The 230,686-nt window shown below is 58.5% G+C and carries 189 protein-coding genes, 1 tRNA gene, 5 pseudogenes and 1 other annotated feature (1 of these 196 cut by a window edge); of the genes and pseudogenes, 106 read left to right on the top strand and 89 right to left on the bottom strand.

Annotated features, from left to right (window positions below):
- Nucleotides 1–792 carry the 5' end (the start) of a DNA topoisomerase III gene (locus tag VM99_25070; protein AKK01173.1) on the bottom strand. The gene continues 1,134 nt to the left of window position 1, outside the view, so the window shows 792 of its 1,926 coding nt (coding positions 1–792); it begins with the start codon at nt 790–792; its stop codon lies beyond the left edge, outside the window.
- Nucleotides 793–1,035: 243 nt separating this feature from the next.
- On the opposite strand from VM99_25070, the gene VM99_25065 reads away from it, so the two are divergent.
- Entirely contained in the window at nt 1,036–1,443 is a 408-nt protein-coding gene (locus tag VM99_25065) for a response regulator (protein ID AKK01172.1), read from the top strand.
- A 155-nt stretch (nt 1,444–1,598) separates the two neighbouring features.
- On the opposite strand, the gene VM99_25060 is transcribed toward VM99_25065, so the two are convergent.
- Both VM99_25060 and VM99_25055 read right to left on the bottom strand, forming a co-directional pair.
- Entirely contained in the window at nt 1,599–3,221 is a 1,623-nt protein-coding gene (locus VM99_25060) for a major facilitator transporter (protein ID AKK01171.1), read from the bottom strand.
- 189 nt (nt 3,222–3,410) lie between these two features.
- The gene (locus VM99_25055; protein ID AKK01170.1) at nt 3,411–5,054 is read right to left on the bottom strand and encodes a choline dehydrogenase; all 1,644 of its coding nucleotides are present in this window, start codon (nt 5,052–5,054) and stop codon (nt 3,411–3,413) included.
- Between the two features lie 117 nt (nt 5,055–5,171).
- Here VM99_25055 and VM99_25050 point away from each other — a divergent pair, with 117 nt between their 5' ends.
- The 4 genes from VM99_25050 (at nt 5,172) to VM99_25035 (ending at nt 9,434) form a co-directional block, all read left to right on the top strand.
- Nucleotides 5,172–6,056, top strand: a complete 885-nt coding sequence (locus VM99_25050) for a LysR family transcriptional regulator (GenBank protein ID AKK01169.1) — start codon at nt 5,172–5,174, stop codon at nt 6,054–6,056.
- 309 nt (nt 6,057–6,365) lie between these two features.
- Nucleotides 6,366–6,737 (top strand): cytochrome C, encoded by a 372-nt coding sequence (locus tag VM99_25045; protein AKK01168.1) that lies wholly within the window; start codon nt 6,366–6,368, stop codon nt 6,735–6,737.
- A gap of 19 nt (nt 6,738–6,756) precedes the next feature.
- Nucleotides 6,757–8,151, top strand: a complete 1,395-nt coding sequence (locus VM99_25040; GenBank protein AKK01167.1) for an FAD-linked oxidoreductase — start codon at nt 6,757–6,759, stop codon at nt 8,149–8,151.
- Nucleotides 8,151–9,434, top strand: a complete 1,284-nt coding sequence (locus VM99_25035) for an alanine racemase (GenBank protein ID AKK01166.1) — start codon at nt 8,151–8,153, stop codon at nt 9,432–9,434. Before VM99_25040 ends, VM99_25035 begins: the two co-directional genes overlap by 1 nt.
- A gap of 200 nt (nt 9,435–9,634) precedes the next feature.
- Here VM99_25035 and VM99_25030 read toward each other — a convergent pair whose 3' ends face one another.
- Complete coding sequence (locus tag VM99_25030; protein AKK01165.1) at nt 9,635–10,573, bottom strand: lipoprotein; 939 nt, start codon at nt 10,571–10,573, stop codon at nt 9,635–9,637.
- A gap of 204 nt (nt 10,574–10,777) precedes the next feature.
- On the opposite strand from VM99_25030, the gene VM99_25025 reads away from it, so the two are divergent.
- From VM99_25025 to VM99_24955, 15 genes are all read left to right on the top strand, one after another.
- Nucleotides 10,778–11,821: an AraC family transcriptional regulator gene (locus VM99_25025; GenBank protein AKK01164.1), complete on the top strand. Its 1,044-nt coding sequence runs from the start codon at nt 10,778–10,780 to the stop codon at nt 11,819–11,821.
- Between the two features lie 84 nt (nt 11,822–11,905).
- The gene (locus VM99_25020; GenBank protein ID AKK01163.1) at nt 11,906–12,658 is read left to right on the top strand and encodes a GntR family transcriptional regulator; all 753 of its coding nucleotides are present in this window, start codon (nt 11,906–11,908) and stop codon (nt 12,656–12,658) included.
- An 11-nt stretch (nt 12,659–12,669) separates the two neighbouring features.
- A complete protein-coding gene (locus VM99_25015; protein AKK01865.1) occupies nt 12,670–14,400 on the top strand; it encodes an oxidoreductase in 1,731 nt (576 codons plus the stop codon).
- Nucleotides 14,401–14,424: 24 nt separating this feature from the next.
- Nucleotides 14,425–14,670: a 4Fe-4S ferredoxin gene (locus tag VM99_25010; GenBank protein AKK01162.1), complete on the top strand. Its 246-nt coding sequence runs from the start codon at nt 14,425–14,427 to the stop codon at nt 14,668–14,670.
- A 236-nt stretch (nt 14,671–14,906) separates the two neighbouring features.
- Entirely contained in the window at nt 14,907–16,310 is a 1,404-nt protein-coding gene (locus VM99_25005) for a nitrate ABC transporter substrate-binding protein (protein ID AKK01161.1), read from the top strand.
- A 136-nt stretch (nt 16,311–16,446) separates the two neighbouring features.
- On the top strand, nt 16,447–17,229 hold the full coding sequence (locus tag VM99_25000) for an ABC transporter permease (GenBank protein ID AKK01160.1): 783 nt from the start codon (nt 16,447–16,449) through the stop codon (nt 17,227–17,229).
- Nucleotides 17,229–18,077: a sulfonate ABC transporter ATP-binding protein gene (locus tag VM99_24995; protein AKK01159.1), complete on the top strand. Its 849-nt coding sequence runs from the start codon at nt 17,229–17,231 to the stop codon at nt 18,075–18,077. Before VM99_25000 ends, VM99_24995 begins: the two co-directional genes overlap by 1 nt.
- Nucleotides 18,074–19,036, top strand: coding sequence for a PBS lyase (locus VM99_24990; GenBank protein AKK01158.1), 963 nt, complete (start codon nt 18,074–18,076; stop codon nt 19,034–19,036). Before VM99_24995 ends, VM99_24990 begins: the two co-directional genes overlap by 4 nt.
- Nucleotides 19,033–19,311: a hypothetical protein gene (locus tag VM99_24985; GenBank protein AKK01157.1), complete on the top strand. Its 279-nt coding sequence runs from the start codon at nt 19,033–19,035 to the stop codon at nt 19,309–19,311. The genes VM99_24990 and VM99_24985 overlap by 4 nt, the downstream gene beginning before the upstream one ends.
- A 153-nt stretch (nt 19,312–19,464) precedes the next feature.
- Entirely contained in the window at nt 19,465–20,082 is a 618-nt protein-coding gene (locus VM99_24980; protein ID AKK01156.1) for a LexA family transcriptional regulator, read from the top strand.
- Nucleotides 20,082–20,705 (top strand): CDP-6-deoxy-delta-3,4-glucoseen reductase, encoded by a 624-nt coding sequence (locus VM99_24975; protein ID AKK01155.1) that lies wholly within the window; start codon nt 20,082–20,084, stop codon nt 20,703–20,705. Before VM99_24980 ends, VM99_24975 begins: the two co-directional genes overlap by 1 nt.
- A 7-nt stretch (nt 20,706–20,712) precedes the next feature.
- The gene (locus VM99_24970) at nt 20,713–22,131 is read left to right on the top strand and encodes a DNA repair nucleotidyltransferase (protein AKK01154.1); all 1,419 of its coding nucleotides are present in this window, start codon (nt 20,713–20,715) and stop codon (nt 22,129–22,131) included.
- Entirely contained in the window at nt 22,128–25,205 is a 3,078-nt protein-coding gene (gene dnaE2 / locus VM99_24965; GenBank protein AKK01153.1) for a DNA polymerase, read from the top strand. The genes VM99_24970 and dnaE2 overlap by 4 nt, the downstream gene beginning before the upstream one ends.
- Before the next feature lie 276 nt (nt 25,206–25,481).
- Nucleotides 25,482–27,593 carry a histidine kinase gene (locus tag VM99_24960; GenBank protein ID AKK01152.1) on the top strand — a complete coding sequence of 704 codons (2,112 nt, stop codon included), beginning with the start codon at nt 25,482–25,484 and terminating at the stop codon, nt 27,591–27,593.
- A 93-nt stretch (nt 27,594–27,686) separates the two neighbouring features.
- Nucleotides 27,687–27,953: a hypothetical protein gene (locus VM99_24955; protein ID AKK01151.1), complete on the top strand. Its 267-nt coding sequence runs from the start codon at nt 27,687–27,689 to the stop codon at nt 27,951–27,953.
- A gap of 288 nt (nt 27,954–28,241) precedes the next feature.
- On the opposite strand, the gene VM99_24950 is transcribed toward VM99_24955, so the two are convergent.
- Nucleotides 28,242–29,402 (bottom strand): phenylalanyl-tRNA synthetase subunit alpha, encoded by a 1,161-nt coding sequence (locus VM99_24950; GenBank protein ID AKK01150.1) that lies wholly within the window; start codon nt 29,400–29,402, stop codon nt 28,242–28,244.
- 445 nt (nt 29,403–29,847) lie between these two features.
- Here VM99_24950 and VM99_24945 point away from each other — a divergent pair, with 445 nt between their 5' ends.
- Complete coding sequence (locus VM99_24945; protein ID AKK01149.1) at nt 29,848–30,771, top strand: hypothetical protein; 924 nt, start codon at nt 29,848–29,850, stop codon at nt 30,769–30,771.
- A 198-nt stretch (nt 30,772–30,969) separates the two neighbouring features.
- Here VM99_24945 and VM99_24940 read toward each other — a convergent pair whose 3' ends face one another.
- On the bottom strand, nt 30,970–31,491 hold the full coding sequence (locus VM99_24940; protein ID AKK01148.1) for a membrane protein: 522 nt from the start codon (nt 31,489–31,491) through the stop codon (nt 30,970–30,972).
- Nucleotides 31,492–31,710: 219 nt separating this feature from the next.
- On the opposite strand from VM99_24940, the gene VM99_24935 reads away from it, so the two are divergent.
- Nucleotides 31,711–31,950, top strand: a complete 240-nt coding sequence (locus tag VM99_24935) for a hypothetical protein (protein AKK01147.1) — start codon at nt 31,711–31,713, stop codon at nt 31,948–31,950.
- Between the two features lie 124 nt (nt 31,951–32,074).
- Here the strand turns inward: VM99_24935 and VM99_24930 are convergent, their stop codons facing one another.
- From VM99_24930 to VM99_24915, 4 genes are all read right to left on the bottom strand, one after another.
- The gene (locus tag VM99_24930) at nt 32,075–32,938 is read right to left on the bottom strand and encodes a LysR family transcriptional regulator (protein AKK01146.1); all 864 of its coding nucleotides are present in this window, start codon (nt 32,936–32,938) and stop codon (nt 32,075–32,077) included.
- A 63-nt stretch (nt 32,939–33,001) separates the two neighbouring features.
- The gene (locus VM99_24925) at nt 33,002–34,720 is read right to left on the bottom strand and encodes a formyl transferase (protein AKK01145.1); all 1,719 of its coding nucleotides are present in this window, start codon (nt 34,718–34,720) and stop codon (nt 33,002–33,004) included.
- A 217-nt stretch (nt 34,721–34,937) separates the two neighbouring features.
- Complete coding sequence (locus VM99_24920; GenBank protein ID AKK01144.1) at nt 34,938–35,252, bottom strand: SCP-2 family sterol carrier protein; 315 nt, start codon at nt 35,250–35,252, stop codon at nt 34,938–34,940.
- A gap of 51 nt (nt 35,253–35,303) precedes the next feature.
- Nucleotides 35,304–36,014 carry a phosphoglycerate mutase gene (locus tag VM99_24915; protein ID AKK01143.1) on the bottom strand — a complete coding sequence of 237 codons (711 nt, stop codon included), beginning with the start codon at nt 36,012–36,014 and terminating at the stop codon, nt 35,304–35,306.
- A 226-nt stretch (nt 36,015–36,240) separates the two neighbouring features.
- Here VM99_24915 and VM99_24910 point away from each other — a divergent pair, with 226 nt between their 5' ends.
- Nucleotides 36,241–37,272 (top strand): peptidase, encoded by a 1,032-nt coding sequence (locus VM99_24910; protein ID AKK01142.1) that lies wholly within the window; start codon nt 36,241–36,243, stop codon nt 37,270–37,272.
- 208 nt (nt 37,273–37,480) lie between these two features.
- On the opposite strand, the gene VM99_24905 is transcribed toward VM99_24910, so the two are convergent.
- The 4 genes from VM99_24905 to VM99_24890 form a co-directional block, all read right to left on the bottom strand.
- Entirely contained in the window at nt 37,481–37,975 is a 495-nt protein-coding gene (locus VM99_24905) for an oxidoreductase (GenBank protein ID AKK01141.1), read from the bottom strand.
- Nucleotides 37,959–39,617, bottom strand: coding sequence for a sulfite reductase (locus tag VM99_24900; GenBank protein AKK01140.1), 1,659 nt, complete (start codon nt 39,615–39,617; stop codon nt 37,959–37,961). Before VM99_24900 ends, VM99_24905 begins: the two co-directional genes overlap by 17 nt.
- Nucleotides 39,618–40,164: 547 nt before the next feature.
- Nucleotides 40,165–40,383, bottom strand: coding sequence for a hypothetical protein (locus VM99_24895; GenBank protein ID AKK01139.1), 219 nt, complete (start codon nt 40,381–40,383; stop codon nt 40,165–40,167).
- Nucleotides 40,384–40,471: 88 nt separating this feature from the next.
- Nucleotides 40,472–44,182 carry a methionine synthase gene (locus tag VM99_24890; GenBank protein AKK01138.1) on the bottom strand — a complete coding sequence of 1,237 codons (3,711 nt, stop codon included), beginning with the start codon at nt 44,180–44,182 and terminating at the stop codon, nt 40,472–40,474.
- A 154-nt stretch (nt 44,183–44,336) separates the two neighbouring features.
- On the opposite strand from VM99_24890, the gene VM99_24885 reads away from it, so the two are divergent.
- Both VM99_24885 and VM99_24880 read left to right on the top strand, forming a co-directional pair.
- Nucleotides 44,337–46,628, top strand: coding sequence for a peptidylprolyl isomerase (locus tag VM99_24885; GenBank protein AKK01137.1), 2,292 nt, complete (start codon nt 44,337–44,339; stop codon nt 46,626–46,628).
- A gap of 115 nt (nt 46,629–46,743) precedes the next feature.
- Nucleotides 46,744–47,328 (top strand): amino acid ABC transporter substrate-binding protein, encoded by a 585-nt coding sequence (locus VM99_24880; protein ID AKK01136.1) that lies wholly within the window; start codon nt 46,744–46,746, stop codon nt 47,326–47,328.
- A 180-nt stretch (nt 47,329–47,508) separates the two neighbouring features.
- Here VM99_24880 and VM99_24875 read toward each other — a convergent pair whose 3' ends face one another.
- The 4 genes from VM99_24875 to VM99_24860 form a co-directional block, all read right to left on the bottom strand.
- Nucleotides 47,509–48,255, bottom strand: a complete 747-nt coding sequence (locus VM99_24875; GenBank protein ID AKK01135.1) for a precorrin-4 C11-methyltransferase — start codon at nt 48,253–48,255, stop codon at nt 47,509–47,511.
- Between the two features lie 75 nt (nt 48,256–48,330).
- Nucleotides 48,331–48,750 carry a cobalamin biosynthesis protein CobE gene (locus VM99_24870; GenBank protein ID AKK01134.1) on the bottom strand — a complete coding sequence of 140 codons (420 nt, stop codon included), beginning with the start codon at nt 48,748–48,750 and terminating at the stop codon, nt 48,331–48,333.
- Complete coding sequence (locus VM99_24865) at nt 48,747–49,442, bottom strand: cobalt transporter (protein ID AKK01133.1); 696 nt, start codon at nt 49,440–49,442, stop codon at nt 48,747–48,749. Before VM99_24865 ends, VM99_24870 begins: the two co-directional genes overlap by 4 nt.
- Nucleotides 49,443–49,453: 11 nt before the next feature.
- Nucleotides 49,454–49,642, bottom strand: coding sequence for a cobalt transporter (locus VM99_24860; protein AKK01132.1), 189 nt, complete (start codon nt 49,640–49,642; stop codon nt 49,454–49,456).
- A gap of 104 nt (nt 49,643–49,746) precedes the next feature.
- Nucleotides 49,747–49,969 (bottom strand) — a binding site (cobalamin riboswitch).
- A 522-nt stretch (nt 49,970–50,491) separates the two neighbouring features.
- Between VM99_24860 and VM99_24855 the strand changes: the two genes are divergently transcribed.
- From VM99_24855 to VM99_24785, 15 genes are all read left to right on the top strand, one after another.
- Nucleotides 50,492–51,556 (top strand): cobalamin biosynthesis protein CobW, encoded by a 1,065-nt coding sequence (locus tag VM99_24855; GenBank protein ID AKK01131.1) that lies wholly within the window; start codon nt 50,492–50,494, stop codon nt 51,554–51,556.
- Nucleotides 51,557–51,559: 3 nt separating this feature from the next.
- The gene (locus VM99_24850) at nt 51,560–55,321 is read left to right on the top strand and encodes a cobalamin biosynthesis protein CobN (protein ID AKK01130.1); all 3,762 of its coding nucleotides are present in this window, start codon (nt 51,560–51,562) and stop codon (nt 55,319–55,321) included.
- Nucleotides 55,322–55,492: 171 nt separating this feature from the next.
- Nucleotides 55,493–56,497 (top strand): magnesium chelatase, encoded by a 1,005-nt coding sequence (locus VM99_24845; protein ID AKK01129.1) that lies wholly within the window; start codon nt 55,493–55,495, stop codon nt 56,495–56,497.
- A gap of 101 nt (nt 56,498–56,598) precedes the next feature.
- On the top strand, nt 56,599–57,153 hold the full coding sequence (locus VM99_24840; GenBank protein AKK01864.1) for a magnesium chelatase: 555 nt from the start codon (nt 56,599–56,601) through the stop codon (nt 57,151–57,153).
- Between the two features lie 169 nt (nt 57,154–57,322).
- Nucleotides 57,323–58,969 (top strand): phospholipase, encoded by a 1,647-nt coding sequence (locus tag VM99_24835; protein ID AKK01128.1) that lies wholly within the window; start codon nt 57,323–57,325, stop codon nt 58,967–58,969.
- A gap of 66 nt (nt 58,970–59,035) precedes the next feature.
- Nucleotides 59,036–59,284: a plasmid stabilization protein gene (locus VM99_24830; GenBank protein AKK01127.1), complete on the top strand. Its 249-nt coding sequence runs from the start codon at nt 59,036–59,038 to the stop codon at nt 59,282–59,284.
- The gene (locus VM99_24825) at nt 59,274–59,555 is read left to right on the top strand and encodes a RelE toxin (protein AKK01126.1); all 282 of its coding nucleotides are present in this window, start codon (nt 59,274–59,276) and stop codon (nt 59,553–59,555) included. The genes VM99_24830 and VM99_24825 overlap by 11 nt, the downstream gene beginning before the upstream one ends.
- Before the next feature lie 281 nt (nt 59,556–59,836).
- Nucleotides 59,837–60,685: an ABC transporter substrate-binding protein gene (locus VM99_24820; GenBank protein AKK01125.1), complete on the top strand. Its 849-nt coding sequence runs from the start codon at nt 59,837–59,839 to the stop codon at nt 60,683–60,685.
- Between the two features lie 54 nt (nt 60,686–60,739).
- Complete coding sequence (locus VM99_24815; protein ID AKK01863.1) at nt 60,740–61,402, top strand: amino acid ABC transporter permease; 663 nt, start codon at nt 60,740–60,742, stop codon at nt 61,400–61,402.
- Between the two features lie 9 nt (nt 61,403–61,411).
- Complete coding sequence (locus VM99_24810; protein ID AKK01124.1) at nt 61,412–62,074, top strand: ABC transporter permease; 663 nt, start codon at nt 61,412–61,414, stop codon at nt 62,072–62,074.
- Complete coding sequence (locus tag VM99_24805; protein AKK01123.1) at nt 62,071–62,862, top strand: ATP-binding protein; 792 nt, start codon at nt 62,071–62,073, stop codon at nt 62,860–62,862. Before VM99_24810 ends, VM99_24805 begins: the two co-directional genes overlap by 4 nt.
- A gap of 25 nt (nt 62,863–62,887) precedes the next feature.
- Complete coding sequence (locus VM99_24800) at nt 62,888–63,277, top strand: endoribonuclease L-PSP (protein ID AKK01122.1); 390 nt, start codon at nt 62,888–62,890, stop codon at nt 63,275–63,277.
- Nucleotides 63,278–63,553: 276 nt separating this feature from the next.
- The gene (locus VM99_24795; GenBank protein ID AKK01121.1) at nt 63,554–64,318 is read left to right on the top strand and encodes an IclR family transcriptional regulator; all 765 of its coding nucleotides are present in this window, start codon (nt 63,554–63,556) and stop codon (nt 64,316–64,318) included.
- A gap of 39 nt (nt 64,319–64,357) precedes the next feature.
- On the top strand, nt 64,358–65,575 hold the full coding sequence (locus tag VM99_24790) for an amino acid deaminase (protein ID AKK01120.1): 1,218 nt from the start codon (nt 64,358–64,360) through the stop codon (nt 65,573–65,575).
- A 152-nt stretch (nt 65,576–65,727) separates the two neighbouring features.
- Nucleotides 65,728–66,645: a ketodeoxygluconokinase gene (locus VM99_24785; GenBank protein ID AKK01119.1), complete on the top strand. Its 918-nt coding sequence runs from the start codon at nt 65,728–65,730 to the stop codon at nt 66,643–66,645.
- A 121-nt stretch (nt 66,646–66,766) separates the two neighbouring features.
- On the opposite strand, the gene VM99_24780 is transcribed toward VM99_24785, so the two are convergent.
- Together VM99_24780 and VM99_24775 are read right to left on the bottom strand one after the other, a co-directional pair.
- On the bottom strand, nt 66,767–67,042 hold the full coding sequence (locus tag VM99_24780) for a peptidylprolyl isomerase (GenBank protein AKK01118.1): 276 nt from the start codon (nt 67,040–67,042) through the stop codon (nt 66,767–66,769).
- Nucleotides 67,043–67,087: 45 nt separating this feature from the next.
- Nucleotides 67,088–69,625 carry a histidine kinase gene (locus VM99_24775; protein ID AKK01117.1) on the bottom strand — a complete coding sequence of 846 codons (2,538 nt, stop codon included), beginning with the start codon at nt 69,623–69,625 and terminating at the stop codon, nt 67,088–67,090.
- A gap of 132 nt (nt 69,626–69,757) precedes the next feature.
- Here VM99_24775 and VM99_24770 point away from each other — a divergent pair, with 132 nt between their 5' ends.
- Nucleotides 69,758–70,873, top strand: a complete 1,116-nt coding sequence (locus VM99_24770; protein ID AKK01116.1) for a twitching motility protein PilT — start codon at nt 69,758–69,760, stop codon at nt 70,871–70,873.
- 126 nt (nt 70,874–70,999) lie between these two features.
- Here VM99_24770 and VM99_24765 read toward each other — a convergent pair whose 3' ends face one another.
- The 4 genes from VM99_24765 to VM99_24750 form a co-directional block, all read right to left on the bottom strand.
- Nucleotides 71,000–72,955 (bottom strand): acetoacetyl-CoA synthetase, encoded by a 1,956-nt coding sequence (locus tag VM99_24765; protein AKK01115.1) that lies wholly within the window; start codon nt 72,953–72,955, stop codon nt 71,000–71,002.
- A 209-nt stretch (nt 72,956–73,164) separates the two neighbouring features.
- Nucleotides 73,165–73,941 (bottom strand): 3-hydroxybutyrate dehydrogenase, encoded by a 777-nt coding sequence (locus VM99_24760; GenBank protein ID AKK01114.1) that lies wholly within the window; start codon nt 73,939–73,941, stop codon nt 73,165–73,167.
- A 7-nt stretch (nt 73,942–73,948) separates the two neighbouring features.
- Nucleotides 73,949–75,340: a transporter gene (locus VM99_24755; protein ID AKK01113.1), complete on the bottom strand. Its 1,392-nt coding sequence runs from the start codon at nt 75,338–75,340 to the stop codon at nt 73,949–73,951.
- A gap of 292 nt (nt 75,341–75,632) precedes the next feature.
- The gene (locus VM99_24750) at nt 75,633–77,048 is read right to left on the bottom strand and encodes a Fis family transcriptional regulator (GenBank protein ID AKK01112.1); all 1,416 of its coding nucleotides are present in this window, start codon (nt 77,046–77,048) and stop codon (nt 75,633–75,635) included.
- Nucleotides 77,049–77,200: 152 nt separating this feature from the next.
- Between VM99_24750 and VM99_24745 the strand changes: the two genes are divergently transcribed.
- Complete coding sequence (locus VM99_24745; protein AKK01111.1) at nt 77,201–77,416, top strand: hypothetical protein; 216 nt, start codon at nt 77,201–77,203, stop codon at nt 77,414–77,416.
- A gap of 168 nt (nt 77,417–77,584) precedes the next feature.
- Nucleotides 77,585–78,919, top strand: a complete 1,335-nt coding sequence (locus VM99_24740) for a pili assembly chaperone (GenBank protein AKK01110.1) — start codon at nt 77,585–77,587, stop codon at nt 78,917–78,919.
- Between the two features lie 9 nt (nt 78,920–78,928).
- Here the strand turns inward: VM99_24740 and VM99_24735 are convergent, their stop codons facing one another.
- The 6 genes from VM99_24735 to VM99_24710 form a co-directional block, all read right to left on the bottom strand.
- Entirely contained in the window at nt 78,929–80,503 is a 1,575-nt protein-coding gene (locus tag VM99_24735; protein AKK01109.1) for a microcin ABC transporter ATP-binding protein, read from the bottom strand.
- A gap of 7 nt (nt 80,504–80,510) precedes the next feature.
- The gene (locus VM99_24730; protein AKK01108.1) at nt 80,511–81,533 is read right to left on the bottom strand and encodes an ABC transporter permease; all 1,023 of its coding nucleotides are present in this window, start codon (nt 81,531–81,533) and stop codon (nt 80,511–80,513) included.
- The gene (locus tag VM99_24725) at nt 81,533–82,591 is read right to left on the bottom strand and encodes a peptide ABC transporter permease (GenBank protein ID AKK01107.1); all 1,059 of its coding nucleotides are present in this window, start codon (nt 82,589–82,591) and stop codon (nt 81,533–81,535) included. The genes VM99_24730 and VM99_24725 overlap by 1 nt, the downstream gene beginning before the upstream one ends.
- Nucleotides 82,591–84,459, bottom strand: coding sequence for an ABC transporter substrate-binding protein (locus VM99_24720; protein ID AKK01106.1), 1,869 nt, complete (start codon nt 84,457–84,459; stop codon nt 82,591–82,593). The genes VM99_24725 and VM99_24720 overlap by 1 nt, the downstream gene beginning before the upstream one ends.
- A 178-nt stretch (nt 84,460–84,637) precedes the next feature.
- On the bottom strand, nt 84,638–84,919 hold the full coding sequence (locus VM99_24715; protein ID AKK01105.1) for a peptidylprolyl isomerase: 282 nt from the start codon (nt 84,917–84,919) through the stop codon (nt 84,638–84,640).
- A gap of 95 nt (nt 84,920–85,014) precedes the next feature.
- On the bottom strand, nt 85,015–85,890 hold the full coding sequence (locus VM99_24710; GenBank protein AKK01862.1) for an alpha/beta hydrolase: 876 nt from the start codon (nt 85,888–85,890) through the stop codon (nt 85,015–85,017).
- Between the two features lie 417 nt (nt 85,891–86,307).
- Between VM99_24710 and VM99_24705 the strand changes: the two genes are divergently transcribed.
- On the top strand, nt 86,308–87,276 hold the full coding sequence (locus VM99_24705; protein ID AKK01861.1) for a hypothetical protein: 969 nt from the start codon (nt 86,308–86,310) through the stop codon (nt 87,274–87,276).
- Between the two features lie 107 nt (nt 87,277–87,383).
- Here the strand turns inward: VM99_24705 and VM99_24700 are convergent, their stop codons facing one another.
- Complete coding sequence (locus tag VM99_24700; GenBank protein AKK01104.1) at nt 87,384–88,454, bottom strand: phospho-2-dehydro-3-deoxyheptonate aldolase; 1,071 nt, start codon at nt 88,452–88,454, stop codon at nt 87,384–87,386.
- A gap of 626 nt (nt 88,455–89,080) precedes the next feature.
- On the opposite strand from VM99_24700, the gene VM99_24695 reads away from it, so the two are divergent.
- The 11 genes from VM99_24695 (at nt 89,081) to VM99_24645 (ending at nt 101,207) form a co-directional block, all read left to right on the top strand.
- Nucleotides 89,081–89,515 carry a GNAT family acetyltransferase gene (locus VM99_24695; GenBank protein ID AKK01103.1) on the top strand — a complete coding sequence of 145 codons (435 nt, stop codon included), beginning with the start codon at nt 89,081–89,083 and terminating at the stop codon, nt 89,513–89,515.
- A 182-nt stretch (nt 89,516–89,697) separates the two neighbouring features.
- Nucleotides 89,698–90,282, top strand: a complete 585-nt coding sequence (locus VM99_24690) for a chemotaxis protein CheY (GenBank protein AKK01102.1) — start codon at nt 89,698–89,700, stop codon at nt 90,280–90,282.
- Nucleotides 90,283–90,284: 2 nt separating this feature from the next.
- Nucleotides 90,285–92,108: an excinuclease ABC subunit C gene (uvrC, locus tag VM99_24685; GenBank protein ID AKK01101.1), complete on the top strand. Its 1,824-nt coding sequence runs from the start codon at nt 90,285–90,287 to the stop codon at nt 92,106–92,108.
- A 32-nt stretch (nt 92,109–92,140) separates the two neighbouring features.
- Complete coding sequence (locus VM99_24680; GenBank protein AKK01100.1) at nt 92,141–92,701, top strand: CDP-diacylglycerol--glycerol-3-phosphate 3-phosphatidyltransferase; 561 nt, start codon at nt 92,141–92,143, stop codon at nt 92,699–92,701.
- A 62-nt stretch (nt 92,702–92,763) separates the two neighbouring features.
- Nucleotides 92,764–92,839 (top strand) — tRNA-Gly (locus tag VM99_24675).
- A 222-nt stretch (nt 92,840–93,061) separates the two neighbouring features.
- Entirely contained in the window at nt 93,062–94,903 is a 1,842-nt protein-coding gene (locus VM99_24670; GenBank protein ID AKK01099.1) for an integrase, read from the top strand.
- 806 nt (nt 94,904–95,709) lie between these two features.
- Nucleotides 95,710–96,369, top strand: coding sequence for a hypothetical protein (locus tag VM99_24665; GenBank protein AKK01098.1), 660 nt, complete (start codon nt 95,710–95,712; stop codon nt 96,367–96,369).
- Between the two features lie 287 nt (nt 96,370–96,656).
- Nucleotides 96,657–97,796, top strand: coding sequence for a hypothetical protein (locus VM99_24660; GenBank protein ID AKK01097.1), 1,140 nt, complete (start codon nt 96,657–96,659; stop codon nt 97,794–97,796).
- 4 nt (nt 97,797–97,800) lie between these two features.
- A complete protein-coding gene (locus VM99_24655) occupies nt 97,801–99,417 on the top strand; it encodes a hypothetical protein (GenBank protein AKK01096.1) in 1,617 nt (538 codons plus the stop codon).
- Complete coding sequence (locus VM99_24650) at nt 99,405–99,914, top strand: hypothetical protein (GenBank protein ID AKK01095.1); 510 nt, start codon at nt 99,405–99,407, stop codon at nt 99,912–99,914. Before VM99_24655 ends, VM99_24650 begins: the two co-directional genes overlap by 13 nt.
- 699 nt (nt 99,915–100,613) lie before the next feature.
- Nucleotides 100,614–101,207, top strand: a complete 594-nt coding sequence (locus VM99_24645) for a hypothetical protein (protein AKK01094.1) — start codon at nt 100,614–100,616, stop codon at nt 101,205–101,207.
- Nucleotides 101,208–101,287: 80 nt separating this feature from the next.
- On the opposite strand, the gene VM99_24640 is transcribed toward VM99_24645, so the two are convergent.
- On the bottom strand, nt 101,288–101,986 hold the full coding sequence (locus VM99_24640) for a hypothetical protein (protein ID AKK01093.1): 699 nt from the start codon (nt 101,984–101,986) through the stop codon (nt 101,288–101,290).
- 253 nt (nt 101,987–102,239) lie between these two features.
- Here VM99_24640 and VM99_24635 point away from each other — a divergent pair, with 253 nt between their 5' ends.
- A complete protein-coding gene (locus VM99_24635) occupies nt 102,240–102,986 on the top strand; it encodes a hypothetical protein (protein ID AKK01860.1) in 747 nt (248 codons plus the stop codon).
- Between the two features lie 740 nt (nt 102,987–103,726).
- Here VM99_24635 and VM99_24630 read toward each other — a convergent pair.
- From VM99_24630 to VM99_24615, 4 genes are all read right to left on the bottom strand, one after another.
- Nucleotides 103,727–104,893, bottom strand: coding sequence for a hypothetical protein (locus VM99_24630; GenBank protein AKK01092.1), 1,167 nt, complete (start codon nt 104,891–104,893; stop codon nt 103,727–103,729).
- Between the two features lie 189 nt (nt 104,894–105,082).
- Nucleotides 105,083–106,384, bottom strand: a complete 1,302-nt coding sequence (locus tag VM99_24625) for a hypothetical protein (GenBank protein AKK01091.1) — start codon at nt 106,382–106,384, stop codon at nt 105,083–105,085.
- Nucleotides 106,385–107,207: 823 nt separating this feature from the next.
- Nucleotides 107,208–107,510, bottom strand: coding sequence for a hypothetical protein (locus VM99_24620; GenBank protein ID AKK01090.1), 303 nt, complete (start codon nt 107,508–107,510; stop codon nt 107,208–107,210).
- A gap of 324 nt (nt 107,511–107,834) precedes the next feature.
- Entirely contained in the window at nt 107,835–109,559 is a 1,725-nt protein-coding gene (locus tag VM99_24615) for a relaxase (protein ID AKK01089.1), read from the bottom strand.
- Nucleotides 109,560–109,791: 232 nt separating this feature from the next.
- Here VM99_24615 and VM99_24610 point away from each other — a divergent pair, with 232 nt between their 5' ends.
- Nucleotides 109,792–109,986 (top strand): hypothetical protein, encoded by a 195-nt coding sequence (locus tag VM99_24610; GenBank protein ID AKK01859.1) that lies wholly within the window; start codon nt 109,792–109,794, stop codon nt 109,984–109,986.
- Between the two features lie 271 nt (nt 109,987–110,257).
- Here the strand turns inward: VM99_24610 and VM99_24605 are convergent, their stop codons facing one another.
- On the bottom strand, nt 110,258–111,238 hold the full coding sequence (locus tag VM99_24605) for a DNA primase (GenBank protein AKK01088.1): 981 nt from the start codon (nt 111,236–111,238) through the stop codon (nt 110,258–110,260).
- A 120-nt stretch (nt 111,239–111,358) separates the two neighbouring features.
- Entirely contained in the window at nt 111,359–111,688 is a 330-nt protein-coding gene (locus VM99_24600) for a hypothetical protein (GenBank protein ID AKK01087.1), read from the bottom strand.
- A gap of 447 nt (nt 111,689–112,135) precedes the next feature.
- On the opposite strand from VM99_24600, the gene VM99_24595 reads away from it, so the two are divergent.
- Complete coding sequence (locus VM99_24595; GenBank protein AKK01086.1) at nt 112,136–112,546, top strand: hypothetical protein; 411 nt, start codon at nt 112,136–112,138, stop codon at nt 112,544–112,546.
- On the opposite strand, the gene VM99_24590 is transcribed toward VM99_24595, so the two are convergent.
- The 13 genes from VM99_24590 to VM99_24530 form a co-directional block, all read right to left on the bottom strand.
- Nucleotides 112,539–114,077, bottom strand: coding sequence for a membrane protein (locus VM99_24590; protein AKK01085.1), 1,539 nt, complete (start codon nt 114,075–114,077; stop codon nt 112,539–112,541). The genes VM99_24595 and VM99_24590 overlap by 8 nt on opposite strands.
- A gap of 10 nt (nt 114,078–114,087) precedes the next feature.
- The gene (locus VM99_24585; GenBank protein ID AKK01084.1) at nt 114,088–114,396 is read right to left on the bottom strand and encodes a hypothetical protein; all 309 of its coding nucleotides are present in this window, start codon (nt 114,394–114,396) and stop codon (nt 114,088–114,090) included.
- A gap of 3 nt (nt 114,397–114,399) precedes the next feature.
- A complete protein-coding gene (locus VM99_24580) occupies nt 114,400–115,782 on the bottom strand; it encodes a conjugal transfer protein (protein AKK01083.1) in 1,383 nt (460 codons plus the stop codon).
- On the bottom strand, nt 115,779–116,735 hold the full coding sequence (locus VM99_24575) for a conjugal transfer protein (protein ID AKK01082.1): 957 nt from the start codon (nt 116,733–116,735) through the stop codon (nt 115,779–115,781). Before VM99_24575 ends, VM99_24580 begins: the two co-directional genes overlap by 4 nt.
- Before the next feature lie 118 nt (nt 116,736–116,853).
- Nucleotides 116,854–117,108, bottom strand: a complete 255-nt coding sequence (locus tag VM99_24570; GenBank protein AKK01081.1) for a DNA-binding protein — start codon at nt 117,106–117,108, stop codon at nt 116,854–116,856.
- A 466-nt stretch (nt 117,109–117,574) separates the two neighbouring features.
- Nucleotides 117,575–120,325 carry a conjugal transfer protein gene (locus VM99_24565; GenBank protein AKK01080.1) on the bottom strand — a complete coding sequence of 917 codons (2,751 nt, stop codon included), beginning with the start codon at nt 120,323–120,325 and terminating at the stop codon, nt 117,575–117,577.
- On the bottom strand, nt 120,325–120,741 hold the full coding sequence (locus tag VM99_24560) for a conjugal transfer protein (protein ID AKK01079.1): 417 nt from the start codon (nt 120,739–120,741) through the stop codon (nt 120,325–120,327). The genes VM99_24565 and VM99_24560 overlap by 1 nt, the downstream gene beginning before the upstream one ends.
- Nucleotides 120,704–122,221 carry a conjugal transfer protein gene (locus tag VM99_24555; protein ID AKK01078.1) on the bottom strand — a complete coding sequence of 506 codons (1,518 nt, stop codon included), beginning with the start codon at nt 122,219–122,221 and terminating at the stop codon, nt 120,704–120,706. Before VM99_24555 ends, VM99_24560 begins: the two co-directional genes overlap by 38 nt.
- A complete protein-coding gene (locus tag VM99_24550) occupies nt 122,211–123,023 on the bottom strand; it encodes a conjugal transfer protein (protein AKK01077.1) in 813 nt (270 codons plus the stop codon). Before VM99_24550 ends, VM99_24555 begins: the two co-directional genes overlap by 11 nt.
- Entirely contained in the window at nt 123,020–123,661 is a 642-nt protein-coding gene (locus tag VM99_24545) for a hypothetical protein (GenBank protein AKK01076.1), read from the bottom strand. Before VM99_24545 ends, VM99_24550 begins: the two co-directional genes overlap by 4 nt.
- Nucleotides 123,658–124,071, bottom strand: a complete 414-nt coding sequence (locus VM99_24540) for a conjugal transfer protein (GenBank protein AKK01075.1) — start codon at nt 124,069–124,071, stop codon at nt 123,658–123,660. The genes VM99_24545 and VM99_24540 overlap by 4 nt, the downstream gene beginning before the upstream one ends.
- Nucleotides 124,072–124,078: 7 nt before the next feature.
- Entirely contained in the window at nt 124,079–124,450 is a 372-nt protein-coding gene (locus VM99_24535) for a conjugal transfer protein (GenBank protein AKK01074.1), read from the bottom strand.
- 17 nt (nt 124,451–124,467) lie between these two features.
- Nucleotides 124,468–124,707, bottom strand: a complete 240-nt coding sequence (locus tag VM99_24530; protein AKK01073.1) for a conjugal transfer protein — start codon at nt 124,705–124,707, stop codon at nt 124,468–124,470.
- 437 nt (nt 124,708–125,144) lie between these two features.
- On the opposite strand from VM99_24530, the gene VM99_24525 reads away from it, so the two are divergent.
- Nucleotides 125,145–126,218 carry a hypothetical protein gene (locus tag VM99_24525; protein ID AKK01072.1) on the top strand — a complete coding sequence of 358 codons (1,074 nt, stop codon included), beginning with the start codon at nt 125,145–125,147 and terminating at the stop codon, nt 126,216–126,218.
- A 38-nt stretch (nt 126,219–126,256) separates the two neighbouring features.
- Here VM99_24525 and VM99_24520 read toward each other — a convergent pair whose 3' ends face one another.
- The 3 genes from VM99_24520 to VM99_24510 all read right to left on the bottom strand — a co-directional run bounded on the left by VM99_24520 (nt 126,257) and on the right by VM99_24510 (nt 129,657).
- Complete coding sequence (locus VM99_24520; GenBank protein AKK01071.1) at nt 126,257–126,985, bottom strand: membrane protein; 729 nt, start codon at nt 126,983–126,985, stop codon at nt 126,257–126,259.
- An 80-nt stretch (nt 126,986–127,065) separates the two neighbouring features.
- Nucleotides 127,066–129,171, bottom strand: a complete 2,106-nt coding sequence (locus tag VM99_24515; protein AKK01070.1) for a conjugal transfer protein TraG — start codon at nt 129,169–129,171, stop codon at nt 127,066–127,068.
- 9 nt (nt 129,172–129,180) lie between these two features.
- Nucleotides 129,181–129,657, bottom strand: a complete 477-nt coding sequence (locus tag VM99_24510) for a conjugal transfer protein (GenBank protein AKK01069.1) — start codon at nt 129,655–129,657, stop codon at nt 129,181–129,183.
- Nucleotides 129,658–129,692: 35 nt separating this feature from the next.
- Here VM99_24510 and VM99_24505 point away from each other — a divergent pair, with 35 nt between their 5' ends.
- Complete coding sequence (locus tag VM99_24505) at nt 129,693–130,175, top strand: hypothetical protein (GenBank protein AKK01068.1); 483 nt, start codon at nt 129,693–129,695, stop codon at nt 130,173–130,175.
- 8 nt (nt 130,176–130,183) lie between these two features.
- Here VM99_24505 and VM99_24500 read toward each other — a convergent pair whose 3' ends face one another.
- The 5 genes from VM99_24500 to VM99_24480 all read right to left on the bottom strand — a co-directional run bounded on the left by VM99_24500 (nt 130,184) and on the right by VM99_24480 (nt 133,877).
- A complete protein-coding gene (locus VM99_24500; GenBank protein AKK01067.1) occupies nt 130,184–130,900 on the bottom strand; it encodes a conserved protein, ly exported in 717 nt (238 codons plus the stop codon).
- A 9-nt stretch (nt 130,901–130,909) separates the two neighbouring features.
- Nucleotides 130,910–131,578: a chemotaxis protein gene (locus VM99_24495; GenBank protein AKK01066.1), complete on the bottom strand. Its 669-nt coding sequence runs from the start codon at nt 131,576–131,578 to the stop codon at nt 130,910–130,912.
- Between the two features lie 650 nt (nt 131,579–132,228).
- Entirely contained in the window at nt 132,229–132,975 is a 747-nt protein-coding gene (locus tag VM99_24490) for an ABC transporter substrate-binding protein (GenBank protein AKK01065.1), read from the bottom strand.
- A gap of 53 nt (nt 132,976–133,028) precedes the next feature.
- Nucleotides 133,029–133,523: a DNA repair protein RadC gene (locus VM99_24485; protein AKK01064.1), complete on the bottom strand. Its 495-nt coding sequence runs from the start codon at nt 133,521–133,523 to the stop codon at nt 133,029–133,031.
- A 96-nt stretch (nt 133,524–133,619) separates the two neighbouring features.
- Complete coding sequence (locus VM99_24480) at nt 133,620–133,877, bottom strand: hypothetical protein (GenBank protein ID AKK01858.1); 258 nt, start codon at nt 133,875–133,877, stop codon at nt 133,620–133,622.
- 181 nt (nt 133,878–134,058) lie between these two features.
- Here VM99_24480 and VM99_24475 point away from each other — a divergent pair, with 181 nt between their 5' ends.
- On the top strand, nt 134,059–134,460 hold the full coding sequence (locus VM99_24475; GenBank protein AKK01063.1) for a hypothetical protein: 402 nt from the start codon (nt 134,059–134,061) through the stop codon (nt 134,458–134,460).
- A 950-nt stretch (nt 134,461–135,410) separates the two neighbouring features.
- Here the strand turns inward: VM99_24475 and VM99_24470 are convergent.
- Nucleotides 135,411–135,752: an XRE family transcriptional regulator gene (locus VM99_24470; protein AKK01062.1), complete on the bottom strand. Its 342-nt coding sequence runs from the start codon at nt 135,750–135,752 to the stop codon at nt 135,411–135,413.
- 208 nt (nt 135,753–135,960) lie between these two features.
- On the opposite strand from VM99_24470, the gene VM99_24465 reads away from it, so the two are divergent.
- Nucleotides 135,961–136,218, top strand: a complete 258-nt coding sequence (locus tag VM99_24465) for a hypothetical protein (protein AKK01061.1) — start codon at nt 135,961–135,963, stop codon at nt 136,216–136,218.
- A 21-nt stretch (nt 136,219–136,239) separates the two neighbouring features.
- On the opposite strand, the gene VM99_24460 is transcribed toward VM99_24465, so the two are convergent.
- The 3 genes from VM99_24460 to VM99_24450 all read right to left on the bottom strand — a co-directional run bounded on the left by VM99_24460 (nt 136,240) and on the right by VM99_24450 (nt 142,221).
- On the bottom strand, nt 136,240–138,210 hold the full coding sequence (locus VM99_24460; protein ID AKK01060.1) for a DNA topoisomerase III: 1,971 nt from the start codon (nt 138,208–138,210) through the stop codon (nt 136,240–136,242).
- A 430-nt stretch (nt 138,211–138,640) separates the two neighbouring features.
- A complete protein-coding gene (locus VM99_24455; protein ID AKK01857.1) occupies nt 138,641–140,296 on the bottom strand; it encodes a DNA helicase UvrD in 1,656 nt (551 codons plus the stop codon).
- Nucleotides 140,297–140,349: 53 nt separating this feature from the next.
- Complete coding sequence (locus VM99_24450) at nt 140,350–142,221, bottom strand: ATP-dependent endonuclease (protein ID AKK01059.1); 1,872 nt, start codon at nt 142,219–142,221, stop codon at nt 140,350–140,352.
- A 289-nt stretch (nt 142,222–142,510) separates the two neighbouring features.
- On the opposite strand from VM99_24450, the gene VM99_24445 reads away from it, so the two are divergent.
- The gene (locus tag VM99_24445) at nt 142,511–143,524 is read left to right on the top strand and encodes a restriction endonuclease (protein AKK01058.1); all 1,014 of its coding nucleotides are present in this window, start codon (nt 142,511–142,513) and stop codon (nt 143,522–143,524) included.
- Nucleotides 143,525–143,574: 50 nt separating this feature from the next.
- A complete protein-coding gene (locus VM99_24440) occupies nt 143,575–144,489 on the top strand; it encodes a hypothetical protein (GenBank protein ID AKK01057.1) in 915 nt (304 codons plus the stop codon).
- Between the two features lie 253 nt (nt 144,490–144,742).
- On the opposite strand, the gene VM99_24435 is transcribed toward VM99_24440, so the two are convergent.
- From VM99_24435 to VM99_24425, 3 genes are read right to left on the bottom strand one after another with little or no spacing between them, the layout of a single operon-like run.
- Nucleotides 144,743–145,213 (bottom strand): single-stranded DNA-binding protein, encoded by a 471-nt coding sequence (locus VM99_24435; protein AKK01056.1) that lies wholly within the window; start codon nt 145,211–145,213, stop codon nt 144,743–144,745.
- On the bottom strand, nt 145,210–145,728 hold the full coding sequence (locus VM99_24430) for an integrase (protein ID AKK01055.1): 519 nt from the start codon (nt 145,726–145,728) through the stop codon (nt 145,210–145,212). Before VM99_24430 ends, VM99_24435 begins: the two co-directional genes overlap by 4 nt.
- Entirely contained in the window at nt 145,725–146,480 is a 756-nt protein-coding gene (locus tag VM99_24425; protein AKK01054.1) for a conjugal transfer protein, read from the bottom strand. Before VM99_24425 ends, VM99_24430 begins: the two co-directional genes overlap by 4 nt.
- Nucleotides 146,481–147,159: 679 nt before the next feature.
- On the opposite strand from VM99_24425, the gene VM99_24420 reads away from it, so the two are divergent.
- Nucleotides 147,160–147,408: a hypothetical protein gene (locus tag VM99_24420; GenBank protein AKK01053.1), complete on the top strand. Its 249-nt coding sequence runs from the start codon at nt 147,160–147,162 to the stop codon at nt 147,406–147,408.
- A 434-nt stretch (nt 147,409–147,842) separates the two neighbouring features.
- Here VM99_24420 and VM99_24415 read toward each other — a convergent pair whose 3' ends face one another.
- The 5 genes from VM99_24415 to VM99_24395 all read right to left on the bottom strand — a co-directional run bounded on the left by VM99_24415 (nt 147,843) and on the right by VM99_24395 (nt 151,326).
- Nucleotides 147,843–148,391 carry a hypothetical protein gene (locus VM99_24415; GenBank protein ID AKK01052.1) on the bottom strand — a complete coding sequence of 183 codons (549 nt, stop codon included), beginning with the start codon at nt 148,389–148,391 and terminating at the stop codon, nt 147,843–147,845.
- The gene (locus VM99_24410; GenBank protein AKK01051.1) at nt 148,388–149,971 is read right to left on the bottom strand and encodes a chromosome partitioning protein ParB; all 1,584 of its coding nucleotides are present in this window, start codon (nt 149,969–149,971) and stop codon (nt 148,388–148,390) included. The genes VM99_24415 and VM99_24410 overlap by 4 nt, the downstream gene beginning before the upstream one ends.
- A gap of 14 nt (nt 149,972–149,985) precedes the next feature.
- Complete coding sequence (locus tag VM99_24405) at nt 149,986–150,195, bottom strand: hypothetical protein (GenBank protein ID AKK01050.1); 210 nt, start codon at nt 150,193–150,195, stop codon at nt 149,986–149,988.
- 68 nt (nt 150,196–150,263) lie between these two features.
- Nucleotides 150,264–151,106 carry a cobyrinic acid a,c-diamide synthase gene (locus tag VM99_24400; protein AKK01049.1) on the bottom strand — a complete coding sequence of 281 codons (843 nt, stop codon included), beginning with the start codon at nt 151,104–151,106 and terminating at the stop codon, nt 150,264–150,266.
- Between the two features lie 4 nt (nt 151,107–151,110).
- Complete coding sequence (locus tag VM99_24395) at nt 151,111–151,326, bottom strand: hypothetical protein (GenBank protein AKK01048.1); 216 nt, start codon at nt 151,324–151,326, stop codon at nt 151,111–151,113.
- 262 nt (nt 151,327–151,588) lie between these two features.
- Between VM99_24395 and VM99_24390 the strand changes: the two genes are divergently transcribed.
- Complete coding sequence (locus VM99_24390) at nt 151,589–151,798, top strand: hypothetical protein (GenBank protein AKK01047.1); 210 nt, start codon at nt 151,589–151,591, stop codon at nt 151,796–151,798.
- Between the two features lie 2,873 nt (nt 151,799–154,671).
- On the opposite strand, the gene VM99_24385 is transcribed toward VM99_24390, so the two are convergent.
- The 4 genes from VM99_24385 to VM99_24370 form a co-directional block, all read right to left on the bottom strand.
- A complete protein-coding gene (locus VM99_24385; protein AKK01046.1) occupies nt 154,672–157,725 on the bottom strand; it encodes a membrane protein in 3,054 nt (1,017 codons plus the stop codon).
- 768 nt (nt 157,726–158,493) lie between these two features.
- Complete coding sequence (locus VM99_24380; protein ID AKK01045.1) at nt 158,494–159,132, bottom strand: aldolase; 639 nt, start codon at nt 159,130–159,132, stop codon at nt 158,494–158,496.
- Nucleotides 159,133–159,165: 33 nt separating this feature from the next.
- Nucleotides 159,166–160,140 (bottom strand): hydroxyacid dehydrogenase, encoded by a 975-nt coding sequence (locus VM99_24375; GenBank protein ID AKK01044.1) that lies wholly within the window; start codon nt 160,138–160,140, stop codon nt 159,166–159,168.
- Nucleotides 160,141–160,150: 10 nt separating this feature from the next.
- On the bottom strand, nt 160,151–161,482 hold the full coding sequence (locus tag VM99_24370; GenBank protein AKK01043.1) for an MFS transporter: 1,332 nt from the start codon (nt 161,480–161,482) through the stop codon (nt 160,151–160,153).
- A gap of 1,108 nt (nt 161,483–162,590) precedes the next feature.
- On the opposite strand from VM99_24370, the gene VM99_24365 reads away from it, so the two are divergent.
- Entirely contained in the window at nt 162,591–163,223 is a 633-nt protein-coding gene (locus VM99_24365; GenBank protein ID AKK01042.1) for a hypothetical protein, read from the top strand.
- Between the two features lie 155 nt (nt 163,224–163,378).
- A complete protein-coding gene (locus VM99_24360; GenBank protein AKK01041.1) occupies nt 163,379–164,170 on the top strand; it encodes an inositol monophosphatase in 792 nt (263 codons plus the stop codon).
- A gap of 144 nt (nt 164,171–164,314) precedes the next feature.
- On the opposite strand, the gene VM99_24355 is transcribed toward VM99_24360, so the two are convergent.
- A complete protein-coding gene (locus VM99_24355; GenBank protein AKK01040.1) occupies nt 164,315–165,661 on the bottom strand; it encodes a glutamate-1-semialdehyde 2,1-aminomutase in 1,347 nt (448 codons plus the stop codon).
- Between the two features lie 722 nt (nt 165,662–166,383).
- Between VM99_24355 and VM99_24350 the strand changes: the two genes are divergently transcribed.
- Complete coding sequence (locus VM99_24350) at nt 166,384–167,307, top strand: hypothetical protein (GenBank protein ID AKK01039.1); 924 nt, start codon at nt 166,384–166,386, stop codon at nt 167,305–167,307.
- 66 nt (nt 167,308–167,373) lie between these two features.
- Here VM99_24350 and VM99_24345 read toward each other — a convergent pair whose 3' ends face one another.
- Together VM99_24345 and VM99_24340 are read right to left on the bottom strand one after the other, a co-directional pair.
- Nucleotides 167,374–168,846 (bottom strand): aldehyde dehydrogenase, encoded by a 1,473-nt coding sequence (locus VM99_24345; GenBank protein ID AKK01038.1) that lies wholly within the window; start codon nt 168,844–168,846, stop codon nt 167,374–167,376.
- Between the two features lie 130 nt (nt 168,847–168,976).
- The gene (locus VM99_24340) at nt 168,977–170,386 is read right to left on the bottom strand and encodes an amino acid permease (protein ID AKK01037.1); all 1,410 of its coding nucleotides are present in this window, start codon (nt 170,384–170,386) and stop codon (nt 168,977–168,979) included.
- A gap of 615 nt (nt 170,387–171,001) precedes the next feature.
- On the opposite strand from VM99_24340, the pseudogene VM99_24335 reads away from it, so the two are divergent.
- The 27 genes and pseudogenes from VM99_24335 to VM99_24205 all read left to right on the top strand — a co-directional run bounded on the left by VM99_24335 (nt 171,002) and on the right by VM99_24205 (nt 201,156).
- Nucleotides 171,002–171,802: pseudogene (locus tag VM99_24335) on the top strand (AraC family transcriptional regulator).
- A gap of 431 nt (nt 171,803–172,233) precedes the next feature.
- The gene (locus VM99_24330; GenBank protein AKK01036.1) at nt 172,234–173,952 is read left to right on the top strand and encodes an ABC transporter ATP-binding protein; all 1,719 of its coding nucleotides are present in this window, start codon (nt 172,234–172,236) and stop codon (nt 173,950–173,952) included.
- A 73-nt stretch (nt 173,953–174,025) separates the two neighbouring features.
- Nucleotides 174,026–175,330 (top strand): FAD-dependent oxidoreductase, encoded by a 1,305-nt coding sequence (locus VM99_24325; protein AKK01035.1) that lies wholly within the window; start codon nt 174,026–174,028, stop codon nt 175,328–175,330.
- A 254-nt stretch (nt 175,331–175,584) separates the two neighbouring features.
- Entirely contained in the window at nt 175,585–177,060 is a 1,476-nt protein-coding gene (locus VM99_24320; GenBank protein AKK01034.1) for a benzaldehyde dehydrogenase, read from the top strand.
- Between the two features lie 148 nt (nt 177,061–177,208).
- Entirely contained in the window at nt 177,209–179,008 is a 1,800-nt protein-coding gene (locus VM99_24315; GenBank protein ID AKK01033.1) for a hypothetical protein, read from the top strand.
- Between the two features lie 440 nt (nt 179,009–179,448).
- A complete protein-coding gene (locus VM99_24310) occupies nt 179,449–180,999 on the top strand; it encodes a quinohemoprotein amine dehydrogenase (GenBank protein AKK01032.1) in 1,551 nt (516 codons plus the stop codon).
- A gap of 7 nt (nt 181,000–181,006) precedes the next feature.
- A complete protein-coding gene (locus tag VM99_24305; GenBank protein ID AKK01031.1) occupies nt 181,007–182,440 on the top strand; it encodes a quinohemoprotein amine dehydrogenase in 1,434 nt (477 codons plus the stop codon).
- Between the two features lie 328 nt (nt 182,441–182,768).
- A complete protein-coding gene (locus VM99_24300; protein AKK01030.1) occupies nt 182,769–183,857 on the top strand; it encodes a hypothetical protein in 1,089 nt (362 codons plus the stop codon).
- A complete protein-coding gene (locus VM99_24295; protein ID AKK01029.1) occupies nt 183,857–184,525 on the top strand; it encodes a subtilisin in 669 nt (222 codons plus the stop codon). Before VM99_24300 ends, VM99_24295 begins: the two co-directional genes overlap by 1 nt.
- A 90-nt stretch (nt 184,526–184,615) precedes the next feature.
- Complete coding sequence (locus VM99_24290; protein ID AKK01028.1) at nt 184,616–186,754, top strand: chemotaxis protein; 2,139 nt, start codon at nt 184,616–184,618, stop codon at nt 186,752–186,754.
- Nucleotides 186,755–186,925: 171 nt separating this feature from the next.
- Complete coding sequence (locus VM99_24285; GenBank protein ID AKK01027.1) at nt 186,926–187,882, top strand: AraC family transcriptional regulator; 957 nt, start codon at nt 186,926–186,928, stop codon at nt 187,880–187,882.
- Nucleotides 187,883–188,030: 148 nt separating this feature from the next.
- Nucleotides 188,031–189,389: a benzene 1,2-dioxygenase gene (locus tag VM99_24280; protein ID AKK01856.1), complete on the top strand. Its 1,359-nt coding sequence runs from the start codon at nt 188,031–188,033 to the stop codon at nt 189,387–189,389.
- Nucleotides 189,386–189,871, top strand: a complete 486-nt coding sequence (locus VM99_24275; protein ID AKK01026.1) for a benzene 1,2-dioxygenase — start codon at nt 189,386–189,388, stop codon at nt 189,869–189,871. The genes VM99_24280 and VM99_24275 overlap by 4 nt, the downstream gene beginning before the upstream one ends.
- A gap of 65 nt (nt 189,872–189,936) precedes the next feature.
- Nucleotides 189,937–190,950, top strand: a complete 1,014-nt coding sequence (locus tag VM99_24270) for an NADH oxidase (protein ID AKK01025.1) — start codon at nt 189,937–189,939, stop codon at nt 190,948–190,950.
- 32 nt (nt 190,951–190,982) lie between these two features.
- Complete coding sequence (gene benD / locus VM99_24265; GenBank protein ID AKK01024.1) at nt 190,983–191,744, top strand: 1,6-dihydroxycyclohexa-2,4-diene-1-carboxylate dehydrogenase; 762 nt, start codon at nt 190,983–190,985, stop codon at nt 191,742–191,744.
- An 80-nt stretch (nt 191,745–191,824) separates the two neighbouring features.
- Complete coding sequence (locus tag VM99_24260; protein AKK01023.1) at nt 191,825–193,165, top strand: major facilitator transporter; 1,341 nt, start codon at nt 191,825–191,827, stop codon at nt 193,163–193,165.
- Nucleotides 193,166–193,229: 64 nt separating this feature from the next.
- Nucleotides 193,230–194,351: a muconate cycloisomerase gene (locus tag VM99_24255; GenBank protein ID AKK01022.1), complete on the top strand. Its 1,122-nt coding sequence runs from the start codon at nt 193,230–193,232 to the stop codon at nt 194,349–194,351.
- Nucleotides 194,352–194,377: 26 nt separating this feature from the next.
- Complete coding sequence (locus tag VM99_24250; GenBank protein ID AKK01021.1) at nt 194,378–194,668, top strand: muconolactone delta-isomerase; 291 nt, start codon at nt 194,378–194,380, stop codon at nt 194,666–194,668.
- A gap of 54 nt (nt 194,669–194,722) precedes the next feature.
- Nucleotides 194,723–195,649 (top strand): catechol 1,2-dioxygenase, encoded by a 927-nt coding sequence (locus VM99_24245; protein ID AKK01020.1) that lies wholly within the window; start codon nt 194,723–194,725, stop codon nt 195,647–195,649.
- A gap of 81 nt (nt 195,650–195,730) precedes the next feature.
- Nucleotides 195,731–196,930 carry a benzoate transporter gene (locus VM99_24240; GenBank protein AKK01019.1) on the top strand — a complete coding sequence of 400 codons (1,200 nt, stop codon included), beginning with the start codon at nt 195,731–195,733 and terminating at the stop codon, nt 196,928–196,930.
- Nucleotides 196,931–196,997: 67 nt separating this feature from the next.
- Nucleotides 196,998–197,753 (top strand): heme ABC transporter permease, encoded by a 756-nt coding sequence (locus VM99_24235; GenBank protein AKK01018.1) that lies wholly within the window; start codon nt 196,998–197,000, stop codon nt 197,751–197,753.
- A complete protein-coding gene (locus VM99_24230; GenBank protein ID AKK01017.1) occupies nt 197,750–197,926 on the top strand; it encodes a hemagglutination activity protein in 177 nt (58 codons plus the stop codon). The genes VM99_24235 and VM99_24230 overlap by 4 nt, the downstream gene beginning before the upstream one ends.
- Nucleotides 197,923–198,378, top strand: a complete 456-nt coding sequence (locus tag VM99_24225) for a cytochrome C biogenesis protein CcmE (protein ID AKK01016.1) — start codon at nt 197,923–197,925, stop codon at nt 198,376–198,378. The genes VM99_24230 and VM99_24225 overlap by 4 nt, the downstream gene beginning before the upstream one ends.
- A 10-nt stretch (nt 198,379–198,388) precedes the next feature.
- A pseudogene (locus tag VM99_24220) lies at nt 198,389–199,161 on the top strand (inositol monophosphatase).
- A gap of 122 nt (nt 199,162–199,283) precedes the next feature.
- Nucleotides 199,284–199,865 carry a TetR family transcriptional regulator gene (locus VM99_24215; protein AKK01015.1) on the top strand — a complete coding sequence of 194 codons (582 nt, stop codon included), beginning with the start codon at nt 199,284–199,286 and terminating at the stop codon, nt 199,863–199,865.
- A gap of 66 nt (nt 199,866–199,931) precedes the next feature.
- Nucleotides 199,932–200,699: a hypothetical protein gene (locus VM99_24210; protein ID AKK01014.1), complete on the top strand. Its 768-nt coding sequence runs from the start codon at nt 199,932–199,934 to the stop codon at nt 200,697–200,699.
- Nucleotides 200,700–200,739: 40 nt separating this feature from the next.
- A complete protein-coding gene (locus VM99_24205; protein AKK01013.1) occupies nt 200,740–201,156 on the top strand; it encodes an ester cyclase in 417 nt (138 codons plus the stop codon).
- A 153-nt stretch (nt 201,157–201,309) separates the two neighbouring features.
- Here VM99_24205 and VM99_24200 read toward each other — a convergent pair whose 3' ends face one another.
- The 5 genes from VM99_24200 to VM99_24180 all read right to left on the bottom strand — a co-directional run bounded on the left by VM99_24200 (nt 201,310) and on the right by VM99_24180 (nt 206,654).
- Nucleotides 201,310–203,460: a TonB-dependent receptor gene (locus VM99_24200; GenBank protein ID AKK01012.1), complete on the bottom strand. Its 2,151-nt coding sequence runs from the start codon at nt 203,458–203,460 to the stop codon at nt 201,310–201,312.
- A 71-nt stretch (nt 203,461–203,531) separates the two neighbouring features.
- On the bottom strand, nt 203,532–203,921 hold the full coding sequence (locus tag VM99_24195; protein AKK01011.1) for a hypothetical protein: 390 nt from the start codon (nt 203,919–203,921) through the stop codon (nt 203,532–203,534).
- A 62-nt stretch (nt 203,922–203,983) separates the two neighbouring features.
- Nucleotides 203,984–204,559: a cytochrome C gene (locus VM99_24190; GenBank protein AKK01010.1), complete on the bottom strand. Its 576-nt coding sequence runs from the start codon at nt 204,557–204,559 to the stop codon at nt 203,984–203,986.
- Complete coding sequence (locus VM99_24185) at nt 204,546–205,853, bottom strand: molybdopterin-binding protein (GenBank protein ID AKK01009.1); 1,308 nt, start codon at nt 205,851–205,853, stop codon at nt 204,546–204,548. The genes VM99_24190 and VM99_24185 overlap by 14 nt, the downstream gene beginning before the upstream one ends.
- Before the next feature lie 183 nt (nt 205,854–206,036).
- The gene (locus VM99_24180) at nt 206,037–206,654 is read right to left on the bottom strand and encodes a hypothetical protein (GenBank protein ID AKK01008.1); all 618 of its coding nucleotides are present in this window, start codon (nt 206,652–206,654) and stop codon (nt 206,037–206,039) included.
- 209 nt (nt 206,655–206,863) lie between these two features.
- Between VM99_24180 and VM99_24175 the strand changes: the two genes are divergently transcribed.
- The 9 genes and pseudogenes from VM99_24175 to VM99_24135 all read left to right on the top strand — a co-directional run bounded on the left by VM99_24175 (nt 206,864) and on the right by VM99_24135 (nt 218,079).
- A complete protein-coding gene (locus VM99_24175; protein ID AKK01007.1) occupies nt 206,864–207,757 on the top strand; it encodes a membrane protein in 894 nt (297 codons plus the stop codon).
- Nucleotides 207,758–207,923: 166 nt separating this feature from the next.
- Nucleotides 207,924–209,047 (top strand): annotated as a pseudogene (locus VM99_24170) (transposase).
- A 136-nt stretch (nt 209,048–209,183) separates the two neighbouring features.
- Nucleotides 209,184–209,984: an AraC family transcriptional regulator gene (locus VM99_24165; GenBank protein ID AKK01006.1), complete on the top strand. Its 801-nt coding sequence runs from the start codon at nt 209,184–209,186 to the stop codon at nt 209,982–209,984.
- Between the two features lie 58 nt (nt 209,985–210,042).
- Complete coding sequence (locus VM99_24160; protein ID AKK01005.1) at nt 210,043–211,467, top strand: FAD-dependent oxidoreductase; 1,425 nt, start codon at nt 210,043–210,045, stop codon at nt 211,465–211,467.
- On the top strand, nt 211,464–211,805 hold the full coding sequence (locus VM99_24155; protein ID AKK01004.1) for a cupin: 342 nt from the start codon (nt 211,464–211,466) through the stop codon (nt 211,803–211,805). The genes VM99_24160 and VM99_24155 overlap by 4 nt, the downstream gene beginning before the upstream one ends.
- Before the next feature lie 32 nt (nt 211,806–211,837).
- Complete coding sequence (locus VM99_24150; protein AKK01003.1) at nt 211,838–212,923, top strand: spermidine/putrescine ABC transporter substrate-binding protein; 1,086 nt, start codon at nt 211,838–211,840, stop codon at nt 212,921–212,923.
- An 841-nt stretch (nt 212,924–213,764) separates the two neighbouring features.
- Nucleotides 213,765–214,238: pseudogene (locus tag VM99_24145) on the top strand (hypothetical protein).
- A gap of 1,410 nt (nt 214,239–215,648) precedes the next feature.
- Nucleotides 215,649–217,277: a chemotaxis protein gene (locus tag VM99_24140; protein AKK01002.1), complete on the top strand. Its 1,629-nt coding sequence runs from the start codon at nt 215,649–215,651 to the stop codon at nt 217,275–217,277.
- 553 nt (nt 217,278–217,830) lie between these two features.
- Entirely contained in the window at nt 217,831–218,079 is a 249-nt protein-coding gene (locus VM99_24135) for a hypothetical protein (GenBank protein AKK01001.1), read from the top strand.
- Nucleotides 218,080–218,209: 130 nt separating this feature from the next.
- Here VM99_24135 and VM99_24130 read toward each other — a convergent pair.
- Nucleotides 218,210–218,421, bottom strand: a pseudogene (locus VM99_24130) (hypothetical protein).
- A gap of 999 nt (nt 218,422–219,420) precedes the next feature.
- Here VM99_24130 and VM99_24125 point away from each other — a divergent pair.
- The gene (locus VM99_24125) at nt 219,421–219,684 is read left to right on the top strand and encodes a hypothetical protein (GenBank protein AKK01000.1); all 264 of its coding nucleotides are present in this window, start codon (nt 219,421–219,423) and stop codon (nt 219,682–219,684) included.
- Nucleotides 219,685–219,809: 125 nt separating this feature from the next.
- On the opposite strand, the gene VM99_24120 is transcribed toward VM99_24125, so the two are convergent.
- From VM99_24120 to VM99_24100, 5 genes are all read right to left on the bottom strand, one after another.
- On the bottom strand, nt 219,810–221,168 hold the full coding sequence (locus VM99_24120; protein AKK00999.1) for a hypothetical protein: 1,359 nt from the start codon (nt 221,166–221,168) through the stop codon (nt 219,810–219,812).
- Nucleotides 221,165–227,473, bottom strand: a complete 6,309-nt coding sequence (locus tag VM99_24115; protein ID AKK00998.1) for a histidine kinase — start codon at nt 227,471–227,473, stop codon at nt 221,165–221,167. The genes VM99_24120 and VM99_24115 overlap by 4 nt, the downstream gene beginning before the upstream one ends.
- An 11-nt stretch (nt 227,474–227,484) precedes the next feature.
- A complete protein-coding gene (locus VM99_24110) occupies nt 227,485–228,129 on the bottom strand; it encodes a radical SAM protein (GenBank protein AKK00997.1) in 645 nt (214 codons plus the stop codon).
- Nucleotides 228,130–228,131: 2 nt separating this feature from the next.
- Nucleotides 228,132–229,964 carry an ATPase gene (locus tag VM99_24105; GenBank protein ID AKK00996.1) on the bottom strand — a complete coding sequence of 611 codons (1,833 nt, stop codon included), beginning with the start codon at nt 229,962–229,964 and terminating at the stop codon, nt 228,132–228,134.
- 169 nt (nt 229,965–230,133) lie between these two features.
- Complete coding sequence (locus VM99_24100; GenBank protein AKK01855.1) at nt 230,134–230,526, bottom strand: ester cyclase; 393 nt, start codon at nt 230,524–230,526, stop codon at nt 230,134–230,136.
- Between the last annotated feature and the right edge of the window lie 160 nt (nt 230,527–230,686).

Below are 230,686 nucleotides of genomic sequence, written 5' to 3'. Positions count from 1 at the left end.
GGTAGTGGCGTCGCCCATGGCCTGGGCGGCATCCCGGGCCAGGCTCGGGTTCAGGCAACGTTCCTGGTCGTCGCAGGCCTGCGGGTCGGCGCGCCACTGGGCGGTGAAGGCGATGCCTTGGTGGCTGAGCTGCACGTCGATGGCCCAATAGGCGACCGGCACGAAGTCGGCGATGCTGCGGTCGCGGTCCACCACCAGGCGCAGCGTCGGTGTCTGCACGCGGCCCACCGGCAACACACCCTGATAACCGGACTGGCGCCCCAGCAGCGTGAACAGGCGGCTCATGTTCATGCCGATCAACCAGTCGGCGCGGGAACGACCGAGGGCCGAGTGGTACAGGTTGAAGGTGTCGGCCCCCGGTCGCAGGGCGGCGAGGGCCTTGCGGATCGACGCTTCGTCCAGGGCCGACAGCCACAGGCGGCGGATCGGCCCGCGGTAGCGGCAATGCTCCACCAGCTCCCGGGCGATCATTTCGCCTTCGCGGTCGGCGTCGGTGGCAATCACCAGTTCCCGGGCTTCCCCCAGCAAGCGCTTGACCGCCTTGTACTGGCTGGCGGTTTTCGGCTTGACGGTCATTTTCCACTGCGCGGGCACGATCGGCAGGTCGGCCAGTACCCAGCGCTTGTAGCGCGCGTCGTAGGCATCGGGCGCAGCGGTTTCGAGCAGATGGCCGATGCACCAGGTGACCGTGACGCCCGCGCCCAACCAGCAACCGTCGCCACGGCGCTTGGCACCGAGCACGGCCGCGATGTCCTTGGCTTGGGAGGGCTTCTCACACAGGTACAACTGCATAGCGACCGTTTCCTCTGGCGGGTCTGATGGGTGCTAAGCATGGTCATGGATGAGCGTCGCGGCAAGTTTTATCTGTATGGATATACAGATAAAACGTTGCGTTGCGTTGCCCCAGGGCCTCTGGCGTGACGTTCGGCGGGATCTGGGCAGGCAAAAATGAATTTCTCGAAGAGGCATCGCTCATAACCTTCAGAGCGGGTGCAACCGCAAAGAAAGCTATGAAGTCTAGGAGAGTCACTGATCATGAATTCGATGCCGAAGGGCGACGGGCAGACGACCACACGTTTGATTCTCGTCGTTGAGGATGACCCGACGATCCTGGAGTTCCTGTGTGAAATCCTTGAGGAAGAAGGGTTCGTCGTGGAGCCCCGGGAAAGCGCTGACGAAGCGCTGACGTTTCTCGAAGAAAACTCCGACTATGTCGACCTGTTGCTCACCGACATCACCATGCCGGGGACACTGGACGGTGCGGACCTGGCCAACCTCACCGGGGAGCGCTGGCCGCAGATACCGCTGCTGATCATGTCGGGCTTCGAGACGCCGGAAAGCGCGGGGATCAAGCACCATGCCTCGTTCATCGCCAAGCCCTGGGCACTGGGGCAGATGTTGGACCTGGTGGAGAGCACAGTGAAGAATCATTCGGTGCATTGACAAGCAATGATGGATCTGTGGCGAGGGGATTTATCCCCGTTGGGGCGCGAAGCGCCCCTTTGTGTAATGCGTGAGCATTTATCGATTGAACCGTTTGGGGCTGCTGCGCAACCCAGCGGGAGCAAGCTCCCTCGCCACGGGATGAGCGCAGGTCCTCAGTTTTTGTCGAGATCCACATTCCGCGTTTCCCGCAGGCAGATCATGCCCACCACCAGGCTCACGCCAGTGATTACCACCGGGTACCACAGCCCGTAGAAGATATCCCCGGTATAGACCACCAGCGCGAACGAGACAGTGGGCAGGAAGCCACCGAACCAGCCGTTGCCGATGTGGTAGGGCAGGGACATGGAGGTGTAGCGGATCCGGGTCGGGAACAGTTCCACCATCAACGCCGCCAGTGGGCCGTAGCACATCGCTGAAATGATGATCAGCGCCACGATCAGGGCGACGATCATCGGCCGGTTGATCTGCTGGGCGTCAGCCTGTTGCGGGTAGCCGGCCAAGGTCACCGCGCCGCGCAGGGCGGCTTCGTCGTGACCGTCGATCTTCACGTCGCCGATGTTGACCTGCACCGGGCTGCCGGCCGGCGCGGCGACGCTGGTGTAGGGCAGGCCTTGCTTGACCAGGAAGGTCTTGACCTTGTCGCAGGGGCTGTCGAAGCGCGCCTTGCCCACCGGGTCGAACTGGAAGGTGCAGGTGGCCGGGTCGGCGATCACGCTGATCGGCGCCTGGCGACTCGCCTGGTCGATGGCCGGGTTGGCGTAGTGGGCCAGGGTCTTGAAGATCGGGAAGTACAGCGCTGTCGCCAGCAGCAGACCGATCATCAGCACCGGTTTGCGCCCGACCTTGTCCGAGAGCCAGCCAAAGAAAATGAAGAACGGCGCGCCGATGACCACGCTGACGATCAGCAGGCTGTTGGCCAGGGCCGGGTCCATTTTCAGGAACTGGGTGAGGAAGAACAGCACGTAGAATTGCGCGGCGTAGAAAGTCACCGCTTGCCCGGCGTTGATGCTGAACAGCGCGATCAGCACCACCTTGAGGTTTTCCCACTGGCCGAACGATTCGCGGATCGGCGCCTTGCAGCATTTGCCTTCCTCTTTCATTTTCAGGAAGGCTGGCGACTCGTGCAGGCTCAGGCGAATCCAGGTGGAGATGCCCAGCAGCAGGATCGACAGCAAAAACGGAATGCGCCAGCCCCAGACTTCGAACTGGTCGCCCGTGAAGTAGCGGCAGCCCAGCACCACCAGCAGCGAGAGCAACAACCCGAGGGTGGCCGTGGACTGGATCCAGCTGGTGTGGAAGCCGCGCTTGCCGATGGGCGCGTGCTCGGCGACATAGGTCGCGGCCCCGCCATATTCGCCGCCCAGGGCCAGGCCCTGGAGCATGCGCAGCACCACCAGGATGATCGGCGCGGCGATGCCGATGCTGGCGTAGGTGGGCAGCAGGCCGACGCAGAAGGTCGCCAGGCCCATGAGCACGATGGTTGCCAGGAACGTGTATTTACGCCCGATCATGTCACCCAGCCGGCCGAACACCAGCGCGCCGAAGGGGCGCACGATGAAGCCGGCGGCGAAGGCCATCAGGGCGAAGATGAACGCCGTGGTGTCGTTGACCCCGGCGAAGAACTGCTTGCTGATCACCGCCGCCAGGGCGCCATAGAGGAAAAAGTCGTACCACTCGAACACCGTCCCCAGGGACGAGGCGAAGATGACCTTCTGGGTTTCCCGGCTGGTGCCGGCGCTGCGCGTGGCTTCCAGGGATTGAACATGTTCCGACATAGCGATATCCCTCACAGTGATTGTTTTTGTTGTTCCACTGTCGACGCCGGTGGGCGTTTGTAGCGTGCTGCGTTCCTTGGATCGGTACATTTCCCCTGTGGGAGCGGGCTTGCTCGCGAAAAACGGTGTGTCAGCCGACATCATCGCTCACTGATACGCCGCCTCTCCCACAGGGGATAGTGTGGTTCTTTAGACTGAGGCGGTTTCCTTCTGGAGGGTGGCGTTCCAAGCCTGCGGCTCAAGTATCATCTGCGCCGCCTTCTCGGCGATCATCAGCGTCGGCGAGCAGGTGTTGCCCGAGGTGATGCGCGGCATGATCGAGGCGTCGGCGATGCGCAGGCCGCGGATGCCGTGCACGCGCAACTGGGCGTCCACCACGGCGTCGCGGTCCTGGCCCATTCGGCAGGTGCCGACCGGGTGGAAGATCGTCGTGCCGATACGGGCAGCGGCCTGGTGCAGTTCTTCTTCGGTTTGCAGGCTGGGCCCTGGCAGGTATTCCACCGGCTTGAAGGCGCCCAGGGCCGGTGCCGCGACGATGCGTCGGGTCAGGCGGATGGCGTCGGCGGCCACCCGCAGGTCTTCCGGATGGCTCAGGTAGTTGGGCTGGATCAGCGGCGCCTGATGGGGCTCGGCCGAGCGAATGTCGATCCGGCCACGGCTTTGCGGGCGCAGGTCGCAGACCGATGCGGTGAACGCGGCAAAGCTGTGCAGCGGCTCGCCGAATCGCTCCAGGGATAACGGTTGCACGTGGTACTCAAGGTTGGCCGACGTCTGCTCGGGCCCGGAGCGGGCGAACGCGCCGAGTTGGCTGGGCGCCATCGACAGCGGTCCGCTGCGGTCGTACAGATAGCGCAGGCCCATGCCCATCTTGCCCCACAGGGTGCCGGCGATCTGGTTCAGGGTCCGGGCATTTTCCAACTGATAGATCAGCCGCAGTTGCAGGTGGTCCTGCAGGTTGCCGCCGACGCCGGGCAGTTCATGGGTCACGCCGATCCCCAGGCGTTGCAGCAGGGCGCGGGGGCCGATCCCCGAGCGCTGCAGGATTCCCGGCGACCCCACGGCCCCGGCGCACAGCACGATTTCCCTGCGGGCCTTGAAGGTCATGCCCTTGCCTTGCCAGCGGGCGCGCACGGCATGGGCACGCTCGTCGCGCAACAACACGCGATCGACTTCGACCTCGGTCAGCACGGTGAGGTTGGGGCGCTGGCGGATCGGCTTGAGGAAAGCCTTGGCCGCGTTCCAGCGCACCCCGGCCTTCTGGTTGACCTGGAAGTAGCCGCAGCCTTCGTTGTCGCCGCCGTTGAAGTCGTCGACGTTGGGGATGCCGCTCTGTTCGGCGGCGCGGCGGAATGCATCAAGAATGGGCCATGACAGGCGCTGGCGTTCGACCCGCCATTCGCCGCTGGCGCCATGCAGCTCCGACGCGCCGGCGAAGTGGTTCTCGCTCTGCCGGAACAGCGGCAGCACATCGTTCCAGGTCCAGCCTGGATTGCCCTCGGCGGCCCAGCCGTCGTAGTCCGCGGCCTGGCCGCGCATGTAGATCATACCGTTGATGGACGAGCAGCCGCCCAGGACCTTGCCGCGTGGGTAGCTCAGGGCGCGTCCTTGCAGGCCCGGTTGTGCTTCGGTCTTGAAGCACCAGTCGGTGCGCGGGTTGCCGATGCAGAACAGGTAGCCGACCGGGATGTGAATCCACGGGTAGTTATCGCGCCCACCGGCTTCGAGCAACAGCACCCGGTGTTGCGGGTTGGCTGAAAGTCGGTTCGCCAGTAGGCATCCGGCAGGGCCGGCGCCCACGATCACGTAATCGTATTCATCGACGACAGGTTGCATCCGCGACCTCTTTATTGTTGTTGTGGGATTCATCCTAGTTGTTAGTTTTCGTTTAAAGAATGTTAGTTTTTGCGCAGCCGCTGTGCGTTTATGAACAGCGATGTGCAAGGAGCGACCATGTTTGACTGGAATGACCTGCGGTACTTCCTGGAGCTGCAACGCAGTGGCCGCTTGCTGACGGCCGCGCGGCGGCTCAACACCACCCACGCGACCGTCGCCCGGCACATCGAGGCCATCGAGAAGAGCCTGGGCACGGCGCTGTTCGTCCAGCATGCCCAGGGCTATGAATTGACCCCCGCCGGCGAGACGCTGCTCAAGCATGCCGAGGCCATGGAAAACGTGGCGTTGCTGGCCCAGGAGGACATCACCCAGTCCAGCGCGCCGCTGGGCAAGATTCGCCTCGGGGTGACCGAAGGGTTGGGCATCATGTTCCTGGCCAGCCGCATGGATGGGCTGTTCCAGCGTTATCCGGGGTTGGAAGTGGAGCTGGTGGCGGTGCCGCGGTTCGTCAGCATTCTCAACCGCGAGGCGGAAATCAGCATCCACCTCGAACGCCCGGCGGCGGACCTGCTGGTGACGCGCAAACTCACCGACTACAGCCTGGCGCTGTACGCCAGCCAGGCCTACCTGGACCGTTCGCCACCGTTGCGCACCCGTGAAGACCTGGCCCGCCATGCCTGGATCGGCTACGTCGACGACCTGCTGTTCAGCCAGGAGTTGATGTTCCTCAACGGCTTCTGCCGCCACCCTCGGGTGGTGTTCCACAGCACCAGTGTCATCGCTCAGCAGCAGGCCGCACGGTCCGGCCTGGGCATTGCCGTGCTGCCTTGCTACATGGCCAGCGGCGATCCGACGCTGGTGCCGCTGCTGCCGGATGAAACCCTGCGCCGCAGCTACTGGATCAGCACCCGCCGCGAACTGCACAAGTCGGTGCGCTTGCGGGTGTTGTGGGATTACGTGGTGCAGTTGTGCGAGCGGGAGCAGGGGCTGTTACTTCCTTAGCCGCGCAGCCTTTCTGTGGCGAGGGAGCTTGCTCCCGCTGGGCTGCAACGCAGCCCCTGAATCAGTGAGCTGATTGCATCCGAGCCACCGTGAAGTCGATCTCTGGGGCTGCTTCGCAACCCAGCGGGAGCAAGCTCCCTCGCCACAGGGGCAGTGGCCAGTCCAATCGGCGGTGCGACAAGCACTGGCCGCCCAAGCCCCCTTTTATGGCCCCCAATGACCTCAGCCGGCACGCCGGCGTGCCTTAACGTGGGAACTGCCTGACCCACAACAAGAAAGGCGCAGCCATGCGCCGCGAAGAGGGGCCCTATGCCGGCAACCACACCACCGATATTGCTTCATACCGCCGCCGTCATGCTGCTCGGCGCGCTGCTCGCCGGCTGCGGCGAGGAACCCAAGCCACCCGCACCCACGGTGTTCACGGCCATGCCCGCCGATGCGGCGCTGGCCCAGGTCTACGACAGCAGTTGCAAGCTCTGCCACGCCAACCCCGGTGCCGGGGCGCCGCTGACCGGCGATACCCATGCCTGGGCGCCGCGCGTGGCCCAGGGCGCCGACACCCTGCTGGACCACGCGATCAATGGCTACAACGGCATGCCGCCGATGGGTTTGTGCATGCACTGTTCCGAAGAACAGTTCCTGGCCCTGATCGCCTTCATGTCCGGCCAATCTCTCCAATAACAAACAAGGGTACGACGGCATGACGATGGATTTTTCACGGCGCCGGTTGCTGCAAGGGGCCGGCGTGGTCGCGGCGTTCACCGCGCTCGGCAGCCAGGGCGCCCTGGCCGATCTGATGCGCGCGCCGCGCCTGATCCCCTGGCGCAACTGGTCGGGGGCGCAAAGTTGCCTGCCGCTGGCGCGCCTGGCACCCAAGGACCTGGATGAACTGGTGCAGGTGGTGACCCGCGCCGAAGGTCGCATTCGGCCGGTGGGCTCGGGGCATTCCTTCAGCGCGCTGGTGCCCACGGACGGGACCTTGCTGTCGCTGAGCTTTTTCAGCGGATTGCTCAATCACGACGCCGCCAGCCTGCAAGCGGAGTTCGGCGGCGGTACGCCCATGTCGCGCATGGGCCCGGCACTCAAGGCCGTCGGCCAGGCATTGCTGAACATGGCCGACGTGGATTACCAGACGCTGGCCGGCGCCATCGCCACCTCGACCCATGGCACCGGCAAGGCGTTCGGCTCCTACGCGTCCCAGGTCGTTGGCCTGCAACTGGTGACCGCCAGTGGCGAGGTTATCGATTGCGATGCCCATCGCCACCCCGAGGTGTTCAAGGCCGGGCGGGTTTCCCTGGGGGCGCTGGGGTTGGTGACCCGGGTGCGCTTGCAGAATCGCCCGGCCTATCGGCTGCGCGAGCGTCAGTGGGTGGCAAAAACCGAAGAATTGCTCGAAGACATCGACGCCCACACCCGCGACAACCAGCACTGGGAAATGCAGGTCGTCACCCATTCCGACTATGCGTTGGCCATCGCCCTGAACGAAACCAGCGACCCGGCCACGCCGCCCATCAGCCCGGAAGAAGAGGGCGGCAACGAGTTCGTCACCCTGATCGAAAAACTCGACAAGTACGGCAGCGATTTTCCCGCGGCCCGACGAATGCTGCTGAACAACCTGCGCCTGCTGGCCAGTTTCGACGATCGCGTTGGCGACTCCCATGACATCTACGCCAATGCCCGCACCGTGCGCTTCAACGAGATGGAATACTCGGTGCCGGCCGAACACGGCCCAGCGTGCCTGCGGGAGATTCTTGCGCTGATCCGCGACAAGGACCTGCGCACCTGGTTTCCCATCGAGTACCGCTACGTCAAGGCCGACGACATCGCCTTGAGCATGTTCGAGGGGCGCGACAGCTGCTCGATCTCCGTGCACCAGCATTACCAGATGGACCACCACAATTTCTTTGCCGCCATCGAGCCGATCTTCTGGAAGTACCAGGGCCGTCCGCATTGGGGCAAGTTGCACTCGCTCAACGCCAGGGCGCTCCAGGCGCTGTACCCGCGCTGGCAGGAATTTTCCGAAGTGCGCCAGGCCCTGGACCCCGCCGGCAAGTTTCTCAACGGGCATCTGTCCACGATCCTGGGGGTGAGCTGATGGTCTTCAATCGTCGAGGGTTTCTCAAGGGAACGTTGGGCGCGGGGGTGCTGCTCGCCGGGGCCGCGGTGCTGTTACGCCCGCAGGACAAGGGCGGGCCGTACAGTGATTACTTCCGCCAGTTGAACCGCGAGCTCAAGGCCAACGGCCCGATGCGCCCGGTGCTGCTGGTGGACCTCGATCGGCTGGACCACAACGTCGATGTGGTCAAGGCGTCGGTCCGGCGCACCGGCAAGCAACTGCGGTTGGTGGAAAAATCATTGCCGTCGCCCGGGTTGCTGGCCTACATCGGCCAGCGGGCCGAGACGCGGCGGTTGATGTCGTTCCACCAGCCGTTTCTCAATCACGATGCGATGCAGTTTCCCGACGCCGATATCCTGCTGGGCAAGCCGCTGCCGGTGCGCTCCGCCGAGCTGTTCTACCAGTTGCACAAGGGGCCGTTCGACCCCGCGCGGCAGTTGCAATGGTTGCTGGACACTCCGCAACGGCTCGAACAGTACCGCGCCCTGGCCCAAGGCCTGGGCACGCGTTTACGGGTCAATATCGAACTGGACGTTGGCCTGCACCGGGGGGGTGTGACCGACGAAGCAGGCCTGGACGCCATGCTCAAGCTGATCCGGGCCCATCCGGCGCAACTGGAGTTCGCCGGTTTCATGGGTTATGACCCGTTCGTGGGCATGGGTGTGCCCGAGGTGTTGGCGAGCCCGCAGACGCTGTTGGCCCGGGTCATGGCGATCTACACCGCGCGGGTGGATTTCGTTCGCTTGCGCTACCCGGACCTGTGGCACCCGAGCCTGACCTTCAACACCGCCGGCAGCCCCAGTTATCGGCTGCACGAGCAGGAAAACCTCAGCACCGAAGTGTCGGTGGGCACGGCCATGCTCAAGCCCAGCCATTACGACCTGCCATCCCTGAGCGAGCACGTGCCGGCGGCCTACATCGCCACGCCGGTGTTGAAGCGCACCGGCGCGGTGAATATCCCGGCGCTGGACGATCAGTCACGGGTCTTTTCCTGGTGGGATGTGAACCAGCGGGCGACGTTTTTCATCTACGGCGGCAACTGGATGGCCGACTTCGAATCGCCCCCCGGCCTGAAGAGCAACAGCCTCTATGGCCGCAGCTCCAACCAGGAAATGGTCAACGGTTCCGAAGCGGTGGGGCTGGAGCTGGAAGACCAGGTGTTCCTGCGGCCCACCCAGACAGAGTCGGTGTTGCTGCAGTTCGGTGACTTGCTGGCGGTGCGCGGTGGACTGATTGTCGAGCGGTGGCCGGTCTATAGCTGAGCCTGCCTGCAATGAGCCGGGCCTGGAAAGACCCCCTGTGGCGAGGGAGCTTGCTCCCGCTGGGTGGCGCAGCCGCCCCATCTGGAAGGTGATTTTCCAGGACAATCGCGTCAGCTGGTTTTACGCCGGCTGCGCCGCCGAGCGGGAGCAAGCTCCCTCGCCACGGGGGCCCAGCGCGCCTCTAGAACACCAAAGCAGCCCTAGAACGCAAACGGAATACTCACCTTCGCCCACAGCATTTCCCCTTCCGGGCGGTTCTCCACGTCGAACTCCTTGGCCCAGCGAATTTCCGCGCTGGCGTACTTGAGGAAGGTCAGGTGCACCGCCGGGCCGATGGCGAAGACCTGGCCGCGCACGCCGTCGTCGACGTCCTGCCCGGCGAATTGCACCGTGCGGCCGTACTGTTTGTCGTCGGTGGTCTGCTTGAGGTAATAGCCGTTGAGCCCGAGCCGCAGGTTGTCGGTGACCCGGTAGCTGGCCGAATAATCGAAGTGGAAGATCTGCCCCGAGCGGTAGTCGGTGTCCTTGTTCTCGCGGTTGAAGCTGTAGGTGGTCTTCATCGACACCTCGGTGGCCTCGGTGGGCAACCAGGTGAAGGAGAACAGCGGTTTGTAGGTGTAGAAATTGTTGCTGGTGTTGGCCAGTCGATCGGTGCTGTATTCGCCGGTCGGCACGGTGATTTCCACCGCCGCGGCCAAGGTCAGGTTCTTGCCCATGTCCCAGAGCACGATCGGTGAAATGGTCGTGTCGCCCATGCCCTCGCGGGTGTCGTGCAACCCGAACACCGACACTTCCTGCTTGAGCCACGGCTGGGCGACGTAGATGCCCAGCCGTCCGCCGGCCACCCGCAATGGGCTCAGGTAGTCGATCCGCGGGACCACCGCCGTGGATTCGATTTCAACCTTCGGCACGTCGCCGCCCAATGAGCTGATGTTGAATTTTCGTGCCTTGTAATGGTTGTAGTAGAGGTTGAACGCGACCATGTTTTCGGGAAGGCTGTCGACCTCCAGCGGCAACACGAAGAAACCGTCGGTGCCGGGGCCGATGTTGTCGACGCCGGATTCCGTCGCCAGGGCGGGCAGCGTAACGGTCAGGCCGAAGGCCAGGGGCAAGGCAAAGCGCGTGCGGATCGGGTTCATAGGGGGGCTCATTATTATTGTTGGTGATGCACCGAAAGTCCGAGCCATAGAAATAAGCCGTTAGTGGCGGCCAGGGCAGGGTATTGGCGGCCACGCAGGGGACTTGGGCGGCCAGATTTTGTGTCCCCCATTGCGCCGGCGCATGCTAACGTTCATGAAACAACCGGTTACAAAAACGCCACCTAACGTGCTCCGGAACCCGCCATGCAGATGAAAGTCATCGACCCCACCTATGAACTGGCGCTGGTCTCGCCCTTCCTGTTGCAAACCTTGGCCGAGGTGGTGGCGGACAAAGGCTTCGATGCGGCCAGCCTGTGTCGCGGCCTGGGCTTTGGCCTCGACGATTTGCAGGACCCCGCCCAGCGGATTTCCTATCGCCAGGCCGTGATCATGATCCAGCGTGCGCTCAAGCTGCTGCCCGACCAAGGCCTGGGCCTGTGGGTCGGCGACCGGAACGTGCTGGGCACCCTGGGCCTGCTGGGTCATGTCCTGTCGCTGTGCGAAACCCTGCGCGATGCCTTCGCCCTGGGCGTGCGTTACCAACACACCACGGGTGGCATCGCGGTGACCAGTGTCGAGGAAGCCGCCGAGCAGATCAGGGTCGAGGCGACCTGCCGCCTGCCGTTCGCCGAGATCCAGGTGTTTGCGGTCGAGGAGTTCTTTGCCAGCCTGATGGTCTACGGCCGAGCGCTGGCCGGCCCGGATTTCAAGCCAGAGGCCGTGGAGTTCATGCACGCGGCGCCGTCCTATGCCCGGGAATACCAGCGCATATTGGGGCCGGAGGTGCGCTTCGGTTGCCGGCACAATCGCATGTTGATCAACGTTCGCTGGCTGGACATGCGCCTGCCCAATCATCATCCGCTGGCCTTGCGCCAGGCCTTGGCCCTGCTGGAGCAGGAGGCCGCCCAGGTTCACCAGAAGATCGACTTGATCCAGGCCGTGGAACGGGCGATTGCCCGGGACCTGACCCGGGGCAGCCACATCGAGAAAATCGCCAGCGACCTCAACATGAGCAGCCGGACCCTGCGCCGGCGCCTGACGGAGCACAGCCTGACCTTCGAGGCCTTGCTCGAACAGGTCCGGCGCGGTCGGACCCTGAACCTGCTGGCGAACCCCGACCTGTCCATCGAGCGTATTACCGAAGAGGTGGGCTACAGCGATGTGCGCAGTTTTCGTCGGGCGTTTCGGCGCTGGACCGGCATGAGTCCCAGCGCGTTTCGTAGCGAGGGCGCCGAGGCGCGGCTCTAAGGTTATGTCCAAACGGTATTTCTCAAGCCACGGGCGGTTTCCCTAAGATCACGTCATAACTCGTTATGACAAGTGATGGGGTCCATGTCCAACAACGTTCTTTCCCTCGACAGCGTGCCGCTGCACACCCAACTGCGGGACGTGCTGCGCGCGCGGATTCTCGACGGCGAATACCCCCAGGGCAGCCAGATGCCCTCGGAAAGCGAACTCGGCGCGCTGTTTCGCGTCAGTCGCATCACCGTGCGCCAGGCCTTGGGTGATCTGCAAAAGGAAGGGCTGATTTTCAAGATCCATGGCAAAGGCACCTTCGTCGCCAAGCCCAAGACCTTCCAGAACGTCAGCACCCTCCAGGGCCTGGCCGAGTCCATGACCGGGCGCGGCTTCGAGGTGATCAACCGGCTGCACAGCTTACGCTTCGTTGCCGCGGACAAACGCGTGGCCGAGCGCCTGGGCCTTGCCGAAGGTGACACGGTGGCGCAGGTCAAGCGGGTACGGTTGATCAACCGCGAGCCCGTTTCCCTGGAGATCACCTACCTGCCCAAGGCCCTCGGCGAACGTCTGGAAAAGGCCGACCTGGTCACCCGCGACATCTTCCTGATCCTGGAAAACGACTGCGGCCTGACCCTCGGCCATGCCGACCTGGCCATCGACGCGGTGCTGGCCGACACCGAGTTGACCCAGGCACTGGAGGTCGAGCCGGGCTCGCCGATCATGCGCATCGAACGCCTGACCCATGACGCCAGCGGCCAGCCGCTGGACTTCGAATACCTCTATTACCGCGGCGATGCTTTCCAGTACCGCCTGCGGATCGACCGGCAAAAAGGGACGCAAGCATGACCCACAGCGCTGTGACTGGAAGCACCCTGGAACAGGAATACGACATCGTCGTGATCGGCGGCGGCACGGCCGGGCCCATGGCGGCGATCAAGGCCAAGGAGCGCAACCGTGACTTGCGCGTGTTGTTGGTGGACAAGGCCAACGTCAAGCGCAGCGGCGCCATCAGCATGGGCATGGACGGGTTGAACAACGCGATCATCCCCGGGCACTCGACACCCGAGCAGTACACCAAGGAAATCACCATCGCCAACGACGGCATCGTCAACCAGGCGGCGGTGTACGCCTATGCGACGCACAGCTTCGAAACCATCGAGCAACTGGACCGTTGGGGCGTGAAGTTCGAGAAGGACGAAACCGGTGACTACGCGGTGAAGAAGGTCCACCACATGGGCGCTTATGTATTGCCGATGCCCGAAGGGCACGACATCAAGAAAGTGCTCTACCGCCAGTTGAAACGTGCGCGGGTGAGCATCACCAATCGGCTGGTCTGCACTCGCTTGCTGACGGATGAAGAGGGCGCGGTGAACGGCGTCATGGGGTTCGATTGCCGCACCGCCGACTTCCATGTGATCAAGGCCAAGGCGGTCATCCTCTGCTGCGGCGCGGCGGGGCGCCTGGGATTGCCGTCCTCCGGTTACCTGATGGGCACCTATGAAAACCCCACCAACGCCGGGGATGGCTACGCCATGGCGTACCACGCCGGGGCCGAGCTGGCGAACCTGGAGTGCTTCCAGATCAACCCGTTGATCAAGGACTACAACGGCCCGGCCTGCGCCTATGTCACCGGGCCACTGGGTGGCTACACCGCCAACAACAAGGGCGAGCGCTTCATCGAGTGCGACTACTGGAGCGGGCAGATGATGTGGGAGTTCCACCAGGAACTCGAGGGCGGCAATGGCCCGGTTTTCCTCAAGCTCGATCACCTGGCCGAGGAAACCATCCAGAACATCGAGGAAATCCTGCACAGCAACGAGCGGCCCAGTCGCGGGCAGTTCCATGCCAATCGCGGCACCGACTACCGCACGCAGATGGTGGAAATGCACATCTCCGAAATCGGCTTTTGCAGCGGCCATTCGGCCTCGGGCGTGTGGGTCAACGAGCGGGCCGAAACCTCGGTCAAGGGCCTGTACGCGGCGGGCGACATGGCGGCGGTGCCGCACAATTACATGCTCGGGGCGTTCACCTACGGCTGGTTTGCCGGCCATAACGCCGCGGACTTCGTGGCCGGGAAGGATTTCTCGACGCCGGATGCCGGCCAGGTCGAACGGGAAAAGGCCCGCGTCTACGCACCCCTGACGCGCGCTCACGGTTTGCCGCCGGCCCAGGTGGAATACAAGCTGCGGCGCTTCGTCAACGATTACCTGCAACCGCCCAAGGTCACCCGCAAGATGGAGATCGGCCTGCAACGCTTCAGCGATATCCAGCGCGACCTGGACCAGATCAAGGCCCACGACGCCCATGAATTGATGCGCGCCATGGAGGTCAGCGTGATCCGCGACTGCGCCGAGATGGCCGCTCGCGCCTCGCTGTTTCGCGCCGAAAGCCGCTGGGGCCTGTACCACTATCGGGTCGATCACCCGCAGCGCAACGACAGCGACTGGTTCTGCCATTGCCACCTGAAGAAAGGCGACGACGGCGCGATGACCTCCTTCAAGAAAGCGGTCGAGCCTTACATCATCGCCCTCGATGCCCAAGAGCTGCAGGCCTACGACCGGCTGCGGGTCGACGCCAGCGCGGCGTGAACCTTCCACCCAGAGAGAACGCCCATGGCCTATCAACCCCAGGAAATCTTCTTCCGCTCCAATGCCCCCGTCACCGTGGACGAGGACAAATGCATCGCCCACAAAGGCTGCACCGTGTGCGTCGATGTCTGCCCCATGGACCTGCTGGCGATCAACCCGGCCACCCAGAAGGCCTACATGGCGTTCGATGAATGCTGGTACTGCATGCCGTGTGAAAAGGACTGCCCGACCGGCGCGGTGAAAGTCGAGATCCCGTACCTACTGCGTTGACTGGGAGGATGCCATCGCGAGCAAGCTCGCTCCCACAGTGGATCAAGTCTAGTCGCGGTTGTTGTGTGCACCCATAAACCTGTGGGAGCGGGCTTGCCCGCGATGAGGCCAGCCCTGACACCCAAGAAGCCATCCGGCCACCCCCGGACGCCTGATTCAAAAACACCCCTCGTTTCCCACCGCGCCCTGATCGTGGCGGAGACGAACCTCCTATAAATGATTCGAGGGGAACCCCCATGTTGCGTGCAGCACTCGCCGGTCTGGTACTGGCTTCATTGACCCTGTCTGCCCAGGCAGAAACCATCCGCATCGCCATCGGCACCCAGGACACCACCATCAACTGCGTCGCCGGCGGGTTGCTGATCCGTGAACTGGGCCTGCTGGACAAGTACCTGCCCCATGACGGCGCCTACAAAGACGCCAAGTACGACATCCAGTGGAAGAACTTCACCAGTGGCGCGCCGCTGACCAACGAGATGGTCGCCGGCAAACTCGACTTCGGCGCCATGGCTGATTTCCCGGGGGCGTTCAACGGCGTGGCGTTCGAGACCGCCGGCAAGCACAGCCTGTTCATCAGCGTGTTGTCGGGCAGTACCCGGGGCAGCGGCAACGGCATCGTCGTGCCGAGTGCCTCGGGCGTGCAGGCCTTGGCCGAGCTCAAAGGCAAGACGATCTCCGTGCCGTTTGCGTCCACCGCCCACGGCATGTTGCTGCGCGCCGTGGCGGCCCAGGGCTGGGACCCGCTCAAGGACGTGAACATCATCGCCCAGCCGCCGGAAGTGGCCGGCTCGGCGTTGCAGGCGGGCAAGATCGACGCCCACGCCGACTTCGTGCCATTCGCCGAGCTGTTCCCCAGCCGCGGGTTCGCCCGCAAGATCTACGACGGCGCCCAGGCTGGTGCGCCGACGTTCCATGGCGCGCTGGTGGACCAGGCCTATGCCCGGCGCTACCCGGAAATCGTGGTCGCTTACCTGCGTGCGTCCCTGGAGGCCAATCAACTGCTGGCCGCGGAACCTGAGAAGTACAGCGAATTGATCGCCCAGGTCACCGGCGTGGATGCCGAGGTCAATTACCTGTTCCATGGGCCGCTGGGCGTACAGACCCGCGACCTGAGCTGGAAGCCGGAATACCGGCAAGCCGTCGGCACCGCCATCGACACCCTCAAGCTGTTGAAGAAGGCCGATCGTGGCCTGGACCTCAATACCTTCATCGATGACCAGTACATCCGCGCCGCCTTCAAGGCCTCGAACCTGGATTACGCCGCGCAACTGGCCAACTACGCCCAGACGCCACTGACCACGCCCGACGCCGCGACGGGCCAGGCGATCAGCGACTTCAGCCGCGTCGCCGAGATCTGGGTGCGGGGCGAACCGAAAGTGCGCCACTACGCCTCGGCGCAGTCGGCCTTCGCCGCGCTGGCGAACCTCAAGCAGCAAGGCAAGGGCATCCGTGCCGTGTATGCCCAGGCCAGCGACAGCGGGATCAAGCTGCTGGCCGAGCAGGCGTGGTTTGCCCGCGATGCCCAGGGGCAACTCAGTGCGTTCCTGCTCAAGGGCCAGGCCGAGCAGTTTGCCGCGCAGCAGGGCGGCAAGGTCCTGGACTTTACCGAAGCTACGGCACAGTCGGTTGCTGCGCGCTGATCGTCAGAATACTCAGTGAACTGTGGGAGCGGGCTTGCTCGCGAATGCGGTCTGACATTCAACATTGATGTCGACTGAACCACCGCTTTCGCGAGCAAGCCCGCTCCCACAGGGATCTCGGTTGAGAGGAAGAGTTGTGTCCCGATCTTATTTTCGCTGGCTCCTGCGAGCCGCTTCCCTGGTGCTCTGCCTGTTGTTCTGGCAGCTCGCCGCCACTCATCACTGGGACCTGGGCCTGGTGACGTTTGCCAACGTTCCGACGCCGCTGGCGGTGATCCAAGCTGCGCTCGGCCTGGGGGAGTCGGGCAGCCTTGGCCGACACCTGGGCGCCAGCCTGGGCCGGGTGTTTGCCGGGTATGGCGCGGCGGTGTTAACCGGCGTGGCCCTGGGCCTGGCCATTGGTCGCTCGAAATGGGCCGAAGACCTGCTGTTGCCGCCGCTGGAAGTCCTGCGGCCGATCCCGGCGGTGGCCTGGATTCCCCTGGCGATCCTGATGTTTCCCTCCTCGGAGCTGTCGATGGTGTTCATCACCTTCACCGGGGCGCTGTTCCCGATCCTGCTCAACACCGTGCACGGCGTCGAGGCGGTGGACCGGCGGCTGATCGCCTCGGCGAAAAGCCTGGGGGCCGGGCGCTGCGCGATCCTGTTGGAAGTGATTCTGCCGGGCGCCGCGCCGAGCATCATCACGGGGCTGGCCATCGGCATGGGCACGTCCTGGTTCTGCCTGGTGACGGCGGAAATGATCGCCGGCCAGTACGGCATCGGTTACTACACCTGGTCCTCCTACACCGTGCAGAACTACGCCGACATTGTCGTCGGCATGCTGTTGATCGGTGTGCTGGGCATGGGCAGCAGTGTGTTGATCAAGCGCCTGGGCGGGCTGTTGACGCCTTGGCACCGACCGCGAGGTAAAGCCTGATGAGTGTGATGCAAACGCCTGAGGGACGGATCGATATCCGTCAGTTGTCCATTGTCCTGGGCCAGGGAGCCCAGGCGTTCGAGGCCGTCCAGGGCCTTGATTGCCAGATCGAGGCGGGCCAGTTCGTGTGCGTCCTGGGGCCGTCCGGTTGCGGTAAATCCACCTTGCTCGGTGCCTTGGCCGGGCACCTGCAACCGCGCGCCGGTACCTTGCATGTCGACGGCTTGCCGGTGGCCGGGCCATCGCCCCAGCGCGGGATGGTGTTCCAGCAGCACACGCTGTTCCCGTGGCGCAGCGTGCGCGACAACGTGGCCTTCGGCCTGAAGATGCGAGGCCTGGGCAAAGCCGAACGGCAGCGGGCGGCGGATGAAATCCTCGCCCTGGTGGGCCTGGACGGATTCGCCGGGCACTGGCCGGACCAACTGTCCGGGGGCATGCAGCAGCGGGTGGAGATCGCCCGGGTGCTGGTCAATCGGCCACGACTGCTGTTGATGGACGAACCCTTCGGTGCCCTGGACGCCTTGACCCGGTTGAACATGCAGCAGTTGCTGCTGGAGATCTGGACCCGCATCCGCACCACCGTGGTGTTCGTCACCCACGACATCGACGAGGCACTGTTCCTGGCCGATCGACTGCTGGTGATGAGCCCGCGCCCGGGTCGGATCATCGAGGACTTGCGCCTGGATTTTCCCCGGCCACGCACTACCGAACTGGTCACCCGTCCCGAGTTTTCCCTGTTGAAGCGCCACTGCCTCGAGTTGTTGCGCCATGAGGACGGCCAGCCCTTGCCGCGCCTCAATCCCCTCGGGCTTCCCCTTGAAACCTCCTTGCCGCGATTTGCCTTATGACCTCTTTATTTGAAGACACCGACAACGATGACATCCTCGCCCTGCAACCGCGCCTGGTGGACGAGGACCCTGGTGTGCGCCGCATCGCCCTGATTGAACTGGCCGACCTCGAGGAACCCGAAGGTCTGCTGTGGCTGGTGGATCGCCTGGCCCACGATGCCAGTGCCGAGGTCCGCGCCGAGGCCGCGCGACTGCTCGAAGCCTGGGAAGACGCGCCGGTGGTCGCCGCGTTGTGCCAGGCCCTCACCGATCCGTCCCCGACGGTGCAGGGCGCCGCCGCCCAGAGTCTGAGCCTGCTCAAGAGCGAGGCGGCGGGGAGGGTGATCCTGCCCTGGGCCGCCCATGAGACCGTCAGCGTGCGCGTCGCCGCGTTCAGGGCCTTGCGCGAATTGCGCCTGGCCGACGCGGCACCGGTCGCGCTCATTGCCCTGGCCGACACCGATGCCAGCGTCCGCCGTGAGGCAGTTGGCGTGCTCGGCTGGCTCAAGCACCTCGACGCGTTGCCGGCGCTGGCGCGGTTGGCCAGCGCCGACCCGGACACCGAGGTGCGCCGGGCGGCCACCGGTGCCCTCGGCCTGGGCTCTGATGCACACGTCTTGCCGGCCTTGCGCCAGGCACTGCGGGACCCTGCCTGGGCGGTGCGCGAAGAAGCCGCCACCACCTTGGGCAAGGTCGGCCACGCCGATGCGGGCCCGGCGCTGGTCGAGGCCCTGGGGGATGATTATTGGCAAGTGCGCCTGCGCGCCACCCGTAGCCTCGGCCGCTTGCGCTACGCCCCGGCGTTGTCGGGGTTGATCGAGACCCTGGGCCATCGCATCAGCAACCTGCGCAAGGAAGCCGCCCTGGCCTTGGGCGAGTTGAACGACCCCGCAGCGATCCCGGCATTGCAGGCTGCCCAGGACGATGGCGACCCTGAAGTCCGCAAGGCCGTGCGCATCGCCCTGGCGCAAGTGCAATGAGCCCGCTGGCGATGGGCAACAGCCCTGACAAAGGCCAGTTGAGGTTGAACTGGCCCGATGGCCGCGAACAACGCCTGGACCACACTGAACTGCGCCGCCAGTGTCCTTGTTCCCAGTGCCGGGCGTTTCGCTTGCAAGGGCTGGCGGTGCAGGTCGATCCACGGGTTCGGGTGGTGGAGGTCAATGCCCAGGGGTATGGGGTCCAGTTGGTCTTCAGCGATGGCCATGGGCGCGGGATTTATCCATGGGCTTACCTAGCAGGGCTTGGACATTGACTGTGGGAGCGGGCTTGTTCGCGAAGACGCGGGCGCATTTAACACTTTCTTTGACTGGCACACCGCTTTCGCGAGCAAGCCCGCTCCCACAGGGATGTGCATGGCTGTGAGCTGACTGACGGCGCTTGTCAGAAAAAACCGACAGGAGTACAAATGTACTCCATGACGACTCTCACTCCCCGCCGCACCGCCATCCTGACCTTCATCCGCGAACGCATCGCCGATCAAGGCCAGTCTCCCAGCCTCGCCGAGATCAGCGAGGCGTTCGGCTTTGCCTCGCGCAGTGTCGCCCGCAAGCATGTGCTGGCGCTGACCGAAGCCGGTTTCATCGAGGTCAATCCACACCAGGCCCGAGGCATCCGGTTGTTGAACCAGCCACCGCGGCCCGAATTGCTGGACGTGCCGGTGCTGGGGCGGGTGGCGGCCGGCTTGCCGATTGGCGCCGACGCCGACGTCCACAGCCGCCTGATGCTGGACCCGGCGATGTTCACCAAGGCGCCGGATTACCTGCTGCGGGTGCAGGGCGACTCGATGATCGGGGACGGCATCCTCGACGGTGACCTCGTGGGTGTACAACGCACCCCCCAGGCCGCCAATGGCCAGATTGTCGTGGCGCGGCTCGACGGTGAGGTCACCATCAAGCGTTTCGAGCGGATCGGCGAGCGCGTGCGCCTGCTGCCGCGCAACCCGGCTTATCAGCCGATCATTGTCGAAGCCGATCAGGACCTGGCCATCGAAGGCGTGTTCTGCGGCCTGTTGAGGCAAGGCTGATGGGCGCTGTCGTCGCGCTGGACACGCTGTTCAATGCGGGCCAGGTCTGGAAGGGCCGGCCCGCGCCTCCAGCCGCCAGCCCGCAACCTACCGGGCATGCTGCGCTGGATGCGGCCTTGCCGAGTGGCGGCTGGCCGGAAGCGGCGTTGACGGAATTGCTCATCGCCGCCCCAGGCGTGGGCGAGTTGCAAGTGGTGTGGCCGACCCTCGCCCGATTGTCGAGCGCGGGGGAGCGCATCGTGCTGGTGGCGCCTCCGTTCGTGCCTTATCCCCAGGCCTGGCAGAACGCCGGGGTGGACCTGCGCCAGTTGTCGGTGATCCACGCCGATGAGCGCGATGCCTTGTGGGCCGCCGAACAATGCCTGCGCTCGGGCAGTTGCGGCGCGGTGTTGTGCTGGCCTCGTCAGGCAGACGACCGGGCCCTGCGCCGGCTGCAAGTGGCGGCCGAAACCGGCCAGACACTGGCGTTCGCCTGGCGCTCGATGCAGGAAGCCATCAACCCGTCGCCGGCGGCCTTGCGCATCGCCATCGACGCCCGACCCGCGCAGTTGCGCGTGCTCAAGTGTCGAGGCGGGCTGGCCCGTTCGGCGCCGATTGCCTTTGCCGCGTCCACAAGGCACTGAGGTTGCGATGCGCTGGGTTTGTATTCTCTTTCCGCAATTGGCGCTGGATGCCGCGCTGCGTCAGCGACCCGATCCCGACGAGCCGCTGGCGCTGCTGACCGGCCCGGCTCAGCGGCGGGTGCTGCAAGCGGTGAATGCGTCGGCGCGAGCTCTGGGCTTGCGTCCGGGCCAGACCATGACCGCTGCCCAAGCCTTGAGCAAAGGCTTTGCCACCGCCGAGTACGACGCCGCGCAGATCGAACACTGGCAGCAATTTCTGGCTGCCTGGGCCTACCGTTTCAGCGCCCAGGTCAGCGTGCATTACCCGCGCACGGTGCTGTTCGAGATCGAGTCGAGCCTCGGCCTGTTCGGTCCCTGGCCGGTGTTCGAGGCGCGGTTGCGGGCTGAGTTGGCGGCGCTGGGGTTCCGCCATCGCATCGTCGCCGCGCCGAACCCGGTGGCGGCGCGGGTGTTGGCCAATGCCTACGACGCCCTGGTGGTGCCCGATGACGAGGCCCTGCAAGCGTGCCTGGGGCAGATGCCGGTGGAACGGATCGGCCTGCAAGCCGAAGTCGCCACGGCGTTGTCACGCATGGGCTTGCGTCGTTTGAGCCAGGTTCAGGCCTTGCCCCGACATACCCTGGCGCGGCGCTTTGAAGCCCAGGTGCTCAAGCACCTCGATGCGCTCACCGGCAGCCGCACCCTGGCGCTGTCGTTCTACCTGCCACCGGACCGTTTCGATGTGCGCATCGAGCTCAACTACGACGTCCAGTCCCACCAGGCGCTGTTGTTCCCGTTGCGCCGCTTGACCGGTGACCTGTCGGCGTTCCTGTGCGGGCGTGACAGTGGCGTACAGCGCTTTGACCTGCACCTGGAACACGCCGGACTGCCGGACACGGTGATCAAGGTCGGCCTGCTCAGCGCCGAGCGGGAGCCTTCGATGCTGTTCGAACTGGCCCGTGGTCGCCTGGAACAGGTTCAGGTCGAAGCCCCGGTGCGCGGCTTTCGCTTGTGCGCCGAAGACCTGCCGAGCTTCGTGCCCCAACGCCTGGAGCTGTTCGATGAGCGCCCGCAACAGTCCTTGCCCTGGGAGCAATTGCGCGAGCGCCTGCGGGCCCGGCTGGGGGACGAAGCGGTGCAGGGCCTGGGGTTTCGCGATGATCACCGCCCCGAATGTGCCTGGCAGATGAGCGCCCAGCCTCGGCCACAGGCTTGCCGGGTGCAAGACGTGCAACGCCCCGGCTGGTTGCTCAGTGAACCCCAGGCCTTGTCGCCCAGCCAGGCGCAGATCCTCATGGGCCCGGAACGCATCGAGACGGGCTGGTGGGACGGCGCCGATGTGCGTCGCGATTACTACCTGGTCGAGACCCGCAGCGGGCAACGGGGCTGGGCCTATCGGCCGGTGGGCGAGGGTGGGCCGCTGTGGTTGCAGGGGTGGTTCGCATGAGCATTGGGTATGCCGAGCTGCATTGTCTGTCGAACTTCAGCTTCCAGCGGGGTGCCTCCAGTGCCCTGGAGTTGTGCAGGCGCGCCAGCGAGCAAGGCTACCAGGCCCTGGCGATCACCGACGAATGCACATTGGCCGGGATCGTCCGGGCCTGGCAAGCGGCCAGGGAACTGCAATTACCGCTGATCGTCGGCAGCGAGATCCAGGTCGAAAACGGTCCCAAACTGGTGCTGCTGGTGGAAAACCTCGAGGGCTATCAGGCCTTGTGCCGGTTGATCACCCGCGCTCGCCGGCGCAGCGAGAAGGGCCACTATCGCGTCGTTCGCGAAGACTTCGACGAGCCCTGGCCGGGCCTATTGGCGCTATGGGTGCCAGACGGCAAAGACGACGAAGCACAGGGTCGCTGGCTTCAGTCGATCTTCGCCGAGCGGTTGTGGCTGGCGGTCCAGTTGCATTGCGGGCAGGACGACCGGCGTCGACTGGCGGATTGGCTGGCGCTGGCCGATCGCATGCATCTTCGCGCCGTCGCCACGGGCGATGTGCACATGCACGTGCGTGGCCGTCGGGCCTTGCAGGACACCATGACCGCCATCCGCCACCACGTGACGGTCGCCGAGGCCGGCCAGCGCCTGCACCCCAACGGCGAGCGGCACTTGCGCAGCCTCCAGGCCCTGGCCGATCTCTACCCCCGTGCGTTGCTCGATGAAACCCTGGTGATCGCCCGGCGTTGCACCTTCGACCTGGGTCAGTTGCGCTATCAATACCCGCGTGAGTTGGTGCCCGAGGGCCATGATCCGGCGTCGTGGTTGCGGGAATTGACCGAGCGCGGCATGTGCACGCGTTGGCCTGACGGGGTCAGTGACAAGGTTCGACGACAGATCGACTGGGAGCTGGCGTTGATTGCCGAGCTGGGCTACGACAGCTATTTCCTCACCGTGCAGGACATCGTCAGCTTTGCCCGGCAGCAACGCATCCTCTGCCAGGGACGTGGCTCGGCGGCCAACTCGGCGGTGTGTTACGCCTTGGGCATCACCGAGATCGACCCGAGCCAGAGCAACCTGTTGTTCGAGCGGTTCCTGTCTCGCGAGCGCAACGAACCGCCGGACATCGACGTGGATTTCGAACATGAGCGGCGTGAAGAAGTCCTGCAATACGTCTTCCGGCGCTACGGTCGCCATCGCGCGGCGTTGACGGCGGTGGTCAGCAGCTACCACGGCGCCGGGGCGGTGCGGGACGTCGCCAAGGCCCTGGGCCTGCCGCCCGACCAGGTCAACGCGCTGGCCGACTGCTGCGGTCGTTGGAGCGATGAGGCACCGCCCGTGGATCGCCTGCGCGAAGGTGGCTTCGACCCGGACAGCCCGATCTTGCGCCGGTTGCTCGGCCTGACCCGGCAACTGATCGGCTTCCCCCGTCACCTGTCCCAGCACCCCGGCGGCTTCGTGATTTCCGAGCAACCCCTGGACACCCTGGTGCCGGTGGAAAACGCCGCCATGGCCGAGCGCACCATCATCCAGTGGGACAAGGACGACCTGGACGCGGTCGGGCTGCTCAAGGTGGATGTCCTGGCCTTGGGCATGCTCAGTGCGATCCGGCGATGCTTCGACCTGATCGAACACTACCGGGGTCAGCGCCATACGTTGTCATCGCTGCCCAAGGACGATCCGGCGACCTACGCGATGATCAGCCGCGCGGACACCATCGGTGTGTTCCAGATCGAATCACGGGCGCAGATGGCGATGCTGCCCCGGCTCAAGCCACGGAAATATTACGACCTGGTGATCGAAGTGGCGATTGTGCGACCGGGGCCGATCCAGGGCGGCATGGTGCACCCGTACCTGAAGCGGCGAAATGGCGAGGAAGCCGTCACGTACCCCTCGCCCGAGCTGGAGACGGTGCTAGGGCGGACCCTGGGCATTCCGTTGTTCCAGGAACAGGTCATGCAGATTGCCGTGGTCGCGGCCGACTACACCCCCGGCGAGGCCGACCAGTTGCGGCGTTCCATGGCCGCCTGGAAGCGCCACGGCGGGCTTGAGCCGCATCGGGTTCGCCTGGCCCGGGGGATGGAAAAAAATGGCTATTCCCCTGAGTTCGCCGCGCAGATCTTCGAGCAGATCAAGGGGTTCGGCAACTACGGCTTTCCCGAATCCCACGCCGCCAGTTTCGCCTTGCTGACCTACGTCAGCAGTTGGCTCAAATGCCACGAGCCGGCGGCATTCGCCTGCGCCCTGATCAACAGCTGGCCCATGGGGTTCTACAGCCCGGACCAGATTCTGCAGGACGCCCGCCGGCATCAATTGCAGATCCGCCCGGTGGATGTGCGCGCCAGCGATTGGGATTGCAGCCTCGAACCCATGGAAGGCCGGCAACCGGCGATTCGCATGGGGTTGCGCCTGGTCAAGGGGTTTCGCGAGGAGGACGCCCGGCGCATCGAAACGGCTCGCCGGCATCGGCCTTTCATTGACGTGGCCGACTTGGGCGAACGGGCGCAACTCGATGCCCGGGCCCAGGCGCAACTGGCCGATGCCGGCGCCTTGCACGGCTTGGCGGGCGACCGGCATCGCGCCCGCTGGGCCGTCGCCGGCGTGCAGAAACAATTGGGCCTGTTCGCCGGTTTGCCCAGCCAGGAAGAACCCCCCGTGAGCTTGCCGAAACCCACCCTGGGGGAAAACCTGTTTGCCGACTACACCACGCTTGGCACCACCTTGGGGCCGCATCCGCTGGCCTTGTTGCGCACCGAGCTGCGTGCCCGACGGTGCCGCAGCTCACGGGAATTGCAGGACGTGGAACATGGCCGCAACGTCAGCGTTGCCGGTCTGGTCACCGGCCGCCAACGCCCGGGCACGGCCAGCGGCGTGACCTTCGTCACCCTGGAAGATGAGTTCGGCAACCTCAACGTGGTGGTCTGGCGTGACCTGGCGGAACGCCAACGCAAGACCCTGGTGGGCTCGCAACTGCTGCGGGTCGATGGGCGCTGGGAAAGCGTGGGCGAAGTCCGCCACCTGATTGCCGGACGCCTGAGCGACCTGACCGAATTGCTGGCCGGCATCCAGGTGCAAAGCCGTGATTTTCGCTGACGCGGTTGTCATCTCCAACCGTTGCCGCTGCTGTGGCGAGGGAGTTTGCACCCGCTCGGCGGTGCAGCCGTCGTCAACAGCCTGGCGCGGTCTGCCTGAAGGATCGCCGATTTTGGGGCTGCTACGCAGCCCAGCGGGAGCGAGCTCCCTCGCCACGGTGAGCGTCTGAATCGGCGAGTATGAAACCAAACGCAGCCGCCGCGCTCGAAGCACTGAGCACAAGGGACTCGTGGTATGCCGATTCCCAGCAAGCCTGTTGAGGTTCACAGTCTTCTCATGGAGTTTTTATCCCACAATCACGGATGCCTCGGTTGGGGCGGTGAAATGGCCGGGCGCATCCGGGCGTTCGATTGGCGCCAGACCGAGTTGGGCGTTATCGAGCACTGGTCCGCGAGCCTGCGCAACGCGGTCCAGATGCTGCTCGCGTCGCCCCTGCCGATGGTGATGTTGTGGGGGCGCCAGGGTTTCATGATCTACAACGATGCCTATGCCGAGTTTGCCGGCGGCCGCCACCCGTACCTGCTGGGTTGCCCGGTGGAGCTGGGCTGGCCGGAAGTGGCCGATTTCAACCGCCATGTGCTGGACGTTTGCCTGGCCGGCGGCACCTTGTCCTATCGCAGCAAAGAACTGGTGCTGCTGCGCGATGGCAAGCCCGAAGACGTCTGGATGGACCTCTATTACAGCCCCGTGCCCGGTGAGGACCAGGCGCCGGCAGGGGTCTTGGCGGTCGTGGTGGAAACCACCGAGCATGTGTTGACCGAGCGGGCCCGGCAAGAAGCCGAGCGCAGTTACCGCGCCGTCAACGAGCGGATCCAGTTGGCGTTGTCGGCCGGCCCGCTGCTGGGGTCGTTCGTCTGGGACATCCAGGCCGACAGGCTCTCCGGTGACGAGCGCTTCGCCCGTAGCTTCAACTATCCGCCGGATTGTCCACTGGACGCGTTGCCCATCGAGATCGCCCGCCAGAGCATCCACCCCGACGACCTCGAGGAAGTGAACCAGCGGGTCGAACTGACCGTGCGCACTGGCATCCCGTATAGCGCCGAATATCGAATCCGCCGCCTGAGCGGTGACTACCTCTGGGTGCTCGCCAGCGGTCGGTGCGAGTTCGACGAGCTGGGCACGCCCCTGCGTTTTCCCGGCGTGCTGATCGACATCAACGAGCGCAAGACCGCCGAAGCGTCGCTGCTCAAGTTCACCCGCGACCTGGAGCGGCGCGTCGCTGACGAAGTGCAGGCGCGATTGAACGCCGAAGAGCAGTTGCGCCAGTCGCAGAAGCTCGAATCCATTGGTGGCCTCACCGGCGGCGTGGCCCATGACTTCAACAACTTGCTGCAAGTGATCGCCGGCAACCTGCACCTGCTGGCTCGCCATGAAGCGGACAACGTCAACGTGCAACGACGGGTCGGCGCCTGCATCGAAGCCGTGGAGCGCGGCGCCAAGCTGTCCACGCAATTGCTGGCCTTCGCCCGGCGCCAGCCGTTGTCACCGGCGGTCTACAACCCACGGCGCATCTACGACGGCCTGGTCGAACTCTTGCAACGGGCCCTGGGCGAAACCATCCTGATCGAAGTGACCTTGCCCGAGACCCCATGGTGCATCCACGTCGACCGCAACCAGCTGGAAAATGCCCTGTTGAACCTGGCGATCAATGCGCGCGATGCCATGGGCGGGGAGGGGACCATCCGCATGGTCGGCGAGAACATCGTGCTCGACGAAGCCTCCTGCGCCGGCAAGGGCATTGCGCCGGGCGAGTATGTGCGACTGTCGGTGATCGACCGCGGCGCGGGCATGCCGCCGGACATCCTGAACCAGGTGTTCGAGCCGTTCTTCACCACCAAGACCGAAGGCCAGGGAACGGGGTTGGGGCTGAGCATGGTGTTCGGTTTCGTCAAACAGAGTGGCGGCCATATCGAAATTGCCAGCGACCTGGGCAAAGGTACGCGAGCGCACATGTACTTCCCCCGCAGTTGCCAACCGGAAACCGACGAGCAACGCCCACGCGAACCGCTTCAGGCCGGCGAGCAGGAGACGATCCTGGTGGTGGAGGACAACGACGAGGTGCGTAGCGCCTCGGTGGAACTGCTGGAACAGTCCGGCTATCGCACGCTGACCGCCGCCAACGCCGACGTGGCCATGAAACTGCTGCTGGACGGCGCCTCGGTGGACCTGATCTTCAGCGACGTGGTCATGCCCGGCCTGATCAAGAGTTCAGACCTGGCGGCCTGGGCGAAAATGCAGGTGCCGCCGGTGCCGGTGTTGTTCACCTCGGGCCACACCCGCGACATCATTTCCCAGAACCACCAATTGAGTCCCGACACTCATTTGTTGAGCAAACCCTATGGTCCCGAAGCGCTGACCGCCATGGTCAGGTCGGTGCTGGGCCAATGAACGTCCCGGCAAACAAATGGAACCGAAGCCGTCGCCACACCTTCGAATAAGCAAGGTCGGTCACCAACCGGCCCTGTCATGAATGAGGTGGCTATGAACGACGATCCTGCAAACAACCAGCAACAAGGCCAACCGCGCAACGACCCGGCCATCGACCCCCAGGTCCAGCCGACACCCCCGGGCACCCAACCTGCCAGCCCTGCCGGCACGGACCAGGCCCAAAGCGCGGCGACTGAAGTCGACCAGAAGAACCATCACCAAGACAACGACAACACCTTCAGCCCCGGCTTCAAGCCAGACCCGGACCGGCCTGAACCCGGCGAAAGCACGGATGCCGATATTGATACGGATGGTGGTTAGTTTTTCGCACAAGAGCGTTCTCACGCTTTGCGTGGGAATGCCTTCGAACAAGGCCCGCCGCGCCGTCACGGACCAGGTCCAGGGCGCGACGAGTGACGTCGACCAGAAGAACCAACACCAGACAACGACAACACCTTCAGCCTCGGTTTCAGGCCAAGCCCGAACCGGCCCGAACTCGGTGAAGCACGGATGCCTGTATTGATACGGATGGTGGCTAGCCAACAAAAAGTCCCGTTTCTTAAACGGCACTTTTGAACCCCGTAAGTCGCCCTCCAGTGGAGTGGAGTTTTATGGAATGGATGACGGTGTCGACAATTCCATTCTATAGCCCGCGCCCGGTGCACCTTCATGTAACGCTGCTTGGATTTTTTCATACAACGCATTGGCCTCGGCGGTCGTGATCGATCGCGAGCAGTCACGTAACACAACCCTCAGTAGAATATTCTCCTGGTCGGGTAACAGCCCGAGTCTTTCAATGGCTTGTGACGGCAACTCGGACGAAATCCATCGGCCCTTGACCTGCATCTCTTCGATCCATCCCGAGCAGTCGCCGGCTGCCTGTAGCATCTTTTCAGTCAATACCTCCTCACTTAACCCTGGCGTCACTGCCACAGATATATCTCGGCTGATCGAAGGTAGACGTGACACTGCATTCCATGGTCGTAAATCATGCATCTGGGCCTGGACCCGTTCATTAGGGTCGCGCAGCAGGCGAATATCCGGGATTCCCTTGCGCAACATGGCCAATCGGTCCAACCCCATTCCCAGCGCCAGACCTCCGTGGCGCTGAGGATCGATCCCCAGTCGTTGCAGCAATGAAGTAGCGATAAGCCCACACTCCAGCACTTCGACAGCAGAGCCATCGTTCATCACATTCACCTCGATACCTCCTTCGGTATAGTGATGCGGGCTGTCGCTATAGATCCAGGGCTTGTCCGGAGTCGCCGCATTGAGAACATCGCCGACCAGGCGCAGAAGATGTTCACGGGATGAGAGTTCCGGCTCTCCCACCACCCATATATCCATCTGGTGCGGCTCGGCGCAGTGCCAACGATCACGACTGTCGCGACGGAAAGTGATCCCCGGAGCCGCCAGCAATATCAATGCTCCAGGCTTGCGGCTCTGAGCGGCATGCTTCAGCGCAATCGGAATCTGACTGGTGGTTTGCGTACGCAACAGCGAATGCTCATCCACCCAACGCGTGTGCGCGCTGCCTAAAGTTACTTCCGTCGGGTCATATCCGAGCAAGCCATAGTTTTCTTCGGCAGATACGACCCTTGGACCACTCTGTATCTGGGCTTGTGGCCAACCGGCGCGGGCCAACCCTTCGAGTACCTCGTTCATGATCAACCGGACCGCATGGGCGGTGGAGTGGGTTTCGGTCAGATCTGCAATGGACAAGGCCTGCTGAAGTGCGGCATCAGTCAGGTATTTTTTACTATCGCTCATTAGTAATGTCCTCCTTTCGAATTGTTTGATTAAGCTTGGGTAGCCAGTAAAAAAACTATCAACCTTAGCTCAGTCAAACAATAAAAGAAGGTAATTTTTTGAATTTTCAGAAGATGATTACAGATGGTTCCTACATAAATATCTGTTTATGTCTTTCGTTCAGTAAAATTAGAATTATTGATTCTAAAAAGATTTGGGAAAGGCATTCCAAAAACAAAATAAATTTGAATTAATGAATTACTCCTTTGCGCTGCAGGGGAGCCCAATAAAAAAGAGGATTAAATATGAAAAAGCAGAAAATTAATCAGGAAAAATTGAACAGGATTACTTCGGGTCCTGAAAATTTTGGATGGGCACCGCTGGCTTGGGCCTATATAGATGATTGATTGCTACTGACTGAGAGGGTGGCATGGACAGGCCACCCTTTTATAAAAGGAAATTTTTTATGTCAACCACAATAAGTATTCCTAGTCTTTTTGGCGATGAAGAGTTCTGGGTTCTCGCAGATTCAATACCTTTTCTTGATGAATGCTCGCAGCGAGGGCTGAACGCTGCGGATATAAACGAAGTGAAGCAGCTTCCTCTCAATAGTGTGATTTTCTCCTTTAGTAATAGCGCCGCTAAGCTTACGTTGGCACTTGCCCAGTCTACGCAGAAAAAGAGAAGCGTTTTCTGCGCCACTCAGGTCTTCGAACCCTCGTTGCACTGCGCAAATTACAGTTTGAGTTTGCTTCTGAATAGTGATTTTCAGGAAGCTTTAAAAAGGCAGCGGGTGGTTTTGAATATGCTTAATTCCAATTATTTGTTTTTGTTGACCGGCGACGGCTCCACTGGACAGATGGCTCTATCTCCTAAAGCGGAGCCGTACGCATTGATCGCGGAAGATGTCTCTGGTTATTTTATCCATTCTGTTGCGGAATTTTTCGAGGTTCATTATGCCCATATGAATCCTGAGGAGGCTTGCCCATTCTCTTTTAATGGAGTGTTGGAGGTTTCGGGGGTTTTGACTGTGCTGAGAAAACCTAATCCGATACTTCCCAAAGATATCGGGATGAGGCTTGGATTGCTATCCGATAAGATTTTTGAGAAGGGAGGTTTATTGGTTGTTGTTGATAACGAAGTTAAATCTTTGCGAGTTGATAATAGGGAGTACATGGAATTATTGACGGTTGCTGCTGGTGCTCGGGGTCTTCGATTGACCGAATTTGCAATTGGCGTAAATAGTGAAATAAAGCCACTCATCGATTACAAAATGAACTCGCAGTTGAACGAAGGTATAGACGGTGTGCATTTGGCTATCGGAGATGGGTCAAGCGGCTATCATATCGACTTTCTCAGCCCTGCTGTCAGCGTCACACCTATTGTTTGATGAAGTAATAACGCGAACGCAGGTATCAGCTAGAGTAGAATAATGTTCAAGCGATAAGATGAGGGGATATTAGAGGCGCCAACCCTATTCAGAATGTTCGCGCAAAGCCGGCTTTCATAAGTGAACCAATCACTAAGCCTTGCAGGCATAGGCCTGCAAGGCTTAGCGGTCATTGCTGAGAGCAAGCCCGGCTTTGTATTACTTACTAGGATGCGCCGCCTGGAGCTTCTTGGCGGCATCCAGATGGTGTTGCAGGTCCGGCAGCATTTTCTGCGCAAATGCCTTGAGTTCGGTGTTGCCGGCCTTTTTGTCGTCCGTCACGGTCTCGGCTTCTTTCTTGAACAGGGCGATGGTTTCTTCGTGGGCTTTCACCTGGTTGTTGGCGTAGGCCGCGTCGAAGGATTCATCACGCATGTCGAGGATCTTGGCCTTGGCCTTTTTCACCAGCGTGGTTTCATCCGGCACTTCAATGTCGTGTTTTTTCGCCAGGGCCATCAGTTCCTGGTTGGCCTTGGTGTGATCGGTGATCATCTTGTTGGCGAATTCTTTCACGTCCGCCGAGGCGCTTTTTTCCAGGGCCAGTTTGCTGGTTTCGATTTCTGCGATACCACCGGCCGCCGCGTTGTCGACGAAGTCGTTGGAAGTGGCAGCCCACGCAGTGCCCATGCTGGTGCTCAAGGCAATGGCCAGGCCGAGTTGACGCAGGGTAAATCCGTCCATAGGTAAGTCTCCGTTGAGGGTGATAGGACGATTGTTTCGTCTCTGTTCAATGGAGGTCTGGGCGCGAATAAAGGTTTGCCTGGAAAGCGTAGCGGCACGACGAACGGTCACCGCTGGTCGGATAGGCGGTCGACAGAACCCCGTCGAGGAGGCCATCCTGATAATCGACGGGCGCCGCAAAAAGCGTCTGCCACCGACCCACCAAAAAGGAGGTGTTCCATGCCGGTGTCTCACGATTTGTGCCAGGATCTCAACTGCACAAAAGACCACATCCAGCAAAAGCGCAGCGAGAACCCAAGGCTCGACTCGTTACTTCACAAATACTCCCAACTTGATGCCGAGGTGGTCGACGCCGAAAAGCCGTCTTCCCCAGCCCTGTCCGATGACGCCCTGGAGACGCTCAAGAAAAAACGCTTGTTGATCAAGGACGAGATCGCCGAGCACTTGCAGATGCAGTGACGGATGGCCCCGAAGGCCCCTGCGTTTGCAGGGGCCCTCCTATTGGAGCGGTCTGCCGCCCGAACCGTCGTGGCGAGGGAGCTTGCTCCCGCTGGGCTGCGGAGCGGCCCCCCACACAACCCCTTCAGCTCAGCGGATCCCAACGCTGCGACCAATCGCTGCCGGCCCTGACAATTTCTCGCAGCACCTCGAACGCCTGTTGCAACGCGGCTGAATCCCTGTCCCGGGAATAGACGAGGTAAGTCGGGTAATTGAATTCAGGCGCTTTGGGCACCCGTTCCAGGATGCCGCTGTCCAGGTAACTCTGCACGACCCGGGTGCGGAAGTAAGCGCTGCCACCATGCTCCAGGATGTACTGCAAGGCCAGGGGGCCGAGGTTGAAGGTCACGGCAGCCTTGGCTTTGTCGGGGAGCGCCGTGTCGTGCTGGCGGCGGAAGTCGGCGCACCAATCGATGTAGACATAGGGCTCGGGGCGTGCCGCCAAACGCACCATGATCAGTTTTTCTTCCAGCAGTTGCTCCACCTGCAACCGTGGCCAGTATTCGGGCTGGTACACCACCGCCGCGTCCAACAGGCCCAGCTCCAGCTGTTGCAGCAGCTTCTCGCCATCGCGGATGTCCATGCGCAGGGCATGTCCGGGGATCTTCTGGCGCAATGCACCGGCCCAGGCGAGCATCAACGGGTTGCACAGACTGACCTCGCCACCCAGGTGCAGGACGTTGCGATAGCCTTCGGGCAAGGGCAGGTCTCGCCGGGCCGCTTCCCAGGTTTGCACGAGCTGGTTGGCGTAGACCACGAACGCTTCGCCGTCGGCGGTCAGCCGCGCGCCGGCGCGATTGCGCACGAACAGCGCGCAACCGAGCTGGCTTTCGAGTTTCTGCACCCGGGCGGTGATTGCCGTCTGGGTGACGTGCAGTTTCTCAGCCGCGGCAGCGAGGCTGCCGTGGCGGACAATTTCCAGGAAAGTGCGGGCGAGGTCGATGTCCATGTTCAGGCCGGTACAGGGGAAGCGGGCATTGTAAGAGCTGCCACGCTTGCCCGATACCGCGAATCATTGGACGGGTTGGACCCGTTCGGCTCGCGCCCAGGGCGCCACCAGGCGTTGCGGCGTGCGGCAGGCGCGGTGCTTGAACACAAAACGATGGCACTTCTCGGCAAAGCCGTGGCGGTTGTCCACCATGTCGCGACGCATCTGTGCCAGCTCGCCGTCGCGGCAGGCCTGGATCGCCGACAGGCTTCGCTCGGCCTTGCGGACCCGCAGGCTTTCGTAGGCCGGATCGAGCAGGGCGCTGTTGGCCCGTTGCAGCAGCCATAGGCCGAACTCGTCGGGACAGCGCGGGCCGATCTCCTGGACCATGCCGTAGCGCAAGGCCTGGGTGGCACTGACGGGCAGGCAGTCCTGGGTGAGTGCGTAGGCCCTGTCCGGGCCAACGGCCCGAGGCAGGCTGTAGGTCCAGTATTCGGAGCCGTACAGGCCCATGGTCGCGTAGTGGGGGTTGAGCACGATGTCGCGCCGCGCCAGCACGATATCCGCCGCCAGGGCCAGCATCACGCCGCCGGCCCCGGCATTGCCGGTCAAACCGCTGACCACCAGTTGCCGGGCGCTGAACAGTTCAAGGCAGACGTCGTCGATGGCCTGGATGTTGGCCCAGGCTTCCAGGCCGGGGTCGGCGGCGGCTTGAATCACGTTCAGGTGCACACCGTTGCAGAAGCTGCCGCGGCCACCGCGAATCAGCAACACCTCGGTATCCCGCGTCTTGGCCCAGCGCAACGCCGCCACAAGGCGCTGGCATTGCTCGGTGCTCATCGCACCGTTGTAGCACTCGAATGTCAGTTCGCCCACGTGGCCGCATTCACGGTAACGGATGGGTTGGTAAGGCTCGTCGCTGAACGGCTGCCGGGCCAGTGAGCCGTCGAGTACCGGAACGCCCGCGAGCCGTTGGGCCAGCACATGGCGCGCTGGCCGTTTGAACGTCTGTTCGCCGGACTGCGGCTTGAGGCGCAGGGATCCGATCCACAGGCTGGCATCGCCTGTCGCCACCAGCACTGCGTCGTCACGCACGGCCAACAGGTTTCCGGGCACGCCGCGGCGTACATCCAGGTGCGCGTCGTACACATAAAACTGGCCGCCGGCCAGGCTTGCCAGCACGCCCGGCTGGCCGTCGGCGGCGTCGATGCAACGCTTGATGAACGCGCTGTTGTCGTGCCAGCTGAAGGTGCGATCGTCCTGGGTCATGTTCGGTTGCAGGCGTCCGACAACTTCACGGCGGCTGTAGTCCAATGGCACCGGGGTGAAACCGTTGAGGTATTTCTGCACGACCTCGCGGACACACTGGATCGCGGCATCGCTGACCGGGCCGTTATACAGCTCGGATTTGCGCAGGCCTTCGGGCAGGTGGAATTCGCACGTGGCCCAGACCGGTCCGGCGTCCATCTCCTCGACGGCCTGCAGCGCCGTGACGCCCCAGCGCTCGGGTTGGCGCATGAGGGCCCAGTCCAGGGCACTGGCGCCGCGGTCACCGACAATGCCGGGGTGAATGATCACCACCGGCCGCCGCGGATTGCGCCACAGTCGTTGGGGAACGCGGTCCTTGAGAAACGGGCAGATCACCAGGTCGGCGCCGCTGTCTTCGATTTGCTGGCAGACCGAGTCCGGGTCGGTGAACAGTACGACGCTGGGGCGATAGCCGGCTTCGCGCAGGTCCAGCCAGACGCGCTGGGTCAGGCCATTGAACGCGGTCGACAGCAGAATGATCTTCAGTGCAGACATGAAATTCCCTTCCTTGAGAGATGCAGGCACAGGCTCCCGATGAGCCGTCCCTGGCTGATGGAGGCGCTACGTTAGCGGTTGAAGGAGGGGGCGAAGCTGACAGGGGTCAAGGTTGCGTGCGCCGAGAGGCGTTGAGGGGCGCGCAGAAACACGAATCCCGCCATGGGGGCGGGATTCGTTTGCAGGCAGCAGGCGCGTGTTGCGCGCGGGCCTGGTCTTAGCCTGGGAACAGCTCGGACAGTTTCATCGCCAGCATCATGTCGCCTTCGGCGCGCAGCTTGCCGGCCATGAACGCTTGCATGCCATCGGTGCTGCCGTCGACGATGCCTTCCAGGGTTTCGCCGTCCATCACCAGGGTCACCTGGGCGTCCGGGTTCTCACCTTCCTGCAGCTCGCAGGTGCTGTCCTTGACGATCAGCGAGAAGTGCTTGTCATCGTCAATGCGGAAACCGAAGACCAGGTCCAGGCCGGCAGCGGCGGCTGGGTTGAACTTGGCTTTCATGGCTTGTACGGCGTCGGCTACGGAGGTCATGGTGTCGATCCTTATTTGGGTTGTACAGCAAGGGTCTTGGGTAATTCGGCCTCAGCGGAAGGTGATGAGGTCCGGGGCCTTCAGCAGTTGCAGGTGGGCGTGACTGTTGAAGGACGCCAGGGCCACCTCGCGCCCCCTGAATTTAAGCTGGTTGAGCGAGGTGTTGACGATTTGCCAATTCAGTTCGAAGGCCTGTCGGGCGGGAATCCGGGTGATCAGGTGGAGCAGGGCGGTGATGGTGCCGCCGGACGTGAACACGGCGATTTTCTGGCGGTTGTCGGCCTGTTCGAGGATCCGCTGCAGGCCGCCCTGGACCCGCTCGACGAAACCCAGCCAGCTTTCCAGGCCGGGCGGGTCATATCGCCCTTCGAGCCAGCGTTCGATGATCAGCGCGAAGATGCGTTGGAACTCGGCACGGTTCTGCGCGGCGTTGCGCAGGACATCCAGCGCCTCGGGCTCCTGTGTGAGCATGTTCGGCAACAGCGCGCGGATGACCGCATCGGCGTCGAATTCGTTGAAGGCTGCGTCGATTTCCAGCACGGGAACCGGCAGCCCGGCGGCGCTCATCTGGCCCAGGGCACCGGAGGCGGTGTCCTGCTGGCGACGCAGGTCTCCCGAGAGGCAGCGATCGAACACGACACCCAGTTCTGCCAGGTGATTACCCAGCACTTGGGCTTGGCGCACACCGTTGGGCGAAAGGACATCGTAGTCGTCCGCACCGAAGGAGGCCTGGCCATGTCGAATCAGATAGATGCTGCCCACGTCCGCGTCATCCCGGTACGTTGAAGGTTTGGCGAGGTTATGAGGATGACGGTGAGCTGTCAATGAAAAAACATACGCTTGTTTGAAATGTCCGTTGGAGCCTTGTTCGGCCTCGCTCGGACGAAGGTAACCATAGGTTTCTTGGCTGGCCGCGGCGCAGGCGCATGGGTATGCTGGAGGCGTTACGCGCCTGCGTTCAGTGGCGCATTGCATTTAAGGAGTCGCTGTGGAGTTTTTCATCGAGTACGCCGGGTTCCTGGCCAAGACCGTGACGCTGGTGATCGCCATCCTGGTGGTGCTGGCCAGTTTTGCGGCGCTGCGCAGCAAGGGGCGGCGCAAGTCGGTTGGCCAGTTGCAGGTGAGCAAGCTCAACGATTTCTACAAGGGGCTGCGCGAGCGCCTGGAACAGACGCTGCTGGACAAGGACCAGCTAAAGGCCCTGCGCAAGACCGAAGGCAAGACTGAAAAAGCGCAGAAAAAGCAGAAGGCCAAGCCGGCGCCCAAGTCCCGGGTGTTCGTGCTGGATTTCGACGGCGACATCAAGGCGTCGGCCACCGAGAGCCTGCGCCATGAAATCACCGCGCTGCTGACCCTGGCCACGCCGAAGGACGAAGTGGTGCTGCGGCTGGAAAGCGGCGGTGGCATGGTCCACAGCTACGGCCTGGCCTCGTCGCAACTGGCGCGGATCCGTCAGGCCGGCGTGCCGTTGACAGTCTGCATCGATAAGGTGGCGGCCAGCGGCGGCTACATGATGGCCTGCATCGGCGAGAAGATCATCAGCGCGCCTTTCGCCATCCTGGGGTCCATCGGCGTCGTCGCCCAGTTGCCCAACGTCAACCGCCTGCTGAAGAAACATGACATCGATTTCGAGGTGCTGACCGCTGGCGAATACAAGCGCACCTTGACGGTGTTCGGCGAAAACACCGAGAAGGGTCGGGAGAAGTTCCAGGAAGACCTGGACATCACCCATGAGCTGTTCAAGAACTTCGTCTCCAACTACCGTCCGCAACTGGCCATCGACGAAGTGGCGACCGGCGAAGTCTGGCTGGGCGTCGCGGCCCTGGGCAAAGGCCTGGTGGACGAGCTGAAGACCAGCGACGAATACCTGGCCGAACGGGCCAAGGGCGCCGAGCTTTACCACCTGCACTACGCCGAGCGCAAAAGCCTGCAGGAACGCATCGGCATGGCGGCCAGCGGGTCGGTGGACCGGGTGCTGTTGAGCTGGTGGAGTCGTTTGACCCAGCAGCGGTTCTGGTAATCCACCAAGCCCGCTCTCGCCACTACCCATGTGGGAGCGGGCTTGCCCGCGAAAGCGGTGGGTCAGTCGACATCCATTTTGCTTGTGCTGACAGCATTCGCGAGCAAGCCCGCTCCCACAGGGAGCGAGGTGGTTTGAAGAGCCTCGTCCACCCATGAAAAAGCCCTGGACCAGTCACCCGGTCCAGGGCTTTTTTATTGCTTGAGGCTCAGCGACGACGAAACAGCGGCAGCGGTTCGTCAGTGGCGGCCTGGTAGGTCACCGAGAAGTCCTTGAGGCTTTCAAGGGCTTCGTACGGGTCCTTGTCGGCGCGCAGGGCGAAGGCGTCGAAGCCGCAGCGGCGCATGTAGAACAACTGGTCACGCAGCACGTCGCCAATCGCCCGCAGCTCGCCCCTGAAACCATAGCGGTCACGCAGCAGGCGGGCGTTAGAGTAGCTACGGCCGTCGGTGAACGCCGGGAAATTCAGCGCAATGACTTGCAACTGATTGGCGTCATCACCGATCTCTTCCGCTTCTTCGTCGGCATCCAGCCAGACACCCAGGCCGCCGTCGCGGGCCTTGAGGGCATGCGCATGGTCGCGCCACAGGGCCAGTGGCACGATCAGGTCGTCGCAGTTGGAGATACCGTCGAGGGTCGCGTCCTTGGGCAGCAGGTGCCAGGTTTCGTCGATGACCTCGTTGTTCTTAATGATTCGCTGCATAGACGCGTTCCTTGAAGAGGTCGATGCCAATACGTTGGTAAGTGTCGATGAAGCGCTCGTCTTCGGTCCGTTGTTCAACGTACACGTCGATCAGCTTCTCGATCACGTCAGGCATGTCGTCCTGGGCAAAGGACGGGCCGAGGATCTTGCCCAGGCTGGCGTCGCGGCTACCGCTGCCGCCCAGGGAGACCTGGTAGAACTCTTCGCCTTTCTTGTCCACGCCGAGGATGCCGATGTGGCCGACGTGGTGGTGACCGCACGCGTTCATGCAACCGGAAATGTTCAGGTCCAGCTCGCCGATGTCGAACAGGTAGTCCAGGTCATCAAAACGACGCTGGATCGATTCGGCGATCGGGATCGACTTGGCGTTGGCCAGCGAGCAGAAGTCGCCGCCCGGGCAGCAGATGATGTCGGTCAGCAGGCCGATGTTCGGCGTGGCGAAACCTTGTTCGCGCAGCTCGCCCCAGAGGGTGAACAGTTGAGTCTGTTCAACGTCCGCCAGGATGATGTTCTGCTCGTGGGAGGTGCGCAGTTGACCGAAGCTGTAGCGCTCGGCCAGGTCGGCCACGGCATCGAGCTGCTTGTCGGTGATATCGCCCGGCGCGACGCCGGTCGGTTTCAGCGACAGCGTCACCGCGACGTAACCTGGCTTCTTGTGGGCCAGGGTGTTGCGGCTGCGCCAGCGGGCGAATCCTGGGTGTTCCTTGTCGAGGGCGGCGAACTCGGCATCCTGGTTGCCCAGGGCCTTGTACTGCGGATCGACGAAGTGCTTGGCGACGCGATGGACTTCGGCTTCGGTCAGGGTGGTCTGGCCGCCGCGCAGGTGCGCCATCTCGGCTTCGACCTTCTCGGCGAACACTTCAGGCGTGAGGGCCTTGACCAGGATCTTGATCCGCGCCTTGTACTTGTTGTCCCGACGACCGTAGCGGTTGTACACCCGCAGGATGGCGTCCAGGTAGCTCAAGAGGTCCTGCCACGGCAGGAACTCGTTGATGAACGCACCGACCACTGGCGTACGCCCGAGGCCACCGCCCACCAGCACCCGGAAGCCCAGTTCGCCGGCGGCGTTGTAGACCGTTTCCAGGCCGATGTCGTGGACTTCGATGGCGGCGCGGTCCGAGGACGAGCCGTTGATGGCAATCTTGAACTTGCGCGGCAGGTAGGCGAATTCCGGGTGGAAGGTGGTCCACTGGCGGACGATTTCGCACCATGGGCGCGGGTCGATCAGCTCATCGGCGGCGACGCCGGCGAACTGGTCGGTGGTGACGTTGCGCAGGCAGTTGCCGCTGGTCTGGATCGCGTGCATCTGCACGGTCGCCAGTTCGGCCAGGATCTCAGGCACGTCTTCCAGGGCTGGCCAGTTGTACTGGACATTCTGCCGGGTACTGATATGGGCATAGCCCTTGTCGTAGTCGCGGGCGATCTGGGCCAGCTTGCGCACCTGACGCGAGGTCAGTTGGCCATAAGGCACGGCCACACGCAGCATCGGGGCGAACCGCTGGATATACAGGCCATTCTGCAGGCGCAGAGGGCGGAATTCTTCTTCGCTCAGCTCGCCTGCCAGATAGCGTCGGGTCTGATCACGGAACTGCTTGACGCGGTCCTCGATGATCCGCTGATCGTACTCGTCATATACGTACATATAAGTCTCGGTCTCAGGCTTGGGCCGATCAGAAACAGCTGCGTGTTGGCTCGCTGGAATCGGGTTCTGCCTCGGCAATTCTGCGCGCACGGCCGCGCACTCCTAAAGGAGCCGGTGCAAGATACCTGTTTTGAGTTATGCGCAAAAGTGATGTTTGAGTATATGTAAAGAACCAAATGGCCTAATGAGATCTATCGGCGCGTAACCCACATTTGTCGTATGGGCAATCATCGTCTTAACTGTGGTCGAGTCTTTCTGCAATCACCTAAAAAACCGACAAGAGGCGATGCAATGAGCAATCCGACCAAAGCAAGGAAAAGCGACAGTACTGTCGATGCCTGGGCCATTCTGTTCCTGATTATCCTGGTGGTGGGCACCGCGGTTTTCTGGGTCAGCCATCAGTAATCGATCGACTATGCGATGAAAAACCTGTGGGAGCGGGCTTGCTCGCGAAATGCGGTGTGTCAGCCAACATTCATATTGACTGAATCACCGCATTCGCGAGCAAGCCCGCTCCCACAGAAGGGTGTGGTTGCTGGGGGATTTGCTACAACCCCGCCAGGTGCACCACCAGCTTGACGATTCCGAACAGCGTCAGGGCGAAGATCACCGTGAAGGCGATGCCCAGTATCACGAAGTGACTCGGTTTGCCGTGGGTGAAATCACGGGCGCGGTTCTTGCCGCTTTGCACGCCGAAAGCGGCGGCCAGCACGCTGTGCATCATCTGCAGCAGGGTCGGCGGCTTGTTGTCGACTGGATCGTCCATAAATCCCTCGTCTGCCATGGGTCTGGGACAAGCATAGACAACCCGTGGAAAAAAGGATCACGGCCGTTGCCGACCGTGATCCCTTCACTCAGTTGTCATAGCCCAGGTTCGGCGCCAGCCAGCGCTCGGTCACGCTCAGGTCCTGGCCCTTGCGGCCGGTGTAGCTCTGGACCTGGTCCTTGTCGATCTTGCCCACGGCGAAGTATTGCGCCTGCGGATGGGCGAAGTACCAGCCGCTGACGGCCGCCGCCGGGAACATGGCGTAGTGTTCGGTGAGAAACACGCCGCTGCGTCCAGCCTTGAGTTCGCTGGCCTCGGGGTCGAGCAGGCGGAACAGGGTGGCTTTCTCGGTGTGGTCCGGGCAGGCCGGGTAGCCGGGAGCAGGGCGGATACCGCTGTATTGCTCCTTGATCAGTGCCTCGTTGTCCAGGCTTTCGTCCTTGGCATAACCCCAGTGTTCCTTGCGCACCTGCTGGTGCAGCCATTCGGCGCAGGCCTCGGCCAGGCGGTCGGCCAAAGCCTTGACCATGATCGAGTTGTAGTCGTCGCCAGCGTCCTGGTAGGCCTTGGCCACTTCCTCGGCGCCGATGCCGGCGGTGGTGATGAAGCCGCCCACGTAGTCGGTCACGCCGCTGTCCTTGGGGGCGACGAAGTCGGCCAGGGAGAAGTTCGGCTTGCCGTCGGTCTTGATGATCTGCTGGCGCAGGTGATGCAGGCGAGCCAGTGGCTTGCCGTCATCGCCGTAGACTTCCAGGTCGTCGTCATGCACCTGGTTGGCCGGCCAGAAGCCGAACACGGCGCGGGCGCTGATGAGCTTTTCGTCGATCAGCTTGCGCAACATGGCCTGGGCATCGGCGTACAGCGCGGTGGCGGCTTCCCCGACCACTTCGTCGGTGAGGATGCGCGGGAATTTGCCGGCCAGGTCCCAGGAGATGAAAAACGGCGTCCAGTCGATGTATTCGGCCAGGACGTTCAGGTCGATGTTGTCCAGCACCTTGGCGCCCGTGAACGTCGGCTTGACCGGTTGGTAGCTGCTCCAGTCGAACTGCGGCTTCTTGGCGATGGCGGCGCTGTAGCTCAGGCGCTCGGTGCGGGCGCTTCGGTTGGCGGTGCGCTCGCGCACGTCCATGTAGTCCTGGCGGGTCTTCTCGACGAACCCCGCCTTCAGCTCCTTGGACAGCAACTGCGTGGCAACGCCTACGGCGCGGGAGGCGTCGGTGACGTAGATCACCGCATCGTTGCTGTACTTGGGCTCGATCTTCACCGCGGTGTGGGCCTTGGAGGTGGTGGCGCCACCGATCATCAACGGCAGGTGGAAATCCTGGCGCTGCATCTCGCGGGCCACGTGCACCATTTCATCCAGCGAGGGGGTGATCAGGCCGGACAGGCCGATGATGTCGCACTTCTCGTCCTTGGCCACCTGCAGGATCTTTTCCGCCGGCACCATCACGCCCAAGTCGACGATGTCGTAGCCGTTGCAACCGAGGACCACGCCGACGATGTTCTTGCCGATGTCATGGACGTCGCCCTTGACCGTGGCCATCAGGATCTTGCCCTTGGCTTCCGGCTTGTCGCCTTTTTCCGCTTCGATGAACGGGATCAGGTGGGCCACGGCCTGTTTCATCACCCGCGCCGACTTGACCACCTGGGGCAGGAACATCTTGCCGGCGCCGAACAGGTCGCCAACGATGTTCATGCCAGCCATCAGCGGGCCTTCGATGACTTCGATCGGGCGGGCGAAGGACAGTCGCGATTCTTCGGTGTCTTCGACGATGTGGGTGGTGATGCCCTTGACCAGCGCATGTTCCAGGCGCTTGTTGACCTCCCAGCCGCGCCACTCTTCGGTTTCCGCTTCCTTGACGCTGCCATCGCCCTTGTACTTGTCGGCGATGGCGAGCAGGGCGTCGGTGCCCTCGGGCGTGCGGTTGAGGATCACGTCTTCGACGGCGTCGCGCAGCTCCACCGGGATCTGGTCGTAGATCTCCAGCTGGCCGGCGTTGACGATGCCCATGGTCAGGCCCGCGCGGATCGCATACAGCAGGAACACCGAGTGAATCGCCTCGCGCACCGGGTTGTTGCCGCGGAACGAGAAGGACACGTTGGACACGCCGCCGGAGGTCAGCGCGTAGGGCAACTCGTCGCGAATGTAGGCGCAGGCGTTGATGAAATCCACGGCATAGTTGTTGTGCTCTTCGATGCCGGTGGCCACGGCGAAGATGTTCGGGTCGAAGATGATGTCTTCCGGTGGGAAGCCCACTTCATTGACCAGGATGTCGTAGGAACGCTTGCAGATTTCCTTCTTGCGCGCCTCGGTGTCGGCCTGGCCGGCTTCGTCGAAGGCCATTACCACCACGGCGGCGCCGTAGCGCTTGCACAGCTTGGCGTGGTGGATGAACTGCTCGACGCCTTCCTTCATGCTGATGGAGTTGACGATGCCCTTGCCCTGGATGCACTTGAGGCCGGCTTCGATCACGTCCCACTTCGAGGAGTCGATCATGATCGGCACGCGGGAGATGTCCGGTTCGCCGGCGATCAGGTTGAGGAAGGTCACCATGGCCTTCTTCGAGTCGAGCATGCCCTCGTCCATGTTGATGTCGATCACCTGGGCGCCGGCCTCGACCTGTTGCAGGGCCACTTCGAGGGCTTCGGTGTAGTTGTCTTCGCGGATCAGCCGGGCGAACTTGGCGGAGCCGGTGATGTTGGTCCGCTCGCCCACGTTGACGAACAGCGAGTTGCGGTCGATGGTGAACGGTTCCAGGCCCGACAGGCGGCAGGCCCGTGGAATCTCCGGAATCTGTCGCGGGGCATAACCGGCCACGGCCTTGGCGATGGCTTCGATGTGCGCCGGCGTGGTGCCGCAGCAGCCGCCGACGATGTTCAGGAAGCCGCTCTGGGCGAACTCCTCGATGACCTTGGCGGTTTCGGCCGGCAGTTCGTCGTATTCGCCGAATTCGTTGGGCAGGCCGGCGTTCGGGTGCGCCGAGACATGGGTGTTGGCCTTGTTCGACAGCTCTTCGAGGTAAGGCCGCAGCTCGCGGGCACCAAGGGCGCAGTTCAGGCCCACGGAGATCGGCTTGGCGTGGGCCACGGAGTTCCAGAAGGCTTCGGTGGTCTGGCCGGAGAGGGTGCGGCCGGAGGCGTCGGTGATGGTGCCGGAGATCATGATCGGCAGCTCGACGCCCAGCTCTTCATAAACCCCTTGTACGGCGAAAATCGCCGCCTTGGCGTTCAACGTGTCGAAGATGGTCTCGATCAGGATCAGGTCGGCGCCGCCTTCGATCAGGCCCCGGGTGGCCTCGGTGTAGTTTTCCACCAGTTCATCGAAGGTCACATTGCGGTAGCCGGGGTTGTTCACGTCTGGTGAGAGCGAGCAGGTACGGCTGGTCGGGCCGAGCACGCCGGCGACGAAGCGTGGCTTGTCCGGGGTTTCCAGGGTCTTGGCGTCGGCCACCTGACGGGCCAGGCGCGCGCCTTCCACGTTCAGCTCATAGGCCAGGCCCTGCATGCCGTAGTCGGCCTGGGACACCTGGGTGGCGTTGAAGGTGTTGGTCTCCAGGATGTCGGCACCGGCATCCAGGTAGGCTTTTTCGATGGCGCCGATCACGTCGGGGCGACTCAGCACCAGCAGGTCGTTGTTGCCCTTGACGTCGCTCGGCCAGTCGGCGAAACGCTTGCCGCGGTAGTCCTGCTCTTCCAGCTTATAGCTCTGGATCATCGTGCCCATGCCACCGTCGAGGATCAGGATGCGTTCCTTGAGGGCTTGCTGGAGAAGATAAAGGCGAGCGCTGCGATCAGACATAGGACTACCTGGAAAAATGACGATGACGAAAGCCGGGATGATAGCAAACCTGTACGGTATTTGATCGCAGGTGCCTTTTGCATGAATCTCGCTCATGTTTGCAAGGGAGTGCTGGCCCGGTAGAATCGCCGGACTTTCTTTCAGGATCCGCGACATGCCGTACCGGGTTTTCGTCGGCAGTCTGTTGCTGCTGTGGTCTTTCATTGCAGTGGCCGGGGATCCCGTCCCGGCACTTTCCTATACGCGCGACATCCAGCCGATCTTCACGGAGAAATGCGTGGCCTGCCACGCCTGCTACGACTCCGCCTGCCAGTTGAACCTGGGCAGCGGCGAAGGCGTGGCCCGGGGCGCGAGCAAACTGTCGGTGTATGACGGTGAGCGGCGAGTGGCGGCGGAGCCGACCCGGTTGTTCTATGACGCGTCCGGCCAACGGGCCTGGCAGCGCAAGGGGTTCTATTCGGTGCTCGATGCCCAGGGCAGCCAGGCGGCGTTGATGGCGCGGATGCTGGAACTGGGCCACCGCACGCCGCTGACGCCCAACGCCAAGCTGCCCGAAGACATCGTGCTCGGGCTCAACCGCGACAACAGTTGCGCGGTGCCGGGGCAATTCGACGAGTATGCCGCCGCACATCCGCGCGAAGGCATGCCCCTGGCCGTCACCGGTCTGACCGACCAGCAGTACCAGACGTTGCAGCGCTGGCTGGCGGCCGGTGCGCCCATCGACCAGCAGGCCCTGGCTCCGAGTGCTGCCGAGGCCTTGCAGGTGGTGCAGTGGGAGAACCTGCTCAATGCGCCTGGCGCCCGGGAAAGCCTGGTGGGGCGCTGGTTGTTCGAGCACTGGTTTCTGGCGCACATCTATTTCAAGGACGGCGAGCCGGGGCATTTCTTCCAGTGGGTGCGTTCACGCACGCCCACCGGCCAGCCCATCGACCTGATCAACACCCGCCGCCCGAACGACGATCCCGGCACCCGCATCTATTACCGGCTGTGGCCGGTGCAGGGGGTGATCGTGCACAAGACCCACATCACCTATGGCTTGAGCCCGGCCAAGATGGCGCGGATCAAGAGCCTGTTCTACAGCGGCAAGTGGCAGGTCAGCGCATTGCCAGGTTATGGGCCGGAGCGCCGGGCCAATCCGTTCTCCACCTTCGAGGCGATCCCGGCCCAGGCGCGCTACCAGTTCATGCTCGATAATGCCGAGTACTTCGTGCGCACCTTCATCCGTGGGCCGGTGTGCCGGGGTCAGATCGCCACGGATGTGATCCGCGACAATTTCTGGGCGCTGTTCCAGGCCCCCGAGCATGACCTGTACATCACCGACCCGAACTATCGCGGCCAGGCCACGCCGTTGCTGGCGATGCCGGGACAGAATGACGACGTCGGCAGCGTCCTGAGCCTGTGGCGCGACTACCGCGACAAGCGCAACGCGTACGAAGCGTTGCGCCGCGACAACTACGCCGAGTTGCCGCCGCCGAGTTGGTCGACGTTGTGGGCCGGTAATGACAATGCGCTGTTGAGCATCTTCCGGCATTTCGACAGTGCCTCGGTGACCAAGGGCCTGATCGGCGACGTGCCGCAGACGATGTGGCTGTTCGATTTCCCGCTGCTGGAGCGCACCTATTACCAGTTGGCGGTGAACTTCGATGTGTTCGGCAATGTGTCCCACCAGGCCCAGACCCGGCTGTACTTCGACCTGATCCGCAACGGCGCCGAGCAGAACTTCCTGCGCCTGATGCCGGCCGATTCCCGCGAAGCCTATCTTGACGACTGGTACCAGTCCGGGGGCAAGTTCAAGATGTGGCTCGATTACGAGGCCATCGACGATGACAAGCCGACCGCGCTCAAGCTCGATGAACACGACCCGATGCGTGACTTCACCCGGCAGTTGCTGGCCCGTTATGGCGAACTGAACGCGCGGCCCGACCCGATCAACCGCTGCGAAGGCGCCTATTGCTCGCGGCCGAACATCGATCCGGCCCTGCAGAACGCCGAACAGGCCCTCAGCCGCCTGGTGTCACGCCCGGCGGCGGGGCTCAGCGTCATCAATCAACTGCCCGAAGCGACCCTGTTGCGGGTCGAAACCCCTGGCGGCCACCGTGAGGTCTACAGCCTGATGCGCAACCGGGCCCACAGCAACGTGGCGTTCCTGCTGGGCGAGGAACTGCGTTACCAACCCGGCCTGGACACCTTGACGGTGTACCCGGGGGTGCTCAGCAGCTACCCGAACTTTATCTTCAACATCCCGGCCGGGCAGGTGCCGGCGTTCGTCGACGCCATGGAAAGCGCCCAGGACGAGCCGGCGTTCGAGCGGATTGTCGAGCGCTGGGGGATTCGCCGCAGTCACCCGCAGTTCTGGTTCTACTTCCACGACCTGAGCCAGTACATCCATGAGACGGAGCCGTTGGAAGCCGGTGTGCTGGACATGAACCGCTACCAGAACCTCTGAGGGGAACGGCCGGCTTCGCGGATCGTGTCGCCGGCTGCTTTCCTGACAAAAATACTGGGACTTTGTCCGGCGCGATGATTGGCGTAAACTGCCGGCAAGCCTGCGAGGAGTTTCCATGACCGCCATAACCATTACCGATGCCGCCCACGATTACCTGGCCGACCTGCTGTCCAAGCAGAACACCCCGGGGATCGGGATCCGTATCTTCATCACCCAGCCCGGCACTCAGTACGCTGAAACCTGCATTGCCTACTGCAAGCCTGGGGAAGAGAAACCCGAAGACACCGCGCTGGGGCTCAAGAGCTTCACCGCCTACATCGATTCGTTCAGCGAAGCGTTTCTCGATGATGCCGTGGTCGACTACGCCACCGACCGCATGGGCGGCCAGCTGACCATCAAGGCGCCTAACGCCAAGGTGCCGATGGTCAATGCCGACAGCCCGATCAACGAGCGCATCAACTACTACCTGCAAACCGAAATCAACCCGGGGCTGGCCAGCCACGGCGGCCAGGTGTCGCTGATCGACGTGGTGGAAGACGGCATCGCCGTGCTCCAGTTCGGCGGCGGCTGCCAAGGCTGCGGCCAGGCCGACGTGACCCTGAAGGAAGGCATCGAGCGCACCCTGCTCGAGCGCATCCCTGAGCTCAAGGGCGTGCGCGACGTGACCGACCACACCCAGAAAGAGAACGCCTACTACTGATTGGCGCAGGCTGGGCTACCGCTTCGCGAGCAAGCTCGCTCCCACAAGGATTGCGGTGAGTCCTGTGGGAGCGAGCTTGCTCGCGAAGGCGGCGGTACATACAGCACGTCAGCCACCTGATACACCGTTTTCGCGAGCAAGCCCGCTCCCACAGGGATTCGGGTCGATCCGGCTGACGGCTCAGGGCCTGTAGAGGTGCGCATGCCCGGCGCGGTACAGCGATGACTCGCTGAACACATCATTGCCCAGCACCCGTCCCACCAGGATCAGCGCCGTGCGGCGAAAGCCCTTGGCCTGGACCTTTGCAGCGATGTCTGCCAGCGTGCCCACGGCCCAATCCTGATCCGGCCAGGTGGCCCGGTGGATCACGGCGACCGGGCAATCCGCGCCGTAGTGCGGCAGCAGTTCAGCCACGATTTTTTCCAGATGATTGACCCCCAGGTGAACCGCCAGGGTTGCGCCGTGTTGCGCCAGGCTGCCCAGTTCCTCCCCGGCGGGCATGGCGGTCTTGTCGGCGTAACGGGTCAGGATGACGCTCTGGGACACGTCCGGCAGGGTCAGCTCGGCGCCCAGCAGGGCGGCGCAGGCGGACGTTGCGGTAACGCCCGGAATGATCTCGAACGGAATCTCCAACGCCCGCAGGCAGCGAATCTGCTCGCCGATGGCGCCGTACAGGCTCGGGTCCCCGGAGTGCACCCGGGCGACATCCTGGCCCTTGAGGTGGGCCGCCCTGATCAATTCGATGATCTGTTCGAGGTGCAACTCGGCGCTGTTGATCACCTGCTGGGCGCGGTGGCCTTCCAGCACGGCGGCCGGTACCAGGGAGCCGGCGTAGATGATCACGGCGCAGCTGCGGATCAGCCGCTGGCCCTTGACGGTGATGAGTTCCGGGTCGCCGGGGCCGGCGCCGATGAAGTAAACGGTCATGACCGGCTCCTGCAGGGTAGGTGAGTGGCGCTTGGATGAAGATCGCTCATGATCCTGGGCGTGGATTATCGGGATTTACGCCACGACCGCCAAGGCCAGCGTGCTCTTGAGGCCTCGCTGGCGGGTAATCAGCAGCGTGGCCGGTGCCGTGCCCCAGCGGTCGGCCAGGGCCAGGGCGGCGCTTTCGGCGATGCCGTAGCAGCCGGTCCGTTCGAAGGCAATGTCGGAGCGGTGGCTGAGACGGTCCTGATAACCGGCCAACTGCTCGGCACTGAAGCACACCAGCGGCAGCGCCAGATGCTCGGCCAGCTCCAGCAGGCCCGCTTCGTTCTGCTTGAGGTCGATACTGGCCAGGGCCTGCACGCGATCAAGGTCGATGCCGTGGGCTTGCAGGGTTTGCTCCAGCAAGGCGCGCAACGCGCTGGTCGGACAACCACGCTGGCAGCCCAGGCCGATCACCAGGGTCGGCGCAGCCTGGGAAGAGCGGCTGTTCATGCCTCGTGGTGGGCTTGACCGTCACGGCGGAACAGCCAGGCGCTGATCAGGCCCAGGGCCAGCCAGAACGCCACGTTGGTCAGCTGCGAGGCGATCTTGAACTGGGTTTCAAGGGCTTCGGGTGCCAGCATCGAATGGACCTCCGGTTGCGGTGCGCCAATGACGTGGGGCACCAGCAGGGTTGCCACGCCCAGCAGCTTGAGCAGCCAGTGCCGGCCGAAGGCGATCAGGGCGATGCCCACGGCGGTGGAGGCGGCGGTGCCGATCCACCACATCTGCCGCTGGGCCAGGTCAGCCGCCGCCGTGCCGGGCAACTCCGGCGGCAAGCCGAGGGTCGGAGCCAGGACGAACGTGGCATAGCCGGCCAGCCCCCAGAGCAGGCCCTGGGCGGTGCGGGTCGGTGCGCGCAAGGTGTACAAGCCGGCCAGCATCAGCGCAAAGCCCACCGCTACCACCAGGTTGCCCCCCGTGGTGGACAGCACGCGCTGCCAGCCGTCTTCCGGCTCCCAGGCTTCGGCGTCATGGGTATGGGCGACCCCGGCCGCGTGCTCGTGGACTTCGGCCGCGGGGGCTTTTTCATAGGTCTCGGCCTGGAGAATCAGCGGCGATACCCAGAAACTTTGCAGGAGGGTCAGCAGCAGGGCGGCCAGCAGTCCACTGAAACCGGCGGTCTGGGCGATACGCTTGATCATGTCGTCAGGTCTCAATGGCACGGAAAGGCGGCGCTGTGGCGGGTGTCGTGGGCAGCGTTGTGCACCGCTTCGATGTGGGAGAACCCGGCGAAATAGACCAGCCCGGCACCCAGGATCGAGGCGAGGATCGCCGCGCTCAGGCGCTGGCTCAGGGTGGTGGTGCTGCTGGCGGTACGAACGGTGCTGCTGATGGTCGACATGGCGCTTCCCTCTGTTCTTGTCTCGTCCAGTGGGTAAATCGAGCGCAATGAAAACCCGGGCGCAGACCGCCAGGGTTCGAACAGCGCCCGCCCACCGCGGGTTTGTTGATGCTTGAGTCATGGGCCGGTCTCCGGGCTCGCGAGGGGCAGGGGCTGGGCCATGCCGGCAAGCGTCACCTTCCCATGCCATGGGCACAGTGGTTAAGACGCTTCGCTCGCTTACCGTTGCGGGGGCAGCACCGGACTGACGTGGCCTTGAAGTAAAGCACACGATTCACCGGTTTCCCGTTTCACCCTGTGAAGGGCACCCGTAACTAGGCGCACAGGAGAGCATGGGCGGGGGCGGGGCGTCAATGCGGGGAGAGGGCCGCTGCGCTGCCCAATCGCGAGCAAGCTCGCTCCCACACAAGGATTTGCGTCGGGCCCAAAATTCAAGACCTATGCAGATCCAATGTGGGAGCGAGCTTGCTCGCGATGGCGGTAGCAAGGACACCGCAGAGCTTACTTGCGGAGATTGACCCGCCTGCACACCCTGCGTAGCCTTGCGCCTTCGAGGTTCTTCGGTTCGCGCCGAAGCTAAGAAGGGAACGCGGTCCAAGCCGCGGCTGCCCCCGCAACTGTGAACGGTGACGTTCCTGCCGGGCCACTGTGCATGTGCACGGGAAGGCGCAGGAATTGCCTGCCCAGGCTTTGTCAAAGCCGGGCCGGCCCCGCCGTCAGCCAGGAGACCTGCCTCGAGACAGATTCTCACTACAACCGGGCGGGGTGATCCGGTGGCGAAATCTTCCGCGCACGCCAGTGCCTGCGGTTGTCGTCCCGTTTGCCCGCCACCTTGCCAAAGGGCATCCGATGAAAACACTGGCCAAACTCCCCGTCACCATCGTCACCGGTTTTCTCGGCTCGGGTAAAACCACGTTGCTGCGGCACATGCTCGACAACGCCCAGGGTCGCCGCATCGCGGTGATCGTCAACGAGTTCGGCGAACTGGGCATCGACGGTGAGATCCTCAAGCAGTGCTCCATCGGTTGCACCGAAGAAGAAGCCAACGGCCGCATCTACGAGCTGGCCAACGGCTGCCTGTGCTGCACGGTGCAGGAAGAGTTCTTCCCGGTGATGCGTGAGTTGGTGGCCCGGCGTGGCGACCTCGACCACATCCTCATCGAAACCTCCGGCCTGGCCTTGCCCAAGCCGTTGGTCCAGGCTTTCCAGTGGCCGGAAATCCGCAGCGCCTGCACCGTCGACGCGGTCATCACCGTGGTCGACAGCCCTGCCGTGGCGGCTGGCACTTTCGCTGCGTTCCCCGACCAGGTGGACGCCATGCGCAAACTCGATCCGAACCTGGACCACGAATCGCCGCTGCACGAACTGTTCGCCGATCAACTGGCGAGCGCCGACCTGGTCATCCTCAACAAGGCCGACTTGATCAGCCCCGAAGACCTGGCGAAAGTCCGCCTGGAAGTGGCCGAGGAATTGCCGCCGGCGGTCAAGGTCATCGAAGCCAGCAGCGGCCGCCTGCCACTGGACGTGTTGATCGGCCTGGGCGCCGGCTCCGAAGAACACATCGACGCTCGCCACAGCCATCACGACCATCACCATGATGGCGACGAAGATGACCATGATCACGACGCTTTCGACTCCATCTCCATCGAACTGCCCCAGGCTGACGAGAGCCTGTTGCTGGACGCGCTCACTCAACTGGTGGTGCAACATGGCGTGCTGCGGGTCAAGGGTTTCGCGGCCATCCCGAACAAGCCGATGCGCTTGCTGGTCCAGGGTGTCGGCACGCGTTTCGACAAGCATTTCGATCGCCAGTGGGGCGCCGATGAAGCGCGAGTCACCCGCCTGGTGCTGATCGGCCAGGCGCTGGACGCCGGTCTGCTCGAAGCGCAGTTGCGCGCGGCCCTCAGCGTCTAAGCCATGCACCTGCTCAGGACCCAGCCGGGCGGCTTTGTAGCGGATGACAACATTGCCGACCTGGGGCAAACCCCCGCCGAGCTGGTGATCCTGTGCAGCGGCGACTCCAGCCTGGCGCTGCTGGCCGAAGCGGCGCGGCAGTTGCCGGACGACTACCCGCCGTTTCGCCTTGCCAACCCGATGCAGGTGCAGAACCACGCCTCGGTAGACCTGTATTTCGACGACGTGCTGCGCCACGCCAAGGTCATCCTGCTGTCGCTGCACGGCGGCATCGGCTATTGGCGCTACGGCATTGAACGGCTGATGGAATTGGCTGGGCGCGGGGTGACGTTGATCCTGGTGCCGGGTGACGATCGGCCTGACCCGGAGCTGAGTGACCTCAGCAACGTGCCCTTCGAGGGGCGCGACCGGCTCTGGCAGTTCTTGCGCCAGGGTGGCCTGGGCAATGCCCTGAATCTGTTCTATAACCTAGCCAGCCAATGGTTCGGTCGCGATTACCCGTGGGACGAACCGCAGGCCCTGCCGCGCACGGCGATCTATCATCCGCAAAAGACCAACGCCGGCCTTGGCGATTGGCAAGCCGATTGGCAGGCCGGCCAGCCGGTAGCGGCCCTGCTGTTTTATCGCTCGCACCTGCAAGCGGCGAACACCGCCTTCATCGACGTATTCTGCCAGCGCCTGCAAGCAGCGGGGCTCAACCCGTTGCCCATGGCCGTCGCAAGCCTCAAGGAGCCGGCCTGCCTGGCGCAGGTCGAGGATTGGCTGGATGAGGTCGAGGCGGGGGTGATCCTCAACACCACCGGGTTCGCCCAATCCAGTCCGGAAGCCCCTCACTTGCGGCCGTTTCGCCGCGACATTCCGGTGATCCAGGCGATCTGCGCTCAGGACAACGAACCCGGCTGGCGTGCCAGCGAACAAGGCCTGGGGCCGCGGGACTTGGCGATGCACATTGCCTTGCCGGAGCTGGACGGGCGAATCATCAGCCGGCCCATCAGTTTCAAGGACCTGGCCTGGCGCAGCGAGCGCAGCCAGAGCGATGTGGTCTGCTACCGGGCCGTGCCCGAGCGGATGGATTTCGTTGCGCAACTGGCTCGACGCTGGACCGCCCTGGCGCGGTTGCCCAACGGAGAGAAACGGGTGGCGTTGGTGCTGGCCAATTACCCGACCCGGGATGGCCGCATCGGCAACGGCGTGGGCCTGGACACCCCGGCCGCCGCGTTGAATATCCTGCGGGCCCTGCACACCGAGGGTTACCCGCTGCCGGCCGAACTGCCGGCGAGCGGCACCGCGCTGATCCAGCAGTTGCTCGGCGGGGTCAGCAACGACCTGGACAGCCTCGACCTGCGGCCGTGTCACCAGAGCCTGGCCGTCGAGGCTTACCAGGCGCTGTTCGACGCACTGCCTGACGCCAATCGCCAGGCGGTGCTGGCGCGCTGGGGGGCGCCCGAGCAGGATCCGATGTTCCGCGACGGGCGCCTGATGATCGCCGGCCTGCGCCTGGGCCTGACGTTTGTCGGCATTCAGCCGGCGCGGGGCTATCAGGTCGACCCGAGTGCGGTCTACCATGACCCGGACCTGGTGCCGCCCCACGGCTACCTGGCGTTCTATTTCTGGTTGCGCCACACCTACGGCGCCCACGCGGTGATCCATGTCGGCAAGCACGGCAACCTCGAATGGCTGCCGGGCAAGGGCGTCGGTTTGTCGGAAAGCTGCTGGCCGGACGCGCTGTTGGGCCCGCTGCCGAATATCTATCCGTTCATCGTCAACGACCCGGGCGAGGGCGCCCAGGCCAAGCGCCGGACCCAGGCGGTGATCATCGACCACCTGATGCCGCCGCTGACCCGCGCCGAAACCTACGGGCCGCTGCGCGACCTCGAGCGGCTGGCCGACGAATACTACGAGGCGCAACTGCTCGATCCGCGCCGCGCCCGGGAATTGCAGCGGGACATCCTGAACCTGGTGCGCGAAACCCACATCGACCGCGAACTGCAACTGGAGGCTGACGCCGACGCGGCGGTCTGGCTGCCGCGCCTGGACACCTACCTGTGCGACCTGAAGGAGTCGCAGATCCGCGATGGCCTGCACGTCTTTGGCGAGTCGCCCAGCGGACGGCTGCGCATCGACACGTTGCTGGCGTTGCTGCGCATTCCCCGCGGCGACGGCAAGGGTGCACAGTCGAGCCTGTTGCGGGCGCTGTCGAACGCCTTTGAACTGGGCTTCGATCCGCTGGATTGCGCCTTGGCCGACCCCTGGGCCGGCCCTTGTCCCGAGGCGTTGCAGCAGGTCAGTGCCGAACCCTGGCGCACCGCCGGCGATACGCGCGAGCGCCTGGAGCTGTTCGCGGCGCGCTTGATCGAGCAAGCGCTGGCAGGCGACGTCCTGTGGCTGGAGGCACCGGGCTGGGAAACGGTGCGCAGCATCATCGAGAACCTGCGCGCCGTCGTTGCCCCGCGCTTGGACGCCTGCGGCCCGGCGGAAATGCGCGGCCTGCTCGATGCCTTGGGCGGGCGCTTCGTGCCGGCCGGCCCCAGCGGTGCGCCGAGTCGCGGCCGCCTGGACGTGCTGCCCACCGGGCGTAACTTTTTCTCGGTGGACGTGCGCAACCTGCCCACCACCACGGCGTGGCGCATCGGGTTCCAATCGGCCAACCTGATGCTCGAACGGCACTTGCAGGATCACGGCGATCACTTGCGCCAGCTCGGCCTGTCGGTGTGGGGCACCGCGACCATGCGCACCGGTGGCGACGACATCGCCCAGGCCATGGCGTTGATGGGCGTGCGCCCGGTCTGGGCCACCGGCAGCCAGCGAGTGGACGATTTCGAGATCTTGCCGCTGAGCCTGCTGGACCGGCCTCGGGTCGATGTGACGCTGCGAGTCTCCGGATTCTTCCGCGATGCCTTCGCCAACCTGATTCGCCTGTTCGATGCGGCGGTTCAAGCGGTCGCGGGCCTCGATGAACCGGCCGACATGAACCCCCTGGCCGCCAAGGTGCGCAGCGAGCGTGACAGCTTGCTGGCGTCGGGCCTGACGGCAGAGGCGGCGACCCGGCAGGCTGGCTGGCGGATCTTCGGCGCCAAGCCGGGCGCCTATGGCGCGGGCGTGCAGGGCGCGATTGACGGGCGCTTGTGGCAGAGCCGCGAGGATCTGGCCGAGGTGTACCTGAACTGGGGCGGTTACGCCTACGGCGCCAGCGATGAAGGCACTGCCGCCCGGGAGCAGTTCTCCCGGCGCTTGAGCCAAGTGCAGGCGGTGTTGCAGAACCAGGACAACCGCGAGCACGACCTGCTCGATTCCAACGATTACTACCAGTTCCAGGGCGGCATGCTGGCGGCGGTCGAGACCCTCAGTGGTGATGCGGCGGCCAGTTACCATGGCGATCACAGCCAGCCGGACCTGCCGCGGATCCGCACCCTGAAGGAGGAGCTCAACCGCGTCATCCGGTCCCGGGCGGCCAACCCGAAGTGGATCGACGGGGTCAAGCGCCACGGCTACAAGGGCGCGTTCGAGCTGGCGGCGACGGTGGACAATCTGTTCGCCTTCGACGCCACCACGCAACTGATCGACGACCATCAGTACGCGTTGCTGGCCGACGCCTACCTGCTCGACCCGGACACCCGGGCGTTTGTCCGCCAGCACAACCCCGATGCCCTGCGCGACATGACCGAACGCATGCTCGAAGCGCAACAGCGGGGCATGTGGCAGGCGCCGGGCGACTACCGCGAGGCGTTGGAGAATTTGCTGTTGGACATTGAAGAAGATGGCTGAGGTGCACTTGTGGCGAGGGAGCTTGCTCCCGCTCGGCTGCGCAGCAGTCGTAATCCAGGCAACGCGACACTTCAGGTGCACCGCGTTGGCCGGTTTGGGGCCGCTTCGCGCCCCAGCGGGAGCAAGCTCCCTCGCCACAGCGGACTATCGAACATTTATGAGATCCTCCACATGATCGACACCCCTCATTTCCCACTCTCCGCCGTGGTCGGCGCTGATGACCTGAAACTGGCGCTGTGCCTGGCCGCCATCGACCCGAAGATCGGCGGTGTGCTGATCGAGGGGCCGCGGGGCATGGCCAAGTCCACCCTGGCCCGGGGCCTGGCCGACCTGCTGGCCAGCGGTCAGTTCGTCACCTTGCCCTTGGGCGCCACCGAGGAGCGTCTGGTGGGCACCCTTGATCTGGACGCGGCGCTGGGGGAGGGGCGCGCGCAGTTCTCTCCCGGTGTGCTGGCCAAGGCCGACGGCGGCGTGTTGTACGTCGATGAAGTGAACCTGCTGCCCGATCATCTGGTGGACGTGTTGCTGGACGTGGCGGCAAGCGGCACTAACCTGATCGAGCGCGATGGCATTTCCCATCGGCACCCGGCGCGGTTTGTGCTGATCGGCACCATGAACCCGGAAGAGGGCGAACTGCGCCCGCAGTTGCTCGACCGGTTTGGCCTGAACGTGGCCCTCGACGGGCAAACCCCGGCAGTTGAACGCGGGCAGATCATTCGGCGGCGGTTGGATTTCGACACTGATCCGGCGGCGTTCTGTGCGCACTGGGAGAGCGCCCAGCAGGCCCTGCGTGAACGCTGCCAGCAGGCCCGCGACCGCCTGGCCGGGATCGCCCTGGATGACCTGACGCTTGCCCAGATCACCGAACGCTGTTTTGCCGCCGGGGTCGATGGCCTGCGTGCCGACCTGGTCTGGTTGCGGGCCGCCAGGGCCCACGCGGCCTGGCGTGGGGCACAGGCCATCGCCGACGAAGATATCGACGCCGTCGCCGAGTTTGCCTTGCGCCATCGGCGGCGCGGGCACTCGAGCCCGGCCCCTGCGCCGTCCCAGGCACCCTCGACGGGCGATCGCGCGGCCCAGCCCAACGAAGGCCAGGGCCAGTGGGGCGACTTGCCGGCCCAGGCCTTGCCCACCGGTGCACGGCGTGACGTGCCGAGCTGGCCAAAAAAGCCTTAGGCATTCGCCCCCGTTCGGCCGTGGGGGCGGATGCCAAGCCCCGGGCGGGGCGGTTGGACGGTGGACGCCAGGGGCGCAGCAAAGTCGCCTCCAGTGGCGCGGTGAACTGGCCGGGCACTTTGCTCAAGGGCCGTCCCCAACGCTATGACGACCTGCGCTTTCAGCGCCGTCATCGCTCGCCCCATGAACTGTGGCTGGTCATCGTCGATGCCTCGGCCTCGACCCGTCGTCATCGTGCCTTGAGCGATGGCAAAGGCCTGCTGGTGCAACTGTTCGATGACGCCTACCGGCAGCGCGCGCGACTGGCCCTGCTGACCGCCAGTGGCAGTGTTCCGCACTGGCAAGTGCAAGGGCTCAAGGCCTCGACTGGGCTGCGACACTGGCTCGATGCACTCGGCGCCGGCGGCGGCACGCCGTTGCTGGCCGCGTTGCAAGAGGCCGGGCGTTGGCTGCGAGCCCGGCGCAAGCGCTACCCGGCAGAGCAACAGCGGGTGCTGGTGATGACGGATGGACGGCTGAAGGAGGGCCTGGCGCCGTCGCCTCTCGACTGCCCGAGCCTGTTGATCGACATCGAGCGCGGCCCGATCCGCCTGGGCCGTGCCCGGCAATTGGCGGGGCAGTTGGGGGCCGAGTATCGGCATATCGACCAGGTTTGATGCGCTTGTTTCCGAGGTGTCTGGGCGGACGCCTTCGCGGGCAAGCTCCCACACTTGATCGGCGGCCTGTCGCAGTCCCTGTGGGAGCGGGCTTGCCCGCGAAGGCATCACCTCGGAATCGGATTTGCCCACTCTGTTCTATGCTGAGGCGACTTCACAGGAGTGAACCATGCGCGTACTCGTCACCAATCCCCAGGATGATTTTCGGGTCAAGGCCTACGCTGGCACCAACGGCGTGCTGCTCGCCATGGACCTGGCCGAATCCCGTCGCAAGGGGCTGCTGGGTTTTGCCATCGAGAAACAGCAGGGCGACAAGCCCTGGTTGTTCCTGTTCAACAGCCTGACCTTCCCCGGCAAGGCCCACACGTTCCCCCAGTTTCACGCCACACCCAGCGACCAGGCGCCGTTGCAGAAATTTCGCTGGGCCGACTACGCCGTCAACCCCGGCGTGACGATGAACTACCGCGTGCACCTGGCCTATGGCAGCCCCGACGCGCCACAGTTGGGCGAGTCCCTGGACATCAGCGTCACCAGCGATAACGGGCAGCCGGTCAACCAGCGCGTGATCTTCAACCGAGCCGTGGCCGCCAGCCAGGCGTTCCAGCGCAAGTTTCCCGAGCTGGATGCGTTGATCAGCGCCAATCGCAACCTGTCCATCGATGACTGGCCCGACGCGCCGCGTCGCTGGTTGGAAAACGGCCTGCTGGGACGCCTGATCGGCTTCATCGACCGGGCCCTCGATGCCACCTGGGCCCTGGACGTAGCCATCTACGAATACGAACTACCGGTGATCGTCGATGCGGTGAACGCCGCTTTCGCCCGAGGCGCGCAGGTGCGGGTGCTGTACCACGCCGAGCCGGGCGACGACACCACGCAGCGCAACGAGGCCAGCCTCGAAAAACTGCCGGCGGCCAACAAGCGCGGGCGGGTCACCCACAACATCTTCCACGACAAATTCATCGTCCTGAGCCGGGTGGACGGCGCCGGTTCGCGGCAACCGGAAGCGGTCCTGTGCGGCAGCACCAACTTCACCGCCAACGGTGTCTATCGCCAGGCTAATGTCGTGCACGTGCTGGATGAGCCGCGGGTGAGCGACAGCTATCGCCAGGTGTTCGAGCAGATCTGGGCCGCACCGCAGGACGTCGACGCCACCCGCCAGTGGCTGACCCTGAACAACCCGATGGCGCCGCAAGAGCCACTGTTCGCCGGTTTCTCACCGCGCACGGGCGAAGGCGACCTCGACCGTTTCGTCGACATCATCCACGGCGCCCGCAAGGACCTGTTGTTCGTCACCGCGTTCGTCCTGCCCGAGCGGATCCTCGATGCCTTGCTCGGCCAGCCGAACGATGACGTACTGCGCTACGGTCTGCAGAACACCGCCAGCCGCATCACCGGTTTCCATGCCGACCGCACCGCCCAATTCGCCGCCACCGCGCTGCTCAACACCGGGTTGGAAGGCTGGCTCAGGGAAAACATGAAGGGCCAGAAAGGCAACCTGCTGGTTCACACCAAGGCCATCGTCACCGACTTCACCAGCGACACACCGACCATCATCAGCGGCAGCCACAACCTGAGCGCCGCCGCCAGCAACGGCAATGACGAGAACTACCTCATCATCCAGGGCGACACCGATCTGGCCGATCGTTACGGGCTGGAGTTGCTGCGTTTCTATGAGCATTACCGCTTTCGCTACTTCGCGAAACAACTCGCCCTCAAGCAGGTCAGGCCGCTGGCAGTGGACGACAGTTGGAGCGATGACTATTACCGCGAGGGGGATTTGCGGATGTTGTCGAGGGTGAGATTTTGCGGGCGCTGATGGGTGGTAAGCGATGTTTTGGAGTGCTACTTTTAGCACCATTAAAAGTACTCGAAGGACCATTCCATGACGCATGTCGTACTTTCTCAAGTAGTCGCCAGCATCTCAGAACTCAAGAAAAATCCGATGGGTACCGTTGCGGCAGGTGGAGGATTGTCCGTGGCGATCCTCAACCGTAACGAGCCGGCTTTTTATTGTGTCCCAGCCAAGGAGTATGAGGCCATGATGGACAGGCTGGAGGACATGGAGCTGGCTGCTCTTTGCCGCGAGCGTGAAAACGACCCAACGATCAAGGTTTCTCTCGATGACCTATGAGTTGGAGTTTTCTGACAAAGCGTGGAAGGAGTGGCAAAAGCTGGGAGCAACGCTAAGAGAGCAGTTCAAAAAGAAGCTTGAAGAGCGACTGGTAAATCCGCATGTCCAGACCGACCGTCTACACGGTTTGGGCAATGCCTATAAAATCAAGCTGCGCAGCGCAGGCTATCGGCTGGTTTATCGTGTGGTGGACGAAGTACTGGTCGTTACGGTGATTGCTGTTGGTAAGCGTGAGCGCGGTCAAGTTTACGATGAGGCCGCCAAGCGGTAGGTGGCCTGACTCCATGTAGGGATGCAGGCTCGCTACCACAGGGTATGGCGTGGCACCGATTTGGGGCCTCGCTACCCGCACCTCGTAGCCAACGGTAGCAATGGGGGGACAGTGTCCTAAGTCGTCCATGCGCGGCTGGTTTCTCCATCTATCTGATTCCATTCACTTTCCATTTTCCTGGCCCATCGGCGCCAAGCCTGTGGCACACTTTCTGCTGTCTATTCCGTTGTTACAAACCATGTTCCGGTATAGCGGAATAAACTCATCCTGGAGTGCTAGCCATGCAACGCCGACCTTCCTTGTTCAAAGCGTGTGTTTTTCTCTTCGCCGCCTCGATGGCGGTCGTGGGTGTCGCCCAGGCGGCGGACAGCAAGCTGGACAGCGTGCTGCAACGCGGGAAATTGATCGTGGGCACGGGCAGCACCAATGCCCCGTGGCACTTCCAGGGAGCGGATGGCAAGTTGCAGGGGTTCGATATCGACATTGCGCGGATGGTCGCCAAGGGCCTGTTCAATGACCCGGAGAAAGTCGAGTTCGTGGTGCAGTCTTCCGATGCGCGGATCCCCAACCTGCTGACCGACAAGGTCGACATGAGCTGCCAGTTCATCACCGTCACCGCCAGCCGTGCCCAGCAGGTGGCGTTCACTTTGCCGTACTACCGCGAAGGGGTCGGCCTGTTGTTGCCGGCCAACAGCAAGTACAAGGAGATCGAAGACCTCAAGGCCGCCGGCGACGGTGTCACCGTGGCGGTGCTGCAGAACGTCTACGCCGAAGAGCTGGTGCACCAGGCACTGCCCAAGGCCAAGGTCGACCAGTACGACAGCGTCGACCTGATGTACCAGGCGGTGAACTCCGGCCGTGCCGATGCCGCCGCCACGGACCAGTCTTCGGTGAAGTACCTGATGGTGCAGAACCCCGGCCGCTATCGCAGCCCGGTCTACGCCTGGAGCCCGCAAACCTATGCCTGTGCGGTCAAGCGCGGCGACCAGGACTGGCTGAACTTCGTCAACACCACCTTGCATGAAGCCATGACCGGCGTGGAATTCCCCACCTACGCGGCGTCGTTCAAGCAATGGTTCGGCGTGGACCTGCCGTCGCCGGCCATCGGTTTCCCCGTTGAATACAAATGACCCTGTGAGCCCGGGATGCCCGTCGCGGGCGTCCCGCCGAAGGTACTGTCGACCATGAACTATCAGTTGAACTTTGCCGCCGTCTGGCGCGATTTCGACACCTTGCTGGCGGGGCTCGGGCTGGGGCTTTCCCTGGCGCTGGTGTCGATCGCCATCGGTTGCGTGATCGGCCTGGCGATGGCATTCGCGCTGCTGAGCAAGCACCGCCTCCTGCGTGTGCTGGCCTCGGTGTATGTGACGGTGATCCGCAATACGCCGATCCTGGTGCTGATCCTGTTGATCTACTTCGCCTTGCCGAGCCTGGGCATTCGCCTGGACAAGCTGCCGTCGTTTGTCATCACCCTGTCGCTGTACGCCGGGGCCTACCTGACCGAGGTGTTCCGCGGCGGCTTGATGAGCATTCACAAGGGCCAGCGTGAAGCGGGCCTGGCGATCGGCCTGGGGGAGTGGCAGGTGAAGGCCTACATCACCGTGCCGGTGATGCTGCGCAACGTGCTGCCGGCCTTGTCGAACAACTTCATCTCGCTGTTCAAGGACACTTCCCTGGCCGCGGCGATTGCCGTGCCGGAGCTGACCTACTACGCCCGCAAGATCAACGTGGAGAGCTACCGGGTGATCGAAACCTGGCTGGTGACCACGGCCCTGTATGTCGCGGCCTGTTACCTCATTGCCATGCTGCTGCGGTACTTCGAGCAGCGCCTGGCGATCCGCCGTTAGGAGCTTCCCATGTACGAATCCCCCAGTTGGTTGCATGAGTTGTGGGTGGCGCGGGACACCTTGTGGGCGGGCTTTGTGACCAGCGTGCAGTGTTCGGTACTGGCGATTTTGCTGGGCACCTTGATCGGCCTGGTCGCCGGGCTGGTATTGACCTATGGCCGAATCTGGATGCGCGCGCCGTTTCGTTTTTATGTCGACCTGATTCGTGGCACGCCGGTGTTTGTGCTGGTGCTGGCCTGCTTTTACATGGCCCCGGCGCTGGGCTGGCAGATCGGCGCGTTCCAGGCCGGTGTCCTGGGCCTGACGCTGTTTTGTGGCTCCCATGTCGCCGAGATCGTGCGCGGTGCCTTGCAGGCGTTGCCCCGCGGGCAGATGGAAGCCAGCCAGGCCATCGGCCTGACGTTCTACCAGGCCCTGGGCTATGTGTTGTTGCCCCAGGCGTTGCGGCAGATCCTGCCGACCTGGGTCAATTCCTCCACCGAGATCGTCAAGGCCTCGACGCTGTTGTCGGTGATCGGGGTGGCCGAACTGCTGCTCAGCACCCAGCAGGTCATTGCCCGGACCTTCATGACGCTGGAGTTCTACCTGTTCGCCGGTTTTCTCTTTTTCATCATCAATTACGCCATCGAGTTACTCGGTCGGCACATTGAAAAACGGGTGGCCTTGCCATGACTGATGTTTCGACTTCCTCCAACGCCCAGCCGCTGCTGGACATTCGTGGCCTGCGCAAACAATACGGCCCGCTCGAAGTGCTCAAGGGCGTGGACCTGAGCCTGCAGCGCGGCAACGTGGTCACGCTGATCGGCTCCAGCGGCTCGGGCAAGACCACGCTGTTGCGCTGCGTGAACATGCTGGAAGAGTTCCAGGGCGGGCGGATCATGCTCGACGGCGAGGCCATCGGCTACGACGAGATCGACGGCAAGCGCGTGCGCCACCCCGAGAAGGTCATTGCCCGGCACCGGGCCATGACCGGCATGGCCTTCCAGCAATTCAACCTGTTCCCCCACCTGACTGCTTTGCAGAACGTCACCCTGGGCCTGCTCAAGGTGAAAAAACTGCCCAAGGACGAAGCGGTGGCCCTGGCCGAGAAGTGGTTGGCGCGGGTCGGCCTGCTGGAACGGCGCAATTACTTTCCCGGTCAGTTGTCCGGCGGCCAGCAGCAGCGCGTCGCGATTGCCCGTGCAATTGCCATGAACCCCAGCCTGATGCTGTTCGACGAGGTGACCTCGGCCCTCGACCCCGAGTTGGTGGGTGAAGTGCTGAGCGTGATCAAGGGCCTGGCCGAAGACGGCATGACCATGCTGCTGGTGACCCACGAAATGCGCTTTGCCTTTGAGGTCTCCGACAAGATCGTGTTCATGAACCAGGGCCGCATCGAAGAGCAGGGCCCGCCGAAGGAATTGTTCGAACGCCCGCAATCGCCACGGTTGGCGGAATTTCTCAAGAACACCCGTTTTTAATTGCATTGCATAAGGAGAAACACCCATGAGCATTACCCGTTACGGCACTGGCAGCAGCGCAGGCGGCGGACAGCCTCGGCCCTTCGCCCGGGCCGTGGAGGCCGATGGCTGGCTGCACGTGTCCGGCCAGGTGCCGGCGGTGGACGGTGAGATCATCGTTGGCGGGATCGTCGAGCAGACGCACCAGACGATGAAGAACCTGATCGCCATTCTCGAAGAGGCCGGCTATGGCCTGGAAGACGTGGTGCGCTGTGGCGTGTGGCTGGACGACCCGCGGGATTTCTGGAGCTTCAACAAGGTGTTCGGCGAATACTTCAGCCCGGAACACGCCCCGGCCCGGGCTTGTGTGCAGGCCAGCATGATGGTCGATTGCAAGGTCGAGATCGATTGCATTGCGTACAAGAAGAAAGCCTGAGTCCAGCGAAAGCACTGTCACTGCGGGCTTGTTTGATTCATCGTGGCAAGAGCGCTGCTGTGGCACGGGCGCTTACTCTGGCGAGGAACGGTGGCAAGGGAGCTTGCTGTGGCGAGGGAGCTTGCTCCCGCTGGGGCGCGCAGCGGCCCTGAGCTTTTGGGGCGGCTACGCCACCCAGCGGGAGCAAGCTCCCTCGCCACAGTTCCTCGCCACAGCAAGCGCCCTTGCCACAGTGAATACTGGCCACCTACGAGTGAATGATCGGAAACCCAAGACATGACCGAAGACACCATCAAACGCCGGGCCCGGGGACTGGATCGGGCGTTCGATATCCTCGATTTCCTCAAGGAAATCGGCCAGCCGCTGCGTCCGAACGACATCGCCAGCGGCATCGGCAGCCCCAAGTCCACGGTCTATGAGCTGGTGGCGTCGCTGCTGGAGCGACGCATCCTCGAACCGGTGGGCAAGGATGGCCACGTTTACCTGGGCCGCCAGTTGTACTTTCTCGGCCAGGCGCACCTGCGTCATTTCGACCTGAGCCGCGAGGCCGACCAGGCCTTGCAGGAGATCGTGCGCCAGACCCGGGAAACCGCGCAGATGTGCCTGCTCAACGGGCGCAAATACACCGTGGCGCTGATGAAGGAGGGCGAACGGCATTTCCGTATTTCATCGGACATCGGCGAAAACGCGCCCATCCCCTGGACAGCCTCCGGTCGCCTGTTGCTGGCGCATCTGAGCGACCAGCAGATCGTCGACCTGATCGACCCCGATGACTTCATCCTGCCAGACGGCGAGCGCCTGCCTCTGGAGCAGTTCCTGAGAGAAATCCGCCAGGCCGGCGACGAGGGGTTCTTCTCGTTCGACAGCGTGGCCGACACCTTCACCCACTGCTTCGCCGCACCGGTCAAAGACCCGAACGGTGTCGCCATCGCCACCCTGTGCATCGTCGCCCCACGGGCCGACGCCAAGAACAATTACGCCGACTATCGCCGGGTGCTGATCGAAAGCGCCAACCACCTGGCCCGGCGCATCAATGAATAGACAATAGCGGTCACCCGCGACCGCGATAGGAGTTCGACCATGTCTTCTGCCATTCAGGACGCAGCCGTAGAGAAGGGCGCCGCCACCGTGGGTGCTCACCTGTTGCGCGACGTCAGCCTGCCGGCGTTGGTGCTGCATCGCCAGGCCCTGGAGCACAACATCCGCTGGATGCAAGCGTTCGTCAGCAATAGCGGTGCCGAACTGGCGCCCCACGGCAAGACCAGCATGACCCCGGCCCTGTTCCGTCGTCAGCTCGACGCCGGCGCCTGGGGCCTGACCCTCGCCACCGCCGTGCAGACCCGTGCCGCGTACGCCCATGGCGTGCGCCGGGTGTTGATGGCCAACCAGCTGGTGGGCACGCCGAACATGGCCCTGGTCGCCGATTTGCTCGCCGATCCGGCGTTCGACTTCCATTGCATGGTCGATCACCCAGACAACGTGGCCGACCTGGGCGCGTTCTTTGCCGCTCGCGGTGTGACATTGAACGTGATGATCGAGTACGGCGTGGTCGGTGGGCGTTGTGGTTGCCGTACGGAGGCTGAAGTGCTGGCCCTGGCCGAGGCGATCCGGGCGCAACCGGCGCTGGCACTGACCGGTATCGAGGGTTACGAGGGCGTGATCCACGGTGACCACGCCATCAGCGGCATCCGCGCGTTCGCCGCGTCCCTGGTCAGTTTGGCGGTGCAGTTGCAAGACAGCGGCGCGTTTGCCATCGATCGACCGATCATCACCGCCTCGGGGTCGGCCTGGTACGACTTGATCGCCGAGTCGTTCGAGGCCCAGAACGCCCATGGGCGCTTCCTCAGTGTGCTGCGCCCCGGCAGTTACGTGGCCCACGACCATGGGATCTACAAAGAGGCCCAGTGCTGCGTGCTGGAGCGTCGCAATGACCTGCACGAAGGCTTGCGCCCGGCCCTGGAAGTCTGGGCCCACGTGCAATCGCTGCCGGAGCCGGGTTTCGCGGTGATCGCCCTGGGCAAGCGTGACGTGGCCTACGACGCCGGCTTGCCGGTCCCGCTCAAGCGCTACACGCCGGGTTCGGATTCGGTGGCGGGCGACGACGTGAGCGGTTGCCAGGTGACGGCGGTGATGGACCAGCATGCGTTCATGACCGTGGCGCCGGGGGTGGCGTTGCGGGTCGGCGATATCGTTTCGTTCGGTACCTCGCATCCGTGCCTGACCTTTGATAAGTGGCGGGTGGGGTGCCTGGTGGATGAGCAGTTGCGGGTGGTCGAGAGCATGGAGACGTGTTTCTAGTCTTTGAACCGAGTTGCGGCTATCGCGAGCAAGCTCGCTCCCACACTGGATTGTTGTGAATACAAAATTTGTGATCGCCATGATCCCCTTGTGGGAGCGAGCTTGCTCGCGATAGCGGCCTGCCAGACACCGCTGAATTATCAGGATCATCCATGAGCAACCCCAAACCCCGCATCGCCCTGATCGGCGAGTGCATGATCGAACTGCAACAACGCGCCGACGGCAGCCTGCACCAGAGTTTCGGCGGCGATACCCTGAACACCGCGGTGTACCTGGCCCGTGCCTTGGGCGACAGGGGCGCGGTGGATTACGTCACGGCCTTGGGCGATGACAGTTTCAGCGACGCCATGTGCCAGGGCTGGGCGGCGGAAAACATCGGCTTGGAACGGGTCCAGCGCTTGCCCGGGCGCCTGCCGGGCTTGTATTGCATCCAGACCGACGCGGCCGGCGAGCGGCGGTTTCTGTACTGGCGCAACGAGGCGGCGGTGCGTGATTGCTTCACCACCCCGGCCGCCGCGCCGATCCTGGCGGCGCTGCCAGGCTATGACGTGCTGTATTTCAGCGGCATTACCCTGGCGGTGCTGGGGGTGCAGGGGCGCGTCAAGCTCATCGAAACCTTGGTCGAGGCACGCCGGCGCGGGGCCCAGGTGGTGTTCGATAACAATTTCCGGCCCAGGCTCTGGGCCTCGATTGACGCGGCTCGGGCGGCGTATCGCAGCGTCCTGCCCCATGTGACGCTGGCGTTGCTGACGGTGGACGACGAGCAGGCGCTATTCGGTCATCAGGACAGCGACGCGGTGTTCGCTGCCTATGCGCCATTGGGCACGCCTGAGGTGGTGCTCAAGCGCGGCGCCGAGGCCTGTTTGATCCGCTGCGATGGGCAGTCTTACGAGGTGCCCGCCCAACGCGTCGAGCGCGTGGTGGACACCACGGCGGCCGGGGATTCGTTCAGCGCCGCCTACCTGGCGAGCCGCTTGCTGGGCGGCAGCCCGGTGGACGCCGCCGAGGCCGGGCATTTGTTGGCGAGCCGGGTGATCCAGGTGCCGGGAGCGCTGATTCCTCGCCCATGAATCACCACAGAACCTCATGTGGGAGCGGGCTTGCTCGCGAAGGCGGTGGGTCAGTCACATTGATACAACCTGACACACCGCCTTCGCGAGCAAGCCCGCTCCCACAGTGGCGGTTTCCAGGCTAATCCCGGTAAAACACCTGCACCAGGTGATAGCCGAACTTGCTCTTGATCGGCCCGTGCACCACCCGCAACGGCTTCTTGAAAATCACCGCGTCGATTGCGCCGACCATCTGCCCCGGCCGGACCTCACCCAGGTCGCCGCCGCGCTTGCCGGAAGGGCAGGTGGAATACTTCTTCGCCAGTACGTCGAAGGCTTCGCCTTTGGCGATGCGCTGCTTGAGCTGTTCGGCTTCTTCGGCGGTTTTCACCAGGATATGGCGGGCTTGGGCTTTCATGGTGGCGCGGACCTGAACGTAACGGGGCGGCGATTATGCCTCAACTCAGCTGTCATGGTTGATCATCGCCCGAATCTTGGTCGCCAGCAGGTCGAGGGTAAACGGCTTGGCCACCATGTCCATGCCCTGGTCGAGAAACCCCTGGCGCTCGGCGGCTTTCTGCGCGTAACCGGTCATGAACAGCACCTTCAGGTCAGGCCGGTGCTGGCGGGCGATTTCCGCCAGTTGCCGGCCATTCATGCCCGGCAGGCCGACGTCCGTCACCAGCAGGTCGATGCGTTGTCCTGACTCCAACAACGGCAGTGCGGTCCTCGCGTCGCGGGCTTCAAGGGCGGTGTAGCCCAGCGCCTCCAACAGGTCGAGCACCAGCATCCGCACTGCGGGCTCGTCCTCCACCAGCAACACGGTTTCCCCGGCGATCGCCGCCGGCACCTCCACCGTCCCGGCTGTCGCAGGCTGTTCGGCGGGCGTCATGCGCAGGCGTGGCAGGTACAACTGCACCCGAGTGCCCAGGCCTGGCACGCTGTCCAGGTTGAGGTGTCCACCGGACTGCTGGGCAAAGCCGTAGATCATCGACAAGCCCAGGCCGGTGCCCTGGCCGATGGGCTTGGTGGTGAAGAACGGATCGAAGGCCTTGGCCAGCACGGAAGGGGTCATGCCGCTGCCGTTGTCGCTGACGGCGATCATCACGTAGTCGCCGGCCTTGACCGGTTCCAGGGTGTCGATGTCATTGCCGTCGAGGTAGACATTGGCGGTTTCGATGACCAGCTCGCCGCCGTCGGGCATGGCGTCCCGGGCGTTGATCACCAGGTTGAGCAGGGCGTTTTCCAGCTGGCTGGCGTCGGTGCTGACCGGCCACAGCTCGTGGCCCAGTTGCAGGCGCAGCACGATGTGCTCGCCGGTGGTGCGCCGGAGCAGGTCTTCCAGCGAGTGCACCAGGTCATTGGGGTCCAGCGGCTTGCGGTCCAGGGACTGGCGACGGGAAAACGCCAGGAGCCGATGGGTCAGCGCGGCGGCGCGGTTGGCCGAGGACACGGCCGCTTCGGTGAAGCGTCCGATTTCCGCCACCCGGCCATCGGCGATGTAGCGCTGCATCAGGTCAAGGCTGCCCAGGATCCCGGTGAGCATGTTGTTGAAGTCATGGGCGATGCCGCCGGTGAGCTGGCCGACCGCTTCCATCTTCTGGGCGTGGCGCAACGCTTCTTCGGCGCGCTCGCGCTCGAACATTTCTTCTTGCAGGCGTTGGTTGGCCTCGGCCAGTTGGCGGGTGCGGGCGATCACCCGGTCTTCCAGGGTCTCGTTGAGGTTGCGCAAGGCTTCTTCGGTCTTCTTGCGCTCGGTTTCGTCGATCACGAAGATGTAGAAGCCGTTCACCGCGCCGTCCGCTCCACGGCGCGGGAGGTAGTTGGTCAGGGCATGGCGCGGCCGGCCATCGCGGTGGGCCGACTCGATGGCGAAACTGCACGGGTGGCCCGCCAGGGCCTCGGCGATGTGCGCGGCGCGCAAGGCATAGGCTTCTTCACCGAGCACTTCGCGGATGGTCTTGCCGTAGAGTTCTTGTGGGGTCAGGCCGTACCAGTCCAGGTAGGCGCTGTTGTTCAGCCGGAAACGCTCGTCGCGGTCCACGTAACTGATGAGGATCGGCATGGCGTTGATGATCAGTTGCAGCTCGTTCTGGCTCTGGCGCAGCGCCTGTTCGGCGTGCTTGCGCTCGGTGAGGTCCAGGGCGGCGCCAAGAAAGCGCTTCGGCCGACCGTGGCGATCCTTGTAGCAGCGGCCCCGGACGAACACCCAGCGCATTTCGCCGGTGGGCTGCACCAGGCGGTATTCCTCGGCGTATTCGGTGCCGTGGCTGATGCAGTGCCTGATGCTGCGGGCAACCATGGCCCGGTCTTCGGGGTGCACGCCTTCAAGGTAGGCGCTGATGGGGAGCTGGCGCGACAGGTTCGGGTCGACGCCATGCAGGCGGGCGAAATGCGCGTCGGCCACGAAGCGGTCCTCGCGGATGTCCCAGTCCCAGGTGCCCAGCGCATCGGCAGCGGCCAGGGCCAGTTGCAGGCGTTCTTCGCTTTCATGCTGGGCCTTGAGGCTGGCTTCGGAGCGGCGCTCGAACTCCTGGGTCAGGCGTCGGCGTTCGCTGGTCTCGATGGCCGTGACCAGGAGGCCGGCGACGTGACCGCCTTCGTCATGCACCGGGCTGTAGGTCAGGTCCAGCCACACGTCGCACAGGCGGCCGGCGAAGGGCACGCGCCATTGCTGGTCGCGGCAGGCATGGCCATGGCCTTGCAATACCCGTTCATAAATCGTCTCGGTCGCGGCCTTGAGCTCGGGCCAGGCGAGGTGGGTCGGCTGGCCGAACGTGCGCGGGTGCTTGTCGCCGATGAGTCGGGCAAAGGCGTCGTTGTACAACTGGCACAGCTGCGGGCCCCACAGCAGGGCCATCGGCATCGGCGAATGGAGCATGATGTCCATGGCGGTGCGCAGGCTCTGGGGCCAGGTGTGGGCAGCGCCCAGCGGGCTCGAGGCCCAGTCCAGGCGGGCGATCAGGCCCTGGGTGTCGCTGCCGACAGGTGTTGCGTTCATCACGGAATCCCTGGAAATCATGTCTGTGTGGCGGTGTCTACTATCCTTCGAGGATGGTAAGCGCGGGTTGGTCTGAAGAGGTGCATGCTCGGGTCAGCTTGTTTCATTGATGTCTCGCGGAAGTTTCAGTCCATGGAAATCGATCCCTTGTTGCGAATCCTGGCGAGCCAGGATGGCTCCGACCTTTATCTGTCCACCGGTGCACCGCCGTGCGCGAAATTCGAGGGGGTGCTCAAGCCCCTGGGTTCCCAGGCGTTCAAGGTTGGCGACATTGCCGGGCTCGCCGAGTCTTTGATGGACGCCGAACAGCGCCTTGAGTTCGATCGAGAGCTGGAAATGAACCTGGCAATTTCCCTCGCCGGCGTCGGGCGGTTCCGGGTCAACGTCTTCAAGCAGCGTAACGACGTGTCCATGGTGATCCGCAACGTCAAGCTGGACATCCCGCGCTTCGAAGACCTGAAGCTGCCTCCGGTGCTGCTGGAGAGCGTGATGCGCAAACAGGGGCTGATCCTGTTCGTCGGCGCCACGGGGTCCGGCAAGTCGACGTCCCTGGCGGCGTTGATCGATTACCGCAATCGCCACAGCAGTGGCCACATCATCACCATCGAGGACCCGGTGGAGTATATCCATCGGCACAAAAAATCGATCATCAACCAGCGTGAGGTCGGTGTCGACACCCGCAGCTTTCACGCCGCCCTGAAAAATACCCTGCGCCAGGCGCCGGACGTGGTGCTGATCGGTGAAATCCGCGACCGGGAAACCATGGAACACGCCCTGGCCTTCGCCGACACCGGGCACCTGGTGATTTCCACGTTGCATGCCCATAACGCCAACCAGGCCCTGGACCGGGTGATCAATTTCTTTCCCGAAGAGCGCCGGCCGCAACTGCTCAGCGACCTGGCCAACAACCTCCAGGCCTTCATCTCCCAGCGCCTGGTGCGCACCGTGAGCGGCCAGCGCCGCGCGGCGGTGGAGGTGATGCTGGGCTCGCCCACGGTGGCCGACCTGATCCGGCGCAACGAACTGAGCGAGCTCAAGGGCATCATGGAGAAATCGGAAGAGCTGGGCATGCAAACCTTCGATCAGGCCCTGTTCAACCTGGTGGTGGAAGGCGCTATCGACGAGGAGCAGGCGCTGAAGAATGCCGACTCGGCGAACAACCTGCGCTTGCGCCTGAAGCTGCATGCCGAGTCGAGCGCCGCGCCGCCGGCTGATCCGGCGGCGGGGGAGTGGGGGTTGTTGGATTGACACAACCCAAGGCGTGTTCCTGTGGCGAGGGAGCTTGCTCCCGCTGGACTGCGCAGCAGGCCTGATGCGGTTGCTGCGCACCCGAGCGGGAGCAAGCTCCCTCGCCACAAAAGCGCTTGGCCGTGCCTAACTGGCCAGTTCCGGCCGCTCCCGAAACTGCTCCAGCGCCTCGGGATTGGCCAGGGCGTCGGTGTTCTTCACCGCCTCGCCATGCACCACGTTGCGCACCGCCAGCTCCACCACCTTGCCGCTGATGGTTCGTGGAATGTCGGTGACCGGCAGGATCTTCGCCGGAACGTGGCGCGGCGTGGTGTTGGCGCGGATGACCTGGCGGATTCGCTGGGCCAGGTCTTCGTCGAACGCCACCCCGTCGCGCAACCGCACGAACAGCACCACCCGCACGTCGCCCTGCCATTGCTGGCCGATGGCAACGCTGTCGAGTACCTGCTCGATCTTTTCTACCTGCCGATAGATTTCCGCCGTGCCGATGCGCACGCCGCCGGGGTTGAGCACCGCGTCGGAGCGCCCGTGGATCAGCAGGCCGCCGTGGGGCAGTTCCTCGGCGTAATCGCCTTGGGCCCACACGCCGGGAAACTGGGCGAAGTAGGACGCGCGCAGCTTTTCCCCCTGGGGGTCGTTCCACAGGCCAATGGGCATTGCCGGGAAATGCCGGGTGCACACCAGTTCGCCTTTCTCGCCGATGACCGCTTTGCCGGCGTCGTTCCAGACCTGCACGGCCATGCCCAGGCTCTTGCCCTGCATTTCGCCCCGGCGCACCGCTGACAGCGGGTTGCCATTGACGAAACACGAGACGATGTCGGTGCCGCCGGACATCGAGGCGAGACAGACGTCTGGCTTGACGTCACGGTACACATAATCGTAGCTGTGGGGCGCCAGCGCCGAGCCGGTGGACAGCAGGGTTTTCAGGCTGTCCAGGTCATGGCTGTGCCGCGGCTTCAGGCCCTGGCTCTCCAGGGCAGCGAGAAATTTCGGGCTGGTGCCGAACACGCTGATGCGGTGCTGGTCGATCAGGTCCAGCAGGCGCTCGGGGCCTGGGTGGAACGGCGAGCCGTCGTAGAGCACCACGGCGCTGCCCACCGCAAGGGCCGACACCAGCCAGTTCCACATCATCCAGCCGCAGGTGGTGTAGTAGAACAGCCGGTCCTGGGGCCCGAGGTCGACGTGCAGGCCGTGTTCCTTGACGTGCTGCAGCAGCACGCCGCCGGTGCCGTGGACGATGCACTTGGGTACGCCGGTGGTGCCGCTGGAGTAGAGGATGTACAGCGGGTGGTCGAAGGGCACGCCGGTGAACTCCGGCTCGCCGCCGCTGTGGTAGAAGTCTGCCCACAAGGCGACGCGGGCCGGGGTCTTGAAGTCGTCCGGGCGTGCTTGCGGCTGGGCGTAGGGCAGCACGATCAGTTGCTGCAGCGACGGCAGCCGCTGGAGGATTTCGTTGACCTTGGCCCGCTGGTCGATGACCTTGCCGGCGTAGCGGTAACCGGCGCAGGTAATCAGTACCTTGGGTTCGATCTGGCCGAACCGATCGATGACGCCTTGGGTGCCGAAGTCCGGTGACGAACAAGACCAGATCGCCCCCAGGCTGGTGGTGGCGAGCATGCCCACCAGTGTCTGCCAGGTGTTGGGCATGCAGGCGGCCACGCGATCGCCCTGGGTGACTCCGGCGGCCCGCAGGCTTCGTTGCAGGCCGGCGACCTGGGCGGCGAGTTCGGCCCAGGTCAGTTGTTCCTGGCCGCCGTCTTCATCGATGGCCACCACCGCGACGGCCTCGTCGCGACGGCGCAACAGATGTTCGGCAAAGTTCAGGGTGGCGCCGGGGAACCACCGGGCACTGGGCATTTGCGGGCCTTCCACCAAAACCTCGCGGGGCGCCTGGTGAAAGTGAATCTCGAAGAAATCGACGATGGCCTGCCAGAAGGCTTCGCGCTGGTCGATGCTCCAGGCGTGCAGGGCCGGGTAGTCGTCGAGTTGCAGAGCGTGTCGGGCGTTGACGAACCGGCGAAAGGCGTCCATTCGCGACTGGGCGATGCGTTCGGGGGTGGGTTGCCAGAGGGTGTCGGACATGGCGTGCCTCTTATTCTTTTATAGGGGCTTACAAACATTGCAGCACAAGGTGCTATTTGTGGCGAGGGAGCTTGCTGTGAGAAGTGCTTCTGTGGCGAGGGAGCTTGCTCCCGCTCGGCTGCGAAGCGGCCGCCAATCGGGGGCGCTACGCACCCCAGCGGGAGCAAGCTCCCTCGCCACAAAGGCGTTCTCGCCTTGGAGATTGGAGGTTACTGAGCCAACCACCCACCGTCGATATTCCACGCCGCGCCACGCACCTGGCTGCCGGCTTCGCTGCACAGGAACAACACCAGTTCGCCCAACTGCGGCGGGGTGACGAATTCCAGGGACGGCTGCTTCTCGGCCAGCAAGTCATGCTGGGCCTGCTGCGGGTCGACGCCGCTGGCGATGCGGTCGTCGATCTGTTTCTGCACCAGCGGCGTCAGCACCCAGCCGGGGCAGATGGCGTTGCACGTCACGTTGCTGGTGGCGGTTTCCAGGCCGACCACCTTGGTCAGGCCGATCACCCCGTGCTTGGCCGCGACATAGGCGGCCTTGCCCACCGAGCCGACCTGGCCGTGCACCGACGCAATGTTGATGATCCGGCCCCAGCCTTTGGCGCGCATGCCCGGCAGGCTCAGGCGAGTGGCGTGGAACACCGAGGACAGGTTGATGGCGATGATCGAGTCCCAGCGCTCCACCGGAAAGTCTTCCACGGCGGCCACGTGCTGGATCCCGGCGTTGTTCACCAGGATGTCGACGCCGCCGAACTCGCGCTCGGCGTAGGCGAGCATGTCGGCGATCTGCGCCGGGTCGCTGACGTCGGCCGGGTGATGGCCGACCCGGCCGGTGAACTGTTGCACCTCGGCGATCACCGCCGAGGCATCGCCAAAGCCATTGAGGATCAGGTTGGCGCCGGCCTTGGCCAGGCCCAGGGCGATGCCCAGGCCGATGCCGCTGGTAGAACCGGTGACCAGGGCAGTCTTGCCCGAAAGGGTTGTCGTCATGGGAACCTCACACAATGCCAGTGGCGTAGAACACGCCGATCACGACGAAGACCGCGAGGGTCTTGATCAGCGTAATGCAGAAAATGTCTTTGTAGGCTTCACGGTGGGTCAGGCCGGTGACCGCCAGCAGGGTGATCACCGCGCCGTTGTGCGGCAGGGTGTCCATGCCGCCACTGGCCATGGCGGCCACGCGGTGCAGCACTTCCAGGGGAATGTTGGCGGCGTGGGCAGCGCTGATGAAACTCTCGGACATGGCCGCCAGGGCGATGCTCATGCCGCCCGAGGCGGAACCGGTGATGCCCGCCAGCAGTGTGACGGTCACGGCTTCATTGACCAGCGGGTTGGGGATGCTCTTGAGCCAGTCGGCCAGGACCAGGAACCCTGGCAACGAAGCGATCACCGCGCCGAAGCCGTATTCCGATGCGGTGTTCATCGCCGCCAGCAGGGCACCGCCCACCGCGCTTTTGCTGCCTTCGGCCAACTTGCTGCGAATGGCCCGGAAGCCAAACGCCAGGACCATGAGAATGCCCACCAGCAAGGCCGCCTGCACGGCCCAGATCGCAGTGAGCTTGGCGATGTCGCTGGTGACCGGGGCAGCCATGCCCGGCAGCGCCAGGCTGTGGCTCTTGCCGTACCACTGGGGAATCCATTGGGTGAACAGCAGGTTCATGATGCCCACCGCCAGCAGCGGCGAAACGGCGATCCACGGGTTGGGCAGTTGGATGTCTTCGGCGGTTTCCGGCTCGTTGCGCAACTGTGTGCCATAGCCTTCGCCCAGGCGTTGGGCCTTGTTGCGCTGGCGCTGGAGGAACAGCATGCCGACGCTGAACACGAAGAGCGTGCCGATCACGCCCAGCCAGGGCGCGGCCCAGGCCGTGGTGTTGAAAAAGGTGCTGGGGATGATGTTCTGGATCTGCGGTGTGCCGGGCAGCGCGTCCATGGTGAAGGAGAACGCACCAAGGGCGATGGTGGCCGGGATCAGCCGCTTGGGAATGTCGCTCTGGCGGAACATCTCGGCGGCGAACGGGTACACCGCGAATACCACCACGAACAGCGACACCCCGCCATAGGTCAGCAGCGCGCAGACCAGCACGATCACCAGCATCGCCTGGCGGGTGCCCAGCAAGCGGATGGCCGCCGCGACGATGGAGCGGGAGAACCCCGACAACTCGATCAGCTTGCCGAACACCGCGCCGAGCAGGAACACCGGAAAGTACAGTTTGATGAAACCGACCATTTTCTCCATGAACACCCCGGTGAATGCAGGGGCCACGGCGGCAGGGTCGGTGAGCAGGACGGCGCCGAGGGCGGCGATGGGGGCAAAGAGGATAACGCTGTAGCCACGGTAGGCGGCGACCATCAGCAGCGCGAGGGCTGCCAGGGCAATGATCACACTCATGGTGTGTCTCCTGGGATTGTTATTGTTGTGGTGAAGCGGTGACGGAGGCTTTAGCGAGTTCTGTGCCAGGTAGGTAACTTGCTGAAATTTAAGGAATTATTTTTTGAGCAGTGTGAACTGGAAAGGATTTGTCTCTGTTTTGAGATTTTCAGGGAGGGTACTGGCCTCTTCGCGGGCAAGCCCGCTCCCACATTAGACCGTGGTGTCTTGTCAAAATGCGGGAGTGGGCTTGCCCGCGAAGAGCGCGGAGCGCTCAACAAAGGCATGATCAAAAAAAGAGACAATCGTCTCGTTATTGAGACTCGGCAATCCCCAGCGCCACCATTTTCTTGTACAGTGTCGACCGCCCCAGTCCCAATCGCTGCGCCGCGTCGACCACCTTGCCGCCGCATTGCGCGAGGGTGGTTTCGATCAACTGCCGGTCGAATCGCGCCCGGGCCTGACTGAAGGTTTCCTGGGGCAGCGGCTCCAGGGCCGGGCTGGTGCTGCGGGTCACGGGGGTGAAGGTGCCGATGGCCGCGCGGATGTCGGTGGCGGTGAGCAGCAGGTTGTCGCTGAGCAACGCGGCCCGTTCCAGCACGTTGCGCAGTTCGCGGATGTTCCCCGGCCAGGCGTGTTGCCCCAGCAGGTGGAGGGCGTCGGGGTTCAGTTCGTGCTGGCTGCGCAGGTCTTCGAGGATCGCTTCGCTCAGGGCGGGCAAGTCGTCGAGGCGCTCGCGCAGGGGCGGAACCTGGATCGGCAGCACATTGAGACGGTAATACAGGTCGGCGCGGAACTCGCCGCGCTTGATGGCCGCTTCCAGGTCCATGGATGTGGCGGCGATCACCCGCACATCGCTTTGCAGCACTGCGTTGGAACCCACCGGCTCGTACTCTTTTTCCTGGAGCACCCGCAGCAGCTTGCTTTGCAACGGCAGCGGCATGTCGCCGATCTCATCGAGGAACAAGGTGCCGCCCTGGGCAATCTGCAGTTTGCCGGCGCGGCCCTTGCGGTCGGCCCCGGTAAAGGCGCCGGGCGCGGTGCCGAAGAACTCGGCCTCCAGCAGCGCCTCGGGGATCGCCGCGCTGTTGATGCTGACAAAGGCTTTGTGCGCCCGGGGCGAGGCACTGTGGATCGCCTGGGCCAGCAGTTCCTTGCCGGTGCCGGTTTCGCCCAGCAGCAGCACTGGCGAATCGGTGCTGGCGCTGCGCCGGGCACGACGCTTGACCTCCAGGCCGGCGCTGCTGGTGCCGATGAAATGGGCGAAATTGTACTTGGTCTGCCGCGCCCGCAGCAGCGAGCGGGTGGAGGCCAGTTCTTCCTGCATGCTCAAGTAACGCTTGAGCATCGGCGACAGGCGATGCAGTTCCCCGAACAGGGCAAAGCCGATGGCGCCGATGACCGCCCCGGCGCTGTCATGGATCGGCAGGCGCATCACCACCAGCGGCTCCTTGGGCATCTCCTGCATGTCGAGCAATATCGGCTGCCCGGTACGCACCACCTCCCGCAACAGGCTGCCGGGGATCACGCTCTCGCAGGCTCGACCTATCGCTTCCTGTGCCGAGTTCAGGCCGAAGCGCCGGGCGTAGCGTTCGTTCATCCAGACGATATTCGCGTCCCGGTCGACGATGACCGTGCCTTCGCTGGATTGCTCGATGATTTCGAACAACGAACGGATCGCCAGGGTGCGTACGCGCTGGTAGTCCTTGAGATTTTCGGTCGGGCGCATCGGGCGTTTCCAGAAAGAGGTGGGGGGTGGTGTCCTCTGGCGAGTCTGTTGCAGCGGCATTATGCCGTAGAACCCTTTGATTGAGATCCGTGGTTTGCGCGGCGGGAAAATTGTACAGTTATTTTTGATTTGTACATTTTTGGAGGCCCTCTATGAATCCGTTCAATCCTCGCAAACTCGCGCTTTCGAAATGGACGGCCTGCGCGCCGGTTAATAAGGAAAAGCATTTCCTGGTCACCCAGCTGATCTGTGATGAGGTCGGCGTGCCGCTGCAGGTAGAATTACAAGCGGTCTACAGTGGCCGTGCCGAGCGGCTGGACTGGCGCGAGTTGCGCGATGACAAGCGTTGGCGCATGGGCTGGAAATGAAAGGGGCTTGGTGATTGAAGGCGCCTCAAGAAGGGCTTTAAGTTGTACATAAATAAAAACTTGTACAATTATTGTTGCAGTCATGGCTTAATGGCATCTCTCCAACCAAAAGGCACCTGAGCCTTCAGGTCGCTCGACCCACGCATCCAACGTTCCAGAGTGGCGCCCATGTTCATTCGTACCCGCAAGCATCAGCAGGTCTTGCATGAAATCCAGGCCAGGGAGGCTTATCTTCAAGCGCAGCACCTGGCGCTGCATGCCTGTATGGCCATGCTCGAGCTCGCGCCGACCGGTGAGGTGCTGGGCGCCAGTCCCCTGTTCCTGCAAATGACCGGGTACTCGCTCGACGAGATCCTGGGCAAGCACCACCAGACCTTTTGCGCGCCGGCCTACGCCCGCAGCCCGCAGTACGCAACGCTGTGGCAGCGCTTGGTGCGAGGTGAAAGTGCCAGCGACCGGTTTCTGCAATTGACCCGTGATGGACGCTGGACATGGGTGGAGGCCGACTACGTCCCGGTACGAGAGGCGGGAGCAAGTGTGCAGCGCATCATCAGCATCGTTCGCGACGTCAACGATGAGGTGCTTCGTTCCCAGGCCGAGTCCAGCTTCACGCAGGCGATCGACCGCTCGATGGCGGTCATCGAGTTTGACCTGAGCGGGCAGGTGGTCAATGCCAATACGAATTTCCTGAAGGTGGTGGGCTACGGCCTGGAAGAGGTGCGCGGCCAGCACCACCGTTTGTTCTGCAAACCCAGCGAGGCGCAGAGCGAAGCCTATCGCAGCTTCTGGGCCGCACTGAACCGGGGCGAATACATGGGAGGGCTTTTCGAGCGGGTCGACAAGCGCGGGGCGACCCTCTGGCTGCAGGCCACCTACAACCCGCTCTATGATGCCCAGGGTCATTTGTATGGGGTGGTCAAGTTCGCCACCGATTGCACCGCTGAGATCGAACAACGCCAGCGCGAATCGAGGGCGGCGCAGTTGGCCTTCGAGACGTCGCGGCAGACCGATGAACACACCCGGCTCGGCACCGCCGTTGTGCAGGAAACCGTGACCGTCGTGCAGAGCATCGCCGATGAACTCCAGGCAGTGGCCACGGGCATCGGGGCCCTGAGCGCGCAGTCCGAGGAAATCGGCACCATCGTCGATGCCATCCGGGGCATTGCCGAACAGACCAATCTGTTGGCCCTCAATGCCGCCATCGAAGCAGCCCGCGCGGGGGAGCAGGGGCGTGGCTTCGCAGTCGTGGCCGATGAGGTGCGCAACCTGGCACGGCGTACGAGCCAGGCCACCGTCGCCATCACTGAGGTGGTCGGCAAGAACCGCGAGCTCGCCAGGCAAGCGGTCACCAGCATGCAGTCGAGTACCCTCAAGGCAGAGCAGGGGGTCACATTGGCGAACGAGGCGGGGGCGGTCATCCAGGATATTCACCGGGGCGCGCAGCAGGTCGTGACGGTGATGGGCGATTTCGCCAGCACCCTGGACCAGCGACGGGGCGCCTGAACGGCGGGCTTAGCCGGGATGCGCCGCCGCCAAAAGCTCCTTGGTGTAGGCATGGCGGGGCGCGTCGAAGACGTCATGGCTGGCGCCGCATTCGACCACCTTGCCATCCTTGATGACGATCACGTCGTGGGCCAGGGCGCGCACCACCGCCAGGTCATGGCTGATGAACAGGTAGGTCAACCCGTGCTTTTCCTGGAGCTGGCGGAGCAGGGCGACCACTTGCTTTTGCACGGTCCGGTCCAGGGCCGAGGTCGGTTCGTCCAACAGCATCAGTGCCGGCTTGAGCACCAGCGCCCGGGCAATGGCGATGCGCTGGCGCTGGCCACCGGAAAACTCATGGGGGTAGCGATGCCGGCTCTGCGGGTCCAGGCCGACTTCCTTGAGAGCCTGGATCACCCGTGCCTCGCACTCCTCGGCGCTGGAGGGGCTATGGACCTCAAGGCCTTCGCTGATGATCTGCTGCACCGACATCCGTGGGCTGAGGCTGCCGAATGGGTCCTGGAACACCACCTGCATCTGCTTGCGCCAGGGGCGCAGGGCCTTCTGTGATAGATGATCGAGGGCTTCCCCCTGGAAACGGATGCTGCCCTCGGACTCGATCAACCGCAGGATCGCCTGGCCGAGCGTGGACTTGCCGGAGCCGGACTCACCAACGATGCCCAGGGTCTTGCCGCGCTGGATATTCAGGCTGATGCCGTCCACGGCGCGCAGGTATTGCTTGCGCTGGAACAGCCCGCCGCCAAGGGCGAAACTCACGCGCAGGTCCTGGACCTGGAGCACGTCCTCGCGATCATCCCGGGGCAGCGCCTCGCCTTCCGGTTCGGCGTGCAGCAGCTCGCAGCTGTAGGGGTGTTTCGGTGCGCTGAACAGGGTTTCGCACGGCGCTTGCTCGACGATCTCGCCGGCCTTCATCACGCACACCCGTTGGGCGATGCTGCGCACCAGGTTCAAGTCGTGGCTGATCAACAGCAGCGACATACCGAGCCGCTGCTGGAGGGACTTGAGCAGCAACAGGATCTTGCGCTGCACGGTCACGTCCAGGGCGGTGGTCGGCTCGTCGGCGATCAACAGTTCCGGCTCGCAGGCCAGGGCCATGGCAATCATCACCCGTTGTCGCTGACCGCCCGACAGTTGATGCGGATACGCCTTGAGCCGTTCGGTGGGGTTCTGGATACCCACCAGGGCGAGCAGTTCCAGGATGCGCGCGCGCGCCGCCTTGCCGCCCAGCCCACGGTGCAGCATCAGGGTTTCACCGATCTGTTTTTCGACACTGTGCAACGGGTTCAGGGACGTCATCGGTTCCTGGAAGATCATTGCGATCCGGTTGCCGCGCAACTCGCGCAAGGTCTTGGCGTCGGCGCCCACCAGTTCCTGATCGCGATAGCGAATGCTGCCGGTGGTGCGGGTGCCGGTGTCGGGCAACAGTTGCAGGATCGAATGGGCCGTCACCGACTTGCCGGAGCCTGATTCGCCCACCAGCGCCAGGCACTCGCCGGGGCGGATGTCCAGGCACAGGCTGCGCACCACGGTGTGGTCGTTGAAGGCCACGCTCAGGTCGCGGATTTCGATCAGGTTGTCGCTCATTCCCGGATCAGGATCGTGGATCGAACGCATCGCGCAGGGCCTCCCCAATGAACACCAGCAGCGAAAGGATCAGCGCCAGGGTGAAGAACGCCGTCAGCCCCAGCCACGGTGCTTGCAGGTTTTGCTTGCCCTGGCCAATCAGCTCGCCCAGCGAAGCGCTGCCGGCCGGCATGCCGAAGCCGAGGAAATCCAGGGCGGTGAGGGTGGAAATCGCGCCGGTGAGAATGAAGGGCAGGTAGCTCAGGGTGGCATTCATCGCGTTGGGCAGGATGTGCCGCACGATCACCTTGCGATCGGACAGGCCCAGGGCCCGGGCGGCTTTCACGTATTCGAGATTGCGCCCGCGCAGGAACTCGGCTCGCACCACGTCTACCAGGGCCAGCCAGGAAAACAGCGCCATGATCCCCAGCAACCACCAGAAATTCGGCTCGACGAAACCGGACAGGATGATCAACAGGTAAAGCACCGGCAGCCCGGACCAGACTTCCAATAGGCGTTGCCCCAGCAGGTCGACCCAGCCGCCGTAGTAGCCCTGCAGCGCACCGGCAGCGATGCCGATCAGCGCGCTGATGGCGGTCAATGCCAGGGCGAACAGGATCGACACCCGGGCGCCGAAGATCACCCGGGCCAACACGTCCCGGGACTGATCATCGGTGCCCAGCCAGTTCACCGAGGTGGGTGGGCTCGGCGCCGGTTGGGTGAGGTCGTAGTTGGGGGTGTCGTCGCTGAACGGGATCGGCGGGAACAGCAGCCAGCCGCCGTCCTTGTGGATCAGGTTCTGCACGTAGCTGCTGCGGTAGTCGGCCTGGAACGGCAGTTGCCCGCCGAACGCCTGCTCGGTGTAGCGCTTGAACACCGGGAAGTACAGCGAACCCTGGTAGCTCACCACCAGCGGCTTGTCGTTGGCGATCAGCTCGCCGCCCAGGGTGAGGGTGAACAGGCCAATGAACAGCCACAGCGACCACCAGCCCCGACGGTTTTTCTTGAAGCGCTCGAAGCGCCGGCGGCCCAAGGGCGAAAGTCTGAACATCAGGCGTTCCTCGCGGCGAAGTCGATGCGCGGGTCCACCAGGGTGTAGCAGAGGTCGCCGATCAGTTTGATCAGCAGGCCGAACAGCGTGAAGATGAACAGCGAGCCGAACACCACCGGATAATCCCGGGACACCGCCGCTTCGTAGCTCATGCGTCCCAGGCCATCGAGGGAAAAGATCACCTCGATCAGCAACGACCCGGCAAAGAACACGCTGATGAACGCCTGGGGAATCCCCGAGGCCACCAGGAGCATGGCATTGCGGAACACATGCCCGTACAGCACCCGGCGTTCGCTCATGCCCTTGGCACGGGCGGTGACCACGTACTGGCGAGTGATTTCATTGAGGAACGAGTTCTTGGTCAGGATCGTCAGCGTGGCGAAGCCGCCGATCACCAGCGAGCTCACCGGCAGCACCAGGTGCCAGAAGTAGTCGGCGACCTTGCCCAGTGTCGACAGCGACTCGAAGTTATCCGACACCAGCCCGCGCACCGGAAACCAGTTCAGCGATGTGCCGCCGGCGAACATCACGATCAGGAACATCGCGAACAGGAACGCCGGCATGGCATAGCCAATGATGATCGCCGTGCTGCTCCACACATCGAAAGCAGAGCCGTGGCGGACCGCCTTGCGAATGCCCAGGGGGATCGACACCAGGTAGGTGATCAGCGTTGCCCAGAGCCCGAGGGAAATGGTCACCGGCATTTTCTCCAGGATCAGGTCGGTGACCGTGGCGCCGCGGAAAAAACTCTTGCCGAAATCCAGTCGAGCATAACTGCTGAGCATCAGCCACAGGCGTTCATGGGCCGGCTTGTCGAAGCCGTACTGTTTCTCGATGTCCTTGATCAGTTGCGGGTCCAGGCCCCGGCTGGCGCGGGAGCTGCCGGTCATGGCGTTGCCCGAGCTGCCGACGCTGGCGCCGCCGATGCCTTGCAGGTGGGCGATGGCTTGCTCCACCGGCCCGCCGGGCGCGGCCTGGATGATGACGAAGTTCACCAGCAGGATGATCACCAGGGTCGGAATGATCAGCAGCAGCCGACGTGCGATGTAAGCCCACATCAATGCCGTCCTCCAGGTGCGCCACGCTTGATGCGCTCGGCGGTCATCTGCTCGTTGGTCAGCGGCGTGGTGCTGATCTCCCACCAGCTTTCGATGGCTTCGTCATTGCTGGCCTGCACCTTCGGAATGCCGAAGCGGTTCCACCACACGGTCGAGCTGCCCGGCGGGTAGTAGTTGGGGATCCAGTAGTAGTTCCACTGCAGCACCCGGTCGAGGGCGTGGGCATGGCGCAGCATGTCGCCCTGGGTGGTGGCCTTGACCAGTCCGTCGATCAGGCTGTCCACCGCCGGGTTCTTCAAGACCATGTAATTGTTGGCGCCCGGATCGTTGGCCGCCGCCGAACCAAAGTAGTTGTAGAGTTCAATGCCCGGCGACGTACTGACCGGGTAGCCGGTGACGATCATGTCGTAGTCGCGGCTCATCAGGCGATTGACGTACTGGGATGGGTCGATGCGGCGGATGCTCATGTCGATGCCGATCTGCGCCAGGTTGCGCTTGTACGGCAGCAGCAGGCGGTCCATGCCGTTCTGGGTGTTCAGGAACGTGAAGCTCAGCGGTTCGCCCTCGGCATTCACCAGGCGATCACCTTCGGGCTTCCAGCCGGCCTGTTCCAGCAGGGCCAGGGCTTGCAGCTGTTTGTCGCGGATCACGCCGCTGCCATCGGTTTTCGGTGCCTCGAACACCTGGTCGAAGACTTCGTCGGGAACTTGCCCGCGCAAGGGTTCGAGGATCGCCCGTTCGGCGGCATCAGGCAGTTGCCGGGCGGCCAGGTCGGTGTTGGAGAAGAAACTTTGCTGACGCACATAGACGTTGCGCATCATCTGGCGGTTGCTCCATTCGAAATCCCAGAGCATCGCCAGGGCCTGGCGAACCCGGCGGTCCTGGAACTGCGGGCGTTGCAGGTTGAAGACAAACCCCTGGGCCGTCTGCGGTGCCTCGGTGGCAAGGTGGGCCTTTTGCAGGCGACCGTCGCGCAGGGCCGGGCTGTCATAGCCGATGGAAAAACCGGTGGCGGAAAATTCCCGGTTGTAGTCGTAAGCGCCGCCGCGCAGCACTTGCCGGGCGACATCGGTGTCGCCGAAATACTCGATGCTGAAATGGTCGAAATTGTACAGTCCGCGGCTGACCGGCAGGTCCTTGCCCCACCAGTCGGCGTTGCGTTCGAACCTGATGCTGCGGCCGGAATCGACCTTGCCCACGCGATACGGGCCACTGCCCAGCGGTGCTTCGTAGCCGCCTCCGCTGGCGAAGTCGCGGCTCTTCCACCAATGTTCGGGCAAGACCGGCAAGGTGGCGATATCCAGGGGCAGGGTGCGGCTTTCATTGTTCTTGAAGTCGAAGCGCACGGTGCGCTCGTCTTCGATGACCACGTCTTTGACGGCGGCGAACTGGGCGCGATAGCGCAGGCTGCCCTGGCTCATCAGCAGCTCGAAACTGTAGCGCACGTCCTGGGCGGTGATCGGCTTGCCATCGGCGAAGCGGGCCTTGGGGTTCAGGTAGAACCGCAGGAACAGGCCGTCGTCCGAACGCTCCATTTTCTCGGCCACCAGGCCATAGACGGTGTAGGGTTCATCCAGCGAACGCTGGGCCAGCGGCGAATACAGCAAGCCGTCGATCTGGCTGACGCCGATGCCTTTGTCGATGTAGGGCAGGACATGGTCGAACTGGCCGATCTCGACGGCCGAGCGGCGCAAGGTGCCGCCCTTGGGCGCCTGGGGGTTGGCGTAGGCAAAGTGGCCGAAGCCTTCGGAATATTTGGCCGGTTCGCCATAGACGGTCAGTGCGTGTTGCGGTGCGGCAGCCACACCGGCGGCGCCTGTCAGCAGGGCCACGGCGGTCAACAGCAATGAAGGAAACGCCAGTCGCATTGTCAGCCTTAAAGCCGGGTGATCGATAAGCACGATTTGTACGCGAGCGGCGCGCTGATCGCCAGCCCTGTGGCGAGGGAGTTGTGGCCATTGGGCGATCGTGGCGAGGGGGCGTGCTCGCGCTGGGCTGCGCTGTCAGCCTCTCAAGCGCAAGCATGCCCCCTCGCCACCGTCTTCATCAGTCCTGGCGGCTGGTGACTTCCAGCAGGTGGTAGCCGAACTGGGTCTTGACCGGACCCTGGACCACATTGAGCGGGGCACTGAATACCACGGTGTCGAATTCCTTGACCATCTGGCCCGGACCGAACGAGCCCAGGTCGCCGCCCTGGCGGCTGGACGGGCACGAGGAGTTGGCCTTGGCGACTTCGGCGAAATCAGCGCCACCTTCGATCTGGGCTTTCAGTTCGTTGCACTTCTCTTCGCTGGAAACCAGGATGTGGCGGGCAGTGGCTTTGGCCATGGGAAAATCTCCTTCGCTGTTTTCAAAGGTGTTGAGCCTACCGGATTCGTCGAGTGGTTGTTGTCAAAATTGCGTCAAAACCTTGGACCTGACGATCAAAGGCCGGCTTTGCGCAGGCGTTCGGCGTGCCGCAGGTAGAGCGCGATCGAGTCGGCGCCGCCGCGTGGCCTGCCCGCCTGGTGGATGACGTCCAGGTGATCCATGGGATAGTCGGATCGGATGACCTTGCCCAGGTGCGAGCTGAAGCGCCCGACCATGCCGTCGTTCTGCCCGGCCTCGGTGATGAAATACTCGGAAAAGGCCCGGCAGAAGGCATGCAGGGGCGACGTCGCGTCGCGTTCTTCGTGCTGGCCGGCGGGCAGCGTGCCGCTCCACGAGTAGTAGCGCACGCCATTGACCTTTTCCGGGCCGTTGTCGCCCCAATGGCTGGGCAGGCCCTGAGGGTATTTGTCGTTGAAAGCGCCGACGCCCTCGGTGGTCAACGCGCCCAGGCTGGCAATGGCCGCCGAAGGCAGTTGCGCCTGGCCGCCCAGCAACGAAAGGAAGTCGGCAAACAGCGTGGCAATGTGGCTCGCCACGTGCCCCGGCAGTCGCCCCGGCGTGAGCGCCTTGCGCAGGAAGTCGGCCAGTTCGGAGCCTTGGTTAGGGCCGCTGACCGAGGTCACCGACGCCACCCGTTCCGGTTGCAGCGCAGCGGCATAGCGTGCGGCGAGCGCGCCTTGGCAGTGGCCGATCAGGTTGACCTTGGCCGCGCCGGTCCCGTTGAGGATCCGGTCCATCTGGGCCAGCAATTGTTCGCCGCGTGCCTCGTTGGAATGGGTGGCCGACAAGCAGGGGATGAACACCCGGGCGCCGGCAATCCGCAACGCCTGCTTGATGCCGTGGAAAAGTTCGAAGCCGCCGATCCTGTCAAACCCGAACAACCCATGGACCAGCAGGATGGGAAATTGGGTGGTTGCATTCCGTTGCATGTTCGTACCTTTTTCGAAGAGGTTCACGTTGAATTTGCGTCCTCACTCTAATCCAGGCGTTTGTTGGGTGGTGTAGGAAGAACCCGCAGTAAGTTAAGGAAAGCGGATTAAAAAAAGCAGGAAGAGTCGAGCCCGGAGTCAGTGGAGCCGAAGGTGTCCGGATGCTTCCGATAGGCTGCGGTGTTTGCAGCTACAGCCTTGGGCGTAGGAGACGACGCGAGCCGTCGTTTTTGTCTGACTGAGGGGTGGCGCCGATCGGGTTCTAATGGCGGTATCGGGCTGCGTTATCCGGCAACGCTGCCGCTTTCCAAGGACTGGAGCAACTGCATGACCACCACCTACCGATCTTCCCAGCGAGCCCTGCCGGGCTCGTCCGCGAAACTTCCGGCGCCTTGCGTGGCCGCGGCCAAGGGCGGGGTGATCAACCCGGCCTGGCGCAAGGTTGTCATCACCCTGAAGGCCTATCCACTGATGGCGTGCGGGGACGAGGTGTTGCTGTGCTGGCACGGCCTCAATGGCGACGCCGAGCCCTATCGACATGAAGTGCGAGGGTTCGTGACCGAACGGCATGTTGGCCGCGGCCTCGTGTTCGTCGTGCGCGAGCCGCACATTGCCGAACTGGACGGCGGTTCGCTGGAAATCTTCTACCAGGTGACGGGGCGGCAGTTGCCGGCCGCCTGGGTCTCGGAGCCGCTGCAACTGGAAATCGGCGACGCCTCACCGCAGCTATTGGCGGCCGTCGCCAGCGATGCCGTGGGAGGCGCCCTGGACCCCGGCCGCGTGCCGGAAGGCACCCGCGTGAGTATTCGGCCCTATTCCCGAATGGCCGTCGGCGACCGGTTGATCCTGATCGCCAGCCGGGACGACCAGCCACTCTGGCGGGACATGCTGGAGATTGAGGCCCACGCCGTTGGCCGGGCAGTCTCGTTCTGGCTGGATCCTTCGCAATTCGCGACCCATGTCGGTCATGACCTGGCGTTGGCCTATGTGGTGAGGCGCGGCCATTCGGTGCGTCGCGCCGAGTCGTTGTCACTGCACATCGGTCCGTTGGTGCGCCCGGCGCTGGCATTGCCGCGGATCCAGGCGTTGCAGGATGGGTGGTTGGACATCGACGATTACCCGGATGGCGTCACCGTCGCTATCTATGGTGCCGGGCTCGAAGCGGGTGAGTTGGTGTGGCTGCAATGCAATGGGCATTACGCGCATGTCGAAGAGCGGGAAATCACCGAAGCCACGGCGGGCCAACCGGTGACCTTCGTCGTTCCGGCGGCGTTCTGGCAGGACCAGCGGGGTCGATCGGTGCAGGTGTTCTATCAGATCGAACGGCTGGATGACGTCAGCCAGCGTTCGGGGGAGCTGACGGTCCAGGTTGGTTCCCCGGTATAGGCGCCGAGGATTGTCCTGGCCGAGGAGTCTTGGGGCTTGTCGAAGACGCTTGTCGTGGCGAGGGAGCTTGCTCCCTCACCACTGCTGTAGAAAGCGTTCGCGGGATTTCAGACGGCTGATTGCAGTTTGCGATGAGCCTCGCGCAGCAGTCGCTCGGTGGCGTCCCAGCCCAGGCAGCCATCGGTGACCGAGACGCCGTAGCGCATCGCCGGGCCTAGCGGTTGGCAACCTTCGAACAGATGGCTCTCCAGCATCATGCCGATGAGCGCGCGGTTTCCTTGCAGCCGTTGTTCCAGCACATCGTTGAACACCTGCGGCTGGCGCAACGGGTCCTTGCCGCTGTTGGCATGGCTGCAATCGACCATGATCCGGGCGGGAATCTTCAACCGGGTCAGGTCGCCGTGTATCTGCGCGACGCTGTCGCGGTCGTAGTTGGGGCCACGATGGCCGCCGCGCAGCACCAGGTGGGTGTCGGGGTTGCCCTGAGTCTGGATGATTGCCGGATGGCCCTGGCTGTCGACGCCGAAATGCCGATGGGCATGGGCTGCGGAGCGCATGGCATCGCAGGCAATCCCAACGCCGCCGTCCGTGCCGTTCTTGAAGCCGACCGGCATGCCCAGGCCGCTGGCCATCTCACGGTGGATCTGCGACTCGGTGGTGCGTGCGCCGATGGCGACCCAACTGAGCAGGTCGTCGAAGTAGCTGGCGGCCATGGGCTGCAACAGTTCGGTGGCGACCGGCAGGCCAAGTTGCAGCATTTCGCGCATCAGCTCCCGGGACAGGGTCAGGCCGGCGGCCATGTCGTCGCTGCCATCCAGGCCGGGATCGTAGGCCAGGCCTTTCCAACCCACGGTAGTGCGGGGCTTTTCCACGTAGGCGCGCATCACCAGCAGCATGCTGTCGCTTACCTCATGGGCCACGTGTGCCAGGTTGGCGGCGTATTCGAGGGCTGATTTCGGGTCGTGGAGGGAGCAGGGGCCGACGATGACCAGCAAGCGGCGGTCATGGCCGTCGAGGATGGCGCGGATGGCGCGGCGGTGGGCGTCGACTTGTTGGCTCAGCGCATGGGTGAGCGGCAACTGGTGCTTGAGCTGCAACGAGCTGGGCAGACGCAGGGTCAGGGCTTCATTGGCAGGGTTGAGCGTGGACAGCGGCAAAGCGGAAACGGACGAATTCATGATCTGGCTTCCTGGGCGGGCAGCGGGTTCTTTTCCCGCGCCGGCCCTACTGGGGTGTTCGACAGTTGGCCGTACTGGCCTTGAGTGTTTGCATGCCACCGATAGGTGACCGATCGGAGGCGGCAGGCTGTCCCGAGCGGAGGTTGGTAAATCGCCAGGCGCAAAAGTCGTAACGGTAATAAGTGGCGTAGTTCATGGTTCAATCCTCAAGTGTCTGGTGGTGCGAATGTGTGGAGCTGAAAAAACAAAACCCCCGGTCGGGAGGCCGACCGGGGGTTTGGAAAACTCTGGAAGGCGACCCGTTTGAAGTGGGCGCCGGTGGGGTATCAGGCGCGCCAGTGGCTAAACCAATACCCAAAATAAAAGCTGGTCGGAGCCTGGACGCCATTCGCCCATGCAGCCGCAACCGAGCGCGATGCGCGGGTGGCCTGAAGGGGTGAAGGGGCGTTGAACATGGTCGGTCTCCGTTTCAATGGTCCCGAGCTTACTAGAGGGCGGTGCGCCGGTTCAATCAGAAAATGCTATGGGCGCGATGCAATCGTCCCTCCTGGCTTGAGTCCGGTGGGGTTTATGACAAACTTCGGGTTTGACGGGCTTGCCGGTGGCAGGGTTTTGACGAGGTGCTCATGAGTTTCCAATGGCGCGCGGCGACGGCCGGGGACATCGGCTTTGCCCGGCGGCTGACCTGCATCAACATGCTTGGCTATTACCTGAAACATGATTTGCTCTGGCAGGACGACGCCTTCGACCTGGCCTGGATTATCCGCCAGAACTGGATTATCCAGCGCGACGGCCAGGACGTGGGGTTTGTCAGCCTCAGCCGGGATGCGCGGGCCTTGTATATCCGTGAGTTACAGATCGGCGAGGCCTTTCGCGGCCAGGGCGCCGGGGCCTGGGCGATCAAGCAGGCCTGGGACCTGGTGGGCCAGGAGCGACGTCCGGCGCTGCGCCTGACGGTGTTCAAGGACAATCCGGCCAGGGCGCTGTACGAACGCATGGGGCTGCGGGTCGTCGGCGAGGATGAGTGTTTCCTGAGGATGGAGCGAGAAGTCGGCGCTTGACGCTTCGGCTCGTCTGTCTATAAGACTTGTTGTAATTTTTATATGCCCCTTTGCGCTAGGTCTGCCGGATGCTTTTTGCTAAGGTGTGGATCAACCCAAATAAGACCAAATCGTGAGGTGTCTGCTTGATTAGGGTGTTAGTGGTCGATGACCATGATCTCGTCCGTACGGGCATTACACGAATGCTGGCTGATATCGACGGTCTGCAGGTGGTTGGCCAGGCTGAATCCGGGGAAGAGTCCCTGATCAAGGCGCGTGAACTCAAGCCTGACGTGGTGCTGATGGACGTCAAGATGCCCGGCATCGGCGGTCTTGAGGCCACGCGCAAGCTGTTGCGCAGCCACCCGGACATCAAGGTGGTCGCGGTGACCGTCTGCGAGGAAGACCCGTTCCCCACCCGTTTGTTGCAGGCGGGCGCGGCGGGGTACCTCACCAAGGGCGCCGGCTTGAACGAGATGGTCCAGGCCATTCGTCTGGTTTTTGCCGGGCAACGCTACATCAGCCCGCAGATCGCCCAGCAGTTGGCGATCAAGTCATTCCAGCCGACCAACGATTCGCCCTTCGATGCGCTGTCCGAGCGGGAAATCCAGATAGCCCTGATGATTGTCGGTTGCCAGAAGGTGCAGATCATCTCCGACAAGCTGTGCCTGTCGCCCAAGACCGTCAACACCTACCGTTACCGGATCTTCGAGAAGCTTTCGATCAGCAGTGATGTCGAGTTGACGCTGCTGGCGGTGCGCCACGGCATGGTCGATGCCAGCGCCTGACAATGACCGAACTGTTTGATCCAAGTGCTTTCCTGTCCACCTGCAGCGGCCGCCCAGGCGTGTATCGCATGTTCGACAGCGAGGCGCGCCTGCTCTACGTCGGCAAGGCCAAGAACCTCAAGAAACGCCTGGCGAGCTACTTTCGCAAAACCGGCCTGGCGCCGAAGACCGCCGCGCTGGTGGGGCGTATCGCGCAAGTCGAAACCACCATCACCGCCAATGAAACCGAAGCGCTGCTGCTTGAACAGACGCTGATCAAGGAATGGCGGCCGCCGTATAACATCCTGCTGCGCGACGATAAATCCTACCCGTACGTGTTCCTGTCCGACGGGGCGTTTCCGCGCCTGAGCATTCATCGTGGGGCGAAGAAGGCCAAAGGCCGCTACTTCGGGCCTTACCCCAGCGCCGGGGCGATTCGTGAAAGCCTGAGCCTTTTGCAGAAGGCGTTTTTCGTTCGCCAGTGTGAAGACAGCTACTACAAGAACCGCACCCGACCGTGCCTGCAGTACCAGATCAAGCGCTGCAAGGCGCCCTGCGTCGGGCTGGTCGAGCCCCAGGTCTACGCCGACGACGTGCGTCACTCGGTGATGTTCCTGGAGGGGCGCAGCAACGCGTTGACCGATGAGCTTTCGGCGGCGATGGAAGAGGCGGCGATCAACCTCGAGTTCGAGCGGGCCGCCGAGCTGCGCGACCAGATCGGACTGCTGCGCCGGGTACAGGACCAGCAGAGCATGGAAGGCGGCAGCGGCGACGTCGACGTGATCGCCGCGTTCATCAACCCGGGTGGCGCGTGCGTTCACTTGATCAGCGTGCGCGGTGGCCGGGTGCTGGGCAGCAAGAATTTCTTCCCCCAGGTGGGTATCGAGGAAGACGTGGCTGAGGTCATGGCCGCTTTTCTGGGGCAGTACTACGTCAGCAGCCCGGAACGCGACTTGCCTGCCGAATTGATCGTCAACGTGGTCCATGAAGACTTCGCGGCCTTGACCGAAGCCATCCAGACCCTGCGCGGTCGGGAACTGACTATCAGCCACCGCGTTCGCGGCACGCGCGCGCGCTGGCAGCAACTGGCCGTGACCAACGCCGAACAGGCCCTGGGCGCGCGCCTGGCTAACCGCCAGCACGTTGCCGCGCGCTTCGATGCCCTGGCCGAGGTCCTCAACCTGGAAGAGCCGCCGCAGCGGCTGGAGTGCTATGACATCAGCCATTCCAGCGGCGAAGCGACCGTGGCGTCCTGCGTGGTGTTCGGCCCGGAAGGCCCGATCAAATCCGATTACCGTCGCTACAACATCGAAGGCGTAACGCCGGGCGATGACTATGCGGCGATGCATCAGGCATTGATGCGGCGCTTCGGCAAGTTGAAGGACGGGGAGGGCAAGCTGCCGGACATCCTGTTGGTGGACGGTGGCAAGGGCCAGTTATCCATGGCCCGCGACGTGCTCAATGAATTGATGGTTCCCGACCTGATCCTGCTGGGTGTTGCCAAGGGCGCGACGCGCAAGGCCGGTTTCGAGACCTTGTACCTGAACGATGCGGCCCATGAATTCACCTTGAAAGGCGATTCACCGGCCCTGCACCTGATCCAGCAGATCCGTGACGAAGCCCACCGTTTCGCCATTACCGGTCACCGCGCCCGCCGTGGCAAGACCCGCCGTACCTCGACGCTGGAAGGCGTGGCGGGGGTCGGCCCGACACGGCGTCGCGACCTGTTGAAACATTTTGGTGGATTGCAGGAGCTGTCTCGTGCAAGCATCGAAGAGATAGCCAAAGCACCCGGTATCAGTAAAAAGCTCGCTGAGTCGATTTATGCAAACCTGCACAGCGAGTAGAATGCCCGTCAACCTCGCAGCCAGTTGTGCCGATGAATATCCCAAATCTGATTACCGTTCTCCGTGTCCTGCTGATCCCGATCTTCATATTGCTGTTCTATCTGCCGTATCACTGGAGCTACGCGGCCTCGGCCTCGGTCTTCGCCTTCGCCGCCGCAACGGACTGGCTTGACGGCTACCTGGCGCGACGCCTGGAGCAGAGCACGCCTTTCGGTGCTTTCCTCGATCCGGTGGCCGACAAGCTGATGGTCGCCGTGGCCCTGGTGCTGTTGGTGCAGGAACACGGCAACCTCTGGCTGACCTTGCCGGCGGCGGTGATCATCGGTCGCGAAATCGTCGTCTCGGCACTGCGCGAATGGATGGCCGAACTGGGCGCCCGCGCCCAAGTGGCCGTGTCGAACCTGGGCAAATGGAAAACCGCCGCGCAGATGCTGGCGCTGGTGATCCTGCTGGCCAACCCGTCGGACTTCAGTTTCTGGGTGCTGTTGGGCTACGCGCTGTTGCTGGTTTCGGCGGGGCTTACACTGTGGTCGATGGTCCAATACCTGCGCGCCGCGTGGCCGCATCTGCGGACCGACGTAGACCCCAAATAAACTTTTTTGAATCAAAGGGTTGACGGCGTAATCTGAATCTATAGAATGCGCCACACCAAGACGCGGGAATAGCTCAGTTGGTAGAGCACGACCTTGCCAAGGTCGGGGTCGCGAGTTCGAGTCTCGTTTCCCGCTCCAAATATTGCGCTACAGAGTTCCACTGAATTCTGTAAGCGATTGAAATCAGGGCCTTTAGGCCCTTTTTTCGTTCCAGCGGGAACCACTGAAATCCAGCACTATCCGGTGCGTTTAAGTCCAGAATTGAGTCCAGAATTCTGACGAGCACTGAATCGGTTTGTTGCTGGAGCAGTTTGCGCAACGAGACGAGCATCTGGCCCTGACTCTGTTCAGGAGCTCGCAATGGCACTCTCAGAAATGACAGTTCGGCATGCCCGAATCACTGGTAACGACTACACCCTTGGTGACAGTGATGGTCTCACGCTCAATGTGACGGCCAGTGGTGGAAAAGTCTGGCTTTTCCGTTACTACTGGACGGGCAAGCAGAAGCGCATGTCCTTGGGTTGTTACCCGCAAATCAGCCTCAAAGAAGCGCGCACGCGACGTGACGAGGCACGCGCCTTGGTGGCCCAAGGCATCAACCCCTATGAGCACCGTAAAGAGCAGCGCCGTGCTGTTCGTTTTGCGACAGAGCATACCTTCGAGGCGGTGTTTAATCAGTGGGTAGAGTTCCGTAGGCTGAGCCTGAAGGAAGGGCGCCAGAGCACGCTCTCGCAGATCTTGAGGATCTTCAATAAAGACGTCCTGCCCATATTGGGTGGACGGTCTATCTACGATATCAATCGTCACGATCTGCTGGATTTACTGAGCAGGATCGAACAGCGCAAGGCCTTAACGACAGCCGAAAAATGCCGGACTTGGTTCAACCAATTGTTCCGTTATGCGCTGGTGAAGATCGAGGGACTGGAGCACAACCCAGCTTCAGATCTTGATGTAGTTGCACTCCCCAAACCTCCGGTTACGCACAATCCATTTCTTCGTATGGACGAGCTCCCGGCATTGATGGCTGCTCTTCGAAATTACGGTGGCGCCAACCAAACTCGGTTTGGCCTTCGGTTGTTGTTGCTGACCGGTGTCCGCACGGGCGAGCTACGCTTGGCGACACCCGACCAGTTCGATCTGGAGAAGCGCTTGTGGGTCATACCGGCGGAAGTGGTGAAACAACTCCAGCTAGCGATGCGGAAACCAGGTAAGCAGACCCAAAATGTACCGCCTTATATCGTGCCGCTGTCGGTTCAGGCGCTGGAGATCGTGCGTCACTTGCTGGACCAGGTTGTTCCGGCACAACGCTACTTGTTTGCCCATCGAAGCGACCTGAGCAAGCGTATCAGTGAGAACACGCTGAATGGTGCGTTACGTCGGATGGGGTATGCCGATCAACTCACCGGTCATGGCATGAGGGCGACGATCTCGACGGCGCTGAACGAGATCGGATACCCGAAGGTGTGGGTGGATGCCCAGCTTTCTCATGCGGACCCGGATAAGGTGAGCGCGGCTTACAACCACGCGGAGTACGTCGAGCAGCGCCGGACTATGATGCAGGATTGGGCGAACCGTCTGGATCTGTGGGGGCAGGGCCAGCTGAAAGCGGCGAGTTCTCCTCTGACTATTCGTTTAGAGGGTGCAGCTTCGTTACCTTCGTTGGAAAGCGCGAACGCAAACGCCGTTCTGTACAGCAGTGGTCTCCCAGCGACGACGGTCCCAGCCTCCAAAATGTCCGTCAGCAACGAACCGGTCCTTAACGCGGCTCAGTATTCACCTGTCCTACCTGCTCCAACGCAGACTGAACAGCTGCGCGAACCCCAAGTATCTGACATACAACGCCAGCGCGCCGAGATGCTAGCTACCTATGAAGCTTCGAATAATTTACCGCTGCTTGTCTTCGCCAAACTGGCAGGCAAATCCCGAGATCAGATCAACCGCGATATCAAAGCTCGGCGCCTGTTGTCTCTGAGCCTTGGGAATCGCGGTCAGCGCATTCCTGATTGGCAGCTTGATCCACTGCGGCACAAGTTGGTACTTGTTGCGTTAGCGCGGTTTCCGGATGTCGATGCATGGAGGCTTTATGGCGCCCTTTGTAAGCCTCATGAGCGATTAAAAGGTCGCGCGCCAATCGATGTGCTTACTACGGAGAATTTCGATGTGACCGCACAAATCGTTTGCAGTGCGCTGGGTTCAAGCTGAGGTGCTGTCTTTTTGCTGTGATAATGGATGTCGCTGCTTGCTTGGGTCCATCTAGCTCGGGCTGCCGTAAATGCGTGAACTTCACGCTTTGCCTGAGGTGCGGCGGAGATGTTCGGCAAGAGGCTTCTATTGCGCAGGAAGACACCCTTTGGCATCATCTCGCTCCCGCCCTCTCTTGTCAGCTCTCTATCCCTCTCATTTGGGGGCTGCGTCTTGGGGATGGCGGGTAACCACCCGGCCTCGTGCCGGGTTTTTTATTCGTTCGGCAGGCACGGCTGGCGGACAAACTTGGAATATTCAGCTACCCCATGTATGGGGTGCTAAAGGGAGAGTGTTCGAATCACTCCGTCCCGGCCATATTATTCAATGACTTAGCCCAATCTTCATCGGTTGGGCTTTTTCATGCTTGAAAAAATACTCCCACATTTCCCCCCACGGATATTCGCCCTGAATAACGCCCGCGCCCGCCCCGGTCAGAACGTCGTCATCGAGAACCTGTGCCACCACGAAGAGATAATCCATTGGAATGCCACCTAGAAGCAGACGGCCTATACGCGAAGAGCAAGAGTTATGCAGCTCACTCCGTGTTATCCGGGTGTTCTGAAAACCTGCAACCAATGACGGCCTGGCTTACTTGTTGATGGCGCTTTTCGTTGTCACGGATCTTACTGTAGCGCCCATGTCGAAGGGGGGGCGGATGGAAGGAGGTGTTTTGCGACCGCCATGGCATCGACACTCGATGCCATGTACAGCATGTCGGCGAGCGTATAGGGTAGAGCGCTAACACTCGCAAACTGAGGGCTGGCATGTATCAAGTCATAGGGATCACCAAAACCCTCGGGTACTTCGCTACAACATGCCTGGTCGTCTTCCTGTTTCTGCATTACAACGATATGTCAGAGCTGCTGTCTGGGCCGCTAACCGATCTTCGTCGGCCCGTGGGATCAGCGGTAGGAATTGGTGCTGCTGTTTTCTACGTTTTAGGCCAGACCCCTGTTTTTGTGTGGCTGTGCAGGCTTCCTTTTGTTCGCAAATTGCTCCCGCCCATCGATGGAGAGTGGAACATGAAGCTGCAGTCCAACTGGGGGATCATGCAGAAGTGGCTTGGGCAACGCGATGGGACCGAGCTCTACGTCGTTCAGGGAAAGGTCAGGATTAAGGCGCGTTTGTTCAGCGTTAAGATGGAGTTCACTTCGGACATCCCATACTCCGAATCCAAGACGATCAGCGTCTCCGTCCGACCCAGTGATCAGGTCGGTATCCTCGAACTTAACTACATGTATATCAACTACACCCAGGTTCCGGTGGCGACTGATACGAATGTGCACACCGGGGCGGCTAGGGTCTTCGTCAAAGAGTCTGGTGACGATTTTGTCATGGACGGCACCTATTTCACCGACCGTAAGTGGACGGAAGGGCTCAACACGGCAGGGCAGGTCACATTCACTAGGTCTAACGCCACTTAACTATGTGTCTCACAATGCCGTCCTTTATTCCAGTGGATCAAAATACACTACATGTGGGATTTTTTTTCTTGGCTTGATCTATATGTTGTGGGGTGGCACTATGTCATCTCGCACGTGTCATCGAGCATGGTAGCTGACAACTTGGGAAGGACTGCACCCTTTGGATTACGTATTTGGCGTAGGGTGGCAGTGATGAGATTCGGGAGCGCAGAAGCGCTTGGTAGTCTTGATGTGAAGGTCAGCAATTGCTGGAGACACCGTTCATTTAGCGCTTGAGCGGAGGCTTCATGCCGAATTTTAGTCCCTTGCTATTCACTACTACCGGGGAAGATTGCTTCCTTGATGAACTCAACCTCACACCTGACGAGCTGACTGAAATCGATGGCGCTCGTAAAGATATCAGAGAGGCTTTGAAGGCTGACCTGCCTCGGGCGCTTCGTGAGAAAGGCCTCGAGGGTGAGGTCTGTGAGCCGCGGTTCTACATCCAAGGTTCGCGTGCCTACAAAACGCTCAACAGTCCTTGCACGACCCCGCCCCAACAGTCAGATATCGACGATGGTGTGTACCTTCCGCTTAGTGTCATGCGTGAAGAGAGCAGCCCCAAGCTAGCTATCACTTTGTTCTTTGACGCTGTCATCGACGTACTTCAAGCGATGTGCGCCGAAAGAGGGTGGAACGCCGAGAGCAAGGATACCTGTGTTCGGGTAACGATCTCCCCCTATGCTCACATCGACCTTCCTTTGTACGTGATCCCGGATACCCTTTTCCTGCTGATAAAAGCCAGCATGGAAAGCCGTGGCCATGCCGTATTCGACAGTGCGATCAATTCCGAGAGGGACACTTGGAAGACCCTGCCCTCGGACAAGATTCTGCTGGCAGATCGAAAGCAGGGCTGGCGTAAATCCGACCCAATGGCTATGAAAAACTGGTTCAAGCGGGAGTGCCAGGAAAAGGGTGATCAACTCATCCGTGTCGTGCGTTACCTAAAAGCATTCCGCGACAAGCAATGGGAGGATAAAGGCCCAAGCTCAATCCTTCTGATGGCGGCAGCTTGCCCGCTGTATGAGTATTTCGACAAGCGAGATGACCACGCGCTGTTGAACGTCGTAAAGGGAATTCCTGATGCCCTGCGCAAGGGCGTCATGAGCCCCATTGACCCCGAGTCATCGCTCACTGCGCATATGCCCAAGGAGGCGATTGCCGAAGCCGTGGAGCTTTTTCAGGTTTTCGCGAATCACTTGGAAGGTTCAATCAAGGCAACTGATGCACAAACTGCTTATCACTGGCTTCACAGCATGCTGGGTGACCGGTTCCCGAATGCACCTTATCGCATGAAGCCGAATTCTGAGAGCCTGCCGGCGTCCATGGCTGCAATTGCTCCTCTCGCGGGCCCCGCAGAGCCTGTAAAGCGTACAAAGGCAGGCTAAATTCATGGACGCGATGCCCGAAGTGCTGCGTCATATGACCGAATGGGGATTTACTAAAGTGTATCCTCAGTCGAACGCTGGGTGGCTTGTGATGGCCGGAGAGTTGTCGACGGCCACTCAGGGGACTGTCCAATGCGAGGTATGGATAGACCGCTCATTTGAGCGGCCTCTCAAGCTATGGCTTACAGGAGTGCCGAAGGCACTGCCTAGGCTGGTGCCGCATCTTGGCCCGGATGGTTATCTTTGCTACGCCGCGCCAGGTACTCAAGTGATCGACATTTACGATCCAGTAGGACAAATCCGTACGTCCTTGCTTCAAGCCACTGAGGTTCTTGAGCAGGTTCTGGCTGGAAATATGAAAGAGGATCTGCAGGAAGAGTTCTTCGTCTATTGGGACGGTATCTACTGCTTCCATGATATCGAGCGTCGTACCTCCGGCGCGGTTGAGATCCTCCAATTATCAGACAACAAAATGTATGTGCTCACTGACGATGTCGGGCGAAGCCGGCTCAAGTTTGCGCGTGCGGGTAGGACGATCAAGGAATTCCCAGCGCATGTTGCGATGATCACGTCCAGCGCAGCTCCAAGACCGCTGCAGGACAACTGGCCACCCAAATCAGTTGGACAAATTCTCGACTGGCTACATGAAATAGATGACGCCTGTAAACGCAAGGTACGCGATAAGATTATCGCGGCGTATCGCGAGGGGCGGTTCGGAATAATGATAGTAATTGAGTCAGAAAAAACGGGTTACAGCTACGGCTTTCTCGTACTTGACCTTCAGCTCAATCGTCCTGAGGATCGGCGTTCCATCGATCAACGACTGCCCATATTTGATTGTCCTATCGAACCACTGCAAATGCTTCGCCTCGATGACAAATACCTGAGCGAACGCAATATCCCAGGGCAGGCAACACTCGCTGGCAAGCGTATCGGGTTGATCGGGTGCGGTACCATCGGTGGCTTCCTCGCTGAGATGCTCGTGAAAGCTGGCGCGGGAACGAGCACCGGTGAATTGACGCTGATTGATAACGATATTCTGATGCCTCAAAACCTCGGGCGGCATCGTCTGGGCTTTAACCATCTGTTCCGGGAAAAGGCAGCTGCACTGGCAGACGAGCTGATGGTATCCATGCCCGCTGCCCAGGTGCGTACCTTTACTAGCGACGCCAAGGACGTGAATTTGGGAGGGCTGGATTTGATCATTGATGCCACGGGCGAGGAATCGTTCGGGCACTGGCTTGCCAAGGTCGCCATCTGCCCAACCATGCATGTTTGGATTGAGGGGGCGGGCGCCGCCGTGCGTTCTCTGATTAAGCAGCGCACTGGACAGGGTTGCTACCGGTGCCTTACTGAGGCAAATAGTCGAGGCATTATGTTATCTGTCGTTGGAGGCGTGCAGCCAATTTTTGCTGGGCAGGGGTGTGAGGGACTCTACGTGCCGTTCCCAGCATCGGTGTCGATTCAAGCCGCAGCCCTGGCACTGGACACCGCTTTGGCTTGGGTTGCAGGTAAACCATGGCCATCGCTCTCAACCCGGTTGACCGATCAGAGCTATGAGCCCGCTACCCCTGATTGTTCGCCGCTGCCATATCCCGGATGTCCGGCATGCCATTCGTGAAAACTTGGATTGTGCCCGGCACGGAGCACTTGGTTTACCTAAGGCAACAGCCGCTTGAGGTTTTTAGTCGCTACATCCAGCAAGGCATGGATTCGAAGGAGGCGGGAGGGATATTACTTGGCCACGTTCGCGGTGAGCACCTGGAAATTATCGAAGCGACTGAACCTTCATTTTGGGACAAGCGCTTCAGGTTTCTCTTTGAACGTATGCCGTACTTTCATCACCGGTTGGCCATGAAACGGTGGAAGGAAAGCAATGGTCTGGTGCGATACATTGGGGAGTGGCACACTCATCCCCAAAATTATCCGAGTCCATCCTCAATTGACCTTAAAGAGTGGCAAATACTGGCTGCTGACCGAGTTGATGGTCGTCCGCTGCTTGCGCTCATCGTCGGGTGTAAGGATATCCATGTTGAGTACATGTCTGGCGCAGGCAAGCGAAATATTCTCGAGCCTGCCAGTTTTAGGCGAGGCGAGGAAAGTGTGTTTCTCAATTGAAGCCGGTTCTAGAAAATTTATCCAGCCGTACGCTTCCGAGAAAAATTAATTCGAACGCCTAGCTGAGACGCTATGCTAGCTATACAGTAATACTTGAAGAGTGGTTTATATCATCGAAGTACTGATTTCTCGAGTTGATAAATTATTAAAAAATCGAGTGCTTAATAGCTAGTTGATAGATAGGGTAGGGACGTTCGGTGCGTAATTCAGAGCCGTAAGTAAGCTTTGGATTGGTTTTTATTGTGCGACTACGTGAGCGATGAAGTAATGTTGGAGCGATTGGTTGATTTGCTCAGAGATATAACCGCGCTTTCTGGGCAAGAGTTTTCCGGGCTGGGTGTGATTGTATTGGAAGATGGTATTAATCTGCCGGTATTTCCAATGCGTGTCGACCTGGAAGTAAATGGCATGACAGACTCTGTTAGGTGTCTAGCTGAGATATCAAATCCCAATAATGACTTGCATGATGGATTTCATATTTTAAATTCCGATCTGCGAATTGTTTCCTTGACGCAGTATTTCTCTCCTCCGATTCCTCCTGGGATTTTACCGAATCGAAGTCGGGCATTTGGTGGTCGGTATTTAGCGGCCCTATTCGGGTCACTTTTGCCCGGCGTTATATTCACCGGTATTTCCACGCCAAGGCTTGGGATAGTGGTTTTTAAAGATGGAAGTGAAGTCTATTTCCAGGAGGTGTGAATGTTTTCTACTCTTTCTCCGCTAAAAGCAATTGTACTCGTTGCTAAGATCTATGCTGCTTTCGTAACATTATTGATATTTATAATGTTTGTCTGTGGATTCGAGGTGACGCTGCAGCAAGCTCTCAGAGCGGTGGTTGGCGGGGCCGTGTTATTAGAATTAGCATTGTTCGTGTTGAGCAGCTTCCTCTGGAGGAAAATATGGAATCGCTTTCCGATTTTGAATGACTGGGTTTTTCCCGACTTGAATGGTATGTGGGATATGGATATCACGTATCTGTGGGACGGTGCGGAGGGGACGAAAAAGGCAGTCGCCAATATCAAGCAAAGTTTGTTTTCGGTGAGCATGGAAGTTCATTCTGAAAGCTCAGACTCTGAAACGCTCGTGGTAAAAACTATCAAGGATGTTAATTCTGCTCGCCCAGTTCTTTATTACTTTTATAGGATCGTTCCTAAAGGTTCAAAAGATTCGGCTGGAAGTGGTTATGAAGGGGCTTCCATTTTGAAGCTTTATGGGCACGAAGGAAATGTTTTGAGAGGTAACTATTTTACAAGTCGGAAAAGTCAGGGGCATTTTTCTTTGACGAGAAGATAGTGGCTGACTTCGCTCTTGTGGCTGAATAGACGCGACTCTGTCTTGCACCTTCTATCGTAAGAAAGATCGCCGGTGGCTACCTAATAACGTACAGGCCCTAGGTACGAGATCAACAAATCGTCGAGAGCCATCGCTTCCTGATCGTCCAGGTTGAAGGGGGCGCAGTCTTCGACAAAGTAGGTTCGTGACTCATTTTTGATGTCGAGCATCGCACTGTGTATCTGCTTGCCAGCCTTGAAACGCACTTTTCCTCGCGACGATGGATGCAGCTCGACGAGGAGGTTCTCGATGTCACGCTCGGACAATCGGAACACCTGTTCGTCGATTTTAAAGTGCAAGAGGCTTTTCACCCAAAAAAACTGAGTGAAGCGATCACGAGGAACGCTACACACGGTGAATGGGCGGAGAACATCATTTGCTTTTTTGAAGCGCCCATAAATCTCTGGAAGAGGCGGGAGGCCTTGGACATCAGAGTGAGCAATGTTGTTGCGCAGCTCTTTAAGGGCTGCTGCTTCGACGACGAAACCATCCCAGAATCCCGGGATTTGGGGGTACTTGGGATATTTGGGCAGCATGTCGCGGATCAGTTGACCCAGGGGGCCAGTTGGCATTTTTCCTGACTCGCGACCGATATGGGCTTTAACCTGTCTTTCGAAGTCAATTGCCTCAGCTCGCAGGTCATCAAGGGTCGGCTCGAAGCTCCCAGAAATGTCTTCGTGGTGGCTCGACGGGAGGTAGCGGCGAGACAGGCCAAACAGGCAGGTGATCCAATGCAGCATCTAGTTTCCTCACGATCGATTAAAGTGCCACAAACGCGCTGGTCTGTATGATTTGCAGGATTGATGCCTTATCTATTGGCACGGTTTTAGCCCTTTAGTAGAAAAATTCCAAAATGCCTGTTTGTAGTCGCATATCAATCGACCTTTCATGATGCAAAGTGGAAGACTCATGTTGCCTGTAACCGGGGCAGGCTATGATTTCGCGCGGCCATTTTCTATGCCAATCATTCAGCATCATAGCTCTCGGACAACCATGAAAACTCCGCCTTTCCTGTACAAGTACCAAAGCTTCACGCAGTACTCATTGCAGTCGTTGAGTGAAAACACCGTTTGGATGTCCAGCCCTGCTAGCTTCAACGATCCTTTCGACTGTGCCATTAATCTAGATCCCAAGAGGCTGCACGAGTCTGTCGCACATGCTCTCGAGATCGTCACGAAAAATGCAGTGGTGGACGATGCCTTGAAAGCACCGAGTGAATTGGACGAGGCCGCGTATGCTGAGCTTCGGGAGTCACTACGCGCGCACATGCAAAAAATCGGGGTTCTCTGCCTCAGCGAGACTCCCGAAGAAATCCTCATGTGGTCTCACTACGCTGAGTACCACAAGGGTTTTTGCATCGAGTTCATGATCGATGATATGTGTCTGTTAGGACGCCTTGCTCAACCCGTGAAATACACCGAGATCTACCCGTCGCTCTCTTTGAAAGATCTGCCTGCCGATGCTGAGGAGAGCTTCATCGACGTCTGTGTGTATACGAAGGCCAAGCAGTGGAGCTACGAGAGAGAATGGAGAGCCCTTGCGCTTACAGGCGATAAGCTTTATCGGGCCCCGGCGCCGATCTCAGCAATCATTTTTGGTGCACGTATGCCTGATGCCCATAAAACAGAAATTCACCAAATCCTCCATCTGAATCCCGGAATCCAATTCAAGGAAGCCTTCATGCTCGAGGACGTGTTCGGCCTTGGGTTTCGTCCCTACTTAGCGTCCAGTGCATCCTGAAACTAGGCTATGGGTGGGCTGCGCAACAAGCAGTGAGCCTCCTACATTGAGCTTTAGCCGGCGGCTTAATGGATGACCCATCGGAGGTAAGCAGCGCGTGAAGGTGAAATCAGCCAGTTGCTTCACGAAAGCGAGAGCGAAGGCCGCGACCTGGAGCCAAATTTACGGCGCCGAATACGGCAAGGAAAAGCCGTACCGGTGATGGAGAAGCTGCATGTCTGGATGATCGGCCAGCGGGACCTCGTGCCGGATGATTCGGCTATCAGCAGAGCGTTGGATTACAGCCTGAAACGCTGGGCAGCACTGCCGCGCTACCTTGATGACGGTGCCGTCCCCATTGACAACAACTGGTGCGAGAACCAGATCCGACCATGGGTTCTTGGACGAAAGAACCGGCTCTTTGCAGGGCTGCTACGCAGCGGAAAACGGGCGGCTGCAATTATGAGTTCGATCCAATATGCCCGGCTCAACGGGCATGATCCCCATGCTTATTTGAAGGACGTTCTTACACGCCTACCGACGCAGTGGGCGAGTGAAATCGGCAAGTTGTGGCCACATCAACCGCCCATCGAGTTGCCGCCGGTGTCGCACACAGCGGAAGACTGGGCAAAGACCCAGGGCGAACAGTTGTTCATTCGCATTGGCCGGAATAGGGAAGGTGACTTCGATGGACGGTTTAATTTTCAACCTGCACGGCTGTCATCTTTCGTCGGGTGTCATACCCGTTTGGTGGTGGGGCATCAGTACAGCACCGGCCACTCCACAGCTTCCAGTCTTGCTTTTACCTCTCTGCCGTAGTCAGGCTCGATCTGAATGGCGTAGGCAGCGAGCCCCATCAGATGGTTGCGCATGCCAGCAACTGCTGAAAAGCCTCGACGCTCTGCATGTGTCAAAGGCCCGACGTCCTTGCGCTCTAGGTAATGTAGGTGCATCCGGATTTTCATTCTGAACGCGCGGGTCAGCCTCGGTGTTTCCTGATGCACTTGTAGGCCCAGGACGATTTTTCGACTCCGTGGTGAGGCGATCGTAGTCTTGGCGAGATTCGGGTTGAGCCCAAATCGCTGGAGGATCCTGTAGACCTCATTCACTGTCCGACGAGCCTGCTCCCGATCGAATGTAACGTCGGTTGTAGAGAGGGTCAGGTCATCCGCGTAGCGCGTGTAGGTCAGCCCAAGCCGCTCGGCTAGCTCGGTCAGCAAAATGTCGGCTTCTCTCATCGCAAGGTTTGCGAGCATGGGACTCGTTGCGGCGCCTTGTGGCAGATGACCAATGTTCCGTGATGCATAGTTGGGAATCTTTGACTTGGACAAGGAGACTTTTCGGCGCCATTTGATCGTGCGGCGTATACGACTGAAGTTAGCGGTGCGGGTGCAGAGGCGTGACAATTCAAAGGATACCAAGGGCTGGTAGCCGAGGCTGCGGAAGACCCGGTAACAGTCAATTTCAGAGATCGACTCGAAAAAGCGTTTCACATCGACCTTGATCAGCCAACGACTCGTGCAGTGAGGCGAGGCCGCGTCAATTAGCCGACAGTTCGGTGCAAAGGCTGTGCTGGCCGCATGAGGCTTGGCTTTAGCTAATACGTGTTGCGCGATCCACTGTTGGGCTACCGACAGGCTTGGAGGTGGAACGCAGATCACACGGAATGAAGTGGGCTGGCCCAGTCGGCCGCGTTTTCTAACGCGAAAAACCTTGTAGGACTCAACTTCGCGAGTAACGTAATCTCGCAGGTGCTTATAAGACACTTGGGTAAGGTGGGCGAGGTGCTTGAGGGTCAGTATTGGGGGCAGCGATGGGTGAACAGCGACCGTCTTCTGAGAGGTCACGATCGCAGCGTCCATCACCAGAGGGGCAATGCTATTTGCGCCTTGGGCTCGGCGGTAGTGTTGAGGCGTCCAATCCTTCATCTACTTTGACACCCGCAGGGTGAGTGCTCGCGCCGCGGGCAGAAGGCTACGCCACTAGGCTGTGGCGTGAGCGCTTAACCGTAAGCAGGAGCTAAGACATAGGGCAGCAGTAATCTGCGCCCGGTGATGAGTTGAGAATCCAACCCATCATGGCAGCAACATTCTAGGAACGTACGCCGGAGCTAGAATCTAGATTGGATGCCTCAACGAGGAGGGATAGTACGGTTCTGGAATCGGATTGCCAACAGGTGTGGTTTTTTTAGCAAGATGTTCCTGTTTTCTGGCATGCGCGAGCTGGCCGTAACCCTGGTCGGTCAGTCTGCGTTGTGAGTCGATCCAGCCATACTGAGTCATTTTTCGGAGAAGATTCGTCAGCTCATACGTTTTCAGGCCGGTTCGAGTGGCGAGTGCCCGGTCGTTCAAGCGGGAACGCTGCAACAGCGCACTTAGCACCAGAAAAGCTTGTCCTGTGCCTATATCTGATTTCAAGATCGCCTTCGACTTGGCCAGGCTCTTATCGCCGAGGTTAGCCAAGCGAGCGCTGATGCTCTCGGCCGTCAAGTCAATCCCGAACACTTCCTTGCTGATACCGGCTGAAACCCGAGCAGGGAATAAAGGCGTCCATGTTTTTTTCTTGTCTTTTGAGGCTTTGTGAAACATGAGTGGTACGTTGTTTGGCGCACCGTGTGCGAACACAAGCAGAGCTCCAGTGTTGCCGTAGCCAAGGCTTGAACCGCTCCAAAACCAAGGGCCGTGGCCTGGCTCTCCATCAGTGGGATCATAAGTGGTGCAGAGCGTCTTCATCTGCTCGGCTTCTTTAAGGGAAAAACAGGTGTCGATGGTGGGGCAGGGCAGAACAATATGTATCGTCGGTTTGGACGGATGTCTGGCTACCGAGCGCTCGCCAGATTCAGTGGCGGAATACGCCATGACTGCAAACCTCATCAGTTTTCCTGACCACCAGCTGCGGACGGATCTGACTAACCATGCCGCTTCAAGATAGTTCGATGCTCGATCACCGCTTCCAATCAGGTCCGTAACGACCCAGAAAGCCCGTGCACGTTTTCTGCGTATCTGCTCTGGGCCTGGATGGTTTAAGAATTTTTTTGGATACTCCTGGCAAAGCTGAGAAATCATCTGCGCGACTATGCCTTCGCTGCCAACCGAGGGGTCATAGGCTTTCGTTGGCTTCACCGCGTCAGGCCCTTTTGCGCCGGTGGCACGCTTGACGGAGCGTCGGGTTTCGCTGAATAAACGGTTCGGCTTACCTAGGCGATGCCTAAGCTCGCGCTCGGCATACAGAGCAACGGTACCCTGTGTAGCTTCTGCTTCCCGCAGAAGCATGGCACGCATTTGATCGATGAAGTCATCTCGAGATACGAAGGCAAACGCCTCTAGCAGTTTCTGGGCGCGCGAGCGATCGCCAAGATTGAACTGCTCCAGCCAGGCGCGGGCGAGAGCATCACTGGCTATTGCGGTTGGCTTGTCCATTGTTCAACGTGATCCTATCGGCCGACGTGGTCTGCACTGGTACACGGGGTGTCACAGGTTGTTTGATCGAGTGAGAACATGGTGCTAAGCCCGTAGGCTGAATCCCATCCGCACAAAGTGCATGCAGAACGCCGTCCTTCCTGTGGTTCACCATATCCGGCCTTGGTCGGAGAGTCGAGATCACTCCTGACAAACCTCGCGGTACTCTGCTCTTGCCACCACAGCGAGGCGCACACTCGACGCGACGCTCTCAGCAGAGCGGTTACAGGCCTTCAAGGCCGCCAGGGAGAGCTGCGTCGAGAATCTTGACCGGCTGAGCGTCCATATACCCACCCAGGGGCAAGGATGTCATTGGTGGTGCTTCAACCACCTCAGGCTGTTCGAAGTCGCACAGAATGTCGGGGTTGAGTTTGATCGGCTGGTGGAACTCGAGCAAGATCGAAGTTCTGGGTTTGTGCAGAGGATGGCCGGCAGGTATTACACGATAGCGCCGGTGCACGTTAGCTCTACCTTCACATGACTCAAATGCTGAGTGCTGTGATCGATGCGAGCAAGGTCAGACACTCACAGATGAGCTGGATCGGGCAAGCTGTCCAGCTGGGTCGTTGAAGGGATTTCATTTTTGTACAAGGGTGGTTCAATCCAGATATCAAGAAGCGTATGTATGATGTCAGACCTTACAAGGCGGGGCCGGTAGATGCGTTCTGTGATGACTCGGAAGAAGATTTGGAGGAGATCGTGCAGCCACCAGATTGATCGTTCGCAGCTACCTGGGCTTATCGCCAATCAGGTGCTGCGAGCATTGGGACGATGCAATCCGGACTTAATGCGAGCTTGATCGCAAGAACTGGGCGATACTCCCCATGGCAGCGCCCATCCTTTTGATCCAGCGATAGGTGACAGCTGGGCTTGTGACCAGGTGGTAGCGATCGTTGAGATCCTCGATTCGATTAAGGACAAGCTCGCGCTCCGAGGCACTCAGATCCTGCTCCAGTAGACGTGCTTGCAGGGGAGCCAGCTTGGCTTCGTACTCGCGAGCCCACTCTGGGCGTACGTAGTCCTGAATCCTCTCCAAATTGAGCAGAAGGAGTGCAGAGGCGGCCAATGTCATCGCGCTGGACACCATAGTCAAGTCACCTTGCTTCCATAACGCGCCGAGTACCAGGCAAGGGGATATCGCTACCAATGACAGGTATAAAACGCGCTTGGGTGGGTCTTTGCGATCTATCGGAGCAGTACGGCTCAGAGCTGCAATCATGGGGTTCACCCGTCAATGAGTTCGACGTGGATCGTCTCACACGGGATCATGTGCTGGGCTCAGAATTCGTTACCAGATTTGTAGGTCACCAGGGGGGGCGCTGGGGTAACCGTCGGGTAGGCCGTACTGCACTCGACTTCGACCTGCGGAGCAGATTCGATATAACAAAAGTGAAGAGTTTGATTAGCCTCGTTAGCTTTCATCAAACGCGAGAAAAGGGTTATCTGACGGTATCGATTCTAAAAGTGACGTCGGCTCCGCAATCAGATATCCCTTCAAGGTCGTTTTCTTCCTGGGACCTTGCACTTGGCATGTCCAGATATTTAGACCGTTGTCTCGCTTCTTGTGAACCTTCAGCTTCTCAAACTGCTTTTGCACCCAACGCCATTCTTCGATCTTTTGGCAAGCGCCCTGAGAAATACCGGGAAACTCCTGCGCGTAACGTTGGAAGAGACCAGGCGTGACCAGAAATGCGCTGCCACCCACCGTGTGGATTTTGGCCTTGCTGTCGTTGATGATCAGTTTGTGGCTGAGAATGCCTTCCTTGACCCAGTTCAGGAATACCTGGCCTGGGCTATCCGATTGAAGCGTTGAAGTTTCGACAGCACTTTCTGACAGTGCGTCTCTGGCTTCAGGCTCTTTCAATTCGAACATGTCCAGCAGCGTGCCGAGGTAATCGGCATCCTCTCGTGCCAATGGATCCGGCTGCGGTTGGCTTTGACCTGATCCTGCACTGCCTGTGTCGGGCGCTGCTACTGGTACCGGGGTGTCAGTAGAGTGGTCATGGGCTGCAATGCTCACCGTTCCGCTGAAAGCCTCAGGCCGGTCTTCATTCCCCCAAATCAACACCGGCTGAAGGCGAAGAAAGGTGAAACTCTGCTGCCAATTTCCTTGTGCCACAAGTGCGGTCCAGATGGCTTTGCCTTCCGGCGTGGACTCAACCAATCCATGTGACTGCAGCTCGTCGAACACCGCGAGGTTGGATGAGGGAATGCCTTCAATCGATTGCGACAGGAGATAAGCTCGCAGCTTATCCGTGACCGTCTTGCTGACCAGCCACAGGGCATCCCGGGTCAGCCATCCGGCGGCACCCGGCTGGTTGAGTTTCAGCTCGTGTTGAACCAGATAACGCAGTCCGCTGATCAAATGGTGTTGTAGCGAGTGAGTTGGTGCTTGCAGCGCCTTGCTCGGGTTACCACCGATGTTCTGTGCGGTGGAAACACGGTCGGCCTGCATCACCAACTCACCGAGCACGCCGGCACGTTCGTACTGGCCCGCGAGGACATACAGCAGACTTGCCCACAGTGGCGGAAATCCACTGAGCCAATCGAGGATTGGGCGGTCGAGAATTTGGGTGTAGAGCAAACCTGCAGCGGCGCTGTGCAGGTGGTAGTCACGACCCTTGATGTAACGAAAACGGTAGGGCTGATCCAGGGAGCCCTGCCAAGGATGCCAAACACGACCATCCTGGCGTTCGACCAGCAGATCCACGGCGATCTTGCCGATGTCATGCAGCAGGGCGCCATAGGCGATGCCAGCCGACCAGGCATCGGTCTGGGCGGCTTGGTCTTCGGGCGCGGCGCCGGTGGGAAGCAGATACGACTGACGCAATTTCAAACTGCAAGCAACCAGCTCGAGGCCATGGTCGAGCATGCCGCCGAGATAAGCATGATGGTGCGTCTCGCTGGCTGGAAGCTGCTGGACGAGCTCGGCGTAGAGATGGATCGGATTTAAGTAGAGCTGGCTGAACTGCTGATGGGAGAGGGCGGTGTACTGCCAGATACGATCGAGCAACTGGCGGCGGTGTTCGACTGCTAATAAGCTCTTGGACGACTCGATGGCCAGGTAACCTTCGATGACGCTGACGGTGGGTGGCGGTGAGGGCTTCTGCCTTTTGTGACGAAACAGACTGAGCATTGTGGCCTCCCGGGAAATGGCAGGGTCAGTGGCCTTTTAGCCTTTTCGGATAGAGCTCTTACCCTTGAGTCCCCATTCCCCTTCCAACCCTTACCCGTCCTTTTTCCGTATATCCCTTTGTGCGGCAACTGGAATAACGATTTACCTTGGTGCCGTTTTGTTAGGTGGCTCGTACTGGTATGAAAAAGGAAAGTGTCGTTACACTGCGGTGCGAATTTTATCGGGTCTTGCCATGAATCTCACTGACGCCACGCTCATACTTTTGCTCGCGGCACGTATCCATGGAACAGACGAAGCCGTCAGGGCTTCAGCGAAGAGCGTGGTCAAGAAGTTGCCGCGCAGCAAGCGCGATCTGATCTACAAAGTAATCGACAGCCAAAGCCCTCTTGATCTGGTCGAATTTTTGGCAGAGAACCTGGATGACTGACCTCAACCGTCCGTAGCGCTGCAGCTTTCTAGGATGGCCCTCGGAAGCGAGCCGTAAAGTTATTCACGAAAAGCGTGGGTATTTCTGTGGATAAAACTCTACATGCCACGGCGTACGCTGATTGCAATGGGGTGACTACTAATTGAGCACCATCGCTCGTGATGATTCACGGCACGTCTGCTGACATTGAAGCGGGTCTTTCAAGGAGGGACGTAGCTGATAGAAAAGGGCCCAACTTGCGTTGGGCCCTTAAGGATCTGAGGCGGTGAGTTCAAGAGTGGCTCACGATCAGACGTTCGTGTTTTTGCTCCGCGGGGTCCTCCAATAATGCTTGCTTCTGTTGCTGCTCCAGATTGAGCACATACTCCGAGGCGCATCGAGCCTGGCCGCTGGCTCGGAAGATTGCGCGGTTGTCAGCCTTGAGCAGGCCGAGCCAGTAATCGATGTAACCCTCGTGCCGAAGCTCTCCTTGGATACCGGCATATGCACATAAAAAAGCGGCGCCCATTTCGGCGACCAACTCCTCGAATGCATAGCTTGGCGAGCTGAATGGACAAGGTGTGGTCACGCCCTCGCGCTGCAATCGAGAGTGGTGTCCGGTCCAGTGCGTCAGTTCGTGAAGTGCGGTGGCGTAGTATCCACCTTGATCGTGAAATTGCGCTTTCGTCGGCAGTTGAATCAGGTCCCTGATCGGGTGGTAAAAAGCTTCGTCGGCAGGCCGATGAATGATGTTTGCGCCCGAACTTAACAACAGGTTTTCCGCAGCGCTGTTGGGGCAGAAGGGCTCGCTTGGTTCCGTCTCGAGCAAGGTTTCGTTGAGCGTTTCGAGCCCCTCTGTTTGCTCGATGTTGAACAGAAAGTGCGTCTTGAGAATGCCAAAGTGGGCGACCTTGGGCTCACCGTTTTCATCGAGTACGGGTTGGCCTGATTCGGTTTGCTCCTCGCGCTCCATCGGCTTGTAGAGCACTGCCAGAGTGCTGCGCTCACCTTTACGGATGTGTCCGCCGGCTTTTTGGGCCTGGTTGAAGGTCAGCCAGCGATCCTGAGTGAACCCCTGCAACCTGGCCTCGACCCAGAGCAACGGCAAATTGATGCCCGAATAGGCACGCTGCGTGATCGCATTAATGGGGTAGGGTTGGTGACGACCGACATCAGCTGAGCCAGTTGATAACCAAGGTTTGATCCAAGGGACTACGCCTTGGTTTATCGCGGTAACGATCTTATCCGTCACGTCTTGGTAAATATTGCGCATGGCATTTTCCTCGAGAGAAAGGAGGAACGCCTTGCCCGTCCGGGAGGGTTCCCCGGTGGGTGATGGATTGATGCAGGACTGCGCACAGCCCGATCTGTGGCCGGGTATGGCCGTGTGTGTTTAGCGTTGATGCTCTTCTGCAAGCGCTATCAATAAGGCGTCAGGTTGGTTCGGTGCATGAAGCAGGCTGAGCTTCAGTTGCATCGAAGTGTGCTGATCGGCATGCCCCGTCGAGTCGGTTGTGGCTACTTCGAACACCACAAAGGGTGCGTTTGGATGGGCCAGATGAGCTCTAAAGGCTGCGCGCAATACGTTGCTCAATCTATCGATTTGCAGCTTCTCAGGATGACTTGAGCCATTGAGCAGTACTGCACGTTGCCAAGCGTCTGGAGTGAACACGACGGGCAAGCTCAGGGCGTTCAACGCATCGGATGTGAGTGAGTCGGACATGGTGTACCTCCGTTGATCGCGCGAAGAAACCTGTCCCGTAGGGGAGGAATTCCCGCAATGGGTTGAAGAAAAGAAGAGGGTTTAGGACGAGCAGAGCTCGAAAGGTGCTCGGAAGAGCAGTGGGCGTTCATCACCGTATGAAACGATGACCGTGCGAGCTGCCGAACGCAATCGCACTTGGGGGAACCATCACTGGAGTGACGTAGCTTTGAAGGCTCTGGCTACCTGGGAAGGCGCTGTCGATAACAGCGATCCGTATCCTCTATGTAGCTGGATGATTTGCATGGGTCAACGGCCATAGCGGCGCTGCTGCAAGAGGTGCGTCTTCTGTCTTCCAGTGAAGAGTTTTCGAGCGACCAAGCTGATAAACGGTTAAGCATGGGCGGTTTTCAGTAGTAGGCTGTAATCTCGATTCCCACAGGAATACGCTTAGAAGAGGGCGCAATCATGCCGGCTCAGCAGCCCGTACAGATTTCCCGCGCATACCGCTGGGCATATGCATGCGGTATGTCGGCAGAACGTGGTTATCGCAAGGTGAAGGAATTTGAATTTCGTGTGGCCAAGCGTGCTGTGGCGGCAGGAATGCCCGCAGGTGGGCTATTGGTTCGTGGGAGCTTTCTGGTTGCGAAGCTGGTTCTAATCCTAGGGATGCTCTTTATCGGTTTCTGGCTGGTCGCTTCTGTGTCAACGATGATTGCTGTGATTGTGTTTCTGGTGTCGAAGGCTGGTAAGAACGCGAATCTTGAAGACAATGATCCGGGACCAGATTTTTTAGGGGCCAACTCCTATCTAGGCAATTACGATGACAATGGCCATTACATTGGTCATTCCAAATCATCGAATAGCGATGTCAGATGATCCTTTTCGTTGCTCCCATCAACTGATCTGCGCCTTTGCCTGCGGCGCCATGCGCTGCCTTGCTTGCACTTCCAAGCATACCTTCAAGGCTGCTGCCAATTGAGTAGCCTGCCCAGCTCATACCCACCAGAAATAGACCTGGCAGTACCAAGAACATCGCCCCCATCACATACTCAATCACCTGCGCCGTGACCGTTCCATCCATAAATCCGGATGTGGGCAACGACAACAGCACCTGATTGGACGCCGAAACGTGGTTGTACAAGGTATCGAGCATGCTGGAGTCGACCCAGCGCGCCAACTCCCACCAGAAGGTCAGCATGTGTAGCGTGAACAGCGCGTACGTCACTGTCATGACGGTCTTTAGCTGGTAGGTACTGACCAGCAAAATCAGCGGCAAGCTGATGGTGACGCCCATGATCAGGAAAGCCTGCACCATCGGCAGGGCAGCGCGTAGCGCATTCATCGCCGGGAAATTGCTGAAGGAACCGAGGGCCAGCCCAGTGTTGGTCGCCAGGTTATTGAGCCCTTGATTGATCGAGCCGCCGCGGGCACTGGAGCCATAGTCCTGATACACCTGTCCGGGCGACATGGACATCGATTGCTGACGTGGACTGACCAGCTCACGCAGGGTGGCATCCTCGATCTCGTTGCTCGAATGACCAGTCAACCAACCTTGCAACTGAGTCAAAAGCGAAGGGTCGAGCTGCTCAATTAAGCGATCGCGTAGCCCGATCCCACTGTCGCTCCACCACTGTTTGCAGGTGGGATACCCCGCACCATTCTCCAGCCGCGGCAATGAAGTGTCGCGGCTTTCGTCATACGACCAGCTGACTCGCGGGGTGCGTGAGCGATCGGTGTCGTAATAGCCAGGCGTGTCTAGAAAATAGCTTGAGCCGATCCAGGATGCGTCGTGACTTTGTGCCTTGTCCAACTGCGGGCGGTTGGTGAACAGCCGAGAGCGAGAATAGCCATAGCAGTCACGAGTGAAGTCGGCGACTTCCTGCAGCAGCACATGGCTATCGATGCGAGAGCTGTCGATCTCCATACGCATCTGCCGGATGTCTGGCGCGCAGGGGACAGAGGCAGTGGCCGCGGCGGTTACGCCTTTGCTCAAGGCATGCACCAGAAACCACCATATCGGGACGTTGGCAGAGCGCTCGCCGATGGTATTAAAGGTGGTCCCCCAGGCAGTTTCTGCTGGCTTGGCCACGCTGACACCGCAGCGCTGACTCGCCGCATCATCGAACGCCATCGAGGCGAGGCTCAACGGAAAGACCGGCGCGCAACCGAACAACACGACTATGTAGGCCAGCCACAAGCGGTTCTCGATCCGCGGTACCGACAGTAGTCCTTTGTTGCCTTCATCTGCGCCTTGCTGACGTGCCGACAGCCACTCCTGCAAGACGATTGCACCGAAGGGCGCGGCGAACAGCCCCGTGTCGGACAGGACGCTCCAAACCCCATTGTTGATGATCCAGCCCAGCAGCGAGAGGTAAAACTCCAGGTAGCTGTTGGTGCTCATGAGCATGGTGGTGACCTCACAGTCGGGTGAGCTCGACGCAGGTAAGGAGTACGAGCCCTAATATGCCGATGCGTTTGACGCGGAGTCGATCTGGTGGTCGTTGTCGGTAGCGCCGAAGCAAATCCCACCAGAGCGCAAAGAGGACACCGTAGAGCAGGGCACGCCAGCACTGTAGATAGGGCCGTGCGGATTCGAATGCCTGCTGCCAGGTCTCGAAGCTACTCAGCGCAGTGCTACCGAGCCAGGCGACCAGTGTGGCGGTCAGGATCATCACCGCGGCAATCACCAGATTCGAAAGCAATGTGAATAGGAATGAGCGATTCATGACTTACTTGCGCCTGGCGTCGGCATCATTGAGTCGGCTCGGCTCGGGGTCACCTTGCTCCACGGTACGGGAGGCATCGGCACCGCCGGCATGCCGATCGAGCACCAGGCTCGCGGTATTGGTGGCGAGCATCTGCCGGACCTGTAGTTCGGTCTGCAACAGGCGAATTTCGCGCTCCAGTACCTCGATGTTTTTCGTCAAGGCAGTTTGGGCCGGCTCGGCGGAGGCGATGTTCGGTTCGTGACTGCCCGCCAGCAGCGTGCGCAGCAACAGGAGCGCCTTGTCGAGTACACTGGACAAGGCCGTCTCACTGGCCAGACGCCGTGCCAACAGATCTTGGTCGGGGTCATCCCGCAGGGCTTCGATCACACCGCGAGTTACCGGCAGCATTGGGCTGGAAGCTTTAGCCAGATTGTCTGGAGTAGTAGACAGTGAGCCGGACAGCAGCCCCTGCAAGGCCTTGAGGCGTTCGCTGTAGGCCTCCTGAATCAGCGGCGTCAATCCGCTGCCAGCGGTAGCGCGCAGGGTTTCGCAGCTGTCACAGGTCGCGACTTCACTTTCACCCAACACGCGAACGGCCCATTCGGATTCCTCCTGTGGCGACACCCACGTCTGGCAAATGGCTCCTCCCAAACAATCGGTGCTACTGATCAACGTACTGTCATCCACCGTCCGGTTATGCAGCAGGTTGTAGCCCGCGCGAACTACGTCGGAGGTCACTCGAATGGGTGTTTGCCCATTCCCACCAGCCTTAGAACCACCAACCCAGGAGACTCCATTATTGCCGTTACGGGCCTCGGTATTTTTCACCGCAGCCACCGCATCACCGCCGGTTTGCTCCAGATTGCCCTGCATCTCTTGGTTCTTGGCCAGCGCGCCCCAACCGGCTTGACCGACCTTGTCCGCCATCTTTTCGGCCATGGCCTGGCAGGTCAGTTTGGAGCGGTCGAAGTCGATGCGGCCTTGCATCACCCCATTACTCAGCAACTCATAGAGGCCGGGATTGGCGCGCTGGATGATCAACGCTGGTAGTGACATCACCGCTTGGGTCGCGTTCTGCACAATGCTGCCCATGATCTGCTGAAAGCCTTCGGTAGCGCCGTTCAGCTGGTTTTGCAGGGTGTTGGTGAGGCTCATGTTTCCGCACATCATGTTTGCTCGCCAGGACCCGCCGACGCCGAGACCGCTGGGCCGGTAGAGCGAGCTCGGTGAGCCCACTGCGGAGCCGCCACCGATGGTGTACATCACTCGATCGTCGAGTACTCCGCCTTGAGTGCCCAGGCGGTAATCGTCCTCGGCGGCGTGGGCATGAGCAGCCATGAAAAGCAGTTCACAGAGCAACAGACCTATCACGCCCAACCAGGGCCGTGCGAGAAGCTGGCTCATGAAGCACCTCCTTCGAAGTCGATGCTGAACAGAAAGGTCTGGCCCTCTCGTTTGCAGCAGCTATAGGGACGCCACAGTGACCAGGCGTAGCCGCCGTCCGCGCTCTGTACCGGATCGCTGGGGAAGATGGCGCAGGTGGGTTGAACCTGGGGATAGAGCAGTTGCCATTTGTGAGTCGATGCGTCGTTTTCAACGATCGGGCCGGGTGGCCAGTAGCCGTCGCGTGGTATGGGTAGGAGCGGTAAGTACGCATGCGGCTGTCCGTTGCGGGTAATCACATCGCCCGCCCGTTGCGCCATCACCGCTGAAGCTTTGAAGTCATCGGCCTGTACCAGGAAGCCCTGACGGGGATAGACGTTCCCCCACATGTTCCCCAGCGCCTGACGGCCGACTTCGCGGATTCCCGGTATGAGGGATTCGGGGTAGAAGTTTTCCGGGATGCCATGGCGCCAGGCCAGGGAGTCCAGGGTGCTCAGGTAGTAGGGCAGGAAAGCGAAGGCACCACTGGCGCAGGCGTAGCCGGACTGCGAAGCCAGTTGCGTTGCAGCCCAGCCACCTGGGTGACCGATGCCGTCAACGTTCTTGAAGCGCGCCAGATTGTCGCGATGGGTGTTCGGCGTGATCAGGTTGCCGCCACCTTCCGCACCGCTGATGGGAGCGGATAGGGTGGTCATTTCGGTCCAGGGATTATTGCCTGTGGTGGCGTAGCTTGAGACCACCAGCTCAGGAATGAAATGACGTACCTTGGGTGAGGTTTTGACTGTACAACCGAAAGGCGTGCAGAGAAGCCAGAAACAAATGCCAACGACCCGGTATTCGAGGCAATTTGGCGAAAGCACGGAGGTCGTGATGCTGCTGGTGTCCAGCGCCACGCTCGGCCCACACGCCAGCAGTACGCTAAGTGCCAATGGTCGTAGCTTCTGGGGCGTATCTGATGGGCATACGACAGGCATGATCCAGGCTCTTTGGGGCTAATGGCCTGGACACGTTCAATGATTGAACGTACACCGTCAGTGGTAAAACTGAAGCTGGTGTCGTCGGTTTACAAGGATTTATAGGACGATGAAAGAGCTACTCAATGTCCAGCACGCGGCGAAGGGCGTCAGATTCGATGAGTAGCTGATCTGCGGTGATCTCAAAAATATTGGCGAGTTTGCACAAGACCAATAGCGACGGGTTACCTACCCCTCGTTCGATTTGACTGACATAGGTACGATCCACCTCGGCCATGAGCGCCAGTTGCTCTTGGGTAAGGTTCCTCACACTCCGTATCAAGCGGATGTTCTCCGCCAGTTGCAGGCGAAGCTGTTCGTAGTCTTGAGTCATGCGCGCAAATTGCGCTTTGAGGGACTCTCAATCCACGGGATATAGTCTACATTGGTATTGTTCTACGCCATTTGATGCTCGCGCCCGTTATTGAGCGTTCATTTGGCGCCGTTAAGATTTTCGAGGCTCGGGCTCTACGTTTAACCATAAATCAGAATTTAGGGTGTGTATGGACGAAAACTACATTTCAATTCCTGCGGCAGATGGTTGCCCAGGTCTTCTGACGCCTTGGGGCAATGAGTTTGGCCCAATGATCGAACGTGGTGTGCAATGCGCCCAAGCATGGCTCGATGCGGCCGGCGAGATTCCACTGTGGTGGGAGCTGGCGCAAATACGAAAAACCCTTCCTGTCGGTGACTGCCAGGATGCTTTTGAAGCCGGATTTCTGTTAAGAATTCAACAGCGGCTTCGAGGCGCATCGTAATAATCTATCGTTCGCTTTAGAGCGCAATCCGAATGGATTTTTCTACGCGGGCTCTATTCCTCGCGCTCTATCGATCCGCTCAGCTACCTGATACGCCGCTTCCAACTCCGAGCAGCCGTTGCTCTGCATCAGCCTCCAGCGCTCGGCTTTCTCCTCGGGCTCGGTCATGGCCAGAGCGAGATAAAGGCTGGGCGGCACGGCCCTAAACAGCGTTTCAAGCTTTTTCGAGAGTACGACCCCTTCGGTGTATTTCCCAGGCTCCTTGCTAGCGGAGAGCAACAAGGCTTTTTGCGCCGGTGTGAGCTTCTTGAAGCGAGCAATCTCCTCAATTTCCGCAGGTGGCATGTTCAAACAAATCCACCATTCGATCATGTTGAGCATGGTCTGGGCGGCAGTGGGAAAGTCGGCAAGGTTTTGCGTCGCCAACCAGAACCAAGCACCGAGCTTGCGCCACATCTTCGTTCCCTTGACAACGAATGGCGCCAACAACGGGTTCTTGGTGATGATATGACCCTCGTCGGTGACCATGATGATCGGCCGACCCAGGTACTGATCGCGCTCGGCCAGGTTGTTCACAGTGTTCATCAGACTGATGTAGCTGATGGACATCTGGGCCTCGTAGCCTTCGCGAGCGTAAGTGGCGAGATCGACAATGGTCACATCGCTTTCGGGCCAAGGCGTGCCTTCGCGATCGAACAGTTCACCCTCGAAACCCTGGCAAAATAGGTCGATGGACTCTCCCATTTCCTGGGCACGCTCACGACGTTTCTCCGGCAAGTGCGCGTCGGCGGCGACGCGCAGCAACGCGTCGCGCACGTCGCGGGTCAATACCTGGCGACCCGATGCGACACAGGTCTGTGCCGCATCGAGAATGCACTCGCGGATTAGACTGCGATCGGCTCGACTCAGGCGCGCCTCTTCCTTGGCCTCGCCGCCGGTGATCATCAGGCGGGCGGTGATTTCCAGTTCGCCGAGAACATCGCGCTGGTCTTCGCGACTGGCTACTGCCTCATCGTCCCACTCATCGATCGACAGGCTTGCTACTTGGTCCGGTTGCTCGACCAGGCGCCAGGCATCGGCGAACGGGGCGAGACTGACCAAGGCGCCAGGTTTCAATTGGACCTTGTTCACCGACAGGCCCTGTGTCGCGAAGTAGTCTCCCTGCAAGCCGAATGAGTTGCCGGCTTCGACGATAAACAGGCGAGGGCGGTACACCGCCATGACTTGCATCAGTAGGGTGACGAGGGTGGTCGACTTACCAGCGCCGGTGGGGCCGAATAACAGCAGATGGCCGTTCATGGCCCTGTCCAGACGAGACAACGGATCAAAGCTCAACGGCGAGCCGCCACGATTGAACAGGGTGACGCCCGGGTGGCCGGTGCCAGTGCTGCGACCCCAGACCGGAATGAGGTTCGCTAGGTGCTGCGCGAACATTAAACGCGTGTACCAGTTGCGTGTGTCGCGGGTCGGGTTAAAAGCCATCGGCAACCAACGCAGATAGCTGTTGCAGGCGGCAACTTCGTCGCCTTCGCGTACCGGCTGTAGCCCCGCACCCAGCAGTGCGTTGGCCAAGCTGACCGAGCGCAGGTGCAGTTGCTGCTCATCGTGACCGCGCACGTAAAACGCCAGCGTGCCACGGTACAGCTTATGCTGGCGGCCGATGATCGCGCGGGCCTCTTCAACATCCTGACGGGTCTGGGTCGAGGCCAGGTTTTCACCGATGGCTTTACGAGCCAATCGGTTTAGCTGGTCCTCAAGCACATCCTGCGGTTTGACCACCAAGGTCAGACTCATCACCGTACCGTCGGGTAACTGGTCGAACAGCGCATTCATCGCGTCGCCCTTGCGGATTTCCCCGGTGAGTTGACCAATCAAGGGGGCCCGGCGCAGTTTGTCCACCACCATGACCCGGTGGGGTTGATCGTCGAAAAACCAGAGTCCGCGCTGCACATCCGAACGTGGCTCACTGAAAAAGAGCCGTTCGGCGAAGTCGTGATCGAAAGGTAGTTCCAGTGACTCGCCGTCGCTTGGCTCCGGATAGGCTACGCGGCGGTAGAACTCCTCGGGTGCTTCATCGGTGAGCCTGGGAGCCGGGTTGAACCAGGGCACTAACCAGGCATACAGACCTCGGCCATCGACTCTCGTCGATTGCACCCCGCATGCTTGCAGCGACGCACCAATTCGTTCGCAAGCCTGTTGCAGGGATTGCGCCGGTGTAAGTCCCATTTCCTCAGCGTCAGACTCAAGCCAGCGATAGACCACCAAACGCACCCGCCGATTGTTACCGCGCCAAGGTAGGCGCGTCACCACTTGGTCTTCAAACAAACCGCCAGGCTTGGCGATGGCCTTCAGATGACGGCGGCTGTGCTCCAAATACGCCTCGGTGAAGAGGGTGCCTTGCGCGCTGTGCTGAATATACTCGGTAAGCCGGGTCAGGTATGGACTGAAGTCGTTGTCGTCCTGGCAGAAAAACTGCACCACCCAGGGAGCCTGATCCAACTCGTCAAAACTGTCCTGCAATGCGTCCTCGAGGGCGTCGCGGGCGGCCATCAGCCAATCGGGTTCGCGCCCTTCGGTGCCGATCGGCAGCAACTCAAACACCGCGCCCACCGAACGATTGTCATCGAGCAGAAAACACTGCTCGGTGTCGAGGTACTCGACCCACGGCAGGTGATCGGTGAAGCTGGGATTGTGAGCATACAGTGCTGCTTCATCGGCCAAGGTGGCGCGCGGGCGCAATGGATGGCGCCAGGCTTTCCACGCGGCGGTGCGGTTCGAATCGCCGGTACGCACTACAGGTCTTCCTGACGTTCACCAGGTAATGCGTACTGCACGCGTTGGTAGAACGGAAAGACGGTCGAGTAACCGGGGACTGGTGCCTGCTCGGTACCACTCAAGTGCGGATACACGTACAGCACCAGATCGGGATTGGGTAGGCGAGGGAATAGGTTGCGGATCTCGTTCGCTGCGGTGCGAGTGTATGGTTCCTCGGGGGAAGCGGAGAACTCTGTATGAGCCAACGGGCGACATAGCTGTTGCCGGGCATCCAGCAATTGCTGCTGAGTGCCTTGCGAACCGGTGCCGTTCCAGATGTCCAGCATGGTTTGCTCGCCATGAGGCAGCAATGTGTCCTTGTCGCTGGAACACCCTGCCAGGAGCAGGCAGAGCACACTAATCGAGGTCAGACAGAGAAGCTTGGTCTTTTGCATGGCGAACGCTCCGGCCCTTGGGCTCGTAGTCGATGGTGATCTCATGTTCGAGGTGCAGCGCGACCTGTGCGGCCGGTGGCACGTACACGGCAGCAAAGGCTTCGCCATACAGCTTGTTGACCCACTCACGGATGTCGCTGACCCCACTGCTGAGAACTGAATTCAGCGCGCTGTTGCCACTGCTGCTGGTGACTCCGAGTGCACTGCCGCCCGAGCTGATCACGCTGCTGCTGTTCTGTTCCTTGTCGAGCAGAGCGGCGACACCCGCGCCGGCCGCGGTGATCAGACTCTGGCTGCCGAGGTACTGTTGGGCGTTCGAGCGGCGCTCGCCGGCAATGCACGGAATTCCGTACGGGTCGGATAGATAACCAAGTCCACCGCGAATTTTGTCCGTGTTTGTACTCTGGGTGGTGGAGGCGTTGCGACTGGTTACCGCCTTCGGTTGAGGCACTGTGCGGATGGTGCCATCAGTAAACACAAAGGTAATTGATTCGACCTGACCGCGTACGCAGGACAGGGTCCAATCTCCGGACGCCGTGCCACTCATCACGGCACCCGCGACGTCCGGCAGGTCGATGCCGTTGGCCGTCAGGTTCTCCGGACCGACCAGTACCTTGAAGGGATAGGGATCATTCACGGTGCCGTCCACTGGGATTCTGCCAATCAGCGCGGTCATGGCGACTGAGCCCATCAGCGTGGCGTTTTCAGGAATGGTGTAGACCGGCTTCGTGCCTTCAGTACGGTCAACGGATCGCGTCAGGTCACGCTCACCCTGAGTGGCGGCTTGCAGCTGTTTCTGGCTGCGATCAACCGCATTATCTTTAAAGCCTTCCAGTGAGTTGAAGGCGGTAGGCAGACTCAGTGCGGAGGCGGTCCTGGTTGTGCCTCGGGCGCCTGTAGGCGGAGCATCCGAGGGTTCAATCCACTGCAGCGCATCACTAGCAGAATGCTGCTCTTCGAACTGAGCACCGTCGCCAGGCTCAAGCCCTAATCCGATTGGCATATCCTTGCCATTGCCGGTCAGCCCCGACATCTGCTCCTGCAATTGCGTGAGCAAACCGCGAGCCTGACGACTGTCTTGTTCCGCTTTGACTCGTGCCTCGTTGGCTTGCCGGCGACCCTCGTCGAGCTGCTGGGTCACGCTGCCAAGCGCCGACTGGATACGCGAGTCGACGCTGTTTTCCCGCTCGCGCAGACGGTTGTTTTCCGTCACCAGCGAATCGTTGTGTTTCTTCAGACCGAGCATGTCGCTGCGCATGGCCTTCACCTGTCCGACCAGGGTGGCGACCGTGTCGCGTGGGGTATCACCAGCAATGCCCAAGGATTTGGCTTGCTCGGCGGATAACTGAATACTGCTCTGGTCAACTGGGCTCGCTGGCGAGGCCGTGCTGCCACCCGCGACCCAGCTTTTCAGGATGATAAACACCACGGCCAGCAGCGCAGCCGGCACCAGCCATTTGAGCAAGGCGTTAGCCTTCATCGTCAGCACCTCGCGCGGCGGACGGGAGCGGCACGGCATGTTCGAGGCCGGCACCGCGGGTGATGAGGTAGGCAATCGTGGTGTCTTCAGCACTGCTCACAGGTCCGAGGAAAGCATGTTGAAAGGCTGCGGCGAACAACGTGGCCTGAAGCCGACGTGGGTCGAGCTGCACCGTCGCTGAACCACGATTTCGCAACTTCACCGCCGTCACCCAGTAATCACCGAGTCGCCAGGCGGCGATGGGGGTGCTGGACACGTTTTCGGTCGGCAACAAGGTAGGCAGGTCGGTGCGCAGCTTGAGGGGGACGCGGTGTACGCCGGGCAGGGACTCCACGGTGCGCAGGGGCGCGTACAGGCTTTGCGCGGCGTAGCGCGTCAAGGAGACCGGGATCGGTGTACGTTCTGGGGCAGGGACGGTGCTGGTTTCAGTCTCGGTAGCTTGCACTTGAGCATTCTTGAGAATACGCACGGGCTCCAGCGGTTGATCGCCAGGCGTGGCCGCGATATCCAGCAGGATGATCTCGCCTGTCGCGACCGACTGTAGTTGCAGTCGGGTCGGTGCAATGGTTTCCGACGCGCGCAGGTACAACGTACCGCCGGTTGATTGCACGCGCAGCTTGCCCGTCAGATTTGAGGGCACACCAACGCGAACAGCCTCATCGACAAAGACCACCCGCTCTTGATTGATCACCAGTGGAACTGCGAGGGGAAGGCGTTCCCAGTGCATTAGCTCGACGGCCTGTGTTGCAACTCCCCAGAGTGCCAATGCGACAGTGAGTCCCAGGGTAGAAAACCGCTTCATGGCTCACCTCCAGGCAGGGAAATTTTTTGCGGGGTGCCCTGATAACAGTCCAGTGCCAATCCCCACTTGTTGCGTTCGGGGTCCAGATCAAAGCGCACCACGCGTAATGGATAACGCACCACCACCCGTTTCACCGGTTCGGCGGCGTAATACTCATCGGCGTTGAGGTCGAGCTTTACCAACCAGCTGTCGCGGTCGAGTTGCTTGACCCTCAGTTCCGGATCTTCGCTGTAGCCTCGACCGAGGATTTCGTAGACGCCACGTACTCGCTGGCGCAGTTCTCCGGCGGCCTTGCGGTACTCGTAGTCGCCGTCGAGAAAGGCCTTGCAGGCGGGTGTCAGATAGGACTGCAAGCCGTAGATAGCGCGACGATAATCCTGCTCGCCATCAGAGGGCCAACGGTTGAGTTGGCCAAAGATGTACAGGGCAAAGGCATAGACATTCTCTGAGGGGATATCCCACCACTTGCGCGTGCTGCCCGAGCGCAAATCCGGTGGTACATGCACGGTCAGATCGGTCGGTGCCGAGCGCCAGCCATACCAGAGTCCGGCACAGAGCAGGGCCAGGATCACCACCGCCAGACGCAGACTGAAGATATGGGCCTGCTGGGCATCGACCTTGTTTCGAAATCGACTCATCGCTGCCACCGAGACAGGGCAGGGCGCAGTCGACGCGAACGACGGACCGTCCAGGCGCCGGAATGGAGAATCAAACTGCCGCGCCTCAGGTGCCAGCGGCTGGCCAACACCCATTCGAGCTTACGGTACAACCAAGTCTCTGGGCGGGCCCGTTTGGCCCGACGTAGTAGTGTGCCACCGGCCAATAACACCACCGCCATACTTGCGATCATGCTGGTCGGCGCCACTGCAATGGAGGCAGTAGCAATCGCCAGCGGTACACCCAGGACCAGGCCGATGAGTGCGCCAGCACCGAGTGCTATCCACATCTCATCATTGGTCAAGCCGCGCAGCACGGCGGGATCACGATTGAGTCGCTCCGGCAGAAAAACCAAGGTGCCGTCGGCAAGACGTTCGATAGTGTCGTTCATGCCAACCTCACAAGATCGCCGCGGCTTTGGTCAGGAACCAGATGATGATCACCACCAGCAGGGCGCCGATGCCAACCACCGCGCCGAGGTCTTTCCAGGTCTTGCGCTGGTTCTGAACGTCGGCATACACGGTCAGCGAGTGCCAGGCCACACCCAAGAAAGCGAGCAGGGCGATCAGCAAGCCGAGCAGGATGCCGCCGTCGTAGGCGTAGTTTTTGATCGTGTCGATCAGGCCAGAGCCTTCGCCACGGGAAGGGGCTTCCATGGTGGGGAGCTCGGCAAAAGCCAGGCTCGAACCGAGTACCAACAGCAAACCGATCAGTCGCTGGCTGGCGCGATCACACAGGTTATTTTTCAGCGGAGCAAGGCACTTGAACATGATAGCGATCTCCTGGTTTAGGAAAGGGTGAAGAACATCAAAACCAACAAGGCGAGCAGCACGCGTACAGCGCTGCCTCCAAACGCGCCAAAGCGGACGCTACCTGCTACCCAACCTCGGTATGCCGTCCACATCACCCACGCACACCAGAGCAATGCGAGAACGAGAACCAGGGACAGCCAGAGCGTCGAACTGCTATGCGCAGAAAAACCGGAGGCGTTTTGGAAGGCTGCGGTTTGAGCGTCTGTCATGCTCATGGCGATGGCTCCTGAGGAGGAGAGTCGAGACGGTAATCGCCGGTTAGATCACTGGGGTCGTGAGGTTGAGCACGGGAGGGGGATAGATAGCCCCTCACACCGAGACGAATTCGCTGGATGTCTTGAGTCAGGCGAGGGTAGTCAAAACGGTAGCGCGCGCCTGATTCTGGAGCTTCGTAACGTGATGCCTGTTGCGTCAATATTTCGAGAGTATCGAGCTGTTGGAGGAGTAAATGGAGCTTCTGCTCCTGTTCACTGCCAGCAGAGCTAGCGCCGTAAGCTACGATTAAACTAAATACAAAAAAACGCACGGGAAAGATGGGCATCATAGTTCTCTCAACGTTGATATGGCATTAAGATTAACGAGAAAGGAATGAGTGTCAGTACATAATTCGAACAGGGTGTAATCGTTTTTTTAATGATTTCTGGAGTTGTGGATGTTGGGCGAAATTAAAGAGAAGGTCGGGGCTGAAGTCGTTAATTGTCTCATGGGGCGCACGGATGAAGAGATACTAAAATTTTTTAGGTTCGCAGCGGGCTTTGCAAGGAAGTACGCTATAAGTTATGAGCTTGAAGGCCCGATGTACTTGGTGCTGGATAATAGTATTGTTCAGTCTTTTAAGCATAGGGTGAAGGATTCTAATCGTAATCTGCAAGCGTTGTCCTATGTCACTTTTACTAGGTTTGTAACAGGTTGGAGTGATCGTGAGACATATCTTGCTGTTACGCCGGCAGCCCTCTACGAGCACATGGGGCGTCGAGGCGGGATTACTAATGAAGAAGTGTTAGGTGCACTTGAGGAGTTGCAGAAGTATTTTGTTAATACTGGCTTGCGTATATCGTGGGTCGGGTTTAATTCGATGGAAGAGCTGGTAGGGAGGCTTGCAGCAATACATGCTGATGATATTTACCTGACGAATTATTTTCGGGAAATTGAGGCGCGAGATTGGAGAACGGATCTCAAGGCTCCTTTTGGCGTGAAAATTCCACTAGGCATTGCGTATCGCGAGATACCCGATAACTTGCCATTGAAGTATTTCAGTCCTTGGTATGTGAAGTTTGTTTTGGCAAGTCGAATTGAGCGTTCAATTATTCGAGACTCTCAGCATGATCCCGACGCGCGTCCGATTGGAAGCGGTGAATTGTCTGACGCTTTAGCTGATCTTAACGAGTTCAACAGAAAAGGAGCACTGTCAGGATTAGGTGATATTGATATGTTACAGATATGCGATGGGTCGAGGCAGTATCGAGATAGGGCTGGCTTTGTTTTAGTGGGACAGACATTCGACCGTGATCTGGATGAGGTACTTAGATATCGGCATTCTTACGTCGAAAGCAAGGGCGTTGAATTCGGGACTCCGCATGCAGAGCAGCAGGTAAAGGATATGGTCAATTTTATGTTTTCACGACCATTTGCTGAGCATGAAAAACGTGCTGACTGGATTCGGCCTAGGTTGAAGGATTTTGTAGATGTGATTGCCGATGGTTGCCGGTATGCAGTCAGAAAATGATAGAGGTGCTGGGGTAGTTGGTGAGGTTTTAGATGGTATTAAATATATTTCTTAAATGCCGCTGCAGTGATTGCTGTTGCCACTCCAAGTATCGCGGCACACGGTAAAAAGATAGTTAGAGGATTGAGCGGAAAGGGCAGGGAGAGATAGATTAGCCACGGTGCGACAAGCAATGGAGTTACGGCTCGTTTAGCCCGGTGATAAACAAAACTGCTTTCCCTGCCCGCACCGAACTTTCGCAGGTCCCGACGCGTCAACCCATCGACAAAACCGGTGATCATGGCCAGCATAAACAGCGGTGTCGCCAACCCAAGAATCATTAACCGTACTACGAAAGTGAAGGCGACATACACCGCCGCCAGAACAAAATCCTCAATGTCGACGTAAAGTTGATTGAGCCAGCCCCAGTAGCCGTTACCCTGGCTCGATACGCGCGCCTGCTGAGCAAAATCCGCAAAACCAGTCTTGACCAGCAACCACTCATTGAGAAAGCCCAGCCAATTGGCGATTGTTTGCCCGGGTTGCTGGATGATGAGTGACAATCTGAAATGCTCGCTTAGCCAGCCCAGCTCGCTGTTCAGCATGGCTTGGCTGTGACGCCAACCTTGATCCCCCCAGAACAGCAGCAGCCCCGCGAACTCAATCAGAATTGAGAGTAGCAACGACGCTATCAGCACTCCAATTACCCGTAGGACGAGCCTGATCGCCGATACGATCAATCCTGGACGTTGGATAGGCTGTAGAGCGTTTTGCGTAGAGGCTGTCATCGTTATCCCATTGCATCGTGCCGACGGTGTCATGACGCTTTCTGAATGTTCCTAGCCGAAACCTGGACCATTGATGAGACTTACCCCACCTGATCCAGATTGAAGTCAACGGTTGGGCCACCGCCGCTCGTACTCCACCATTCGCCCGCTTGCTGGTTGTAAGTCGCCCGCATTCGCTGAGTGAGCTCTTGCAGGTCCTTGGGCATGGCATCGTCGTTGGAGGTTTTAGGTAATGGCATCCGCACCTTCCATAACTGCCCCCCGGCCTGGAAGGAGAACATTTGCCCCTTGGGCAGGCTGACAATATGAGCAGGTTCGATCAGCGGCACGCTGGTGCTGTTGACGCGATCCTGCGAGGACGAGGTGAAGTCCGTATTAGCCTCTGGGTCGGAAGTGTCGGTGGCCCCCGACACCAGGGTCTTGGTCAGCACATTGACCTTGGGCAACTGTTGGGTAAGCAGCTCAGCGGTAGCCGTCTCACGGACGCGAAGCATCTGTAGGGTGTTGAAGTTGCCTATGACCTGGCCGGCCTTGGCTCGGTTACCAATACGCGCTTCGATATCACTCAGAGTCTGGGTATAGGCCGTCACCTGGATGCCAGCGCCACCGCCTTTGTTGATCAGCGGAATGAACTCATCGCCCATCAGCTCGTTGAACTCATCGGCGTGTAGGTTGATGGGGAGTTTTTCTGTGCTGCTACTCTCTGTGGGTAGTCCCTGATCAATGCCATGTTTGTAGATGTGCCCGGCGACCGAAACCAGGTCGGCGAACATGGAGTTGCCCACCGCAGCGGCTACCTCCGCGTCGGTCAACGCATCCAGACCGACATAGACAATGCCGCGTTTTCGAATGATCTGCATCCAGTCGAAGATCGGCCGCGGGTCGTCCAGGTCGGTGTAGTTGGGGGCCAGTAGTTGAGCGGTTTTGCCGGTGGTGAGTTTCTCCAGCAGTGGCAGTAGCGAGGCGACGATCTTGTCGAAATAGGTCCGGTCGTAACGTACTGCCGAACGCAACCCATCCAATACCGGATCGAATACGCGTTTCGCCGCCAAGTATTGCTCGATGGCGACCACGCGTTTTTCGCGCCCGACCATATGCCGAGGCGTGTTTTTCTCGTTGAGTTTGCCTTCGATCTGGACGATGACTTCCCAGGCTTTCGCGTCGGTCTTAGCGAAGAACTGCTGGGCATATTCAACGAACAGCGCGTCGATGTTGACCACATGCCGTTGGATCTGTAGATAGTCCGGACGCCGACCCAGCTCGATCAGGGCTCTTGCGATAATGTTGACGAAGCGCCAGGCGAACTCGCGAAAAGCGGCGGAGTTGCCTTCGCCGCTGAGCTGCCCAGCGATGCGCGACGCTACCTCCGATATACGTCCAAAACGTCCCACGGCGTTGTATCGGGCCGAGATCTCTGGCCAACCCAGATGGAACACGTAAAACTCTTTCTCACGACCAGCCCGTCGCGCTTCGACATACATGCGTTTGAGCAGGTCGGCATCGCCCTTGGGGTCGAATACGATCACTACCTCGTGCTCGGCGCGGTGAATATCCTGGGTGATGTACACCTCAGCCAGTCGCGTCTTGCCAACACGGGTGGTGCCCAGTACCAGGGTATGGCCAACTCGTTCGCTCAGGGGAAGGCTGACCTCCATCTCGTTTGGTTCGACACCATGCAGCAACGGTGAGCCACCTACCGGTGGCAAGGGGCGTACGGGATTGAAAATACTGTCCCAGGCCGTAACGCGCCCCATGATCGAGAGTGGGAACGGCGCATGCTCCAGACGACGCTCCAGGCCTCGTGCCAGGCGATAGCCAGTAGGTGGATCGACATAACAGGCGACGGCTGGATCCTGGGCCTCGACCAGACGTTGTGTGTGCAGGCGAGTCCAGCGAAACCCGCGCCCCATGAACAGATGTTTGCGGCTGACTGGAATCTGTCGACTGGTCAGTTCATAACGAGGTAACCGACGGATGTTGCGGCGATAGCGCAGCACATCCCAGGCCTGGCGAAATCGCACGAGCCCGAACAGCGTGTAAGCCAGCGCCGTGACTCTGCCGATTTCAGGTGACAGGGCCACGGCCCAAGGCGAAAACACGCACAACAGCGCGGCCGCGATACAGATCGCTACGGTATAAAGCTCCACTGCCGGCCGAAGCTTGGATTCCATCGCATGGTCGGCCATGGCTTAGGCTCACTGTTCCAGCGAGGTAGCAGTAATCAAGACGGGGTAGTGATCGATCTGCAAGCGGGCGGCGATGTCGTTGCCGTTGACCGGCAGAATGGTGATGCCAGGAGCTGCTGCTCGGATCCGTGACAGGGCATTGGTATCGGCGACTTCCACGGCCAGGCCAGCCGCCTCAATCGCTTTTAACTCACCAGCACGTTGGCGTAGCCAATCCAGCGAACGAGGGTCGTCGCCCACTAGAAAGAACGGCTTTAAACCGGGCATTTTCAGCTGTCGAGATATGACTTTACCTGGACTCAGCTGAGAGCTTTTGACCGGCAATATCCACGCCTCATCGGGCGGTATGGACAGGTCTGCATAAATGGCCCGATGGGATGAAAGCCCCTTATTCGACTGAGGAGAATCCTTTGCAATGGCCAGTTGCGCGCAAGCGAAAGGTGCCAGGAACAAGATTGAGCAACAGGTGAGGGTAATTCGTTTCATGGAGATATGACCTGATTGAAGGAAAACAGTACCCGTTGGAGTTGGCGAGAAAAACTGGCGCGATAGCGAGCAGCAGGCGGGCCTCCCGCTGGGCGGTGGTAGCGTCCGGCAGCCAGTACCCAATCACCGGTGGCGGCGTGATGTTCACGCAGCAGCGCGGCGGTCACGGCGAGATTTCGGTAAGGATCGAGGGCTTCGCAGGGGCTGGAAAAGCGTTGCCCGTGATAACCCAGGTTGGTTTGTCCGAGTCCAACATCGACCCGCTTGGCGCCGTGGTGGGCGAGCGCCTGAACCAAGGCTTGGCACGCCGCTTGGCGAGTGACGAAGCGATAAGGTGTTCCGGCGATATTCAGTGTCCAAGGCCAGGGCAACAGCCGACCTCGCACGCGAATACCACTCTCCTGCAAGGTGATGGCGAAAAGAACAGCAGGAGGAATGTCTGCACCGTGCGCCGCCAGTTGATAGGCCGGCGGCGGCAGTTCGTTCGCATGAACCGTCAGTGCCATGAGCGTGAGTAACAAACTGCTCAGTTGAGACGTTGCCATTGTCCATTCACCTGTTGGAACGTGACAGGGAATGGGCCTGAAGCCCCCAAACTGAGCCAGTGACCACGGTCATGATTCAGGGTGATCTGCCGGCGCTGTACTCGAACCGGGTCGATGCCCGCCTGCCGTGCCCAGGTGCGGATGCGTTCATCGTCGCCTTGGCTGCCCACCAGGTAGATATCGAAAGCGGCGTCACTGTTTTGCAGACGCTGCGCTTCGACGACACATGGCTGGCAATGATCTTTCACGAACAACGCTGGGCGGGGCGCTACTGGGGAGTTGGCAGGGGAGGCGGACGCCATGCCCTGGATCGGCAGCAGTCCGGGAAACAGCTTGGCCCATGCGGCGGTATAAGCGTTCTGATAGGCCAGCTCGCGTTCGGCGCGTTTGGCCTCCAACGCGACCTGTAATTCGGCATAGCGCTGACGCTCCTGATCGGACTCGGCTTCGACCCCGAGAGCCGTCAATGGATCGAGAGTTGGACTCCAGAAACCGCGCGGGCCAGCTTGGATCTGCTCGAAGCGTGACCACTCTTGCTCGGACAATCCCCAGGTCGCAGCCTGAGTCGAACGGAGGCGCTCCAATGGGATGGTTTGAGTGTCTTGGGGCTGCGAATGGATCGCAGCGGTATCTCCCTGCGCAGCGCTAACGGCAACTATTGATACGAGACAGAGGACGGTCGGGAGCACTTTGTTCATGCAGACCTCTTAAGGAACCTGAACGGTTTGGTCTGGATGTCCGCTCACCGCAAAAATGACCGAGGTTGGTTCCAATGCTTTCAGGCGCCAGGTGCTGATTTGTTCGCCGCTATGCAGCAGTCGAACATCCGCGAGAGTACGGCTGTCATGCGGGGTGACCGCCAAGAAACGTTCGCCGCCGCGGGACTCAACACCCGACACTGAAAAGGGAGGCGAGAGTGGGACGGACTTGGGGAGAACGGTGTTTTTCGGTTTGGCTGTGGACGGTGGCGCTGGTGGTGATGGCTTGGAGCTGAGGTCCAGGAGCTTCTGCTCCACTTGTTCCAGGCGTGCCCGTAACGCAGTCATGTCAGCCTCGGTAGCCCGGGTTGCCAGACCGTCGCGCAATTCCTGAATTTCTTGTGCCCACTGGTCCAGCATCGGGTCGAGGACACTGGCTTGTTGCTCGCCGGTATCGACCATCTGCCTCAGGTCTTTCACCGCGTAATGCAGTTTTTCCTGCGTATCCTTGAGGGCGTTTGAGTCACGTTGCAGGGTGTCCAAGGTCTGTTGGTGTTGGATGCTGCTGTCCTGCAATTTCGTCATGCTCTGAGCCTGGTTATATAGACCACCGCTCAGCCCAGCGACCGCCAGGCACAGTCCCCCAACGATCAGGGTTTGAAACGTTGAGGCTTTCATGGGCGCGTCTCCAGCTGGGGGGACGGAGAAGAGGCGATCGGTACAGTTCGGGTCTCGGCTTTTTGTGGTTCGAAGCAGACTGAGCGATTGATATCGTCGACTGTGAGTTGCCAAGCCGGACCGGCCAGCACTTGCAGTGCGCTGCGCAACGGGATCGGTCCAAGGCGATAGTGTGCTGCTGGTAATGGACGGCTGAAGAGCACCTTCACTGGCGGGGCATCAGGACAGAGCGAATAGCCCGAGCGCAACAACACATAGTGCAGCGCATCCTGGACCGATGGACTCAGGTTTGACGGGATGCTGATGTCGATGATCTGGGCAAGCAGGTCTCGTTGTTCCCTAGTGGGCGCGGTGCTCACTAGCGTATAGCGGCCATAGCGAAGGTCCGCCTGATGACTGCCTTCGCCAGTATCCTTTTTGGATTGGCTCCGGCTCATCTCATTGTCGGGTGGTGGATGGGACGGCGATGTACTTGGAGCTTGCGCAGTGCACGCGCTCAGTGCGCCTAGCAGACAGACCAGCGTGAAAAAACGGGCCATGGAAAAGATTCCTCATGTCAGATTCAGTGCAGAACCTGACATGAGGGGAAGCGTGATTCAGTGAGAAATGCGATTCAGGGGGGCTCCGTATTAATGCGGCACATCGCATGGTTATTCGTCGAAAACCGCGAGCCCGGGCAAGACGGCCGCGTAGGGATCGAAGATCAATATCCGCACATCCGCCAGCGCCGCCAGGTACAACACATGGACCAAGGCTCCCGGGGTGCCGGCATCGAGTTGTTCTTGTTTGAGTGACAAGTAGGAGCGACCGTCGATTTTCAACAGCTGTTCATCCGTCCAAGGGGTGCCGATCAGCTTGCACCCGATGCCGTCGCAGTCCGGCAATTTGAACAGCTCGAAAAACAGACTCGTTGGCTTGGGCATTGCGTTGTACACCCGCTCCTGCAGGTAAGACATCGCCTCTGCGGGAAGATGGCTAGTGCTGATCTCCCAGGACCGACTGTAGTGCCCCGTTTCGAAGCTCAAGTGATGAATCACAGTTTGTGCTTCTTCCAGAGAATACAGATCACCGACATGGCGCCTCTGGTTGAGCCTTTCACCCATTACCGCGTAGACGACTTGGCGGACCAGTCCAGTGGTCTGGCAGCATTCATCTAACTCATTTGGAATGGATTGGCCTTCGCTGATCAAGGCGAAATCATCATTGAACAAACAGCGGGACAGTTGTAGTTCATCGTCGGACAGATGGGCTTGCGAGTGGTGCAAGGAGCGAAAGCAGGGCGGACAGTATTCGTCATAGGTGATTTGCAGTAGCCGCTCGATATCCAGGCTATGGTAGCCACGCATAAAAGGATTTGAATCTACCAGCGGAACTGAGTCTTGATGGATAGGGTTCATAGGAAGCTCTCCAGGCTAACAATGAACAAGGCACCCGAGAGTGCCTGTAAGCGTTAAAGCCAACCGTATTCGGCAAAGGACAGCGGACGGCCTTCGCCAACGATGAAGTGGTCCAGTACACGCACTTCGATCAGCGCCAAAGCTTCCTTCAACCTAACGGTCAGGATGCGGTCTGCCTGGCTGGGTTCGGTGCAACCAGAAGGGTGGTTGTGAACAAAAATAGCGCCTGCGGCGTTATGAGCCATGGAGCGTTTAACGACCTGGCGAGGGTATACGCTGGCACCGTCGATGCTGCCGTGAAAAAGAATTTCGAACGCAAGCACTCGATGTTTGGCATCGAGGAAGATCACGCCGAAGACTTCATGCTCCTGTTGAGTCAGTTGCAGTTTCAGGAATGAGGCCACGGTCTCAGGAGAAGTCAGACCTGGGCCGCGGGTGAACAATCGACGATCCAGAATATGCAGCGCTTCATCGATCACGCGATTCTCGTGTGCGAGCCGATCAGCTTCAGGATCGGTGGTTTCAATCAGTGTGAGTTGATTACTCATGGGGTGCCTCCGAGTTGGATCGGCAGGGGCACACACCCCAGGGGAGTGGTATCCCCTGGCTGGGTATGAAGTGGTTGTGAGCAGGTGTCGAGCCGTTTACAACCGAGTGAATTGGTGGCGCTGACCGTGCAGAGGAGAAGCGCAGCCATCGCAGGGCTGCGAGGAAAATCCGTTTATTCCCCAGCCGGCCTCGGAATCGAAGTCGGCACTGACGGGTATCAGTCGAGCCAATCCAGGTGGAAGAGCGGCGATGCGTTGAGCGATTTGATCCGCTGTTTGATAAAGCGAAAGCGTGCTGTAGTCCTCATAAGCCGCAGCGCACACGCATTCGTCGCAAAGCCAGAAGGATTCCATAAGATGGCTCCCATGTCGGTTAAAAAAAGGCGCCCGAAGGAGCGCCTTGATGACGGGCTTTACGAACCATTCAAGCGGACCGAACGGTTTGAGTAGAGACACGGCGAGCCGGGCGTGACGAAGGTTTAACTTCGGGTTCGTTCTCTTCACCTTCGGCATCAGACGATGCAGGAGGAGGTTCATGGGTAGGCGCTTGCTCAGCAGGTGCTGTTGCTTCCTGCCTGGCAGGCGCTTTGTACTCGAGCATGCCGTTGACCTTGATCCAGTCGATGAACAGCAGACGACCCTTCAGGCTGGCGCCTGGTTGGCCTTGTTTGACGCCTTTCTCGTAGAGAAACGGATCAATCCACAGATCGCCGATACGAAACGACAGCAACACCTTTTTCTCGGCATTGACGGCGTCCATGTAGAGGCGAATCAAGCGTTCAGCTTCGCCCCCAGCGACCTTGCAATCGAAGCGAGTGTATTCCACCGCATCGGCCGCACCGTGCAGAGCTGCAATATCGCAGGCCATGAACGGCTGTCCGCGGCGAACCTGTACTTCACGCACACGGTTGAGGTAGCCAATGCCGGCGGTATGTAGATTGAAGTAAGTCACTTCTTGAGGTTGGTTGGCGTGGGCCATGATGGTTCTCCTGTTACAAGGAAAAACGGCGGCGCACGATCCCTGACGGGAAAGTGAACCCCGTCAGGGTGGGTAAGGTGAGGATCAGCAATGAGCTGCCCGCCATCGGTATTGATGAGGGACAGGACGATGCTCTGGGTGAATAGCGATACAGCAGAGGGATGTCTGTGGCAAAAATCCGCAGGCGGGGGAGTGGGCATTCATCACCGCTGGAGCGGTAACCGTGCGAGCTTCCGGATGCTAATCGCACTTGGGTAAACCACCACGAACGTGGCGTAGCCTTGAAGGTTCAAGCTACCTGGGCTGGGCTGTCAACGACAGCGAACCACGCCCTTTGTATAAGCCTGTCACAGGGGAGCGTCAAGACGCTGCAACCCGAATTTTTAGGGCCGGAATACTGTGGCGGTCACTGGAATGAAAAAAATGAAGAGTGGGCCCGGCGTGCGGCCAGGCGAAGAAGAGAAAAGCCACCTTTGGCCGTCTCACACAGCGGACAAGCCCCTCGCAAAGCTTGATTAAACCGCGTCACGACTCGCCAACCGACCCTTGTCGTGGCCTGGGTCGGAAATTGCTGGCACGCATCCGCGCACAAAGGGTGCCCAGTGTTTCCCCGGTGGGCCCCGGGACTGAATACAATCGCCGAGGCGGATGACCGTTGTTGCCTGGTAGAAGCAACAACGGTCATCCGCCTCAGCAATCAGGTCGAGCACAAGTCAGGAATGCAATTCCGGAGAAGAGAAAAGGCTCCGAACTCTAAGAGTCCGACCGAGCTACCCGGAGCGAGTCGGTCTTGGGTCGCCGTTGGCGATGATCCTGAGGTACTACAGCAAAGGGGGCGGGGCGACGTCAAGGCCAAGGCAGAGCGTCCACCTCAGGGTTTCCATATCGAACTCCAGCGAATGATGAGCTTACTTGCTGCCCAGATGAGCGGCCAATTGTTCGACAGTCGTCAGGATAAAGGCGCGGTCGCTTTCCTCCAGTCCACTCAGTAGGCCCGCAATCATCTGGCCTTGGTCATTGGGACGATTGCTCGACTCCGTCAGCAGTTCATCCATACGGCAGTCAAAAATATCCGCCAGCTGCATCAGCTTGACCACGGAAAGCTCCACCACACCCCGTTCCAGGCGCGAGATGGCTTCGCTGCCGATCCCTAAGCGTTCAGCCACCTCTTCCTGGGTCAGATTACGCTCGGTGCGGTGCTTCGCGATCATGCGCCCGATTTGGGCTTGGGTTGGATGTTTATGTGCCAAGTGATGAGTTCTCCGGTTCAACCCGAATGGTTGAGCAAAGACCCGTTGACATGAACATCCTTAAAGGTTGAGTATCGACTTGTTAGGTTGTAATGATGACTGAAATTGCATTGCATCGCGATGTGGTTTCTATTCCTCGGCATCAGAGCCCAGGGTGGTCAGTGAGAGATGATTGGTCTAACAGGGCCGCATTGAGGGATGGTTGAGCATGGAAGAGTCGAGCAAGGACGTCACGGATTTGATTTGGGATCGAACACTGGAGTTGTTCATCAAGATCCATGATTGTCCTGATAACCCCGAACACTTGGACAGTCTTGTCCATTGGCTCAACGAAGATCCTGCACACCTGAAAGCGTTCAATGAATTGGGACAGATATGGATTTCGACGGGCATCGCCTTGGCCCGTGAAATCGGACAACCGCTAATTGACCTGGAGAGGGATCAGTCTCCGTTAATGACACACTGATCGGTACATTCCATTGATGCGTCATGGGCGTCGCGTATCTTTTCTGATTGGGATGGTGCCCTTGCAGTCCGGGTAGTGGGAGCAGGACCAGTACGGCCCTGATTTTCCCGTGCGTCTGCGCATTGATGCGTTGCAAATGGGGCAGGCTAGGCCGCTTTTTTCGACCGGTAACGCCAAGGTGAGCTCTGCGCAGTGTTCGACCAATTGCGTGACCCAGTTCGCCTGCTTGGCGACGAATGCATCAAGGGTTAGACGTCCTGCTTCGATTTCGTCTAGCGCCTGCTCCCAGATCGCCGTCATACCTGGATCCGTAACTGCTGCGGGTACCGCTTCGATCAGGGTATGAGCCGCTGCGGAGGCCACTAAAGCGCGTTTCTTCTTTTGCAAATAACCCCGATCAATCAATCCCTTGATGATGCCGGCTCGAGTGGCTTCGGTACCGATACCTGTGGTGTCCCGGAGTTTTTGTTTCAGGCGTGGGTCGTTGACCAGCTTGGCTACGTTTTTCATCGCCTTGATCAGATCGCCCTCGGTGAGCGGCTTGGGCGCGCTGGTGTGCATCGACTTTAGTTCGACATTGTTTACTGTGCACTGTGTGCCCTGTTGCAAGACGGGTAAGACTTGGGCTTTTCGACTGGACTCATCCTCCTCAGATGTATCGTGGAGCAAGCCTTTCCAGCCTTGGACCAGGATCTGTTTACCTACAGCGGTCAATCGCTCTGCGCCACACTCCAGTTCGACCTGGGTCCGGTCAAACTCATGTTGCGGAAGAAATTGCGCGAGGTAGTGACTACGAATTTGTTCGTAGACTTGGCGCTCTTGTTCAGACATCCGCGCCAGATTCGCCGGCTCAGTAGTGGGGATGATGCCATGATGCGCGGTGACCTTGGCATCGTTCCATGCCCGTGAGCGTAACGATCGGTCGAGGCTTGCGAGTGCAGGCCGTAATGCGGGATCCGTTTTGAGCAGGGCATCAAGGACCGCCGGAGCCTCGTCGAACATACTTTCCGGCAGATAACGACAATCGCTGCGCGGGTAGGTGGTGGCTTTGTGCGTTTCATACAGCGCTTGGGCGATGTTCAGGACTTCCTGTACACCTAGCCCCAGCTTGCGCGAGCAGACTTCTTGCAGGGTGCTCAAATCGAAGGGCAAGGGCGGGGCTTCACGGAGATGCTCAGTCTGCAAAGAGCGCACTGTGGCGGTCCTAGTGTTAGAAATCGCTTGGGTCGCCTGACTTGCTAGTGTCTGCTGAATGCAGCGGCCGGACTCGTCCTGTTCTGAACTTGGTGGTGACCACGACGCAATGAATGGATGGCCCATTGAGGCCAGGTGCACATCCACCTCCCAATAGGGCACCGAGACGAAGCTGGCAATTGTGCGATCTCGATCAACCACCAGGCGCAAGGTGGGAGTTTGGACACGTCCAACCGACAGTACGCCGTCGTAGCCCGCCCTCCGACCAAGAAGGGTAAACAAACGACTGAGGTTCATGCCGATCAGCCAGTCGGCGCGACTGCGGGCGAGGGCGGCTTGATAGAGCGAGAAGGTCTCTTGACCTGACTTCAGTGAAGACAGTGCTTTGCGAATTGACGTCTCGTTGAGTGCCGATAACCAGAGGCGCTGCACGGGGCCTCGATACTTGCAAAGCTCCAACAGCTCGCGGGCAATCATTTCACCTTCACGATCAGCGTCGGTAGCAATGACGACGGTGGAAGCCTCACGGAGCAGGCGCTTGATGACTTTGAGCTGTGCCGCAGTTTTGGGTTTGGCCTCGACCTGCCAGTGCGTAGGGATGATCGGTAGATGATCCAACGACCAACTCTTGAACTGCTTCCCATAGGCTTCAGGAGGGGCCGTCTCCAGCAGGTGGCCTATGCACCAAGTGACGGTTGAGTCGGTGCCGATCAGGCAGCCATCACCACGTCGGGTGGCTCCGAGCACTTTGGCAATGTCTCGACCTTGGGAAGGTTTCTCGCAGAGGAAGAGGCGCATAGAGCTGCTCCGGCTTGAGTTCAGAGCAGCGTTGTTGGAAACGGCAGTGGCTAGATACGAGAAACCTGAATGACAGGTTCCTCATATTAGTCGGTGACGGCAGGCTTGAGTGAGCCGAGGGGGCTATCCAGTTGTGGTTGAGCGGCAGTGCGGGTAATTACACAGACATTGGCCACCCATTTGCAGTCGAACTGACCACTCATTTGTATCGGCTTTGTCCATCATGCTGCGTGGACATATCCGGCACAGGACGACCCAAAGTGGCCTTTCAAGAAAGGCAACTAACGGCCAAAAGCGGACTTAACGTAAACCATTCTGTGCCAGCAACTTTGAGACTGAGGAGCTCTTTACCTCTTCAGATAGGTGCGCCTACGACCGCTCAGCTGCGGCCGGATTAGCAGGGAGAGGTGTGAGCAGCGGAAATCTTGATTCACAGTAAAGGGCATGGATCGCGCTTCGGAGTCACAATAGTGGTCCGACGTATCGCCCGAGTCACGCCCACCCGCAGTACTAAAAGATCCTGGGCGCAGATTTTTGGATTCTGCGGGGCTTTGGCAATGCGCTGGTAAAGGCCGTCGTAGATGATGACCTCGTCGAACTCCTTCCCTTTAGATTTATGTATCGTCATCAGATGGATGCCACGCCAGTCCTTTTGGGCTGCAGCGAAATGCTCCTGCATCAAGGCACTTCGGACTGCCTCTTCAGCCCCCATGTACTCTCCCTGGGCGCGCCACAACGCACCCAAATTGGTTCGCAATACTGAGCCTCGGTGCAGCAGTCGTAGGTAGCGAGCATCTGTTGCTACTTGTTTCAAGGCTTCCGCAGTGGACGATGCCAATAGGCCGCGCAGGTATAACCAGTCTTCCGCAGGGTCGCCCGTTAATTGCAGTTGCCGCCGCAATTCTGAGATGCGCTGAACTTCGCTGACAATCAACAGGCGCTTGGAGCCGCGGATCTTTCCCGAGGAGAGGAACCCGCTAAGAGCATCCGCCAGGTCAAGCTCGGTCTGTGGGGTAGGCCTGCCCCCGCGCCGCCCACGAATGTGCGAGTGAAGTGCGCCGAGCATGCGGCTCGCCACATCGCCAGCGGTACCTCCCGCCAGTAACGTGGCGATAACGCCAGCGGCTAGAGCCGGCGGTTCAGCATCCATTGCGACGTCGTGATGTAGCGCTGGCAGACCATCAGCTGCAGAAGAAAGGTAGTCAGAAAAATCGAGCATCAGCCGCCTGGATGGCACCAGGATCGCGATCGATTTGTCAGGTACTTTTTTGAGGCGATCCAACGCCGAGAACACTGCAGCCTTGGCGGTGAAGTGCAGGCTCTTGCCATACATGAAGTCGTAACGCGTGATTTTGACCTGCTGGTAGGCCTTGCCCTTGTTTGCGCCAGTGAGCAGGTCATTCCCATAGGCCGTGATATCGGTACCGCTGCTGCGATGATTTTCACCCGCGAAATCGAAATGGGCGGCGCCGAAGTTCTCCAGAAATTCTCCCACCCGCCTGGGATCAGCACCTCGAAACTCATAGATCCGCTGTTCGGGGTCGGCCAGTGCAATGAGGCGACTGCGCTTTCCAAGCTGCTGAATCAGCGCCCATTCATCACTGTTTGTGTCCTGAAATTCGTCGAGGATGATGATGGGATAGGTGTCGGAGAAGATGGCGCCTAACCGATCACTGCGGCTCAGCAGTTCGCTGGCCAAGCTTGCGAACAAGTCGAAATGCAGGCGGCCCTCCTGTTCGAAAAGGCGTCGCTTCTCATTTTCGTGCTGGGCCTTATCGATATCTGCCAAATGCGCTGCTGCTTCGGGCGGTGGCAGAAGCTGCAGGTTCGGTCTGCCATTCAACAGATAGGCATGGCTTCGGAGAATGCTCCATGCGAAACCGTGGTACGTGCTGACCTCTAGTTGCTTCAGATCCTCGCGAGAAATCAGCTCAGAAGCCTTTTCGATGATGCGCGCTACGGTCGGTCTGGCGAAGCTCAAGAAAAGGACCTTCTGGCCTGGCTTGAGTACTCCTGAGCGAATCTCATTGCGAGCTTTGACCAGTGCGACGTGTGTTTTACCGGCACCAGGGCCACCTAGCGCCAGGGCGTGCCTGGTGCACTCCAGAAAGTCGCGCTTCTGATCGCTCCACACTTCAGTCATGCCAGAGGCTGGGGTGGGGACGGTTGGAACTTCCCATAGGCGGCTGCCAATGGCGGCGATTTGGCTGCCGCCTCTGGGAGAGGGGGCACGCCTGCTACCTGGGGAGGTAGCGGAAGCAGCGGAGGTGGCTCAATGACGTTCTTGATGGCTGCCAGCGTGGTTCTCACGTATTCAGGCATGTCATTGGCGGTTGGGCATGAGGCGAGCAAGTCGCCGGCGTCGCCACCACCCTTGGCCCAGCTGAAATAGCTCGATAGAGCCGCCTGCAGATCGGCCAGCGGCGTTGCGGGCGTTGGCGTCCATGCCGCGAGATGCTGCGGCCAATCGCCGCCAGCAACTACAACAGCAGCATAGCTGCGGAGTACGACCTCAGACACGCCATACAACACAAGGTTTTCGAAGCCCTTAGTCGCGGACTCATAGGCATGATCGACCGAGGCAGTGATGGTTGCGAGCGCCTCCTGTGATTGCTTGTCGAACACCGCGAATACGATCTTGCCGAGAGACCGGAAGAATGCACCCAGAGGAGCGACATTGGTCTCGCCGCGAGCATCGACGATAGCCACTCCAAGATTTTCGAGAGATTTGAATCGCGTGGGATCCAGCTCGGCGAGCCGGCGGGCGGCGGCAGGCAATGCGTCGAACTCTGTACGGCCCTCAAGCACAAGCACGTAGCGGGCAAGTAGAGCTTCGCAGAACCGAGCTTTAAACTCTGTGCGATAAGCCTTGGGCTTGACTGCTGGTGGGTATGTTGCAGGAACTCCGGTCATAACACCGGCCGTGCGCTTGAGAACCACCACCTGGGCAGGATCGAACTCCTCCAGCACGTAGGGTGAGTGGGAGGTGAAGATGGCCTGTGCCGATTTCTGGCGTAGCGAATTGATAATTCGTTTCTGGGTGTGCGGCGGAAGCGCGATCTCTGGCTCTTCCATTGCGAAGATCACGCTTTGCTTGAGTTCGGCGATGATAGACAACAGAGCCAATACCAGCGTGTTAATCGTGCCAGTGCCTTGGTGCTGATATGGGGCGGAATAGACGGAGCCGTCCGGCCTTTTCGCTCCAGTGCCCATGAATACAGTCAGGGTTCGACGGAGCATGTCGCGGGTGAGGTCCGAAACCCGCATGTGGGGTTGCTCTGCCCAGTCGGATGGTACGTAGTGCCGTACTGCATCCTGGACTGCGACAAGTAACTCGCCGATATCCTCGGTCTCTCCAACTGGCAATGCCCTCAGTTGGTCGAGCAAGTCTTCCCACATTGTCAGTCGTGTCTCCTTCAGCCGAAGGATTACGTCCAACAAAGAGCCTCGCTCTAGGCTGAGTGCGCGGGCGCCGGTTCGTAGGGTGCGAAGATAAAGAAAACCGCACTTTCGTTTGTCGGGCGCAGAGAACCGCAGGTAGGAGCCATCCGGCATTTCGGGAGTGGCGTAAAAGGTATCCCCAGCGAAGTCGTCCTCTTGTACGTCATACCAGCCGTTGAAGAAGACGCGTATTGCTGCGCCAACATGGGGGGCGTCTGTTCCCTCTGGGGGGGGCCCCACAAGCAATCTCTTGGCCTGTGAATCCCACCACTCGATATGGTCGCGGAAATGCCGCAGCTGCTCATCGGAAAGTCCAGCGACAATAACCTCGATCTGGATCGGGACGACCTCGTTCTTGGCCGGATCTACGTACGTACCTGCATAGAAATCGTGCTCATCAATTACAGGGCGGCGACTCAGGCGCTCCGGGCCAAGTACCAGATCCACCGCTTCCAGCAATGTGGACTTGCCGGCGTTGTTGTCGCCAATAAAAGCAGTGTGTCCATTGAAATGGACCTCACCGTAGGCGATGCCTCTGAAGTTCCGGACGCGAACACGCACAAGATGCACTTCGACCCTCCTTGTCTAGCGGAAACCAATCTACTGATTCTAGTGCCTCATGGTAGGTGCGATTCGACTGTATCGCCACTTGAGAGCTCCTTCGGGTCGGTTCGCGTACCGCGCGTGCAACCAGGGCCGCTATTGGCCGGAAGCGGATGGAACCGGTCGGCACCACGCCTTTGTAAAGGCCTCCTGACTCGACACAGGCCATCTGGTGCGACCTGAGGGTGGTCCGCCTACCGCGTCTGCTAAGGCTACGGCTATCCTTACTAGACTTAGTCGTTGGGATGGGAGGTCCATGGACATAGAAACTAAGAAAAAAGAGACGGCGGCACCGCTTGACCTACCGAGACTCATCCAGGATGTTCTGGCGGAGCTGGGATATGACGCGGACGCCGCAGCAGTGGCCGAGCGAGTTCGCCGCCTGGACATCGGACTGCCGATTGAGGACGAATTCTCAGTCGTGTGCGCCTGGCTCGGGAAGTGCCAGCTCCTTCACAAGCTAGACCAGCATCAGGTGCCCATTGCCTCCAAGCAGGAGTTTCAGGTGCCTGACCTTCTGGCGAAGTTCTCCACCCAGACCAGTAAGTCCCCCGTACTAATCGAGGTGAAGTCAAAGAAGGACAAGCTATTGTCATTCAAGCCCGAGTACATGGGGCGCCTGCAGAACTACGCCGATCTAGTGGGCATGCCATTGCTGGTGGCTTGGAAATTCCACAGCCTCTGGATGCTGTTCGAGGCAAGGCACATGAAGAAGGCCAACAAGAACTTCAACATCCCGCTGGCGACAGCTATGCGGGAGAACCTACTGGGTGTCTTGGCTGGCGACGTCGCCTACAAAATCGGTGCCGGCGCAGGGATACACTTACGCTTCCGCAAGGACAGACTGCTTGGCTCCGATAAGACCAGCGAGGGCCACACAGAGCAGTGGGCAATGACCATTGACGACGTGAGCTTCACTGATCGCGAAGGAGCCCGTCGCACGGATTTCGGCAGTGCAGTCCAATCGTTGTTTACCGCATGGGACCTGGAGGAGAAGGAGGAACACACTGACTCCCATATCCACCTGCACTTCGTCGCGGGAACCGAGGGGATACAGTTCGCGCACTCAGCCCTGGTCTACCTGCTGAACTGGGAATCGCCTCACGATGGCAGGCCGCATTGGCGTGGGCTGCTGCGAAGGGAGCAGGTCACTGCGAATGTGGCGAGCTTCTCGGCTGCACTGGATGAGGCTTTCAGGCAGAAGGTGGTGTCCCACGTCTTCTACTTGCAGCCTCATGCCATGCCAGATTTCTTTCTGCCACCAACGTAGTCTGTTCCGAGTAATATCGACTGGCTTCAATCACATGAGGGATTCAGCAAGTGCTTATTGAACAGGCCTTCTTCTCACTGCCAGAAGTCCTCCACGGAACGGGCTACCAATCACAAAGCTATGAATCTGGGCTTGTTTCTGCTCTGACCCTGTCACTCCTCCAGGTGCTGAACGGGCGCAATGTCCCGAACCCCATAGGTTGCCTGCAAAGCGAGCGGCTTTACCGTCTCGACGGCCTATATCAGCAGGGAGGAGCCCCACGATATCTTCGTGCAGACCTGTTCGCTGACGTCAATCGTCTATTTGTTGCCAACAAGCGGCTAAGCCAATACGGCTGGCGACATCATCTATGGCTCGAATGCAAGTTCCTTCGCGGTCAAGCTGGCGAAGATGGTAGCCGGCATGCAGGGAACAAATCCCCGGCTACTGGCGCAATATTGGCTGACTTGCTTCGTTTGTCACTGCTCATCCCCGAGACGGCAAACAAGACTCAAAGCAGTCGATACTTTCTGCATGTTTATGACGCTGACCCCAAGTTCTACCTGACCTTTCGTGGGCGTCCTTGGTGTAAGTCTCTGGTAACTGTCGGAGAGCAGGAGATCCATGTCTCCAACTTGGAAACGGAGCCTGCTGCTGTCAAGAGGTTGATCGGCGATCTTCCGGGCCTTGACGTAAAGCTCAAGGTCACAAACTTTCACGCAGGCCCGTTGCACGTTCAGCACCGCCCCGTCTATTGGTGTTGGCTTACCCGTATCGACAAAGTCGAAGCAAAACTGGGGGAGCACAATGCGACTATTGATGCCGACAGAAAGATTACTCAATCAGCAAACGGGCTAGCCGAAATCGCAGCGTTTATAGCCGCACGATTGGCTATCCTGCCTGAGTCGCCCGATACTCAGCCGCCGCGACCGGATGAGCAGGAGGAAGCACAAGCAGAGGAAGCTGCTGCCGAGATAGAGGAATAGGTCAGGTAGCCGAATGCAATAAAGCGGCAATGGGGACAGATTCATCTATCGGAGCCACCGTCCCCTTCTGGCCGTTCTCTGCCGATCATGGCTACAACGCTTGCTGGTCAACCGATGCAATCGGAGGTCAGAACGAATGCAAACAATTGGTCAAGTGAACTGCAATTTCGCAGCAGCGTGAAGCGCCACGAGCGGCGAGCAGCATCAAGCCAGCAACTTCCCGCAAAGGCGCAATTTTTATGCCTGACCTACATCAGTCCGACGGCGGTGGCGCTTTGCGTTTTCTGGGTTTCGACGCAGTAGAATTAGCCTGCTCTGTATTTTGCCCAGCACGTGACGCAGACGCTGCCTGCTCACTGGATCGCTCCCGCATGACAACGCTTTGCACCCGGTGAGGCAGAATGCCGACTCGACGGGCCTCGATCTTGAAGGTCACCCGCGCATTGTCTTCACTGTCCTCCCACTCATCGCGCACCGTGCGGCCTTCGACCAGTACACGCATGCCTTTCTGGTACAACGTGCTCCAGTGTTCAGCCTCACGGTGCCAAAGCTCAGCCGGCGCCCAGTATCCGCCTCGATCTTCATAGCTGCCCTCGCGCGGAACGGGATTATCGAAGTACACATTCAGCCGCAGCAAACGCCGTGGCTCGTCATTGCCCGATGGAAACTCCTGGAACTCTGGCGCACTGCCAATATTGCCTTCGCCGACGAAAAAAGTACTCATTGTGATACCTCCACTGCGGTTGTGAACTGGCGCAGTAGCCGATCGGCACTGCTTATCTTGATCGCGCAGGTCGTGGCCTGGCGGTAGAGCGAATGCACCACACTCATCTGTAGGTTCAGTGCAATGCGATCGCACTCGAAGCGATGCAATCCTTCGCGCACGGCTGGCGGCAGGGCTCTGTTGCAGACCTGGCGTTCCAAGACCGCTACTCCCATACGTGCGAAGTCACGGGTGCGCCAACGCAAGAAGGTGCTGCCAGCGCTGGTGTTCTGCAGCACCATTCGAATATCCAACAGCGAGTAGGGCGGCTGTGCTGCTTGCTGCATAACAGCTTCCATCAGATGGCATAGCTGCGCCTCGATTTCCCTCGCCACTTGCGCCAGGTGTTCCAGTTCTCCCTTACCCTTAAAAGGTTTTAAAAGGCCTTTTAGGGAGGCTGCGTGTTCGAGTTGTCGATAGGCATCCGATGTCAACGTTTCAACGAGTGTTGACTGAGTCTGGCTTAGAGGATTCATGCTTCGTCCTCCGGCTGATCCAGCGTCGCAGTTGGCTCATCCGCTACCTCTGTCAACGCAGTGGAGTCACTCACAGCCTCGGTGTCGCGACGAATGATGGGCGGCGCAAACTGGGAGCGGTGATGACCCTCAAGGATATCCATGGGGGGCAAACCGAATTTTTCGATAGCCGCCAGGGCACGGGCGTTGTTCGCTGCCATATCATCGCGTGTGACGCCAGCATGGCGATAACGCTGTGCCTGGCCGAACAGGCTGCGCAGCAGATGTGCGCCATCGTCGATCCAGGCTTCCATGTCCCTGCGACCAATCAAAGCTGTGTGATGAGCTAACAGGGTGTGACGCACCAGAGTGTCGTAGTCGGTCAGTAGGTAGACGGCCAGAAAGCCGAGTTGGCTGCCGATGTACAACGGCAAGGTGACGGGGTGGATGTTGAGGTTGTCACCCATGTCGATCTGTGTTGGCAGGTCCTGCCTGATCCGGTCCAACTGTTGGGTCAGTTCCAGCATCCCTGCTTTGGCCTGCATCAGCTTCTCTTCGAGTTGCACGATGGCCCAGTCAGCATAGGGATCGTCCTGAGCCGCGGTTTGTTTGATCAGGTTCGTGACACTGATGTAGCCGGCCATGCCCATGATCGAATGGACGCCTTCGCGTGCGTTCCGACCTTGCCAGATGCGGGCGGCGTGGTGGGTATGCAGGGTCAAGGTGATGCTGCTACGCAATGAACCCAGGTTGAGTTGGTAGTGATCGGCCACGGTGTTGTCCTCGCATAGGCTTGCGAGCACCTTGGGATAGATCAGCTATGGGGGCAGCAGAAAACCTGAATGCGGTCTGTTCGGTTTGAGCTTCTGGGGGGGGGACTCATCAGATACTGACGGCACCACAGAGGTCGTCTGTTGGAACTCCCTGGATTTGATGCCACTGGCATCAAATCCACTAACGTCCAGGATGTTTCCCACGCAATTGGCGCAGTTCATTCAAGCACGCTTGAGCGAGGGCGGAGGCGGGCTCACCTTTCTTTCGGGTGGTCCGCGCTGGTGTTGATTGCGAGACTGTAACCGGCGTCGGTTCTGCCTGACCCGCCCACGGATGAAAGTCGCCTTTCAGCGCGCGCTGGATCAGGCCCATCAGATAGGCCGCAGGTTTGCGGATGCCGCCGGCGGCACAACGTGCTCCAGCTTCGTTGAGCACCGCCTGCCTCTCTGTCGGCTTGAGCTTATTCAGCGCCACGATGACGGCCTGCCGTTCGTTCGGGCTCAGGTGCAGCGTGGTGGGCCAGAACATGTTATCCGCCGCTGGGTTCGCGTGCGGTACTGTACAAATACTTTCTTTTAATACTGTACAAGCGGCGTTCAGATTCCGAACGTCGCCGGAAACACTGGTTTCTACACCTGGTTCGGAATTCGAACGAAGTGCAGCACGACTCCGAACGGAGTGGTCGCCGCCTTGTTCGGAATCGTCCAGCGAACCTTCTGTTTTCAAGTTAGGGTTCTGATCTACCCACCGATCACCCCAAGTGTCGAGGCGGGTGGGAAGATGGCTCAGGTCGATACTGGTATCCAGTCCGATTTCATCCAGAAGGTGCTGAGCGACGATACGTACAGCCTTGGTGGCATGATTGAGGCAATGTCCAACCAGCTCCAGATAATCCTGGTCCAGTTCCATGGCTTCGGCGGGAGTTAATGGTTCATCGTGCAGAACATACAAGGAGCCTTGCAGACGTCCACTAACCTGATCACGCCCGCGACTCACCAAGCTGAGCCAACGAGTGAGCCTGAGCATCGTCAATACGCGAGCGATGGTTTCACGCGAGGCTGAGGTCCCATAGGGGATACTCGAAAGATACGGTTGCAGATCCTCATAGCGCGGTGTCACCAAGCCTTGGTCTTGCAGCATGAGTCGAAAGACCTGCCAGGCATTGCGCTCCAAAGGCGTCAAACGATTATCCAGCAGCAAACGACGCGGTACGACTTCGTGTGATTGGCCACTGAACAAAAATCCAGCCTGCAGAGCTTGGTTGGAGGGTTTCTCGATTGAAGGGCGAGTAGGCCAGCGTTCACTCAATTGCTGGGCACATTGCTGCAGGACACGCTGCCAGCGGCTGAGCGGGACGATGTTCATGTTTTTCTGCTGTAGTGCTCGATCTGCTGCCAGACGATGGTCAAGCTGATCTGTTGTTCCTCAGCCAACATCATCATGGCGTCGAGCTGATCTTCGGTAGGGTCTTGGGCCCGTAGCTGACACCAGCGTTGCCACAGTGCGTGTTCTTGCGCTTCGCTCAAATTCTGCGGTCGTCCCTTGCGCGTTTCTATTTTGAGCAGACGTCGACGCATCGCGGTTTCCGAGTGAGCCAGACCGAAGGTCTGGTACATGATAGTGCTGCTGGCGCCGAGCTTCAGAGCTCGATTGATCAAGCGCTCATTCTGCTCATCGCGATCAGCCTGCTCGATTAGCCTGTGTAGCACCGGCGAGTCGATCTTGACCTCGACCCAAGGTACGCTCGCGTGTGCCAAGCGTGCCAGAGTGGTCGGCGGCAGGGACTGCAACAAGTAGATGTCATCCTCACCCAGCCCTAACGCTTTGCAGCGCTGCAGATTACCCAACCGCAGCTCATGCAGTACCTGAGTCAACATGGCTTGGTTGAGTACGTTGAAAGACAAGCTCATGGCAGTTCCTCCGGTGAGTCGTCTTCAGGCGTCAATGTTAAATCGATCAGGCGTCGGGCCAGGCGAATCAGGCGATACAGCTTGATCAGCAAATGATCCGGCAGGCGTTCCAACCCCACGTCCATGGTTGGTTGATCTGCCAGGGGTAACTGATAGACACCCAGCAACAACTGCCCAAACAGAGCTGAGGGCAATAGTTTTCGATCCTCCCAGTCCACCTCGTCTTGAGCACGCAACAGGGCTAGGAGCAGCAGGTGGATACCGGTCGCACGAGGTGTCGTCAGATCAACCTGTTCCATGTCGAGGATGAAACCCAATCCGTCCTTCTGATTGATGATAATTTCGGGTCGCCCGGCATAGGCTGCCATCTCCTTCGCTAGCGCAGCGATGGCTGAACGCAGTTGTTCGGGGGTATCCAGCGCAGGGGGGATGTTCCAGATATCGTCACTTGTGCCGGGTTCGACTTCTCCCACTGGTTCGGCGAACGTCTCGTGATCGATTTGGTTGCGAATCTGTTGAACGCGCGATGGAGGGCTAAGCTCTGGTGTGAGCTTGGCCTGAGGCAGTGTGGGAAGCTTTTCCGTAGGATCGGTCTTCGATTGGTGCTTATGGTCAGAGGGTTCGAGCTCAGAGCGAAAAGGGGGGGCTGTTGCCTCTTCTTCACTTGGCGGAAGCGTTTGCGTTACTGGTATGGTCATGGCAACGCTTGGTATCTGCGGAGGGCGTTGGTTATCGCTCAGCTCCAAGGCCAGCATGCGATAGGACTGCCCGAGCGGTTGGCTCATTCGCTCGAGCAGTTCATCCTGGATCCGCTCAAGGTCGAAGGATTCGGGCTCGGCATCAAAAGAAGCTAGGGTGTCCAACCAGAGCTCGGTGAACTCAAAATTATTGGCCGGATAGCGATTCCAGGTTTTTTCTGCCTGGCTACGAAGACCGATCAGGCGTTCGATTTGCGACTTACCCAATCCTGCATACAGTGTTTGTGGAATAGCTGGCAGTAAATATTCCAGGGTGTCGAGCATCCGGCTGATATGCGATTGTGAAATTGGATAGCCCCCGGAAGCGAGGCGTTTTGCCAATTCACGCTGCGATAGTGCCCCCCCATCCTGTTCAAACATGGTCTTGAGTTTTGCAACGGCGAGGGCACGTTCGATGAAGGTGAGTTGGCCATGCAAATCGCTTTCCGCCAGATGACCGAGCAGGGCAGTGGCTTCATTGGTCCAGGGTCGAAACAGGCAGTGGATACGAAAGAAGCGTTCGTCGTGAGTCTCTTGCCATAGCTCTCCGAGAATCGCCAAGCGGGTGTTGCCGCCGTTGCGGATGATGAAGGTTGGCTCACCCGGGCGGCGGGTGATCGGCGGTGGCTGATCCAACCCTCGCTCGCGGATTGAGGCTTTGATATCGTCGTACAGCGGATTACGAATGAATCGTGGGTTCAAGTCGTAAGGGCGTAGCTGTTCTAACGTTACCAGCATGGGTGTGTCGGTGATCGGATCGGATGGTTGCTTCTGGTTCGGCCCTTGTGGGAAGTGGTCTTGCTGCAGCTTGTCGGTGATCTCCTTCTGACTGGGTTTTTTCATTGGAAAAACCTCAGCTAACGCCGGCCGCGCAAGTGGTCACCTATCTCAAACTCAACGACCTCGGCCGTACCCGATCCTTCGAAATGTTGGGAGAGTTCTGCGAGGAACCACCCCACAGCCGAGCGGCCTCCTTGGAGGCGAAAGACCACGGTGCAGTACTCATCGCTAGGAGGTGGCTCGGATAGTTCGGGCGGTGGAACGATGATATGGCAGTGATTCAGCATTACAGAACTCCTTGGCTAGCGCTTGCTCATCAAAGGCTGATGCAACAACGATGACGACGCGAGAAGTGTCATGATCGAACCAGCGGGCCGCTTACTGAGCAAATGGCTTGGCGCCACTCAGGAAACAACTCGATGGCCAGGGTTTGTATGGTTTCCAAGGCCGAGGCAGAACGCCGGCCAATGGGACGCCGAGCTTCGACACGATGAACGGGTAGACCCAGGGAAGCTGCATTCAAGTAGGCCACGCGATCGGGAATTACGGTCTGCAGGACCTGGATGGCTGAAGTCCCGATGAACGTTTCGCGCAGGCTGCGCATGATCATGCGAGTGTCCGATTTGATGTCGTCCACTTGATTCAACAAAAGCCTCAGGGGTGGTGGAGCGATGCCCAGGTGGCGAAATGGCTCAAGTTCGTTGAGCAGTTTCAAGGTTCCACGGCGTAGTTCGCGGGCGGCTAGCATTTCCGGAGTGATAGGTGAGAGAGCAAGATCGGAGGCCAATATGGCCATCTCCAGCAGAACGCTCCGCGCACCTTGGGTATCGATCAGAAGCAGATCATAGTGGGGGCGGAAAGTATCGAGCAGGTTACGCAGTCGGAGGCGTCCGTCAGGGGCATGCAACAGCAACGTGCTCAGTCGACCTTGATCATCGTTGGAGAGGATCAGGTCGAGTCCGGTGATCGCGGTTGAGGAAATGATCTGGGCAGGATCTGTCAGGTTAAGTGCGAGTAGTTCGTAGGCGCCCGACGGAGCCACATGGTTCAACACGTAGTAGCTGGAGAGGGTGGGCTGGCTGTCCAGATCCAGCAGTAGTACGCGCTGCCCAGCGTCGGCCAGAAGACCTCCTAGATTGGCGGCGACTGTGGTTTTGCCTACTCCACCTTTCGTGGAAACCACCGATACCACGCGCATGGCATCAGACCTGCTGCGCCAAGCGCTCGGCTATCCATTTCTCAATTTCCAGCGAGTCCCAACCCACCGCTCGCATACCGATGCGCTTAGCCTGAGGGAACTTGCCTTCCTTCATCAGGTTGTAAATATGCGCTCGTTTGAAGCCGGTTTTCCGTTCCACCTCATCGCGTCGCATTATGTGGCGTTCGAACTGTGGTTGAGGCTCCGCAATGGTGGACATGGTGGCCACTCCTATCGTCAATTGGCGCTTGGTGGGAAGTGACCTGAATTGAAGTGCAAAAAAAGACAGGAGTCATTGCGCCGCAACAGGAGTGATTGCAATGCAATCCGTCTCAGTGATTTATGAGGTTGCGTTTACCGGCAGCGAATTTTTCGTCTAGCGTACGCTTGGTTATGCCCGGTACGTTTTTATAGTGAGCGGTTAGTGCGTCAACAATGGCCGCCTGGGACTGAAAAGCTGACAATGGTTTCCCTGATGGGGAGTGACCGAGGAACAGATTGACCATCGCCCCGATAATATTGAGATAGACGGATTCGCTGCGATCGCTGACTTTACGATTGGACTTGAGCAAGTCATGGATGCTCTTGCTTTCCAATCCAATGGCGTCAAGGTCCTTAAGCAATTGTTGATGAGCTGTTTCCAAACTCTTTATTCGAACTTTCAATGCGTCCCGATCACCTTGCAATGCTAAGTATGTTGCAATGCTAATACCTACTTTTTGATTGTGCCGCTTCTCAAAGAGAAACGCTGGTCGTTGGTCAGGATAATATCGCGACATCCAACGTTTTAGGTCAGTATGGCGGACGGTTACGTGGTCGTATAAAACAGGAGTGCCCATGGCTACTGGCACGCCGAAACATCCATACGCGAGCTCGCCGTGTTGAATGGCATCTAAAATTTTTTCCGTATTCGCATGCAGGCATGGCCATTGCGGGAAGCTGGTTTTGAGCCTGCTTGGGCCGTGCTGAGCTACCTCGAGTATCTCTCTTTCGTAGTTAATTAAGTTGCACCAGCGCAAGGCTGCATCAATAGGCCTATAAAAAAGTTTTTCGTAGGGGTTGCAGCTTTGAGTTGAATACATAAAGAGAGTCACTCCATTGAAATATTTTGCTCCTGATCCTGAAGGTTAAAGTATGATTTGGGGTGTAAACACCGATTTTCAAAATATAATGCTTTCTCGCTAAGGTTGGGGTGTGTGGTTTTCGTTTCGTAGTGGTGGATTTGAAAGGTTTGTTGTTGTGGGTAGAGCCATGGAAAGGTAGTTTATTTCGTGTTGTGAGGTTCGTTATTATGTGGCTTTGAGTGTGCTGGAGAAGATCAGGAGTTTGAAACAGCTGGTGCGAACGGGCTTGTATAGTTATACTTGTTAAAGGGTAATAAGTGCGTTGCTTTTTGTTTATATGGGTCAGATCTTCGCTAGCGTCTTATCGGAAGGTAAGCCTATATAAATTAATGTTCTTCAGATAACTCTATTACATTCGTTCGTCGCGAAAATGTCAAATTGTTGACTATTTCCGCCAAACGCAACTCGGTTATCGAATAAAGCTCCCGCAAAGGGGCCTGATTGCCAAATTTAGGCGCCTATAGGCTGCCGTCATAACGAGCCAGTAGATGTGGATAACTAAGTTTTTCCACTGCTATGGAACGTCTAGATTCATACGTAAATGCGTATCGAACCGGCATCCGGATACGAACCTTGAATGCGGTAGAAATCCGAAGAATTTTGGTTTGGGTTTGGGTTTGGGTTTTAAGGCTTGTAGTTGTGTGCTGTGAAAGTCGCAAAGCAGCCTCACTCCAAGGTGCTAAATGTTTCTTCAAAGTAGAGCTTCGAGCATCTGGAAACTAATAATGTGAGGAGGTCCTGCAATGATTCAGAGGAAAAATGATTGCGCATTGAGGCCGTATCAAGCCAGGTAAATTTTATAATCCAGCCGCCGGAGCTTGTAGTTGGTGTGAGGTTGTATTTAACGCAGTGTGGCGAAATCCGTTTTATATTGTTTAGTAAGGACAGGATCTCCATGTGCAGGTCATCATCCATTTGTGCTTGTAGCTCAATCGTATTGATTGCCAGTTTTAACATGTAAAGGTCTCTGACGCTGAGAATGGCAGGAAGTATTAGCGTGTTATTTGTAGAGGCTAAATACTGATTTTGAATCTCTACATTCAGGTCTATTCTGTACGAGTGTCAGAATATTTTTTAGATAGGAATAATCTATAGAGGATTTTTTGCGAGGATATGACAAAAGATTGATCATGTCCGCCAGGTTGGGGGTTGTGGCTCATGGAAAGCAAGCCTTTAGGGGGGCGTCATCGATAGATGAGATCATTAAGTATGTGGAAAATCACTGCTATTTGGAGGAATGAACATCGCTACGTTATAGCGGTGAAAATGTTATTGGGTCGATTTGAAGCGAGCGCGATATTCTTTTGGTGTGGTGCCAAATTTTTTCAAAAATCTTCTAATTAGTGTCGATTCCCTACCCAGTCCGCAGTGCTTGGCTATAGTCTTGAGCGGTTTTTTTGAGTTTGTAAGCATATCGCGAGCCGCGTCTAGTCGGAGGAGCTCTACCGTTTTGCTTGGCGTTCTATCCATGGATTCTGAGTACTTACGTATAAATGTTCTTTCGCTCATGTTCATGAAGTTCGCGAGCACAGGCACTGTTAAGTCGGTGCCTAGATTTTCATTAATCCATGCGTGCAAGTCTGAGAACTGGCTACTCTTCGATTGCAAAGTCAAGGCAGAGCTGAATTGATTCTGATCGCCCGGGCGTTTGAGAAACATTACCAAATGTCGAGCAACCTCTAGTGCAACGGTGTGTCCTAGGTCCTCCTCAACGATCGCTAACGCTAAGTCAATACCTGATGTGACGCCTGCAGACGTCCATATGTGTTCATCATTAATAAATATAGGACCGCGCTTAACTATTATTGAAGGAAAGCTTCTCTCCAAATCGTCGTACGCGGACCAGTGAGTGGTTGCTTTTCTTCCGTCCAGTTTTCCAGCATAAGCTAACGCGAATATGCCAGTGCAAACAGAAATCAAGCGCTTGGCTTTGTCTATATGATGTATAAAGTGTGTGGTGAACTTCGGGTCTTTGTAGAAGTCATGTATACCTGGTCCGCCGGGTATGATTAAAGTATGTGGGGAAAGGGTTTCTGCTTGCAGAGTTTCAGTAAGTATTGATAAATTCGAGCATATCTCAGTGGTCTGGTTCAATGCTAAAATAGAAATTGTGTATGGTTGATGATCGGAGCGTGAAAAGCGGTTGGCTGCCATGAACACGTCGAGGGGGCCTGCCAAATCAAGCAAACTTACTTCCGGATAGGTGATGAATTGTATGGATTTAGAACGCATCACAGGTACTCCATGAGAACAATCTGGATTCCTTCATCTGGCGACTCACTAAGTGATTTTGAGTGATCGAGCGGTCCCCCGCAATAGATAGCTGATACAGGTGAACGTTTTTTCGCGAAATGAACCCAGGCCGGGAGCTGAGCGGCAATGAAGCTACTGCCTAGCGGTTTACTCGTGCCCCGGCATGAGATTTCGCGATCCACCATTGGTCAGGCAGTATGATCTCTAACAACAGCGAGCAGCGCCTGTAGCGGATGCAGGACGGTCACACCATCCTGTCGTTTCACTTGGCTTCGGCAAGAATATCCGTCGGCCAATAATCGGCCTGAAACATTGAACTTAGTCACAAGCGGCCTCCAGGATTGTTTGTAAATCACCACAGAAGTTCCAGCGTTCTTTTTCTCATGCCCGTAGGTGCCGGACATGCCACAGCATCCGCTGGCTTGTACGCTCAGTTTCAGCCCCATTCGCTCATAGACTTGCTGCCAAAGAACGACACTGCTGGGCTCATTTGTTTTTTCAGTGCAGTGGGGAAGAAAATAATAAGGTGCGGCATCTTTGATGCTCTGTGATTGTGGAAGCGCACCCGCTAGCCACTCTTGGGGCAGTAGAACGGTGGGCGTTTTGTCGCTGCTCAGCGTTTTCGCATACTCCTGGCGATACACCAGCGTCATCGCAGGATCGAGTCCAACCAACGGTATTTCGTATCGCTGAAGCTGAAGCAAAGCTGCACTGTTGAAACGTGCCGCTTTTTCAAAAGCCTTGATAAAGCCTTGCACTTGAAGCGGCTTACCGTTGGGGGCAAAAGGCGCGATGTAAACCTGGTAGCCAAGCCTTGAGATCAGTTCGATCCAGTCCGACAGCACAGGGGTTTCAAAATAACGGGTAAAGGCATCCTGGACGATGATTACGCTGCGAGCACGCTGCTGCTTACCCAATGTCGACAGAAGCTTTGGCGTTGTAATCTGAACGTTCCAACGACGGCATACAGCGTCGAAGTCCGTGATGCTGAACAGTGGGCTGTCGACCATTCCGGCCACGTGCTCAAGAATGAAGCGCACAGGGCGGGCGCTCATGACGAAGTTGTACATACGGGGGGCACGAGCGATGTAGGGAATCGTGTATTCCAGCGAGCCGATTAGGTAGTCTTTCAACGGGCGCAGATAGCGACTGTGATACAACTCTAGAAACCGAGAGCGAAATTCAGGCACGTTGACTTTGACGGGGCATTGCCCCGCGCAGGATTTACACGCAAGGCAGCCAGTCATTGCCTCATAGACTTCGTGGGAAAAGTCTTGCTGTCCTATCTTTTGCGCGACTGAATTGACGGTTCGTTTTGCGATACTGAAGATGTTACTGGTTGATCGAATTTGATCACTCGGCGCCAACACATCAACGCCTTGTCGGCCCTGAAGTCTCAGCCATTCGCGAATCAACGAGGCACGTCCTTTCGGTGAGTGAACGCGGTCACGGGTGCCTTTCCATGAGGGGCACATGGCGTCGTCTGGGTCAAAGTTGTAGCAGGCGCCATTCCCGTTGCAGTGGACAGCAGCGTCGTAGCTTCGCCATACGCGTTCGTCGATTGTCCGGTCTAAGTCGCCTCGTAACTCAACGCCATCTACCTGAGTGAGCCGAGCTTCAGGTACCGTCTTGGGGGTCGCGATTTTTCCAGGGTTAAGTTGGTTGTACGGATCGAAGGCAGCCTTCAAATCCTGTAGCGCAGGGTAAAGGTCACCGAAGTAGTCTGGGACATAATGGGATCTCAACCCCTTCCCGTGCTCGCCCCACAACAAGCCGCCATGCTTCTGAGTCAGGGCGGCAACAGCGTCGGAAATGGGGCGGATCAGTGCAGCCTGGACGGGGTCTTTCATGTCGAGAATTGGTCGAACATGCAGTACGCCAGCATCGACATGGCCGAACATTCCGTATTGCAATTCATAGCTGTCCAACAACGCACGGAACTCCTGGATGAAATCCGCAAGATTCTCGGGAGGTACGGCGGTGTCTTCCACAAAAGGTTGCGGTCTCGCCTCACCTTTAACGTTGCCAAGCAGTCCAACCGCCCGCTTACGCATCGCGTAAATGCGCTTAAGTGCGTCGGCACCTATGGCGACCGTATGCCCCAAGCGCACCACGGAGGTGTCGCGCTGCAGATGCAAGACAAAGTCATGAACGGTCTGCTCGACGGAGGCTTTGTCTTCCCCGCTGAACTCAATGAGGTTGATGCCCAAGGTTGGTGTGCTTGGATCTTCAGGGAAGTATTCAGCGACGCCGTGCCAGACAATGTCCTTCATTGCCAGCATCAGGACTTTTGAGTCCACGGTCTCAATCGATAGAGGCTTGAGAAGCATCAACGCTTTTGCGTCGCGCAGAGCATCCATGAAGCCGGCGTACCGTACGTTGACGAGGATCGAATACTTCGGGATCGGCAACACGTTGAGTTTGGCTTCAACAATGAAACCCAGCGATCCTTCGGAGCCACACAGCACACTGTTGAGGTTGAATCTGTCGCCCTGCTCTCGAAGGTGCGCCAGGTCATAGCCGGTGAGGCAACGGTTCAATTTCGGAAAGGTTCGTTCAATCAGATCAGCCTGATTATCCGCAATGCCTACAGCACATCGATAAATCTCACCGATCCGATCCCGACGCGCAGTTTCTTGCATAAGAGCGCTTTTATCCACCACGCCGCTGTGGAGTAACGCACCGCCAAGCAACACCGTAGTAAGCTCCAGCACGTGGTCACGGGTTTTGCCGTAGCTGCAACTTCCCTGGCCGCTGGCGTCGGTGTTGATCATGCCGCCAATCGTTGCCCGGTTGGAGGTGGACAGTTCCGGCGCGAAAAACAGTCCGTAGGGTTTCAGCACGGCATTCAACTGATCCTTGACCACGCCACTTTGGACGCGCACCCAGCGCTCTTCAGCATTGATTTCAAGAATGCTATTCATGTGACGTGACAGGTCGACGACGATACCATCGGTCAATGACTGGCCATTGGTTCCTGTTCCGCCACCCCTTGGTGTGAGGACAACGGCTCTATGCTTGGGATCAGCCGCCAGCGTCGCAAGAATCTCAACGTCTTGAGCATCCAGTGGGAACACAGCTGCTTGAGGTAAACGTTGATAAATCGAGTTGTCAGTTGCAAGCACCGTCCGCTGGCCGTAGCTGTGGGCGACTTCTCCCCGAAACCCCGCTTTAGTGAGCTGCCTTAGAAATAAGCCGTATCTCGCGCTTTGATTTTTGGACGGAAGCAACCGTGCGATCATGATAAAACTCCAACCGGCATGCGGTTTTTTGACTAGCTAATTTGTCGGAACGGGAGGACGGCGATGCCTTTAGCCTGTATGGACGATCAGCCATCAAAGCCGTAAAGCTTGACCGCGCTTTCTCGAAGGATGAGTCGCCGGCCACCACCTTTGGGCACCCAAATCACTAGAAGATCGAGAATTTGGGCATCGTCGGGCTTATCGAATTTCATTATTGGGTGAGCCAATCGCTTTCCCACAACAACCTTCGGCTTTCAGTTTCACGAGGGCTGAACCAACGTGCCCAAAGTCAAAGTATTCAGGCGCGCCGCTCTTTGAGGTGTTGTAGGGAACGGACAATTTTGTCCGCACGCGACCTGTAGCGAGCAATCTTGAAATTGCCGAAAAGCCATCGGTCATGACGCCGCCGGGTTGAGCAAGTTGGCCCAGATGATCAATCACCAATCGGCATGGCAATTTGAGTAATTCGGATTCAAACCCCGGCAATTGATCATCTAGCGACACCAGCCGCACGAGCCAGTCGAGTTCATTGTCCCTTGAAACGAGGCGTTCCAGCTCCTCGATTTCGGTTCCGCCGAAGCTCAGGTGTAATCGAATACCTCTAACGCCAGCCTGATCCAGGCTACTGAGTTTTTACTCCCGTATTTTTATGTTTTTCGTTTTGTAATTTGACAATCCGCTACTTGCATGTGGTCGTAACGGTCGGTTTGAATGTGAGGGTTGTATAAAGGAGGCTTGATATGACCTCCCTTATGTCTTCACCGATCCTCAGCGAATGCTCGCTCGGACTTTTTCCCTGAAACTGTTCTCTATCCCATGCTGGACTTTGAGCTTCCCGGCGAGCGATGGAACCAAGTGGCGACTGATAACGATGATTCCATCTTTGTCTCCCAAAATTGCGTCGCCCGGGTTGCAAACCACATTTCCGCAAGCGACGGGCGCACCTACCTGCCCGGGGCCGTATTTGGATGGGCCGGCTGGATTCACGGCGCGCGCATAGGTCGGCAGCCCCATAGCGCTCAGCTCCTCCACATCTCGAACCGCGCCGTCGATGACCACCGCTGCGACGTTGCGAATCAGACAAACCTCACCCAGCAGATCACCAAAGACCGCACGGTTGGTTTCACCGTTGCCGTTGATCACTAGAACATCACCTGGCTTCGCATCGTCCAATGCCCTATGGATGGCGAGATTGTCACCTTCCCAAGTGAGGATAGGCAGTACCGTTCCGTAGAAAGAAGCCTTACCTGCAACATGGTGGATAGCGGAAGCCATCATTCCCAGGCGCTGCAATACATCGCCGATCAGTGCGACCGGGTAATGCGATATCTCTTCAATGTGTTCAAGGGATGCGCGTTCCCAATCTTCGCTCACGGTGATGCTTTCATCGGATACATTGATAAACATGGTGGCCTCGGCGTAAATCTGTCTAGAACGCTATTAGTTGAACGTTTTAGGTACGGGGTTGTTGACTGGGTGGAGCGGAGGGCCGCCGCGCAAGACAGCAGAAATAGCCTCTACTGCGCTCATGCCAACCCGAAGCAGTGATTCATTTGTTTGCCCGGCAACGTGGGGAGTGACGAGCAGGTTCGGAAGGTCAGCTACAGGGAACGTGTTGCAACTGAATGGGGTGATCATGTCCGTGTTTTCTGCAGCTAGAACGTCGATGCCCGCGCCACCCAGTTTGCCGCTGCGCAGGGCTTCAGCAACCGCTGCTTCATCGATGACTCCGCCACGGCTGGTGTTAATCAGGATGGCGCCTGTTTTCATCTTCTCAATTTCAGCCCCGCCAATGAGGTTCTCAGTGCCAGCCTGCAGGGGCACGTGGAGGCTCACGACGTCCGCTTGGGACAATAAGGTGTCGAGGTCTACCAAACGTTTATCAAAGCTAGAGTCATAAGCTGGGTCGGTTGCCAGCACTTTCATGCCGAAAGCCTCAGCCACAGGCGCAACATGCTGACCGATGTCGCCGAATCCGATCAAACCCAGAGTACGACCCTCAAGCTCAATACCTGTGAGGGACAGTCGATCTGCCGCCCAAATGTTGTTGCGAGTCTGATCCGTAGCCAGTTGGATCTTGCGGCCAATACCCAGCAGCAGAGCAAATACATGCTCCACAACACTTCTCCTGTTTGCGCCAGGTGTGTTGGTTACCCACACACCCAACTCGGCCGCCGCTTTGTAGTCGACGTTGTCGTAACCCGCGCCGTGTCGAGCAACGATACGCAGGTTCGGGGACGCAGCGAGCATCTCGGCAGAGATATGGCCACCGCGTAAAAATACGGCGTCTACGTAGTGCTGGATGTCTGCGTAGGTAACCGCGTCGGCGCCATAGCCGAGTCGAACTTCGCCTAAAGCGGAAAGCGCTTGTAATACATCGGGATGGATAGGGCTTGTCACATAAATCAAAGACATGATCGTCACCTTAGGAAAACTGGTGGGTATTGGCGTCATCGCCAGCCGCCGGCGCATTTTTACGAACAGTCGAGAGGACGATCAGTCCCAGAAGACCTGATGCGCACAGGATGAATGCGGGCGTGGACTGATTTCCGGTTGCGCCGATTAGCCAGGTAGCAAGGTATGGACCTGACCCCCCGCCAATAACGGCACCTACGCTATGTCCGAATGCGACGCCGGTATGGCGAATGTGCATCGGGAAAAACTCCGGCATGACTGAATAAGTACCCGCCTGGCAAAGGGCATACGGAATCATGCCGAGAGCAAGACCAGCCATTGCCAGATTGACCGAGCCTAGCTGCATCAGCATGAAGGACGGTATCGACACTACGGCGTACGCAGCGTAGGCATAGCGCAGGATGGATTTGCCGCCGCGATAAGAGCCGAGCTGGCCAGCGAGAGGAATCAAAAATGCGGCGAGGATGACGGCGATTAGAACGATGGTGGACGCTTCACCTTTTGAGTACCCCAGGATGGAGCTGAAGTAGGCCGCGATGAATACGGTGCCAATGTAGGTTCCAATGTTCTGAACCATAGCGATCATGATCACCTTGGCCAAAGGCCTGCGATAGTCGCGGATCAACTCAGCGAAAGGCTGGCCTTTTTTGACTTCTGCATCGTTTTTCTTAGACGCGAACTCCGGGCTGTCTTCGATGCTCAGTCGCATATAGAGACCAATGATCCCGAGCGGCAGCGCCAGCAGGAACGGGATACGCCAGCCCCAAGAAAGCATCTCCGGATCGGTGAGAGTCGCCGCAGCAAGACCCGCAATTGCAGCAGCCAAGCCTTTACCAAACTGAGCAATCGAGGGCAGGAAGGAAATGTACAAGGCGCGGCGTTTAGGCGGAGCCCACTCGCGGATGTAGCTTGCAGCTCCCCCGATTTCGCCACCAGCGGAGAAGCCTTGCAACATGCGCAGCACGACCAGAAGTATGGGCGCCCAGACACCAATCTGTGCATAGCCGGGCAGCAGACCGATAAGCGTGGCGGCAGCCCCCATCAGGGTGATGCTGGCAATCAGGCTGAAGCGTCTGCCTACCTTGTCGCCTAGCCAGCCGAAAGCAATAGCGCCGAGCGGCCTCACCAAAAACGCGGAGCCGAACACCAGGAAAGTGTTCAACAGGCCGGTCGCCGCATCATCTGAAGGAAAGAAAACCATGGCGAGGGTTGCAGCGACATATCCGTAGACGCTGAAGTCGTAATACTCGACAAAGGTTCCGAATACAGCGGCCCTCGTGGCCTTCTTGGCGTTCCTCGTCTGCTCCGTTTCTTCAACGGTCTGAACGACAGGCTCGGCCATAACGTTATTGTTGTTCATGGACACCTCGGATTATCGGACTTCTGTCCAATTCAAAAAATGGGACAGTGTCCAGCTTTTGTTTTGTCTAGATTCTAGAATCACGCCACGCTTGTCAACAGCCAGGTGCGATTTGCCGTTGGGCAGCTTTTGCCTCCAGAATGGGGCTCCCGAAACCTCGATTTGTCTAAAGATGGCTCAGTCAGAACGCTCTATTACCGCCTCTACAGCCACTACTCCTGCGTCCAGCCATACCAGGCTGATTGAGGTAGTGGACGCACTTGTCATGAGAACGGGCGGTGAGCCGTGGGGAGTGCGAGAGCTCGCAGCAGAGCTTTGCGAGAGTCGAAGTACCGTTAATCGGATTCTGGTCTCGTTGGTTGAAAATGGTTTTGCTATTGAGGTGGGAGTAGGCAAATACAGCCTAGGGCCAAGGTTATGCGTTCTTACGAAAGTGCTTGGCGATGCAAGTCTACTTCTGGGTTTGAGCGGGGCATCGTTGAGTGAGCTGGCTGATGCTTCACAATGCACTGCGCTCATTTCTGTGTACTGCCGTCTGAGTAATGGTTATTTCGTAGCTGCCTGCCGCGAAGCCAAAGCTACGCTCACATTCAGGCCTGAACTGGGCGTGATCTTTCCGCTTACATTCGGGGATATCGGTCGGCAGTTTGCTGAATTTATCGAAGCCGATTCTTTATCTTCAAATGTACAGGGTAATGCACGTGATACAGACTGCAATTCGAGGGCCTACGATGCCTTGGGACTGCTATCAGAGACAGAATTTCCCAGCGCATTATCGATTGTCACAAAGAGTCTCGCGAATGGGCTAGTCGTGTCAGTTTCTGTCCATTCCGTTGGTAACGTTGGGTCAAAAAAGACCTCGCAAATTGATGCAGATGTACAGCGAGTCGCTGAGCAAATAGAAGCGGCTGTAAAATGTCGAATTTTGGGTAGCCCTCAGCGAGTGCCTGACATACTGATCGAGGAGACGAAGTCCACCGTTACTCGTCTCGAAAGACTTTTACTATTGGCCTGCGCATTTCCGGATGGGCTGAAAAACTCTGTGGGTTTGACTGATCAGCTCTTATGCAATGAGGCGACTGCTAAACGATTGATACAATCTGGAGTCCAGGCGGGTATTGTCAGTCTATCTGGCTCAACCTTGTTTCCTGGCTCAAAACTCTATCGATGGGCGTCCAAGATTGGCGGCGATCATCGCAACCTCGCTGATCTCACCCGGCCAATTTTGTCAGGATTAGTCCAGGAAACCGGTGAGACGATCGCGTTACTCGCCTATGACGAAGCTACTGAAAAAGCTGAGTTTCTTGACGTAATTCAAGGATGGCGACCGATTCAGTACAAGCTGCAGGTCAACGTGGCAGTACCGCTTTATGCCGGTGCAGCTGGTAAAGCTGTATTAGCTTTCTGTGATCAAAAATTAGTCGATTCTATCGAGCTTGAAAAAATTACAGAGGCAACCATTACTTCTCGTGAAGTGCTCAAGACGGAGTTAAAGGTCATTCACGAAAGAGGCTGGGCCACAGGTGACGGTGAGCGTGTACTCGGCGCATTCGGCTTGGCTGTGCCATTTTTTGCAGATGGTAAAATTCGCGGGTCAATTTCGGCTACGATTCCTCAGTACCGCAAAGATGAGCGTGATCTTCCATCGCTAACTCAGTTGATGCGCGAGGCTACTAAAAAGATAGAGCGACTTCTATCTTTGGGTGTGAACCTGGATCGGTGAGCTGCAGGCGACTGCTAAGTCTTGGCTCATCAAGTTATTTTGGTTTGAGTACAAAGTTCCCTTTGAGGGTTTGTTTGTGGAAGATATGAAGCTGTTGGGCTTAAAATATGCCTCGGACTTTTCCAAGTCCTTATGCCAAACCGAGGTGAGCGTCGATGACCATCAGTGCAGCGCAGACTGCTGAGTACCAAGCGTTTGCAGAGCAGCTAGCTGAGGCTGCCGCCGATGCTATTCAGCCCTACTTTCGAGCAAAACTAGATGTCGAGGATAAGGGTGGGCGGGTCTTCGATCCTGTCACCTTGGCCGACAAGGCTGCTGAACGAGCCATGCGCGAACTGATTCAGGATCGGTATCCCCAACACGGAGTTCTTGGTGAGGAGGAGGGCTCAATCGTAGGTTGCAGTGAGCTGACTTGGGTGCTCGATCCCATCGACGGTACCCGAGCTTTTATTACCGGCTTGCCACTATGGGGGACGCTAATAGCCCTAAACGATGGTCAGCGTCCTGTGCTCGGCGTGATGAATCAGCCGTTCACTGGCGAGCGCTACATAGGGACTTCGGATGGTGCTTGGTGCAATGGTACGAAACTGCAGACACGCTTATGCCAAGGTCTTTCCTCAGCAACACTGATGTGCACAACACTCGATATGTTCGATTCATCTGTACGGCGAGATGCTTTTCAATCCGTGGCAAATCAGGCGCAGTTAGTTCGCTTCGGTGGTGATTGTTATGCGTACTGCATGCTGGCTTCGGGTTTCGTTGATGTGATTATCGAGGCCTGTCTTCAGCCTTACGACGTTCAGGCCCTGATACCGATCATCGAAGGTGCCGGTGGGGTGATTACTACCTGGGATGGGAGCGCAGCTCAGAACGGCGGGGCTGTCGTTGCCTGTGGTGATCCGGCATTGCATGCCCAGTTAGTGGAGCTGCTCAGGCACGCTGTTTAATTTGGGAGCAGGACACTGGCTTGGGCTCTTCAGGTACCTTGTACGTCCATGCACAAGAAAAAGTAAATTGTGGGATTCCAAATGCCTATGACAATCAACGGTAGTCATAGGCATCGAAGGCTTAATAATTGGCCTGCCTAAAACTCAGTCCTTGGCGTAAATAAGGCGTATGATGTCTTTAGTGGTCTCGATGTAGCCATCGACATCCTCGTCCGTCATAGGAAGCGTAAGTCCGACTTGGCCACGGTGGACTGGGTAGTAGCCACGAGTAGCCATTTCCAATGCATAGATACTCATACTGTTCTCGTCAATTTTGTGCCAGTAGTCACGGTGAGTGTTAATGGTCTGACCGAGCTCTTTAGTGAACGCATAAGCAAATACCGAGAAAGATCCGAACACGGTAAATGGGTATTTGGACTCCTTGGCCCAAGTATTCAGCTCGGATTTGATCTTCGCCGCCATTTCGTTGAGTCGTGCATATGCCTTCCTATCCATGGCTTTAAGGCAGGCAATGCCTGCTGCGCAGGCCAATGGGTGACCATGGTGGGTGCCTGAGATCATGACCTGATTTTCCTCGATTACCCGAAAAACCTCTTTGCTGCCGCCCACTGCGCCAATTGGCAGGCCGCCACCGATCATTTTCCCGAGGACGGTCAAATCTGGCTTGATTTGATACTCACTTTGCAGACCTTTGAAGTTCGCACGTAGTGTTATGGTTTCATCAACGATTAGCAAGATGCCCAGCTCTTTAGTAAGGGCTCGAAGCTTTTGTACAAAATTTTTATCCAGCTCTACAATTCCGCCCGCGCAAGTCTGCAATTCCATAATCAAACATGAAATTTCGTCCGCATTGCCACGAAGGATTTTTTCGCAGGACTCAAAATCATTTTGGGTCAGAACAATGATGTTATCGCTTTTATAGGCAGGAATGCCGTCGGAATCTGGAAGTGCTTTCGGATTAGTATCCGGGCCAGGGAAATTGTTCGGGTTAGGGTGGGCGGAAATCGCCAAGTCATCTGAAAAGCCGTGGTATCCGCCCTCAAATTTTGCAATCTTTTTACGAGCTGTATAACCTCTAGCGATACGCACGGCACTCAAACATGCCTCGCTTGCAGAGCAAAAAAACTTTACCTGTTCAACAGAATCGATGCGCTCACAAATCAGCTTGGCCAGATCAAGTTCGTGGTTGGTAGGATTCCCGAATGAGAAACCATTGGGTAGCGTTTCCTGAATTGCTTTTATAATCGCTGGGTGATTATGACCTAGTACATTGGTAGCGAAATTATTATTGAGGTCGAGAAGTTTTTTACCTTCGATGGTATGAAGGTATTGAGCTTCGCCTTTATCGACGAAAATCGCATGTGGGCCATAGCCAAATGTGCGCCTGCTAAAACCTCCCGGAATGTATTCCTTTCCTTTCGAGGTTTCTTTCTTGGAAAGAGAAAAGGCTTCAGAGAAATTTTTTAGCGATTGCTGGTAATTAAGCTTCATGGCTATTTCCAAGTTTACTTAGATTATGGTTGTTTTTGATTGGTTCTCAGGCTTTGCCAATAGTTTAGGTGCATTACGTTTTTAGTTTTCGACACCAGAATTGAAGGTCATGAGGCTTTGCTTGTCCTCACAAATACAGCTTCGGCTCCTGTGCACTTGACGAAAGCTAAGGTCATAGTATTTTGACAATTAGTACGTGGGCAATGGCGATATATAGATTGCTTGATCGTGTTTTGTGATTGTTGCTTATTGGCAAAACTAGCAAAATCGCGCATCTTGAACTGCCACCGTCCATTTGCCCAGTTTTTAGACTCCAATGGAATATGATCATGAATTGAAATATGGCGCTCCGGCAGAGGACAAGGCATCGCGCAAATCGCCATGTGTTACCGCTCAATACGGCTTGTTACTGTGTGCTCTTGGCTGCCCCCATATGCGCACAATACGAGGGCATTTTTTGTCGGCTCGCCCCGCATCGCAGTTTCCTAAATCACGAACTGGACGGCTCCGTGAGCGCCGAAGGGTGATTCAAGCAAATTCGAGATGGCCGTGTACGAAAAAACCTAACGAATTGCCCCATTTGGGCGCATTATTCGTTTAGTAAAGTGGCCCGGGATCCGCAGGTCGGGAAGTGAGTGCCGCTTTAAAGCGAATGCATTGAATTGCATGAATTTTGCTACGGATAGCTCTTTCACACGTTCCGTGAGTAGCAGGTACCCTCAATGGACACTAGACAGCTTCTCTTGGCAACCAGGCTTGCTGAGACCCTCCATTTTGGTAAGGCAGCCGAGATCGAGAACATTGCCCAATCTGGCTTGAGCGCTCAAATTGCTAAGCTTGAGAGCGAGCTGGGCTTCAGATTATTTGAACGTACCAGTCATCGTGTTTCATTGACTGAGGCAGGTCAGGCGTTCATAGATCAGGCCCGCACGCTCCTAGGGAGCATGAACAATACGATCCTAGAATGCCGTGCCCTAGCTGAAAACAGTCGTGGTGTCTTGAAGTTAGGCTTTTTCGGGGATGCTGCGGGTGAACTCACCCACCTTATTTTCACACTCTTTCAGCAGAGCAATCCTGGTATCCGGTTGGTGTTTACTGAGCTGTCCATGACAAATCAGGTGCAAGCGCTCATCTCTGGCAAGGTAGATGCTGCGCTCATTAGGCTACCGATTTGCGATCCACGTCTTGAGCTCGATGTGATGTTTGATGAACCGCGAGTCGCTGCCGTACCGGCCAATCATGAAATGGCACATGCCTCGATCCTTACTATTTCAGACTTGATCGAGCAACCATTCGCGGTAGCGGGTGAGGGAGCTCCCACCGAATGGGCTGCTTACTGGAGTTTGGGGGCGGAGCGTCATGAAGCCTGCCGGATTGGAGCGTATGTCCAATCGATTCCTGAGAGCTTGGCTGCTGTGGCCTATAGTGGCGCGTTTGATACGTTCCCACTGACAGCCACACGCTTATTTAGTCACCCTGGCGTGCGGTACGTACCCCTAGCAGACGCGCCACGTAGCTCATTGGCTTTGGCCACACTTGCTGGTAACAGGTCGCCATCTGTTAGATCGCTTCGACGCTGTGTGACAGATACTCTTGAAAGCTCTCTTTCCTGTATTCCTGAGGCTCGTCGCTGCGAAGTGGCTTAACCACTTGCGAGCTCCAGGAGTGTATGCGCCTACCCCTCCAGTCAATTGGCAAGCTGGAGGGTGTGCTCAGAAAGGATAGTGGCGGAGTTGCCGCTGAACAGATACCCATTGAGTGGTTGTGAACTCATCAATTGCCCAGTCGCCATTGAATCTGCCGAGGCCTGAGTTCTTGTCCCCACCAAAGGGGACGTTAGGGGCATCCGCAACCGGCATGTCGTTCACATGGGCCATACCAGAATGGATGCGCCGAGCAAATTGCACGCCGCGTTCGATGTCACCCGAAAAGACTGCAGCGGAAAGTCCAAAACGGGTAGCGTTAGCCAGTTCCAATGCATGATCAGCATCCCGTGCACGCATTATCCCGGCAAGAGGCCCGAAGATTTCTTCGTAGGCTAATTCCATGTCGGATGTCACTTCAGTGAAAACGTGCGGCGCAAATACGAGTCCTGCAGATTCGCCAGCGTAAGCCAATGTTGCGCCTTCCGCTTTGGCCTGTTCGACCTTGTGAGCTAATCCGGCAAATTGTTTGCTGTTGATCACCGGGCCAACCGAGGTCCCCGGGTTTTTAGGATCACCGATTACCAGCTTACTGACGCGCTGAACGAACAGGGAGACGAAAGCGTCGTAAATCGGCTCTTCCACAATGATTCTATTGATGGCCATACAAATTTGGCCTTGATGCAGAAACTTGCCTATAACAGCCGCGTGAACTGCTTGCTTGAGATCCGCATCAGCTAGCACTACAAAAGGGTTGTTACCGCCTAATTCCAACGCCACATGTTTCAAATAATCGCCACTACCAGCTTGGCGGGCGATGTTTTGGCCAATCGGGGTTGATCCTGTGAAGGAGATAAAGCTTGGTGCAGGATGGAGAACGAAGTCGTCGCCAATTTCTGATCCCGCTCCCACGACCACGCTGAGAACTCCTTCTGGCAGTCCTGCTTCTTCGAAGATGCGCGCAAGCAGGAGGCCTCCGGTGACTGGAGTGTCACTGGCAGGCTTCACAACTACAGCGTTGCCGAGAGCCAACGCCGGTGCCAGAGATCGCTGGGTAAGATGGAATGGGAAGTTCCAAGGGCTGATTACCCCAACAACGCCGAGTGGGCGCCGATAAACGCGGCTTTCTTTATTGGGCACATCGGATTCCACTATGCGGCCATGAACCCGGCTTGGGAATGAAGCAGCCTCCAAAGTGATAGCTTTAGCTGACGCCCATTCGATCTCAGCTTTGATTCGCGTGCTCCCTGATTCGGAAATGATCCATTCAACCAACTCGTCATGGCGCTCATCAAAAATCTGAGCAGCTCTTAGGAGCACACCCGCTCGCGTAGATGGCCCCATTGCCGCCCAACCGGGTTGTGCTGCTTTGGCTTTAGCATAGGCTTCATTCAAGTCGTCCTTGTTAGCCAAGGCAATCTCAAGCAGCGTTTGCTGGGTGAACGGGTCGCTAACAGTCATGGAACGCGCCGTCCGACCTTCGCGCCAAACTCCCCCTATCAACTGCAGATTCAGGTCGCTGTAAGGATGATTTTTGTTCACGTTACTCTCCGAAATTTTATGACGACCGTAGCATTGGATTCTGGGTCGCTGACCTTTCTGTGGTGGCCCCACAAATTTAAGAACCACCCATCGATATTTATTCAATTTTGCTAGTGGGGAGGTGGTCGCTTCAGGTAATCGCAGGTGTCACAGGAAATTTCCCTTTGGCTCGGAGTCCATTAAAAACTCCCAGCGAGGCCGCTATCACAACCAACCATGGAAGCAGCGTTGCGATACCTTCCTTAGTACCGGTGAGTTCGCCAAAATTTGCCACGGCGAGAACAACGGCGGTTGCCAATCCACATCCACCAAGGGTGGGAGCGATCACGCCTTGCCATTTATTACATCTCTGGGTTTGGAGAGTGAATCCCACGACAGCGGCTGCCCCCAAAGTCTGCAAGGCGAGTACAGCAAGGGTGCCAAGTCCAACCATCCACATGTAGAGGTGCATTATCGGGTCGGCATTGGTGATCATGAAGACACCAACGGCGACGACGGTTGTGATCGATAGCGCAATGCTTGCAACGTAAGGGCTAGCGTGTTTTGGATGTACTCGGCTGAGCTGGTGAGGTACGAAGTGGCTGCGAGCCAGTGCGAAAAGATAGCGGCTCAGGGCATTGTGAAAAGAGAGCAACACGGCAAAGACGCTCGTGACTACCAGGATTTTCATGATTTCGGTAGAAAGGGAGCCGACGTACTGTGTGTTGGCATTGAACACGAAATTGATCATGTCATTGGCGGCGAGGCTTTGAACATCGCTATTCGCATATGCCAGACCGAGACACCAAGTAGTAAGCGTGTAAAAGATCCCGATAATGGCAATGGCAACATATGTAGCAAGGGGAACTGTGCGGCTCGGGTTCTTCGCCTCTTCCCCATAAATGGTTGTTGACTCGAATCCTACAAAGCAACAAAACGCGAACATCAATGCCACCCCAAGGCCAGGTGTGAATATCTGGGAGGGCAGGAAGCCATTCCAAGAGAAATTCTTGGCGTCCGTTTGGGCGATGACCGCGATGTCAAAGACAAGCAGGATCAGGATCTCGAAAATCATCAGCACGCCTAACACCTTGGCTGACACTTTAACGTCCATGTATCCGAAAATACCGACCAGTCCAATGATGAGAAGAGCTACGACGCACCAGTCCATCTGCAATCCCGCCATCGACAGAGCAAGGTCTGCCCCGAACGCAGCGAATTGACCGTAGATGCCAGTCAACATCGCGATATAGGCAAGTAGCGCGATTCCGCCAGCTGCGTTGCCTGCTGCTCGTCCTAATCCGTGAGTCACTAGCTCGGCGAAGCCACCAGCACTGATCACATGACGACTCATCGCTGCAAATCCAATGGCAAAAAGCAGCAGGACGAGCGAGGCGATTAGATAGATGCCTGGAGCGCCTGTACCTCCCATAGCGAAAACCACAGGGCCTGCACCAAGGGTGGCGCCGAGCGGGGCCGCAGCTGCAATTACAAAAAAGACGATGTCGGAGACACCTAAGGATTTGGGCTTAAGCCCTGGTTGTGTCGGCTCAATTTGCATACAGGCCTCCCCTTACAGCAAGACGGGATTTGAATTGTTATTGGTAGCCTGATTTTTCGCTCAGTGGCTAAGACTGGCAATCTGCAAACGCTGATCGTTCGATCTTAGTCGGTGATTGAACTGACGCTAGGCCGTAATCATGCCCGGGCATGCGTAGCCCGTGGTCGTCCGTTCACCTGGAGCTTGTACTGAATAGGTGCCCTTATAAGGGAGAGCCGCTATAGGAAAAGCTCCAGCTGTCCAAGTTATCCTATGAGTTGGATAAAACGTCATGAATTTTAGATCTTAAAGACATCTACCAAGTTCTTCTGCTTGATAGCTTGATCATTTAACGTTTGGCTAGTTTGGTAAGATTGTCGGCTTTTTTCAGATAGCGCCTCTGTTACATCGCGAATTTTGGGTACTCCTCTACTTGCTTCCTCTGCCACACGACTTTGTTGTTCCGCCGCGCGGCAATCTGCAATGTCAATATCATTGATAACGCTCACTGCCGAGCCAATGCTATGGAATGACTGCGCGGCTAAATTTACCTTCTGGACACCCTCTGCTATATGTAGGGTGCCGTTGTGCATTGCTTTATGAACATTGGAGGCAATTAACTGAAGCTTTCTATAACTTCACGAATTCATACCGAAGCGAAGCAGTCTGCATCACTGGGAAATCACGCCTCATCGACACGTCGATCTTGCCCAGGTTTTGTATATCCACCAGGGTCACGCACAGATCGAGATTGAGGGCCAAGCAAGTGTGGTTAATGATGCCACGCTGCAGTTCATACCTCCCTTGCGTGTTTATGGATTTCGATTTTATAAAAATGTAGATGGATATGTGGTGACCATGGCAGCGCCTTTGGTGGCCAGATTGGGTGTAATCACCGGGTTAGATTCAAGCGTTTTTGAGAGTCCTGGCGGCTGGTCAGTAGGTAATGACAAGAACCACCTTTATGCGCAGCTTTCAGCACTCAGCAAGGAATATCACAGCAGTCAGCCAGGTCGGGATGTGATGCTCCAATCCTTTATCCAGCCAGTTCTCGTGTGGCTTGCACGCCAAACAATTCAGCATCGCAGCAAGAGCGCGCCTTTAAGGTCCGGGCATGAATTGATGCGGCGCTTTCAGCGTTTGCTCGATACAGAATTCAAGCTTCAACCCAAGCTTGAAAGTCTTGCTCACAGGCTCGGTGTCTCTGCTCGAACATTGAATGCCACATGCCGAGAATGGACAGGCGAAAGTGCCTTGCCCCTCCTTCACCAACGTTTGCTCTTGGAAGCAAAGCGCCAACTCATTTACACCACAATGAGTGTTGCTCAGATCAGTGATGCTCTCGGATTTGCCGAACCGACCTACTTTGCGCGTTTCTTCCGTAGGCTCACAGGCAAGAGCCCACGAGAATTTCGAGCAGGGGAGGAGCGGCTGTAGCGACTATGTCTTGTTTGTTGCTATATACGCATACCGCTCGTGCAATTTTCACGTTCGTCTTAAAATTACTTATGAATCGTATCGAGTTCTACCATGACGGTCGAGCCTCAGGTTGAGTGATCAGCGAAATGTGTTCAGTTCCTGAACACTTGTGTTCTCCATAACTCGGAAGCCGGGGGAATCAGCATCCCAGTTATGAGCCTTCCTGAATCCCCTTGCAGACTGGATGCTCAGGCATGAAGGCGCCAACTGGCCTTAGGCGGGAGGAGGGCCAGGGAGCATAGTACGCGAGCGTGCACACTGATCGATTGCCAGGCTGGCTCATAATTTGCATCTAAGGTGATGGTTGAAAGCGCAGATCTACATAAGACACTGGCGCAGGGATTGACCATGATAAAAATAAGTACCTTTGTGCCATGCGGAGCTGTTCGATGCAGCGACTGATTTCTTGGCTGATCGACAGCCAGCATCCAGAGTCGTTGCTGGCTGCGTTGCGTTGGCTTTACAGCTTTGTACGTCCGCATCGACTGGCCATCGTCGGGCTGCTCGGCTTGTCAGTTTGTGCCTCGCTTTTGGTGTTGCTGCAACCTTGGCTGACGAAACTTCTGATCGACGATGGTTTGCTCGCACGAGACTTTTCGAAGCTGGTAACAATCGCAAGCCTGATGATCGTCGCAGGCATACTCGGAACAGTGCTTTCGGGGATGAATCGTTACTTGCACACACGCTTGTCCGGACGGATTTTATTTTCGCTACGTGACGACCTTTATCGACACCTGCAAACCTTGGCGCCGAGCTTTTATGCTCAACGACGCATCGGTGATGTGATGTCACGGCTAGATGGTGATGTCGCTGAGATCCAGCGCTTTGCCGTGGACTCATTGTTTTCGGCAGTATCGAGCGTGGTCGGGCTGATATGTGCGGTAGTCATGTTAGTGACGCTGTCGTGGAAGCTGTCGCTGCTGGTTCTGGTGCTGATTCCTTTCGACATCCTGTGGTTGCGCTGGATGCGCCGCAAAGTCGAGCGCGATGTAAGGCGGTTGCGTGAGTGTTCTGCGGACGTTTCGTCGTTCATGGTCGAGACACTGCCAGTGATGAAGTTCATTCAATCTGCCGGTCAGCAAAAGCGAGAATCGAATCGATTGGAAGCGTTGGGACAGGGCTATATGCAGCAATTGCTGAAGCTGCAGATTACCGAGTTTTTTACGCAGGCTGTTCCGGGAACATTAACGTCATTGGCGCGTGCCTGTGCCTTTCTCCTGGGAGGCTACTGGGTGGTTCAAGGCACGTGGCAACTCGGTGCGTTGATCGCGTTTTCCACTTACCTAGGGATGGCGGTGGGACCAGTCCAAAGCCTGCTGGGCCTTTATGTTGCGATACAAAGGATGACGGTCAGTCTCGGGCGGGTCATGGAGCTACGCGGCGAAGAGCCTACTGTCCTCAGCCCTGTATTACCCAAGCCGATGCCCGCCCAAGGGGAGTTGCGTTTCGATGACGTTCACTTCACCCATCCAGGTCGTCTCAGCACCCTGCACGGTGTCGATGCGTGCATTCCTTATGGCTTGAAAGTTGCGCTGAGCGGTGGCTCCGGGGTGGGTAAATCAACATTGATAGACCTTCTTCAGCGCCACCTCGATCCACAGGCTGGGCGGGTGCTGTTGGGAGAAATCGACCTGCGAGAGTTCGACCTGTTCGAGCTACGGCAACGGATTGCCGTGGTCAGCCAAGACATCGTGTTGTTTCGTGGCAGTCTCGCCGACAACCTGGCCTACGCCGTGCCGCACGCCAGTCGGGAAGCCATAACCGCAGTGGCGCAACTCGCGCAGCTTGATAGCTTGATCGCGTCACTGCCCGAAGGGCTCGACAGCCCTTTGGGTGAACGCGGTCAACAATTGTCTGGCGGACAAAAACAACGAATCGCAATCGCTCGGGCACTGCTACAGGATCCGATGATTTTAGTCATGGACGAAGCCACGTCTGCGGTAGATGAAGCCACCGAGCGTGACGTCATCGAAGCCATCGACCGATTATTTGCCGGGCGCACGCGAATCCTGATCAGTCATCGCCCTTCAACACTGGCCAATGCAGACCTACATTTTGAGCTGCTCGACGGCGTGTTGAGGCCTAAATCGGTCCAACACGAAATCTGATCATGAGGATTTGCATGATGTTTCAAGCACGTTCCTTGTATCCCTTCGTTGGCTCGGGCGAGAGGCCTTGCCGATGACTGGCCCCAGAATACTCATCCTTGGTGCCGGACCGGCCGGAGCGGCGGTGGCGCTGGGGTTACGGCGGTTAGGTTATTCGGTCTCGCTGGCCAGCGAATGGCGAAGATTCGCAGCGCTGGAGGGCGTCTCGGTTCGTGTGCTTGAGGCTTTGCACAGCGCGGGATTCCATCACGCCTTGGGCGACGCGACATTGCCTTCACAGCGCGAAGTCGCGTGGAACGGTCAGCAACATTCCCAAAACATAGAATATTTATTGGACCGTACGACATTCGATAAAGGGCTACGGGAAGACTTGCGCCTGGCCGGGGTGGAGTTGATAGACGGACGCGTGCTGGGCATCGAAAGCTCAACGGACGGGCACAAAGTCGAGGTCCAAGGACATGGCGCAATCAAGGCGGACTTCTTGGTAGAGGCACGAGGACGCCAAGCCCCCTCGCTTGGTAAAGGTGTGCGTGGGCCGGAGACCGTAAGCTTGCTCAATCGATGGCAAGGTCGGCCGGGTGCCACCGCCAGCGCAGTAGAAAGCCTCAAGGACGGTTGGGTATGGATGGCTCGGCGAGCCGATGGCCAGTGTTATTGGCAGTGGACGCTGGATGTCGCCAGTGCCGACCTGCCTGATAAGCGCGATCTACTTCAATATTGTCTTGAGCGACGTCTGGATTCGGTTGTTGCGCAAGCATTCTTTGGCCCGCAGCGTCAGATCGATGTGCAGGTGCTTGCACGCAGCAGCACGGCAATTCTGAATCCACACGTTTGCAGCGATCATTGGATACGAGTCGGTGACGCTGCGATGGCGGTCGATCCGCTCTCGGGAAACGGCATATTCCAATCATTATCCTCGGCACTGCAGGCGCCGACGGTGATCAACACGTTGCTGTGCAAACCCGAGCGATCGGCATTGGCCCAGCGGTTTCACCAGCAGCGAGTCGAGCAATTGTTCATGCGTTTCGCGAGGATTGGTCGGGACTTTTACCTCGACGAACAGCGATGGCAAGACCAACCATTCTGGCTTGCTCGCAGACAGTGGCCGGATGCGGTGGCCGCTCATGCCGAAGCGAATTTCGACGCCCTGAAGATTGAGCGCGCCCCTGTACTGTGTGACGGGTTCGTAGTTGAGGCGCAGGTAGTGATTACCCCGGATCAACCCTTGGGTGCCTGGCAGGTGCACGGGGTCGAGCTGGCGCCGCTTGTGCAACGGTTACGCTCGGAGCCGCACGAGCAGGTGCTTGCCGGGTTGACGGAATCTCAGGGGCGTGGGGTTCGAAGCTGGTTGTTGTCGCAGGGATACAGGCCTGTCTGAATTCAGTGTTTACGATCAGCGGAAAGTTGCTCATTCTATAACTTTGCTAATCATCGATGACTATGTCGTCGCCGAACAATATGTCTGTGCGGTCGACCGGTGTTCAATTGTGGAACACATTTTTTTGTCGGTGTGCAAACATTAAACAGAAAGTTTCGTGTGTGTTCCTGAAATGGCATTGGCACGCCTTGTGCTGTAACCGAAGGAGTTCCAGACATAGCACTGCCCTAAAAATAATTTACATAGGTAACGTCATGAATCAAACTTTAAAATTTCTGCCAGAGGAGCTCTGGAGTCACTGTGTTTTCGACGGTACTTGGATAAATGTTTCTCCTAACGTCAGTCAGGTCATAGAGCCTGCAACGGGGGCATCGTTGGGTTGCATCGGCATGGCTGACGCGGCGTCGGTTTCAGCGGCGGCTCGCGTGGCTAATGAAGTACAAGCGGATTGGTTCCTCACTGATTATGAAGAACGTGCCGCAATCATGCGTAAAGCGGCAGAAATCGCAGAACTGCATTTTGGCGATATCGTCGAGTGGTTGGTTAGAGAAAGCGGTTCGACCCAGTTAAAAGCGGCGTTTGAAACCCGTGTAACGATAAAAGCGTTGCAGGAAAGCGCCATGATGCCTGGGAAAAGCCAGGGTGACGTTCTGCCCAATGCTCCGGGATCCGGTCGCCTCAGCCTAGCCAGGCGTCGTCCAATAGGGGTTGTAGGGGTCATCTCACCTTTCAATTTTCCGCTTTACCTTGCTATGCGCTCGGTCGCGCCTGCTTTGGCCGTCGGTAACAGTGTCGTGCTGAAGCCCGATCCCCGAACCGCCGTTAGTGGCGGGCTGGTCATTGGGCGCTTATTTGAGCTTGCTGGGCTGCCGAAGGGCGTTCTCCACGTCTTGCCGGGTGCGGGCGATGCGGGCGCAGCGTTGGTTGAATCGCCAGACGTGGCAATGATCCAATTTACCGGATCGACCGCCGCAGGTCGCAAAGTCGGCGAAGCGGCTGGCCGCAACCTGAAGAAGGTGTCGCTGGAATTAGGCGGGAAGAATTCGTTGATAATTCTGGACGATGCGAATCTCGACTTGGCAGTTGCCAACGCCATCTGGGGAACGTTTTTGCACCAGGGGCAAATCTGCATGGCTACTGGGCGCATTCTCGTTCAGCGCAGCCTGTATCCGGCCTTCCTCAAAGCACTGACTGCCAAAGTGGGCAAGCTCTCGGTGGGTGATCCCGCTACGACAAAGGTCTCGCTCGGGCCGCTTATCAATGCACACCAGCGCGATCAAGTGGCCAAGATTGTCCGCGAGGCTCAGCAGGCCGGTGCAAAACTCGAAGTGGGTGGGCGTTACGAAGAGCTTTTCTTCCAGCCGACGGTGCTCAGCGATGTCAAACCGGACAATCCCGCGTTCCGTGAAGAGATTTTTGGACCCGTCGCCGTTGTCGTGCCCTTTGACTCTGACGAGGAAGCAATACGACTCGCTAACGACACGGAATACGGCTTGGCTGCCGGCATCATCAGTTCGAACATTGGCCGTGCGATGAAGGTCGGTGACAAGCTTCGGACCGGAATGCTTCATATCAATGACCAGACAGTCAATGACGAAGTGGTGAATCCATTCGGCGGCTGGGGCGCATCTGGAAATGGCACGAGCGTGGGAGGGGCGGCGAACTGGGAAGAGTTCACTCAATGGCAATGGTTGACCATCAAGGATGAGGCCACGCCTTATGCCCTGTAAGGCACTGGATCGAACATAACTGCAAGATCTTGAAGAAAAAACGCCCGTTCTGAACGGGCGCTTTTTTATGCTATGTAATTATATGCGGCTGGTCATTATTAATGATAAAAACATACAAGAATGTAGAAAGGTAATGAGTGGTCAGCAAATGAATATAAGAGACATGCACGGCCTTGATGAGGTTCGGCGTCGCTTTCTGGATGGACACTCCTTGCCGGCGGATCTGCTGCCTCCTGCAGTAGCCAGTTCTTGGGAGCGGTCCAGGAAAGCAGGGCTCTCACCTTGGGATAAGCGACTGTCTGGACGTTGGCGCGCCCATGAATTGAGTAGTTCGGATTCGCGTTTGGCTGCATGCGCTCAACCTGAGCTCGACAGGCTGTGGGGAATATTCGGAGGGCAAGACTGGGCCCTGTTTTGTGTCAACCTCGAAGGCGTGATCGTTTATGCCAAGCACGCGTCCCAGCCCGACACTGTGGACTCACTGAAAGTGGGAAAGCGCGTCAATGAAGTGGATATCGGAACCACGGCGCCCAGTTGCACACTCCATGAGCAGCAGCCGTTTATCGTCTGCGGCGGTATGCACTACTTGAAAGAATTTGAAAATTTTTTCTGCGTATCCGTACCCGTTTTCGGTGTGCGTGGGGAGCTGGTGGGTGCAATCGACATAACCGGTATCGGCCAGCGCAATGCGACTGCTGTTCTGGAGCAGCTAAAGATCGCGTCCATGGCCATCGAAAGCAGGTTGTATTCGGGGTTGGTGGATTGCCAGATCGTAGCACTTCAGTTTGACGCGAGATTGATAGGAACACCTTTCCAGGGATTGGTCGCTTTCGATCAGAATGGAAGGTTCTGTGCCGCCAATAAAGTCGCAAAGAAGATATTGGGCATCGATGCTTCTGCGCCAGTCGAGTCTTCATTGGATTGGGATAGTTTTTTTGAGCGTGGGCCACAGTCCATAGTTGTGAACTCACCCAGTCTGATAGCGCTCAACGACGGGTCTTCGGTTTATGCCCAGTCATTATCGTTGCCTGGCGGCGCTCAGCCTGCTGCTCGTTTGCGCCATACATCCCCTGGGGTTGGACACGATCCTGCGCTCAATCAGCAATTCAACATGGCCTCGAAAGCCTTTGCAGCGAGCATTCCCGTCATCCTGCAGGGCGAAACGGGTACAGGAAAAGAGGTGTTCGCCAGGGCGCTTCACGACTCGTTGAATCCTGGTGCTCCGTTCATAGCCATTAACTGTTCTGCCATACCCGAGAATCTGATTGAGTCCGAGCTGTTCGGCTACGTTGAAGGAACGTTTACAGGGGCACGTCGAGGCGGTGCGAAAGGTCGTATCGAAGAAGCGCATGGCGGGACTTTGTTGCTCGATGAGATTGGCGATATGCCGTTCAATCTTCAGACCCGGCTGCTTCGGGTACTGCAGGAGAGGGAAGTAACCCGTCTCGGCAGCTCAGAACGACATCCAGTCGATGTAAGAGTTATTAGCGCGACCCATTGCGATATCCACAAGCTTATTGAGGAGCATCGTTTCAGAGAGGATCTTTTTTATCGCCTCAATGGCATGCAGGTTCGGATTCCGGCGCTCCGTCAGCGGCAGGATATGGAAGATATCATCACCAAATTGACCCAGCGCTATCAGGGAGGCGCGATTCATCCCGCAGCGTTGGAGCTGCTGAAGAATCAGGAGTGGCGCGGAAATATCAGGCAACTGGAGCAAGTGATCCGGCTGGCTGTGGCGTTGGCTGGCGCAGGGCTCGTGATCCTGCCGGAACACTTTCCAGGCTTGGAGCAGCCTGACGAGAAGCGTGATGAGAAATCGTTAAAGGAATTTGAAAGGAAGAAGATTCAAGACGCGCTGGATGCCAATGGCGGCAACGTGAAAGCGACTGCGCAGCAGCTCGGCGTTGCTCGCGGCACTATCTATCGTAAGCTAAAAATGGAATAGCTTGTTATGCCTTTCAGATTGAGGGGGTTATCACTGGCCCCCCTCTTGGCGTGATAGTTATTTGATTGCATTCATCAATGTTTGTCTCCGAACGGCGCGGATACACGCTCTAACCCATCTCTGATCATTTTTGCGCCTCAAGCCGCCAATTGAACAGACGTTATACATCGCGACTTAGGTGTGTATCGCACCCTGAGAGGCGTTGAACACTGTGTTCAGAAATAGATCACTCCTCTTGTTTCTTGTCATGATTTTTTCATTTTTATCTATATAAATCAGCGTGTTGTGTGAGATGGCACGGAATATGTATATGAATGAAAAGACACTCTGAGGCCACCCCGGGTTTTGGAGTGCGATAAAACAAAAACTAAAGACAATATTATAAAAAAATCGCCAGCATGGGCTTTGTCCCCTGTGAAGAGCCAAAGGAATTCTGATCGATGAAACCACTCCGTCGCCTTGCGTTCATCTCATGTAGTACGGTGTTGGCGCTCGCTATCGCCCCGTTTGCGGCAGCACAACAAACAGGGGAACAGGTTTTAAATACCATGTGCGCCGGTTGTCACATTGCTGCCGATGGTAGTTTCGAGCGTATAGACGCCGTGCGTAAAACCCCCGAGGCCTGGGATATGACGGTCGTGCGGATGATGCGCAACCATCATGTTCCGCTGAGCCAGGATGACCGCACTGCGGTCGTGAGATACCTGGCCCAGACACGCGGGCTGAGCGTGAAGGAAACCGAGGGGCGTCGCTACGTCTTGGAAAAGGAGCCCGTCGCAACAGACGTGGCGCCTAACCAAATGATGACCGAGACCTGCTCCAGATGTCACTCCTATGCGCGGGTCGCCTTGCAACGTCGAACCCCTGCTGACTGGGAGAAGTTGCTCAACTTCCATTTGGGGCAATTCCCGACGCTGGAGCTTCAAGCCATGGCGCGTGACCGGGATTGGTGGACCTATGTTAATGGCGAAGTCCTGCCATTCCTGGCGAAAAACTACCCACTGGGTCAGGCACCCAAAGCAACCAATGCCAAATTGAGCGAGCGTTGGGTCGTGACCGGTCATCAACCAGGAAGCGGCGACTATTCGGGTACGTTGTCATTGAAGGCCGGGGAGGAGGGCTACGATGTTTCAATGACCCTCGATAACAAAGCAGGCTCTGCGACGTATCAAGGCCGGGGAGTGTTGCTGGGCGAGGGTGAGTGGCGCGCGACGTTAAGCGACGGCAAGCAGGAAATCCGGCAAGTGTTTGCTCTGAATGCAGACGGATCACTGACAGGTCGATGGTTCGAAAAATCCAATGAGGTCATTGGCGGACGCTTCATAGCTTCACCTGTCGATGCCTCGCCTCGGATTCTCGCTGTCAGTCCGACATACCTCAGAACCGGGACAGAAAGTGAGATCACGCTCGTCGGGGTGGGGCTGTCGGGTAAGCCGGTTCTACCGAAAGGCGTTACCGGGACCGTTGTTTCTCAGAGCGATACCAAAGTTGTGATGAAGCTTTCCTCGGAAAAGCCTTGGGGGGCAGTGAAGGTCAGCGTGGGCAAGGCAAGTGCGCCTCTGGTGGTTTTTTCCAAGCTTGACGGTGTACGCGTTGAGCCTGAACAAACTATCGCTCGGGTGGGCGGCAATGGTGGGCCCATCGCAAAGGTTCCCGCGCAGTTTGAGGCAATCGGCTTGCTCAAAGGAGCCGACCGAAAACTGGGAACCGCTGACGACATCCGTGTGGGGACGTTTGACGCCTCGTGGGCGGTGGACAACTGGGACGAAGGGGCTGCGAAGATGCAGGACACCAAGTACTCAGGTTCCATTGAACAGAACGGCCGTTTCACGCCAGCGGACGCGGGTTTAAATCCTGAACGGCCGATGTCTACCAACAACCTTGGCAATCTCAAGGTGATCGCCACCGTTGATGACAACGGCAAAACTCTCCAGGGCGAGGCGCATCTCTATGTCACCGTCCAGCGTTTCGTCGACACTCCTATTCGTTGAGGCTCTCATGACAGCGCTTACCCTTATTCGGCATAACGCGCATCAAATAGATGTGGACGGTCATGCCATGATGATGCATGTCCCCAGCAGCAGCCTTTTCGAGCTTGATGGGGTTGGTCGCGATGTATACGACCTGTTCAATCGCTTCGATAGTGTCGACAGCGAGGTCATGCGCACCGAGCTAGGCGCCCGACATTCCCCGGACAGTCTGGCAGAGTGCATCAGCAGTTTTATCGACCTGGATATCCTGCGCGAGCCAGGTATTGTCGAAGCGCCTCGCGTGATCGCCAAGGTTGATGAGATACCGCTTTCGACCATTGTTCTTAACGTGAATACAGGCTGCAATCTTTCCTGTACTTACTGCTACAAGGAAGACCTCACGACCCCCTCGAAGGGCGTCAAGATGAGCTTTGAAACCGCCAAGGCCTCGTTTGAGATGTTGCTCAAACAGGCAAAGAATCGGGACCAGGTCAATCTTGTGTTTTTTGGTGGTGAGCCGCTTTCCAACTACCCACTCATTCGCGAGATGGTGCCTTACGCCGAAGCCCGAGCGGCGCAAGAGGGCAAGAAGATTGATTTTTCGTTGACCACCAACGGCACGCTGTTAACAGAGCCCATGGTGGATTGGCTCAACGAGCATCGCTTTGGCCTGACGGTATCAATGGACGGTCCGAAAGCCATGCATGATGCCAATCGCATTACGGTAGGTGGCAACGGAACCTATGACGTGGTGGCGCATAAGGTGCGGATGCTGCTGTCGCGCTATACCGCGAGGGCGGTCGGCGTCCGTGTGACACTGACCCGCGGCGTTACCGATGTGTTGGGTATCCATCATCACCTGAAGAACGAACTGGGATTTGCTGAAGTTGGGTTTGGCCCAGCGACGTCGGGTCCGATTGCATCATTCAATCTGGATAACGATGCGCTGAAGCAAGTGTTCAGTGATATGAAGACCCTGGGACGCCGTTATGTCGATGCGGCTTGCCGTGGCGAAAATATCGGATTTTCCAACATGCACCAATTGCTGACAGATATTGCACAGGGCACCAAAAAAGTCGTGCCTTGTGGTGCCGGTCTGGGATTGCTGGCCGTTGATAAGGATGGCGACCTGCACCTGTGTCATCGTTTCGTTGGGTCTGATCAACCGACCTATGGCAACGTTGGTCGCGGTATCGATGTGCCTAAGTTGGCGGCGTTCATAGAAGGCGCCCAAGATCGCAGTAGTTTCGGTTGCAAAACCTGCCGTATTCGCTCTATTTGTGCGGGTGGGTGTTATCACGAGTCTTATGCGAAACAAGGTGATCCGTTTGCTCCTGTTTATCATTACTGTGACTTGCTGCGCGATTGGGTGGATTTCGGAATCGAATCTTACGTGCGAATAATGAAAAATAATCCTAGCTTCTTCCGTAATCATATCGAACCACGGAGCGCCAAAGTATGAAACATTTGACTCCCGCCAATGCCAAGGCCAAGGCCTTTGTTGAAGCTCACGCCGAAGGTCGTGAAGAAGAAGTTGTAGCAATGAACGCCTTGGTAGGCTGTTCGACTTCTTTTGATCCAGGATGGGAAATCGATGGGTTCGGTGGCGTTTCCAACCTTTGTCAGCCGATGGAAGCAGACTTGTACGCCTGTTCTGATCCTTGCTGGTGGCCTGCCCAAGTTCCAGACACGATGTCTACTTATCCGACGTGGGGCAAAGACACTGCGGACCCCACTCAAGATTGGCGCAACCTGAACTCCGTATTCCCCGAATCCAAGGGCTAATAATAATGATAAAGTCATCCTGCTTCGCCGTGCTGTCGGTAATCGCTGCAATGAGCGGCGTAACGCCTGCCGTGGCTAAAGATTTTTTGTCGGTGGTCGCGCACCCTGACAAAGTGTTCGTTGTGGACATGGACAACCGCAAGATCCTCAAAGAATTTGTCGTTGAAAACAGCGGTGCTACGCCAATTGTTTCCGCAGTAAGCCCTGATGCCAAATATGTATACGTCTTGGCGAATGGAAGCCAAAGCGTCATAAAGATGGACATGGAAACCGGAAAAAACCTGCTCCGATTGGACATGAGCAAAGCCGACGAGCGTGTCTGGGCGACGTGGGGCATGAATCTTTCGCCCGACGGCAAAACGCTCGCGGTGTATCAGAATCCGGTAAAACACCTGCGCAACGAATTCAAAGTCCAACCCACGCGCATTGCGTTATACGACGCGGAAACGTTGACGTTGAAATCAACAGCTCCTGCCCCTCGTCAAGTGACGATGCTGATGTACTCGACTGACGGGAAGAAGATTTATGCGTTGGGCAAGGATATGTATGTATTTGATGCCGAATCGGGAAAGCAATTGGAGGAGTTGCCTATCCAGAAATGGTCGCAAAAGGATCATTTCCCCCCCGATATGCTTAACGTCTGGTATCAGTACGACAACTCTCAGCTCATGGTCGCCCCATACTACGTCAAGTTGCGCAATAAAGACCCCGCGTCCCCTGAAACATTCCAAACGGGGCTGCTTACCCTTGATCTGAAGAAGGGCAAGTTGCACATGAACGATATTGAACCCACCCAGACCATTTATTTCTCCATGGCGGCTAGCCCGGACCAAAAGCGCGCCTATGCGGTTTATAACGTGCTCCAGTCTTTCGACTTGGAACAGGGTGGCAAACCCCTCAAGCAAGTAAGCCTCCCCCATACGTTTTATTCCGTCGTCGTCAGCTCCGATAACAGATACGTGTGGATTGGTGGCGCGGGTGGTGATTTGCTTATTTATGACGGTGCCAGTTTGGAGAAGGTCGGGGAGCTGAAGCTGCCCGGTAACCCCAACATGTCGAACAACTCAGCCCTGCGATTGTTCACGGTTCAGTAATGGCCGTCCGTATAGGTGTGATTGACAGCGGAGGACTTTCGATGGACATCGAAGGTTCTCTGGCCTTTCTTCCCGATGGGCGGGTCGAGGCGTGCGCACCGGACCGCCTGGGGCACGGAACGATCGTTGCGAAGATTATTCGTAATAGCTGCCCTCAAGCAATCATTACCCATGCGCAAGTGTTTCAGGAGCGGCCGGTGACAACCGCCACTCAGGTTTCCATGGCGCTCGACTGGTTCGTCTCGCAGCCAGCTTCTCATCGAGTGGACATTGTCTGCATGAGCCTGGGGCTTGCTGCTGATCGTGCGCCTTTGCGTGAGGCTGTCTATAACGCCGGTGCTGAGAAAGTGTTGATTGTTGCGGCCAGGCCGGCCCGAGGTAGCACGTGTTATCCGGCAGATTACGAGAGCGTGATAGGCGGTACCGGAGATGCGCGTTGTACGTGGGACCAACTCTCGCGCTTGGGGCCTCGTTTGTTTGGCGCCTGGAGTAACTCACCTGAACAGGCCGGGGAGGGCATGGCGGGTGCCAGTCTGGGCGCAGCGAGGGTAGCGGGGCATTTAGCCAACATCCTTTTGCGAGAAGGACGTGCTCTGGAAATCCAAGAGGCGCTTTCCCTGATGGGCGAGTGTTGCGATTACTTCGGGCCTGAAAGAAGAACTGGCTGAAGGGATGTGATCGCGCAGGTACATCAATCAGTCATGTTGAGTCATTGATTTGGCTCCACTAAAAAATATCCCGGGTACGGGGAGGTATCTATGCGTTTTGCGCGTGTCTCCATCAAGTGGAAAATCACACTATTGGCGGGATTTTGCCTGCTGTGTACCGTCGTATTGTTGGTGGGTACGTCCCTGTATCGCATGGACACCAGTCTGGCATTGGTCAAATCAGCCAACTCACAGATGCTTGAGGCGGCAGCCCGTGCACGCATGGAGGCTAGCGGAAAGCAGCAGGTTGAGACCACTCAGCGCTTTTTTTCGGACATCTATAATTACGGTAACCAGTTCACTCGACAAGTCCAACAACTTCGAGAGCAAGCAACCAAGCATGGAGCTGATCCCCGGGAGCTGCGCAAGGACCTAAATCAACTGGTACACGACGGCCTTAAAGCCAATCCTTCGCTATTGAGTTTGTACGTGGTATTTGCGCCTGATGCACTGGACGGCCAGGATGGGCGCTTTTCGGATGAATCTACCGTGGGCAGTAATGAAAAAGGTCGATTTGCCTCTTACTGGAGTCAAAAGGATCCGACAGACAGTTACATGGCAGTGCCTGAGAAAATCATCGCCGATACCACCCCTATGTTGGACGGTACTCCGTTCAACACCTGGTATAGCTGCCCACAGCAAACCCTCAGGCCTTGCGTGCTCAATCCTTATTTTGACGACACGTCTGGCCAGCCTTTACTGATGACAACTCTTGCTTTTCCATTGATCGAAAACGGCAAAGTCATTGCGGTCATCGGCGCGGATATCAGCTTGAGTCGATTGCAGCAGCTAAGTCTGGATGGCAGCCTGCAACTTTATGAGGGTAGGGGGACATTGCGAATCGTCAGTTCCGCTGGGTTGGTTGCGGGCGATAGCCATAATCCAGGTTCACTCGGTCGTACACTCGAAAGCGTTCAGAAGGATGGTGCTGACCTACTGGCGCTGTTGAGCGCAGGTAAGTCTCAGTCCTTGGATACGCTTACGAGCCTGCGCATTTTGGAGCCGCTGAAGGTGATCCCTGAGGGGAAACCTTGGGGATTGGTTTTAGAGGTTCCGCGAGCAATCTTGCTGGAACCGGCGCTTGCGCTGCATCAGGAACTTGATGAGCGAAGCCTGTCCGGTGCGCTATGGGAAACAGGGCTTGCGGGAGGCGTGGCGCTGTTAGGTCTGATTGTGCTGTGGTTGACTGCTCGCGGCGTCAGCATGCCAATCCTCAGCGTGGCCAACATGCTTCGGGATATCGCCAGCGGTGAGGGTGATCTCACCAAACGTTTGGATTATCAAGGCAACGATGAACTGGGTCAGTTAGCAGGTTGGTTTAATCGCTTCCTAGACAAACTCCACCCGATAATCCGAGACGTCAAGGCGTCGGTACATGACGCCCGCACAACTGCTGATCAGTCAGCGACACTGTCCGAGCAAACCAGTACAGGGATGGAGCACCAGTTCAGGGAAATCGAACAGGTGGCCACAGCGTCGCAGGAAATGAGTGCAACGGCCCATGATGTGGCCAATAGCGCGGCCCAGGCTGCGCAAGCGGCTCGTGGTGCGGAGCAGGCGACCTCGGATGGCCTGGCGGTGATACAACAAACTACGCATTTGATTGATGGCTTGGCCAAAGACATGAGTCTTGCGGTAAGAGAGGTCGAAGGCTTGGCAGCCAGCAGCGGCAAGATTGGTTCGGTGCTGGATGTCATACGAGCGATCGCCGAGCAAACCAATCTGTTGGCGCTGAACGCGGCCATCGAGGCCGCGCGGGCGGGTGATGCTGGTCGTGGATTCGCGGTTGTGGCCGACGAAGTGAGAGGGTTGGCAAAGCGAACCCAGGACTCAGTCGAAGAGGTCCGTCTGGTGATCGAGACGTTGCAGCGCGGTACGAGTGAGGTGGTCAACGCGATGAACAATAGTCACCATCAGGCCCAGGGGAGTGCAGGGCAGGTTATGCAAGCTGTGACGGCACTGCAGCGTATAAGCGGCGCAGTTTCGATCATCAATGACATGAACCTGCAGATCGCCAGCGCAGCCGAGGAGCAGAGTGCGGTTGCGGAGGAGGTGAATCGAAATGTGGCATCGATTCGCGATGTTACCGAGTCGCTGTCTGATCAATCTAAGAGATCCGCTCAGATCAGTCAGTCCTTGAACCATCTGGCCAATCATCAGCAGCAGTTGATGGCACAGTTCAAAGTCTGATGATCAAGTGCGTGTACACTCGGATTGCGGGATGCTTGATCGTCAGTCCAAAGGGGGCGTGTGATTGCCGACGCGCCGTCAAGCCTGGAGACATTTACATCACGCCAGGCGCAGGTTTCACTTCGGGTGGGCGTAATGACTCTAATAATTGCAACTTCGAGTGCCGGTGCGATGGATAGCCATCTGCTCAGTGAGCGCAGTAGCATTTTTCGGGATGCGGATCCTTACGCGGTGTCCGACTACGTGAACTTGCACGTTGGATCCCATCGCATCGGTCTCTCTCGAACCACCCACCCCCAGGCCAGCCTGAACCATCGAAAATTCGCCGGTCTCGATCTGTGCCGCATCAGCTACGGCGGAAGCGTGCGTGTCACGTCGCCTGCGCTGGAAAGCGTCTACCACCTTCAGGTGTTGCTTAGCGGCAATTGTTTGTGGCGAGGCTATAAGCATGAACACTACCTGCTCCCGGGCGAATTGCTGCTGATCAATCCAGACGATCCTGTCGACCTGACGTACTCCCAGGACTGCGAGAAATTCATTGTTAAGTTGCCCGTTCAGTTGCTTGAATCGATATGTGATGAGCTGCGATGGTTGCGGCCCGCGACGGGCATACGTTTTCTGCGTAACCACTATCAGCTGGATGAGTTGGAAGGGTTTCTTGGCTTACTGGCGATGATTTGCCAGGAGTCCGAGGCCAGTACTCCGATCATGCGGGTACAAGAGCATTACGCCCAGATAATTGGCAGCAAGCTGCTGTCGCTCATGACGACCAACGTCAGCCGCGAAGGCGCAGGATCACAATCGGCCAGCTTCGATCGCATTCTCGATTACATAGACCGAAATCTGAAACAGGACTTGAACGCCGAGCACTTGGCACAACAGGTCAGTATGAGCACCAGGTCCTTGTACGTGCTGTTCGAGCGCCACTTGGGTATCACACCCTTGCAGTACATTCGCCAGCGCAAATTGGAACGCATTCAAGCTTGCCTGAGCGACCCGAGTTGCCCGGTCCGTAGCCTGACTGAAGTGGCGCTGGACTACGGCTTTCTTCACTTGGGCCGCTTCTCTGAGCTTTACCGTTCGCAGTTCGGCGAGCTTCCTTCGCAAACCCTCAAATCACGCGTCTGAACGCGCCATCCTGGCGCGCCGGTGCCGCTGATCGATCCTGCGTGACGGCTGCGCAAAATGGATAGCGATCTGCGGAAATCGGATATTTCCTCCTGAATTGTCTGCCTAATCTGACCGGGCCTGAACAATAACAATGGAGGCCCTGGCCATGTCCCTGGGAAACGATTACCTGAATGCCCTGCTTGAAGAAGACAAGGAGAAGGGCATCTACCGTTGCAAACGGGAGATGTTCACCGATCCACGTCTGTTCGAACTGGAGATGACGCACATCTTCGAAGGCAACTGGATTTACCTTGCCCACGAAAGCCAGCTTCCCAACAACAACGACTTCTTGACCACCACCATGGGGCGCCAGCCGATTTTCATCGCGCGCAACAAGGACGGTGTGCTCAATGCCTTTCTCAACGCCTGTAGCCACCGCGGCGCCATGCTCTGCCGACACAAGTCCGGCAATCGTTCCAGCTACACCTGCCCATTTCACGGCTGGACGTTCAACAACAGCGGCAAACTGCTCAAGGTCAAGGATCCGAGCGAGGCCGGATACCCCGAAAGCTTCAATTGCGAGGGTTCCCATGACCTCACAAAAGTTGCTCGTTTCGAGTCCTATCGTGGCTTCCTGTTTGGCAGCCTCAATGCCGACGTAAAACCTTTGGCGGAGCATCTGGGCGAATCATCGAAAATCATCGACATGATCGTGGACCAATCGCCGGAAGGGTTGGAGGTGCTGCGCGGATCCAGTTCCTATATCTACGAAGGCAACTGGAAGCTGACCGCCGAAAACGGCGCCGACGGCTACCACGTGAGCTCTGTGCACTGGAACTACGCAGCCACGCAGAACCAGCGCAAGCAACGTGAGTCGGGCGAAGAAATCAAAACCATGAGTGCCGGTAGCTGGGCAAAAAACGGCGGTGGTTTCTACTCCTTTGACCACGGCCATTTGTTGCTCTGGACGCGTTGGGCCAACCCCGAGGATCGACCTGCATACGAGCGTCGTGATGAGTTGGCACGTGACTTCGGACAGGCCCGGGCCGATTGGATGATCGAAAACTCCCGCAACCTCTGTCTGTACCCGAACGTGTATTTGATGGACCAGTTCAGTTCGCAGATTCGCATCGCTCGGCCCATCTCGGTCGATAAGACTGAAATCACCATTTACTGCATCGCCCCCAAAGGCGAAAGCGCCGAGGCGCGCGCCAAGCGCATACGCCAATACGAAGACTTCTTCAACGTCAGCGGTATGGCCACGCCGGATGATTTGGAAGAGTTCCGCTCCTGCCAAACTGGCTACGGTGCTGGGCGTGGATGGAACGACATGTCCCGTGGTGCAGAACATTGGGTCGAGGGCGCAGACACTGCCGCACAGGAAATCGGCCTCAAGCCGCTGCTCTCCGGCAAGCGCACTGAAGACGAGGGCCTGTTTGTCCTGCAACACAAATATTGGCAAGAAACCATGCTCAAGGCCGCATCCGCCGAGCAGCCATTGATTCCGGTGGAGGCCGTGCAATGAGTACTTATGACGTTGTGCGTGACTTTCTCTATCGCGAAGCTCGCTACCTGGACGATGCCCAATGGGATCAATGGCTGGAGCTGTACGCCGTTGATGCCACGTTCTGGATGCCGGCCTGGGACGACAATGACACGCTGACCGAAGATCCGCAAAGTGAAATATCGCTGATCTGGTACGGCAACCGTGGCGGTCTGGAAGATCGTGTGTTTCGCATCAAGACCGAGCGCTCCAGTGCGTCCACTCCGGACACGCGTACCTCTCACAACCTGAGCAATATTGAAATTGTCGAGCAGACCGAAGGCCAGTGCCTGGTGCGTTTTAACTGGCACACCCTGAGCTTTCGCTACCAGGTAACGGACAGCTTTTTCGGCAGCAGTTTCTACACCCTCGACCTGCGCGGCGACCAGCCGCTTATCAAGGCGAAGAAAGTCGTGCTGAAAAACGATTACGTCCGCCAAGTCATCGACATTTATCACATCTGATCAGGCTGCGGCGAGCGCTGTCGACGCATCCAAGTGTCGGCTCGACGCTGTGAGTGAGGTGCAACATGAGTTTCCAGATCGCATTAAATTTCGAAGACGGGATCACCCGCTTCATTGAGGCCCAGGGGCACGAAACCGTCGCTGATGCGGCGTATCGCCAAGGCATCAACATCCCGCTGGACTGCCGTGACGGCGCGTGCGGCACCTGCAAATGTTTCGCCGAGGCCGGGCGTTACGACATGGGTGACAACTTCATCGAAGATGCCCTGAGCGAAGACGAGCTTACCCAAGGTTACGTGCTGACGTGCCAGATGCGCGCTCAGAGCGATTGCGTCGTGCGGGTGCCCGCAGCTTCGCAAGTCTGCAAGATCGAACAGGCGAGTTTCCAGGCATCAATCAGCGATGTGCGACAACTGTCTCAAAGCACCATCGCGCTATCGATCAAGGGCGATGGCCTAAACAAGCTGGCGTTCCTGCCGGGCCAATACGTCAACTTGCAAGTACCCGGTAGCGAACAGACACGCGCCTATTCTTTCAGCTCGTTGCAGAAAGACGGTGAGGTCAGCTTCTTGATCCGTAACGTACCGGGCGGCCTGATGAGCAGTTTCCTGACCGGCCTGGCCAAGGCCGGCGATAGCATGAACCTGGCCGGCCCCTTGGGTAGTTTCTACCTGCGTGAAATCAAGCGACCACTGCTGCTGCTCGCTGGCGGCACCGGGCTGGCGCCATTCACAGCCATGCTAGAAAAAATCGCGGAGCAGGGCAGTGAGCATCCGGTGCACTTGATCTATGGCGTCACCAATGATTTCGATTTGGTCGAGTTGGATCGGTTGGAAGCTTTCGCCGCGAGCATCCCCAACTTCAGTTTTCGCGCCTGTGTGGCCAATCCGGAAAGTACTTATCCGTTCAAGGGCTATGTCACTCAGCACATCGAGCCCTGTCATCTCAACGGGGGCGAGGTAGACGTTTATTTGTGCGGCCCGCCACCGATGGTCGAAGCGGTCAACCATTACATCCGCGAGCAAGGGATTAACCCTGCCAATTTCTATTTCGAAAAGTTCGCGCCTGCCGCGGCCTGAATCGTTACGCAAAGACTCCGTTCGAGGTTGTCATGAAAAACAGATTCGAAAACAAGGTTGCCTTGGTAACCGGCGCGGCTCAAGGCATTGGTCGAAGCGTGTGTGAGCAATTGCGGGCCGAGGGCGCGCGGGTTGTTGCGGTTGATCGATCGGAGCTGGTGCATGAGCTCAAACAAGACGACGTATTGACCCTCGTCGCCGATCTGGAAATGCACACCGAATGCATGTCGGTGATGGCAGCCGCCGTCGAGGCTTTCGACAGCCTGCACATATTGATCAACAACGTGGGCGGGACTATCTGGACCAAACCGTTCGAGCGTTACGAGGCCGCGCAAATCGAGTCGGAAGTGCGTCGCTCGTTGTTTCCGACCCTCTGGTGCTGTCACGCGGCGTTGCCCTACATGCTCGAACAAGGGCACGGCGTGATCGTCAACGTCTCGTCAATCGCGACCCGGGGCGTCAACCGTGTTCCTTATGGCGCAGCCAAAGGTGGCGTTAACGCCTTGACCGCCTGCTTGGCGTTCGAGAATGCCGAACGTGGTATCCGGGTCAATGCGATCGCGACCGGGGGCACCGAGGCGCCACCGCGGCGTATCCCCCGCAACACCGCGCAGCCAACCGAAGAAGAGAAGGTTTGGTATCAGCAAATCGTCGACCAGACGATTCAAAGCAGTTTGATGAAGCGCTACGGAACGATCGACGAACAGGTCGCCACGATCCTGTTCCTGGCCTCGGATGACGCGTCCTATATCACCGGCGTAACGCTGCCAGTCAGTGGCGGTGACCTCGGCTGACCAGGAAAACCTGTCGCATCAGGCGCGACAGATTGCATCGCCGATGTGGTTCCCAAAATAAAAACAAGAGTAACGACGCCATGCGAGTAATTGACGTTAATCAGTTCATCGACAATGCACGCTTCAGCCGATTCCATTGGGGAGTGGTAACGCTTTGCGCGCTGCTCTTGATATTTGACGGATACGACCTGTTCATCTTCGGCGTTGTGCTGCCGGCCATTATGCGCGAGTGGCAACTCACGCCGATCCAGGCCGGCGCACTGGGCAGTTATGCACTGTTCGGCATGATGTTCGGAGCGCTTGCGTTTGGGTCGCTGGCTGACAGGATCGGAAGAAAGAAAAGCATCGCAATCTGCTTCACGTTGTTTTCTTCGGCAACCCTTATCAACGGTTTTGTCAGCAATCCGACAGAGTTTGGCATTTGCCGGTTTCTTGCCGGATTGGGCTGCGGGGGGCTGATGCCTAACGCAGTCGCATTGATGAGCGAATTCGCCCCGAGACGTCTTCGCAGCACTTTGGTTGCGGTCATGTTCAGTGGCTACTCGCTGGGAGGCGTGCTTGCCGCTAGCGTGGGAATTTACATGCTTCCGCTTTTCGGGTGGCAATCCATGTTCTTCGCCGCAGCCGTGCCCCTTTTGCTGCTGCCCATGATCTTGGTTTTTTTACCCGAGTCGATCGGTTTCCTGATTCGGGCCGGGAGGGAAGGGCAGGCGCGGCGCATTCTGAGCAAAGTAGACCCTGCTTCGGCTCCCAGCGATAGCGATACGTTGAGCCAGGCGGACAACAAGGGCCGCGGAGTGATTCTGCTGGCGTTGTTTCGTGAGCGGCGCGCGTCCCGCACCCTGTGTTTGTGGGTCGCATTTTTCTGCTGCTTGCTCATGGTGTATGCACTTAGCTCCTGGCTGCCCAAGCTGATGGCAAATGCCGGTTACAGCTTAGGTTCAAGCCTGACCTTTCTGTTGGCGCTGAATTTCGGTGGTATGGCCGGAGCGATCTTTGGTGGCTGGCTGGGAGACCGCTACAACCTTGGAAAAGTGACGGTGATGTTTTTCCTGACGGCCGCCGTGTCCATCAGCCTTCTGGGATTCAAAAGTTCGCCGGCATTGTTGTATCTGCTGATCAGTGTGGCCGGCGCGACAACCATCGGTACGCAAATTCTCCTGTACGCCGCCACTGCCCAGTTCTACGGCATGTCGATTCGCTCCACTGGCCTTGGATGGGCATCGGGTATCGGTCGCAATGGCGCGATCCTGGGGCCGCTGTTGGGGGGAGCACTGCTGGGCATTGGCCTGCCGCTGCCATTGAATTTCGTTGCGTTCGCGGTTCCAGGCGCCATTGCCGCGATAGCCATGGCGCTGTTCACCCTCGTCGGCAAAAGAAACGTGGCCGATTCGAGCGTTTTGATGGCCGCCAAACCGTAACCAATCTTGCCTTGTTCCTTGAGCGGAACCAGGTGTCTCTCAGTTCACGTATCGGAAGATTGTCATGAGCCCAGTACTGATCCACAGCCTGTCGGCGATCATCGTCGACCTGCCGACTATTCGTCCGCACAAGCTAGCCATGCACACGATGCAAAAGCAGACCTTGGTTATTCTGCGGCTTCAATGCAGTGACGGCATCGAAGGCATCGGCGAAGCCACCACCATCGGCGGTTTGTCCTACGGCTATGAAAGCCCGGAGAGTATCAAGGCCAATGTCGACGCTCACTTGGCGCCCGCGCTGGTAGGCATGGCAGCGGACAACATTAATGCCGCGATGCAAAAACTCGACAAGATTGCCAAGGGCAATACTTTTGCCAAGTCCGGCATCGAAAGCGCGCTACTCGATGCCCAGGGCAAACGCGTTGGAATGGCCGTCTGCGAGCTGCTTGGCGGTCGGGTACGCGACAGCCTGGAAGTCGCCTGGACGCTTGCCAGCGGCGATACCGCCCGGGACATTGCCGAGGCCGAGCAAATGTTGGAGCTGCGCCGTCATCGCATCTTCAAATTGAAGATCGGCGCCAATCCTCTGGAGCAGGATCTCAAGCATGTCGTTGCGATCAAAAAGGCCCTTGGCGATCGTGCCAGTGTGAGGGTCGACGTCAACCAGTATTGGGACGAGTCCCAGGCAATACGTGGCTGCCAGGTGCTTGGCGAGAACGGCATTGATCTGATCGAGCAACCCATCTCGCGGGTTAATCGATCAGGCCAGGTTCGGCTGAACCAGCGAAGCCCGGCACCCATCATGGCCGATGAGTCCATTGAAAGCGTCGAAGACGCGTTCAGCCTGGCGGCGGATGGCGCAGCCAGCGTCTTCGCGCTAAAAATCGCAAAAAATGGCGGCCCTCGCGCTGTGCTGCGTACGGCACAGATTGCCGAAGCGGCCGGCATCGCGCTGTACGGGGGGACGATGCTGGAAGGTGCAATCGGCACCCTGGCTTCGGCTCATGCATTCGTCACGCTCAAGCATCTGACCTGGGACACCGAGTTGTTTGGTCCGCTGTTATTGACCGAAGACATCGTGGTCGAGCGACCACAGTATCGTGATTTCCAGCTTCTTGTTCCATCCACGCCAGGTCTGGGATTGGCATTGGATGAAGATCGCCTGGCTCATTTTCGCCGTTCCTGAATCCGCAACCCTATAAGGAGAGCACCATGCTATTCCACGTCAAGATGACCGTGAACCTCCCACTCGATATGGATGCGAGCAGGGCAGCGCAACTCAAAGCCGACGAAAAAGAACTGGCCCAGCGACTGCAGCGCGAGGGTACTTGGCGCCACCTCTGGCGCATCGCGGGTCACTACGCCAACTACAGCGTGTTCGATGCACCTAGCGTCGAGGCGCTGCACGACACCCTCATGCAGCTGCCGCTTTTTCCCTACATGAGCATCGAGATCAACGGGCTGTGTCGCCACCCTTCGTCCATCCATGCGGATGACCGTTGAGATTCCTGCAATTGCTATTCGATCACTCTAAAAAAACAAGATGAGGTGAACACCATGACCGTGAAGATTTCGCAAACCGCCGAGATTCAGAAGTTCTTCGAGGATGCTGCTGGGTTGAAAAATGCGGCGGGCAGCGCGCGCCTCAAAAGCATCATCCTACGAGTGTTGAACGATACCGCGCGGATAATCGAAGACCTTGAAATCAGCGAGGATGAGTTCTGGAAAGCGGTGGACTATATCAACCGTTTGGGCGGGCGCAGTGAGGCCGGGTTGCTGGTCGCAGGCCTAGGTATTGAGCACTTCCTGGATTTGCTGCAAGACGCCAAGGATGCGCAGGTAGGGTTGACGGGCGGTACGCCACGTACCATCGAGGGCCCCCTTTACGTTGCTGGTGCCCCCATAAGCGAAGGCGAAGTCCGTATGGACGACGGCAACGAGGAGGGGCCAGCTACCGTGATGTTCCTTGAAGGCCAAGTGTTTGATACACAGGGTCATCCACTGGCGGGCGCCACGGTAGATTTGTGGCACGCCAATACCAAGGGCACGTATTCATTTTTCGATAAGAGCCAGTCTGAGTACAACTTGCGTCGTCGCATCATTACAGATGCGCAGGGGCGCTACCGTGCGCGCAGTATCGTGCCCTCCGGCTATGGTTGCGATCCGCAGGGCCCTACCCAGGAATGCCTGGACGGGCTCGGTCGCCACGGCCAGCGACCGGCGCATGTTCACTTCTTCATTTCGGCTCCAGGACACAGGCATCTGACTACTCAGATCAATCTTTCAGGAGATAAGTACCTTTGGGATGACTTTGCATACGCCACCCGCGATGGATTGGTTGGAGAGGTGGAGTTCAAGGAGGATGGCGCACGGGGTGTTTCGGGGCGCTACGCTGAACTCAAGTTTAACTTCCAGCTGCAACACGCTGTTGATCCAACTGCAGAGCAGCGCAGTCAGCGCCCCCGAGCCCTCCAGAATGCATGATTAATTCACCAGAACGGGGCCAGCGGGACGGCCCCCGTTCTGATGAGTCGTTCCTTGTTGCGTCGATAAATTGCGAATGCCATGAAAAGTGTGCTCAGAGATGCTTCGCCATCAGCTCTGGTGGCAGGGATCATTGCAACGTTGATTTCTTATGCCGGCCCGCTTGTGTTGGTTTTTCATGCCGCACAGAGTGCGTCCCTTTCACAGGAAGTTCTTTCATCCTGGATATGGGCGATCTCGATTGGCAGTGCGGTAATTGGGGCTTCGCTCAGCCTGTATTATCGGGTGCCGGTCGTGATTGCGTGGTCCATCCCCGGTTCGGCGCTGCTCGTTACGGCGCTTCCGCAAATGAGCATCAATCAAGCGGTGGGTGCGTTTATAGTCGCTAATGTCATCCTACTGCTGATTGGCGTTAGCGGTGCTTTCGATCGAATCATCGCTCGCTTGCCGGGCTCGATCGCGGCGGGCATGCAAGCCGGCATTCTCTTTTCGTTCGGCATCGAGGTATTTCGGGTGCTACCGGAGCAGCCAGCCTTGGTCTCGTCGATGTTTATTGCGTACATCCTAATGCGTAGAGTCTGGCCACGTTATGCCGTGTTGGCCGTTTTGCTGGTCGGTGGCGCCGTCACGATGTTTGGCGGGCACTTGCGAACCGAAGTGTTAGTGTTTGACCTAGCCACTCCTCAATGGATCGCTCCTCAGTTTTCTTTAACGGTCATTTTGAATTTGGCGTTGCCGTTGGTTGTGGTGTCGCTGACGGGCCAGTTCATGCCAGGCATGGCAGTTTTGCGCAACGCAGGGTTCAACACGCCTGCCAGTCCCATTATCAGTGTCAGTGCTATCGGCGCGATGCTGTTGGCGCCCTTTGCTTGCCATGGTCTGAACCTCGCGGCAGTTACAGCAAGCCTTTGTACCGGCCTCGAGGCCCATGAGGATCCGCGGCGGCGCTATGTCGCTGCTCTTTCCGGGAGTGCCACCTATCTGCTGTTTGGTATAGCAGGTGCCACGCTGGTTTCCTTGTTCGCGGCGTTTCCTAGAGCGTTGATCGCAGCACTTGCAGGCTTGGCGTTGTATGGCGCGATCGGCGATGCATTGGTGCGCAGCCTGGGTGAGACAAAAGAGCACGACGCAGGACTTTTCACTTTTCTCGTTACAGCTTCTGGGGTCTCTTTTTGTGGATTCTCCGCCCCTTTTTGGGGGTTGATTTTTGGTTTGACCGTTCATTTTCTGAAGCGTCCAGAATGTAAAACACTCTTGGTTAAAGGGAACACGAACAGCTAGCGAGGCCTGCTCCATGGGCAGATTCGGCGGTCGCAAATCCTGGGCCGCAACCGTGATGGAAACAGCAATGAACTGGACCTGGTTTCATAAGCTCGGCTCACCCAAGTGGTTCTACGGCATCAGCGGCAGACTGTTGCCCTGGTTGAGCCTCTTCGCACTGCTGCTGATTGGCGTCGGCGTGGTCTGGGGCCTGGCCTTCGCCCCACCGGATTACCAGCAAGGCAACAGCTTCCGCATCATCTACATCCACGTTCCCACCGCGATGCTGGCCCAGTCCATCTACGTGATGCTGGCGGTGTGTGGCGTGGTCGGGCTGGTGTGGAAAATGAAACTGGCCGACGTGGCCCTGCAATGCGCCGCGCCCATCGGCGCCTGGATGGCCGCCGTGGCGCTGGTCACCGGGGCCATCTGGGGCAAGCCGACCTGGGGTTCGTGGTGGGTCTGGGATGCCCGACTGACGTCGATGCTGATCCTGCTGTTCCTGTACTTCGGTCTCATTGCGCTGGGCAACGCCATCAGCAATCGTGACAGTGCCGCCAATGCCTGCGCGGTGCTGGCCATTGTCGGGGTGATCAACATCCCGATCATCAAGTACTCGGTTGAATGGTGGAACACCCTGCACCAGGGCGCGACCTTCACCATCACCGAAAAACCGGCAATGCCCGTGGAGATGTGGCTACCGCTGCTGCTCACGGCGCTGGGTTTCTACTGTTTCTTCGGCGCGGTGCTGCTGCTGCGCATGCGCCTGGAAGTGCTCAAGCGCGAGGCCCGCGCCAGTTGGGTGAAGGCCGAAGTGCAGAGCAGCCTGGAGAGCGCTCGATGAGTTTCGCTTCATTCGGCGAGTTCCTCGCCATGGGCCATCATGGCCTGTATGTCTGGTCAGCCTATGGCATCTGCCTGGCCGTGCTGGTCCTCAACGTGGCGGTGCCGGTCCTGGCCCGCAGGCGGTATCTGCAACAGGAGGCGCGTCGTCTGCGCCGGGAGAACGGTCAGTGAATCCGCTGCGCAAAAAACGTCTTGTCATCATTCTTGCGATCCTGGTGGGCGTGGGCGCCGCGGTCGGCCTGGCCCTGAGTGCCCTGCAACAGAACATCAACCTGTTCTACACCCCGACCCAGATCGCCAACGGCGAAGCACCGAAGGACACGCGCATCCGTGCCGGCGGCATGGTGGAGAAAGGTTCGCTGGTGCGCTCCGGGGATTCCCTGGACGTGACCTTCAACGTCACCGACTTCAACAAGACCGTGACCATCACCTACCGCGGCATCCTGCCGGACCTGTTCCGCGAAGGGCAGGGCATTGTCGCCTTGGGCAAGCTAAATGCCGACGGCGTGGTGGTGGCCGACGAAGTGCTGGCCAAGCACGATGAAAAATACATGCCGCCGGAAGTGACCAAGGCCTTGAAAGACAGCGGCCAGACAGCGCCCGCGCCCGGGAAGGAGGGCTGATGTGTTGGACATGCGTTTGATTAATGAGTATCAGCATTTCGCTGAGCGTTTAGCTGATGTCTCCGCTGAGGTTATTGAGCCGTACTTTCGAAGCACGTTGGATGTAAAGCACAAAGGGGGTAGCGTCTAAGGTCCGGTAACCTTGGCTGATCGTAAAGCCGAACAAGCAATGCGTGAACTGATTCAGGATCAATACTCCACACATGGAATTTTAGGTGAGGAGGAAGGCTCGCTGCAGGGGCGCAGTGAACTGAGTTGGGTACTTGATCCTATCGATGGGACTCGATCGTTTATCACTGGCTTGCCACTATGGGGGACGCTAATAGCCCTAAACGATGGTCAGCGTCCTGTGCTCGGCGTGATGAATCAGCCATTTACTGGCGAGCGGTACGTTGGCACGCCTGAAGGCGCTTGGCTCAATGGAAACAAGTTAAAACACGTCAATGCCCGGAAATTTCCTCGGCCACGTTGATGTGCACGACATTGCAGTTGTTCGACACGGCAGTTCGTCGAGACGCTTTTCAAGCGGTAGCGGATCAGGTGAAGTTGGTTCGTTTTGGCGGAGATTGTTATGCGTACTGCATGCTCGCATCGGGATTCGTTGATGTGGTGATCGAAGCCAGTCTGCAGCCTTACGATATCCAAGCGTTGATTCCGATAGTAAAAGGCGCTGATGGAGTGATTACCACTTGGGATGGCAGCTCAGCGCAGTATGGTGGAACGATCATCGCTTGCGCAGACCGGTCACTGCATATGCGACTGAGGCTGAAACACGCCACTTGACTGATGAGCTGTCGCTTACCGACCAGTGGTTTGACGTTATTCTGGACCGATCGGTCCTTAACGGTTAGAGTAGTTCCCATACAGTCCAATCCGGCTTACGCAACGGAGCGCTCGAATCGAACATGTCCAGACCGCAGACATTCAATACGCAAGAAGCTTTACACAAGGCAATGGTTGTGTTCTGGCGCAAAGGTTATGAGGCAACTTCAATAACTGACCTTCTCGGCGCCACGGGGCTGAGCAAAAGCAGTTTGTACGCAACATTTGGCGGCAAGCGCGAGTTATTTATTATGGCGTTCGACGCCTATCGTCGTGAGCGAGCTAAAGACATGCATAGAGCCTTGCAGGACGGCCCTGCACGCCTGTCTATCGAGTCGTTCTTCCGTTCTCTTTTTGCTGACCTTAATGACCCAAGTGAATCTCATGGCTGCATGAGCATCAATCAAGCTGTAGAGATGGCGGCACATGATCTTGATGTCCGTCAGAGGGTCATGGAGGACTTTCGTCTCATTGAGGAGGCGTTGGAGAGGGCGATTGAGCGAGGGCAACAAGATGGGTCATTGGGTAGTAACCGGAATGCCCGAGAATTGGCCCGTCTGTTGGTTCTGGCTTTTCCCGGACTGCAGGTCATGGCACGTGCTGGATACACGAAACAAGATTTAGAAAGTGCGCTGCACCTGCTGCTGTCGAATTTGGATTTGTAAGAGTCGAAAACTTTATACATTTTGGACTGTTCGGTCCAAATCATAGCTTGAGTCAAGGAGAATATCGTGAAGGTCACGCAGATACGTAACGCAACGTTGATTATTGAATACGCAGGGACTCGGTTTCTGATCGACCCTTTGCTTGCAAAGAAGGGGGCATATCCAGGGTTTGAGGGGACGGCTAATAGCCATTTGTTCAACCCTACGGTGGCATTGCCGGTGTCCATGGAAGACATCTTGAACGTTGACGCCGTCATCGTGACCCATACCCACCCCGATCATTGGGACGAGGCCGCTAAAGCCCTGGTTCCCAAACAACTGCCGATTTTTGTTCAGAATGAAGAGGACCGTGAGTTGATCCTATCTCAGGGTTTCGGCGACGTTCGACTGATCAAAGGAGCGCTATTTAATGGAGTGTCGCTGGCGCAGACTCTCGGTCAACACGGCACTGATGGTGCAATGGCAGCTATGGGGGAAATTCTTGGCGAGGTGTGCGGGGTAATGTTCAGTCATCCAGACGAGAAAACTCTCTATCTCGCTGGCGACACGATCTGGAATCAATACGTCCAGGACGCCTTGCAGCAGTTTCAGCCCGAAGTCGTCATTCTAAATGCCGGAGATGCCCAGGTGATCGGGCTCGGTTCCATCATCATGGGTAAGCAGGACGTCTACGAAGTTTTTCAGGCAGCGCCTCAGGCGACGCTTATCGCTACCCATATGGAGTCTGTAAACCATGCTGTGCTGACGCGTAAAGAGCTTCGTGAGTTCTCCGTGGAGAAGGGCATGACTGATCGCTTGCTCATCCCCGAAGACGGCGAGACTTGTAGTCTCTGATTCAGCGAGCCCAAACGACCATTCAGCAAGGAGAAAGTTAATGTCGGTCGAAGCAAACAAAGAACTGGTGCGAAAATTTTATGCCGCTATTCAGCTTGAGGATTACGCGGCAGCGGCGAGTTGCTGCCATGAGAGCTTTGTTTTTTATACCCAAGTAGACACGCCTATTCCTGGAGCAGCAGGATTCATCCAGTCGGAGAAAAAAAACTTCGATGCCTTCGAAGGATTCACTTTTAAGATCGAATCACTGCTCGCCGAGGGCGATCAGGTTGCGGCTTACATGATATTCGATGGTCGGCAAACCGGAATATTTGAAGGGATTGAGCCGAAAGGGGCCCGAGTACGATTTTCGTTGATGATGCTCCTGACCGTTGCCGATGGAAAAATCATTGAAAAGCGCGCTCACTTTGACCGAATGGACATTCGTAAGCAATTGGCCGCAACAGTAGAAGCCTGAAGAGATCGAAAAAAAAAACAGTCTGGCGAACCTCGTTCTATAAGCGATGTTTTCGAGCTTATCAAAGGGGAACGACCAGCTGCTTGAATCATGAAAGGGACGCTGGGATGTCAGTCCAGCGGGCCCCTCCATAACGCTACGGGTTCTTTCTTATCAGTAGCTCCACTGCACAGCGACTTCCAGGCTGCGCGGCTCTCCTAGGTAATATTGGGTGTTGCTCTGGTGAATGAAACGAGCATAGACCTCGTCGTTCAGGTTACGCAGACGCGCGCTGAGCTGCATGTGTTTGTCCAGGTCGTGAGTCATGGACAAACCATAAACGGTGTACGAGGGCACCCACGTCGTATTGGCCGTATTGGCGTAGACCGACGACACGTAACGTGCGTCGGCCCCGAGTTGCCAGTCGGGAGCCACGTCATAGGTCAACCAGAGATTGGCTACGCGGTCTGGAATGTTCACCGGATTCTTGCCTTTGCGCGAGTAAACGACGCCTGCGATGGTTTCATTGAATTCGTCGTACTCGGCCCTGACCCAGCTGAAGTTACCCGCGGCCAATAGCTTGGGCGTGATCTTGAACGAAGTCGCGAGCTCGATGCCGGTCGAAGTCTGCTGACCCGCTTGTTCGGTGGTATTGGGCACCGTAGAGGAGGGGACGGAGATGTTCTTGCGCACGATGCGGTAGGCCGCCGCAGTGGCCGAGCCGCGACCCTCAAGAAAATCGAACTTGCTGCCCACCTCGATTTGGCGGCCGGTGCTCAAGTCGAAGTCGCCCACTTGGGAAATGGAGGCGCCGGTAAGCGTACCTCCCGGCGGCTCGGCTGACGTACTGTATTGGGTATAAAGGCTGACATTCGACGTCAGGTCGTACACCAGACCCAGGCGACCCGTGACTGCATCCCAACGTTTGTCGAGCCTGGCCTGCGCCGCATGATCGATGACCTCGAAGTCGATATGGTCATAGCGCAACGCAGTAATTAGCGCCAGTCGCTCGGTCAGACGCGTACGGTTCTCGAGGAAAGCCGACGAGGTGTCGGTCCAAGTACTGCGGCCTTTAGTGCGCGGTGCATCCATCCCCGGAATGTCCGAGAAGTGGCCCGGCTCGAAGCCATCTGGATCGATGGTGTCGAAGGCGCCTTTGGACAATGGATAGTTGGTTTGCTGGTTAGTGTTGTAATCCACGCCCAGAGCCCAATCGCTGGCCAGGCCGAACAGTTGAGCCTGGTGAGTCAGCTCGATACGGTCACCGTTGACCTCCTGATCGTGCCTTTGGCGGTAACCGCCGGAGCGGGCGATAGCGCTGTTATCGCTGTTGTAGCGGTAAACCTCAAGGTTGCGGTAATCGCGCTGGCCGTCGTAACGGTAGAAGGTATTGCGCAACTGGGTGTTGTCGTCCAGATGGTAGTCGGTGATCGAGCGTATCCAGCGGGTGCGCTGCTCATAGCGGCCATCCTTGACGTTGTAGTTGTTGAAGCGGTTGCGCTTGTCGATGTGCAATCTGCCGGTCATTGGTTGCAGTACCGGTGTGCCCCAGTAAGGACTGTCTTCTTCCTCTTCCAGATATTCGATCGCCAGCGTATGGGAGAGTTGATCGTTGATGTCGCTGAGCAGCGAGAAGGCCAGGTTGCCCGCACCGTTCTCCTGGCGGTCGATGTAACCGTTGCTGTTGGTGCGGCTGTAGTCGAGGCGCGCATAGTGGCGTGGGCCATCGCCACTGTTGAGCGCTCTATTGAAGCCGACCGCGGTTTCCCAGGTGTCGTAGCGACCGTAACTCATCCGGCCTTCGAAAGTATCTTCGTCGCGGTTGGCAAGCTTGGTTATCACGTTCAGGCTGCCGCCCACGGCACCGCTGCCGTTGAGGAACGAGGAGGGGCCGCCGAGCAATTCCACCCGGTCATAAATCCAGGCGCCGACCGGACGTGCTGCGCCGCCGTATTGCAGATTGATGCCGTTGAACAACTGGCTGATCTGGGCACCGTTGAAACCACGGTACGACACATAGCCACCCCAGCCGGGTGGCGCGGAAGCGTTCACCCCGGGCAGGGCGTTCGCCGCGTCCTGAAAGTTGCGTGCACCGATGCGTTCCATTGTCTTGCGATCGGCTACGCTTACAGAGGCGGGATTTTCCCGGGCACTGAGGTTCAGGCGCGAGCCGCTTTCGATGGGGGTGTCCAGGTCCAGGCTGGTGGCCGGTTTCGGCTGGTCGGCCGAGGCGTTGATATAGCTGGCGGGTAAGTTCAGAGTCGTGTCTTGCGCCCACGCGCAGGTGCTGCCCGCGAGCAGCGCCAAAGTAGTCAAGCGAAACATGAAAAGCTTCCTGTCTTAATTCGATGAGCACACACCGACCGCGCGTCATGCAGCGGCAAGTGGTGATGATGTCAAGGCGAGGGAAGCAGGTCTGGGGAGGCGCGAGGATTGATCAGGGGCCAGCGCTGCCTGGGTAAGCAGCGGGTCGGTTGTGCGGGCAAGGGCCTGGCTGGCTCGCCGGCAAGCAGGGCGAGCAGCCCGAAAAACGCTGCCAGCAGGATCGCGCCGAACAGGCTGGCAATGACGCAATCAGCTTCGACGGGCAGTGAAGGGGCGGGCACGTCGTGCGGGCTTTCGAGTACCGCGCCGCCGTCTGTAGAGCAAAACAGTCCGCCGTCCAGACCGCTCAATCGCAAGCCGGCCATTTGTCCATGGCCCATCGCGCACAGCAACGACGCGAACAGGACGCTGAAATACAGCACCCAGGCAATCATCGATTTTTCGCGGCTGGCCAGCTTCATCAGCAAAGCTCGTGGAGAAGGGAACGGTTTTCCGGCGAGCGGATTCTACATTTTTTGATCCGTCAGTGGGCTTTTAAACAGTCCGACATACACGCAACAGCCTTGCTGTCCGGTCTGTCATCGGTAAAAAAACCGTCTCGATTCGGCATCTTTACATCCGCCAAGGTCGCCGCTTCCACGGTCGCGTTGGCGTCCAGCAGCTTGTTCATGTGCAGGATGTAGCCGGTCACTGCATAGACCTGTTCGTTGGACAATGACTGTGGCGCCTGGAAGGGCATGGCTCTGCGGATGTAGTCGAAAAGTGTCGTTGCATAAGGCCAATAGCTGCCGACTGTCTTGAGCGGTTTGTCAGTCGTCAGCGTTCCTTTGCCCCCCGCCAATGCAGGACCAATGCCGCCTTCAAGCTTCACGCCATGACAGCTGACGCAGCTGTTCATGTAGACCTTTTCCCCGTCTGCCACCGTCGCGCGTCCTGGAGGCAAGCCCTTGCCGTCGGGTGCTACATCGATGTTCCAGCTAGCGATCTGCGCTTCGGTAGCCTTGGTGCCCAAACCGTATCGGGATTGTGCCGAGGCATGAGTCAGCGCAAAGGCGCAAAGCAAACCGATGAATAACGACCCACCTTTAAGCCCGTCCATTGGTCACCTCCCCAGTGCTGGACACGCGCCACGGTTGCACCGAATTGTTGTGGTAGAAAGAGACCTTGCCACGTTCATTGATCAACTGGTCCAGCATCGGCTGAACGTATCCGGTCTCGTCGATAGCGCGGCTCATGATCATCAATTCCTGGCCGTTCCATTCGAAAGGCGCCCTGAAGACGGTAAGGGCCATGGTCAGAATGGGCTCCTGTAACCTGGCTTGTGTCCAGTTATCGCCGCCATCGACGGAAACATCGACCCGGGTGATTTTGCCGTGGCCGCTCCAGGCAATGCCACGCATCTCATGCAGGCCCTTGCGCGTCAGTTTCTGGGTGCCGGAAGGGTAGGTCACCAGCGATTTGCATTCCATGACAAAGGAAAACTTCCGAGCCTTGCCGTCCGCCATCAAGTCGGTGTATTTGGCGGTTTCTTCCCGGCTGTAGGCGGGCGCGTCGGTGACGTGGAGTCGGCGCAGCCATTTGATGTGGGTATTGCCCTCGTACCCGGGGACAAACAGGCGAAGCGGGTAGCCCTGTTCCGGCCTCAGGCGCTCGCCGTTCTGGCTGTAGACCACCAGCACATCGTCGAGGCATTTCTCGATGGGAATACTGCGTGTCATTGCCGCGCCATCGGCCCCTTCGGCGATGATCCACTTGGCTTGAGGCTTAAGCCCGGCTTCATCCAGCAGGGTTTTCAAAGTAACGCCTGTCCATTCAGCGCAACTCACCAGGCCGCTGACTTCTGCTGCGGTTTTGCCCCAGGGTGGGAGAAACGATGGGTTGCCCGAGCACTCCATGAAGTGCACTCGAGAAACGGCGGGGAATTGGCGTATCTCGTCCATGGTAAAGATCAAGGCTGTTTCGGTGAGGCCGTGAATCACCAGCCGATGTTGCGCCGGATCGATTTGTGGGACGCCCGCATGGTGGCGCTCATAAAAAAGGCCGTTCGGGGTGATGATGCCGTCCAACTCCTGAAGTGGCGAGGTGCTGTAGGCGGACATCGTGTCCTTCAGGCCGGGATATAGATTCCTGACCGCTTTGGTTTCGAATGTTGAAGGTTTGCCATAAGGGCTTGCCGTGGGAGCGCCAAGACTGCGGGTCCATTGTGGGACTTCAAGAAGCTGGCTCGGATCAGGCGGGGCGATGTTGGTCGTCTCCCCGTTGACCAGGTCGCTGTCACCCAGAGCAAACGCAGCAGTACCGATAATGGCCCCGCTTTTAATCAGGAAATCCCTGCGAGCCAAAGCTGTTTGAGGCATGTCTTGCTTGGCGGGGATCATGGACTTTTTTGTCATTGTTTTTCCCTCTTGTTTTTGTCGGAACGACGCAACAGTACATCTACAGACCGATCGGTCGGTCTATGGTCAGCGTAGGACGAAAAGTACGCCTGGTCCAGTCGCAAGGGCAACCATGGCGAGGGAACGTAAAAGCGGAGGAGGTCCAGGGAGGCGGCGCATCTGAAGCGCCGTTGATGACAGTCAAGCGGGGCGCGGCTCAACCTTCAGTCCGGGCAGGAGGGTGTCACAGAAAAACGTCGCGATGGATTCCGGGGAGCGAGGGCCTCCAGGCTTGATCCACAAGTAGCTGTAGTGATGAATACCAAGGATAGCCTTCACGGCCAACGAGTCGGATGTGCGAAAGGTCCCCTCGCTCACGCCAGCCTTGAGGATCTGCGACCAGAGTTTTTCATATTGCCGGTGCAGGTCGAGCAACTCGGTCTGGCGCTCGCCAATGACCGAATACACTTCGCGAAAACACACCGTCATTTCGGCCAGGTGGGAGACAATCGTGCGCATCACGATGGCCGAGAGATGGCGAAATTTATCTTCCGCAGTCAAATCGCTCTCGCACAGAGGCGTGCCTTCTGCGATGAGCACTCGCAGGTACCGGCTGGTGATTTCGAACAGCAATTCTTCCTTGCTGCCGATGTGGTAATACAGTGCGCCTCGAGCCAGGCCAGTGGCTTTTTCCAACTCAGCCATGCCGGTCGCGTGAAACCCGCGCGTTGAAAATAACTGTGCAGCGATTTTCAGGATCCGTTCCTTGGTGCTTGTTTCAGCAGGTTCGGCAGCGACGACGGCGTTCTTTTTTCCCATGAGTCAATTCCAACCGGTTGAGGGTCAATCATACCCATGGGCTCGCACTGAAGGATACATGCGAGAGACGCTCATCCCATGGTCGTAGGAAAAAAATTGTATTGACCGATCGGTACAGGCGCCTTTATAAGCTCGCTATAGTCGAACGTTTCCAACGGGCGCGGTGGCGTCGAAAGTTCTAGGAGCCTACCAAGGCATTCGGACCGACCATGACAACGAGCAGACACTTCACCCGAACGTCCAATCCATCAGCCTCGGCAAGGCTGATTGTGATGATCTGTTTCGCCATGATTGCCTTTGCCGCGAACTCACTGCTGTGCCGCCTGGCGCTAAAGCACACCGACGTCGATGCTGCGAGTTTCAGCGTTGTCCGGCTGGTTAGCGGGGCCTTGGTGCTATGGCTGATGTGCGTCGTCAGGCGATCCACGACTTCCATCAAGGGCAGTTGGAAAGGCGCCACAGCCTTGTTCATCTACGTCTTCGCTTTTTCTTTCGCATACCATCATTTGGAGACCGGGACGGGGGCGTTGCTGTTGTTTGGCGCGGTTCAACTGAGCATGGTTCTGTACGGCTTGTTCAAAGGCGAGCGGATGCACGGGCTGGCGATCGTTGGGTTTGTGTTGGCGCTCATTGGCCTTGTCAGTCTGCTGCTTCCAGGCGCGGCAGCACCCGATCCCCTGAGTGCGCTCACGATGTTGCTATCGGGGCTGGCCTGGGGAGTTTATTCACTACTCGGCAAGGGTGTCGCCGATCCTCTTGCGACCACTGCCGGCAATTTTATCCGCTCCATTCCACTGGTCCTGATTGCAAGCTTACCGTTTCTGTTAGGGCTGCGTTGGGATCCGCTGGGGATACTTTATGCCGTTCTTTCCGGAGCGCTGGCGTCAGGCGTCGGTTACGCGGCCTGGTACGTCGCGGTACGTCATCTTGCCTCGTTTCAGGCAGCGACATGGCAGTTGAGCGTACCCATCCTGGCTTCGCTGGCTGGTATCGTTTTTCTGGGGGAAAGCCTGAGCGTAAGGATGGTGTTGGCATCCGTCGCTGTGCTGGGTGGTGTTGCGTTGGTGCTGGGCGGCAAATATGGCAGCGCTACAGGCAGCTAGAGGCTCAGCTCGCTCAATCAGGTACGCCTGGGCCTGCGGGGGTGTCAGAAATTTTGTGTTCGGGCATAACATGGGTAAGAGGTGCATGTATGCCAACCAAGAAGAAACCCCTGCGTGACCTGCCCAAAATCCCAAAGAGCTGCTTGAGCAGTTCGGCCAGGGGTTGATGACAGCGGAAGCTATCGAGGACGCCTCAGCGGTATTCAAGAAAGCCTTGATTGAACGGGCCTTGAACGCCAAACTCGGCCATCACTTGGGCTATCCTCCGGGCGCGCAGCGCCCAGAGGATGAGACCAATCAGCGCGATGGCAAGAGTGGAAGAACCGTACTGACCGGCGATGGCCCGCTGCGGCTGGATATTCCCCGCGACCGGGATGGCAGTTTCTCGATGACAAGATCATCGCCATGTATGCCCGAGGCATGACGGTGCGTGAGATCCGTGCTTTTCCCTCTGAGCAATACGGCACAGAGGTTTCGCATGATTTCATCAGCTCGGTCCCTGACGAGGCCATGGAAGAAATTGGTGCGTGGCAACAGCGACCGCTTGAGCCCATGTATCCGGTCATTTTTTTGATGCGCTGCGGGTCAAAATCGCGAAGAAGGCCTTGTCCGTAACAAGGCGATTTATCTGGCGCTGGGTGTTTTGCCTGACAGAACGCGCGCGATTCTTGGCATATGGATCGAAAATACCGAGGGCGCGAAGTTCTGAATGAAGGTTTCAACGACCTCAAAACTCGCGGTGTTGAAGATGTACTGATTGCCGTGACAGATGGCCTTAAAGGCATGCCAGAAGCCCTTGGCGCGGTCTTTCCAGCCACAACACTGCAAACTTGCATCGTTCACCTGATCCGCAACAGCCTCGAGTACGCAGCTTGGGATAAGCGCCCTGGGCTGGCCAAGGCGCTTAAACCGATCTACCAAGCAGTCACCGCCGAAGCGGCTGAGCAAGCGCTGGATGCGTTCGAAACCGGGCCTGGGGCAAGCAATATCCGACGGTAGTGGCGGCTTGGCGGCGTGCCTGGGATCGAGTGATTCCATTTTTCGTTTTTCCCGCCAGCGATCCGAAAAGTGGTCTGCACAACCAACGCTATCGAGAGCATCAATGCTCAGCTACGAAAATTCATCAAGACTCGCGGCCACTTCCCGACCGGCGATGCGGCAACCAAACTGATCTGGCTCGGGCTGTGCAATATCACTGCAAACTGGGGCTCTGCAGCCCATAACTGGAAGAGTGCGATGAATCAATTTGCGATTCTGTACGGAGATCGATTTATCAGGCCGACCCGGTAAAAGCACAGCCTGCCTAACGGCAGGCCGTTACCGGCCCGCACACAAAAAATCTGACAGTCTCGGGCCTGCCTGTATTTGTTCACTCAGCCGTTCAAGCACTAGACTGGTGCGGTCCAGTCATCAGGCCCGTCAGACCATGCTCCTCATTCCGCCAGATACCGCCGAACAGACAGCGCTGACCCTCGAAGTGGTGCTGCGTTACCACATGGCGTGGAAACGCCGCGACTTGGAGGCGATTCTCGCGATTTATCACCCGCAAGTGCAGTACAACGATTTTTTCCAGAACCGCAGCATGGGTCTGACCGAGTTGCGCGCTTACATCACCAGCACGTTGCCGCGTCATCCCGATGAGTATCTTGAACACAACGACCGCATCCGTGCAGATGGCTGTACCGCATTCATCCAGTACCAGACGGCTCTGAAAGGCAGTGGCGAGCGGGTGGTTTTTCGCACCAGTGAAGCCATCACGGTATGTGATGGCCTGATCCTCCGTATAAACGAATATGCCTCGCTGGTGCGCGACAGCGAGCCCCAGACTGGGCGCCACGCCCCCGCCATCAGTAAACTGGGTCTCTCGGCGCGCCAGCTGACGTTCATGGCGCGAGACTTGGCCGATTACTTTACCCGCCAGCAGCCCTTCCTCGACCCGGATCTGGATCTTGCACGGATTGCCAGCGCTACCGGGTACAGCCGTAATCAGCTGTCTTACCTGCTGAACCAAGTGCTGGGACAAAGTTTCTATCGCTACGTGACCCAAGCACGGCTGGCCTACCTGCTTGAGCGCCTCGTCAATCACGGTGAAAACGCGCCCATCGAGGCCCTTGCGGTGAGTGCCGGATTCAACTCCACCTCGGCGTTCTACAAGGCCTTCCGAAGTCATACCGGCTGCACGCCCAAGGCGTGGTTGAAAGCCAATTGCGTGCGTGCCCGCAGATAACACAGCCCCTGTCGCAGCGCATTAATCTCTGTCGACAAACAACCGATGGAGCATGGGGATGTCTGGCTGGGGTGGTGTGAGTTTGTGGATGGAGGAACTCGGCGAGGCGCTGACGCCGCGCCCGGCGTTGTATCAGGATCTGCAAGCAGACGTTGTGATTATCGGCGCCGGTTACAGCGGCCTCTGGACGGCCTATTACCTAAAACAGCAAGCACCGCACCTGAACATCGTCATCGTTGAAGCACAGATTGCCGGCTACGGCGCCTCCGGTCGCAATGGCGGCTGGTTGATGGGCAACCTGCTGGGCGAAGACCGGCTCCTGGGGCCATTACCTGCCGCGCAACGCCACGCGGGCTACCGACTGCTGCGTGGAATCCCCGACGAGGTAGCGCGGGTGTGCCACCTCGAAGGCATTGATTGCGAACTGCGCAAAGGCGGCGTGCTGTACTGTGCGGCGCGTTATCCCGAGCAAGAACGGCGCCTGCGCGAACAACTCGACGTCGCCCGTGCGCAAGGCCTGGGTGAAGACGACTACCGCTGGTTGAGTCCTCAGGCCATGCGTGAACAACTCAATGTGGCCCAGGCGTGCGGCGCCCTGTATTCACCTCACTGCGCGACCATCCAGCCGGCACGGTTGGTGCGGGGGCTGGCCGACGCCGTCGAACGGATGGGTGTACGCATTTTCGAGCAAAGCGCGGTGCTCGACTGGAAGCCAGGCCAGGTTCGAACCGAGCACGGTCGGGTAAGCGCCGATTGGGTGGTGCCGGCGGTCGAAGGTTATGCCAGCACCCTGCCCCCGTTGAACAAACATCAACTGGCCGCGCAAAGCCTGATCGTCGCGACTGAGCCACTCCCGGCCGATGTGTGGGCCGAAATCGGCCTGACCCGTGGCCAGGCGTTCAGCGAAAACAGCCGCCAAGTCACCTACGGTCAGCGCAGCCGAGATGATCGCCTGGTGTTTGGCGCCCGCGGTGGCTATCGCTTTGGCGGTCGCCTGCGCAGTGACTTCAACCTCACTCAGGCCGAACGAGCATTGCGGCAACACCTGTTTAGTGAACTCTTTCCGATCCTGCGCAATGTGCGCCTGACCCATGCCTGGGGCGGAAATCTGGGGGTCGCCCGGTCCTTTCACCCGCACATGCTCGCCGACCGTCGCCAGCGGATCGCACTGGCGGGTGGCTACGGAGGCGAAGGGGTAGGCGCCAGCAACCTGGGCGGCCGAACCGTGGCGGCGTTGATTCTGGGCCAAGACAACGAACTGACTCGCCAACCCTGGGTGTTGGGTGATCGTCCCCTGGACTCGTTGCCACGATGGGAGCCCGAGCCTCTGCGTTGGCTGGGTTACAACGCCATTATCCAGAGCTTCGTTCACGAGGATCAGGTATTGGCCAACCTCCATGCGCCACGCTGGCGTCGCCGGATGGCTGAAGGCTTGGCCGGTTGCATGGAACGTCTGATGAAGTCCAAGGAGCCGTTTGCATGAAGATCGATCATTTTCGCGACACCGCCCGTTTGCCTCTCGGTGAGCCTGGCGCTGTTGGTGTACCGCTGGGCGAGCCGCTTTCACAGGTTGCCACGGCATGCGTCGAACGCGACGACGGCGTTGAGGCCGGCGTGTGGGAATGCACCCCCGGCCGCTGGCGGCGCCAGATCGTGCAACAGGAGTTCTGCCACTTCATTCAGGGGCGTTGCACCTTTACCCCGGACGGTGGCGAGACCCTTCATATCCAGGCCGGCGACGCGTTGATGTTCCCTGCGAACACGACGGGAATCTGGGATGTACAAGAAACCGTTCGCAAGAGCTACGTACTGATTTTCTGAACTGCCTTCATCCATAACGCCTAGAACAAAGGTTGAGGTCTCGCATGTTGAAGTCGATCTTTCCGTTACTGTTGATCGCGTCTACCGCTCAGGCAGCAGACACCGTCAGGATCTACAACTGGAGCAGCTACATCGCTCCAGATACCCTGCAAAACTTTACCGCCCAGACCGGGCACCCGACTCAATATGACCTGTACGACAGCAACGAGGTGCTCGACGTCAAACTGATGGCCGGCCATTCAGGGTATGACGTGGTGTTTCCATCCAACCACTTCATGGCCCGGCAGATCACGGCCGGCGCACTCAAACCGTTGGACCGCAGCAAACTCCCGAACTGGCACAACCTCAACCCGACGCTGATGAAGGTTCTGGAGGCCAATGACCCCGGTAACCGCTACGGTTTTCCCTACCTGTGGGGCAGCACCGGCATCGGCTACAACGTGGCCAAGGTCAAAGCGGTCCTGGGTGATGTACCGATAGACTCGTGGGACATCGTGTTCAAGCCGGAAAACATGAAGAAACTCGCCCAGTGCGGCGTGGCGATGCTCGACAATGGTCCCGAGATCCTTCCCATCGCCTTGAACTACCTTGGTTTGCCGCATCACAGCAATGTCAAGGCCGACTACAAGAAGGCACAGGAGCTGCTACTCAAGGTGCGCCCCTATGTAAGCTACTTCCACAACTCCAAGTACACCAGCGACCTTGCAACGGGTGACGTGTGTCTGGTGGTGGGCTTTTCCGGCGATGTGATGCAGGCCGCAGCGCGGGCTAATGAGGCCGGGAACGGCCAGCAGATTGCTTACGCCATCCCCAAGGAAGGCTCACCTATGTGGTTCGACATGGTCGCGATGCCTGCCGATGCTCCAAATGAAACGGCCGGTTACGCGTTTTTGAATTACCTATTAGAGCCCAACGTCATAGCCGACATTAGTAACCACGTGCACTATGCCAATGGCAACGTAGCTGCTAACGACATAGTCGACAGTGCTGTCTTCAACGACCCGATGGTTTATCCGCCTGAAAGCGTTATGAAAAAGCTCTTCGTGCTTGAAGCGATGCCGCTGGAGGCTGACCGGTTGCGCACGCGTATCTGGAGTCGAGTTAAAAACGGTCAATGAAGTCAGTCGCCGATAATACCGGCAACCCGCATCATCGGTGAGAAATCTGCAGGGGAAAGCATGCCTTTGCAGCGAACGCATTCGATATTTGAATGATAACGGTGTGAACCTGACTTATATCATCGAAGAGGTTGTATTCGCTTCAGGCTGTTAGACCAATGCGCCGTGCTTGTTTGTTTCAATAGATACTAACTTCGCCGGCTGTTCGCATGGCGCAAAATTGTACAGACCATTGGAATGGCTGAAAGTAAACTCTCGGAGAGGGACGGTGACTAATACGAATTTTAACCGCGCAGGTGATACTGCTGGCTTAATATCAGGTGCCATAATGAATGATTTATCCATTTCGAAAGTGCATCTTAAGGACGAGAGCTCGCTTTGGCATTATTATAATAACTGTGGGCTTTCACCCGCGCTTAGGTTTTTGGGTGGTGGAGCATTGGACTATAAGAAAATAACTTACAGTCTTGGCGAATGTTTCATATGCTCCACCGCCAGCGCTTCCGGCTGGGGATTTGAAAAGCAAAATAACACAGACGTATATTTTGTTTGTTATACGCACAGAGGTGAATCGACTTGGGAGATGAACAAGCACGGTGTTATTAAATCTTCTCAGCAGTTGTGCGTTGTAGACAGTTCGATGCTTGTGCAGGGTCAGTTCGCACGGGGTACGTCTACCGATACAATAATGATTGATGCTAAAGTCTTCGATCGTGAACTGCGATCTTCACGAGGCATACAACGTAATGATCGGTTAGAGTTTCAGTCTCTGCTGCAAAACGATAAAAAAATTTGGTCAATGATCAACTCCCTTTTATCGTGTATAAAGAATGGAATGGACTTACGTCAGGCTCAACGATCGCCTTTAGCTATGAGCTATCTAAAGCAAGCGCTCGTCTCTACATTGTTAGAGCTGATTCCTAATAATTACCACGAAAATAGGACGAGAAAATCTGAGCCACTTATACCTAGGCATATCGGTAGGGCGATTGAATATATGCACGCTCATGCGTGCGAAGATATCTTGATTAGTGATGTTGCTACCTATGCGCATACGAGCGTGAGGAACTTGCAGCTAGGTTTCAGATTGCATAAGAATGTTTCGCCAATGCACTATCTCAGGGACCTACGCCTAGCTTGCGCTCACAACGATCTTATCAGCGAGGACGAGCGTACGGGATGGCAGCAGATAGGGCTTCGGTGGGGCTTTTCTGATCTTGATTTGTTTGCTAGGTACTATAAGGACAAATATGGTAATACCCCTTTTCAGACTCAGTACATGAATAAAGGAGACTTGGTTATCGATAAGTCGTGATGTCTATTTATTTTTAATTCATTTCCACAAGACCCTAAAAAAACGAAATTTTATTGAGAAAAACGAAGAGTTGATGTCCTGGCCTATGCAGCTATAAGGAAATATGAGTAAATAGTAAATCCTGTGCTTCCGCTCAGTCATCGAAGTTTCTAGTATGAATGATTTACTACTAAGCAGCTTGGTTTGCAATTACAAGAGAAAAATTGACCGGTATCTTGCTGAGGCCGATAAGCATATATTTAATCACAGGTCTATTGCTGTACAGCTTCGCTCGAATAGAGCTGAAATAGCTAACATAAGGGCTGCTATAGCGAACGCGCCCGATGATGTCAACGGCATTGTTTGCCTGCTTGCTCAATTAAATTTGTTAGAGCTCTCCGTGATCCAGCTGACCAATAAGATAGAACTTGCGATGCTTACTACTACTGGCCGGCTTGGGTCGGACCTGGATGAGCTTCGATCAGTGAATAAGAGGCTATGCGATATTTTAGCAAGAGATTCTAAAATGGCTTCATGCACTTCGTTAAATTCCATACTAGTCAATTGTCAGCAAGATATTGAAGCTGTTTACCATCGATTAATATGTTACTGCGGTATCGAAGTCGGTCTGTTAAAGATTATTGACAGCGCGAGAAAGCGAACATAGGTATTAACTGGGGTGTCAGTGCTCAAGCAGGTGATATGTGGTTATGTCAAATGATTCTTCTAAAATGAATTATTCAAGTGAGTATGAGCTCTCTGAAATATTAATTAGCGAGTGTTATTCCTTGCAGTTTTCTGTGCGCATGGTTGTTGGGTTGTTTTTAAAGGCTCCCGCTCATTCTGGTGACCTAAATAAAGCCAAAGATTCAGAGTCCTTTGGGCTGAGAGTGAGCAGCTTGAATCCTTCAGACGCCGAATGTTTGACGAGGGAGTTGCGGGTTTCATTGTGTAAATTGAACGCTAGAATCAGGCAATTTGTTCCGGGAATTTATATCGAGGATATCTGCGATGCGGTTTGCCATGCAGATGAGCTCCCGCCACCCTCATCTTTGCTACAAAAATGTTTACATGATAATGATCTGAATCTGGGAGCTCTAAAATTGTATAGATTGTTCTGTTTATCCCAGTTGCAGAGAAAGGACGAAGGGTAGCAGGGGCTAGTTATTTACGTATGCAGGATTTCTGAACGTTGGCTAATTATGTTCAACTGGGTGGTGAGCTGAAATGACAAATCTGCCATGACACTTTTGTAAGCGGTATTGCGTGAAATTTTGTTGCTAAATTAATAATAGGTAGTCGGTGGAGTTGGCTAAGTTCTGATGGGCTCTCGGATTCATTGTACTTCGAGTTTAAGAAGTTGCCGGATATCACTGAAAGTTTGCTGTTTTGCCTATTTTACCCATTGCTACCCCTAGCGAGACATCCACCATGAACTTGCGAATGCTCAATCTTGCATCACGTTCCGCTCTTTGTTTTGGTATTTTTTGCGCATTGATTTTTTGCTTTGGAATGTTTGCCTTAAGGCAGACTTCCACGCTGAGCGAAGCGGAGAAAAAAGTTGAGGAAAACATCGTCCCTAGTTTTAAGGTGTTGGGCTTGCTGGATCGTGAGTTTATGAGCGTACGTAACAGTAATAGTAAATTGCGCAACGCCGCAGAGTCGGAGTTGGTGAGGTCTATTAGCTTGAAGGAGGTTGTAGAGTCACAGGGGCTTATTAGGAAGTATCTTTCGGAGCTGGCCGGGTTGGTTGTTACTCCACAAGGTCAGGTCGTCCTTGCTTCTTTGGGAAAGTCTGTTGCCGAATTTGAGCTTTTGCAAAAGCAATATCTCAGTTTTATTGCTGCTGGCGATTATGCGAGCGCCATAAAATACGGGGATGAGGAAGTTCGAAACGCCGCTCTTAAAGTTGCTTCAAGTGTCGAGGCGCTTAGAGATAGTAATGATGCCAAAGCGAAGGCTGCCGGGGAAGCGGCAGACGCTGCTTACAATCAAACCGTGACAATGGTGTTTGTTTTTATCACGTTGTCGCTGTTGGCAACTGTTTTGCTTGCCTGGATGTACACTCGAAGCTTGACACTGCCTATGCGAGAATCATTGTTGATTGCCGAGCGTATTGCGGCTAACGATTTCAGTAACGAGATAAAAGTTCAAGCACGTGATGAGATGGGGCGTCTTGTTGCAGCTTTATCGACCATGCAAGGGAACTTGCGTGATACGATTATTCAGATCAGCGATTCATCCAGCCAGTTAGCCGCGACGTCTGAGGAAATGCATGCTGTGACGGAAGAAGCTTCCAGAGGGTTGATGCGTCAGAATAATGAAATTGAAATGGCTGCGACCGCTATTACAGAAATGAGTTCAGCTGTCGATGAAGTTGCTGGCAATGCAGCAGGGGCCTCAACTGCTGCATCGCAAACCAGCAGAACCGCTATGGATGGAAGGGTCAAAGTAGATGACACAGTCGATGCCATTAACATGATGGTCGGCAGTGTAGAGTCTACATCCGCTAGTGTGAAAGGCTTGGCTATAAAGGCCACAGATATAAGTAAGGTGCTCGACGTGATCCGTGCCGTAGCCCAGCAGACAAATCTTCTCGCGCTTAATGCTGCAATCGAAGCGGCTCGTGCGGGTGAGGCGGGTCGTGGATTTGCAGTCGTTGCTGATGAAGTGCGCGCACTAGCTCACCGGACTCAAGAGTCCACCAGTGAGATCGAGCAAATGATTTCGACAATCCAGACAGGCTCAAATGAAGCCGTAATGGCAATGGAGCAGACTAGTCTGCAAGCTACCAACACGCTCGCTTTGGCTCGTTCCGCCGGGTTGGCTCTGGCCGAAATTACCGAGTCAATCGAGCACATTAATGAGCGCAACGTGCAAATAGCGACTGCCGCCGAACAGCAGTCTCAAGTTGCAAGACAGATTGATAGTAGTTTGGTAAGTATTCGCGATTTATCTATCCAGTCCGCAGCGGGCTCGCACCAAACTTCAGTTGCCAGCGGCGAGTTGTCTGAGTTGGCAGTAAATCTTAACCATTTAGTCAAAAGATTTAAAATTTAAAAAAGTTTTTAGCGAGGTGAGGGGCGCGATGCATTCTCCCAGCGAGCGCGCTTAACTGATTCCTTATATTCATTGCCGGAAACGATTCATTGACTATCCCGCAGCCTGCGAACAGGTGGCCATGCTCAGGCGTAATAAGTGCCGAACGTAGAGCTATCTGGGAACAGCCAGTGCACCATGAGGCCGGTCAGGTAGTGGCGCTGCGTCGTAGCCGCATGCGCCTATCACAAGTGGCTGGACGTCGGCGGATTCAAGCGGCCGCCGCAACACTGGATTGTTGAATTGGGATCTCTTGGGCACTCTATCGAGACAGATCGGTACCTTTCGGGAATATTGGCGCAGAAAAACCCTCTGTATTTTCGTTTGTGCCTCACTGCCATGGGCTATGCGAGTCAGCACAGAAGACCTTTACTCCCGACGGACTTCGTCCAAGGAGACGCATCGACGGTCAACAAATAGGTCTTCTGTGCGTTTTAGGGGCGGACGGTGCTTGTCCCGGATCACGCAGCAATAACATGATGGCTGGCTGCTGGCCTAAAATGCGGAGTTCGTTATGGACGTCAAGCAGATGTTAAATGATGAACTGGTGAGCCGGCTGGAAGAGAAAATTCCAGCCATGGCGAAAGGCGCGATTAAGGCGGCCTATATCAATACGCTGGCGGCCGGACTCAGTGTGATGGAAATCAGTAATGGCATGCTCGTTGAAACAATGGCCGATGATCAGCACAAGGTTATTCGAGCGGCCAAGCCCAAGCATAAGGTAGCTTCGGACATGATTATCAAGGTGCGTCGCCTTTCATAACGAAAAATTGAGGGCGCCCGTATCTTCACGATGTCGCCGCGCAGCGCGCGGGAGTTCTGACGCTTCGGCGAGTCCAGCCTTTATGCTGCGCAGGATAACCGCCAAGCTCGCCATCGCATGGGCCGTTAAATCAGTGACCCTGGGTTCTCAGCTTAGCCAAGCCCTGCTTGATGTGTCCGGCATTTCTCCGATGGTGTGAAGTGCACCTCGGATGTTGGCACCAATCTCTGCTGCACCTTGATCTTTTACCTTCAAGGTCAGCTCCATCACCGCGGCCTCCAAGGCGAGCTGATTTTGGTACAGCCGCTCGAGAACATCAGAAAGTGAATATTCGGTGGGCATTGTTTCGACTCCAATCGAGGACTCATGAGCGTAGCAGCGGAAGGGACGGAAACCAAAGGGCGATAGGCCGAGAGAGTACTTGCTGAGACTCAGTGGCAGCAATCGGCCGATACTGTTAAAAAAGTCGGTTTCGATTTCCGTGACAGAAAAGTACGCGCCTGAGATTGAAATCTGTATTTTTTCGCAGAAGGTTTAGGACTCAAATTTGACGCAGCGGCGTGCAGAAAAGGCATTTTCACCACTCGATGCATGGCTAGCCAAACCGGGTCGACTTTTTCAACACAATCGGCCGAAAGCAGCCCACTGAGCGCTCACCCAGACGGCGGGTGGCAACGTCAGCGAATTGATGATGGTGTGCGGCTTTGGTTGATACAGTTCCAAGATCAAGGCTCTTTGAGCCCATAGAGGCGCTACAGCGGGAGCAGCTTCACGACCCATCTGGCATCCAAGAAGCATTGAGTAACTTTCCAGACGGGACGCCTCCCGTCCGGTTGGCTATGGGTCGGAGGAAATGGCAGAGCCCGAAATCCCGGTCTCTTGACCCTTGATAGTTCTCAAAAACAAGTCCAGAATTAAGTCTTTTCCTGCTTCGTCAATAAAAGAAACCCCTTAGATTTCAACGAGTCGGACACCAGATACGAGTCTCGTTTCCCGCTCCAGGATTCAGAAAAAAGCCACTCAGATGAGTGGCTTTTTTTTATGCCTGAGATTTGTAGGATGAAACGTGGGCCCTCGGGTTTTTGATCAATCGTTCTCGCCATCAACGATATTCATCTGTTTAGCAAGTCTGCAGGCCTTTGTGGGTGGCGATCTCGGTTGGTCCTCGGTTGATCCATGCTGGAGTGATTACCCATTCGCAGAGGACGGCCACGGCGAGGAGTGGGACAAGTCGCAACGTCCTGCGCTGTAGAAGACGCGCTGCAAAACCTTCCGTAACAATAGTGAGGGTTGGGCCGGTTTCAGTGCTACAGTCTCGCCCTTCCAGGGTGAGGGTACATCATGCGGCTCATGCTAACGGTTTTTACCATGGCGCTGCTGACAGGGTGCGCGACTGTCAACGAAAGCTCCAGCTACGGGCACATGTGTGGCCTCCATCCTTACTGCGGCGTTACTGTCGATCTCGAGATTATCAAAGGCCACGACAATGCTGGGGCCATGAGTGCCCTGACTCCGTTTGCAGTCATTGACCTGCCGTTCAGTTTCGTCGCCGATACGCTGATCCTGCCGTACACGATTTTTCATATGAAGAGTGCCGACGAGTAGCGCTGGCTGATCGCGATCGTCAGGACGATCACCCTGGCGGTGTGTTCAAGGCTGTGCATTGCGATCGAGCGCTCAATGACGGACCAGGGAATGATCGCTTGGTTTGCGGCGGGGTCGTTAGCGGTTCATTGATGAAGAGTCTTTTGCTGAGCAGCGATTGCCTCTACACCTGGTGCGGAAACGCTCGTTTCTTTAAGCGGTACTTCACCCACGGAAAGTGCCCGCTCGATCAGCAACTCGCAGCCCTTATCTTGCAATAAGGCTTGTAACCGCTGGAATTCGCCGCACCAGATGGTTTCAACGTCGCGATCCCGCGTCTTGTCGCGATCGCTGCTGAGAGCGACCGCGCGAACTTGCAGGCGGCCATTGTCGGCTTTGCCACCCACTTCAACGCCATAACCGGGCGTCGCGGCTTTGCGCAGCACGACCTTGCCGGTTTCTGCCCAGGCGGTTGCCATGCCTTCGCGTACCTCGTAGCCGAGGCTGGCCAAGCCGCCGAGCACGGCTTCGCGGCGGGCAAGGGCGGCTTGAGTCTGCAAGTGGGTTGCGATATGCGTTTTACACTGCTCGATCAGCCCAGCCATTACCGAGAATTCGCTATCGGTCGTGCAGGCGCCAATCTGACTCAGTAAGGTTGCGTGTTCGGTGCCCATGCAGGTTTCGATTTCGCTGGCCAGGTCCTGCAGCTGTTCGAGGCACTCACGCTGGCGTTGGAAGTTTCGAGTGGACGTGCCGAGGTCGAGTACCAAGCTGTCGAGCAACAGATTGCGCCGTTTGGCGTCGACTTCCGTTTCAGCTCTTTCCAGTGCTAGAAGGAACGGTGCGGCACGCTCTGCGCCTTGCAGCAGTTGCAGTTCCACGATGTGGCGGTCGATGCGCAGCAGACGTATGTCTCGCGTGGCTTCCGGTTCCCGTGCCGTTATCCAATCGCGCAGGGAAAGCTCGGGTTCGGCAACCTTGAGCTGCTGCGCCAGGGCGCGTTGGGTATCGCTCAGCACCGGCTTCTCGGTGGCCTTGGTCAAGTGGGTGAAACCTTCGGCCAGCAGACGTTCGGCATCTTCCCGATTGGCACCGCTCGCCAATTGTGAGAGGGACTGCAGCAAGGTTTGATCGGCGCTTTGGGGATTGGCGTGCAAGGCGTCAAGCAATGTCGCGGCGTTTTCCTGGACGCGGCGGTCGCGTTGGCGTCGCTCGGCGGCACGAATGATCGCGCGTTCTTCGCGGTCCTCCAGATCTCGGCGCAGGTGCTCAATCTCCACGGGCACGGCCTTCTGCAATTCGGCCAATCGATCTTCTGCCAGCAGAGCGCGCAGGCGAGCGTGTCGCGCCGTGGCGGCGATGCGCTCCTGCTCACTGAGTTCGCCAAGCCTTGTGGCTTGTGTCTGCCAACGCTCCACGGCGCGCTCCAGGCGTTGCAGGTGGCCTTCACAGATGGCGATGATTTCTTCGCGAGTGACAATGCGAACGACCTTGGGACCACTCATGGGCAGATTTCCGTATCAACTGGAACAGGATTGGGTTGCAGTGGCTGCTCGACCTTCATGGCGTGTTCGATTGCTTCACGCAGCCGTGATCGCTCGCTGTCGCCGTTGTGATACCAGGCTTGCGATGACACGCGATGGATATGCGGGATGGCGCGATGCAGCACGGACGGGCGCCAGATCTCCCGGGCGCGGGCGCGTTCGAGCAGAGTGTGGCAAGGCGCATCGCACTCGATGCCAATGGCGTACAGACCCGTATCTGGATGCTCGATGGCGAAGTCGAGGCCGAAAGCATCGCCTTCACTGGCGGGAGCGGCTTGCCATCCCAGAGATTGAATGAATTCGCCGACCAGCCTGACAAAACCATCACGTTGCTGACCTTGTTCGCGGTGCACGCTGCTGCGGTCGGTCTGCAGGCGCTCCAGCAACTTGCCGCTGCTGCTGAACTCGCCAGAGGAGAGGGCGCGGGCATATTCCAGATAGCCTTGCAGATAGTCACGCGGGCTGGCGGGGGCACGGTGCGTGTTGAGCATGTCGGAGATATCGGCGATCGGCATCGATGTGATCATCACCACCTTGTGTCGCGCACGGGTCACCGCCACGTTCAGGCGCCGTTCGCCACCGGTCTGCCCGAGCACGCCGAAGCTACGGCGGAAGGTACCTTGGCTGTTGCGGCCGAAGGTGGAGGAGAAGACGATGATGTCGCGTTCATCGCCCTGCACGTTTTCCACGTTCTTGACGAACACCGACATGTCCTCGCCGTCTTCGCTGCGCTCGCGTTCTTGGGCGTAGGCTGTGCGGAACAGCTCATCCTGCTCGGCACGCTGCTCCAGATGCTCCTCGATGAGGTCGGCCTGCTTGCGGTTGAAGGTGACGACACCCACCGAGGGGCGCTGGTCGTAAGGTTTTTGCCACAACTCGTTGAGGTACTCGACGACCCGCTCGGCTTCTTGGGCATTGCTCTGGTTCTGGTACAGCCCACCGACCTGGATCAGTTCCAGCGGTTTGATCCGTTGGATGCTTGCCTGTGGATGACGGACCGGAACGTTCAGGCGATTGCCATAGAACGAGGCGTTGGAAAAGCCGATCAGTTCACGGTAGGCCGAACGGTAGTGAATCTGCAAAGTGGTGCTGGGCAGGGCGTTGCGCGCCAGTTGCAGCAGGTCAGGGCAGTCCTTGATCTCACGTCGGTTCCAGGTGTCTTCGAACGCTTCGCGCTGTTCCTCATCCGCGTCCTCGTCAGGCTCGTCGCCGTCGAACACTTCGGCTTCGTCGCTTTCGATGCGACTGGAAAAGAATGCCGTCGGCGGCATTTGCTTCTCATCACCACTGACAACAGTGACTTGGCCGCGGAATAAGGTCGGCAGGGCGAACTCGACCGGCATCTGCGAGGCTTCGTCGTAGATGACCGTATCGAACAGGCTGGCCTTGAGTGGTAGTACACGACTGGCGACGTCCGGGTTCATCAGCCATACCGGACGCAGGCTCATCAAGCCGAGATTACTGCCCAGTTCAATGAATTCGCGCAGACGCCGCGAGCGTTTGCCCGTTAGGCGGGTGACATCCTCCCATTGCTTGCGATTGCCCAGGCGGTCGAGGTTGATGCCTTTGGCCAGCAGCTCACGATTGAGCAGTCGCATCTGTGCGTCGGCTTGCGCGAGGCTGGCGACTTTGGCGCGGGCTTCGTCCTGGCTGAACAGCAGTTCAGGATTGGCTTGCTCGACGCGATGTTTCCAACCCAGTCGGGCTTCGCGGTTGAGCAGGCGTCGCACTTCGGCTTCCAGTTGCTCGGGTGCAATGTTGTCCAACTGTTCCTGGCGTTGGCGCAGCAGGGCGAGCAACTCGAGGTCGGCTGTCGTCAACTGACCGGCGCGCCCGCGGAATGTCTGGTAGGCGGCCAGGAAGGGCAGCGCCTCATGCAGGCGATCAAGACTCAGTTGATTGCTCAGGTTGTGTTCGACGGCATGCTGCAGTTGTCGCACCAGCTCATCACCCAGCCAGTCGCCGAGTATCTTGAGTTGTTCGAGGCTGGAATGGCGAACGCCATGGCGTATCAGCGACGCGTCCAGATCGCTGAGCAGCGCCTCGAGGTGCTGTTTGTCGCCGGCGAGGGCGGCTTCATCCGCCTGTCGGGCACGAGGCGATTGCGCCAGGGCCAGCGCCAGTGCCTGGATTTCCAGCAGGTGGCGAATGTCGCTCTTCACGAGGCTGGACAATTCCAGGCAGGCTTGCCTGTTCACCGTTTCCAGCTCTAACGCCTGATGCAGGGTACTCAGCTCGGCGCGCAAAGGTCGCCACTGGCTTTCCAGGCGAATGGCTGTCTGCAGCGTGGGCAGCGCTTCAACAACAAGACTTTCCCCTTGCTCTTGAAGAAAGTTGCGCAGTCGCTTGCGCCGCAGCAGATGCAGCGGGTTGATGTTCGCCAACCAGGACCGGGCGGCGATGACCTTGGTACAGTCCTGATCCAGATGCCTGAGGGCTTTGTTTTCGAGCAGACAGAGTGCCGGAGACAAGGCGGGGACGTAGTGGTTCTGATCCAGTTGGCCGAGTTGCTGATCCAGTTGCTGCAGTTCGGCGAGAATCGACTCGCCCCGTGGGAGTTGGCCCTCTTCGCGGCTGCGGAATAGAGGCAGCCAGCGCGCAAGACGCAGACGTTGCTCTTGCTTCAGACCGAGGAGGGTCGCGACATGGGTCGTCATCCAGTCGCGGTATGGCGCGGGGTCGTCGATTTCGAAGCTGGCGGGGTGTGCCTGCAACGTAGCCTGACGGTTGTTTTCGGCCTGAATGAAACTGTGCAGATTGTCGGTGAAGGCCTGCAAGGTCGCTCGGTCGGCGGCAAATGACTGTAGTTGGGCCAGTGAGCTGCCTTCGTAGCGTGCGGGCAACCACAGGCGTATCAGCGGAGCGCAGCTTTCTTCCAGGCGCGTCAGGCTGGCGAGGTCCAGGGCCGCCAGGCGTTGGCGCAAGGCCGGAAACTCGAGCGGCGCTGGGCCGGACTCCAGCTCGATCAGTTCGCCAAGCAGCCTGCGATAGCTGAGGCCGGTATTGTCATCAAGTCGATGCAGACTCTGGTGGAAGCGGTCGAGTTCGCCCTCCAGGGCTTCGATGCGGGCCGCGACCTGTTCGCGCTGGCGTTGCCAACCTTGCGCCTGGCTGCCGTCCGTGAACAGGCTTTCCAATTGTTCGCGAATGCTGCGGATGACGGGCTCGCGGTCGCGGTTGACGTCATTGAGCATGACAATGCGTTGACCGAGGCCTTCGGCGACCAGGCGTTTGTACACCACCTCCAGCGCCGCATGCTTCTGACAGACGATAAGCAAGCTGCGCTGGCGGCCGATAGCATCGGCGACCATGTTGACGATAGTCTGGCTCTTGCCGGTTCCGGGCGGCCCTTCGACCAGCAGTCCCGGGCTCTGCCGGGCCTGGATCACGGCCGCTTCCTGTGAAGGATCACTGGCCACGGTGAAGTAGCGTTGCAGCTCGCCTGGCGGCACCTCGCGTGGGGATTCGTCGGTGGCCTTGAGGCGCAACGCGGTTTCCAGCCCGGTGCCGACAGGCGAAAGCGTCTTCAGTTGGCGCAGGTCTTCACCGATGGCTTGCCCCATGAAGGTCACGTGAAACAGCACGGCCGCGCAGTCCAGTTCATCCTGGTAGGGCGCGATTTCCACGTTGCTGGCGGGTAGATTGCCAAGGGCACGCGAGCGAATGGTGGCAAGCATTCCGAAGGCGTCCATGACATCCGCCGCGCGAATGGAAGAACGACCCAGCAGCTCATCGGCGGTCTTGCGCCAGCGCTTGCAGGTTTCGGCACCGAGTACGCTTTCCAGTGCGGGGTTGAGCCGCACTTCCTCACGTTCACTGTCGAACGCCAAGGCGGCGTGCCCACGCGAACCCAACTCCAGCAGCAGCTTCACTGGCCACAACAGCAGCGGGATGATTCGCGTGCGCGTGGTGCCGCGAGGGTCACGGTTGAGCAGGAAAGGGAAGCCCAGGTACAGGCCATCGATGCCGGTGTCGCGTTTGTAGAGTGCGCTTTGCCGGTACAGGGTATGCAGGCGTGATTCCAGCTGGCCGTTGAGCTGAAAACTCTCCGGGTCGAGATTCACGGCCCGGGCATTACGTTGTAACAGATGATCGAGCAGCGCCGCGGCCGGACTGCGCTCGCTGTTGAGTTCGTTGAGATCGACCCGTGCGGTGGTCTTGCCGATGCTCATGCGTACCAGCGGCCCGCGCATCACGGCGGTCACAACCTTCTTCTCGAAGAAATCGAGGATCTGTGAAACGTACTGCTGTTTCTGTGGTTCCAGCCATTGACTGGACGGGATAGCCAGCAGCACCAGTGTCTGAGCCAACGGCATACGTCGTTCTAGACGGAACTGTTCGGCCCACTCGTCCACCGCCGGCACGCCACAACGGGCGAAGCCTTGGATGCGTTCATCGACGCTACGGTAGAGCTCAAGTCGAGAGTGCAACAGCAGTTGGGTTGCCGCTTCAGCGTCGAACCAGCCGACATCGGCGTTCCTGGCCAGCTCGGCGGCGCTCTCTACGATCGAGGGCGCTGAACGAAACTGGCCGATCGCGGCGCTGAGCAGCACAATCAGATCTTCTTCGGCGATCACCCGGCGTTCCGACAGTGAGGCCAACCCCGGATGATCGGTGTCGGGGAACAGGCGTTGGCGTTCCTGCCACTGCGTGGCCAGCTTGGCGCGTGAGGTCGATAGCAGGAATATCCGCAGTTGCTCTTCGACCAACTCGATGTGTTGGTGCAGAGCACGCTGACGTACGTTTTCGGCGCGGGTTTTGAGACGCGATAGCCAGTTGTCGGTCTGCAATTGCTCAAGCAGGTCCGGGACCGACCCACTGATCAAGCGATAGCCTTCCAGCGGATGCTCCAGCAGCCATCCTGGCGTGACGATGTCGCCATGATGGATCAACGGGATTTCCGGGTTGAGGATTCTCAACGCCAGCATGAGACGGAAGTCGTCCTCGATCCCTTCGTGCTGGACGACCTGTCGTAAGCCGGCGACCAGGGAAGGGGCGAGACCGACTTGCTCGGCCCATGTCACGATCACACCGCGCAGCAAGTGATCCAGGGCCTGTTGCCAGTTATCCGCCTGGGCCGCCGCCAGGGCGAATACGCCGGGCTTGTGGAAGCGACGCTCTCCCAGCCGTAGGGTGGCGCCTTCACCTTCGTCCGTTTGCTGGACGGAGGAGGCCGGCGCCTCGACCGCAATGCCACTGAGCCAGTCCCGGACCTGTTGCCATTGCCAGCGCTGATGACGGTCGCGTGCCAGCAGACCCCGCAGCAGCAGGTTCAGACGCGGGTCGAGGTCGTCGGGGATCGGCACGCCATTGGCCAGCACGTGAATAAGAAAAGCGTTGGCATTGGTGCCGTCGAAGCAGGCGCCCTGGGTCAGTTGTTCGAGCAGAATCATGCCCAGGCTCCACCAGTCCGAGGCGGCCGCAACGCCACCTGCGATAGCTTCTGGCGCCATGTAGCGACTGGTTTCCAGAGGCGAGACGATGTCCAGGTCGAACTCGGACAGGCGTGCCGAACCGAAACCGCTGATGACCAGGTCCAGGGGGGCGCGGGAACGTACCAGCAGGCTGGTTGGGCGCAGGTCCCGATGGCGTAGGCCTGCTTCGTTGAAAGCATGCAGCGCCTGCCCCAGTTCCTTGACGACATGGTGCACGCTGTCGCTGTCGCGGATCACGCTGCCGAGTTCTGCCAGGGTTCCGCCGGTCAGTTCTTCAATGACCTCGTAGGCACGGTCATCCCAGCGGCCGGTGGCGATGATTTCAGGCACATGCTCGCGGGGCAGTCGGCGAATCACATCGTAGATCGCCGGGTCCGGTTCGGCACCGGGTCGATATAAGGTCAGGACTGCTCGTTGCGCGGTTTCATTGTGCTCGGCGACGTATCGCTCACGCACGCCGTCGGTACTGCTGATCTGGCGGATCAGGCGCCAGCCATCGATCAGGGTCTGGGTGATGCCTTCCGGTTCGCTGGTGTCCGGCAGCGCGCCGGAGGGCGTTGCTTGCGCAAGTGAGCTGCCACATTCAAGGCACATCAGGTCGCCATCGGCCATTGGATGACCATTTTCGCAGAGCAAGACCGGGGTCTGTTCCTGGGCGGGGCTGACCGGTGGGAGGGGTTCTTCGGTAACGACGGCTTGCGGCCGCCAACCGGCGGCACGAATGGGTTCGCCGGCGAGGTCCCAGCCGCAGGGTTGTTCCTGAATGAGCCCTTCGCAGAATATCTCCTGGAGAGCGCGCTCGGTTTTGCAGTTGGGGCAGAAACGTATCATGGGGGCTCCACTCAGCGGCGTCGCGACGCGTGTGCGCTGGTCTGTAAATGATGGCCTTGTTCATGCAGCAGATCGCGTAAGCGCAATAAGTCGCCAGGTCGTGGGATGCCGGCCATCCAGACACTGCCGCTTTCGTCAAACATCAGGTCAAGCGCCTTGTCGGCGGGTTCCAGCAGGCGTTCATAGCGGCCCAGGCGTGCCTGCCCCAGGGGCGTAAGCAGGCTCAGGCGTTGATTGTCACTGCCGCGCAAGGCCATGGTTTGGCTGAGTGCTTCGATATAGGGGTCGCTGATCAAGGCGTCTATCAGGCCATTGGCTTGAAACAACGGCTCATCGAGTTGCTCCAGGGAGTAGCCGCTGTAGACCAGGATGTCGAGATCGCTGCGTTGACGCAGGCTTTCGAGCAGCGACCGCAGGGCGTCGAACTGGTCGAACGGCTCTCCGCCGGAAATCGTGATCCCGTCTGCCTCGTGCAGCCAGGGGGTGATCTGTTCTAGCAATTGCTCTAGCGACAAGCGCCGGTGTCCTGGCCCCCAAGTATCGGCAGAGATGCAGCCAGGACAGCGGATGCTGCAGCCCTGGAACCAGATACCAAGGCGCCGTCCCGGGCCGAGGGTGGTGACCGGAAAGTGTACGCGCGACAGACTGAGGTCCATGTTCAGCGACGTTCCATCTTCAGCCCAGCGATGTCCAACTCGGTGATGGTGAAGTGCTCGCCTGGTTGAGCATCCTGATCAAACAGCGCCCGCGACAGGGGATTGAGCAGGCGTGCCTCCAATTGGTTGCGGATGCCTCGGCCACCGTTGGACAGATCCTGCAGACAGAGGCCGTGCAGTGCCTGGCGTGCCTGGGGGGCTAATTCGATAAACAGGTTCTGTCCCTGCAGATCGCTAAAAGTGGCGTTGACCATCTGTTCAAAGATCTGCACTGCAACGTCTTCACGAATGAAGTCGAAGACAATGATGTTCTCGCCGATTCGATTGAGGATTTCCGGTCGGTTGAGCACCAGCTTGAAATACCGGTCGATCTCGCTATGCACCTTGTCCTGGACCTGCTCGAAGGCTTCGCCCGGCAGGACGTTCGCGACGCGTTCGCCATTGTCGCCCTGGCGATAGATCCCGAGGTTGGAGGTGAACACAATCAGCGCCTCCGAAAAGTACACACGGTCACCACGGCCTGAAGTCAGCACGCCATCGTCGAGAATCTGCAGGAATTTATCGAGGATCCGCGGATGGGCTTTTTCGATTTCATCGAATAACACCACGCTGAACGGCTTCTCGCGGATGGCATTGGTCAGCTCACCGCCGACGTCATAGCCGACGTAGCCGGGCGGTGCGCCGATCAGGCGTTGGTCGGCATGCTCGGCGCTGAATTCGGACATGTCGAAGCGGATGTATGCACTTTCGTCGCCGAACAGCAGGCTGGTGATGGTTTTGGCGAGTTCAGTCTTGCCTACGCCGGTCGGCCCCGCGAGAAAGGCTACCCCCCGTGGACGATTGCCCTTGCGACTGGCGCCGACGCCCGTCATCGCCCGTTTGACGATATCGAGCATGTGCGTCACTGCATGCTCCTGGCCTTTGACCCGCTGGTGGACGAGGGCATCCGCCTGCCGGATGCGCTGACGGTCGATCTTCAGCCACGGATCCTCGGTGACGCCGATCTTGTAGCGGCGCACTGCGTCGGCAATCTGCGGCATGGGTACACCCTCGACGCGCGCCAGTTGAGCAATGGCACTGAGATCGAGCAGCAGCAAGCCTTCGGTATTCTGTACGAAGGCATCCACAGCTTGATGCATGATCTCTTCGCTGGCGCCCTGGCTGCCACTGAGCCCCTTGAGCAGCGCCGGTGCCAGTGCGCGACGGGCCAGTTGATCGGGCTTGGATACGGGAATGTGGCGCAAGCGCGGGTTGTCGACCAGCAGCCAGTCGGGTAGATCACCTTCTTTTTCCACCAGCCACAGCAAGGTATTGAAGAAAGGTTTGCGCAGTTCTGTGGCTGGACGGCTGCGAGCCTGATGGGATTGCACCAGGGCCTGGGTAAAGAGATGATGTTCAGCCGCGCTGAGGGCGTCGTTGCGGACCGCCAGGCGCGAGGCGAAATCGATGATCAATGCGACCGGTTCACCAGCACGACTCACCAGCCGTGACAGGGTGGCGCCCAGCAGGTCGATACCTGCCGGTGCGACGCCGTTCACCGGGGTCAGGCCAAGTTCCTGAAGCACCGTCAGGCCGGCCTCTGGGTCGGAACCAGGTTTGCCGACAGCCCGGAAACCGGATACCGGATCCCAGGCAATGACTTGGGCGTAGCCAGCATCGAGCAGGGCATTACAAAGGGTTTGGTTGAAGCTCTGGGCGGTCACCGTACCGGGCGCCACCTCACTGGCCTGTAGGTCCCGGATGTTGCCTGACAGGACGAATTGGCTCTTCAGAGGCAAGAAGCGCAGAAGATCTCGCAGCCAACGTGGGCTTTCAAATATCGCAATCCCTGACATGTTTCAGCTCGTAACGTTGGGTCGGTATGGGCAGGGTATTGCTCAATGCGCCCATTTGCCAGTGCGCTGCTACGGAAAGTTGTGTTGAGAGAGCGCTTCTTAGGGGGCGCTCGTTTCTTTTATCCTGCGGCACGTAGGCCGCGGATAATCTGCAGCCTTGAGGCATCCGCTACGCTGATCGGAGCTGAGCTTCGATCGCTCCCTTATCGATGACCGACCAGACCTCGCGGATCCTGCCGTCCTCGAACGCGTAGAAGACGTTTTCGGCGAACGAGATGCGTGTCCCATTCACCGCCAGGCCCAGGAATTCCCCAACCGGTGCGCAATTGAAGGCCAGGCGAGCTGCCAACTTAGGTGGGTCGATCACCAGGAATGCAATCGCAAAGCGCAAGTCGGGGATAGCCCGATAATCTGCTTCCAGCATGCTTCGATAGCCGTGCAACCCTAATGGTTTTGCGTTGTGAACCACATCCGGGTGCACAAAATGGCCCAGGTTTTCCCAGTCCTGTGCATTCAGGCAGGCGATGTAGTCGCTATAAAGATCGGCAAGGTTCGGGCTCATGGGGCTGATTCTCCTCTTCATGTCTGTTCTTGCCTTTGCGATCCTAGGTCCGATTGTGATGTCTCATCAAGGCAGTGAGCAGAGTAGAAAGTCAGCGGTGTAGGTGACAGTGGTCATCGCGTTGCTGAACGACCATGGCGGAGCGTCCGGCGGACACGGG

The sequence above is a fragment of the Pseudomonas chlororaphis genome (assembly GCA_001023535.1).
Classification (GTDB): domain Bacteria; phylum Pseudomonadota; class Gammaproteobacteria; order Pseudomonadales; family Pseudomonadaceae; genus Aquipseudomonas; species Aquipseudomonas chlororaphis_E.
This window is presented reverse-complemented; position numbering and strand designations above follow the sequence as displayed.

Bases quoted from the DNA above. Each gene is read 5' to 3' on its own strand.
- VM99_24695 (AKK01103.1), top strand. From the start codon at position 89,081: ATGAGTTTCCAATGGCGCGCGGCGACGGCCGGGGACATCGGCTTTGCC.
- VM99_24830 (AKK01127.1), top strand. From the start codon at position 59,036: ATGACGCATGTCGTACTTTCTCAAGTAGTCGCCAGCATCTCAGAACTC.
- VM99_24515 (AKK01070.1), bottom strand. From the start codon at position 129,171: ATGGCCGACCATGCGATGGAATCCAAGCTTCGGCCGGCAGTGGAGCTT.
- VM99_24475 (AKK01063.1), top strand. From the start codon at position 134,059: ATGGGTAGGCGCTTGCTCAGCAGGTGCTGTTGCTTCCTGCCTGGCAGG.
- VM99_24310 (AKK01032.1), top strand. From the start codon at position 179,449: ATGAAACCACTCCGTCGCCTTGCGTTCATCTCATGTAGTACGGTGTTG.
- VM99_24465 (AKK01061.1), top strand. From the start codon at position 135,961: ATGGAAGAGTCGAGCAAGGACGTCACGGATTTGATTTGGGATCGAACA.
- VM99_24195 (AKK01011.1), bottom strand. From the start codon at position 203,921: ATGAAGCTGGCCAGCCGCGAAAAATCGATGATTGCCTGGGTGCTGTAT.
- VM99_24770 (AKK01116.1), top strand. From the start codon at position 69,758: ATGGAAATCGATCCCTTGTTGCGAATCCTGGCGAGCCAGGATGGCTCC.
- VM99_24635 (AKK01860.1), top strand. From the start codon at position 102,240: ATGAAAACTCCGCCTTTCCTGTACAAGTACCAAAGCTTCACGCAGTAC.
- VM99_24725 (AKK01107.1), bottom strand. From the start codon at position 82,591: ATGTGGGCTTACATCGCACGTCGGCTGCTGCTGATCATTCCGACCCTG.
- VM99_24765 (AKK01115.1), bottom strand. From the start codon at position 72,955: ATGTCCGACACCCTCTGGCAACCCACCCCCGAACGCATCGCCCAGTCG.
- VM99_24850 (AKK01130.1), top strand. From the start codon at position 51,560: ATGCACCTGCTCAGGACCCAGCCGGGCGGCTTTGTAGCGGATGACAAC.
- VM99_24755 (AKK01113.1), bottom strand. From the start codon at position 75,340: ATGAGTGTGATCATTGCCCTGGCAGCCCTCGCGCTGCTGATGGTCGCC.
- VM99_24860 (AKK01132.1), bottom strand. From the start codon at position 49,642: ATGTCGACCATCAGCAGCACCGTTCGTACCGCCAGCAGCACCACCACC.
- VM99_24350 (AKK01039.1), top strand. From the start codon at position 166,384: ATGGACACTAGACAGCTTCTCTTGGCAACCAGGCTTGCTGAGACCCTC.
- VM99_24330 (AKK01036.1), top strand. From the start codon at position 172,234: ATGCAGCGACTGATTTCTTGGCTGATCGACAGCCAGCATCCAGAGTCG.
- VM99_25050 (AKK01169.1), top strand. From the start codon at position 5,172: ATGTTTGACTGGAATGACCTGCGGTACTTCCTGGAGCTGCAACGCAGT.
- VM99_24275 (AKK01026.1), top strand. From the start codon at position 189,386: ATGAGTACTTATGACGTTGTGCGTGACTTTCTCTATCGCGAAGCTCGC.
- VM99_24780 (AKK01118.1), bottom strand. From the start codon at position 67,042: ATGAAAGCCCAAGCCCGCCATATCCTGGTGAAAACCGCCGAAGAAGCC.
- VM99_24580 (AKK01083.1), bottom strand. From the start codon at position 115,782: ATGAGCCAGCTTCTCGCACGGCCCTGGTTGGGCGTGATAGGTCTGTTG.
- VM99_24360 (AKK01041.1), top strand. From the start codon at position 163,379: ATGACCATCAGTGCAGCGCAGACTGCTGAGTACCAAGCGTTTGCAGAG.
- VM99_24180 (AKK01008.1), bottom strand. From the start codon at position 206,654: ATGGGAAAAAAGAACGCCGTCGTCGCTGCCGAACCTGCTGAAACAAGC.
- VM99_24890 (AKK01138.1), bottom strand. From the start codon at position 44,182: ATGTCTGATCGCAGCGCTCGCCTTTATCTTCTCCAGCAAGCCCTCAAG.
- VM99_24325 (AKK01035.1), top strand. From the start codon at position 174,026: ATGACTGGCCCCAGAATACTCATCCTTGGTGCCGGACCGGCCGGAGCG.
- VM99_24745 (AKK01111.1), top strand. From the start codon at position 77,201: ATGAATCCGTTCAATCCTCGCAAACTCGCGCTTTCGAAATGGACGGCC.
- VM99_24400 (AKK01049.1), bottom strand. From the start codon at position 151,106: ATGCGCGTGGTATCGGTGGTTTCCACGAAAGGTGGAGTAGGCAAAACC.
- VM99_24320 (AKK01034.1), top strand. From the start codon at position 175,585: ATGAATCAAACTTTAAAATTTCTGCCAGAGGAGCTCTGGAGTCACTGT.
- VM99_24640 (AKK01093.1), bottom strand. From the start codon at position 101,986: ATGCTGCATTGGATCACCTGCCTGTTTGGCCTGTCTCGCCGCTACCTC.
- VM99_24995 (AKK01159.1), top strand. From the start codon at position 17,229: ATGAGTGTGATGCAAACGCCTGAGGGACGGATCGATATCCGTCAGTTG.
- VM99_24485 (AKK01064.1), bottom strand. From the start codon at position 133,523: ATGAGTAATCAACTCACACTGATTGAAACCACCGATCCTGAAGCTGAT.
- uvrC (AKK01101.1), top strand. From the start codon at position 90,285: ATGACCGAACTGTTTGATCCAAGTGCTTTCCTGTCCACCTGCAGCGGC.
- VM99_24645 (AKK01094.1), top strand. From the start codon at position 100,614: ATGTTTTCTACTCTTTCTCCGCTAAAAGCAATTGTACTCGTTGCTAAG.
- VM99_24595 (AKK01086.1), top strand. From the start codon at position 112,136: ATGCCGGCTCAGCAGCCCGTACAGATTTCCCGCGCATACCGCTGGGCA.
- VM99_24555 (AKK01078.1), bottom strand. From the start codon at position 122,221: ATGAAGGCTAACGCCTTGCTCAAATGGCTGGTGCCGGCTGCGCTGCTG.
- VM99_24570 (AKK01081.1), bottom strand. From the start codon at position 117,108: ATGACTCAAGACTACGAACAGCTTCGCCTGCAACTGGCGGAGAACATC.
- VM99_25030 (AKK01165.1), bottom strand. From the start codon at position 10,573: ATGAACCCGATCCGCACGCGCTTTGCCTTGCCCCTGGCCTTCGGCCTG.
- VM99_24215 (AKK01015.1), top strand. From the start codon at position 199,284: ATGTCCAGACCGCAGACATTCAATACGCAAGAAGCTTTACACAAGGCA.
- VM99_24900 (AKK01140.1), bottom strand. From the start codon at position 39,617: ATGTACGTATATGACGAGTACGATCAGCGGATCATCGAGGACCGCGTC.
- VM99_24715 (AKK01105.1), bottom strand. From the start codon at position 84,919: ATGGCCAAAGCCACTGCCCGCCACATCCTGGTTTCCAGCGAAGAGAAG.
- VM99_24750 (AKK01112.1), bottom strand. From the start codon at position 77,048: ATGCGCCCGACCGAAAATCTCAAGGACTACCAGCGCGTACGCACCCTG.
- VM99_24135 (AKK01001.1), top strand. From the start codon at position 217,831: ATGGACGTCAAGCAGATGTTAAATGATGAACTGGTGAGCCGGCTGGAA.
- VM99_24480 (AKK01858.1), bottom strand. From the start codon at position 133,877: ATGGAATCCTTCTGGCTTTGCGACGAATGCGTGTGCGCTGCGGCTTAT.
- benD (AKK01024.1), top strand. From the start codon at position 190,983: ATGAAAAACAGATTCGAAAACAAGGTTGCCTTGGTAACCGGCGCGGCT.
- VM99_24865 (AKK01133.1), bottom strand. From the start codon at position 49,442: ATGATCAAGCGTATCGCCCAGACCGCCGGTTTCAGTGGACTGCTGGCC.
- VM99_25060 (AKK01171.1), bottom strand. From the start codon at position 3,221: ATGTCGGAACATGTTCAATCCCTGGAAGCCACGCGCAGCGCCGGCACC.
- VM99_24445 (AKK01058.1), top strand. From the start codon at position 142,511: ATGGACATAGAAACTAAGAAAAAAGAGACGGCGGCACCGCTTGACCTA.
- VM99_25055 (AKK01170.1), bottom strand. From the start codon at position 5,054: ATGCAACCTGTCGTCGATGAATACGATTACGTGATCGTGGGCGCCGGC.
- VM99_24940 (AKK01148.1), bottom strand. From the start codon at position 31,491: ATGGACGGATTTACCCTGCGTCAACTCGGCCTGGCCATTGCCTTGAGC.
- VM99_24605 (AKK01088.1), bottom strand. From the start codon at position 111,238: ATGCGCAATATTTACCAAGACGTGACGGATAAGATCGTTACCGCGATA.
- VM99_24255 (AKK01022.1), top strand. From the start codon at position 193,230: ATGAGCCCAGTACTGATCCACAGCCTGTCGGCGATCATCGTCGACCTG.
- VM99_25025 (AKK01164.1), top strand. From the start codon at position 10,778: ATGCAGATGAAAGTCATCGACCCCACCTATGAACTGGCGCTGGTCTCG.
- VM99_25010 (AKK01162.1), top strand. From the start codon at position 14,425: ATGGCCTATCAACCCCAGGAAATCTTCTTCCGCTCCAATGCCCCCGTC.
- VM99_24810 (AKK01124.1), top strand. From the start codon at position 61,412: ATGTACGAATCCCCCAGTTGGTTGCATGAGTTGTGGGTGGCGCGGGAC.
- VM99_24305 (AKK01031.1), top strand. From the start codon at position 181,007: ATGACAGCGCTTACCCTTATTCGGCATAACGCGCATCAAATAGATGTG.
- VM99_24665 (AKK01098.1), top strand. From the start codon at position 95,710: ATGTATCAAGTCATAGGGATCACCAAAACCCTCGGGTACTTCGCTACA.
- VM99_24980 (AKK01156.1), top strand. From the start codon at position 19,465: ATGTACTCCATGACGACTCTCACTCCCCGCCGCACCGCCATCCTGACC.
- VM99_24535 (AKK01074.1), bottom strand. From the start codon at position 124,450: ATGTTCAAGTGCCTTGCTCCGCTGAAAAATAACCTGTGTGATCGCGCC.
- VM99_24820 (AKK01125.1), top strand. From the start codon at position 59,837: ATGCAACGCCGACCTTCCTTGTTCAAAGCGTGTGTTTTTCTCTTCGCC.
- VM99_24870 (AKK01134.1), bottom strand. From the start codon at position 48,750: ATGAACAGCCGCTCTTCCCAGGCTGCGCCGACCCTGGTGATCGGCCTG.
- VM99_24720 (AKK01106.1), bottom strand. From the start codon at position 84,459: ATGCGACTGGCGTTTCCTTCATTGCTGTTGACCGCCGTGGCCCTGCTG.
- VM99_24540 (AKK01075.1), bottom strand. From the start codon at position 124,071: ATGAACGACACTATCGAACGTCTTGCCGACGGCACCTTGGTTTTTCTG.
- VM99_24160 (AKK01005.1), top strand. From the start codon at position 210,043: ATGTCTGGCTGGGGTGGTGTGAGTTTGTGGATGGAGGAACTCGGCGAG.
- VM99_24615 (AKK01089.1), bottom strand. From the start codon at position 109,559: ATGCTCAGTCTGTTTCGTCACAAAAGGCAGAAGCCCTCACCGCCACCC.
- VM99_24740 (AKK01110.1), top strand. From the start codon at position 77,585: ATGTTCATTCGTACCCGCAAGCATCAGCAGGTCTTGCATGAAATCCAG.
- VM99_24975 (AKK01155.1), top strand. From the start codon at position 20,082: ATGGGCGCTGTCGTCGCGCTGGACACGCTGTTCAATGCGGGCCAGGTC.
- VM99_24930 (AKK01146.1), bottom strand. From the start codon at position 32,938: ATGGACATCGACCTCGCCCGCACTTTCCTGGAAATTGTCCGCCACGGC.
- VM99_25035 (AKK01166.1), top strand. From the start codon at position 8,151: ATGGTCTTCAATCGTCGAGGGTTTCTCAAGGGAACGTTGGGCGCGGGG.
- VM99_24525 (AKK01072.1), top strand. From the start codon at position 125,145: ATGTTGGGCGAAATTAAAGAGAAGGTCGGGGCTGAAGTCGTTAATTGT.
- VM99_24795 (AKK01121.1), top strand. From the start codon at position 63,554: ATGACCGAAGACACCATCAAACGCCGGGCCCGGGGACTGGATCGGGCG.
- VM99_24885 (AKK01137.1), top strand. From the start codon at position 44,337: ATGCCGTACCGGGTTTTCGTCGGCAGTCTGTTGCTGCTGTGGTCTTTC.
- VM99_24410 (AKK01051.1), bottom strand. From the start codon at position 149,971: ATGAAAAAACCCAGTCAGAAGGAGATCACCGACAAGCTGCAGCAAGAC.
- VM99_24945 (AKK01149.1), top strand. From the start codon at position 29,848: ATGTCAACCACAATAAGTATTCCTAGTCTTTTTGGCGATGAAGAGTTC.
- VM99_24500 (AKK01067.1), bottom strand. From the start codon at position 130,900: ATGAACAAAGTGCTCCCGACCGTCCTCTGTCTCGTATCAATAGTTGCC.
- VM99_24395 (AKK01048.1), bottom strand. From the start codon at position 151,326: ATGTCCACCATTGCGGAGCCTCAACCACAGTTCGAACGCCACATAATG.
- VM99_24590 (AKK01085.1), bottom strand. From the start codon at position 114,077: ATGCTCATGAGCACCAACAGCTACCTGGAGTTTTACCTCTCGCTGCTG.
- VM99_24340 (AKK01037.1), bottom strand. From the start codon at position 170,386: ATGCAAATTGAGCCGACACAACCAGGGCTTAAGCCCAAATCCTTAGGT.
- VM99_24625 (AKK01091.1), bottom strand. From the start codon at position 106,384: ATGGACAAGCCAACCGCAATAGCCAGTGATGCTCTCGCCCGCGCCTGG.
- VM99_24905 (AKK01141.1), bottom strand. From the start codon at position 37,975: ATGCAGCGAATCATTAAGAACAACGAGGTCATCGACGAAACCTGGCAC.
- VM99_25045 (AKK01168.1), top strand. From the start codon at position 6,366: ATGCCGGCAACCACACCACCGATATTGCTTCATACCGCCGCCGTCATG.
- VM99_24185 (AKK01009.1), bottom strand. From the start codon at position 205,853: ATGACAAAAAAGTCCATGATCCCCGCCAAGCAAGACATGCCTCAAACA.
- VM99_24785 (AKK01119.1), top strand. From the start codon at position 65,728: ATGAGCAACCCCAAACCCCGCATCGCCCTGATCGGCGAGTGCATGATC.
- VM99_24610 (AKK01859.1), top strand. From the start codon at position 109,792: ATGAATCTCACTGACGCCACGCTCATACTTTTGCTCGCGGCACGTATC.
- VM99_24990 (AKK01158.1), top strand. From the start codon at position 18,074: ATGACCTCTTTATTTGAAGACACCGACAACGATGACATCCTCGCCCTG.
- VM99_24280 (AKK01856.1), top strand. From the start codon at position 188,031: ATGTCCCTGGGAAACGATTACCTGAATGCCCTGCTTGAAGAAGACAAG.
- VM99_24490 (AKK01065.1), bottom strand. From the start codon at position 132,975: ATGAACCCTATCCATCAAGACTCAGTTCCGCTGGTAGATTCAAATCCT.
- VM99_24250 (AKK01021.1), top strand. From the start codon at position 194,378: ATGCTATTCCACGTCAAGATGACCGTGAACCTCCCACTCGATATGGAT.
- VM99_24880 (AKK01136.1), top strand. From the start codon at position 46,744: ATGACCGCCATAACCATTACCGATGCCGCCCACGATTACCTGGCCGAC.
- VM99_24825 (AKK01126.1), top strand. From the start codon at position 59,274: ATGACCTATGAGTTGGAGTTTTCTGACAAAGCGTGGAAGGAGTGGCAA.
- VM99_24950 (AKK01150.1), bottom strand. From the start codon at position 29,402: ATGAGCGATAGTAAAAAATACCTGACTGATGCCGCACTTCAGCAGGCC.
- VM99_24510 (AKK01069.1), bottom strand. From the start codon at position 129,657: ATGAAACGAATTACCCTCACCTGTTGCTCAATCTTGTTCCTGGCACCT.
- VM99_24405 (AKK01050.1), bottom strand. From the start codon at position 150,195: ATGCTGAATCACTGCCATATCATCGTTCCACCGCCCGAACTATCCGAG.
- VM99_24380 (AKK01045.1), bottom strand. From the start codon at position 159,132: ATGTTTATCAATGTATCCGATGAAAGCATCACCGTGAGCGAAGATTGG.
- VM99_24240 (AKK01019.1), top strand. From the start codon at position 195,731: ATGAAAAGTGTGCTCAGAGATGCTTCGCCATCAGCTCTGGTGGCAGGG.
- VM99_24285 (AKK01027.1), top strand. From the start codon at position 186,926: ATGGATAGCCATCTGCTCAGTGAGCGCAGTAGCATTTTTCGGGATGCG.
- VM99_24560 (AKK01079.1), bottom strand. From the start codon at position 120,741: ATGCAAAAGACCAAGCTTCTCTGTCTGACCTCGATTAGTGTGCTCTGC.
- VM99_24735 (AKK01109.1), bottom strand. From the start codon at position 80,503: ATGAGCGACAACCTGATCGAAATCCGCGACCTGAGCGTGGCCTTCAAC.
- VM99_24730 (AKK01108.1), bottom strand. From the start codon at position 81,533: ATGTTCAGACTTTCGCCCTTGGGCCGCCGGCGCTTCGAGCGCTTCAAG.
- VM99_24960 (AKK01152.1), top strand. From the start codon at position 25,482: ATGGAGTTTTTATCCCACAATCACGGATGCCTCGGTTGGGGCGGTGAA.
- VM99_24245 (AKK01020.1), top strand. From the start codon at position 194,723: ATGACCGTGAAGATTTCGCAAACCGCCGAGATTCAGAAGTTCTTCGAG.
- VM99_24230 (AKK01017.1), top strand. From the start codon at position 197,750: ATGAGTTTCGCTTCATTCGGCGAGTTCCTCGCCATGGGCCATCATGGC.
- VM99_24760 (AKK01114.1), bottom strand. From the start codon at position 73,941: ATGACGACAACCCTTTCGGGCAAGACTGCCCTGGTCACCGGTTCTACC.
- VM99_24235 (AKK01018.1), top strand. From the start codon at position 196,998: ATGAACTGGACCTGGTTTCATAAGCTCGGCTCACCCAAGTGGTTCTAC.
- VM99_24955 (AKK01151.1), top strand. From the start codon at position 27,687: ATGAACGACGATCCTGCAAACAACCAGCAACAAGGCCAACCGCGCAAC.
- VM99_24155 (AKK01004.1), top strand. From the start codon at position 211,464: ATGAAGATCGATCATTTTCGCGACACCGCCCGTTTGCCTCTCGGTGAG.
- VM99_24375 (AKK01044.1), bottom strand. From the start codon at position 160,140: ATGTCTTTGATTTATGTGACAAGCCCTATCCATCCCGATGTATTACAA.
- VM99_24435 (AKK01056.1), bottom strand. From the start codon at position 145,213: ATGAGTACTTTTTTCGTCGGCGAAGGCAATATTGGCAGTGCGCCAGAG.
- VM99_24545 (AKK01076.1), bottom strand. From the start codon at position 123,661: ATGAGTCGATTTCGAAACAAGGTCGATGCCCAGCAGGCCCATATCTTC.
- VM99_24120 (AKK00999.1), bottom strand. From the start codon at position 221,168: ATGAGTGGTCCCAAGGTCGTTCGCATTGTCACTCGCGAAGAAATCATC.
- VM99_24680 (AKK01100.1), top strand. From the start codon at position 92,141: ATGAATATCCCAAATCTGATTACCGTTCTCCGTGTCCTGCTGATCCCG.
- VM99_25065 (AKK01172.1), top strand. From the start codon at position 1,036: ATGAATTCGATGCCGAAGGGCGACGGGCAGACGACCACACGTTTGATT.
- VM99_24205 (AKK01013.1), top strand. From the start codon at position 200,740: ATGTCGGTCGAAGCAAACAAAGAACTGGTGCGAAAATTTTATGCCGCT.
- VM99_25040 (AKK01167.1), top strand. From the start codon at position 6,757: ATGACGATGGATTTTTCACGGCGCCGGTTGCTGCAAGGGGCCGGCGTG.
- dnaE2 (AKK01153.1), top strand. From the start codon at position 22,128: ATGAGCATTGGGTATGCCGAGCTGCATTGTCTGTCGAACTTCAGCTTC.
- VM99_24290 (AKK01028.1), top strand. From the start codon at position 184,616: ATGCGTTTTGCGCGTGTCTCCATCAAGTGGAAAATCACACTATTGGCG.
- VM99_24585 (AKK01084.1), bottom strand. From the start codon at position 114,396: ATGAATCGCTCATTCCTATTCACATTGCTTTCGAATCTGGTGATTGCC.
- VM99_24935 (AKK01147.1), top strand. From the start codon at position 31,711: ATGCCGGTGTCTCACGATTTGTGCCAGGATCTCAACTGCACAAAAGAC.
- VM99_24300 (AKK01030.1), top strand. From the start codon at position 182,769: ATGATAAAGTCATCCTGCTTCGCCGTGCTGTCGGTAATCGCTGCAATG.
- VM99_24600 (AKK01087.1), bottom strand. From the start codon at position 111,688: ATGTCCGACTCACTCACATCCGATGCGTTGAACGCCCTGAGCTTGCCC.
- VM99_24125 (AKK01000.1), top strand. From the start codon at position 219,421: ATGCGGCTCATGCTAACGGTTTTTACCATGGCGCTGCTGACAGGGTGC.
- VM99_24430 (AKK01055.1), bottom strand. From the start codon at position 145,728: ATGAATCCTCTAAGCCAGACTCAGTCAACACTCGTTGAAACGTTGACA.
- VM99_24845 (AKK01129.1), top strand. From the start codon at position 55,493: ATGATCGACACCCCTCATTTCCCACTCTCCGCCGTGGTCGGCGCTGAT.
- VM99_24925 (AKK01145.1), bottom strand. From the start codon at position 34,720: ATGTCTGCACTGAAGATCATTCTGCTGTCGACCGCGTTCAATGGCCTG.
- VM99_24790 (AKK01120.1), top strand. From the start codon at position 64,358: ATGTCTTCTGCCATTCAGGACGCAGCCGTAGAGAAGGGCGCCGCCACC.
- VM99_24495 (AKK01066.1), bottom strand. From the start codon at position 131,578: ATGAAAGCCTCAACGTTTCAAACCCTGATCGTTGGGGGACTGTGCCTG.
- VM99_24550 (AKK01077.1), bottom strand. From the start codon at position 123,023: ATGAAGCGGTTTTCTACCCTGGGACTCACTGTCGCATTGGCACTCTGG.
- VM99_24895 (AKK01139.1), bottom strand. From the start codon at position 40,383: ATGGACGATCCAGTCGACAACAAGCCGCCGACCCTGCTGCAGATGATG.
- VM99_24670 (AKK01099.1), top strand. From the start codon at position 93,062: ATGGCACTCTCAGAAATGACAGTTCGGCATGCCCGAATCACTGGTAAC.
- VM99_24630 (AKK01092.1), bottom strand. From the start codon at position 104,893: ATGAAGGATTGGACGCCTCAACACTACCGCCGAGCCCAAGGCGCAAAT.
- VM99_24690 (AKK01102.1), top strand. From the start codon at position 89,698: ATGCTGGCTGATATCGACGGTCTGCAGGTGGTTGGCCAGGCTGAATCC.
- VM99_24100 (AKK01855.1), bottom strand. From the start codon at position 230,526: ATGAGCCCGAACCTTGCCGATCTTTATAGCGACTACATCGCCTGCCTG.
- VM99_24775 (AKK01117.1), bottom strand. From the start codon at position 69,625: ATGAACGCAACACCTGTCGGCAGCGACACCCAGGGCCTGATCGCCCGC.
- VM99_24710 (AKK01862.1), bottom strand. From the start codon at position 85,890: ATGCAACGGAATGCAACCACCCAATTTCCCATCCTGCTGGTCCATGGG.
- VM99_24800 (AKK01122.1), top strand. From the start codon at position 62,888: ATGAGCATTACCCGTTACGGCACTGGCAGCAGCGCAGGCGGCGGACAG.
- VM99_24140 (AKK01002.1), top strand. From the start codon at position 215,649: ATGAACTTGCGAATGCTCAATCTTGCATCACGTTCCGCTCTTTGTTTT.
- VM99_24105 (AKK00996.1), bottom strand. From the start codon at position 229,964: ATGTCAGGGATTGCGATATTTGAAAGCCCACGTTGGCTGCGAGATCTT.
- VM99_25005 (AKK01161.1), top strand. From the start codon at position 14,907: ATGTTGCGTGCAGCACTCGCCGGTCTGGTACTGGCTTCATTGACCCTG.
- VM99_24115 (AKK00998.1), bottom strand. From the start codon at position 227,473: ATGATACGTTTCTGCCCCAACTGCAAAACCGAGCGCGCTCTCCAGGAG.
- VM99_24260 (AKK01023.1), top strand. From the start codon at position 191,825: ATGCGAGTAATTGACGTTAATCAGTTCATCGACAATGCACGCTTCAGC.
- VM99_24355 (AKK01040.1), bottom strand. From the start codon at position 165,661: ATGAAGCTTAATTACCAGCAATCGCTAAAAAATTTCTCTGAAGCCTTT.
- VM99_24970 (AKK01154.1), top strand. From the start codon at position 20,713: ATGCGCTGGGTTTGTATTCTCTTTCCGCAATTGGCGCTGGATGCCGCG.
- VM99_24985 (AKK01157.1), top strand. From the start codon at position 19,033: ATGAGCCCGCTGGCGATGGGCAACAGCCCTGACAAAGGCCAGTTGAGG.
- VM99_24855 (AKK01131.1), top strand. From the start codon at position 50,492: ATGAAAACACTGGCCAAACTCCCCGTCACCATCGTCACCGGTTTTCTC.
- VM99_24165 (AKK01006.1), top strand. From the start codon at position 209,184: ATGCTCCTCATTCCGCCAGATACCGCCGAACAGACAGCGCTGACCCTC.
- VM99_24575 (AKK01082.1), bottom strand. From the start codon at position 116,735: ATGCCTGTCGTATGCCCATCAGATACGCCCCAGAAGCTACGACCATTG.
- VM99_24370 (AKK01043.1), bottom strand. From the start codon at position 161,482: ATGGCCGAGCCTGTCGTTCAGACCGTTGAAGAAACGGAGCAGACGAGG.
- VM99_24460 (AKK01060.1), bottom strand. From the start codon at position 138,210: ATGCGCCTCTTCCTCTGCGAGAAACCTTCCCAAGGTCGAGACATTGCC.
- VM99_24655 (AKK01096.1), top strand. From the start codon at position 97,801: ATGGACGCGATGCCCGAAGTGCTGCGTCATATGACCGAATGGGGATTT.
- VM99_24315 (AKK01033.1), top strand. From the start codon at position 177,209: ATGAATATAAGAGACATGCACGGCCTTGATGAGGTTCGGCGTCGCTTT.
- VM99_24920 (AKK01144.1), bottom strand. From the start codon at position 35,252: ATGACCTCCGTAGCCGACGCCGTACAAGCCATGAAAGCCAAGTTCAAC.
- VM99_24530 (AKK01073.1), bottom strand. From the start codon at position 124,707: ATGAGCATGACAGACGCTCAAACCGCAGCCTTCCAAAACGCCTCCGGT.
- VM99_24200 (AKK01012.1), bottom strand. From the start codon at position 203,460: ATGTTTCGCTTGACTACTTTGGCGCTGCTCGCGGGCAGCACCTGCGCG.
- VM99_24520 (AKK01071.1), bottom strand. From the start codon at position 126,985: ATGACAGCCTCTACGCAAAACGCTCTACAGCCTATCCAACGTCCAGGA.
- VM99_24175 (AKK01007.1), top strand. From the start codon at position 206,864: ATGACAACGAGCAGACACTTCACCCGAACGTCCAATCCATCAGCCTCG.
- VM99_24110 (AKK00997.1), bottom strand. From the start codon at position 228,129: ATGGACCTCAGTCTGTCGCGCGTACACTTTCCGGTCACCACCCTCGGC.
- VM99_24805 (AKK01123.1), top strand. From the start codon at position 62,071: ATGACTGATGTTTCGACTTCCTCCAACGCCCAGCCGCTGCTGGACATT.
- VM99_24415 (AKK01052.1), bottom strand. From the start codon at position 148,391: ATGAGCTTGTCTTTCAACGTACTCAACCAAGCCATGTTGACTCAGGTA.
- VM99_24700 (AKK01104.1), bottom strand. From the start codon at position 88,454: ATGAATTCGTCCGTTTCCGCTTTGCCGCTGTCCACGCTCAACCCTGCC.
- VM99_24815 (AKK01863.1), top strand. From the start codon at position 60,740: ATGAACTATCAGTTGAACTTTGCCGCCGTCTGGCGCGATTTCGACACC.
- VM99_25020 (AKK01163.1), top strand. From the start codon at position 11,906: ATGTCCAACAACGTTCTTTCCCTCGACAGCGTGCCGCTGCACACCCAA.
- VM99_24190 (AKK01010.1), bottom strand. From the start codon at position 204,559: ATGGACGGGCTTAAAGGTGGGTCGTTATTCATCGGTTTGCTTTGCGCC.
- VM99_24660 (AKK01097.1), top strand. From the start codon at position 96,657: ATGCCGAATTTTAGTCCCTTGCTATTCACTACTACCGGGGAAGATTGC.
- VM99_24295 (AKK01029.1), top strand. From the start codon at position 183,857: ATGGCCGTCCGTATAGGTGTGATTGACAGCGGAGGACTTTCGATGGAC.
- VM99_24835 (AKK01128.1), top strand. From the start codon at position 57,323: ATGCGCGTACTCGTCACCAATCCCCAGGATGATTTTCGGGTCAAGGCC.
- VM99_24620 (AKK01090.1), bottom strand. From the start codon at position 107,510: ATGGTGTCCAGCGCGATGACATTGGCCGCCTCTGCACTCCTTCTGCTC.
- VM99_24875 (AKK01135.1), bottom strand. From the start codon at position 48,255: ATGACCGTTTACTTCATCGGCGCCGGCCCCGGCGACCCGGAACTCATC.
- VM99_24270 (AKK01025.1), top strand. From the start codon at position 189,937: ATGAGTTTCCAGATCGCATTAAATTTCGAAGACGGGATCACCCGCTTC.
- VM99_24385 (AKK01046.1), bottom strand. From the start codon at position 157,725: ATGATCGCACGGTTGCTTCCGTCCAAAAATCAAAGCGCGAGATACGGC.
- VM99_24650 (AKK01095.1), top strand. From the start codon at position 99,405: ATGCCATTCGTGAAAACTTGGATTGTGCCCGGCACGGAGCACTTGGTT.